The organism is Rhodoferax sediminis (assembly GCF_006970865.1).
GTDB classification, from domain to species: domain Bacteria; phylum Pseudomonadota; class Gammaproteobacteria; order Burkholderiales; family Burkholderiaceae_C; genus Rhodoferax_A; species Rhodoferax_A sediminis.
This window is the reverse complement of the sequence record NZ_CP035503.1, coordinates 2419970-2644493: the sequence shown is the minus strand read 5'-3', so window position 1 is coordinate 2644493 and position 224524 is coordinate 2419970. Positions and strand designations below refer to the sequence as shown.

Genomic DNA, 224524 nt, shown 5'->3' with positions numbered 1-224524 from the left:
GTTGTTCAGCAGCAGGGTTTCGGCGTCGGGGGTCTGCTCGTAAACGGCCACGCCCATGTCGTTGAGCATGGAAATCACGACTTCCAGCGTTTCGGCATCGACCAGCTTGTCGGGCAGGTGATCGGAAATCTCGCCGTGCGTGAGGTAGCCGCGTGTCTTGCCGAGCTTGATCAGGGCCTTGAGGCGCGAGCGGCGCTTGGCCATGTCTTCCTCGGACAGGACGGTTTCGTCCAGCCCGAATTCCTTCATCAGCGCGCGTTCCTTCGCCTTGCTGATCTTCATGCGCAGCGGCTTGACCTTTTCGGTGGTCGCCACGGGCTCCTCGGCAAATTCGGCTTCCACGTCGCTCAGGTCGGTGTCGTCGCCGGCCGCCTTGACGCCGGCCTTGGGCTTGCGCCCGCGCTTGGCATCTGCTGGAGGCGATGCGTCGGCTGCGGCAGGGGCGGCCTTGGGCGGGCGCCCGGGCTTTTTCTTCGGCGCTTCTGCGGCCACGACGGCAGCCTTGGCGGGTTTTTTCAGTTCTTCTTTGGCGGGCGACTTCGATGCGGGCACGGGATGGGCTTTCGTTGTGGGCTTGGCAGCCGGTTTTGCAGCAGGGGAGACGGGCTTCGCGGACTTTTGAGCAGGCATGAATAAACCTCAGGGCTTCAAGGCAGGACAAACAAAAAAGCGGGCGCCGCAAACTCCCGGCGCGGGCAACGTGGCGAAGGGGCAAACCCCCGGACGTTTTCTATCTGCAAGATGTGTGGGCGAACATTTGGAATGCAGTCCTTGCGGTTGGTTGGCCCGTTGTGAAGTTGCTTCATCGGTCGGCCCGGCCCGGAGGTATTGCTGTCGCTCTTGCAGTCTGGTCAAGCCTTACATTATACCTTTATGGCCGATTTTCAAGTGCCGGCGCTGCTACTTTTCGCTTTGCCGAGCGCGAGGCGCTGATGGTGCAGTTGACCATAGCGCTCGAGGTCGTTCCTGGCCAGCGCCTCGTTTTCCATCCGCTTGAGACGGTCGTCCTGCATCAAATCGAGCAGGCCCCGCAGTTCGCTGGCCGTGTCGTCGGGGGCCGGCTCCTCAGCCATCGGGACCTCGAAGCTGGCGGTGGTCCTCAAAGCCAGGGCCTCGCTTTCGTGATCCCGCAGGCCCTCGCGCAAGGCCGCCCAGGGTTGCGCGCCGTGCTCGTGCAACTGGCTCTCGAGCCAGACAAACAGCGGGCCATGCGGCTGGGGTAGCTCGCACAGCATGCTGCGGTCTTCGTTGGACAGGCTGTCCCAGGCCGCCATGTTGGTGAGCAGGATGCGCGCCGCGTGGTCGGCGCGGCTGGCCGGCGCGGTGCGCCCGCCCGGGCGCGCACGGGGGGCAAAGTTTGATGGCTTTTTTGGACTGTAGCCCTCGTCCTGTATGCGCTGATAGCTATCGTTGTTGTAGCGTTTTCCGCCGTGAGCGCCGTCGGTCTTGCCCGCTTTCGCGGGGCCGTTCCAGACCTCGCTCAGTTCCCGGCTGTTCAGCTGCACCAGCTCGGCAATCTCGCCCAGCAGCTGGCGCTTGAGCGCGCCCTCGGGCAGCTGGCTCCACAGCGGCCTGGCGTTGCTGGCCAGGTGGGCGCGGCCCTCGGCGGTGTTCAGGTCGCAGCCGTCGCGCGCCGCCTCGATCATGAAGCGCGACAGCGGCGTGGCCTCGGACACGTAGCGCGCAAACGCGTCCTTGCCGAAGGCGCGGATGTAGCTGTCCGGGTCGTGCTCGGGCGGCAGGAACAGGAATTTCACGCTGCGCACATCGCTGGCGTAGGGCAGGGCGCCGTCCAGCGCCTTGCGCGCGGCGCGCCGCCCGGCGGCGTCTCCGTCGAAGCTGAACACCACCGAATCGGTGAAGCGGAACAGCTTTTGCACGTGATCGGGCGTGCAGGCCGTGCCCAGCGTGGCCACGGCGTTGGGAAAGCCCAGTTGCGCCAGCGCCACCACATCCATGTAGCCCTCGGTCACCAGCACGTAGCCGTGCTCGCGCAGGGCGTGGCGCGCCTCGAACAGGCCGTACAGCTCGCGGCCCTTGTGGAACACCGGGGTTTCGGGCGAGTTGAGGTATTTCGGCGTGCCTTCACCGAGCACGCGCCCGCCAAAGCCGATGCATTCGCCCTTCACGTTGCGGATCGGGAACATCACGCGGTCGCGGAAGCGGTCGTAGCGTTTTTCCTCGCCGCTGCCTTCATCTACGCTCGCGATGACCAGGCCGCTTTCCGCCAGCAGCGGGTCGTCGTAGTTGGGAAACACGCTGGCCAGGCTGCGCCAGCCCTCGGGCGCGTAGCCCAGGCCGAACTGCTTGGCAATATCGCCCGACAGGCCGCGGCCCTTGAGGTAGTCCACGGCCTTGTGCGAGCTCTTCAGGTGTTTTTTGTACGCGTCGCAGGCCTTCTCCAGCACGTCGGACAGCGTGACCTGCTTTTGCCGCTGCTCGCTGGCGCGCGCGCGCTCGGACGGCGAGGCATCGTCTTCGGGCACCTGCATGCCGTACTGCTGCGCCAGGTCTTTCACCGCTTCGACGAAGGTCATGCCCGCATGCTCCATCAGAAAGCTGATGGCGTTGCCGTTCTTGCCGCAGCCGAAGCAGTGGTAGAACTGCTTGGACGGGCTCACGCTGAAGGAGGGCGACTTCTCGCCATGGAACGGGCACAGCCCCATGAAATTGGCGCCGCCCTTCTTGAGCTGCACGTAGCGGCCGACGATTTCGACCACGTCGACGCGCGCCAAAAGCTCCTGAATGAAAGACTGGGGAATGCTCACGGTGCTATTGTGTCCGGATTAAGCCCGATCCCCAGATAACCACCGGAGACCCAAGCCATGACCTCCATTTTCGACCAGAACCTGCCGCGCAACGAGGCCAACCACGCACCGCTGTCGCCCCTGTCCTTCATCGAACGCACGGCCGAGGTCTACCCGGACCGGCTGGCCGTGGTGCACGGCGAGCTGCGCCGCAACTGGGGCGAGTTGTACGAACGCTGCCGCCGGCTCGCCAATGCGCTGAGCCGCCACGGCATCCAAAGGGGCGACACTGTGGCCGTGATGCTGCCCAACACGCCGCCCATGGTCGAGGCCCATTTCGGCATCCCGATGGCCGGCGCCGTGCTGAATGCGCTGAACACCCGGCTCGATGCTGAAACCCTCGCCTTCATGCTGGACCATGGCGAGGCCAAGGTGGTGATCGTGGACCCGGAATTTGCCGGCGTGATGCAAAAAGCCATCGCCTTGCGCAAGGCAACAACACCGCTACTGGTGATCGATGTGGCGGATCCGGTCTATACCGGCGCCGTGCAAAAAATCGGCAGCCTCGACTACGATGATTTCATGGCCGGTGGCGACCCGCAATTCGCCTGGCCGCTGCCTGGCGACGAGTGGGACGCGATTGCCCTCAACTACACCAGCGGCACCACCGGCAACCCCAAGGGCGTGGTCTACCACCACCGCGGCGCGGCCATCAACGCCATCTCCAACATCCTCGAGTGGGACATGCCCAAGCACGCGACCTATCTGTGGACCCTGCCGATGTTTCATTGCAATGGCTGGTGTTTCCCGTGGACGGTGGCGGCGCGCGCGGGCGTCAACGTGTGTTTGCGCCGGGTCGAGGCGCAGGCGATTTTCGATGCCATCCGTGACCATGGCGTGACGCACTACTGCGGCGCGCCCATCGTGCATGGATTGCTGGTGAATGCGCCGGCCGCGATGAAGGCTGGCGTGCCGGCGGGCGTCAAGGCCATGGTGGCCGGCGCCGCGCCGCCGGCGTCCATGATCGAAGGCATGGAGCAGATGGGCTTCGATCTGACCCACGTCTACGGCCTGACGGAGGTCTACGGCCCGGCCACGGTGTGCGCCAAGCACGACGCCTGGAACGAACTCGACATCGGCGAGCGCGCGCGCCTGAACGCGCGCCAGGGCGTGCGCTACCACCTGCAGCGCGATGCGCGCGTGCTCGACACCACGACCCTGCAGCCCGTGCCGTGGGATGGCGAGACCATGGGCGAGATCATGTTCCGCGGCAATATCGCAATGAAGGGCTACCTGAAGAACCCCAAGGCCACCGAAGAAGCCTTCGCGGGCGGCTGGTTCCACAGCGGCGACCTGGCCGTGCAGTACCCCGACGGCTACATCAAGATCAAGGACCGCAGCAAGGACATCATCATCTCGGGCGGCGAGAACATCTCGTCCATCGAGGTCGAAGACGTGCTGTACCGCCACCCCGCCGTGCTGGCCGCCGCCGTGGTGGCCAAGCTTGACGCGCGCTGGGGCGAGACGCCTTGCGCGTTTGTTGAGCTCAAGGCCGGCGCGGTGGTCACGGCCGAAGAGATCGTGGCCCACTGCAAGCAGCACCTGGCCGGCTTCAAGGTGCCGCGCGCCGTGGTGTTTGGCGAGATCCCCAAGACTGCCACCGGCAAGATCCAGAAGTTCGAGCTGCGACGGCAGGCGGGCTCGGCCGCGGCGATCGATGTTTGAGGGCGGCCTCAGTCGCTGTTCAGCTTGACCCGGCAGGCTTCCACGACAGGGCCATCAGAGACAGAACGCAAAAGAGCGCTCCGGCATAAAACGTCGATGGCGCCCCCCAAACCTGCCAGAGCACGCCCGCCAGTGTGCTGGCAATGAGCATGGCCAGGCCGCTGGCAAGATTGAAGACACCGTACGCGGTACCCCGCAAGTCTTGCGGGGCGGTGTCTGCCACCATGGCCGCCAGCAGCCCCTGTGTCATTCCCATGTGCACCCCCCAAAGGGCCACACCCACAAAAAGTGCCATCCAGCCAGTGCTGCTGGCCAGAACCAGATCCGCCGCCAGGAGGACCACAATGCCGGCACCCAGCAGTGTTCTGCGGCTCATGCCGTCCGACAGTTTGCCGAAGGGGTAGGCGGAGCCCGCGTAGATGATGTTCATGGCTACCATCACCAGTGGCACCAGTGCAGTGGGAATCCCGTCCTGCTGGGCGCGCAGGACCAGAAACGCTTCGCTGAATCTGGCCAGGGTGAAAACGGCGCCAAGACCCACCACCCACCAATAGGCGAGCGGCAGACGTCGAATATTGCCCCGACTGATGGGGTTGCTTCGCGGCTCCCGGTGCTGACGTCGCGGCTCATGCAGTCCAAAAAACAGCAGGGCGACGGCGAGCCAACCCGGGAGGGTCGCAACCCAGAAGACGGCGCGAAAGTCGTTCGCCCAAAGCAGCATCAAACCGACGCCCGCCAGAGGGCCGACGAAGGCGCCGACGGTATCGAGCGCTTGGCGCAGGCCGAAGGCAGCGCCACGAAGGTGGTTGGGTGTGATGTCGGCGACCAGCGCGTCCCGAGGCGCGCCGCGGATGCCTTTGCCAAAGCGGTCCAGCAGGCGGGCGGTCGCAACGACGCCGAAGCTGCTGCTCAGCGCGAAAAGCGGTTTGCTGAGCGCCCCCAGGGCGTAGCCCAGAACGGCCAGTCCCTTGCGCTTGCCCAGATAGTCGCTCAGTACGCCAGAGAAGACCTTGACAATGAGGGCGGTGGATTCTGCCAGCCCTTCAAGAAGCCCGACCGCGGCGACGCTGATGCCCAGGGTCGTGACCATGAACATCGGCAGCAGGCTGTGAATCATCTCGGACGAGACATCCATCAGCAGGCTCACAAAGCCGAGTGTCCAAACCCCCGTAGGAATTTGCCCGAGGGCGGTGTTGGATATTCTGGCCATGCCGGATTGTCAGCGATGCGAGGCGCGCTCAGCCTGCATGGGCATCGGGGCACTGGTGAATTTCGATGGTTGCATGCACGATTTCTTCATGCCGGGACAGCCAGCCGCGCACCGTGCCGGGTGTCAGTGCCCTGTCGTGCGTCACGAGACTGATGGCACACGAGTAGCTTGCCTTGCCAACACGCCAGACGTGCAGGTCGGCGATGCGTGTTTCGCCCACGTGTCCATCTTCTGCGATGGCCTGCCGGATCTCATCGACGACAGGGTGGTCCATTTCACGGTCGAGCAAGACCTTGCCGGTATCCGCCATCAGGCGCCTGGCCCACAAGGCCACCACGACCGCGCCTGCGATGCCGGTCACAGGGTCCAGCCAGGCCCAGCCATAGAGCCAGCCGCCCAGCAGTGCCAGGATGGCGAGCACCGAGGTTGCGGCGTCGGCCATCACATGGACATACGCGGACCTGAGGTTCAGGTCGTGGTGGTGCGCGTGGCCGTGATGCGCCTCATGAGCGTGGCCGCCCTGGTCGTGGTGATGCGCGGCGCCGAGAATGAAGGCAGAGACGATGTTCACCACCAGTCCGAGCGCCGCGATGATAATGGCTTCCTGGTAGTGAATCGGCGCGGGCGACAGCAGCCGCTCGATGGAGCCCGCCACCATGAGCGCCACGACCACCAGCAGGAAGATGGCGCTGGCAAAACCCGCCAGCACTTCAATCTTCCAGGTGCCGAACGCAAAGCGGCGGTCAGCGGCGTAGCGCCGGGCCGCCGCGTAGGCGAAGGCGCTCAGGCCGATGGCCACGGCGTGCGAGCTCATGTGAAAGCCGTCCGCCAGCAGGGCCATCGAGTTGTAGCCCCAGCCAGCGGCAATCTCGAGCACCATCATGGCGGCCGTGATCCACATCACGGCGCGCGTACCGCGCTCGCCCGCGACGTTGCCCGGGTCGAACTGGTGTGCGTGGCTCCAGGCGCTCAGGTCGTCGGTATGCATGGTTTGCTCCTTTTTTCGTTTGCCATTCGAGGTTCTTCCCTATGTTCCCGGTTCGGATTGGGCCACGATTCACCGCGGCCGTCCGTATCGCAGGCGACTAACGGTGCCCAGCAGCCAATCTTCGAGGCGTTTGATGTCGCCCACCAGGATGTAAACAAGAAAATACAGCATGCCCAACGCAAGGGTACACACCAGCCAGGGCGGGGGGCGGTCGTTGTCGGGCAGGAGGTAATCCGTCATGAAGCCCCAATGGCTGCTGGCCAGAACGACAAAGGCTGCCAAACACGCCATCGGCAGGCCACTGTGGATCCACGGGTTTTCTTCCCGCAGAAGAAAGTAGGCCCCCAGTGACAAGGGCAGGAACCAGTAGTGGGTAGAGCGCGGCACGTTGGGGGTGGGGATGTCAAGGACGGCCGAATTCACCAGGAAGATCAGCATCAGGCCAACGACCAATCCAATGGTGGCTGCGCTTTGGTGTTTGTCGGCTCTCAGCAGCGCCAGAGCCACCCCGAGGGCCATCACGGCGCAGTTGAGCAGCGCCAGTGGCATCAAGCCCCGCAGGCTGAAATAGACGACGAACAGGGCACCCAGGACGATCGTCACGCTGCTGCACGCGAGGATGGTGAGCCGGACCCGGGTGACTCGTGCCCGTTGCCAGCCCTGCGTTCCCGTCATGGAAATTTGAACGGCATTTTGGGGAATCGTCGAGGCAATGGATTCGTCAAGACGTGTCAGAGAGTCCTCGAACTGACTGGGCGTGGCAAGGTGCGCCAACTCGCGCAAGCGCATGCGAGCGCGGTGCAAACCGGCTTCCAGCGGATCAATGTCTGCGACAAAAATATGCAACAGCAAAAACAGCAGCAACATGGCGCACACATTGGTGATCCAGGCGCCCGGGCCACGCACGCTGTCCGGCGTGGCCAGCCGCGTGACGATTGCGAAGTGCGAGCTGGCAAAAAAAACCACGCCGGCGAGGCAGCCCCAGGCCAGGCCGTGGCGCAGCCAGGCGTTTTCGTGTTTGAGCATCAAATAGGCCGCGACGGCCAGCGGTATCAAAAAATGATGTATCGAGCGCGGAAACTGGGCGCTTGGAATGTCCAAAAAGAGGGCCATCCAGGAAAGCCGGCCGAACAGACTGGCCACCAGCAAAATGGCGGCGCCGCGCAGCCGATGACGCCGCGCCATTCGAATGGCAATCACGCCGGCCAGAATCACCGCACAGTCTGCAATCACCACCAGCCAGTCACCGCGAAGGGCAAAAAAAACGGCCCAGGGGATGCCAAACACGATCGAGGCCAGGCTGCCAAGAATCACCACGACGCGCACGCGCCGGCTATGCGAGTCGCCCGCATTTCGGATGCCGATCACGATCGGTGGGGTGGCGCCCAGCGTGTTCACCGATCCATTGTGGCGCGAACCTGCCCATCGGGCGCGGTTTATGTTTCGCGGGATGAATGGCCGCCGGTCACTCCCCCAGCACCACACCCTCGCGGCGCGGATCGGCGCCGCCCAGCAGTTGGGGCTTGCCACCCACCTTACCGCTTTGAATAGCCTGCAGGCCGCTGGTCAGTGCATGTTCCTGTACCTCGTGGCCGCGCGCGCGCAGCGCGCTGACGGTGGCGGCGGGGAAGCGGTTTTGCTCCAGCAGCAGCGGGCCGCCGAGCGAGGCGAAGTTGGGCAGGGCGATGGCCTGCTGCGGGCTCAAACCCCAGTCGAGCACGCCATACAGCGTCTTGGCGACGTCGTGAATGATCAGCGCACCGCCGGAGCTGCCGGTGCTCATCACGAGCTGCCCGTCGGCCTTGTCGAACACCAGGGTGGGCGCCATCGACGAGCGTGGGCGCTTGCCTGGCTGCACGCGGTTCGCGACCGGCCGGCCCTGCGCGTCGGTCGGTGCGAAGCTGAAGTCGGTGAGCTCGTTGTTGAGCAGGAAACCGCCGCTGAGCGCGGCGTTCGGGCTCACCATCTGGCGCGCGCCGAACGCATCCTCGATCGTCGTCGTCATGGCCAGCGCGTTGCCATACGCATCGACGATGCTGATGTGCGAGGTGCCGTGCTCGGGCTGCGCTGGCATGGGCGCGTAGCTTGTCTGCACGGCGCCGGGTACGCCGGCGCTGACGGCTTTCATCGCCGGCGCATCGGGGCGCTGGTCGATCAGGCGGGCGCGCCGGGCCAGATAGCCGGGCGCCAGCAGGCTCGTCCAGCTGCCCGCCGGCGGCGGCACGAAATCGGGGTCGGCCACGTACTGCGCGCGGTCGGCAAAGGCCAGGCGCGAGGCCTCGGTGTACAGGTGCAGCCATTGCGCCGACGGCAGGCCGTGCTGCAGCGCCAGCGTGGCGGCGTTGGTGCGGTTCAGGATGCCCAGGATCTGCGCCACCGCGATGGCACCCGAACTCGGCGGCGGAAAGCCGCAAATGCGGTAATCCCGGGTGCGGACTGTGTAATCGCTGCAAAGGGGCTCGCGTTTTTTGGCCCGGTAGCCGGCCAGATCCGCCAGCGTGAGTTGGCCAGGGTTGGCCGGATGCTGGCGCACCTTGTCGACGATGGCCTGGGCCACATCGCCCTCCATCAGGCCTTTGGAGCCGCTGGCCGCAATTTTCTTCAGCACCTGCGCCAGCGCGGGGTTGCGCAGCGTGTAGCCCACGGCGCGCGGGCTGCCGTCGGCGTTGTAGAAGTAGGCGGCGGCGACCGGGTCGTTTTTCAGGTACTTGTCGTTTTCAAGCAGGCTGTGCAGCCGAGCGCTGACCGCAAAGCCGTCCTCGGCCAGCCGGATGGCGGGTTGGAATAGTGTGGCCCACGGCAGACGGCCGTGCTGCCGATGTGCCATCTCCAGCATGCGCACGGCACCTGGCACGCCGACCGCGCGGCCACCGACGACGGCGTCGTAAAAGGGCAGCGGCTTGCCGTTGGCGCCGAGAAACAACTTTTCGCTGGCCGCCGCCGGGGCGGTTTCGCGTCCGTCGAAGGCTTCGACTTGCCGGCCATCGAAGTACAGTAAAAACGCACCGCCGCCCAGGCCGCTGGACTGCGGCTCGACCAGCGCCAGCACCATCTGCACGGCCACGGCCGCGTCGATGGCGGAGCCGCCGGCCTTGAGGATCTGGTAGCCGGCCTGGGCGGCCAGCGGGTTGGCCGCGGCGACCGCGAAGCGGCTGCCGGTCCAGCCAGGCTTGTCAACGTAACCCGATGCGGCTTCGGGCTGCGCCGGTGCGGTGTCGCCCGGTGGCAGTGCGCCCGCGCAGCCCGCGAGATACGCGCTGGCCGCCAGTGCGGCAGCAGCCAGAGCGCTCCATCGAAGGGCGCCGCGGCGCATCATGATTGCAAACAATAAAGGCTCCAGGCCCTTGATGGGTGGGTGCTGTCAGCTATTAAAAATAGAGCATTCCGCGGACTAACGGGCCTTAGCGTGGAGCCAGGCGAACCGCGCCGTCGAGCCGGATCACCTCGCCGTTGAGCATGTCGTTCTCGAAGATGTGGCGCGCCAGCTTGGCATAGTCCGCGGGCGTGCCCAGGCGGCTCGGAAAGGGCACGCTGGCAGCCAGCGAGTCCTGCACTTCCTGGGGCATGCCGAACAGCATGGGCGTGCCGAACAGGCCGGGCGCGATCGTCATGTTGCGGATGCCGTTTCGTGACAGGTCGCGCGCGATCGGCAGCGTCATGCCGACGATGCCGCCCTTGGAGGCGCTGTACGCGGCCTGGCCGATCTGCCCGTCGTAGGCGGCGACCGAGGCGGTCGAGATCAGCACGCCGCGCTCGCCGGTGGCTTCGGGTTCGTTCTTGCACATGGCCTCGGCCGCCAGGCGGATCATGTTGAAGCTGCCGACCAGGTTCACCATGACGGTCTTGCTGAACACGCTCAGGGCATGCGCGCCGTTCTTGCCCACGGTTTTCTCGGCCGGCGCGATGCCCGCGCAGTTGACCAGGCCCATCAGCTTGCCCATGGAGGTGGCCCTGGCCACCGCGGCCTGGCCATCGGCCTCGCTGCTGACGTCGCATCTGACGAAGGCGCCGCCGATCTCCCTGGCAACGGCCTCGCCTTTTTCGGCCTGCATGTCGGCAATCACGACCGTGCCGCCCTGGGCGGCGAGCATGCGCGCCGTGCCTTCACCCAGGCCCGATGCGCCGCCGGTGACGATGAATACCTTGCCTTTGATTTCCATGCTGAACTCCTGAAAAAAGGGTGGTTGACGTTGACGTAAACGTCAATTATGACGGGGCGCCGCGGGTGGCCCTAAGATGGACGCCCCCATGCAGCTTAATACACCTCCTCATCCCGAAAAGGCCGCCCGCTCGTGGTCGTGGCCGCTGCTCGCCGCGGCAGGCCTGGCCGCCAGCGTCTTCCTCGCTGGTTGCGCCACGCGGCCTGCGCCCGTGCCCGCGCCGCCGCTGGAGCCGCCCATCGCGGTGCAGCCCGCGCCGAAACGCCCGCCGCGCATCGCTCTGGTGCTGGGCGGCGGCGCCGCGCGCGGCTTTGCCCATGTGGGCGTGATCCAGGTGCTGGAGCAGGCCGGCATCAAGCCGGATCTGGTGGTGGGTACCTCGGCCGGAAGCCTGGTGGCGGCGCTGTACGCCAGCGGCAAGACCGGCGCGCAGCTGCAGCAGGCCGCGCTCTCGATGGAGGAGGCCGCCTTCACCGACTGGACGCTGCCCCTGTTCGGCCGCGGCATGATGCGTGGCGACGGTCTGGCGCGCTACGTCAATCAACAGGTGGCGGGGCGGACGATCGAAGCCATGCCGCTGCGACTGGGCGTCGTCGCGACCGACCTGAACAGCGGGCAGGGTGTTTTGTTCCAGCGTGGCGACACCGGCACCGCGGTGCGCGCTTCGAGCGCGGTGCCCGCGATCTTCGAGCCCGTGCGCATTGCGGGCCATGATTACGTGGATGGCGGCCTGGTGGCGCCCGTGCCGGTGGACTACGCGCGCCAGATGGGCGCCGAGCTGGTGATTGCGGTTGATATTTCCAGCTCGCCCGAAGGCAATGCCACGGACGGCACGCTGCAGATCCTGTTGCAGACCTTTGCCATCATGAGCAAGAGCATCAACCGCTATGAGCTGCGCGACGCCGACCTGGTGGTGCGCCCGCCCCTGAACGGCGTGAAAAGCTCGGACTTTGCGGCGCGGCGCCACGCCATCGAAGCGGGCCGGCTCGCCATGCGGCAATTGCTGCCGAAGCTGAAGCAGCTGATCGAGGCCGGGGCAAGATAGGCGGGCCCGAACGCCGCGAAGGGCCGCCCCGAGCAAGTTCAGCCCCCTCGGGGGCAGCGCATGACACGAAGTGAAAAGCGTGGGGGCTCACGAAAAAAAGGCCCCGTCTTGCGACGGAGCCTTAACGGATCCCTGAGCCCGAAGGCTTCGAAAAGACCCGAGGAGACAATCGGTACGAATTAACGCTTGCGGGCGCCGGCAGCAACGCTGGCGGTGGCCGACTTCGTGGCGCTGGCGGCAGTGGCGGCAACGCTATTGAGGTTGGCTTCGGCCATGTCGGTGGCTTGCTTGACGGCCTTTTGCACGGACTCGTAAGCGTTGGTGGCGGCAGCCACGGCGCTCTTCATCACGGCCACGGCGGTTTCGGAGCCGGCAGGTGCGTTCTTGGCAGCGCTGTCCACCAAGCCGGCGAATTTCTTCTGCGTCTCGGCGGATTGGGCTTCGAAAGCCTTGGTGAATTCGGCGCTGGTGCCTTGAGCGATGTCATACAGGTGACGGCTGTAGGCGGCGGTCTTCTCGGCCAGCGGCTGCAGCAGGCCGGCTTGCAGGGCCAGCAGCTCTTGCGCGTCCTTGACGTTCAGGGCGGCTTGCGTGGTGTCAGCGGCTTCGGCCAGAGCAGCCTTGGAAGCGGTCACGTTCAGCTCGACCAGTTTCTCAACGCCTTCGAAGGCTTTGGCGGTCAGACCAAACAGGGTTTCAACGTTGGCTTTATGGGCGGCAAGGACTTGTTCAGCGGTCAACATGAGGAGATCTCCGGTAGGTAAAGAGTGACGGGACAGTATCTGCTCTGAACCCGGCTCTAATCCGGTTTTATGTTGCAGCGCAGCATAGATTGAATTATAGGGTTATCCCGAGCTATTACAAGTAATTTGTGTTGCAGCGCAGCATATTAGGGGCGACTTTCTAGAAACCGGCGGCTCCCCGCCGTTTCATCGGCCCGACACAATCGGTGCCCGCTGGCAACGCTGGCAAAATAACCGGCCATGAACCTCGACCGAGAGACCGACCCCGAACCGCGCGATGCCTACGAGGTGTTTCGCACCCTCGGCACGCGCTGGATGGACAACGATGCATATGGGCATGTCAACAACGTCGTGTACTACAGCTGGTTCGACACGGTGGTGAACCACTACCTGATCGAGCAGGGCGTGCTCGACATCCAGCATGGCGACACCATCGGACTGGTGGTGCAAACCCACTGCAACTACTTCTCGCCGATCGCCTTTCCGCAAACGGTGCGCGCCGGCCTGCGGGTGGCGCACCTGGGCCGGTCCAGCGTGCGCTACGAGATCGGCCTGTTTGCGGACGATGAGGCGACAACCGCGGCCAAGGGGCACTTCATCCACGTGTACGTGGATCGGCACACGCGCCGGCCGGTGCCGCTGCCCGGTCCATTGAAAGCCGTTCTGGAGAAACTCATTTGAGCGTCATGAATGAATTGGGCCGCACGGCCACGCCGGCGGCGTTTGTGGAGGCGGCCATCGACAGCCGCATGTCGATACGCGCCTTCACGCAACAAGCCGTGCCACGCGAGACCATCGCGCACCTGCTGCAGGTGGCGGCGCGCGCGCCCTCGGGCACCAACACCCAGCCCTGGCGCGTGTACGTGCTGCAGGGCGCGAGCCGCGACGCGCTGGCCGACAAGGTCTGCGCTGCGCACGACGCCATCCGCGCGAATCCCGCGCTGGGCGCCGAGTACCGCGAGGAGTACGACTACTACCCCGAGAAATGGGTCAGCCCCTATATCGACCGGCGCCGCGAGAACGGCTGGGGCCTGTACGGCCTGCTGGGCATTGCCAGGGGCGAAAAGGACAAGATGCATGCGCAGCACCAGCGCAACTTCCGCTTCTTCGATGCGCCCGTGGGCCTGATGTTCACGCTCGATCGCGTGATGGGCCGCGGCAGCCTGCTGGACTACGGCGCCTTCCTGCAGAACATCATGGTCGCCGCGCGCGGCCACGGCCTGCACACCTGCCCGCAGGCGGCCTGGAACGGCTTTGCCAAGATCATCCTGCCGCACATTGGCGCGGGCGAGGGCGAGATGCTGGTGTGCGGCATGTCGCTCGGCTACGCCGACGAGACGGCGCCGGTGAACAGCTACCGCACGCCGCGCGTGGCGGCCGCCGAATTCACGACCTGGATGGATTAATTGCGGATGCACCACGCCCCGTGATTTTTGTCGCCATCCAGTTTCTCAATGGCCTGAGCTACGCCACCACGCTGTTCCTGATGGCCGCCGGGCTGACGCTGATCTTCGGCGTCACGCGCATCATCAACTTCGCCCACGGCAGCTTCTTCATGCTGGGCGCGCTGCTGGCGGCGCACTGGGTCACCGAATGGTACCCGGCCTGGGGCGAGAGCGCCGCGCTGTATGCACTAGCTATGCTTTTGGGAGCGTTGTGCGCGGGATTGGCCGGGGCTGTGGCCGAATTCTTTGTGTTGCGGCGCATGTACGGCGTGCCCGAGCTGTACCAGCTGGTGACCACCTTCGGCCTGGCGCTGGCGATGCACGACGCGATGCGCTGGGGCTTCGGGCCGGACGAGGTGTTCGCGCCGCGCTTCCCGGGCCTCAAGGGCTCGGTCGAACTGCTCGGCCAGTTCTTCCCGGTGTACCAGCTCGTCACCATCGCGCTCGGTCCGCTGGTCTGGCTCGGGCTGCACGCGCTCTTGCGCTGGAGCCTTTTTGGCCAGCGCCTGCGCGCCGCCACGCAGGACCGCGGCATGCTGGCGGCACTCGGCGTGAATCCCAAGCCGCTGATGCTGGGGGCTGTCGTGCTCGGCTGCGCGCTGGCCGGGCTCGGCGGCGCGCTGGCGCTGCCGCGCGAGCCGGCGAATTTGCAGATGGACATGAACGTGATCGTCGAGACCTTTGTCGTTGTCGTCACGGGCGGCCTGGGCAGCATCAGCGGCGCGTTTTTTGCGGCGCTGCTGATCGGGCTGATTCACGCCTTTGGCCTGAGCCTGTTTCCGCAGGCCACGCTGGTGCTGGTGTTCCTCACCATGGCCGTGGTGCTGGCGCTGCGCCCGCTCGGTTTGAGGGGGCAGCCGCTCGATGCGGGCCCCAAGGAAATGGCACAAAAACTCGTTCTGACCCCCACTAGTCCTTGGGGTGCAGCTCTCGTTTTCGTAGCAGTCGCGGTGTTTTGCGCCATCGCGTGGCAGGCGGGCGACTACTGGCGCTCGCTCGCCGCGGACGGCTTGATCCTGCTGGTTTTTGGCGTCAGCCTGCAGGCCATGATGGCGCTGGGCGGGCTCGTGAGTTTTGGCCATGCCGCATTTTTTGCGCTGGGCGCCTATGGTGCTGCCCTGGCGTACACGACGTGGGGCGCGACGCTGCCGCTGGCGCTGGCCACGGGCTGCGCCGCGGCCCTTGTCGTGGCCGTCGTGTTCGGCGCCGCCGTGGTGCGCAGCGCCGGCGTGTACCTGGCCATGCTGTCGCTGTCGCTGGCGCAGGTGGTGTGGGCCACGGCCACGCAATGGGTGGGTTTGACCGGCGGCGACAACGGCGTCATCGGGCTGAACCTGGTCACGCACGACACGCGCGGGCTGTTTTACGCGCTGCTGGTGCTGCTCGCGCTGCTCAGCGTGGGAGCCCTGCGGCGCCTGGGCCGCTCGACCTTTGGCGCGGCGCTGCAGGCCGTGCGCGATGCACCGCAGCGCGCCGCGGCCTCGGGCTTGAGAGTGGCGTGGATCAAGTACCGCATCTTTGTCGAGAGCGCGGTGCTGGCCGGCCTGGCGGGCGGCCTGTTTGCGGCGCACAAGGGCGCCGTGTTTCCGTCCAGCGCCGGCGTCTCGACCTCGCTCGATGCGTTGCTGGTCGTGCTGCTGGGCGGTGTGCACCAGCTCTGGGGCGCGGGCGTGGGCAGCCTGCTGCTGACCTGGGCCAGCGCCGAACTGGGCCAGGGGTTTGACTACTGGCGCGGGGCGCTCGGCGTGTTTGTGATGCTGATCATGGTCTTGTCCCCGTCGGGCCTGCTCGGGCTGCTCTCAAAATTGAAGGGCCCTGCGCGTGCCCCGGCACCGGGCCGGAGGGACTGATGCTGCAGGTGCGCCATCTCGTCAAGTACTTCAGCGGCGTCAAGGCGGTCGATGGCGTCAGCTTCGAGGTGCGCGCCGGCGAGTGCGTGGCGCTGATCGGCCCCAACGGCGCCGGCAAATCGACCTGCTTTGCCTGTATCGCCGGGCAGCAACGCCCCAGCGGCGGCGAGATCCTGTGGGCCGGCCAGCGCATTGACGCGCTGGCGCCCGCGCGTCGGCTGGCGCGCGGCGTGGCGCGCACGTTCCAGGTGGCGCAGACCTTCGACGCGCTCACGGTGCTACAAAATCTGCAGCTGCTCATGACCGCCAGGCACGGGCTGCCGGCCTGGAATGTGCTGGACCGGGTGTCGGTGGCCGCCGCCACGCAGTTACTGGCGCGGGTCGGCCTGCAGCATCTGGCGCACGCCGATGCGCTGGGCCTGCCGTATGGCGCCAAGAAGCGGCTGGAGCTGGCCATGGCGCTAGTGGGGCTGGGCGAAGGCGAGGGCGCATTGGCCGACCCGCAGGGGCGCTTGCCATCGCCCGTGCGGCCGCGACTGCTGCTGCTCGACGAACCGGGCGCGGGCCTGGCCGAGACCGAGCGGCTGGAGCTGATGCAACTGGTCAAATCACTCGCGCGCGACGGCGTGGCCGTGCTCTACACCGAACACAACATGGACGCGGTGTTCGGCGTGGCCGATCGCGTGCTGGTGCTGATCGAGGGCCGGCTGGCGGCGCAGGGCACGCCCGATGAGATTGCGCGCCACCCCGAGGTGCGCAGCCGCTATCTGGGCCATTCCTTTGACGCGACCCGGCGGGCGCCCAGCCATGCTTGAGGTGCGCCATCTCAACGTCTGGTACGGCGCGGCGCAGGCGCTGTTCGACGTGTCCCTGCAGGTGGCGGCGGGCGAGCTGGTGGTGCTGGAGGGCCTCAACGGCGCCGGCAAATCCACCTTGTTGCAAGCCATTATGGGCCTGAGCCCTCGCGCCACCGGCGCCATCAGCTATCAAAAAAAGAGCATCGAACGCTGGGAGCCGCACCGGCGCGCGCTGATCGGGCTGGGCTATGTGGCCGAAGACCGGCGCCTGTTCACGGGACTCACGGTGCGCGAAAACCTGCGACTGGCGGCGCGCGGCGATGTGCCGGCGCGCGAGGCGCAGGCGCTGCAATTGTTCCCGGCGCTGGCCACGATGCTGGACCGTCCAAGTAGCCAGATGAGCGGCGGTGAGCAGCAGATGCTGGCGATCGCCCGCACCCTGATGACCGGCCCGACGCTGCTGCTGCTCGACGAGCCCTGCGAAGGGATTGCCCCGTTGCTCGTCGAGGCCGTCCGCGAGGCGCTACTGCTGCTCAAGCGCCAGGGCGTCACCCTGCTGGTGGCCGAGCAGAACCAGATCCTGGCCGCGCATGCCGACCGCACGCTGACGCTGGCGGCAGGGCGGCTGCAGCAATGCTAGCCACCCTGCCGCCAGCATTAGCGGCCCGACCTACTCGGATTTTTCAAACGTGTAGGTGGGGTTGCGCTTTTCCCAGTCCTTGATCTGCTGCTCGGCGATGTCCTTGGTGACGCCCATGCGCTCCTGAATGCGCCCCAGCAACTGGTCGCGTTTTCCCGCGATGATGTCGAGGTCGCTGTCGGTGAGCTTGCCCCACTGCTCCTTCACCTTGCCCTTGAGTTGTTTCCAGTTACCTTCAATGCGATCGTTGTTCATGCTGTTCTCCTGTAGAGGTTGATTGAGCGGAGGGTGTACGCGCCACGGTGGCTGCGCTCTGGGCCGCAGTACGCTGGCGTTTTTCAACTGTAGGCGGCATGCTGCGCTGCAGCAGTAGGAGGGGCCGGCCAATCGCCGTAGGCGAGGGCCTACGGCCGACGAACGTGAATCCCCTACACTGTGAAACATCGCCCGTAGATGGGCGCGCCGCACAGCCCCTCATGATCATCACCAGCCTTCTCGACACCGACCTGTACAAGTTCACCATGATGCAGGTGGTGCTGCACCAGTTTCCGGGTGCGCAGGTGGAGTACCGGTTCAAATGCCGCAACGCCGGCATGAACCTGGCGCCCTACGTGGGCGAGATCCGCGAGGAGATTCGCGCACTGTGCAGTCTGCACTTCCAGGATGCCGAGCTGGACTATCTGCGCGCCATGCGCTTCATCAAGAGCGACTTCGTGGATTTCCTCGGGCTGTTCCACCTCAACGAGAAATACATCACCGTCACCGCGCTGGCATCCGGCGAGATCGACATCACCATCCTGGGACCGTGGCTGCACACCATCCTGTTCGAGATTCCGGTGCTGGCCATCGTCAACGAGGTGTATTTCCGCAATACGCAAAAAGCGCCGGACTTTGCGGAAGGGCGCCGGCGGCTCGAGGCCAAGATCGAACTGCTGCAAGGGCCGGGCCTGAGCGAGCTCAAGATTGCCGACTACGGCACGCGCCGGCGCTTTTGCAACACCTGGCACGAAGAGGTGCTGCGCACCTTGAAGAGCCGGCTGGGCACCGGCAGCGCGGGCCAGCTCGCAGGCACCAGCAACGTGCTGTATGCGATGAAGCTGGGCATGACGCCGCTGGGCACGGTGGCGCACGAGTACCTGCAGGCCTGCCAGGCGCTGGGCCCGCGCCTGCGCGACAGCCAGGTGTTCGGCCTGGAGCGCTGGGCCATGGAATACCGCGGCGACCTGGGCATTGCGCTGTCCGACGTGTATGGCTTCGACGCCTTCCTGCGCGACTTCGATATGTATTTCTGCAAGCTGTTCGACGGCGCGCGCCATGACAGCGGCGACCCGTTCGCCTGGGGCGAGCGGCTGATCGAGCACTACAAAAAGAACCGCGTCGATCCGCGCACCAAGACGCTGATCTTCAGCGACAGCCTGACCGTGCCGCGCACCATCGAGCTGTACCAGCAGTTCCGCGGGCGCTGCATGCTCGCCTTCGGCATCGGCACCAACCTGACCAACGACCTGGGCTACGAGCCGCTGCAGATCGTGATCAAGATGGTGCGCTGCAACGGCCAGCCTGTGGCCAAGCTGTCGGACACACCGTCCAAGAACATGTGCGACGACGTGAAGTACCTGGCCTACCTGCGCCAGGTGTTCGAGATCGCGGCGGACGACTGATTCGTGATGTCCGCGCTCTGGGGCATCCCGTTTGCGGGCATCCTGCTGTCGATTGCGCTGTGCCCGCTGCTCGCGCCGGTGTTCTGGCACCACCACTTCGGCAAGGTCGCCGCCGCCTGGTCGCTTGCGTTTTTGCTGCCGTTCGCGGCACTGTACGGTACCGATAGGGCCAGTGCCAGCCTGGTTCATGCGCTGGTGGCCGAATACATTCCGTTCATCATTTTGCTCACCGCCCTGTTCACGGTGGCGGGTGGCATCTTCGTTCGCGGCAACCTGCATGGCAGCCCGGGGCTGAACACGGCGCTGCTGGCGATCGGCGCGGTGCTGGCCAGCTTCATGGGCACCACCGGCGCCTCCATGCTGATGATCCGCCCGCTGATCCGCGCCAATGACAACCGTGCCCGCAGCGCGCATATCGTGGTGTTCTTCATCTTCATCGTGTCCAACGCGGGCGGCTCGCTCACGCCGCTGGGCGATCCGCCCCTGTTTCTCGGGTTTTTGAAGGGCGTGGATTTCTTCTGGACGGTGCGCCACCTCTTTGCGCAAACGCTGTTCCTGGTGGGCGCTCTGCTGGTGATTTTTTTCGTGCTGGACCGCTGGCACTACCAGCGCGAAGGTGTGCTGCCGGTCGACCCCACGCCCGACACCCGCCGGCTCGGTTTCGACGGCGCCATCAATTTCTGGTTGCTCGGTGTGGTGGTCGCCCTGGTGCTGATGAGCGGCTTGTGGAAGCCGGGCATCGTGTTCGAGATCGGCGGCACACCGCTCACACTGCCCGGACTGTTGCGCGACGCGGGCCTGATCGTGGTGACCCTCGTCTCCCTGAGAGCCACGCCTGCCAGCGTGCACGCCGACAACCAGTTCTCGTGGGGCCCGATGGCCGAGGTCGCCAAGCTGTTCGCGGGCATCTTCCTGACCATCATTCCCGTGATCGCGATGCTGCGCGCCGGCACCGGTGGCGCGTTCGGTGCCGTCGTCTCCGCGGTCACGCGGCCCGACGGCCAGCCCGACCCCGCCATGTATTTCTGGGCCTCGGGCGTACTCAGCTCGTTTCTGGACAATGCGCCCACCTACCTGGTGTTCTTCAACACGGCCGGCGGCGACGCGCATCTGTTGATGACCGACATGGCGGCCACGCTCGCCGCCATCTCCGCCGGCTCGGTCTTTATGGGGGCCAACAGCTACATTGGCAACGCGCCGAATATGATGGTGAAGGCGATCGCCGAGCAGCGCGGCGTGCGCATGCCCAGCTTCTTCGGCTACATGGCATGGGCGGGCGCGGTGCTGATTCCCCTGTTCATCGTCATGACTTTTATCTGGTTCCGTTAACTATTCAACTTTATGAGCAAGCCCAAGATCCTCGTTGCCCACGCCATCTTTCCCGAAACCATCGCGCGCCTGCAGCAGCACTTTGAAGTCGAGACCAACCAGGCCGACGAAGCCTGGCCCAAAGCACAATTGATCGGCAAGCTGCAGGGCAAGGCCGGCGCCCTGACCACCGGCGCCGACCGCATCGACGCCGGGGTGCTGGCCGGCTGTCCCGACTTGAAAATCTGCGCCAACATGGCGGTGGGCTACAACAATTTCGACGTCGATGCGATGACCGCGCGCGGCGTGCTGGCCACCAACGCGCCTGACGTGCTGACAGAGACCACGGCCGACTTCGGCTTTGCCCTGTTGATGGCCACCGCGCGGCGCATCACCGAGAGCGAGCATTTCCTGCGCGCCGGCCAATGGAACACCTGGCGCTACGACATGTTTGCGGGTGCCGAGGTGCATGGCACCACGCTGGGCATTCTGGGCATGGGCCGCATCGGGCAGGGCATCGCCAAACGCGGCGCGCACGGCTTTGGCATGAAGGTGATCTACCACAACCGCTCCCGGCTCGACGCGGCAACGGAGCTCGAATGCAAGGCGCGTTTTGTGTCCAGGGAAGAACTGCTGCGCAGCGCCGACCACCTGGTGCTGGTGCTGCCGTACTCGCCCGCGTCCCATCACGCCATCGGGGCGGCCGAGCTGGCCCTGATGAAGCCCACGGCCACGCTGATCAATATTGCGCGCGGTGGCATCGTGGACGACGCGGCGCTGGCGCTGGCCCTGCGCGAGAAGCGCATTGCCGCGGCCGGGCTCGACGTGTTCGAGGGCGAGCCGCGCGTGCACTCCGATTTGCTGAGCGTACCCAACGTGGTGCTGACGCCGCATATCGCCAGTGCCACCGTGCCCACGCGCCTGGCCATGGCGACCCTGGCGGCCGACAACCTGATCGGCTACCTGACACAAAACAAGCCGCTCACCCCGTTGAATCCTGCGGTGTTGGCTATCAAATAAATAGCATTCATGACGCATCCGGAATTTTGGCTGCCCGCACTGCTGGCGCTCGTCAACCTGTTGTTGCTGGTCTGGCTGCTGGTGAGAAAGCCGCCCGATTCGGGCCGCGCCGAGCTGCTCACCACGCTGGGTGCCGCGAACGAGCGGCTCGAACGTGAGCTGCGCCGCGAGATCAGCGAGTCCTCGCGCGGAGGCCGCCAGGAGTTGACGCAAACCTTCGGCACCTTCCAGCAGACGCTGGTGCAGCAAAGCGCCGAGGCCGTGCGCACACAGAACACGCAGATCGACGCCTTCGGGCAGCAGCTCGCCCTGTTGCAAAAGACGCTGTCCGACACGCTGAGCACCCAGCTTTCGGGCTTGAGTGAATCCAACGCGCGCCGCCTGGGCGAGGTGCGCGCTACCCTGGAGGCGCAACTGGCCCAGCTGCAGCAGTCGAACGCCGCCAAGCTCGACGAGATGCGCCAGACGGTGGACGAAAAATTGCAAACGACGCTGGAGGCGCGTCTCGGGCATAGCTTCAAGCAGGTGGCCGACCGGCTGGAGCAGGTGCACAAGGGACTGGGCGAGATGCAGACGCTGGCGCAGGGCGTGGGCGACCTCAAGCATCTGCTGACCAACGTGAAGACGCGCGGCATCTTTGGCGAGGCGCAACTGGCCTCGCTGCTGGAGCAGGTGTTCGTGCCCGACCAGTATGCGGCGCAGGTGGCGACACGCCCGGGCAGCAAGAACGTGGCGGACTTTGCCATCAAGCTGCCGGGCCGCTCCGACGATGGCGCGCCGCTGTGGCTGCCGATCGATGCCAAGTTTCCGAACGAAGATTACGAGCGGCTGCTCGACGCGCAGCAGCGCGCCGACGTTCAGGGCGCCGAGGCCGCGGGCAAGGCGCTGGAGCTGCGCATCCGGCTCGAGGCCAAGTCCATCGCCGAGAAATACGTCGAACCACCGTACACCACAGATTTCGCGATTTTGTTTTTGCCTTCCGAGGGCCTGTACGCGGAGGTGCTGCGGCGTCCCGGGCTGATGGACGTGCTGCAGCGCGAACACCGCGTGACGCTGGCCGGTCCGACCACCTTGCTGGCGATGCTGAGCTCTCTGCAAATGGGTTTTCGCACGCTGGCGCTGGAGAAGCGCTCCAGCGAGGTATGGCAGGTGCTGGGCGCGGTCAAGACCGAGTTCGGCAAGTTCGGCGACGTGCTGGCCAAGGTGAAGTCGCAGACCGAGACTGTGCTCAACACCCTGAGCAGCGCCGAGCAGCGCAGCCGCGTCATGGGCAAGGCCCTGCGCAATGTGGAGGCGCTGCCCGAGCTGGAATCCGCCCGGCTCATCCCGCTGGACAAGGACCCGGACGATCATTGATCCGACCGTCCTGCGTGGCCGGCGCGCCGGCCACGGGGACGCCAGCTGTCGCCAACGCTACAGTTCGTAAAACGTCTTGATGGCGTCCCAGGCGTCCTGTGGCTCGTTCACATACGTAAAGAGTTTCAGGTCTTCCGGCGCAATGACGCCCTCTTCAATCAGCAGGTCAAAATCAATCAGCCGCTTCCAGTAGTCGGAGCCAAACAGAAGGATGGGCACCGGCCTGGCCTTGCGTGTCTGCACCAGCGCCAGGGCTTCAAACAGCTCGTCGAGCGTGCCGAAGCCGCCGGGAAAAGCCACCAGCGCCTTGGCACGCATCATGAAATGCATTTTGCGCATTGCAAAATAGTGAAACTTGAAGCTCAGTGAAGGCGAGACGTAGGGATTTGAAGACTGCTCATGAGGCAGTGCAATGTTCAGGCCCACGTTGGGCATGCCGATTTCGTGGGCGCCGCGGTTGGCCGCTTCCATGATGCCGGGTCCGCCGCCAGTGCAGATAAAGAGCTGCTCCCTGAGCGGGCGCGATTTGCTGTAAGCCGCCACCAGGCGCGCAAACCGCCGGGCCTGGTCGTAATAGCGCGAATTGCGCAGATGCTGCTCGGCCAGCGCCAGCGCAGCCGCGTCACCGGTCTTTCGTGCCAGTGCCAGGCTCTCTTGCGCCGTCTCGGGGGCTGGAAAGCGTGCGCTGCCAAACACCACGACGGTGTTTTCAATGCCCTGCGCGTGCTGCTCTATTTCGGGCTTGAGCATCTCGAGCTGGATGCGCAGGCCGCGCGTTTCGCGCCGCAACAAGAATTCGGGGTCGGCAAAGGCCACGCGGTAAGCGTCGGCCTGCAGCGGGTTGCCCTGCTCGGAATACGCCTGCAATTCGGCCCAGGCGTCGGCGAGGGTGCGTTCGTTGAGTTTGTGAGGGGTGTTCATGCGGGGACTGTCAATGGGTTATGCCGGATAATGCGGCGGCGATAAGCGGTGCCACGCTGACCGCATTGCTTGAATGGCTGATGCAATCGGTGCTCCATACCTCGCCCACGCCGGCGTCAAGAATGACCTGCAAGGCGTCGCCCGCAAACAGGGCGTGCGTCACGGCCACATCAACCGAAGCCGCGCGGGCCGCCAGCAGCAGGCGCGCGGCGCCTGCAAGGGTCTGGCCGGTGCTTGCGACATCATCGAGCAAGACCACGGCACGGCCGGCGACGTTCACGGGTGGCAGCTCCATCTCGACGGTGCGGTCGCCGTGGCGGACCTTGCAGCACACCGCATATTCAAAACCGTGTCGCGCGGCGGCCTGGGCGACCCACTGCGCCGACTCGGCGTCCGGTCCTACCAGCAGCGGCCGCTGCCGGCGCCCGGCGATCAGATCGGCCAGCAGGGCTGCGCCGGTCAATGCAATCGCGTGGGGCACCGGTATCGCCTCCCGCAGCGTAGCGACGCGATGCAGGTGCGGGTCCACGGTGATCACGGCGTCGAACAGGTCCGCGAGAAAGCGCCCGACGATGCGCTGGCTGACCGCTTCACCAGGGAGAAATGCCACATCCTGGCGCATATAGGCCAGGTAGGGCGCCACCAGCGTCAGGTGCCGTGCTCCCAGCTCACGCGCGGTGCGGGCGGCCAGCAGCAGCTCCAGCAGTTTTTCATTGGGATGGTCAAGCGTGCGCAGCAGCACCACGCTCTCGGGCAGCGATGCCGGAAGGCGCAGCTTGAACTCGCCGTCAGGAAAGCGGTGGCGCCCGAGAGGGGCCGACGCCAGGGCGGCTGCGCCGGCAAGCCGCAGCGCGCTTTCGTGCTCGTCTTCAAAGTACAACAGCAAGGCAGCCGCCGTCATCAGAACTCCACAAACACGTGCGGCACCTCGTCAGCGCGACCAATCGTGTAGCCCGTGGACTGGCTGCAGGCGCGGCGCGCAAACTCCAGGTCCGCGGGGAATCCGGCATGCACGCGGTACAGCAAGGTGCCAGTCTCCACCGCATCCCCCAGCTTGCACAGCAGATCCACACCCGCATTCTTGACCTTGGGAGCGCCGGCGAAGCGGGCAATCCGCGCCAGTTGCAGATTGTCGAACCCGGCCACCACGCCGGCCTCGGGTGACCGCACTTCAAAGGTCAGCGCACCGAGTTCGGGGTTGTTGTGGTCGAAGGATTTGCTGCCCTGGGCCTGGATAAGGTCATTCATCTTGGCCAATGCGCGGCCCGAGTCAAGAATGTCGCGTGCAATGGCAAAACCGTCGCCGCCACGCACGTCCGGATCGCATTCAATGAGACGGCCGGCCAGCCGCAGGCCCTTTTGTCGCAGGTCCACGGGCGCGCGCGGGTCGTTTTCCAGTACGCGCATCACGTCCCGGGCTTCGAGCACGGGGCCGATGCCGAAACCGATGGGCTGGCGGCCGTCGGTGATCACCACGTCAAGCGACAGGCTCATGCGTTTGGCGACGTATTCAAACAGGCGGCGCAGGCGCTGGGCATCCGCCATGGAGCGCACCTTGGCGGTCGGCCCGATCGGGATGTCGAGCACCAGATAGTTGGAGCCGGCGGCGATCTTTTTTGACAGGATGGAGGCCACCATCTGTCCGGGGGCATCAAGCGCCAGGGGCCGCTCCACGGAGATCAGCACTTCATCGGCCGGCGAGAGGTTGGCTGTGCCGCCCCAGGCGATGCATCCGCGGTGATTGCGCACGATCTCCTGGAGTTGTTCCACAGGCAACGCCACATTGGCCAGCACCTCCATGGTGTCGGCGGTGCCCGCTGGCGAAGTGATGGCGCGCGAGGAAGTCTTGGGACACAGCATGCCATGTGCTGCGACGATGGGCACGATCAGCATGGAGGTGCGGTTGCCGGGGATGCCGCCGATGCAGTGCTTGTCCACCACCAGCGCCTCGTGCCAGTCCAGCCGGCGTCCGGCCTCGATCATGGCCTCTGTCAGAAAGTGCACCTCCTCGCGGTCCAGGTCATCGCGGTGGGTCGCCACCACGAAGGCTGTCAACTCGATTTTGGAGTAGTGGTGCTCCGCGACGTCGCGCATGATGCCGCGTAAATCTTCCAGCCCAAGGCGTTCCCCGCCGAGTTTGCGGTGCAGTGCGCCGATCGACTCGGGCGGCTCCGCCTGCGATACCGTGACGCTCTGGCTGCCCGTCACTTCCATCTGGGCATAAGCGGCCATGGAAAGGCCGAGTTCGCCGCACGACACGATGTTCTCGTCATCCACCACGTTCAGGGTGGCCAGAATGCGGTGTCCGTTGGCCCGGACTTCCACCTTCGAGAGCGCCTGGAAGCCTTCGGCTCGATAAATCTCGCAGTCGCGGTGCAGGTAGGCCACATTTTCGGGGTAGGTGTCGATCAGCACCCGGCGCAGCGAAAGTCGGGCCGGGCCGACGGGACTGCTGTCTGGCACCGGGCAGGCAGCGGACGGTTCGGCAGTCACTTTGTTCATCAGGATAGCCTACACTGAATTTGCGCTGCGGTTAGCGTGGCCGGCGGCGACAAATTCAGCGTTCAATCAAAAAAGGCTTGCATCGCGGCAAGCCTTTTGCGTGCAGCGGGGACTGCAATGCCTCAGACGCGCTTGCGGTACTCGCCGGTGCGCGTATCGATTTCGACCCGGTCGCCCTGGGCCACGAAAATCGGCACGCCGATCTCGAAGCCGGTGGCGATCTTGGCGGGCTTGAGCACCTTGCCGGACGTGTCGCCCTTGACGGCGGGCTCAGTCCAGGTGATCTCGCGCTCGACGCTGGTCGGCAGCTCCACCGAGATGGCCTTGCCGTCGTAGAACACCACTTCCAGCGGCATGCCGTCTTCCAGGTAGTTCAGGGTGTCGCCCATATTCTCGGCTTCGACTTCGTACTGGTTGAATTCTTCATCCATGCAGACGTACATCGGTTCGGCAAAGTACGAGTAGGTGCAATCCTTCTTGTCGAGGATGACCTGATCGATCTTGTCGTCGGCCTTGAACACGACTTCGGTGTTGAAGTTGGCGATCAGGCTCTTGAGCTTCATGCGTACGGTGGCCGAGTTGCGGCCGCCGCGGCTGTATTCGGTCTTGAGCACAACCATCGGGTCTTTGCCGTGCATGATGACGTTGCCGGCGCGGATTTCTTGAGCGATTTTCATAGGGTCTTGAGAGGAGGTCTTGAGAAACGTGTCAGGAGGTGGGGCCGCCCTGGTGGCAGGAAGCGTTTCCTGCCCAACCGGCATGTCGATTCCACTGAGCTTTCAATTTTAACGGTTTTTCAGGACGAACTGCTGCAACTGGTGGGTCAGGTCGTCCTGCGCCAGCAGCCGCTCACGTGCCGCCACTGCCATCGGGCCCCAGGCGGCGCCGTCGATGGGTGGCAGGCCGGCGGCGCTGGCGCCGTTCCAGACCTGGTGGAATTGCCGCAGCGACGCGGGTGCCTGCAGCCAATCCAGAAATGCCTCCAGCTTGCCGTGGTGGACCGCGTCGTCCTGCGGGTAGATCTGCCAGATGAAGGGCTTGCCGGCCCACAGGGCGCGTACCAGCGAATCCTCGCCGCGCACAAAGTTGAGGTCGCAGGCCCACAGCAGGTGGTCGAAGTCAACCTGACTGAGGGCCGGTAAATACGAAATTGATAGCTGCTTGCGCTTGTTCCATAAGGGCTGAAGCCTGTTTTTATGCTCAATCGCGGCCCTCGTTGCCGCTGCCGCGCGTCCCGGCGTGACCAGCAGCCGGGTGGGCTGCGCGCCGTCTGCCAGTTGATCGAGCAGGCCCTCCAGGGCCGGGGGTTCGTAACAAAACAGTGACACCAGCCGCTCGCCTTGAGGGTCGACGCCCAGTCGCGCCAGCCATGTGGCGCGGTTGAATTCAAGCTGGCGGTGGGCCAGGCCAGGTTCGCGCAGCAGCCCGCCGGTGTGCGCCGTGAAGCCGGGGTAGAAAAAATACTTGGTCAGGCCCGCGCCCGGACCGCTCATAACCGGCGAGGGCAGGCCGTGGGCGCGCTCGACGAAGCTCTCCGCGGACAGGTATTCGAGGTTGATCCATACGGGTTTTCGGCCTGTAGCCCTTACCCCATCTACGCATGCAGCTATGAACTCAGGAGCGATCTCGCAGCCGAAGGCCTCCACCAGCACGTCGGCCGGTGGCCGCCCGGTGGGCTGAAGCGACTGCGCCCAGGGCAGCACCGTGACGCCCGGGCAGCCGCCCGGTGCCATCCAGCGCAGGGCCGAGGCGTCATCCACCCACAGCCGCACCTGTTCGCCGCGTGCGGCCAGGTCGGCGCTGAGCCGCCAGCACGCGCCGATGTCGCCAAAGTTGTCGATGACCTTGCAGAAGATGTCCCACAGCATGGGGGCGATTGTGACCCGGCCTATTCCAGCCCCGGCGCTGTGTCAGCCTGGCTGCAGGAACGACAATACGGTGGTATGTCAGACACGCATTCCGAACAACTGCTGAGCGAGGTCGCGGCGCTGCCGGCGCTGCCCGGCGTGTACCGTTACTTCGACGCCGACGGCCAACTGCTGTATGTCGGCAAGGCGATCAACCTGAAAAAACGGGTTTCGAGCTATTTCCACAAAGACCATGGCGGCACGCGCATCGGCCACATGGTGAGCAAGATCGTGCGCATGGAGACCACGGTGGTGCGCTCCGAGGCCGAGGCGCTGCTGCTGGAAAACAACCTGATCAAGGTCTTGAACCCGAAGTACAACATCCTGTTCCGGGACGACAAGAGCTACCCCTATCTGAAGATCACCGGCCCGCGCGACAAGGCCGGGGCGGGGGCGCCGTCAGCGGCCAGTTTCCCGCGCGTCGCCTATTACCGCGGTGCGGTCGACAAGAAGAACCGCTACTTCGGCCCGTTCCCCAACGGCTGGGCCGTGAAGGAGTCGATCCTGCTGCTGCAAAAGGTGTTCCGCCTGCGCACCTGCGAGGACACGGTGTTCAACAACCGCACGCGGCCCTGCCTGCTGTACCAGATCAAGCGCTGTTCGGCGCCCTGCGTCAATTACATCTCGCCCGAGGCGTATGCGCAGGATGTGCAGGATGCCGAAAAATTCCTGCAGGGCGAGACCCAGCAGGTACTCGATGCGCTGCAGGCCCGCATGATGGCGCATGCCGAGCGGCTGGAGTTCGAGCAGGCGGCCGAGCTGCGCAACCAGATGTCGGCGCTGTCGACCGTGTTGCTGCAGCAGGCCGTGTACAACGTGTCGGACAAGGACGTGGATATCCTCGCGGTGCAGGTGCACGGGGGCCGGGCCTGCGTCAACCTGGCCATGGTGCGCGGCGGCCGGCATCTGGGCGACCGGCCCTACTTTCCGGCGCAGGTGGAAGATGCCACGGGCGTGTACCAGGCGGACGTGGACGATGAGTTGCCGCCGGTCAATCTGTCGGTCGAGGTGCAGGTGCTCGAAGCCTTTATCGCGCAGCACTATATCGACGTGCCGGTGCCGCCCACGCTGATCACCAGCGAGCCGGTGAGCAACGCCCTGATCGAGGCGCTGTCGCTGCAGACCGGCGTGCGGATCAGCGCCGTGCACCAGCCGCGCGAGCAGCGCCGCATCTGGCTCGAGATGGCGCAGAAAGACGCCGGCATCGCGCTGGCCCGTTTGCTGGCCGAGGAGGGCTCGCAGCAGGCCCGCACGCGCGCGCTGGTCGATGCGCTGGGGCTGGTGCCGGACCAGCTCGATGCCTTTCGCATCGAATGCTTCGACATTTCCCACACCGCGGGGGAGGCCACGCAGGCCTCGTGCGTGGTGTTTCAGGGCCACAAGATGCAAAGCGCCGAGTACCGCCGCTACTCGATCGACAACATCACGCCGGGCGACGACTACGCCGCCATGCGCCAGGTGCTGACGCGGCGCTACAGCAAAATGGTGGAGGTTATCCGGCAAGCCGAAAACGCGGGCCCGGGCCCTTTGGGCGCAGCCGCTGAGGGATCCGGCGATGACGCCGCCGCGGCGCCGCCCGTCAGCACCGTGCGCTTGCCCGACCTGGTGCTGGTGGACGGTGGCAAGGGCCAGGTCAGCATGGCGCGCGAGGTGTTCGCCGAACTGGGCATTGACCTCGGCCTGATCGTGGGTGTAGAAAAGGGCGAGGGCCGCAAGGTGGGTCTGGAAGAGCTGGTGTTCGCCGATGGCCGCCCCAAGGTGTACCTGGGCAAGGATTCCGCCGCCCTGATGCTGGTGGCGCAGATCCGCGACGAGGCGCACCGCTTTGCCATCACCGGCATGCGCGCCCAGCGGGCCCGGGTGCGCGTGGGTGGCAGCAAGCTGGAGGAAATCCCGGGCATCGGTCCGAAACGGCGCGCCCGGCTGCTGCAGCGCTTTGGCGGGATTCGGGGTGTGGCCGGTGCCAGCGCGGAGGAAATTGCCACGGTAGAGGGCATCTCGAAGGAGCTGGCCGCGGAAATCTACCGGGCGCTGCGATGAGGCTCGCGGGCCGGCCCGTCGGCGATCGCCGGCCATGACACAATCGCACCCATGTTTCTGACCATCCCGACCATCATGACCTGGACGCGCATCGTCGCGATCCCGTTAATTGTCGGCGTGTTCTACCTGCCCATCAGCGAGCCCAGCCGCAACCTGGTGGCCACGGTGATGTTCATGCTGTTCGCCGCCACCGACTGGCTCGACGGCTACCTGGCGCGCAAGCTGAACCAGGCCTCTTCGTTCGGCGCCTTCCTCGACCCGGTGGCCGACAAGTTCCTGGTCTGCGCCTGCGTGCTGGTGCTGGTGTATTTGCAGCGGGTCGACGTGTTCGTGGCGCTCATCATCATCGGCCGCGAGATTGCGATCTCGGCGCTGCGCGAATGGATGGCCCAGATCGGCGCGTCCAAGAGCGTGGCAGTGCACATGATCGGCAAGCTCAAGACGGTGGCGCAGATGGTGGCCATTCCGTTCCTGCTGTTCGACGGCCGCCTGTTCGGGCGCATCGACACGCACCTGTGGGGCACCTGGCTGATCTGGATTGCGGCCATCCTCACGGTCTGGTCCATGGTGTATTACCTGCAAAAAGCGCTGCCCGAAATCCGGGCGCGCGTGAAGTGACGTTGCAGCCATGACGTCGGCGGCCCGCGACGACGCCTTCACGCGGGCCATGCCTGCGGTGTTTGTCGTGATCTGGAGCACCGGCTTCATCGTGGCGCGCTACGGCATGCCATATGCCCCGCCGATGAAGTTTCTGGCGCTGCGCTATGCGCTGTCCATTCTGTGTTTTCTGCCCTGGATCGTGCTGGCGCGCGTGGCCTGGCCGAAAACGCGCGCGCAGTGGCTGCACCTGGCCGTCACCGGCGTGTTGATGAACGGCGGGTATCTGGGCGGTGTCTGGGCCGCCGTCAAGGCCGGCATGGGCTCGGGCCTGTCGTCATTGATCGTGGGCCTGCAGCCGGTGCTGACCGCCGTCTGGCTCTCGGGCACGGGCGGGCACGTGACGCGTCGCCAGTGGGCCGGCTTGACGCTGGGCTTTGCCGGGCTGGCGCTGGTGGTGTCGCGCAGGCTGGGGCAGGGCGGCGAGGCCGACTGGTTCAACCTCTCTCTGGCTACCATGGCGCTGTTCAGCATCACGGCCGGCACGCTGTACCAGAAGCGGTTTGTGGCGCCCTGCGACGTGCGCTCGGCCAATGCCGTGCTGCTGGGCGCGGCCTTGCTGGTCACGCTGCCATTTGCGCTGCTGGAGCAGGAGGTCATGCAATGGAACGCCGAGTTGGCCGGGGCCATGGCCTGGTCGGTACTGGCGTTGACGCTGGGCGGCAGTTCGCTGTTGTACCTGCTGATCCAGCGCGGCGCGGTGGCGTCGGTCACCAGCCTGATGTACCTCGTGCCGCCCGCTACGGCACTGATGGCCTGGCTGCTGTTTTCCGAGCCGATCACGCTGGTGACCGTGATCGGCACGGCGCTGACGGCGATCGGTGTCAGCCTGGTAGTGCGAACGAGGCGCTGAGCCGGGCCAATTTGTGGCGACAGTCAAGGAGCATGGAACATGAGCAGGAAGCGAATCGCGGTCATCGCCGGCGACGGTATCGGCAAGGAAGTGATGCCCGAGGGTATCCGGGTGATGGACGCCGCCGCGCGCAAGTTCGGCATCGATCTGCAGTTCGATCACTTCGATTTTTCGAGCTGGGACTACTTTGAGCGCCACGGCAAGATGCTTCCCGACGATTGGAAGGCGCAGATCGGCGGCCACGACGCGATCTACTTCGGGGCCGTCGGCTGGCCCGAGAAAATCGCCGACCACGTGTCGCTGTGGGGCTCGCTGCTGCTGTTTCGCCGCGAGTTCGACCAGTACGTCAACCTGCGGCCCGCGCGCCTGATGCCCGGCATCATCGCGCCCGTGGTGCGGCGCGACGGCAGCCCGCGTGCGCCCGGCGAGATCGACATGGTCATCGTGCGCGAGAACACCGAAGGCGAGTACTCCAGCATTGGCGGGCGCATGTACGCCGGCACCGAGCGCGAGATCGTGATGCAGGAGACGGTGATGTCGCGCATTGGCGTCGACCGCGTGCTGAAATTCGCCTTCGAGCTGGCGCAATCGCGCCCCAAGAAGCACTTGACCAGCGCGACCAAGTCGAACGGCATCGCGATCACCATGCCGTACTGGGACGAGCGCGTGGCCGAGATGGCGAGAGCCTATCCGGCAGTCAGCGTCGACAAGTTCCACATCGATATCCTGACCGCGCACTTCGTGCAGCGCCCCGATTTCTTCGACGTCGTTGTGGCCAGCAATCTGTTCGGCGACATCCTGAGCGACCTGGGCCCGGCCTGCACCGGCACCATCGGCATCGCACCGAGCGCCAACCTCAATCCCGACAAAAAATTTCCGTCGCTGTTCGAACCCGTGCATGGCTCGGCCCCCGACATTGCGGGCAAAAATCTGGCGAACCCGATTGGCCAGATCTGGTGCGGCGCCCTGATGCTGGACTTCCTGGGGTACCGGCAGGCCCACGATGCCGTGCTGGCCGCCATCGAGAAAGTACTGGACCCCCAAAGCGGTGCGCCGCGCACGCCGGATATCGGCGGCAACGCGGGCACGGCCGATCTCGGCCAGGCCATCGCGGGCGTTTTGTAGCAGTGTTCGAGACTTGTCAATCCGCAAGATTTGCAAGCGACTGTGGCGAATCGGCACGCCAGGCGTCAAGGCGCGGCGTAAATCTGTCTAAAATCGCCGCTTGCGCCGTTGTAATGCTGCGAGCTGTATTGACACCATGGCAGTCCATGGCTCTAATCTGACGCAGCAGCGGGCGCTGCCACCAAAAACTCCCTGAAGGTTTGAGAGAATCAACAGATCGAAGTCTCAAGCCTCGGGAGATTTTTTTGAAACACATCCAGATCAACTTTTTTCAAACGAGGGGCCCCTTGTGAATAAGACAGAACTCATTGAGCACATTGCAAAGCATGCAGACATCTCCAAGGCCGCGGCCACACGCGCACTGGAGTCCACCATTGGCGCTGTCAAGACGACCTTGAAAAAAGGCGGCTCGGTGTCGCTGGTGGGTTTTGGCACTTTTGCGGTGGGTAAACGCGCGGCGCGCAGTGGGCGCAACCCGCGGACCGGCGCTGCGATTAAAATCAAGGCAGCCAAGGTGCCAAAGTTCCGTCCAGGCAAGGCATTGAAGGATGCGTTGAACTGAGAACCCGTTAAGGTGGGGTGCTTAGCTCAGCTGGTAGAGCGGCGCCCTTACAAGGCGTAGGTCGGCGGTTCGAGCCCGTCAGCACCCACCACCGATGCAAAGGCGAACGGCTTGTTCGCCTTTTCTTTTTTTGTCTTTGAAAGATTGAGCATGTTTGAAGCTATCCGCAAGCACTCCAAAATCGTCCTGGGTTTGTTGTTCTTGTTGATCATTCCGTCCTTTGTGCTGTTCGGCATCGAGCGCAACCGCAACAACGAGAGTGCTCAAGTCGTGGCGACGGTGGACGGCCAGGACATCACGCAAAACGAGTGGGACAACGCGCACAAGAACGAAGTCGATCGCCTGCGCGCCTCCACGCCGACGCTGGACGCCAAACTGCTCGATTCGCCGCAGGCGCGTTATGCGTCGCTGGAGAGGGTCGTGCGCGACCACGTGCTGGCCGCGGCGGCCAGCAAATCCAGGCTCGTCACGAGCGACCAGCGGCTCGCACAGTCACTACAGGAAAACCCGACCATTGCCTCGCTGCGCAAGCCCGATGGTTCGCTGGATATGGACCGCTACCGGCAACTGGTTGGCGCCCAGGGGATGACGCCCGAGATGTTCGAGGCCGGCGTGCGCCGCGACCTGTCCGCGCGCCAGGTCATGGTGGGCCTGGCCGGAACCAGCTTTGCCACGTCTGCGCAGGCCGATGTGGCGCTGAATGCCTTTCTCGAGAAGCGCGAGGTTCAGGTCGCACGTTTCAACACCGCCGATTTCGCGAGCAAGGTGACGCTGACCGATGCCGACCTGGAGGCCTTCTACAAGAGCAACCAGGCCCTGTTCCAGGCGCCCGAGCAGGCCAGCATCGAATATGTGGTGCTCGATCTGGACACTGTCAAGAATTCAATCACGCTGAATCCGCAGGATGTCAAAACCTATTACGACCAAAATGCCGCGCGCCTGAGCGGCCAGGAGGAGCGGCGCGCCAGCCACATCCTGATTGCCGTGCCCAAGGGGGCATCGGCGGCAGAGCGCGAGAAGGCCAAGGCTCACGCGCAAGAGCTGCTGGCAATGGTCAAAAAAGCGCCCGACAGTTTTGCCGAGGTGGCCCGAAAAGATTCCCAGGATCCCGGCTCGGCGGCCAAAGGGGGCGACCTCGACTTCTTCACCCGCGACGCGATGGTGAAGCCTTTTGCCGATGCGGTTTTTGCGATGAAGAAGGGCGATATCAGCGACGTGGTGGAAACCGAATACGGCTACCACATCATCAAGCTGACCGACATCAAGGTACCGAAGCAGCGCAGTTTTGAGGAAATGAAGCCCGAGATCGAGGCCGATCTTAAAAATCAGCAGGCCCAGCGCAAATTCGCCGAAACGGCAGATGCCTTCACAAATGGCGTGTACGAGCAGGCGGACAGTCTCAAGCCTGTGGCCGACAAACTCAAGCTGCAAATCCAGACGGCGGCCAATGTGACGCGCAAACCGGCGCCCGGTGTGACCGGCGTGCTGGCCAATGCCAAATTTCTGGAGGCGCTGTTTGCCCCCGACTCGATCGACAAGAAACGCAACACCGAGGCGGTGGAAACGGCCCCCAACCAGCTGGTCTCCGGACGTGTGACCCGCTACACGCCGAGCCGCATCCTGCCGTTTGCAGAGGTCAAGGACAACGTGCGCCAGCGCCTGCTGGCCGTGCGAGGCGCAGCGCTGGCCAGGACCGAAGGCATGGCCAGACTGGCGGCGTGGAAAGCGAACCCGGCTGCGGCCGTGTTGCCGCCAGCCGTGGTGGTTTCGCGGGACCAGGCGCAAAACCAGCCCGGACCCGTCGTCGAGGCCATTTTGCGGGCCGACAGCACCCACCTGCCGTCGTTTATCGGCGTGGACCTGGGCGCGCAGGGCTATGCCGTCGCCAAAATCAACAAGATCATTCCACGTGAGCCGTCCACGGACGCCGCTGCCGCGCAGGAGCGCGCCCAATTCACGCAATGGGTCGCGTCGGCCGAGGCCCTGGCCTACTACGACCTCCTGAAAGAGCGCTTCAAGGCGACCATCAAGGTTCCCAAGCCCGTGGCGAAGACCGCAGAAGAGTTGTCGCAGGCGGCAACGCAGTAGCCGGCCCCGCTATAATCATGCTCAAACGGTGGCTGTAGCTCAGTTGGTAGAGTCCAGGATTGTGATTCCTGTTGTCGTGGGTTCGAGCCCCATCAGCCACCCCAGTATTCAAACCCCAGTATCCATGCGGCTTTCCAGTCGGTGGGAGTGCATGAAAAGGTCCTTTCGAGGGCTTTTTTTTCGCCTCCGCACCGGGGCGGTCTGACCAAGGTTTGTTATGGACTACCGCGACGCAGACGATCAGATTTTCGCCATTGTTGAAAAACACGGCCCAGAGGTTTTCCGTGACGGGTTGCAGACCGCGTACCCACAGACGCTCCGGGCTATGGCAATGTTCTGTGCAAAGGGGAACTCGCTCAAAACCGGGATGTTTGACACGGTGGACAGCAACAATCCCTATGCCTTCCGGGTGTTGTACCGCTCATTCTGCGAGCACTATCTGCGCTTCACGTACCTCTGGGCGCGGATGACAAAAGACAAAACTGATGAGGCGGGCACTGAGTACTACAGCTATTGCGGCGCAGTTGAGGCAATGGAGTACCTTGGTGCTTTGAAACTCGCAGATGCTTTGGTGGGAAATGATGGCGTCATGAACTATGCGGATGCGGTAGAGAAGCTCTATCCCGAGGCCGCGCACTTGAGCAAAAAGCAACTCAAGGATTTTTCCGGGAAGTTCAAGTACCGAGACATTCTTCGCTATCTGGCGGGAGAGGGCCTCCGTTTTGTATCTGGGAAAACGCCTTTCTTGTCGGCAATCGTGCCCGCCTACGCGCTCTATTCCTCTTTCGTTCATGGCGGTCCATACACGGACTTGGAGATGTTCGAGTACTCGCAGCCGGAAGCCTTGAAGGCTTGCGAAGAAGACCTTGAGGTCATCGTGATGATGAATGCAACGATCTTCATGATGACCACGATGGCGGTCACTTTCGCTAAAGGTGAGAAAGTGGACCACGTTGGAGGTAAAGTCAACGAAGTTCTCCGGCGATTTACGGTGGGCAAGGAGTAGGGGATTCCGGGCGAACCTCGGCGAGCCTGTGCAAATGCACCCCTAAGGATTGGATGGCGGGGCCTTCAGGAATCCTCATGGGCCTCTCTGTACTCCTCCACGTAGCCCTCTCCCAGAGCCTCGGCAAGTTGCGGACTGAACCGCTCAAGGGCCTGCCTGAAAATGTCCGGCTGGCGGTCTGCCATGTCTCCAAGGGCCTTCCGAAGGGCGGCGGTCATCTTTTCTATACGCTTTTCCTCCTCCTCTGGGGTCCAGTCTGCGTCGTCTTCAGCGGCTTGCCGTCGGGCGTCGTTCCACGTCATTTCCCAATCAGACTTCCAGATTGTCGATGAGTCGCGTTGCGCCCAACTTCGCGGCCCCCAGAACCACTACGGCATCGCCGGCCTGTGGTGGCTGCAGATCCGAGCGGCGGCGCACCGTCAGGTAGTCGGGCGTCCAGCCGCGCCGCGCAAGGGTCGCTGTGGCGCGCGCCTCGATCTCGGGTAGCCGCGCAGCGAGTTCAATGCCCGCTTCCTGCGCGTCGCGCGCCAGCTGCTGCAGCGCCAGAGGCAGCTGCACCGCCTCGGCGCGCTCGGTCCCGCTGAGATAGCCATTGCGCGAACTTAATGCCAGGCCATCGGGCGCGCGCTGGGTTTCGCTGGCGATGATCTCGATCGGCAACGCAAACTGCCGAACCATGTGGCGGATGACCATGAGCTGCTGGTAGTCCTTCTTGCCGAACACGGCCACGCGCCGGCCTTGGGCCTCGGAGAACACGCAGGCAAACAGTTTCATCACCACCGTGCTTACGCCCACGAAGAAGCCGGGGCGGAAATGACCCTCCAGGATGTCGGCCAGTTCGGCGGGCGGGTGCACCTTGTAGAGCTGCGGCTCGGGGTAGAGCTCTTTCTCGTTGGGCGCGAACAGGACGTCGCAACCGGCGTCAGCCAGTTTGGCGCAGTCCGATTCCCAGGTGCGCGGATAGGTGTCGAAGTCTTCGTGCGGCAGGAACTGCAGGCGGTTCACGAAGATGCTCGCGACCGTCGCATCGCCCAGCGCGCCGGCCTGCCGGACCAGTGCCATGTGGCCGTCGTGCAGGTTGCCCATGGTGGGCACGAAGGCTGGATGCTGGCTGTGCCGCAGAAGGTGCCGCAGCTCGGCAATGGTGTGGGCGATTTGCATGGTGCTGAATCGGTGTGAGTTCAGTAGGTATGAAGCGCGGGGTCGGGAAAGCTCTGGTCCTTGACGGCGGCGACATAACCGCGCACCGCGTCCTCGACGCTAGCGCTGCCGGCCATGAAGTTGCGCACAAAGCGCGGCAGCCTGGCCGCCGTGAGATTCAGCATGTCGTGCAGCACCAGCACCTGGCCGCTGCAATCCACGCCGGCGCCGATGCCGATCACGGGAATCGGCAGTGCGGCCGTCACGTCCCGGGCCAGCGTCGAAGGAATCAGCTCCAGCACCAGCATGGCTGCGCCGGCCTCGGCCAGTTCACGGGCCTGCTGCAGCAGCTGCGCGGCGCCCTCCATGTTGCGGCCCTGGACGCGGTAGCCGCCCAGTGCGTGCACCGATTGCGGCGTGAGCCCCAAGTGGGCGCAGACCGGAATGCCGCGCTCCACGAGGAAGCGCACAGTCTCCGTGGTCCAGCCTCCGCCCTCGAGCTTGACCATCTGCGCGCCAGCCTGCATCAATGTGACGGCGCTATGCAGGGCTTGGTCTTTCGATGCCTGGTAGCTGCCAAACGGCAGGTCGCCGATCACCCAGGCTGTCTGGTTGCCGCGTGCCACGCAGCGCGTGTGATAAGCCAGCTCGTCCAGTGTCACCGGCACCGTGCTGGCGTGGCCCTGCAGCACCATGCCCAGCGAATCGCCCACCAGCAGACAGTCCACGCCAGCGGTGTCGAGCAGTGTCGCGAATGTCGCGTCGTAGCAGGTCAGCATGGCGATCTTGTCGCCGGCCGCGTGCATCTCGCGCAGGCGGTGCAGGGTCAGCGGTTTGCGCAGGGCGGTGGCTTCGTTCATGCGAGGGCTTACTGGCTCAGGGGAACGGGCTGGCCCTGCTTCAAGCCCAGGCGTTGCAGCAGATCCAGGTCGGCCTGGGTGTCGGGGTTGCCGGTGGTCAGCAGCTTGTCGCCGTAGAAGATGGAATTGGCGCCGGCCAGGAAGCACAGGGCCTGGATGGCGTCGCCCATCTGCTGGCGCCCGGCGGACAGGCGCACGCGCGCCAGCGGCATGGTGATGCGCGCCACCGCAATCGTGCGCACGAACTCGAACGGATCCAGCGGCGCCTGCTCGGCCAGCGGCGTGCCCTGCACGCGCACCAGGTGGTTGATGGGCACCGACTCGGGGTAGGGCGCGAGGTTGGCCAGCTGTGCGATCAGGCCGGCGCGCTGGGTGTGCGATTCGCCCATGCCCACGATGCCCCCGCAGCAGACCTTCACGCCCGCGCCGCGCACGCGGCCCAGGGTGTCGAGCCGGTCCTGGTAGTCACGCGTGCTGATGATGTCGCCGTAGAAGTCGGGCGCACTGTCGAGGTTGTGGTTGTAGTAGTCCAGTCCCGCATCGCGCAGCGTCTCGGCGTGGCCGTCTTCGAGCATGCCCAGCGTGGCGCAGGTCTCCAGGCCCAGCGCCTTCACGGTGGCCACCAGTTCGGCCACTTTCTCGATATCGCGATCCTTCGGCGCGCGCCAGGCCGCGCCCATGCAAAAGCGCGTGGCGCCGGCGTCCTTGGCGCGCTGCGCGGCGACAAGCACCTCGGCCGGCTCCATCAGCTTGGAGGCTTGCACCCCGGTGTCGTAACGGGCCGCCTGCGGGCAGTAGCCGCAGTCCTCGGGGCAGCCGCCGGTCTTGACCGACAACAGCGTCGCGAACTCGACGAGCGTCGGGTCGAAGTTCGCACGGTGAATCGTCTGCGCGCGGTGCAGCAACTCCGGGAACGGCAGCTCGAACAGCGCCTGCACGTCCTCCACGCGCCAGCGTGGAGTAGCCGGTGCGACGGGATCAACCGGGGGGCGCGGCGGGCGGTGCAGGGTCACGGGGTGTTCAAGGGTGGCGGGCATTGTGGTCTCCAGTTAAGTGGGATTATTCTCAGGCAAGGGTGGGTTCGAGCGCTGCGGACGGGCGCTCAAGCTGCGATTTCGGCGCCAGCCCGGCGAGTCCCTGGATCAGGCGGTCCACGTCGTCCTCGCTGTGGGCGGCCGACAGGGCAATGCGCAGCCGGGCCGTGCCCTCGGGCACGGTGGGCGGGCGGATCGCCGGCACCCACAGGCCGCGCTCGCGCAGGCCTTCCATTACGGCCAGGGCCTCATCGTTGGGGCCGATCACCAGCGCCTGGATGGCGGTGACGGAATCGCCGAGCCGCCAGGGCGTGCCGCGCAGGATCGGCTGCAGGCCGTCGCGCAGCCGTGCGATCAGCCGGCTCAGGTGGTCGCGGCGCCACTGTTCGGTTTCGATCAGGCGCAGGCTTGCGCGCAGGGCGCTGGCCAGCAGCGCCGGCGCGGCCGTGGCAAAGATGTAGCTGCGGGTTTTTTGCAGCAGCCATTCGACCAGCGCATCGTCACCGGCCACAAAGGCGCCCGCCACACCGGCGGCCTTGCCCAGCGTGGCCATGTAGAGCACGCGGCGCGAGGCCCGGGCCCCGGTCAGGCCAAACTTCGCGAGGCTGCCGCGGCCTTCGGGACCCAGCACGCCGAAACCGTGCGCATCGTCGAGCAGCAGCAGCGCGTCGTGCCGCTCGCACAGCGCCAGCAGCGCGGGAATGTCGGCGATGTCGCCGTCCATGCTGAACACGGCGTCGCTGATCACGAGCTTGCGCCGCGCCGGACTTTGGCTGAGTGCCGCGTCCAGCGCGCCCAGGTCGGCATGCGCATAGCGGTGGATGTGCGCGCGCGACAAGCGGGCGCCGTCGATCAGGCAGGCGTGATTCAGCGCGTCGGAGAACAGCGCGTCGCCTTCGGCGACCAGCGCAGGCACGATGCCGATGTTGGTGGCGTAGCCGGCGTAAAAATACAGGGCACGCGGCAGTTCGGCAAAGCGGGCCAGCGCCTGCTCGAGCGCCTCGTTGGCCGCGCTGTGGCCGCTGACCAGCGGCGAGGCGCCGGCGCCCACGCCGAACTCGTGGGCGCCGGCACAGGCGGCCTGCACCAGCGCGGGATGGCTGGCCAGGCCCAGGTAATCGTTGCTGCAAAACGCGAGCATGGACTGGCCATCGACCTGCAGGCGGGCCCCGCTTTCGGGCACGACCACGCGGCGGCGGCGGCGCAGGTGGGCGCGGTCCAGCTCGGCGATGCGCGCCGGGAATTCGTCGATCCAGGAAGGGTGGGTGTTCAGGGTCATGGCAGGTGGAGGGCGATGGCCCGCGGGTCAGGGGCGTCCTGATAGGCGATGTCGGCCAGCAGCGGCGCGGCGAGTTGGCGCTGCAGCCAGGCGATATTCTCTTCTTGCGCCTGCATTGCAGGGTCGATGCGGTTGGCCACCCAGCCGGCGAGCAGGAGGCCGCGCGCGCGGATGGCTTCGGCAGTCAGCAGGGCGTGATTCAGGCAACCCAGGCGCAGGCCCACCACCAGCACCACGGGCAGGGCCAGCGCCTGCGCAAGATCGGCGCCGGTGCTGCTGTCCGACAGCGGCACGTGGAAACCGCCCGCGCCTTCCACCACCACGGCATCGGCGCGGCGTGCGAGCTCGCGGTAGCAGGACACCAGATGCTCGATGTCGATGCGCACACCGGCGCGTTCGGCCGCGATGTGCGGCGACAGCGGGTCGGGCAGCAGGACGGGGTTGTCCAGTTCGGGCGGTACTTCGACAGTGGAGGCTGCGCGCAGCGCCAGCGCGTCTTCGCTGGCCCAGCCATCGCCATGGCGCACCCTGCCGGCGGCCACGGGCTTCATGCCGACCACGCGCGGGTGGCGCCTGGCCAGCGTGTGCAGCAGCGCGGCCGACACCAGGGTCTTGCCGACGCCGGTGTCGGTGCCGGTAATGAAGTAGGAATTCATGATGCGGGCGTCTCTTCAGCCAGGGTAGCTTCAAGCGCGGCCAGCGCGCCTTGCGCGAGGCATTGCACGGCCTCGGCATCCAGCACATAGGGCGGCATGGCGTAGATCGTGCGGCCGATCGGGCGCAGCAGCAGGCCGTGCGCCAGCGCGTGCCGGTGGTATCGGCTCGCGAAATCGGGCAGGGCGGTTTCTACATCCCAGGCCCAGATCATGCCGAGGTGGCGCGCATGGCGCACGCGAGGATGACTCGTCAGCGGTGCGAACGCTTCATCGAGCGCACGCGCCAGCACCGCGTTGCGCGCCAGCACGTCTTGCTGTTCAAAGATCTCGAGCGTGGCCAGCGCAGCGCGGCAAGCTAGCGGGTTGCCGGTGTACGAGTGCGAATGCAGGAAGCCGCGCGCCAGCTGGTCGTCGTAAAAGGCCTCGTAGACCGCGTCGGTGGTCAGCACGGCCGACAGCGGCAAAGTGCCGCCGGTCAGTCCCTTGGACAGGCAGATGAGGTCGGGCCGGATGCCGGCCTGCTGGTGCGCGAACATCGTGCCGGTGCGCCCGAAGCCGGTGGCGATTTCGTCCACCACCAGATGCACCTCGTAGCGGTCGCACAGCGCGCGCGCCAGGCGCAGGTACTCAGGGTCATGCATGGCCATGCCGGCCGCGCACTGCACCAGGGGCTCGACGATCAGCGCCGCGGTCTCTTCGTGGTGCTCGGCCAGCCAGGCCTGCAGCGCCGCGGCGCTGCGCCGGGCCACCTCAAACGCGCTCTCGCCGAGACGCGCGCCGCGCGCGTCGGGGCTGGGCACGGTAGCGGCCAGGCGCACCAGCGGCGCATAGGCTTCGCGAAAGATCGCGATGTCGGTCACGGCCAGCGCACCCACGGTTTCACCGTGGTAGCCACCGGCCAACCCAATGAAGCGGTTCTTGGCCGGCCGGCCGCTGTTGCGCCAGAAATGCGCGCTCATCTTGAGTGCGATCTCGGTGGCCGAGGCGCCGTCGCTGCCATAAAACGCGTGGCCCAGGCCGGTCAGCGCGGCCAGGCGCTCGGACAGTTCCACCACCGGTGCATGGGTGAAGCCGGCGAGCATCACATGGTCGAGCCGCTCCAACTGGTCGGCCAGTGCGGCCTGGATGTGCGGATGGCTATGGCCGAACAGGTTGACCCACCAGGAACTGATGCCGTCAAGGTAGCGCCGGCCGTCCACGTCGTGCAGCCAGGGTCCCGAGGCGTGCGCGATCGCGATCGGCGGCTGCGCCTCGTGCAGCTTCATCTGCGTGCAGGGGTGCCACACGCTGCGCAGACTGCGCGCGGCCAGGGAAGCATTCATCTCAAAGCTGCTGCGTTGGAACGTGTTGGCGCGCGCCGATCTGGCGGTTGGCCTCGTCCACAAACACCAGTTGCGGCTTGTGCGTGGCCATCTGGTCTTCGTGCACCTGGGCGAACGAGGCGATGATGATCAAGTCGCCCATGGCGGCGCGGCGCGCCGCCGAGCCGTTGACCGAGATCATGCCGGTGCCGCGCTGGCCCTTGATGGCGTAGGTGACGAAACGCTCGCCGTTGTTGATGTTCCAGATATGGATTTGTTCGTTCTCGGCGATGTTGGCCGCCTCGAGCAGGTTCTCATCGATGGCGCACGAGCCTTCGTAATGCAATTCGCAATGGGTCACGGCGACCCGGTGGATCTTGGATTTCAGCAGGGTACGGAACACGGGGTTTCCTCTGGCCGGTTATGTTGCGGCGCAGCATACTACGAATCGTGTCACATTGGGGACATTTAGAGAGTCTATTTGGTTGCAATTGCTGCCCGCCTTGTGGCGGGCAATCCCCGGCTCCGGGCCGCGCCAGCGCCTTCATATGCGGCACGAACGTCTCCATCACCCGCAGCAAGGCGCCCTGGCGACTGAATATCGAATTGCGCGACCAGAGCATCTGCGCCGAGGGATCCGACCCGGTGGCCTGGCGCCACTGGCGCTGCAGGTGCCGTCGGGTATGACCATGGCGGGACAGGCGACGCGGCTGCAGGGTGCTACGCCGGATGCGGGGGTCGTCATAGAGCAAATGCGCCAGCGGGCGGCTGCCCAGACCCTTCAAGGCTTTCCAGGGACCGGCCAGGGCCGACTGGTGCAGGGCCGAGCGGGCCCATACCAACGGTTCGCCATCGACCCGCAACAGGACCTCGCGCACCACCGTCAGTCCGCTCCGCGGCAGGCCCAGCGCCTGTTGTTCATGCCGGCGCAGGGGCGCAACACGCTGACTCAGCACCTGCACCTCGAAGCGCTGGCCGAGCCGGGCCAGGTGCTGGCTCAGACTGCCGGGCACCTTCAGCCAACGGCGCAGGCCGCTTCGATAAGCCAGTCCCATGGATTCAATCAGCCTGTTCAGGCTCTCCGACCGGACGGTGGGTGTTCATCGAGTACGGCATCCACCCATCCGCGCAGGCTGTTCACGAAGGCCAGCGCCTGCACGCGCTGCAGCTCGTCTACCCGCACCACGGCTTCGGCCAACCGCCCTTCGCGCAGCCAGCGGGCCCGCCCGATCCCGCCCAGCAGGCCGCAGTGCAGCGCCGGTGTGACCCAGCGTCCATCCAGCAGCAGGGCCACGTTGCCGCGGGTGCACTCGGTGATCTCTCCACGCCGGTTCCACAGCAGGGTGTCGAAGACGTCAGGCTCGCTGGGGGCAAACGCGTCGTAATGCGCACGCCGCGTGGTCTTGAAGCGCACGAACTCACTGTCCGCCTCTTCGAGCGCGCTCGTGGCCAGTCTTAAGCGAACTGGGGTCGGCGTCAGGTCCAGCGCGTAGGCCTCGGCCTGGACCTGTCCGCCGGCATCGAGCCGCAGGCGCACCCGCCAGCGCCCTTGGAGGTGCGCATCGACCAGTTGCCGCAAGCGGCCCGCGACATGCGCTGCGTCCCATGGGTAGGCAAAATGCGCGGCCGCATCCGCCATGCGCGCCAGATGGGCCGGCGCGTCGCGCAGGGCACCGCCCTCCAGTGCCAGGGTTTCGAGCAATTCGAACGGCTGGCTTGCGCGTTCGAGAAAGGCACGCTTGTGGCGCCACTCCTGCCATTCGCCCTCGGCCTGCGCATCGGCCGTGATACCGCTGCCGATACCGCAGCTCGCCGCCGTGCCGCGCAGGGTCACGGTGCGGATCGCCACGTTGAACGTCGCATGCCCGCCCGGGCGGACAACGCCCACCGCGCCGCAATACACGCCGCGCGGTTGCGGCTCCAGATCGCAGATCATGCGCATGGCCTGCACCTTGGGTGCACCGGTGATCGAGCCGCAAGGAAATAAGGCCGTGAACACGTTGGCCAGTGTGGTCCCGTCCCGGGTGAGCGCCTCGACATCGGAAGTCATCTGCCACACCGTGGGCAGCGCCTCAAGGTGGAACAGCCGGGGCACGCGAACGGAAAAAGGCTTGGCAATGCGCGACAGGTCGTTGCGGATCAGGTCGACAATCATGACGTTCTCGGCGCGCTCCTTCGGCGACGCGGCAAGTCGAGCCGCCAGCGCTTCGTCATCTGCCGCGGTGGCGCCGCGCGGTGCCGTGCCCTTCATGGGTCGCGCCAGGATGCGGCCATCGCGCCAGTCAAAGAACAGTTCCGGCGACACGGACAACACCTGCTCTGTTCCGCTGTCGATGAACGCGGCATACCCATGGGGCTGCGCTTGGCGCAGCCTCATGAACCAGGCCCGCGCATCGCCCCGAAACTCGGCCTGCAGCGGCGCGGTGTAGTTGACCTGGTACAGCTGGCCTGCAGCGATGGCCTGGTGAATCTCCGCCATGCGCTGCTCGAACGTGGTGCGCGGCAAGTCGCTCTGCCACTCGGCGCCGGGCGCGCCGGCGCCGATGTCCATGGGCGGCCACGGCTGAGCGGCATCGTGTACCCCGAACCACGCCAGCGGGCCATCGCTGCCGCCATGCACCGCAAGCGCGGTGTCGAAGGCGGGGGCGGCCTCGTAGCGCAGGTACCCGACGCACCAGCGGCCCTGCCGGGCCATGGCGTCCACGGCCTGCAGCACCGGCACCACCTGGGCCACGGTGTGTGCGGCCAGCACCTCGCGTGGCGCGCCGAATGCCGCGCGCAGCGCCGAGCCCCGATCGCCTCGGGTGGCGACAAAATCGATCAGCGTTTGCACGGTGCGCCTGCATCCTTCACGGGTCACAACACGTCAATTCAGGCGCGCCGATGTCAATGACAAGGGGCATTTTTGCTCGACGCTCTCGCGTCAGAGCCTGGCCACAGCACCGTCGGTAAAGCCAGCGCCTCCGTGTGCGGGTAATCCCGACTGAAATGCAGGCCGCGGCTTTCATGGCGACTTTGTGCGCTGCGAACGATCAGGTCCGCCACCTGTACCAGATTGCGCAGTTCCAGCAAATCGCGGGTAACCGCAAAATGAGAGTAAAACTCTTCAATCTCCGCCTGCAACAGTGCGATGCGATTGGCAGCCCGCTCCAGGCGTTTGTTGGTGCGCACAATGCCGACGTAGTCCCACATGAAGCGACGCAACTCCTCCCAGTTGTGGGAAATGACCACGCATTCGTCTGGATCCGAGACCAGACTATCGTCCCAGATGGGCAGTGCCGTAACGGATGGCGCAGCTTCGCCGCCCATGGTCTGCACCGCTGCACGTGCAAAAACCATGCATTCAAGCAGAGAGTTGCTTGCCAGCCGGTTGGCGCCGTGCAGTCCTGTACAAGCCGCCTCTCCGATCGCATAGAGCCCGGCAAGGTCGGTGCGCCCGTGCAGGTCGGTTTGCACACCGCCGCAGGTGTAGTGGGCGGCGGGCACCACGGGAATGGGTTGACGCCTGATGTCAATTCCGAATTCCAGGCAACGTGCCAAGATGGTGGGGAAGTGCGTTTGCAAGAATTCCGGGCTTTGGTGAGCGATGTCCAAATAGACGCAATCCAGCCCATGCTTTTTCATCTCAAAATCAATGGCGCGCGCCACCACATCACGCGGAGCCAGCTCCAGACGTTCGTCATGCGCCGCCATGAAGCGTGTGCCATCAGGCAGGACCAGCCGCCCGCCTTCTCCGCGCACCGCTTCAGAGATTAGAAACGACCTGGCGTCCGGGTGATAAAGGCAGGTGGGATGAAACTGGATGAACTCAAGATTACTCACCGCGCAGCCAGCGCGCCAGGCTGCCGCAATGCCGTCGCCAGTAGCGGTATCCGGGTTGGTGGTGTACAGGTATACCTTGCCTGCACCGCCAGTCGCCAGCACCGTGTGCGTTGCCCCCAACGTGACAACTTCTCCACGACCTTCGTCAAAGACGTACAAGCCCAGGCAGCGGTTCGTTTCCGTGGAAGACGGGTTCAGTTTATGGCTGGTGATCACGTCCACCAAGGTGTGGTGCTCAAACAGGCTGATATTGGTTCGCCCACGCACTTGCTCCATCAAGGTGCGCTGTACGGCTGCGCCGGTGGCGTCAGTCATATGCACGATGCGGCGCTGGCTGTGTCCGCCTTCGCGCGTCAGGTGAAGCTGATCCGTGGTGCCTTCTTCCAGTGTGAACGCGACACCCAACTGACGCAGCCAGGCGATGGCTGCGGGAGCATTTTCTACTACAAAACGGGTTGCGTCCGGGTCGCACAGCCCGGTGCCCGCAGTGAGGGTGTCTTGCACATGCTCATCGAAGGAATCTCCCTCTGCCAGTACGGCCGCAATTCCCCCTTGTGCCCAAGCACTGGCACCGTCGCTTAATTGTTGCTTGGTGACAATGGCGACCTGCTTGTCCGGTGAGGCCAACAAGGCGGTGGCGAGGCCCGCCAAGCCGCTCCCCACGATGACCAAATCGAATGACCGCACGGGTCTTCTTTGCAATAAATTCATGTGCCGCCAATGTGACAAAATGCCGGCAGTTTACCTATTTCCTGACTTCATTCTTACAACATGACCCCATTATTTGACTTCTCGGCTGATGCAATCCGGGCATTGGCCCGAGATGACGTGGCCCGTGCTTTGGCAGAAGACATCGGCTCTGGTGACCTTACAGCTGGCTTGATTCAAACTGACCGCCGCGCCCGCGCTCGTGTGTTGGTCCGTGAGCCGGCAGTGCTGTGCGGTGCCCCGTGGGTAGAAGCCGCCGTGCGGGCGCTGGATCCACAAGCCCGCTTAACCTGGCACGTGCAAGAGGGAGAGTCCTGTGTGGCAAACCAGGTCGTGCTTGATATTGAGGGTCAGGCTCAGGCGCTCCTGAGCGTCGAGCGTACCGCATTGAATTTTTTACAGATGCTGAGCGCCGTCGCCAGCAAGACGGCTTTGTACGTAGCGATGGTTCGGGGTACTGGAGCCCGCATCGTAGACACCCGCAAAACGCTACCGGGCCTGAGACTGGCGCAAAAGTACGCGGTCCGAACGGGTGGCGGTCTTAACCACCGGATAGGCCTGTTCGACGCCGTGCTGATCAAGGAGAACCACATTGCTGCCGCTGGCGGCATCGCTCCTGTGCTGGCACGCGCCGCAACGGTCGCGGCACAGGCGAGCTTTATTGAAATCGAAGTGGAAACATTGGAGCAGTTGAAGGAGGCCTTGAACGCCGGTGCCGCGATGGTGCTGCTTGACAACATGGATGCACTAATGGTTCAAGAAGCTGTGCGCCTTAACGAAGCCATGAGTGCGGCCAAAGGAGTCGGGCGTGCCGTTCTTGAAATCTCGGGCGGCGTGATGCTGGAGAGCGTACGCGCGCTGGCGCAGACCGGGGTTGACCGTATCTCAGTTGGGGCTTTGACAAAAGACGTCAAAGCCATTGACTTTTCTGTACGATTTGAGAGTCCGTTATGCCTGAAGCCCTGACTTCGCTGGTAGACGTCGAGTACGAGCAACCTGCCTGTGACACGCGGCGCGCGTGGGCCCGAATTCCAGTGGAGCCTTCGCAATCCGAGCGGACTGCGCTTAAACACAAAATCCGCCATTTGCTCAAAGTGCGCAACGCCGTGATGGTGTCGCACTTCTACGTTCATCCTGATTTGCAAGACCTGGCCGAGGAGACTGGTGGATTGGTCAGCGACTCCCTGGAAATGGCTCGCTTTGGCCGCAATCATGCGGCACAAACGCTGGTGGTCTCCGGTGTCCGCTTTATGGGTGAGACCGCCAAGATTCTCTCGCCCGAGAAGCGGGTGCTGATGCCAGATCTGGACGCGACCTGTTCGCTGGATCTGGGCTGTCCGGTGAATGAGTTCAGTGCTTTCTGTGATTCACATCCTGAGCGCACCGTCGTTGTTTATGCCAACACCAGCGCAGCCGTGAAGGCTCGGGCGGATTGGGTAGTGACGTCGAGTTGCGCCGTGGATGTCGTACAGGCCCTCAAGGAGCAAGGGCGCAAGATTTTGTGGGCGCCCGACAAGCACCTGGGTGATTACGTACAACGTCAGACGGGGGCTGACATGTTGTTTTGGCAAGGCAGTTGTATAGTGCATGACGAGTTCAAAGCTTTTGAGCTGCAAGCGCTGAAGGCGGATCACCCCAATGCAAAGGTACTGGTCCACCCCGAGTCCCCTCCCGACGTGGTCGCCCTTGCTGATTCAGTGGGCTCTACGTCTGCGCTATTGAAAGCCGCGCACGAAATGTCTGCCGTCACCTTCATCGTTGCCACTGACAACGGCATGATGCACAGGCTGCGCTCGCTCAATCCCGGGAAGATATTCATCGAAGCGCCCACTTCGGGTCAAAGTGCTACCTGCAAGAGTTGTGCGCAGTGTCCCTGGATGGCCATGAACAGCCTTGCGGGTCTGGCTCACGTGTTGGAAACTACCAGCAACGAGGTACACGTGGATTTGGAATTGAGCCGTCGTGCCCAAGTGCCGATTGACCGTATGTTGGCATTCACAGCGAAGAATAAGCCCGGGTTCCCTGCAGGCGCCATGATTCCCGACCTCGGGGCGGTGTAGGTCTATCAGTATTGATTTTCACTGAATCTTGGCCCCGGTTTTTCATCTAATTTTGCCCCACCCTTGGTGAAGTAGCCGGGCTGCTCGGATGTGGATAAGTCTAACGTCGAAGGTATCGTTTCTCCTTCCATGCGCCTGGGCACGATCCCAAGACGGGTATCGTCATCAAGTGCAATCGCAAGACAGTCACCGTGATCACGGATGACAAGCATCAATGGAATGTGGCGCCCGTGTTCCTCAGTAGGGTGATCGTCGCTGAGTCCGACCCCCACCCGGGTCAATCCCAAGTCATTCAGTTGCCCGGCAAACGGTAGGCAGATGCACGGCCCGCGACAGTTCGGGCCCAGACAGCCTCTATTCAAGATGGGATAGCCAGCCGGCTACCGCTGTACAGCTTGGGTGGATCGCCCTGGCTGCGCGTTCTGGGCTGGCTGTGGATGTGCGCTGCGATCTCCAGCAACTTGTCCAAGCGCTCGGTCCGCGTGTCCTCGCTTTGCATCTTGCGCTCAATGTCCCGAATGACGCGGCCAAGGTAGAAGACACGTTTTCCGGAGACGACGGCATGCCGTTCTTCGGCTGTGAGCGATGTGACGCGGTGCATGCCGCTACCGTATTGCTGGCCATGGCGCTTTGCCTAAGTGCCGGGCTGACGGTCGCCGCAACCATTGAGGGGCGGGTCTCGTTGGAGTGACCGATGGCGGCACCGTGACCGTGCTGGATGCAGGCAAGGTGCAGCACAAAATCCGCCTGACGGGCATTGACGCCCCCGAGAAGGCGGAACCGTTCGGCCAGCGCGCCAAGCAGAATTTGTCGATATGGGTATTTGGTAAGAAGGTGCTGGTCGAAACGGACAAGCTGGACCGCTATGGGCGTACGCTCGGCAAGGTGATGGTCAATGGGTTTGACGCCAATCTTGAGCAGGTCAAGGCAGGCTTTGCGTGGCACTTCAAAGCCTACGAACGAGAGCAGCCTGCCGAGGACAGACAGGTTTATCCCCGGGTTGAAGCGGTCGCGCGCTGCTCGGGCGCGTGTATGGCGCGATGCGGTTCGGATACCACCCTGGCACTGGCTCAGCCGCAGGCGCAAGCAGCCGGGGGACTGAAGCCATGGATTGCGGAGCATTTCGCCGCTAGAAACAACCTCTTGAAGCCCGCATGGATACTGGGTTTGCGTTATGGGCGGTGGCTCCCTATCAGCCGCCCCAGGTAAATAAAGAAAAGCCCGCTATCGAAAAGATAGCGGACTTTCTTTCGTGTGGCCAACACCGTTTTTGGCGCGCAGGTCAGTTCACCATCACCAGCTTGCCCTTCACGCCGCGCGAGCCCATGTGCGCGTAAGCGGCCTTGAGCTCGGTCATGGGCATGGTGCGGTCGATCACGGGCTTGATCTTGCCCTGGGCATACCACTGGGCCAACTCGGCCATGGCGGCCGCGCTGGCCTTGGGTTCCTGCTGGGCGAAGCCGCCCCAGAACACGCCGACGATGGAGGCGCCCTTGAGCAGGGGCAGGTTCAGCGGCAGCGAAGGAATCGGCCCTGACGCAAAACCCACCACCAGGTAGCGGCCGCGCCAGGCGATGGAGCGGAACGCGGGCTCGGCGAAGTCGCCGCCGACCGGGTCGTAAATCACGTCCGGGCCTTTGCCGCCGGTCAGTGTCTTGATGGCCTCGCGCAGATTCTCGGTGGTGTAGTTGATGGTGGCGTCGGCGCCAATGGATTTGCACAGTGCGCATTTTTCGTCGGTGGACGCGGCGGCGATCACCTTGGCGCCCATCACCTTGGCAATCTGGATGGCCGAGGTGCCGACGCCACCGGCTGCGCCCAGCACCAGCACGGTTTCGCCGGCCTTGAGTTGGGCCCGGTCCACCAGCGCGTGGTGCGAGGTGGCGTAAATCATGATGAAGGCGGCCGCATCCACATGCGGAAAACCCTCCGGCAGCGGCATGCACTGCGCGGCGGTTGCAATGGTGTGGGTGCCGAAGCCGCCGGTGCCCGACAGGCAGGCCACGCTCTGGCCCACCTTGAAATGCGTGACGCCATCGCCGACGGCCTGCACCACGCCGGCGTATTCGGAGCCGGGCACGAAGGGCAGGGGTGGCTTGATCTGGTACTTGTTCTGCACGATCAGCAGGTCCGGGAAATTCAGGCTGGCGGCCTTGATTTCAATCAGCACCTCGCCCGCTTTCGGGGTCGGGGTGGGCAGTTCTTTCCAGGTCAGCGCATCGACGCCGACGGGGTTTTCGCAAAGCCATGCATGCATGAAAAATTCTCCAATGAAACTGCCCGGATGATAGAGCCTGGCCCGGGGCCCGAATGTCCCACGAGCGACCAACGCAGCGGCCCGCCTGGAGGCGGCGTGCCACCTACAATCGGTTGCACTCCAAATCGACTATGAAAATCCTGATCTCCAATGACGACGGCTACCAGGCGTCCGGCATCGTGACGCTGTACGAGGCCCTCAAAGACGTGGCCGACGTCGAGGTGGTGGCGCCCGAGCAGAATAACAGTGCCAAATCCAACGCGCTCACGCTGCACTCTCCGCTGTACGTGAGCCAGGCGGCGAACGGTTTTCGCTACGTCAACGGCACTCCCGCCGACTGCGTGCACATCGCGCTGACCGGCCTGCTCGGCTATCGGCCGGATCTGGTGATCTCTGGCATCAACAACGGCGCGAACATGGGGGACGACACGATTTACTCAGGCACCGTGGGCGCGGCAATGGAAGGCTACCTGTTCGGCATTCCGGCGATTGCCATTTCGCAAGTCGAAAAGGGCTGGCGCGAGCTGGACGCCGCAACGCAAAAAGCGCGCGAACTGGTGCTGCAAATGATTCGCGGCAGCCTGCTGGGCCTGGCGCCAAATGCCGAGCCCTGGCTGCTCAATATCAATATTCCCAACCTGCCGCTGGACCAGCTCAAACCATTGAAGATATGCCGCCTGGGGCGTCGGCATTCCGCCGAGCGGGTGATCATGCAGGACAGCCCGCGTGGTGAGACCATGTACTGGATTGGCGGTGCCGGGCCGGCCAAGGACGATGCCGAGGGCACGGACTTTCACGCGGCGCTGCAGGGGCACGTCACGGTGACGCCGCTGAAGGTGGACCTGACCGATCATGATAACTTGCGCTACTGGGCGCAAACGGCCGCCCGGCTGTCCGACCGCCGCGACGGGGCCTCCTGATGGCGCAGCGTCCGAGCTTTCCGGCCCGCATGGATTTGTCGTCCCGCGCTGCAGTTGCTCCCAAAAATATAGCCAATAGTGCAGTCCATACAAGGGCTAGAGGCCAGAATGATGCCAAATCCGGATTGACACCGGCGGCGCAGGGTCATGGTCTGGATTCGCAGATGGTGCGCGAGCGGATGGTGAAAAAACTGGCGCATCAGGGCATCACTCATCCTGATCTGCTGGCGGCGATGGGCGCCATCGAGCGCCACCGGTTCGTCGATAGCGCGCTGGTGAACCAGGCCTATGAGGACACCAGCCTGCCGATTGGTCTGGGCCAGACGATTTCCAAGCCCAATGTGGTCGCGCGCATGATCGAGCTGCTGCTGCAGGGCGAGGGGGCCATCAAAATGGGCCGCGTGCTGGAGGTGGGCACCGGCTGCGGCTACCAGGCGGCCGTGCTGGGCCGGCTCGCCCGCGAGGTCTACAGCATCGAGCGGCTGCGCGGCCTGCACGACAAGGCGCGCGGGAACCTGCGGCCCTTTCGGCTGGCCAACGTGCATCTGCTGTTTGGCGATGGCATGCAGGGATACGCCAAAGGGGCGCCGTATGCCGGCATCATTGCCGCGGCGGGCGGCAGTGCGATCCCGCAGGCCTGGATCGACCAGCTTGCGGTCGGCGGGCGTATCGTGGCGCCCATGGAGACGGCCGCGGGGCAGCAGGCGCTGGTCGTCGTGGACAAGCTCGAACGCGGTTTGAAGCACAGTGTTCTTGAGGCGGTCCATTTTGTCCCCTTAAAATCGGGTATCGCTTGAAGGGATTGCATATGTTGGGGATTCGACGACAGGGGTGGATGTTTGCTGTGGTGCTGGCGATCGGGCTGAGCCTGGTCGGATGCGCCTCGAAAAGTCCCAATTGGGCGCCTGTTTCGGATCGCAGCGCCGGCACCGTCGGGGCCTCCGCCGCGGACGCCAGCAGTGCCGTCAAACCGCTACCGGGCAGTGAAAATGCCGGCAAACCCGGCTACTACACGGTGCGCCCCGGCGACACCATCATGCGCATCGGCCTGGACACCGGGCAGGCCTGGCGTGATCTGGCGCGCTGGAACAATCTGGACAATCCCAACGTGATCGAAGTCGGGCAGGTGCTGCGCGTCGTGCCGCCCGTGGGTGAGTCGGTTGCCGTGGCCAAGCCCGTGCCCTCGTCTTCCGTGACGCCGGTCACGGCCGCGTCAGCCGCAGCGGCGGCCAGCGCGGCCAAATCGCCACCGCCGGTCGTTGCTTCCATCGCGCCGACCCCCGTTCCCCCGCCTGCGCCGACTCCCGCGCCTGCGCCGGGCAGCGATGACGATATCGCCTGGATCTGGCCGACCCACGGCGGGCCCTTGCTGGCAGGTTTTGACGATGCCAAAAACAAGGGCGTGGATATTGGCGGCAAGGCCGGAGAGCCGGTATTGGCCGCCGCCGACGGGCGTGTGGTGTACGCGGGTGCGGGATTGCGCGGCTACGGCAATCTGGTTATCCTCAAGCACAACAACACGTATCTGACCGCGTACGCGCACAACCAGACACTGCTGGTCAAGGAAGACCAGACCGTGCGCAAGGGCCAGAAAATTGCCGAGATGGGGAGCAGTGATGCAGACCGCGTGAAGCTGCATTTCGAAATCAGACGCCAGGGCAAGCCAGTCGATCCGACCAAGTATCTTCCACCAAGGTAGCTTCCATGAAAAAGCGCAGCGGACTCATCAACACCGATGGCCCGAATGCGCTTGACGGCGGCACGCTCGCGAGCAAAATGCCGCCAGCCCATGACGAACGGGCAAGCTCTGCTATTGATTCAGGAGCAAACGAGCTGGCCCGGGATGTCCCTGCCGAATTTCCCGGCGAGTCCAGCGACGCGCTCACCCTGTACCTGCGCGACGTGCGGCGCACCGAGCTGTTCAGCCCCGAAGAAGAGTTTGCCATCGCGACGCGCGCGCGCGCGGGCGACTTCGTGGCGCGCCAGTCGATGATCGAGCACAACCTGCGCCTCGTGGTGAGCATCGCCAAGCGCTATCTGGGGCGCGGTGTGCCGCTGTCGGACCTGATCGAGGAAGGCAACCTGGGCCTGATGCACGCCATCGACAAGTTCGAGCCCGATCGGGGCTTCCGTTTTTCCACCTACGCGACCTGGTGGATTCGTCAGTCGGTCGAGCGCGCCGTGATGAACCAGGGGCGGGTTATCCGGCTGCCGGTGCATGTGATTCGCGAACTGCAGCAGGTGCTGCGCGCGCGCCGCACGCTTGAAAACGACGAGATTTTTGTCGCCACGCGGCCCGACGGCGTGCGCGTGGAGGACGTCGCCGCCTTGCTGGGGCGCGACGTGCGCGAGGTGGCTGATTTGCTGTCGCTGGCGGAATCGCCGCGCTCGCTGGACGCCGCCATGGACAAATCCGAAGACGACCACTCGCTGGGCGACACCATGCCCGACGATCTTGCCGTGGACCCGACCGATACGGCCCAGACGCATCAGGTGGAACGTTTGGTGGGCGGCTGGATCGATGCGCTGACGCACCGCGAGAAAGAAGTGCTGGAAGGTCGCTTTGGCCTGCATGACCGCGAACCCGAAACCCTCGAAGTGCTGAGCGACCGCCTGGGCCTGACGCGCGAGCGCGTGCGCCAGATCCAGAACGAAGCCCTGCTCAAGCTCAAGCGGCAGTTGAACCGCAGCGGAATCGGCAAAGAGGCGTTTCTGTAGCGTGTACTGAATTTGGCTGCGCGGGCCTGAGACAATCAGGCATGACCGATTTCACCGACAAAAAATCAAACCATCCCGCCGACTGGCTGCTGGTCGAATCGCTCGACATGGAGGCCCAAGGCGTGGCCCACAAGCCCGACGGCAAGGTCGTGTTCATCGAAGGGGCGCTGCCGTTCGAACTGGTGACAGCCAACGTCAACCGCAAGAAGAGCAGCTTCGAGCAGGCCACGGTCGCGGCCACTCACCGCGAATCATCGCAGCGCGTCAAGCCTGTCTGCCCTCATTTTGGCTTGCATGAAGGCGCCTGCGGCGGCTGCAAGATGCAGCATCTGCATATCGGTGCGCAGGTGGCCGTCAAGCAGCGCGTGCTGGAAGACAACCTGTGGCACCTTGGCAAGGTCAAGCCCGACAACATCCTGCGCCCGATCGAGGGGCCGGCCTGGGGCTATCGCTACCGGGCGCGGCTCTCGGTGCGCCATGTTCGCAAGAAAGACGCCGTGCTGGTGGGGTTTCATGAGCGCAAGAGCCGCTACGTGGCCGACATGCTGGAGTGCCACGTCCTGCCGCCAAAGGTCAGCGCGCTGCTGCTGCCGCTGCGCGGGCTGATTGGCGCGATGCAGGCGCGCGAGGCCTGCCCGCAAATTGAACTGGCGATGGGCGATAGGGGCGGCGACGATGACGACGTGATTGCGCTGGTGCTGCGGCACCTGGAGCCGCTGGGCACCGCGGATATCGACCTGCTGCAAGCCTTTGCGAGCGCCCATCGGGGCGTGCAGTGGTGGCTGCAGCCCGGCGGCCCGCAAACGGCACATTTGCTGCAGGAGGGGGGCGCCCAACTGGCCTACACGTTGCCCGAGTTCGGCATCACCATGCCGTTCAAGCCGACCGACTTCACGCAGGTCAATCCGGCCATCAACCGCGTGCTGGTGAGCCGTGCGCTGCGACTGCTGGATGCGCAAAGGCACGAGCGCGTGATCGACTGGTTTTGCGGGCTGGGCAATTTCTCGCTGCCGCTGGCGACCCAGGCCGGCGCGGTATTGGGCGTCGAGGGCAGCGAAACCCTGGTGGCGCGCGCCTGTCAAAATTTTGAGCTAAATCGGGCTGCGGCCCTTGAAGGCTCTTCGCTATCAGCTACTGAATTTGTAGCGCGCAACCTGTTCGGGATGACGCCGGCGCTGCTCATGGCGGATGGCGCGGCCGACAAGTGGCTGGTGGACCCCCCGCGTGAAGGCGCGTTTGCACTGTTCAAGGCGCTGGCCGATTTGCAGCAGCAGCCCGAACTGCGCGGCAGATGGACGCCGCCTACGCGCATTGTCTATGTCAGCTGCAACCCGGCCACGCTGGCGCGCGACGCCAACGTGCTGGTGCACCTGGCCGGGTATCGCTGTGCGGCGGCGGGGGTGGTGAACATGTTCCCGCATACGGCGCATGTGGAGAGCATGGCGGTGTTCGAACTGGCATAAAAAAAGGGCTGCGCAAGCAGCCCCATTTTGAAGTGGCAGGAGGAGCGTTTCAGTCGCGCTGGCCGCCAAAGATGCCCAACAGCGCCAGCAGGCTCTGGAACACGTTGAACAGGTCCAGGTACAACGCCAGCGTGGCGCTGATGTAGTTGGTCTCGCCACCATCGAGGATGCGCTTGAGGTCGTACAGCATGAAGGCGCTGAAGATCCCGATGGCGGCCACCGAGACGGCCATCATGCCGGCCGTGGAGCCGACAAAGATGTTGATGACAGCGCCGATCATCAGCACCACGGCACCGACGAACAGCCATTTGCCCAGTCCGGACAGGTCGCGCTTGATGACGCTGGCCAGGCTGGCCATCACGAAAAACACGCCGGCCGTGCCGCCAAAGGCTGTCATGATCAGCTCGGGGCCGTTCTTGAAACCCAGAATGGCCGCAATCATGCGCGACAGCATCAGGCCCATGAAGAAGGTAAAACCCAGCAAAATCGGCACGCCGGCCGCCGAGTTTTTGGTCTTCTCGACGGCGAACATCAGGCCGAAGGCGCCGACCATGAACACCATCAGGCCCATGCCGCCGGTCAGCGAGCGGGTGATGCCGGTGGCGACACCGAGCCAGGCGCCCAGCACGGTCGGGACCAGACTCAATGCCAGCAGCCAGTAGGTGTTGCGCATCACCTTGTTGCGCTGTTCCTGCGAGAGGGCATAGCCATAGCCCGCGCCCTGTCCAATGGGTTGCACTTGATCAATCATGGTTTCGACTCCTTCAACACTGTACATACAGCTAGGGGCATTCTAGGGCGATTCAAGGGCTCGCCGGGAATGCCGCGCGCAACGCTTCCTATTTTTTGTAAGGTTACCTTGTGCCGCGCTGGTATGCCAAACCAGAGCGCAGCCGTTATGCTTGGAAGTCTAGTCACTGTTACCTGTGTAATCATGAAAAACAAACCTGTTCTGGAACTCGCCGACATCAAGAAAATCGCCGCCGCCGCGGAAGCCGAAGCGCTGCGAAACAACTGGGCCGTGAGCATTGCGATCGTGGATGACGGTGGCCACTTGCTGTGGCTGCAGCGGCTGGATGGCGCGGCGCCCATTTCCGCTCATATTGCGCCGGCCAAGGCGCATACCGCGGCGCTGGGGCGCCGTGACAGCAAGGTCTACGAAGACATGATCAATGGCGGACGTGCATCGTTCCTGAGCGTGCCCGGGCTGCAGGGCCTGCTCGAAGGCGGCGTGCCGGCCATGAAAGATGGACAGTGCATGGGCGCTGTCGGGGTCAGTGGCGTCAAGTCCAGTGAGGATGTGCAGGTTGCGCGGGCCGGTCTCGCGGCCATCGGCCTGTAAATCTGTCTGGCCGGAGACGGTTGCGGAGTTTGCCTGCTGCGGCGGCCGGCAAAGCCCCTGATCCACTCGCTGACAATGTCGCTCGGCTTGTTGGCGAGCATTAAGATGCATAAAATATGAATCTACAAAATGCCCATCATTCGCGCAGGGTGGGGCTCGGGGTACTGTAATACTGGGTTGCCGGAGTTTTAGCCGCAATGTGTATGGTTTGGAGGTAATGAATGGCTCTCGCTGAACAAGCCGCACCCCTGGTGCAGGCGCTGGATGGCCAATATCGACATGGGTTTATTACCGATGTCGAATCCGACTCGTTGCCTCCAGGGCTGGACGAGGACATCGTGCGGGCCATTTCCCTGCGCAAGCGCGAACCCGAGTTTTTGCTGAAGCGGCGCCTGGAGGCCTTTGCGCACTGGCGCACCATGCCGTTGCCCGAGTGGGGCAAGCTGCGTGTCGAGCCGATCGATTTCCAGGCCTTGTGCTACTACTCGGCACCGAAGTCGCTGAAGGACGGCCCCAAGAGCCTGGCTGACGTCGACCCCAAGCTGCTGGAGACCTACGAAAAACTCAACGTTCCGCTGCACGAGCGCGCCCGCCTGGCCGGCGTGGCGGTGGATGCGGTATTTGATTCCGTGTCGGTGGGTACCACGTTCCGGGAGCAACTGGCCGAGGTCGGCGTGATCTTCTGCTCGTTCTCGCACGCGGTGGAGCATCACCCCGAGCTGATCGAGCGGTACCTGGGATCGGTGGTGCCGCTGGGTGACAACTTCTACGCCGCGCTGAACTCCGCCGTGTTCTCCGATGGCTCGTTTGTGTATATCCCCAAGGGCGTGCGCTGCCCAATGGAGCTGTCGTCGTACTTCCGCATCAATGCGCCCAACACGGGGCAGTTCGAGCGCACCCTGATCATTGCCGAAGCCGGCAGCCACGTCAGCTATCTGGAAGGCTGCACGGCGCCCCAGCGCGATGAAAACCAGCTGCACGCCGCGGTGGTGGAACTGGTGGCCCACGACGATGCCCACATCAAATATTCAACCGTACAGAACTGGTATCCCGGTGACGAAAACGGGCGCGGCGGCATCTACAACTTCGTGACCAAGCGCGGCCTGTGCGCCGGCAAACGCTCGCATATCGCGTGGACGCAGATCGAAACCGGCTCGGCCATCACCTGGAAGTACCCCAGCGTGGTGCTGCGCGGCGATGATTCCAGCGGCGAGTTCTATTCCATCGCGGTGTCCAATCACTACCAGCAGGCCGACACCGGCACCAAAATGATCCACATGGGACGCAACACGCGCAGCCGCATTGTGTCCAAAGGTATCAGCGCCGGCCATGCGCACAACAGCTACCGCGGGCTGGTGCGCGTCGCGCCGACCGCTGCCGGCGCGCGCAATCACACCCAGTGCGATTCGCTCCTGATCGGCCCGCACTGCGGCGCGCATACCTTCCCCTACGTCGAGGCGGCCCGGGACGACGCGGTGGTCGAACACGAGGCCACCACCACGCGCATCTCCGAGGAGCGCCTGTTTTATTGCCAGCAGCGCGGCATCGATCCGCAGGAGGCAACCTCGCTAATTGTGGGTGGCTTTTGCCAGGCAGTGCTCGAAGAGCTGCCGATGGAATTTGCACTCGAGGCCAAGGCCTTGCTGGCCGTGTCGCTCGAAGGTGCCGTCGGATGATGAATGAACCAAGGAAAACCATGAAGAAACCATCGGAACCACTGCTGGAGGTGCGTGATCTGCGCGTCGATGTGGGCGAGCAAAACGTCCTCAAGTCGGTGTCGTTGGCCGTGCCGGCTGGCGCGCTGGCGGTGCTGATGGGCGCCAACGGCAGCGGCAAGAGCACGCTCGGCCTGACACTGGCGGGCCATCCGCGCTACAAGGTGATGTCGGGCGAGGCGCGCTTTGGCGGGCAGGATCTGCTGCCGCTAAGCCCAGAGGCGCGCGCGCGTGCCGGCCTGTTTGTGTCGTTTCAGGCGCCGCCCGATATTCCGGGCGTGAAGAACGGGCTGTTCATCCGCAGCGCGCTCAACGCTGTGCGCGAATCACGCAGCGAGTCGCCGCTCGATGCGTTCGACTTTCTGGCGAGCGCCCGCACCGCGGCTGCGGAGCTTGGCCTGCCCGATGCCATGCTGAACCGGCCCGTCAACGATGGCTTCTCGGGCGGCGAGCGCAAGCGCAATGAACTACTGCAGTTGGCGCTGCTCAAGCCCCGGCTGGCGCTGCTCGACGAGATCGATTCGGGCATGGACGTCGACGGCGTGCGTGCCGTGGTCAAGCTGGTGCAGTCGCTGCGCGCGCAGGGCACCGCCTTTGTCGTGGTCTCGCACTATCTGCAGTTGATCGAGTCGCTGGAGCCCGATTCGGTGCATCGGCTCGATCAGGGTGCCATCGTCGAGGACGGTGGACTGGCGCTGGCGCGCGACATCGCGCGTACCGGCTTTGTACGGGCGCCGGCGTTGGCGGAGGCATGAACGCATGAATCAAGCGCGCGCTGAAGGTTTGACCGCCAGGGAGCGACTGGCTTCGATCGGCTGGATTCCGGGCCGGTCCGAATATTTTCGCCATTTGCCGCCGCCCGGCATGGAGGTGTGGCTGGGCGACGGCAACGAGATGCCCGCAGCTGAACCCGTGGTGCACGAATCTTCTGCCGGCGCCGGCTGGGCGCTGGAGTTGCTCGGTACCGCACGTCAGGGCCTTGTCGAGGCCCAATGGCTCGATGCGGCGGATGCCACGCAGCGCAGCCGGCTGTTTGCGGGGATTGCCGCGCCGGGCGACAGCGACGCCGATCGCTTCGCATGGGCGCATCAGGCCATGTGCCGCCGCGGGCTGCGCCTGCGCATTGGCGGCGGTGCAAAGGCGAGTGCGGGAGGTGAACCAGGCGAGACCGTCTCGTTGGTGCTGCGACGCCAGGCGCAAGCAGCGCTCGAAGCACCCACGCTGGTGATCGACGTGCTGCCTGGCATGCACTGCGTGCTGCTCGAGACGCATGAACGTGGGGCGTCCATGGAGGCCGTCGTGCAGAACCTTGATGTTCACATCACGCTGGGCGCGGGTGCCAGCTTGCAGCATCTGCGCGTGGCCACGCCGGGGCGGGATGACCGTATCGCGCATCGCGTGCATGCCCGCCTGGGCCGCGGCGCCCGCTACGATCAGGCGCTCATCGCCTGCGGCAGCAACTACCACCTGCAGCGCACCGAACTCGATCTGCATGCCGCGCAGGGCTCGGCGCGCACTGGTGCCGCGCTCTTCGCGGCGGGCACGGCGCTGGAACAGCAGGTCGAGGTGCTGCATCGCGGCGCGGACACGACCAGCGACGTCGAGGCCCTTGTGCTGGCCAGCGGCAAGGCACGCGGCGTCGTGAACGCCTACAGCCGCATTGCGGCCGGCGCGGACGAGGCGTCCATACGGCAGCGGCTCAGCGGAATCCCCACGGACGGCCAGCCCCGGCTGGTGCTGCGTCCGCATCTCGAAATCAACCACGACAAGGTGCAGGCGGTGCATGGCGCGACCTGGGGTGCGCTGCCCGAGGATGCGCTGTTCTACGCCCGCCAGCGCGGCCTGAATGAGAGCAGTGCGCGCGCCTTGATCATTGAAGGGTTGCTGACGGCGCTGCTCGAACGCAGCCTGAGCGATCCCGCTGTGCTGGAGACACTGGGCGTGCATGCGCTGCTGGGCAACGCGGTGGCCCGCTATCTGGCCGCAGGCAAGGGGTTGTCGCATGAGTGAGTCATCCATCCTGCAGGAGGGCGAACTGGAGCGCCTGCGTGCACAATTCCCCGTGCTGGCGCAGCGTATTCATGATGCGCCGCTGGCCTATCTCGACAATGCGGCGACGACTCAGGTGCCGCAATCAGTGCTCGCTGCAATGAACGGTTTTGAGCAGCATGACCGGGCCAACATCCATCGCGGTGTCCACACGCTCAGCCAGCGCGCGACCGATGCATACGAGCGCGCCCGGGCCGGCGTCAAGCGCTTCGTCGGTGCGGATGCTTCGCACGAATTGGTCTTTACGTCCGGCACCACCGAGGCGCTGAATATGGTGGCGCAGGGGCTGTCGGTGAGCGGCGAAGCGCCGGCGGTGATACGCCCCGGCGACGAGATCATTGTGAGCGGCCTCGAGCACCACGCCAACCTCGTGCCGTGGCAGCAGGCGGCACGCCGCAGCGGCGCTACCTTGCGCATCGTGATGCCCGATGTCCAGGGGAGCGTTCATATCGATGATTTGAAACGCCTGCTGTCGCCGCGCACCCGCGTGTTCGCGCTCACCGCGTGCTCCAACGCCACGGGCTACCGCCCGCCCTATGAAGACTTGCTGGCGCTGGCCGCCGACGCCGGTGCGTTGACCGTGCTCGACGCGGCGCAAGCCGTGGGCCACAGCGCGCTCCAGTTGGGCACGCTGGCATGCGACTTCATGGCGTTTTCGGCGCACAAAATGTACGGCCCCATGGGCATGGGCGCGCTGGTCGGGCGCCGCGCCACGCTGGAGCGGCTGGTGCCGCTGCGCTTTGGCGGCGACATGGTGGACTGGGTCACGTTGGAGGGCGCCGGGTTTACCGGCTTGCCCGCGAGGCTCGAAGGCGGCACGCCGCACGTTGCCGGCACCGTCGGCATGGCCGCGGCAGCGACGTTCATCACGGCCGTCGGGCACGACCGGTTGGAGCAGCACCTGGGCGCATTGCGCGAACATGCTGCAAAAGGCCTGCAGCGCATAGACGGTATCCGGGTGCTCTCACCCGATGCCGAGTCATCGGCCATTGTTTCGTTCGTGGCCAGTGATGTGCATCCGCACGACATCGGCACCTTGCTCGATGAAGACGGCATTGCGGTGCGCACCGGCCACCACTGCGCCCAGCCATTGCTCGACCACCTGGGGGTCGGGCCGACCACGCGGGCCTCGTTTGCTGTGTACAACACCCACGACGAGGTGGAGCGTTTGCTGGCCGGCGTCTCGCGCGCACTGAAGGTGTTTCGATGAGCGCCGACACCGATCTGTACCAGGAGGTCGTGGTCGAGCACAAACGCTCGCCGCGCAACTTCGGCCTGCTTGCCACGTGGACGCATCAGGCCCGCGGCAGGAACCCGCAGTGCGGCGATGACCTCAGCGTCCAGTTGCAGGTCGAGCAGGACCAGATTCGCGACATCCGATTCCATGGACAGGGCTGTGCCATTTGTATTGCATCTGCGTCGATGATGACCGAGGCGGTGCGGGGCGGCAGCGTGGATGCCGCGCAGCAGCTGCAGCAGCGGTTCCGCGCCGTGATGACAGGGCAGCAGGAGCCCGATGACGCCTACCTTGGCAAACTGATCAGCCTGGCCGCGGTGCGGCGCTATCCGAGCCGCATCAAGTGCGCACTGCTCGGCTGGCACGCGCTAGCGCACGCGCTGGGCGATACCTCCCAAAGCGGCGACGAGCCCGAGCAGCCCGAGTTGGACAGTGCGCCGCAAACAAAGGTGCCGCAATGAGGCGTAACCGCGAAACCGTGCTGATCCGGCGCCCGGTCTGGGTCGAGCTGATTCCCGATGGCACCCGGTTCGAGCTGATGCCAGATACCATGGCCGAGATCACGCAGGCGCTCGGCTCCTCGATCACGCTGTATGTCGAAGGACGTCTGGTGCGGCTGCAAGGAGACGATGCCGATGCCATTGGCAAGACACCGCCGGTGGCCCCGTCGCTCGCGGCCGACGCCAGCACCGACGACGTGCGCGCACTGGTCTGGGAAACCCTCAAGACCTGCTATGACCCCGAGATTCCGGTCGACATCGTCGAGTTGGGGCTGGTCTACGTCTGCGACGTGCTGCCGCTGCATGACGACCAGCTACGGGTCTCGATCAAGATGACGTTGACGGCACCCGGCTGCGGCATGGGCGAGAGCATCGCCCAGGAAGTACGCCAGAAGCTGCTGCGGCTGCCGCGCGTGGAGGAGGTCGATGTCGAGGTTGTCTTCGATCCGCCGTGGTCGCGTTCGATGATGTCCGAGGCCGCGGAATTGAGTCTCGGGCTGTAGCAAAACCGGATCGAAGAACCTATTTGGTCAGGATCAGCTTGCCCAGCCGGGTGGCCTGCAGCCGATAGATCACGCCGTTGTGGCTGATCTCCACGGTTTTTTCACCCTTGAACAGGTCGGCGCTCTCCATGGCATGTGGCGCTCGCCTGCGGGCGGCTCCTTCGGCCTCTTGCGCAGGCGCGCCAGCATGTAAACGGAGCGCCTGGCCGGAGTCGGGTTCGTCGATGGGCGCGTGGGGCATGGCGGATAAGCTCACGGCTGCTTGGGCGGCTCGGTAATGAACCCGATCTTCTTGATGCCTGCCTGTTGGGCCGCTGCCATCGCCTGTGCCACGCGCTCGTAGCGCACGGCCTTGTCACCGCTGATATGCAACTCCGGCTGCGGCGTCTTGAGAGCCGCCGTCCTGAGCAGCACGGCCAGGTTCTTGTCGTCCGTGGGGCTGTTGTTCCAGAAGTAGTCACCTTGCGCATCCACGCTCAGGCGCACGGTCTCGGGCTTGGGGTCCAGCCGCTGGCTGCTGGCGCGCGGCAAGTCAATATTGACCGAGTTCTTCATTACCGGCACGGTGATGATGAAGATGATCAGCAGCACCAGCATCACATCGACCATCGGTGTCACATTGATCTCGTTCATCACCTCGTCGGTGTCATCCTGGGTTCCGAAGGCCATGGGTCAATTCCTTGTGAATGCGCAAAACGTGCAGGCAGCCCTCAGGCTTTTTTCATCACAACGATGTTGCTGTCGCTGCTGCTGGAAACCCGCGCGCCCGTCACAAAGTAGGCGTGCAGGTCGTGCGTGAAGCTGCTGAGCTTGATCAGGATGAATTTGTTGCCGCGCACCAGGGCGTTGTAGCCCAGCACCGCCGGAATCGCGACGGCCAGTCCGAGCGCCGTCATGATCAGCGACTCGCCCACCGGGCCCGCGACCTGGTCAATACTGGCCTGGCCGGCCGAACCGATGCTGAGCAGGGCGTGGTAGATGCCCCAGACCGTGCCAAACAGGCCCACAAACGGGGCGGTGGAGCCGACTGACGCCAGAACGGCCAGTCCCGATTGCAGCTTGGCGGAGAATTCATCGATCGTGTTGCGCAGGCAGCGCGATACCCAGTCGCTCACATCCAGCGTGTCATGCAGATGGGCCTTGGTGTTGCGGTGGTGCGCAGTGGCCTCGCGGCCTTCCAGGGCGAGTTGGCGGAAAGGGTTGTCGGCATCGGCGCCCAGTTTGGTCAAACCCGCCGCAAAGTCTTCGCTGTGCCAGAAATCGGCCGCCTTGATGGCGAGTTTCTTGTACTTGATGACGTCCAGCGCCTTGATGATGATGACGATCCAGGACGCCAGCGACATGACCAGCAGCAACACGGCGGTGGCCTTGATGACGAGGTCGCCCTGGGTCCAGATGTGGGCAAGGCCGAATTGCGATTCCATAACAACTCCAGAAATTTATTCGAGAACAAAATTGATCGGCACGTTGAACCACATGGCTTCGGCGACGCCACCGCGTTTGCCGGGGACATAGCGCCACTTCAGCACCGTGTCCAGTGCCACGCGATCGAGCCGGTCGAAGCCGCTGGACTGTTTCAGTTCGGCTTTTTGCGCCAGCCCGTCCACGCCGATCAGCACCCGCACGATGACCTTGCCCTGTTCGCCCAGGCGTTTGCTGATGGGCGGGTAGGGTGGTTTGGGGTTTTGCAGGTAGTCGGCGTTGCTGGATGGGAGTTCGACCTTGGCCGGTGCCGGCGGCGCGACGGGCGCGGCAGGGGCTTCCATGACCGGCGCTGGCGGTGCCGGCGGCTGGGGGGTGGTCACCCCGATGGGCGCCGCTGGCGCCGGTGTGGAGTCGGCGATGGCGACGGGTTGTGGCGCCGGGCGTGGCCGCACCCGCACCACGGGTTTGGCAACCGGCTGCTTTACGGGGGGCGGGGCAGGCAGTACGACCGGTTTGGGAGGATCAACTTTTGGCGCGGGAGGTTCGATCAGCTGGGACAGCATTTCAACCGGCACCACGATCTCTGCAGCCCGGTGCAACAGGCCGGCTTGCAGCGCCCACAGCGCCGCAAGGTGGAACAGCACCACGCTGGCGACAATGATGGTGTTACGACTCAGACCGGCAGCAAAAGGGCGTGTGACAGACAGGGCCATGGTGGACGGGTTGGACGGGTTCCCGGCTGCAAAGTTTCGCCGGGCCGGGCGTTGTCGCTACTTGCGCAAAACCCACCAGACCGAGCCGACAACCAGAATCAGGCTGGCGCCGAGCGTTGCGAGGAATTCCATGCGCTGCCTCAAAGGCTTGCGGGGGCTCGCGTGCCGGCTGGCGCGCCGCAGTCGTCGCGGCTCAATGCTGCAACGGGGTGCGAGGCGTTGCACTGCGCCACCACGTCGCGGGCGCAACCTTCGCACTGGCCGCACTGGGTGGCCACACCGAGTTCGAGTTGAATCTCGTCAAAACCCATTCCGGCCCGCGCGTAGCGGGCGATTTCGCGGTCCGAGATCCGGTGGCATACACAAACAATCATGGCGACAGGCGGTCAGTGGCTGACGGTTGAAGATGAGTGATTATAAATACGAATCTGTCTCATTTGCAACGACGAAAATGTAAAGGCGTATTGCAAACTCTGGAAACGGGGCCCTCGTCATCCGTGCGGGTGATGTCACCGGTGCTTGATGAACCTGATTCTGACTGGTTTTGTTGTGGCGGCGGTCGGCGCTGCCCCGCTACTGCAGCCGCTGCAACCGGAGCCGCAGCCGCCTTTTTGCTGCGCCCAGCCCTGCAGCCGGCGCGACGAACGCAAGTGGGGCGACATGGCCATCAAGGCGGTGGCGAAACGCCGCTTCAAGCTGGCGGGCGCCAAGGTCCATGCGGCGTAAACGGTGCAACACGCCACCACGGCATAGACCAGCAGCGACTGCAAAACGGTGCCCATCATGAGGTCAGCGCCAGCGCGACGCGGTAGGTGATAAACGAGGCCGCATAAGCCAGCGCAAACAGATACCCGGCCATCAAGAGCGGGTAGCGCCATGAGTTGGTTTCACGCTTGACCACGGCCAGTGTCGAAATGCACTGCGGCGCAAACACGTACCAGGCCAGCAGCGAGTACGCCGTGGCCAGCGACCAGCTCTGCACGATCAGCGGCACCAGCGCCTTGGCCGTCTCTTCGCCGGTGGCGGACAGCGCGTACACCGTGCCGAGCGCGCCCACCGCCACTTCGCGCGCCGCCATGCCCGGCACCAGCGCGATGGAAATCTGCCAGTTGAAACCGATCGGCGCAAACACCACCTCCAGCGCCCGGCCAATCATGCCGGCAAAGCTGTACTGGATGGCCGGGCCCGTCACGCCCGCGGGCGGGCTGGGGAAGGTCGACAGAAACCACAGCACCACCATCAGCGAGAAAATGATGGTCCCGACACGCTGCAGGAAGATTTGCGCGCGCTGCCACAGGCCCAGCACCAGATTGCGCAGGTTGGGCAAGCGGTACGGCGGCAACTCGAGCATTAGCGGCTGGTAGTTGCTCTTGAGCCAGATGCGCTTGAAGACCCAGGCGACGCCCATGGCCGACACGATGCCGGCGGCATAGAGCACGAACAGGGTGATGCCCTGCAGGTTGAACCCGCCGACCTCGCGTTTTGGCACAAAGGCGCTGATCAAGAGCGCGTACAGCGGCAGGCGCGCCGAGCAGGTCATCAAGGGCGCAATCATGATGGTGGACAGCCGGTCGCGCCAGTTGGGGATGGTGCGCGTGGCCATGATGCCCGGAATGGCGCAGGCGAAGCTCGACAGAAGGGGGATGAAGGCGCGGCCCGACAGGCCGACCTTGCCCATCAGGTTGTCCAGCAGGAAGGCCGCGCGCGGCAGGTAGCCCGAGTCTTCGAGCAGCAGGATGAAGAAGAACAGAATCAGGATCTGCGGCAAAAATACCAGCACGCTGCCCACGCCCGCCACCACACCGTCCACCAGCAGGCTCTGCAGCATGCCGGGCGGCATGTGCCGCTGGATCAGGGTGCCCACGCCGGTGACCCCGCTCTGGATCAGCTCCATCGGCATATTGGCCCAGGAAAACACCGCCTGGAAGATCAGGAACAGCACCACGCCCAGCAGGAGCAGGCCCAGCACCGGGTGCATCACGACCGAATCAATGCCGTGGTTGAAGCGCTTGATCTGGCCGGCATTGGGCACCGCAGCCGCCAGAATCGACCTGACCTGGGCTTGCAGCGCCGCCGGTGTCAAAGGCGGGTGTGCTGCATTTTTAATAGCTACTTGCGCAGGCTGGGCATGGGCTTGAGGCCTTAAACTATCGTGAACGTCGGTCAGGAATGCGGCCTGCGCCGCTTGCAGCAGGGCTTCGCGGCCATTGTCACGGGAGCGGCCCAGCCAGTTGCTGATCCAGTTGGCCTTGACCGCCACCGTCTCCACCACGGGCATGCCCAGTTCGCTTGATAGCCGGGCGACGTCGATCTGCAGGCCCTGCGCGCGTGCCACGTCGATCATGTTCAGCGCCAGCACCATGGGGCGGCCCAGCGCGCGCAACTGCAGCACCAGGCGCAGGTTCATGCGCAGATTGGTGGCGTCCACCACGGCGATGATGCCATCGGGCCGGGTCTCTCCGGCGCGCCGGCCCATCACCACGTCGTGCGTCACGGCCTCGTCGGTGCTGGCCGGGTTCAGGCTGTAGGCGCCGGGCAGATCCAGGATGGAGACTTCGCGGCCGTCGGGCAGACGCGTAAACCCCTCTTTGCGCTCGATCGTCACACCCGCGTAGTTGGCGACTTTCTGGCGCGCGCCGGTCAGCAGATTGAACAGCGCTGTCTTGCCGCAGTTCGGATTGCCGACCAGGGCGATACGCAGGGCGATGCCTGGTGACACATGAGCGGCGGTGTTCATGCAGACGGCCTGACCCTGATGCAACTGGCCTCGAAGCGGCGCAGCGCAAACACCGTGTCACCCACCTGGACGGCGATCGGTTCGCGTCCACCGGGCCCGCGATGCAGCACGCGGACGGTCTCGCCCACGATAAAACCCAGCTCCGCCAGCCGCGCCGCGACGCCGGTGGACTTGCCCCGGCCATCGGGCTCTGCCAGCCCCGTGATGGTGGCGACGAGATGAGCCGCCAGGTCGGCAACCGACAGGGTGTCCAAGCCCGCCGCAAGCTGGGGTACAAGCGGGGACGCGACGCAAGGAGCGGCTAAATCTGAAACTGCTGCGCGATACATGAGGTGGCTTCTACCCGCCGCGGACAGGTTGTTGAGTATGAGAATCGTTATTATTCAGTTTTATTGTAGCTCAGTCAACGTCGCCCGGGCGAGGCGCCGCCTTGTTGCCGCCCAACATCGCGCGCACCAGGTTTTCACGCTGGCGCCGGCTGGTGAAGACGACGCCGGCCAGATGCGTCGCGGCCAGCCCCAGCAGCAGCCACGCCAGCGCCGCGTGCAGCCGGTCGAGCCAGGCCATGCCCCAGAACGCGTCGGTGGTGTAGAGCCAGCCGGTGATGCCCAGAGCGGCCACGCAGCCCAGCAGCGCCAGCGCCATCCAGCCGCCCAGCGGGTTGTGACCGAGGTAGCGCGACTCGCGTCCCGCCCAAAGGCTGCGCATGTACTCAAGCGTGGCACCGGGTCCGCGCACGAATTGGGAAAAGCGTGCGTAGCGCCCGCCCGTAAAGCCCCACGCCAGCCGCGCCGCCACGGCGCCCAGGGCCACGTAGCCGGCCGGCTCGTGAGCGCGGAACCAGCCCAGCGTGCTGAGCCAGGCAACGGCAACGGCCACCGCCAGCACCCAGTGCAGCAGTCGCACCGGCAGGTCCCAGACCAACAGCAGCGATACGGGGCCACGCTTCACGGGCAGCGCCGACCGGTTACGACGGCTTCTTGACTTCGCCGACCTTCTCGAAGGTCTTGGGGTTGAAGAAGACCTCGACGCGCTTGCCCTGTTCATTGAAGCCGTAGGCCTCGTAGCAGCCGTTCTCAATCTTGATCTGGCGAACCTTCTTCCAGCCGTCGGCCAGGAGCTGGCGCTGCAACTCCATTTGCGGCTTCCATTCGGCTTTGGGTGCGTCGCACTTGAAGCCGCCATGGGCCAAGGCGGTGCCGGCCATTGTGAGAGTCAGCACAGCGGCGCACAGGAGGGATGTCTGTTTCATGGGATGCCTTTCGTTGATGGTTGATGCAATGGCCTGCTGCGGAGGTTGCGACGTCAAACGTCGAGCCACAGGCACAGCAGGTTGTGGCAGGTCGAAGTCAGGCCGATGCTGGCCGGCCAGGGAACGGGGCTCTTTGCCGTAGTGACGCGGGGAATTGAAAAGCGGTTTTTTTGCCAAGATGGCCTCCAGAAAAGTGACCCACCGCAAGGGAGGGCCGGGTTTCAAGCAAGAGGCTGGCTATGCACAGAAGTGTGCGAAAGATGGCTGGCCGGTAAATTCCGGTAAAACTATATCATAAATGCGAATCAATCTCATTGTTTTTCAGTGAGTTTGCTTCGGATACCGGCAGACCCGCAGGATGGCGGGGTCAGGAAAGAGCCCGGTTGTGAGGTGGCGGCGCACAGACTTGGAGCGGCGCGCGATGTCGCCGGGGATTCAGGCCGGGAGCACCCCGCTGCTCGTGGGGCGGTCAAGCGCTTCGACAGGCGGGGCGCCTCAGCCGGGCTCGCCCATCTGCGATTGCAGGTAGTTTTGCAGCCCGACCTTGCCGAGCAGTTCAATCTGGGTTTCCAAGTAATCGATGTGCTCCTCGGTATCGTCCAGAATGTCCTGCAGCAGGTCGCGCGAGACATAGTCCCGCACGCTTTCGCAATGCGCCATGCCGGCCTTGACGGTGGCTTGCGCGCCCTGTTCGGATTGCAGGTCGCAGGCCAGGATTTCGGGCACGTCCTCGCCCACCAGCAGCTTGGCCAGGTCCTGCAGATTCGGCAGGCCGTCGAGCACGAAGATGCGGTCCATCAACCGGTCGGCGTGCTTCATCTCACCCATCGATTCCTCGTATTCCTTCTTCGCCAGCTTGTCCAGCCCCCAGTGCTTGAGCATGCGGTAGTGCAGGAAGTACTGGTTGATGGCCGTGAGTTCGTTTTTCAGCTGCGCTTGCAGATATTCGATGACTTTGGCGTCGCCCTTCATGGCGTTCTCCTCTAAGGGTTGAGAAATGGGTATGGGTCGGATTGTGCTGTGCCGACCGCACTTGCACAACCCATGTGCCACGTGCAGCACGCTGATCAGCGTGTGTGTCGCCCGAACAGCACATGCACCAGCAGGGCCAGCGGCACGGCGCAACCCAGGCCCCAGTGCAGCCACGCCGAGCCCTGCCGGAAAGCGCCTTCGCTGGCGTACCACAGCGCGTAGCCGGTGATCACCAGCAGCGCCAGCGTGACCAGGTTGAGCACGCCGCTCACCCGGTTGCGGCGCGCGCGCCAGGCCGCGCGCATGTGCAGCGGCAGCAGGCTGCCCAGCGCCAGCAAGGCCAGCAGGGCCGCCGCCGCGTGCACGCGGATGCACCAGAGCTGGCCGCTGGTGCCGCTGGGCAGTTCGTCGGCGCCGGGCGAGCCGGCCCAGTGCAGGCCGAGCCAGGCCATCCCGCTGAGCGTCAGCAGCCCCATCGAGCCCCAGACCAGCCAGCGCTGCCAGCGTGGCAGCAGGATGGGTCCGTGTGACCGGTGACGGTGGGGGTGGCGCATGGAAGAAGGGGGCGGACGATCAGGTGTTGGTGGGCTCAGGCTGCCTCGAGCGGCGGGCTGTCATGGTAGACCCACGCGCAGGCGCCGTGCCGCGTCAGCACCGGGTGTCGTGCGTCGCCGCTCGCTGCCACGAGTTTGGTGAGGGCGTCGGCTGCTATGCATTCAGGAGCGGTGACGGTCCAGCTGGTATGGGCATCCACCGTTTTCTTTGTAATGCCATGGCGCAGCGCCGGGGCCTCCAGCAGGTACGAGGCCGAGGTCGCGGCGGCCTGGTTGCGAAGAATGGTGCAGGGCAGGGTCTGCGAAAGATTCCACGGCGCGCGCACCCGCAGCGGTAGGGCCAGCGCGCCGAACACGCGCACGTCGCCGCCGGCATTCACCCAACCGCGGTCGGCCCCGGCGGCGCGCAGGGCGGCCACGGCCAGGTCCACCGCATGGCCCTTGGCGATGCCGCCCAGGTCGGCCTGCGCCGGCGCGTGCTTGCGCACGCGCCGGTTCGCCGCGTCCAGTTCCAGCTCGCGCCAGCTGCCCTGCGCGCTGCTCGCGCAGACGTCGAACACGCCACCGGTCTGGCGGCTCAGCGCCAGGGCGAGGGCCAGCACGGCGACGGTTTCTGTGTCAATGGTCAGCCAGGCACCGGGCGCGGCCGCGTTCAATCGGCCCAGATCGCTGCCGGCCTCGTGCCGGCTCATGCACCGGTGCACCTGCGCGACGGCCGCAAAGGCGGCCTGGCTGGCCTGCAGGGCCGTGGCCTCATCCGCGGCCTCGCAGGCCACCTCGACCAGAGTGCCCAGCAGGGGTTTGGCGCGGCGCAGCATGGGATAAGGAGCCCTTGATTCAGGCGGGCAGTAAGCCGCCCTCGCGCAACACCGACAGCACGGCCACGATGCGCCGCACGCCGTCGGTCACATGGGTGCACGACAGCGTGGCGCCGCTGATCAGCGCGATGTCGTCGCCGATCTCGATCGGCTGGGCCACGGTCTTGCCGGCGAACTGGCGACGCCAGGCCGGCAGCCGGATTTCCGAGCCGTGGCTCTCGCGGTAGCTCAGCACCTCCACCCCGGCGATCGCGCCGGCGGCGTCCACCCCGACGGCGTAGCTGATGAGCTCGAACTTGCCCACTACGTGGTCGACCACCATGCTGCCCAGGTATTTGTGCTGGGCATCGAAGGCATGAACCAGATGCCAGCCGGCCGAGCGCGCCGCCACGTGGCCGGCGCGGGCCACGGCCTGCAACTGCTCGGCGCTGAGCGCGTAGTCCTTGTCCTGCCACTGCGTGGCAGCCGGGAACAGGAGCTGACGGGCCTGCGCCGCCGTCAGGTAGTCGACCGCGAAGGCGGACCCGGAGGCGCCCAGACCAACTATCAAAAGCGTAGCTGTCAGTGCATGCGGGGCAAGGGCTAAGACGTTCTTTTGCATCAGAACGACCAGCCCAGGCCGAGATTGAAGCGGTTGTTCAGGCTGTTCACCGCAAAGCGCTGGTAGTCGGCCTTGATGACCACCGAGGGCGACAGGTAGAAGCTGGCGCCGAGCGTGGCGACCCGCTCGTAGGGGTCGGCCGGGCGCTCCAGCCCGAGCGGGAAGGCAGCAAAGGCCTTGGCAGTGTTGAAGCGCTCGTAGCGCGCAAACGGCTTGAGCTGGTAGTCGCCGCTGCTCCACAGCGTGTAGGCGGCCTGCACGTACATGCCGTCGAACTTCGAGGGAATCGGGGTCGGGTCGGTCGCCGCAAAGGCCGCGTTGAGCGGTCCGGCGCCGCTGATCGAGCCGCTGGCGTAGACCGCGGCCAGGTCCCACTTGCCCGGCGTCCAGCGCGTGTGCAGGTCCCACACGGTAACGGTCGGATTGTTGGCGGCCAGGCCCTGGCCGGCCTTGCCGCTAAACAGTCCGCCGCCGACCAGCAGGCCGGGCACGCCGCGCCAGTCGAGTGCGCCGAACAGGCTCAGGTTGCGCGCCTTCGCCAGTTGCAGTTCCTGGTGCACGCTGCCCAGGGGCGACGCCTTGCCGTCGGGTGAGGTGGCGTCCCATTTGTTCAGGTCGAAGCCGGTGGACACGCCGGCCTTCCAGGTCAGGCCCTGCTCGGTGGTGCCGATCAGCATGGCGCCGCCTTCGCGCCAGGTGCTGGGAATGATGGCGGTTTCGACGAAATTGCGCTCCACGCCGTAGTAGGCGGTGGGCTCGTGGTTTTCGTTGAGCAGACCCAGTGGCACCAGGAACAGCCCGCCGCGCACCGCCAGCGTGGGGTGCAGCTGGTGTTCGATGTAGGCCTGCTCCACTTCGGTCTCGCCACGGTCGCTGGCCGAGGTCACGGCATGCTCCCACTCGAACTCGCCGACGAACTTGGTCTTGTCGTCAAAGCGGTGCTGGATGCCGATGACGGCACGGCGCAGGTCGGCCTGGGTGGCCGACGCGTTTTTCGTCGGGTGGTTGTAGTTGATCTCGCCGTAGCCGGTGAGGACCGTGGCGGGCTCGCCCGGCGCTCTCAGGCCAGTGCCGGCCACGCTGGCCGCCGCGCTCTGGGCTTCGGTCTGCGCCTGTGCGGCGGTCTGGCTGGCCCGCTGGGCCGTGGCGTCGGTTTGGTTCTGCGCCGACTTGAGCTGCGTCACCTCGGCCTTGAGCTTGTCGATCTCGGCGCTCATTTGTTCCAGTTTTTGCATCAGCGCTTGCTGGGTGCTGGTCTGGGCCGAAGCCGCGCCGTGCAGGCCCAGGAGCGTTAGTGCCGCGCACAGCGGGATCAGTTTGAATTTTTTTTGCATGAAAAGAAAGGCGTGTTTTTGCTATTGAACTGATGGCTGGAAGCGCTCGTCGTGCGAGCACTTTGGCTGGAAAGAATCGGAATCCGGCGGCCTTGGGCGACTTCTGGTCGCGGCGGGCGCTTTTAATTGCGCCCGCAAATGATAACGAGTTGTATTTGCGTTAGCAAGTGTTGAACTTTAATTCGTCTCAGGCCAGCGTGCGTGACGGCCGCCGGACGAGGCCAGGTTCAATACGTCAGCCGCTCCGGCTGGAGTTCCTGCAGGATGGTCGTGGCGATTTCTTCGATCGACTTGGTGGTGGTGGACAGCCAGCGGATGCCGGCGCGCCGCATCATGGCTTCGGCTTCGCTGACCTCCATGCGGCAGTTCTCGATCGAGGCGTAGCGCGAATTAGGGCGGCGTTCGTTGCGGATCTCGCTCAGTCGTTCGGGCTGGATGCTCAGGCCGAAAATCTTCTTGCGGTGCGGCATCAGCGCAGGCGGCAGCTGGCGGCGCTCGAAGTCCTCCGGGATCAGCGGGTAGTTGGACGCCTTGAGTCCGTATTGCATGGACAGGTACAGCGAGGTTGGCGTCTTGCCGCTGCGGCTCACGCCGACCAGGATCACATCGGACTGTTCCAGGTCGCGGTTCGACTGCCCGTCGTCGTGCGCCAGGCTGAAGTTGATGGCTTCAATGCGGTCGTGATAGGCCTTGCTCTGGCTAACGTCGCTGAAGCGGCCAATGCGGTGGTTGGATTTGAGGCCCAGTTCGACCTCCAGCGGGCGCACAAAAGTGCCAAACATGTCCAGCAGCATGCCCTGGCAACCCTGCTGGATCACACTGAGCACTTCCATGCTCACCAGCGTCGTGAACACAATGGGCTTTTGGCCCTCGACTTCCGTCGTGTGGTTGATCTGGCGCACCGCCTGGTGCGCCTTGTCCACCGTGTCGGTGAAGGGCAGGCGCACATGCCGCGGTTTCATCTCGAACTGCGCCAGGATGGCGTTGCCGAAGGTCTCCGCCGTGATGCCCGTGCCATCGGAGATAAAAAAAACAGTGCGGGTGGGCATGGTCGACACGGATTTTGGGCTTTCAGCGGTTGGCGATGGGGGGCGCCTGATGGGGCAGGCCGGCGCCTACAATGGCGCCAATTATTTGAATTCTCCCATGCACCGCGCCGACCCACTACAAGAAAAGCAAAGTCGCGCTGTTCGCATGAGCGTCGCGGGGGCGCTTGTGCGCGCAACGCGTCACGCAGACCCGGTTTTAACTTCTGGAGCTTTCCCATGTCTGCGCTTTTCGATAAGACCGCCCTGGTCGTACCGTTTGAAAACTTGAGAATGACCGACGTCGAGGCGGTTGGCGGCAAAAACGCCAGCCTCGGCGAAATGATCTCGCAACTGCCCAGCGGCGTGCGCGTCCCCACCGGGTTTGCCACCACCGCGCATGCGTTTCGCGAGTTTCTGCAATTTGACGGACTGGCCGAACGCATCAGCGCGCAACTGGCCACGCTGGACACGGAAGACGTTCGCGCGCTGGCCGCCGCCGGCGCCGGGATTCGCGCCATGATCGAGGCCCAGCCGTTCCCGGCCGACCTGGAAAAAGCCATCCGCGATGCGTTCGCAGCCTTGAGCGCCGGCAACCCGGCCGCTTCGTTTGCGGTGCGCTCGTCGGCCACCGCCGAAGACCTGCCTGACGCATCCTTTGCCGGACAGCAGGAGACCTTCCTCAACGTGGTGGGCATCGACGACGTGCTGCACAGGATGCGCGAGGTGTTCGCCTCGCTCTACAACGATCGCGCCATCAGCTATCGCGTGCACAAGGGATTTGCCCACGCCGACGTGGCGCTTTCCGCCGGCGTGCAGCGCATGGTGCGCTCCGATCTGGGCGCGGCCGGTGTGATGTTCACCCTCGATACCGAATCCGGTTTCGAGGACGTGGTGTTCATCACTTCCAGTTATGGCCTGGGTGAGACCGTGGTGCAGGGCGCCGTGAACCCGGACGAGTTCTATGTGCACAAACCCATGCTGCGGACCGGCAAGCAAGCCGTGATCCGCCGCGCCTTGGGCTCCAAGTTGATCCAGATGGTGTTTGCCACGCCCGAGGAAAAGGCGGCTACGGGCAAGCTCATCAAGACGGTTGACGTGCCCGCCGAGCAGCGCAACCGCTATTCTTTGAGCGATGCCGACGTGCAGCAGCTGGCGCATTACGCGCTGGTGATCGAGCAGCACTACGGCCGGCCCATGGATATCGAGTGGGGCAAGGACGGAACCGACGGCCAGCTCTACATCCTGCAGGCGCGGCCCGAGACCGTGAAAAGCCAGCAGGGCGACAAGGCCGAGTTGCGCTACAAGCTCAAGGGTCAGCAGGGGCAAGGCCGCACCGTTCTGGCCGAGGGGCGCGCCATCGGCCAGAAAATCGGTACGGGCCGGGTCCGGCTGGTGCATGGCATCAGCGAGATGGACCAGGTGCAGGCCGGCGACATCCTCGTCACCGATATGACTGACCCGAATTGGGAGCCCGTGATGAAGCGCGCCAGCGCCATCGTGACGAATCGCGGCGGGCGCACCTGCCACGCGGCCATCATTGCGCGCGAACTGGGCATTCCGGCCGTGGTCGGCTGTGGCGACGCCACGGATTTGCTCAAGGGCGGCACGCTGGTGACCGTGAGCTGCGCCGAGGGCGATACCGGTTTTATTTACGACGGCCTGCTGGAGACCGAGGTGACCGAGGTGCAGCGCGGCACCATGCCCGAGATCAAGACCAAGATCATGATGAACGTCGGCAACCCGCAGCTGGCGTTCGATTTCTGCCAGTTGCCGAATCATGGCGTGGGGCTGGCGCGGCTCGAATTCATCATCAACAACAACATTGGCGTGCACCCCAAAGCGATTCTGGACTACCCGAACGTCGACGCCGACCTGAAGAAGGCCGTGGAATCGGTGGCGCGCGGCCACGCCTCACCGCGGGCCTTCTACGTGGACAAGGTGACCGAAGGCGTGGCCACCATCGCGGCGGCGTTCTGGCCCAAACCGGTGATCGTGCGCCTGTCGGACTTCAAGAGCAACGAGTACCGCAAGCTGATCGGCGGCTCACGCTACGAGCCCGAAGAGGAAAACCCCATGCTCGGTTTTCGCGGCGCGGCGCGTTACATCAGTGATGATTTTCGCGAGGCGTTTGCCATGGAGTGCGAGGCCTTGCAGCGCGTACGCAACGACATGGGCCTGACCAATGTGCAGGTCATGGTGCCGTTTGTACGCACGCTGGGCCAGGCCGAGAAGGTGACCACACTGTTGGCCCAGCACGGACTCAAGCGGGGTGAATCGGGGGAGGCAGCGCTCAAGGTCATCATGATGTGCGAGGTGCCCAGCAACGCCATCCTGGCCGACGAATTTTTGCAGTATTTCGATGGTTTCTCGATTGGCTCGAACGACCTGACCCAGCTCACGCTGGGGCTGGACCGTGACTCGGGCCTGGAGTTGCTGGCGGCCGATTTCGACGAACGCGACCCCGCCGTCAAGGCGCTGCTCGTTCGTGCGATTGCGGCCTGCAAGGCGCAAGGCAAGTACATCGGGATTTGTGGCCAGGGGCCCAGTGACCATCCTGACCTGGCCAGATGGCTGGCCGATCAAGGCATCGCGTCCATCTCGCTCAATCCGGACAGCGTGATCGCCACCTGGAAGCAGCTGGCCGGGTTGTAGCAAATACCCTGAGTGTCCCGGCCGGCCCCGATGGCATGATCAAGGCGCATGCCAAACCAGACTCCGCCAAGCCCCGCAGGACCCGTCACGGCGGGCTTTGGCAGGCTGCGCACCGCCTTGTTGCTGGTCTGGGGCGTGGCGTCGTTCGGGATTGTCTTTTTTGCGCGCGACCTGCAGGCCGTTGTAGCCGGCTGGCCGTTCAACTTCTGGTTCTCCGCCCAAGGCGCCATACTGGTTTTTATTGCGATCCTGGCCTGCTACGCCTGGGTACGCAACCGGCAGGGCGGCGATCCCGCCAGTGTCATGACCGACGGCGCTGCCTACAGGGACTACAAGCGCCGGCTGCACCGGATTCTGGCCACGTATGTGGCGTGTTTTCTCGCGTTTTTGCTGGTGATGGCACTGGCCGAAAAGGCCGGCCTGTCAAAGGCGTGGATTGGCGCCATTTTTCTGCTGGCCACGGTCCTGTTTTATGCGGCCATTGGCATCTACTGCCGCACCGCCGACGCGGACGAATATTACGTGGCCGGCCGGCATGTCCCTGCCATGTACAACGGCATGGCCACGGCCGCCGACTGGATGAGCGCGGCTTCATTCATCAGTCTCGCGGGCGGTCTCTACCTGCAAGGGTTCTCGGGCACCGAAACCCAGCCCGGAGGCCTGGCCTACATCCTGGGGTGGACCGGCGGGTTCTGCCTGGTCGGCCTGCTGATCGCGCCGCATTTGCGCAAGCTGGAACTCTATACCGTCCCGGACTATTTTCGCGTGCGCTTTGGCGGCCGCTGGCCGCGCCTGATCGCGGCCTTTGCCGCCGTCCTTTGTTCGTTTACGTACGTGGTGGCGCAGATTTACGGTGTCGGGCTGATCACGTCGCGCCTGACCGGGGTGCAGTTCGAGATCGGGATCCTGCTGGGACTGGGCGGCGTGCTGGTGTGCTCGTTCCTGGGCGGCATGCGCGCGGTGACCTGGACACAGGTGTCGCAATACGTGATTTTGATGCTGGCTTTTTTGATCCCGGTGTCCTGGCTGGCCTACAAACAGCTGGGTAATCCGCTGGCGCCGCTGGTCTACGGTCAGCAGCTTGAAAAAATCACGGCGCTGGAGCACCAGCTTGCCAGGTCTCCCGCCGAGATGGCCGTGATGGCCGAATACGCGCGCCGCGCCCGGGTGTATGAACTCAAATTGCAGGATGTGCAAGCGACCCTGACGCGCGAGCGCGAAGCATTGCACGCCAGGCTGCAGTTGCTGCACGATCAGAAAACCGACGCCTCGCTGATTTTTACCGCCAGTCGCGAGCTTTCGGCCTTGCCGAGGGATGCCGCGGCAGCGCGGGAGCTGTGGACCCGGGCCATGCAGGAGAATCTGGCGCGTGCCCAACCGCTGGGCGGCCTGCCACCGCATGCCCAGGCTTTTGCCGGGGATCCAGACGGCACGCCAGCGCAGAAACATGCCTTCCAGGTCTCACGCCTGAATTTTCTGGCGTTGATGTTCTGCCTGATGGTCGGCACGGCCGGCTTGCCGCACCTGCTGACCCGCTATTACACGACGCCCTCGGTGGCCGAGACGCGGACCTCGGTGGCATGGTCGCTGCTGTTTATTGCCCTGGTGTATGTGGCCATGCCAGCGCTGGCCGTGTTGGTCAAGTTCGAGGTGTTGAGCAACCTGGTGGGGCACCCCTTCGATACCCTGCCCACCTGGATGGCGCAATGGACCCGGGTGGACCCGGCCCTGCTGTCGGTCAGCGATGTCAACGGCGACCACATCCTTCAGTTTGGCGAGCTCAAGCTGGGTGCCGACATGGTGATGCTGGCCATGCCCGAGCTCGGAGGTTTGCCGTATGTCATTTCAGGCCTGGTCGCTGCCGGCGGGCTGGCGGCGGCGCTGTCGACTGCGGACGGTTTGCTGCTGACCATTGGCAACGCCCTGGCGCACGACACCTATGTGGGCCGTGTGAAGGACCACAGGGGCGCCATGCAGCGTGTCATGCTGTCCAAATTTGCGTTGCTGCTGGTGGCGCTGGCGGCCGCCTATGCGGCAGCGCAGAAACCGGCCGATATCCTGTATCTGGTGTCGGCGTCGTTCTCGCTGGCTGCGGCCGCCTTTGTTCCGGCGATGGTCCTCGGGATTTTCTGGCGCCGCACAACCCGCCAGGGTGCCGTTGCCGGCATGCTGTCGGGCCTCGGCCTGACGATGTACTACATGGCCATTAACCTGCCGGCCGCCAGAGCGGCACTCGGACTGCAGGGTGACGGCCTGTGGTTCAGCATCCAGCCCATTTCGGCCGGCGTATTTGGCGTGCCGGTGGGGGCCGCCGTGACTTGGGCGGTCAGCCTGCTTGCCAGGCCCGCGCAGCGCCCAAGTCCGGCAGCCCCTGATCGTTTATAATGTTAGGCTTTGCCTTGCCACACCGCTACCGACGCAGTGGGTGGCTTATCCCTTAAGGAGAATTTATGCGTCATTATGAAATCATCTTGATGATCCATCCGGATCAAAGTGAGCAGGTTCCGGCCATGCTGGAGCGTTACAAGGGCATGATCACCGCCGGTGGCGGCAAAGTGCATCGTGTTGAAGACTGGGGTCGCCGTCAGCTGACCTACATGATCAACAAGCTCGCCAAGGCCCACTACCTGTGTGTCAACATCGAAGCCGACCAGCCCGTGATGGCTGAGCTGGAACACGCGTTCAAGTTCAACGATGCCGTGTTGCGCCACCTGACGGTGCAGATGGACAAGGCGGAAACCGGCCCGTCCTCGATGATGAAAACCGTCGAGCGCGAAGAAGCCCGCAAAACCCAACAGGCGGAGTACGCGGCGCACGCAGCGCATTAAGCGCGTTTGCTGCTAGCGAGGAGTGAACCACGTTGTTTTGACGGCCTGTATCGCAGAGGTGAATGCCCTGCGCCACACGCCCGCCGGATTGCCCGCCCTGGACATGAGACTCGAACACGAGTCCAGCATCGAAGAGGCCGGTCAAATGAGGCAAGTCAAGATGGCAATCAAGGCGGTGGCCTTTGGTGCGATGGCCGAGAGAATCGGTCAACAAATCATCGGCAGTGCCTGGAAGTTCACCGGCTTCTTGGCCAACGCGCGGGGCGGCAAACACATCGTGCTTCACGTGCTGGATTTTCAGCAAGATTAACGAATTCATAACCTTTTCCAAGGAGTCCATCATGCCCGGACCAAAACGTTTCAACAAAGACAAGCGCCCCAAGCGCAATACCCAGTCCCTGCTGTTCAAGCGCAAGCGCTTTTGCCGCTTCACCGTGACCGGTGTCAAGCAGATCGACTACAAAGACATCGACACGCTGCGTGACTTCATCGCCGAAAACGGCAAGATCATTCCGGCCCGCCTGACCGGCACGCGCGCAATTTTCCAGCGTCAGCTCAACACGGCCATCAAGCGCGCGCGCTTCCTTGCCATGCTGCCGTACAGCGACCAGCACCGCATCTAAGGGAGCCACGACCATGCAAATCATTCTGCTCGACAAAGTGGTGAACCTCGGCAACCTGGGCGAAATCGTCAAGGTCAAGGACGGCTACGCCCGCAACTTCCTGATCCCGAGCGGCCGCGCCCGGCGCGCCACGGAAGCCGCCAAGAAAGAGTTCGAAATCAAGCGCGCCGAGCTCGAAAAAGCCGCCGCCGCCAAGCTGGCCGAATCGCAGGCGCAAGGCGAAAAGCTGGGCGGCACGGCGGTCAAGCTAACGCAAAAGGCCGGCGTGGACGGCCGCCTGTTTGGCTCGGTGACGAACTTCGATATCGCCGAAGAATTGAACAAGCAAGGCTACAAGGTCGTCAAGTCCCAGGTGCGCATGCCGGGCGGCCCCATCAAGGTGGTGGGCGACAGCACGGTCAGCGTGGCTCTGCACACCGACGTGGTGGTGGACATCACGGTCACGGTGTACGGCGAATCGGCTTGACCGTCTGCCTATCCGAAGGAAGGCCGCCTTCGGGTGGCTTTTCTTTTTTTGCCTGTTGTTTTACAGGGATAGTCACCGTTTATTCACCGACCCCCCACAGCTTTGTACACGGCCCGTTTTGACGTCCGTCATGGGCGGACGTAACATGCCGTTTTCTAGGAACCCCCCACCTGATGTCTGCAGTTTTCAGCGCCGTTGACGATGAGTATCCTGTCGATCGCCAGGTCGCCCAGCTGCGCATCCCGCCGCACTCCATCGAGGCGGAATCGAGCGTGCTGGGTGGCCTGCTGCTGGACAACAGCGCCTGGGACCGTGTTGGCGACCTGCTGACCGATGGCGACTTCTACCGCTACGAACACCGGCTGATCTACGCGGCCGTCGGCGGCCTGATCAACGCGACCCGGCCAGCCGACGTGATCACGGTCTACGAGCAGCTGCAGAACCTGGGCAAGGCCGAGGAAATCGGCGGCCTGGGTTACCTCAACTCGTTGGCCCAGTACGTGCCGAGCGCCAGCAACATCCGTCGCTACGCCGAGATCGTGCGCGAGCGCTCCATCCTGCGCAAGCTGGTGCGCGCGAGCGACGAAATTGCCACCAACGCGTTCAACACCCAGGGCAAGGCCGTCGACAAGATCCTGGACGAGGCCGAGCAGAAAATCTTCAACATCGGGGAAGAAGGCTCGCGCATGAAGCAGGGCTTTCAGGGCATGGACTCCCTGGTGGTTCAGCTGCTGGACCGCGTGCAGGAGATGGCCGACAACCCGAACGACATCACCGGGGTGCCGACCGGCTTTTATGACCTCGACCGCATGACCTCGGGCTTCCAGGCCGGTGACATGATCGTGCTGGCGGCGCGCCCGTCCATGGGCAAGACCGCGCTGGCCATCAACATCGCCGAGCACGTGGCGCTGCACGAGGAACTGCCGGTGGCGGTGTTCTCGATGGAAATGGGCGCCAGCCAGCTGGCGGTGCGTATCGTCGGCTCGATCGGGCGCATCGACCAGATGCACCTGCGCACCGGCAAGCTGACCGACGCCGAGTGGCCGCGCCTGACCGAGGCGATCGAGAAGCTGCGCAATATTTCGCTGCATATCGACGAGACGCCGGGCCTGACCGTCAGCGAGCTGCGCGCCAACGCCCGGCGCTTGGCCCGACAGTGCGGCGGCAAGCTCGGCATGATCGTGGTGGACTATCTGCAGCTGATGAGCGTGTCGAGCAGCATGAGCGACGAGAACCGCGCGACCGCGGTGGGCGAAATCTCGCGCGGCCTGAAGATGCTCGCGAAGGAGCTCGGCTGTCCGGTGATGGCGTTGTCGCAGCTCTCGCGCGGCGTGGAATCGCGCACCGACAAGCGTCCCATGATGAGCGACCTGCGCGAGTCCGGCGCCATCGAGCAGGACGCGGACGTGATCATGTTCATCTACCGCGACGACTACTACAACAAGGAGTCGAAGGAGCCGGGCGTTGCCGAGATCATCATCAGCAAGCAGCGCAACGGGCCCACCGGGACCGTCAAGCTGGCCTTCCTGAAAGAGCTCACCCGGTTCGAGAGCCTGGCTTCAGGTAGCAGCGATTTTTAAGAGAAAAGTGCCTGTAGCCGGCGCCCGTTCTTCGCAACAAGCTACTGTTCCTATAGCACTTCGCTGGCAAAGTCGGCCAGCCGCGAGCGCTCGCCGCGCGCCAGCGTGATGTGCCCGCCGTGCGGCCAGCCCTTGAACTTGTCGACGGCAAACGTCAGCCCCGAGGAGCCCTCGGTCAGGTACGGTGTGTCGATCTGCGCCAGGTTGCCCATGCAGATGATCTTGGTGCCGGGGCCGGCGCGGGTGATCAGCGTCTTCATCTGTTTGGGCGTCAGGTTCTGCGCCTCGTCGATGATGACGTACTTGTTCAAGAAGGTGCGCCCGCGCATGAAGTTCATGCTCTTGATCTTGATGCGCGAGCGGATCAGCTCGTTGGTGGCGGCGCGGCCCCATTCGCCCGAGGTGGTCTCGGTCTTGGCCAGCACTTCCAGGTTGTCGTCCAGCGCGCCCATCCACGGGCCCATCTTTTCCTCTTCGGTGCCCGGCAGGAAGCCAATGTCCTCGCCCACGCTCACGGTCGCGCGGGTCATGATGATCTCCGTATAGCGGCGGTCGTCCAGCACCTGGGTCAGGCCCGAGGCCAGTGCCATCAGCGTCTTGCCGGTGCCGGCGTTCCCCGTGAGCGTCACAAAGTCCACTTCCGGGTCCATCAGCACGTTCATCGCGAAGTTCTGCTCGCGGTTGCGTGTGGTCACGCCCCAGACCGCATTTTTCAGGTGGTTGTAATCCTTCAGCGTCTTGAGCACCGCCGTCTTGGCGCGGATCTCGGTGACACGGGCGTACAGGCTGGGCTCGCCCGGCGCCTCGAAGTAGACGAACTGGTTGATCAGCAGGTTCGGCACGATCGGTCCGCTGATGCGGTAGAACGTATAGCTGCCGCTTTGCCAGCTCTCCATGGTCTTGCCATGCTTGGCCCAGAAATCCAGCGGCAGCGCCAGTGAGCCGGAGTACAGCAGGTCGCTGTCATCCAGTGTCTTGTCGTTCTGGTAGTCGTCGGTCGGCAGGCCCAGCGCGCGCGCCTTGACCCGCATGTTGATGTCCTTGGAGACCAGCACGACCTCGCGCGGCGCATACTGCTTTCGCAAGGCCTCCACCACCCCCAGGATCTGGTTGTCGGCCTTGCCTTGGGGCAGGCTGATGGGCAGGGTGTAGTCCAGCGTCTGGGTCTGGAAGAACAGCTTGCCGCCGGCTTCGCGGTGGCCCGTGGCGTCGAGCTTCAGGCCGTTGCCGAAATCGGCTCCCTGCGTGCCGGCCAGCGCGTCGAGCGAGCGGCTGGTCTGGCGCGCGTTGCGCGCCACCTCGGTCATGCCCTTCTTGTGGCCGTCGAGTTCCTCCAGCACGATCATCGGCAGGAAGAGGTCGTGCTCTTCGAAACGGAACAGGCACATCGGGTCGTGCAGCAGCACGTTGGTGTCCAGCACAAACAGCTTGCTTGGCCCGGTAGCCTTTGTCTTTCTCGGCTTGACGTCCGCTTGAGGCACTGCGGCGCTACTTTTTTTGTAGCTGGGTGCGCTTGGCTGTTCAGGGCGTCTGGCCGTTTCAGTGCGAAACTTCGGCTGGAAGGCGGCCGGATGCTCCGCCGCTGTGCCGCTGCCGGGCATGCGCTCGGCCGTTGCCAGTATCTGCGCGTTGCCGTCCCCCCGCGCGCCCTCGTCGTCGGCCTGTGGTTTCCGCGATGCGCGGGCGGAAGTTCTGGCCGGCGCGTCGTACGCTTCGGGCGCCAGCAGGGCGGCGCGCTTGGTGGGGGCGGGTGGCAATGGCATAAGGGGCAGTGTGCTCGCAGAAGGTGGGGAGTGGGAAACGGGGTGTATAAGGGGTGTTCAAAAAGCGAAAAAGCCGCCTGGAGGCCAAGGCGGCTTTGGTAGGGGAGCGGTTGCAAGTTCCAACGGCATGGACTCATTATGCATGAGCGCCGTGGCTTGCAATCCTCCTGTTGCTTTGAGACGTCAAGCGGCCTTTTTCAAGGCCTTGACGGCCTTCAGGACTTCGTCCACATGGCCCGGAACCTTCAGGCCGCGCCATTCATTTTTCAGCAGACCATCGGCACCAATCAGGAAGGTGCTGCGCTCGATGCCCTTGACTTTTTTGCCGTACATGATCTTGTTCTTGACGACGCCGAACATGTGACACATTTTTTCTTCGGTGTCGGCGATCAGCTCGAAGGGCAGCTCCAGCTTGGCCTTGAACTCGTCGTGCGACTTCATGTTGTCGCGCGACACGCCGAACACGGTGGCGCCGGCCTTCACGAAGTCCTTGAACTTGTCGCGGAACTGCATGGCTTCGGTGGTGCAGCCCGGGGTGTTGTCCTTCGGGTAGAAGTACAGCACGAGGACGTGCCCTAGATGTGATGTATTGGATACTTTGATGCCGCCGGTGGCATTCGATTCAAATTCCGGAAGGGGTTTGTTAACAACGATCGCCATAAAACTTCAATCTCGTGTGACAGGATGTGGTCGTTGATGGGATGCGCGGGAGCTGCTCCACGACAGCGCCCACCACTGAACCATTCAATTTTACCCTAAAGGCACACGCCTAGCTGCCCGGCACCTCCAGCAGCAGGGCCGCTACCACGTGCCGGCCTTCGCCCGCGAGAATGTTGTAGGTGCGGCAGGCGGCCTGCGTGTCCATGGTCTCCACGCCAATGCGTTTGGCCATCAGGGGCCTGAGCCACACCGGCTGCGGAAAGCGGATGCGCTCGCCGCTGCCGAAGATGACGAGCTCGGCATCGAGCGTGGCAATCTGCTCGAAATGCGCCGGCGTCAGGTCGGAAAAACTGCGGCAGGGCCAGTCCAGGCGCTGGCCCTGCGAGCTGATGATGAGGCTGGAGGTGATTTTTTCACTGTCCAGCGCGACCCAGCCGGGGCCGTAAGCGCTGATGGATTGAACGTCGAACTTGTCGGGTTGCAGCTTCATGGTGTTTTGGTAACTGTGGTCAAATTATAGGTTTTCATCCTTTAGACGCCCTCCGGAGGGACATTGAAAACGATTCAAAAATCGGCCAAGCTGGCCAACGTCTGCTACGACATCCGCGGCCCCATCATGGACCGCGCGCGGCAGATGGAGGAAGAGGGCCAAAAGCTCATCAAGCTCAACATCGGCAACCTGGCCCTGTTCGGCTTCGATTCGCCCGAAGAGATCCAGCAGGACATGATTCGCAACCTGCCGGCCTCGGCCGGCTACTCCGACAGCAAGGGCATCTTCGCGGCGCGCAAGGCGGTGATGCACGAGACCCAGAAGCAGGGTGTCAAGGGCGTCACGCTGGACGACATCTACCTGGGCAATGGCGCCAGCGAACTGATCGTGATGGCGACCAATGCGCTGCTCAATGATGGCGACGAGTTGCTGCTTCCCGCGCCCGACTACCCGCTGTGGACGGCCGCGGCCAGCCTGTCGGGCGGAACACCGGTGCACTACCTGTGCGACGAGGCCAACGGCTGGATGCCGGACTTGGGCGACATCCGCGCCAGGATCACGCCGCGTACCAAGGGCATCGTGATCATCAACCCGAACAACCCGACCGGCGCGCTGTATTCGGACGAGCTGCTGCGCGGCATCGTGGACATCGCGCGCACGCATGGCCTGGTCATCTTTGCCGATGAGGTGTACGACAAGGTGCTGTACGACGGCGTGCGCCATACGGCCATCGCCAGCCTGAGCGACGACGTGCTCACCCTGACCTTCAACTCGTTGTCCAAAAGCTACCGCTCCTGCGGCTACCGCGCGGGCTGGCTCGTGGTGTCGGGCGACAAGCGCTCGGCCGGCGACTACATCGAGGGCCTGAACATGCTCTCCAACATGCGTCTGTGCTCGAACGTGCCGGGCCAGTGGGCGATCCAGACCGCGCTCGGCGGTTACCAGAGCATCAACGACCTGGTGGGCGAGGGTGGGCGCCTGCGCCGCCAACGCGACCTGGCGTACGAGCTGATCACGGCCATTCCGGGCGTGAGCTGCGTCAAGCCGAGTGCGGCGCTGTACATGTTTCCCCGGCTCGATCCGAAGGTCTACCCGATTGCGGACGACCGGCAGTTCTTTCTGGAACTGCTGCAGGAAACCCGCGTCATGCTGGTGCAGGGCACGGGCTTCAACTGGGCCACGCCGGACCATTTCCGCATCGTCTTCCTGCCGCACGAAGACGATTTGCGCGAGGCCGTCGGCCGCATCGCCAAATTCCTGGAAAGCTATCGAAAGCGTAGCGCCAAGCCAATACTCAGCGTGGCCTGAGAGCACTTTTTACCCATAACCAATGATGAAACCCATTCAAGTAGGCCTGCTGGGCGTCGGCACCGTGGGCAGCGGTACGTTCAAGGTGCTGGCACGCAACCAGAACGAGATCAAGAGCCGCGCCGGCCGCGGCATCGCGATCACCATGGTGGCCGATCTGGACGTGGCGCGTGCGCAGGCGGTCGTCGGCGCGGGCGTGACGGTGGTGGCCGACGCGCGCGCCGTGATCGCCAACCCCGAGATCGACATCGTGGTCGAACTCATTGGCGGCTACGGCATCGCCCGGCAACTGGTGCTTGAAGCGATCGCGGCGGGCAAGCACGTGGTCACCGCCAACAAGGCGCTGCTGGCGGTGCATGGCACCGAGATTTTCGCGGCCGCGCACGCTAGAGGCGTGATGGTGGCCTTCGAGGCGGCGGTGGCGGGCGGCATTCCGATCATCAAGGCGCTGCGCGAGGGCCTGGCGGCCAACAGCATCCAGTGGATTGCCGGCATCATCAACGGCACCACCAACTTCATCCTCTCCGAGATGCGCGACAAGGGCCTGGACTTTGGTGTGGCCTTGAAGGACGCGCAGCGCCTGGGCTATGCCGAGGCCGACCCCACGTTCGACATCGAAGGCGTGGACGCGGCGCACAAGGCGACGCTCATGTCGGCCATCGCGTTCGGCATCCCGGTGCAGTTCGACAAGGCCCATGTGGAGGGCATCACCCAACTGGCCGCGACCGATATCAAATACGCCGAGCAACTCGGCTACCGCATCAAGCTGCTGGGCATCACCAAGCGCACGCCGCAGGGCATCGAGCTGCGCGTGCACCCCAGCCTGGTACCGGCCAAGCGCCTGATCGCCAACGTCGAAGGCGCCATGAACGCGGTGATGGTCAACGGCGACGCCGTGGGCACCACGCTGTACTACGGCAAGGGCGCGGGCGCCGAGCCGACCGCCAGCGCCGTGATTGCCGACCTGGTCGACATCACGCGGCTGCACACGGCCGATGCCGCGCAGCGCGTGCCGCACCTCGCGTTCCACCCCGATGCCATGAGCGACCTGCGCGTGCTGCCCATGAGCGAGGTGGTGACCAGCTACTACCTGCGCCTGCGCGTGGCCGACGAGGCGGGCGTGCTGGCCCAGGTGACCGGCATCGTGGCCGACGCCGGCATCAGCATCGACGCGGTGCTGCAGCGCGAGGCCGACGAAGTGGGTGGCGAAGGTGGTGCAACGGAGGGCACACAAGGCGTGCCGCAAACCGACCTGATCATCCTCACGCACGACACCCGCGAAGGCACCATGAACGCGGCCATCGCGCGCATGCAGGCGCTGCCCAGCGTGCTGGCACCGATCACGCGCATCCGCAAGGAAGAGCTGGCCTGAACATGAAGAGCCCCCACGTTCACTTCGTTCTCTGCCCCCCGCGGGGGCGTTCATTGCCCTTCGGGCGGCCGGGCGGGCAATGATGCATTACCTTTCGACCCGCGGCGATGCCACGCCGCGCAAGTTCTGTGAAATTCTGCTCGAAGGCCTGGCGCCCGATGGCGGGCTGTACCTGCCCGAGCACTACCCGCAGGTGGACGCCCCCACGCTGGCAAAGTGGCGCCCGCTGCCCTATGCCGATCTGGCGTTCGAGGTGCTGTCGCTGTACATCGACGACATTCCCGCCGACGACCTGCGCGCGATCTGCCGCAAGACCTATTCGCAGGAGGTGTTTGGCACGCGCGAGATCGTGCCTTTGAGGAAGCTCGAGGACAGCCCGGTTGCCGGTGCGCGCGCGCCACTTTATCTGGAGGCGCTGTCCAACGGGCCGACGCTGGCCTTCAAGGACATGGCGATGCAGCTGCTCGGCAACCTGTTCGAGTACGAGCTGGCGCGCCGCGGTGAGCAGCTCAACATCCTGGGCGCGACCAGCGGCGACACCGGCAGCGCAGCCGAATACGCGATGCGCGGCAAGGCCGGCGTGCGCGTCTTCATGCTCAGCCCGAACGGGCGCATGAGCCCGTTCCAGCAGGCACAGATGTTCAGCCTGCAGGACGACAACATCCACAACATTGCCGTCGAGGGCGTGTTCGACGACTGCCAGGACATCGTCAAGGCGGTCTCGGGCGACCTGGCGTTCAAGCGCCGCTACAAGATCGGCACCGTCAATTCCATCAACTGGGCGCGCCTGATGGCGCAGGTGGTGTATTACTTTGCGGGCTACTTCCAGGCAACTGTACAGGCACCCGCGCCCGGCGCTGCCCCCGAAAAGGTCAGTTTCACAGTGCCCAGCGGCAACTTCGGCAACGTCTGCGCCGGCCACGTGGCGCACATGATGGGCCTGCCGATCGACCAGCTCGTGGTGGCGACCAACGAGAACGACGTGCTCGACGAGTTCTTCCGCACCGGCGTGTACCGCGTGCGCGCCAGCGCCGACACGCACGAGACCTCCAGCCCGTCGATGGACATTTCCAAGGCCAGCAACTTCGAGCGCTTCGTGTTCGACCTGCTGGGCCGCGACGGCGCCCGCGTCAAGGCGCTGTTTGGCGACGCCCTGGCCAAAGACGGACGCTTTGACCTGAGCGCCGAGCCGGCCTTCGTTCAGGCGGCGCAGCGCTACGGTTTTGTCAGCGGCAAGAGCACCCATGCCGACCGGCTGGCGACCATCCGGGACAGCTTCGAGCGCCTGGGCGTGATGGTCGATCCGCACACCGCCGACGCCGTGAAGGTTGCGCGCGAGCACCTCGTGGCGGGTGTGCCGATGATCGTGCTGGAGACCGCGCTGCCCATCAAGTTTGCGCAGACCATCGTCGAGGCGCTGGGCCGGGAACCCGATCGGCCGGCCCGGTTCGACGGCATCGAGCAATTGCCCCGGCGCGTGACCCTGATGATTGCGGATGCCACCGCGGTGCAGGCCTACGTCGCCCAGCATTGCAAATAAAAAGTGGCTGTCGCCCTTATAGGGTGTTCACAGTTAGCTATGAAAAGTAGAGCAACTTGGGGGAAATTCAATGAAAGTTGTTGGCTTCGCGGGCTATTCGGGCTCGGGCAAAACCACCCTGATTGAAGGCCTGATCCCGGTGTTCAAACAGCGTGGCCAGCGCGTCTCGGTGGTCAAGCATGCGCACCACCGCTTTGACATTGACCACGTGGGCAAAGACACGTACCGGCACCGCCAGGCCGGCGCGTTCGAGGTGGTCGTCGCCTCCGACCGGCGGCTGGCCCTGATGCGGGAATTCGAGCGCCCCACCGAGCTGTCGGTGCACGAGCTGATTGCCGAGCTCGATGACGCGGTGGACTGGGTGCTGGTGGAGGGCTTCAAGCGCAGCGACCTGCCCAAGGTCGAGGTCTGGCGCGCCGCGGCGGGCAAGCCGGCGTGCTATACCAAGGATGATTTCATCGTCGCCATTGCCACTGATTCCCCGCGGCAGCTGCCGCAAACCACCATCCGCCCGGTGCTGGATTTGAATGCGCCGCACGCGGTGGCGGCGTGGTTGGCCGACAATCAGGACCAGTTCGTTTACCGTTCGGAGCTGCATGCATGAATGACCCGCGTCCGCCCCTCAGGTCCCTCGACGACGCCCTGGCAGAGTTGCTGGACCGTGCCGTGCCAGTACTCGAGTCCGAGCGGGTTTCCACCTTCGATGCCGATGGCCGCGTGCTGGCGCAGGACGTGGTGTCAAGCCTGCAGGTGCCGCCGCAGGACAACAGCGCGATGGACGGTTATGCACTGCGCTGCGCGGATGTGACGGCCACGGGCGCGTTAATGCCCGTCTCGCAGCGCATCCCCGCCGGCAGCGCGGGCGCCGCGTTGCAGGCCGGCACGGCGGCGCGCATCTTCACGGGCGCGCCGATTCCGCCCGGCGCCGACGCCGTGGTCATGCAGGAAGACTGCGAAGTGGTGGCTGGTGCGCCGGCGGCCATTCGCGTGATGCGGGTGCCGAAGCCCGGCCAGTGGATCCGGCGCGGCGGCGAAGACGTCATGCGCGGCGCCGTGGTGCTCTCAAAAGGAGAGCTGCTGACGCCCGCCGGTATTGGTCTGGCGGCCGGTATTGGCATGGATACGCTGCTGGTGGCGCGCCGTCCGCGGGTGGCGCTGTTTTCCACCGGGGACGAGCTGGTGATGCCCGGCGACGTCGCGCCCGAGCAGATGAGGCCTGGCGCCATCTACAACTCCAACCGCTTTTTTCTGCGCGCCTTGCTCAAACGGCTGGGCTGCGAGGTGACCGATCTGGGCATCGTGCCGGACCGACGCGACGCCACCATCGATGCCCTGCGCGCTGCCAGCGCGCAGCACGACCTGATCCTGACCAGTGGCGGGGTCTCGGTCGGCGAGGAAGACCACATCAAGCCGGCCGTGCAGGCGCTCGGCGAGTTGAACCTGTGGCAGATCGGGATCAAGCCCGGCAAGCCGTTCGCCTATGGGCGCATAGCGCAGGCGCACTTCGCCGGACTGCCGGGCAACCCGGTGTCGAGCTTCATCACCTTCTTGCTGCTGGTGCGCCCGTTCCTGCGCAAACTGCAGGGCGCGACGGAGCTCGCTCCCAAACCGATAGCGCTCCCCGCCCATTTCATATGGGCCCGAGGCGATAAACGCCGTGAATTTTTGCGCGTGCGGCGCAACGCGGCGGGCGGGCTCGATCTGTTTCCGAACCAGAGCTCCGGCGTGCTGACCTCGACCGTCTGGGGCGACGGCGTGGTCGACAACCCGCCCGGGCAGACCATCAGCCACGGCGCCATGGTGCAGTTCATTTCGTTTGCGGAGTTGCTGTCGTGAAAAATTACCCCCACGCTCCACCGCTGCGCGGGTCGCTGGACATGCTGCCGCGAGACGCGGCTGCTCTTCGATCCGTCCAAACCTGCGCAAGCAGGCTTGGAGCCGCGGGCCTCAGCCCCGAGAGTGCCGCTTTTCATCTTGGGGCGGCCCGGCGATGAAAAAGATCACGGTGCGTTATTTCGCCTCCATCCGAGAGGCCATCGGGCAGGGTAGCGAGCGGGTGGACACGTCGGCCGCCAGCCTGCTGGCGCTGCGTGACGAGCTGATCGCGCGCGGCGGCGCGTACACCGAGAGTCTGGCGCGCGGCCGCGCCGTGCGCGTGGCGCTCAACCAGGTCATGAGCGACGAGGCGGCGGCGCTGGCGGACGGCGCCGAAGTGGCTTTTTTCCCGCCGGTGACAGGGGGCTGACAGCATGACCTCTAAGGTCTCGATCCAGACGGGTGATTTCAACCTTGCAACTGAAATCGACGCGCTGCGTGCAGGCGACAAGCGGGTGGGCGCCGTCTGCAGCTTCATCGGCACGGTGCGCGACCGCAATGATGGCAACGCGATCAGCGCGATGGAGCTGGAGCACTACCCCGGCATGACCGAAAAGGCCATCGAGGCCATGATCGACGAGGCGCACCGGCGCTTCGACATCTATGCCGCGCGGGTGATCCATCGCGTCGGTCTGCTGCTGCCGCTCGACCAGATCGTGATGGTGGCCGTGACGTCTTCGCACCGCGGCCAGAGTTTCCAGGCCTGCGAGTTCCTGATGGATTATCTGAAAACCCAGGCGCCGTTCTGGAAGAAAGAGCAGACGCCCGAGGGTGCGCGCTGGGTCGATGCGCGGGTCAGCGATGACGCGGCGCTGGCCAAATGGGGTATCAGGGCGAGCAACGCCTGAGCGGCGGTTGTGCCGGGCTAGGTTTGATCTGGTGGCACAAAGACCGCCCGTGCATCGTCTTCCAGCCCTTCGGTGAGCTGCTGCAGCAATTCCACCAGCAAGGCTTGTTGTTCGGCACTCAAGGGTGCCATCAGGCGGCGGTAGGCCCTCTCGGCCGGCGTTTGCGCCCGCTTCAGCAGGGCGGCGCCAGTATCCGACAACGAAATCGACAGGTTGCGCCGATTCTGTGGAACCGCTGATCGGGCGACCAGTCCGCGGGCCTCCAGTCCGCGCAGCACACGCAGCACCGTCACCTTGTCGAACCCGAGTGCACGCGCCAGACTCGACTGGTCCAGCCCCGGCGTGGCGCGCAGCACGGTCAGCACCCCGAACTGTGCAGGTGTCAGGCCGACGCTGCGGCATTCTTCCTCGAACACGGCCGCCGATATCTGGTGCGCGCGGCGCAACAGGAAGCCGGGACGGCTGTACAGGCGTGTGAGGGAGCGGGCAGGGGGCACGGGCAGGCTTGCAGGCTTAGGGAATTCATGGATTGTGCCTCGTTGGTTCTTGGTGAAAATAGTTAGCATGCAAACAAAATGGAGTCATCCATGGTTTCCGTCTTCAAACACCTGGCACTGCGCGTCGCCGGCACGTTGGTATTGGCGCTCGTCGGTGTCGGCGCGCTGGCGCAGACCGCGCTGCCCGATGCGCCGATCCGCCTGATCGTGCCGTTCTCGCCCGGCACGGGCATTGATCTGATTGCGCGCACGGTGGGGCCCAGGCTCGCCGAGCGGCTGGGCCGCCCGGTGGTGGTGGAAAACCGGGTTGGCGCCTCGGGCAACATCGGCACCGAGGCGGTGGTGCGCGCGGCCCCGAACGGCTCGACCCTGCTGGTATCGGTCAACACCCTGGTCATGAATCGCAGCCTTTATCCCAATCTGAGCTTCGATCCGGTGCACGATCTGACGCCGGTGGCGCTGACCAGTTGGGGCCAACTGATTCTGGTGACGAACCCTAAAACCGGCTACAAAACCGTGACCGATTTGATCGCGGCGGCGCGCCGCAAGCCGGGCCAGATCAACTACGGCTCGCCCGGCGTCGGCACGCCGCATCACCTGTCCATGGAGTTGTTCAAGGCCATGACCGGTGTGTTCCTGACGCATATTCCCTATCGTGGGACAGGGCCGGCGTTGACCGACTTGCTCAGTGGGCAGATTGACGCGATGTTTCTGCCGATTCACGTCGCGTTGCCATTTGTGAAGGCCGGCAAGCTGGTGGCCCTGGGCATTGGCAGCGACAAACGCCACCCCTTGCTGCCTGATGTGCCGACGCTGGCCGAGGCCCATGCCGGCAATGTGAACGTGGCCATGTGGTACGGCATCTTTGCGCCGCGCGGCATGGCGCCGGACCTGGTGGCGCGCCTGAACCACGAGATAGGGGATATCGTGGCAACCCCGCAGGTGCGCAGCGCTTTCGAGGTGCAGGGCATGGACCCGGCCAGCGGCACGCCGCAAGAGTTTCAGCGACTGGTCGAGAAGGATTCTGTCCGGTGGGCGCAACTCATCAAGTCGCAGCACATCACGGCCGAGTGACATGAACCACGCAGACCGCGGGAGCGATAGATGAAGATTGCAGTGGTGGGGGGAGGCATTGCCGGCCTCAGTTTTGCTTTGGCACTCCAGCAGCGCGGCCTGTCGTGTGAAGTGTTTGAAACCGTGCCGCAGGTCCGCGAGCTGGGCGTAGGCATCACGCTGCTGCCGCACGCCATGCGTGAACTGGCGGCGCTGGGCCTGCAGGACCGGCTCGAAGCCATCGGTATCGAGAACCTGGAGAGCGTGTTCTTCAACCGCTTTGGCCAGTTTATCTACAAGGAGCCGCGCGGGCGCCATGCCGGTTACGCCACCCCCGAGATCGGCCTGCATCGCGGCAAATTGCATCGGCTGCTGTACGAGGTCGCGCTGGAGCGGTTGGGGGCGCCAGCCATTCACACCGACCACCGCTGCATGCGCGTCGACCAGGACGGCGCGGGCGCGACCCTGCACTTTGTAAAAAGCTCCACGGGCGCCCAGCTGGCGCCGGTGCGCGCCGACGTGGTGATTGCCTGCGACGGCGTGAACTCCTCGGTGCGCCGCCAGTTCTACCCGGCCGAGAAAGTCGCTTTTGCCGGCATCAACACCTGGCGCGGCGTGACCCGGCACAAACCCATTCTGACCGGCAAGAGCTACCTGCGAATCGGCTCGATCGAGACCGGCAAGATGGTGATCTACCCGATCGTCGACAGCGTGGACGAAGAGGCCACCCAGTTGATCAACTGGGTGGCCGAAATCCGGCGCGACGACGCGAGCATGAATGACTGGAACCACCAAGGCAATCTCGGTGACTTTTTGCCCATCTTCAAGGACTGGCGCTTCCCGTGGCTCGACGTGCCCGCGCTGATCTCCGGCGCCGAGCAGATTCTCGAGTACCCGATGGTCGACAGGGACCCCGTGCCGCAATGGACGTTTGGCCGTGTCACCCTGATGGGAGACGCCGCCCATCCGATGTATCCGCGTGGCTCCAACGGGTCGGCGCAAGCCATTATTGACGGACGAACACTGGCCGAACTGCTGGTCCAAAACAGCGATCCGCTGGCGGCGTTGCAAGCCTATGAAGCGTTGCGGCTGGAGCCCACCGCCCGCATTGTGCTCACGAACCGCTCGGTGCCGCCTGATTTCATCATCATGAAGGCCGACGAACTCAGCGGCGGCAAGCCGTTTGACAACATTGACGATCTGATCAGCCAGGACGAGTTGCGTCGGATCTCCGAGAACTACAAAAAGATTGCCGGGTTTTCGCTCGACGCACCGAAGAGAGTTTGAGCCAGATCAATCGGTTGCATGGCATGGCCCCTTGAAAATGCAGGGACAAGCACTAGCTCATAGCCATCAGGAGTTCAATTCCCATGCGACAAGACAAACTCACGACCAAATTTCAGGAAGCTTTGGGCGAAGCCCAGACGCTGGCGCTCGGCAAGGACCATGCCTACATTGAACCGGTTCACGTGCTGGTGGCCATGCTGCGCCAGGACGATGGCCCGCGCGCGCTGTTGCAGCGCACCGGCGCCAACGTACCGGGCCTGCTCGCGGGCGCTGAGAGCGCCATGAACCGTCTGCCGACGGTGCAGGGGCAGGAGATGGTGCAGGTCGGCCCCGAGCTGGCCAAGCTGCTGCAGGCGACCGAGAAAGAAGCCCTCAAGCGCGGCGACGAATTCATCGCCGGTGAGTTGTTCCTGCTCGCGCTGACTGACAGCAAGGCTGAACTCGGCAAGGTGGCCCGGGAGAACGGCCTCACGCGCAAATCGCTCGAGGCCGCGATCGATGCCGTGCGCGGCGGCCAGAGTGTGAACAGCGCCGATGCGGAAGACCAGCGCGAATCGCTCAAGAAATACTGCCTGGACCTCACGGAGCGCGCGCGCATGGGCAAGCTCGATCCGGTGATCGGCCGCGACGACGAAATCCGCCGCGCCATCCAGGTGCTGCAGCGCCGCACCAAGAACAACCCCGTTTTGATTGGCGAGCCCGGTGTCGGCAAGACCGCGATCGTGGAGGGCCTGGCCCAGCGCATCGTGGCCGGCGAGGTGCCCGATTCCCTCAAGGGCAAGCGCGTGCTCGCGCTGGACATGGCGGCGCTGCTGGCGGGCGCCAAGTTCCGAGGTGAGTTCGAGGAGCGCCTGAAGAACGTACTCAAGGACCTGGCCAAGGACGAGGGCCAGACCATCGTCTTCATTGACGAGCTGCACACCATGGTCGGTGCCGGCAAGGCCGAGGGCGCAATGGACGCCGGCAACATGCTCAAACCCGCGCTGGCCAGGGGCGAGCTGCACTGCGTGGGTGCGACCACGCTGGACGAATACCGCAAGTACATCGAGAAAGATGCCGCGCTCGAGCGCCGGTTCCAGAAGATCCTGGTGGACGAGCCGAGCGTGGAGGCGACCATCGCGATCCTGCGCGGGCTGAAGGAAAAATACGAGTCCCACCATGGCGTGCAGATCACCGACCCGGCCATCGTCGCCGCCGCCGAACTCAGCCACCGCTACATCACGGACCGGTTTTTGCCGGACAAGGCGATTGACCTGATTGACGAGGCGGCGAGCAAGATCAGCATCGAGCGGGATTCGAAGCCCGAGGTGATGGACAAGCTGGACCGCCGCCTGATCCAGTTGCAAATCGAGCGCGAAGCCGTGCGCCGCGAAAAAGACGAAGCCTCGCAAAAGCGCTTTGGCCTGATTGCCGACGAGATCGCCAAGTTGCAAAAGGAAATCTCCGACCTCGACGAAATCTGGCAAGCCGAAAAGGCGCAGGCGCTCGGCTCCAAAGACGTGATGGAAGAGATCGACCGGATTCGTTTCCAGATCGAAGAGTTCACGCGCAAGGGGGATTTCAACAAGGTGGCCGAGCTGCAATACGGCAAGCTGCCCGAGCTGGAAAAGCGCCTGAAAACGGCGCAGGCGGATGAGTCCAAAAAAGGCGCGAACAACGCGCCCAAGTTGCTGCGTACCCAGGTCGGCGCGGAAGAAATCGCTGAGGTTGTGGCGCGCGCCACCGGGATTCCGGTGAGCAAGCTGATGCAGGGCGAGCGCGACAAGCTGTTGCTCATGGAAGGCAAGCTGCACGAGCGCGTGGTGGGCCAGGACGAGGCGATCTCGGCCGTGGCGAATGCCATCCGGCGCTCGCGCTCGGGCCTGAGCGATCCGAACCGGCCGACCGGCTCATTCCTGTTCCTCGGCCCCACGGGCGTGGGCAAGACCGAGTTGTGCAAGGCACTGGCCGGTTTTTTGTTCGACAGCGAAGACCACCTGATCCGTGTCGACATGAGCGAGTTCATGGAGAAGCATTCGGTGGCCCGCCTGATCGGCGCGCCGCCCGGCTACGTGGGCTACGAGGAGGGCGGCTATCTGACCGAGGCCGTGCGCCGCAAGCCGTATGCCGTGCTGCTGCTCGACGAGGTTGAGAAGGCGCATCCCGACGTGTTCAACGTGCTGTTGCAGGTGCTCGACGATGGCCGCCTGACCGACGGCCAGGGCCGCACGGTGGACTTCAAGAACACGGTGATTGTCATGACCAGCAACATCGGCTCGCCGATCATCCAGTCCATGGTGGGCAAGCCCGCTGAGGAGATCAAGGATGCGGTGCTGGATGAGTTGAAGAACTACTTCCGCCCCGAGTTCCTGAACCGGATTGACGAGACCGTGGTGTTCCACGCGCTGGACGCGAAAAACATCGAGGCGATTGCCGCGATCCAGATCAAGGTGCTGCAGGCGCGGCTGGCCCGGATGGACCTGACGCTGGAAGTGTCGCCGGGCGCGCTGGCCGAGCTGGCCAAGGTCGGGTTCGATCCGGTGTTTGGTGCCCGGCCGCTCAAGCGCGCGATCCAGCAGCGCATCGAGAATCCGCTGTCCAAGCTGCTGCTGGAGGGCAAGTTTGCGCCCAAGTCGGTGATCCCGGTCAATGTGGACCCGATTCGGGCACCGGGGCAGTTCAGTTTCGAGCGGGCGGTGCACTGACGGTATCGGGAGGTTAGGATGCCATGCATCCCAACCTCCTGTTTCCCGTCGTGATCTCTACCCCAAACCCTGCAGACATTCCCGAAGGCTTTCACCCCGTCAGCATTGGCGGCCCTTTCATGGCCCACAACGGGCCGCTGTTCGCCAAATGGAGCGGAGATCGTGTGCTGCTCGGCTTTCGGGTCGCGCCGCAGCACACCAACCCCCTGAACATCTGCCACGGCGGCATGCTGGCCTCGTTTGCCGACATGCTGATGCCCTGCGCCGCGATCTACCAGATGCAGGGCGAGCGCCGCTTTTTGCCCACCATCAGTCTCAATATCGACTACCTGGGCGCGTCGCCCCTGGGTGCCTGGGTGCAGGGCCAGGCCGATGTGCTGCGCACCACGCGCAACATGCTGTTCGCACAGGGCCTGGTGACGGCCGACGGCGCGCCCGTGCTGCGCGTCAGCGGCATTTTCAAGATGGGCCCGCTGCTCGGCGATGGCGCTGACCGCGACCCGTTCAAGCTGCGCCCGCAGCCCTGAGCCGTGCGCGCAGCGCCTCGAGTTCGTCCAGCAATTGCAGCGCCAGGGCGGCGCCGGCGACGTTCACGCCCAAGTCGCGCTGCAGGTGCACGGCCACGCTGGCGTGGCGCACCTGAACGCCCGTGAAGCGCCACTGATCGGGGGCCTGGCCCGCCGGCGTGAGCACGCCTTCCTCGACCAGCTCGGCGATGAAGCCGGTTTGCGCCATGCAGGCCCGGCAGAGCTCGGCCAGCGTCAACCCGGTCTGCTCTTCCAGAATGAATACGGTGGCTTGCGACTGTGTGGTGTTGGGGCTCATGCTCAGACTCCCAGTTTGGTGCGGGGATTGAACGATTTGAACTGCGCGGCCATGCCTTGGTACAGCGACTTTGCCGCTTCATTGTCGGCGGGGGGCAGGGCGATTTGCAGCACAAAATAAAAATCACCGGGCGTGCTGGCAGAGGTCGCCCCCGGAATGCCGCGGCCCTTGAGCCGCAGCTTGCGCCCGGCCGCGGAGCCGGCGGGTATTTTCAGCTCGACCTCGCCGGTGGGCGTGGGGACCTTCACTTCGGCCCCCAGTGCCGCCTCCCAGGGCGTGACCGGCAGATCGAGGTAGACGTCGTGCCGGTCGACCCGGTAGTGCGCGTGTGTGCGAAATTCGACTTCCAGGTACAGATCCCCGGCGCCGCCCTGTCCGATGCCGGGCGAGCCCTGACCCGCCAGCCGGATGTGCTGGCCGGCCCGCACGCCGCGCGGAATGGTGAATTCAATCTGGTGCTCGCGCGTCGACACATGCCCCTGGGCATCCACCTGCGGCACTTGCAGCGTGATGATGCGCGTGGCGCCGTTGTAGGCGTCCTCCAGGTCGATCTGGATTTTGGCGTGGCGGTCCTCGCCCTGTGCGTGGAACGAGGCCTGCGCACCGCGCCCACTGCGTGCGCCGCCAAAGCTGCGCCCGAACAGCGACTCGAAGAAATCGCTGAAATCTTCCGCACCGGCACCGCCGGCGCCAGTACCGGCGGATTCGAAGCCCGCGTTCCAGTCGGGGGGCGGGCGGAAATCCTGTCCGGCCTGGTAGTTGGGTCCGAGCCGGTCGTAGGCCGCGCGCTTTTCGGGATCGCGCAGCACCTCATAGGCCTCGCCGACCTCCTTGAATTGCTTTTCGGCATTGGGCTCCTTGCTGACGTCCGGGTGGTATTTGCGCGCCAGCCGCCGGTGCGCGCGCTTGATGTCATCCTGCGTCGCGTCGCGCGCCAGCCCCATGACCTTGTAGTAGTCCTTGAATTCCATTCAGACCTCCGTGGAGATGTACATCATAGGTTGCGCGCCCGGCCCGCTATGTTCAAATTCGGGCAAAGGAATTCAATTTTGTCCGATCTGATCGCCGTTGTTGTCCGTTTCGTGCTGCGCATTTTCTTGCTGCTGATGGCGCTGGTTTTCATTGCCAGCCTGCTGCTGGCGGGCGCATTGCTGCTGGTGCTGTGGGGTGTGCGCCGGCTCTGGGCGCGACTCACGGGCCGGCCCGTCAGCCCCTGGGTTTTTCACGTCGATCCGCGCGCGCAATGGAGCCGGTTCTACCACGCGGCCGATCAGTGGCCGGCTCGCTCGTCCGGATCGCGGCGGGCCGATGAATCCCCCCGCAGGCCGCAGGATATACAGGACGTGGAAGTCAAGCAGCCCAAGCCTCCTGCCGATCGCTAACGGCCTGCGACGCAACTGTGCAAAGCAATGTAAAGACGGAATGCGCCTACAGCGGTGCGCGCCCTGCCGCGCCAGAATAATTATCTCGCCGCACTTAGGAGAATCCGAGATGAAGAGTAGAGCTGCAATCTTTGCCCTGGCGGCAATGTCAATGGCTTTTGCGGGTATTGCACTGGCGCAAGGTGGTGACAACCAGCCACCACAGCGTGGCGACTACCGGCATGCCGGCCCGCAACATCAGAACCAGAACCGTGCGAATGACTGGCGGGACGGTCCGCAACATCAGAACCAGAACCGTGCGAATGACCGGCGGGACGGTCCGCAAATGCGTCGTGGCGACGCCGTCAACCTGACCAGCGGTGCGAACGCTGATACCGGTGCCGGGCCGGACCATAATTTCCGCCGGGGTGGTCGTCTGCCCAACGAATATCGCAACCATCAGTATGTCGTGGACGATTGGCGGGAGCACCACCTGAGTGCTCCGCCGCGCGGTTACCAATGGGTGCAAACCGGGGGCGACTATGTGCTGGTTGCGATTGCAACGGGCATCATCGCGCAGGTACTTTTGGGTCAGTGACAGGGCGCGCCGTTGCTGGTGGGACTCACTGCCCCCGCACCGACGCCGCAAAGCGGCTCGGTGAGTGCCCCATGGCGGCCTTGAACATGGCCGAGAACGCGCTGTCGCTGGCGTAGCCGCTGGCGGCTGCCACCTCGCTCACGGGCGTGCCGCGCGCCAGCAGCGGCAGCGCATGGGCCAATACCGCCTGCTGGCGCCACCGCTGGTAGCTGGTGCCCAGCTCGTCGCGGAACAGGCGCGCCATGGTGCGCTCGCTGGCACCGATGTCGGCCGCCCAGCCGGCCAGTGTGGCGCGCTCGGCGGGCGCGCGCAGCACGGCCTCGCACAGCGCGCGCAGTCGCTTGTCGCCGGTCTGCAGGTGCGGCAGCGGCACGCCCAGCGACTGCGTATCAGCGTGAGTGATCTCGTCCTGCACCAGCGCGGCCAGCAGGGCCTCGCGCGGCGCCGTCATGGGCGCATCGAGCGCATGAATGAGCTCGCGCAGCAGTGGCGAGACCACGATCACGCGGCAGCCTTGCCAGCCCTGCGGCGTTGTACTCGCATCGAGGTACAGCGTGCGCAGTTCGGCGGCTTCGCGCACGTTGACGGCGTGCAGGGCTCCCGGCGCAATCCAGACCGCGCGCGACGGCGGCACGATGTAGGTCACCTCCTCGGCCTTGGCGTCGTTCGGGCTTGCCGTCACCTGCACGATGCCGGTGGCGCAATAGGCCAGTTGGGCCCAGGGGTGACGGTGTGGCTCGAAGTGTGTGTCCACCGGCAAGGTGCGGGCGCGCACACGCACCGGGCGCTGGACACTGGGCGTATAGAGGTCGGTGTTGCCAACGGGCGTGAAGGTAATGGAGGCGTTGCGCGGCATCGTGTTTTGGCCGGAAATCGGTGAAAGCTGTCGTTTTGCCGCATTTCCGCATTCAAGCGCGATATTACGATGGCGCCATGAATACTTCAACCACCCTGAGTCCGCGCCCGCCGCCGGACTCTGCACGGCTGCGCCAGGACGCGGGCTTGATTGGTCTGGTCGGATTGGGCCACATGATCAGCCATTACAGCCAGTTGCTGCTGGCGCCACTGTTCCCGTGGCTGAAGGACGCGCTGCACGCCAGTTATGCCGAGCTCGGGTTCCTGATGACCGTCTTCTTTGCGGTCTCGTGCGTGGTGCAGTTCGTCTCGGGTTTCATGGTCGACCGGTTCGGGCCGCGCCCGATCCTGTTCGGCGGCCTGGCCCTGCTCGGGCTGGCGGCGTTCGGCTTCTCCGTCAGCACCGGGTACTGGATGACAGCCGGCTTTTCCGTGCTCGCGGGTCTTGGCAACGGCGTCTTTCATCCGGTGGACTACACGCTGTTGAACCGCAAGGTCAGCGCCTCGCGGCTGGGTCATGCCTACAGCGTGCATGGCATCACCGGCAGTTTGGGCTGGGCGCTGGCGCCGGCCATGCTGGTGCCGCTGACCCTGGCTTTTTCGTGGCGTGTGGCGCTGGCCTGCGCAGGGGTGCTGATTTTCACCGTGCTGGCGGTGCTGCTGTTCCATCGCGACAGGCTGGCGCTGAAAGTGGCGCCGCCAGCGCATGGTGGCGCCCAAGTGGAGGGCGGCACCATGGGTTTTCTGCGCGTGCCGGCGATCTGGATGTGCTTTGCCTTCTTTTTCTTCTACGCCATGGCGCTCAGCGTGGTGCAGGCGTTTGCCCCCGAGGCCGCACGGCACCTGCACGCGGTGCCGGTGCCGCTGGTGGCTGTGTGCCTCACGGTGTACATGGTGGCCAGCGCCGGCGGCATGGTGGCGGGCGGCTTCATGGTGTCCGATCCGAACCGCTGCGAGCGCATTGTGGGTATCGGTTTTGGCCTGGCCGCCGTGATCGCGCTGGCGCTTGGCTATGGTGGTTTTGCCGATGCGGCCGAGGTGGCCGTGCCCGCGTTGTTTGGCGCCATGGGGTTTGCCACCGGCATCGCCGGCCCGTCGCGTGACCTGCTGGTGAAACGCTCGACGCCGGAAAACTCCACCGGCCGGGTCTACGGCGTGGTGTATTCGGGGCTGGATATCGGCCAGGCCATTTCGCCGTTGATTTTCGGCGCCCTGATGGACCAGCACCAGTACCGCGGCGTGTTCCTCGGGCTGGCCGTGGTGCAGGGCGTGTTGATTGTGAGCGCCTTCAATGTGCGGCGCGCGCGGCGCACCACACTGGCTGCCGCCTGATGATCGGCCCGCGCGCTGCTTGACCGGCGCAGCGGGCAGATGGGTATGGATAATCAAAGCCGATCTTTTTTATCCATCCCATCCATGAGGCAACCATGACCCAACAACTGGCGGGGCATCTGCTGGTCGAGTGCCTGATCGAGCAAGGCGCCGAATTCGCCTTTGGCGTGCCGGGCGAGAGCTACCTGGCCGTGCTGGACGGTTTTCACGCGCACCAGGACAAAATCAAATTCGTCATCTGCCGCCAGGAGGGCGGGGCCGCCTTCATGGCCGAAGCGCACGGCAAGCTGACCGGCCGGCCGGGCATCTGTTGTGTGACACGCGGCCCGGGCGCCACCAATGCCTCGATCGGCGTGCACGCCGCGTTCCAGGACTCCACACCGATGGTGCTGCTGGTCGGCGATGTGGCCAGCGATGCGCGCGACCGCGAGGCGTTCCAGGAGGTGGACTACTTCAGCTTCTTCGGCCCGCTGGCGAAGCGGGTGGAACGCATCGACGACGCGCGGCGCATTCCCGAATACGTGGCGCGCGCCTTTGCCACTGCCATGAACGGCCGCCCCGGCCCCGTGGTGCTGGTGCTGCCCGAAGACATGCTGACCCAGACCGTGGATGCCGCGCCGCTCCCGCGTGTCGAACCGGTTCAGACCTTTATCGGCCCCGAGCCCTTGCAGCGACTGCGCGAGCTGCTATTGAAAGCAGAGCGGCCGCTGATCATTGCGGGTGGCAGCGGCTGGACACCGCCGTCGGCGCAGGCGCTGCAGCGCTTTGCCGAGCGCTGGCAGCTGCCGGTGACCAACGCCTTTCGTTTTCAGGACACCTTCGACAACCACCACGCGCTGTACGCCGGTGATGTGGGCATTGGCATCAACCCCCAGCTCGCGGCGCGCGTGAAGGGCAGTGACTTGATCATCGCGATCGGGCCGCGCCTGGGCGAGGCCACCACCGCCGGCTACACGCTGATCGAAGCGCCCCGGCCAAAGCAAAAGCTGGTGCACATCCATGCCAGTGCCGAAGAGCTGGGCCGCGTGTACCAGGCCGACCTGGCGATCAACGCCACCATGAACGCGGCCGCACTCAGCCTGGACGGCCTGGCCGCGCCCACCGCAACGCCGTGGCAAGTCTGGACGCAGGCCTGCCACGCCGACTACGTGGCCAACCTGGAGCCGCAGCCGCTGCCCGGCGACATTGACATGCCCGCCATCGTCGCCCTGCTGCAGCAGCATTTGCCGCCGGATGCGGTACTGACCAACGGAGCCGGCAACTTTGCCAGCTGGGTGCACCGCTTCTTCAGGCACCACGGGCTGGCCCGGGGCCTCAAGACGCAGCTGGCGCCCACGCTGGGCGCCATGGGCTACGGCGTGCCGGCAGGCATTGCCGCGGCCATCACCACCGGGCGGGTGGTGTTCACCATGGCGGGCGACGGCGACTTCCTGATGAACGGCCAGGAGCTCGCCACGGCCGTACTGCACGGCGCCAAAACCATCATCGTGCTGCTCAACAACGGCATGTACGGAACCATCCGCATGCACCAGGAAAAAGAATACCCGCGGCATGTGAGCGGCTCGCAGCTGCACAACCCCGACTTCGCCGCGTTGGCGCGGGCCTATGGCTACTTTGGTGCGCGCATCACGCACACGGCGCAGTTCGAGGCCGAGCTGCTGGCCGCGCTGGCGCGCCAGGAGGGCACGCTGATCGAGGTCATGCTGGACCCGGAAGTGATCACCACGCGCGCTACCCTGAGCAGCATCACCAACGCATCGCTACAAAAAAAATAGCGACATACTCATATTCCATGAAGGCCACAGGTCTAATTTGATTATTAAAATCGGGGCGGCCATAAAAAAAGCCGGCTTGCACCGGCTTGTTCGTCAGCAGTGATGGGCTGCTGGACGTAGGCGCCTACTTGAGGTGCTTGCCGATCAGGCCGGCCATCTCGAACATCGACACCTGCGCCTTGCCGAAGATTTCCTTCAGCTTCGCGTCGGCGTTGATCATGCGCTTGTTGACCGCATCCTGCAGCTTGTTCTTCTTGATGTAGACCCACAGCTTGCTCACCACCTCGGTGCGGGGCAGGGGCAGTGCACCGACCACGGCGGCCAGCGCGGCGCTGGGGGTCAGGGCCTTCATGAACGCAGGGTTCGGCGTGCGCTTTTTGGCGGGCGCTTTTTTCGCTGCAACCTTCTTGGCCGGGGCTGCCTTCTTGGCGGGCGCCTTGGCGGCTACTTTCTTCGCAGGCGCTGCTTTTTTCGCAGGCGCCGCTTTCTTGGCCGGAGCGGCCTTTTTTGCCGGCGCTTTTTTAGCCGGCGCTTTTTTCGCAGTTGCCATGATTGATTGTCCTTCTTGAAGTTGATTAATCACCAGCGAAAAACTGCTTCTCCACTGGCAAATCGGATGCTACTGGAGAAAAAGCCAGTTTCATAGGGAAAAAGCTGTTTTTCCCCTAGGGCGTGTTGTTTTTTCATTGCAGGTTTTCAGGCGGTTTCTCCTCTGTAGCGCGCGAAATTTCGTATCCTTGCCAAAGTGGACTGCTCCAGCGCGCTGGATGCACCGTCAAAATTTGCTCCATTCAACGCTCAAAAAGGCCCGTCAAAATGACCTCTTCCCTCGTCACCTGCGATCTGTGCGATGCCCACAAGGGCGATGTGTCAGGCCAGTTCCGGGTACTGCTGCCCGTGTTTCGCGACTTCGGCGCAGTGCGCAGGTTCAGCGGCCCGGTGGTCACCATCAAGTGCTTCGAAGACAACTCGCTGGTGAAGGCAGCGGTCGATTCCGCGGGTGACGGACGGGTGCTGGTGGTCGACGGCGGGGGCTCGCTGCGCCGTGCGCTGCTGGGCGGCAACCTGGGCGCCGCCGCGGCCAAAAACGGCTGGGCCGGCGTGGTGATTGACGGCTGCGTGCGCGATGTGACGGAGCTGGCGGCGCATCGGATCGGCATCCGGGCGCTCGCCGCCATTCCGCTGCCTACCGAGAAGCGCGGCGAGGGCCAGCGCGATGCGGCGGTGCAGCTCCAGGGTGTCTGGGTGCGGCCCGGCGACTGGCTCTACGCCGACGAAGACGGCATCGTGGTCAGCGCCGCCCCTCTGATCTAGGCTGACCCCCACGCTTGTCGCTGCGCGTACTACGCTTCCCCCCGAGGGGGCTGAACTTGCTCGAGGCGGCCCTTCGCTGTGTTCGCCGCCTTGATCTGCTGCCGCGTGGGCAAGGTCGCCAGCATTACGCCGACCAGTGCAATTGCGAAGGCCAGCAGTTGCACGCGGCTCAGGCTCTCGCCCAGCACCAGCACGCCGACCAGCGCGGCCGAGATTGGCAGCATCACGGTGAAAACGCCGCCCAGCGCGGCGGGCACTCCTTTAAGGCCCGTCATCCACAGCCAGACGGTGCACACGCTGGCCGCCAGCGCGTAGAACACCAGCAGCAGCCAGATACCCGCGTGGACCGCGCCGAAGTCGAAGTGCAGGGCCTGGTACAGGCCTATCGGCGTCATCAGCGCAAAGCCCCACAGGTTGATGAGCGAGGTGATGCGCTTGGGGCCCAGCGCGCCGGTGAGCTTCTTGCCGATCACCGCGTAGGACGCTTCGCACAGCACGGCGCCGACGATCAGCAGGTTGCCGAGCCACGCCTTGCTATCATTCAAATGGGCCTGCAGCCCTTGTGTGGCGGGCGCAAGATGCTCCTGTTTCGATAGTGCAAGCAAACCGATGCCGAGCGCGGCGCAGGCCACGGCCGCCCAGATGCGCGCTCCGATGTGCTCGCGCAGGAAGGCCCAGCTCATGAGCGCGACGGCCGCCGGAATCGACGCCATGATGACGCCGGCCGACACGGCGCTGGTCATGCTCACGCCGTACAGCATGCAGATGGTGAACATGAAGTTGCCCAGGAACGATTCCAGGAAAACCAGCCCGCGGGTCTGCGCCGTGAAGGGCGGCTCCTCCGGTGGTTTCCTGAGCCAATGCGGCATGGCCAGGGCGCCGATGCCAAAGCGCAGCCAGCCCAGCAGGAACACCGGCAGGGCGGCGACAAGCGGCTTGGACAGGGCCACATAGCTGCCCACCAGCGACATGCTCAGTGCAAGGCAGCCGTAGGCGAGGACACGGTGAGGCGGACGATGGGCAGGGCGCAAGGGCTTGGAACTTCAAGTAACGCAGACGCTTGCCATCATGCCCGAGTGCGCGCTGTCCGCGCCGTGGCCGGTGTGCATCGGCGGCGGGCGACTGGTCCGGATCGAACAGTGTCAGGAGGAGGGTTTCAGCCGCGGGTCGTTTTCATATATCGCAAATGTCATTTCACAATGCAAATTATGAAATTGCTGCGTCGCAAAATAATTTCTCAATATGAGAGTTTGATTTTTGTATTGTGGATTCTTGGTTGCAAGTTATTGATTTTATTGGAAATAATTTTGCGTCTTCTATAAGACATAAGAGTGAATTTAGTCTTGTACAAGACTTAGAATCAGTGCACCGACATCGCCCATACCCCGGCACCGATGACGCTACTTTTTCAATCAACCAACGGAGAGATCCATGCCGCAATCCCTGACCGAACAACTGAGCCGCGAACAACAAGCTGCTGCCCTGGAAAAAGACTGGGCCACCAATCCGCGCTGGAAGGGCATCAAGCGCGGCTACAGCGCCACCGAGGTGGTGCGCCTGCGCGGCTCGTTCCCGATCGAGCACACGCTGGCGCGTCGCGGTGCCGAAAAGCTGTGGGACCTGGTCAACACCGAGGCCTACGTCAACTGCCTGGGCGCGCTCACCGGCGGCCAGGCAATGCAGCAGGTCAAGGCCGGCATCAAGGCCATCTACCTGTCGGGCTGGCAAGTCGCCGCCGACAACAACTCCTACGCCGCCATGTACCCAGACCAGTCGCTGTACCCGGTCGATTCGGTGCCGACCGTGGTCGAGCGCATCAACAACACCTTCCGCCGCGCCGACGAGATCCAGCACGCCAAGGGTATCGATGCGGGCGACAAGGGCTATATCGACAACTTCGCGCCCATCGTGGCCGATGCCGAAGCCGGTTTCGGCGGCGTACTGAACGCCTTTGAGCTGATGAAGGCGATGATCAAGGCAGGTGCGGCCGGCGTGCACTTCGAAGACCAGCTCGCGTCGGTCAAGAAATGCGGCCACATGGGCGGCAAGGTGCTGGTGCCCACCAACGAAGCGGTGCAAAAACTCATCGCCGCGCGCATGGCGGCCGACGTGAGCGGCGTGCCGACCCTGGTGATCGCCCGCACCGACGCCGAAGCGGCCGACCTGCTGACCAGCGACTACGACGAGAACGACAAGCCGTTTCTCACCGGCGAACGTACCGCCGAAGGTTTTTACAAGACCAGGAAGGGCATCGACCAGGCCATCTCGCGCGCCGTGGCCTATGCTCACTACGCCGACCTGGTGTGGTGCGAAACCGGCACGCCCGACCTGGCTTTTGCGAAGAAGTTTGCCGACGCCGTGCACAAGGTGCACCCCGGCAAGATGCTGGCCTACAACTGCTCGCCGTCGTTCAACTGGAAGAAAAACCTGGACGATGCGACCATCGCCAAGTTCCAGAAAGAGCTCGGCGCGATGGGCTACAAATACCAGTTCATCACGCTCGCGGGCATTCACAACATGTGGTACAACATGTTCGATCTGGCCCAGGACTACGTGGCGCGCGGCATGACGGCCTATATCGAGAAAGTGCAGGAGCCCGAATTCGCAGCGCGCGAACGCGGCTACACCTTCGTGTCACACCAGCAGGAAGTCGGCACCGGTTATTTCGACGACGTGACCACCACCATCCAGGGCGGCAAGTCCAACGTGACGGCACTGACCGGCTCCACCGAGGAAGAGCAGTTCCACTGAGCGTCTTTGGCGCATCGCCCGCCGGTTTGTCGGCGGGCCCATCAAGCCCGGTGTCGCAAGGTGCCGGGCTTTTTTGCGCTCCCGCTTACTCGGCCGAATTGGCTTGGCCGGCCAGGGCGACCTGATCGGGCGGGGCGACCTGTTGCACCGCGACCTCGCCCACGCCGCGCTTGAGCAGGCCGAGCTGAACGGCGGCAGCCCGGCTCAGGTCGATGACGCGGTGCGCCGCGTGCGGGCCCCGGTCGGTGATGCGCACCACCACACTCTTGCCACTGCTCAGCAGCGTCACACGGGCGTAGCTGCCCAGCGGGAGTTTGAGGTGGGCCGCGGTCAGCGCATGCATGTCAAAGCGTTCGCCCGAAGCGGTGCGCCGGCCATGGAAGCGGGGACCATACCAGCTCGCAAGGCCACGCTGCGCCGTCGGGACCACGGCTGCCGCTGGTGCGTCGGCCGCCGTGGCGGCATCAGACCTGTCGTCGCCTGCGGTCGGTGGAGTTGCGGCCAGTGCCTGCGCCGGCTGAGTCGTTGAGGGCGAGAGCGCTGCCACGTCGGGCCTCGGCGGTGCGCTGCTGCAGCCGGCCAGGACCAGCGTCAGCACCGCAAGAACGGGGATGGCGGATTTACGCATAGCGGGCGATACTAACAGCCGTCCGCAGCCCCCTGCCTGACAACAGGTTAAAATTGCAACCGAATAAGCAGGCGAACTGCCAACCCCACAAGAGCGAGAAAGGCACCCGGTTATGACACCGCGAACTACACCGACGAGGTTTACAGGCCAAAAAGGTCGCTAGTCCGCGCGCCTTGGGCGCATTCAGCTATAAAATTCGTAGTAAAGCGCGGCATGGACCGCGCTTTATTTTTTTACAAGTTCAAACATCATGATTCAGATCACGCTCCCCGACGGCTCCCAACGCGACTTTTCCGGCCCGGTGACGGTGGCCGACGTGGCGGCATCGATCGGCGCCGGGCTGGCCAAGGCCGCGCTGGCCGGCAAGGTCGATGGCAAGGTGGTGGATACCAGCTACCGCCTGGACAAGGACTCTGCGCTGTCCATCATCACGGCCAAGGATGCCGACGGCCTGGAGGTGATCCGCCACTCGACCGCCCACTTGCTGGCCTATGCGGTCAAAGAGCTGTTTCCCGAGGCGCAGGTCACCATCGGCCCGGTGATCGAGAACGGCTTTTTCTACGACTTCTCGTACAAGCGCCCGTTCACGCTCGACGATCTGGCAGCGATCGAAAAGCGCATGGCGCAGCTCGCCGCCAGGGACGAGCCCGTGACGCGCCGCGTGCTGCCGCGCGACGAGGCGGTCGCGTACTTCAAGGGCATTGGCGAGCACTACAAGGCCGAGATCATCGCCAGCATTCCGGCCGGCGAGGACGTCTCGCTGTACCGAGAAGGCAGCTTCGAGGATCTGTGCCGCGGCCCGCACGTGCCGAGCACCGGCAAGCTCAAGTTTTTCAAGCTCATGAAGGTGGCCGGCGCCTACTGGCGCGGGGATCACCGCAACGAGATGCTGCAGCGCATCTACGGCACGGCCTGGGCCACCAAGGACGAACTGCAGCAGTACCTCACGATGCTGGAGGAGGCCGAAAAGCGCGACCATCGCAAGCTGGGCCGCGAACTCGACCTGTTCCATGTGGACGACCATGCGCCGGGCCTGGTGTTCTGGCACCCCAAGGGCTGGACGATATGGCAGGGGGTCGAGCAGTACATGCGCCGCGTCTACCAGGACAACGGCTACCAGGAAGTCAAGGGCCCGCAGCTGCTCGACAAGAGCCTGTGGGAAAAAACCGGGCACTGGGACAAGTACCGCGAGAACATGTTCACGACCGAGTCGGAAAAGCGCGAATATGCGCTCAAGCCGATGAACTGCCCGGGCCATATCCTGATCTTCAAGCAGGGCATCAAGAGCTACCGGGACCTGCCGCTGCGCTATGGCGAATTCGGCCAGTGCCACCGCAACGAGCCCTCGGGCGGCCTGCACGGCATCATGCGCGTGCGCGGTTTCACGCAGGACGACGGCCACATCTTCTGCACCGAAGACCAGATCCTGTCCGAGTGCGTCGCCTACACCACGCTCTTGCAGAAGGTCTACGCGGACTTCGGCTTCAAGAACATCATCTACAAGGTGGCAACGCGACCCGAACAGCGCATCGGCTCCGACGAAGTGTGGGACAAGGCCGAGCACGCGCTGATCGAGTGCCTGCGTGCCTCGGGCTGCGACTTCGAGATTTCTCCGGGCGAGGGCGCCTTCTACGGCCCGAAGATCGAATACACGCTGAAAGACGCGATTGGCCGCCAGTGGCAGTGCGGCACCATGCAGGTCGATTTCTCGATGCCCGAGCGGCTGGACGCCGAGTACGTGGGCGAGGACGGCGCGCGGCACCGGCCCGTCATGCTGCACCGGGCCATCGTCGGCAGTCTGGAGCGCTTCATCGGTATCCTGATCGAAGAACACGCCGGCGCGCTGCCCACCTGGCTCGCGCCGGTGCAGGTTTCTGTGCTCAATATCACCGATGCGCAGGCCGAATATGCCCGGGACGTGGTCAAAGCGCTGAAAAATCAAGGGCTTAGGGTCGAGCTGGATCTGCGCAACGAGAAAATTGCGTATAAAATACGGGAGCATTCGATGCAAAAGCTGCCCTACATCCTGGTCGTGGGTGACAAGGAGAAGGCAGCAGGTGCCGTCGCAGTGCGCGCCCGGGGCAATGCTGACCTCGGCGTGATGTCCCTCGATGCGTTCGCGCAACTCATCGCCGGTGACATTGCCAACAAGCGTTGATTTGCAGGTATGCAAAGGCTGATTTGAATAAAAACAGCCGCTTGTCCGCGTGGACTGTACGGTGTTAGCTACATTTTTTGTAGTAAATGATGTGAAGGATTTGAACTATCGCTACCGAATTTCGTGATCGTCGCCACCGCGAAGAGCGCAAACACCGCCTGAACCGTGAAATCATGGCCCCGGAAGTCCGTCTGTCCGGGCCCGAGAACGAGCCGTTGGGCATCGTCAGCCTGATGGAAGCGCTGCGCATGGCGGGCGAGCTGGACGTGGATCTGGTTGAAATTGTGGCCACAGCGAACCCGCCAGTCTGTCGTTTGATGGACTACGGCAAGTTCAAGTACCAGGAACAAAAAAAGGCGGCGGACGCGAAGGCCAAGCAGACGGTCATCGAGATCAAGGAAATCAAGTTCCGCCCCGGCACCGACGATGGCGACTACAACATCAAGATGCGCAACATTCGGCGCTTCCTGGCGGAAGGCGATAAATGCAAGATCACGCTGCGCTTTCGCGGCCGCGAGATCACGCACCAGGATATCGGCATGGCGCTGCTGCAGCGCATTCGCAACGAGTTGGTGGATCTGATCGTGGTCGAGCAGTTTCCCAAGCTCGAGGGGCGCCAGATGATCATGATGATCGCGCCGGCCAAGAAGAAGGTAGTGGCAAAGCCGGCGTCAGAGGCGCCAGCGCAACCCGCTGCCACGCAGCAGCAGCCGGCAGCGGCGCCGCAGACGGCGTCGACGTAAGGAATTTGCGGCTTGCCGGTCTGGTCACCGGTGAGTTGCCAAAAAGTGGTGGGCTAACGCTCGCCGCAAAAAGTGGCTCGGGGCCAACAAGTCTGCGATCGGTTTGCAGACGCCTCACGAGCACAACGAAGAAGGAGCATTCACATGCCCAAAATGAAGACCAAGAGCGGCGCGAAAAAGCGTTTCCGCGTTCGTCCCGGTGGCACCGTCAAGCGCGGTCAAGCCTTCAAGCGTCACATCCTGACCAAGAAGACCACCAAGAACAAACGCCATCTGCGTGGTTCCATCGCGGTGCATGAGACCAATATGGGTCACATGGCACAGATGCTGCCAGGCACTGGCATTTAACCAACGACGAACAAGGAGTACTCACATGCCTCGCGTCAAACGTGGTGTAACGGCTCGCGCCCGCCACAAAAAAGTTCTGACCCTTGCCAAGGGTTTCCGCGGCCGCCGCGGCAATGTCTTCCGCATCGCCAAAGAAGCGGTGATGAAGGCCGGGCAATATGCCTACCGTGACCGTCGTACCCGCAAGCGGGTGTTCCGTCAGCTCTGGATCGCCCGTATCAACGCCGCTGCGCGTGAATGCGGCCTGACCTACAGCCAGTTCGCCAACGGCCTGAAGAAGGCCGCGATCGAGGTCGACCGCAAAATGCTGGCCGACATCGCGGTGCACGACAAGGCCGCTTTTGCCAACATCGTGGAGCAGGTCAAGGCCAAGCTGGCTGCTTGAGTTCACGCGGGGTTGCTATCGGTTTGATAGCTTCCAGGGCAACGGAAACAAGGGCTGGAGCTTGAAAAGGCACTGGCCCTTTTTCATTGACAAGAGAATTTATGAACGAGTTGGATGCATTAGTCGAGAGCGCCAGGGCCGGCTTCGCGCAGGCGGCCACCCCGGCCGACCTGGAAAACGCCAAGGCCCGGTTTCTGGGCAAATCCGGGCGCATCACCGAGTTGATGAAGGGCATGGCGGCGCTGGGCGTGGACGAGAAAAAGTCGCGCGGCGCGGCCATCAACCTGGCCAAGCAGGCGATCGAGGCGGCCTTGAGCGAGCGGCGCCAGGCACTGCTTGATGCAGAGCTGCAGGCGCAGCTCAAGGCCGAGGCGCTGGACGTGACCCTGCCGGGCCGCCAGCGCGGGCAGGGCGGTCTGCATCCGGTGTCGCTGACGCTGGAGCGCATCGAGGCGATCTTCGGCTCCATGGGCTTCGACGTGGCGCAAGGCCCCGAAATCGAATCCGACTGGTTCAACTTCACCGCGCTGAACACGCCCGAGGACCATCCGGCGCGCTCCATGCACGACACCTTTTATGTCGAAGGCGGCACCGAGGCGGCGCCGAATCTGCTGCGCACGCACACCAGCCCGATGCAGATCCGCTATGCGGTGCAGCATGTCAAAAAGCACCGCGCGCGCATCGACGCGGCAAAAGCAAAAGGCGACACGGGTGTCGCGGGCATGCCGGAGATCCGCGTGATCGCGCCGGGGCGCACCTACCGCGTGGACAGCGATGCCACGCATTCGCCGATGTTCCACCAGTGCGAAGGCCTGTGGATTGGCGAGAACGTGAGCTTCAAGGACCTCAAGGTCGTGTTCACGGACTTTTGCCGCACATTCTTCGAGAGTGAGGATCTGGTGCTGCGTTTCCGCCCCAGCTTTTTTCCGTTCACCGAACCCAGCGCCGAGATCGACATCCAGTTCCAGCAGGGTCCGCTGGCCGGGCGCTGGCTCGAAGTCGCGGGTTCCGGCCAGGTGCACCCGAACGTGGTGCGCAACATGGGGCTGGATCCCGAGCACTACATCGGCTTTGCCTTCGGCATGGGGCCGGACCGCCTGACCATGCTGCGCTATGGCGTAAACGACCTGCGCCTGTTCTTTGACGGCGACATTCGTTTCCTGTCGCAATTTCAATAACAACAAGGGAACCCCAAGATGCAATTCCCGGAATCCTGGCTGCGCGAGTTCTGCAACCCGCCGCTCACCACGCAGCAACTGGCCGAGACCCTGACCATGGCCGGGCTCGAGGTCGAAGAGCTGAGGCCCGTGGCGCCGCCGTTCACCAAAATCGTGGTGGGCGAGATCAGGGAAGCGGTGCAGCACCCCGATGCCGATCGCCTGCGCGTGTGCCAGGTCGATGTCGGGCAGGGCGCGCTGCTGAACATCGTTTGCGGTGCGCCCAATGCGCGTGCCGGCATCAAGGTGCCGTGCGCGCTGGTGGGGGCAGAGCTGCCGCCCGGCGAAGATGGCAAACCCTTTGTGATCCGGGCAAGCAAGCTGCGCGGCGTGGAAAGCCAGGGCATGCTGTGCTCGGCCCGCGAACTCAAGCTGTCGGAGGACCATGGCGGCCTGCTGGAACTGGCCGCGAGCGCGACCGTGGGCCAGGACATCCGCCAGCACCTGGACCTCGACGACACGCTGTTCACGCTCAAGCTCACGCCCAATCTGGCGCATTGCCTGAGCATTTACGGCGTGGCGCGTGAAGTGTCGGCGCTGACCGGCGCGCCGCTCAAGACCCCGACCTTCCCGCCCGTGCCGGTGCGTCATCAGGGCAAGCTGCCCGTCAAGATCAGCGCGCCCGATTTGTGCGGCCGCTTCTCGGGCCGCATCGTGCGCAATGTCAATACCCAAGCCGCCACGCCATCCTGGATGGTGGACCGTCTGGCGCGCTGCGGCCAGCGCAGCGTGACGGCGCTGGTCGATATTTCCAATTACGTGCTGTTCGAGTTCAGCCGTCCGACCCACATCTTCGATCTGGACAAAATCCATGGCGGGCTCGATGTGCGCTGGGGCCGGCCCGGCGAGCAGCTCAAGCTGCTCAACGGCAGCACCGTGACCGTGGACGACAAGGTCGGCGTGATCGCCGATGACCTGCAGCCCGAGTCGCTCGCCGGCATCATGGGCGGCGACGCCACGGCGGTGTCCGACGACACCCGCAATGTGTATGTGGAGGCCGCCTTCTGGTGGCCCAAGGCGGTTGCCGGGCGCTCGCGCCGCTACAACTTCTCGACCGAGGCGGGGCATCGCTTCGAGCGCGGTGTGGACCCGGGCCTGACGGTGGAGCACCTCGAGCGCATCACGCAGCTGATCATCGACATCTGCGGCGGCGAGGCCGGCCCTATTGATGATGCGCAGGTCAATCTGCCCCCATCGTCGCCCGTGACGCTGCGCGTGGCGCGCGCCGCCAAGATCCTGGGCATGCCGCTGACGCAGGCGCAGTGTGCCGACGCATTGAAACGCCTGGGGCTGCCGGTCGTGGCAGGCGAGGGCACGCTCACCGTGACGCCGCCCTCGTACCGGTTCGATCTGCAGATCGAGGAAGACCTGATCGAAGAAGTCGCGCGCATGGTCGGCTACAACAACCTGCCCACCACGCCGCCGCTGGCGCCGATCACCGCCCGCGTTCGCCTTGAGGCCCAGCGCGGCCCTTTCGCGGTGCACCGCGCCTTGGCGGGGCTGGGTTATCAGGAAACCATCAACTTCAGCTTCGTCGAAGAACGCTGGGAGCATGAACTGGCCGGCAACCCGAATCCGATCAAGCTGCAGAATCCGATTGCGAGCCAGATGAGCGTCATGCGCTCGTCCTTGCTGGGCTCCTTGCTACAAGTTTTGAAGTTCAACCTGGACCGCAAGGCGGAGCGGGTGCGCGTGTTTGAAGTGGGCCGCGTGTTTTTGCGCGACGCATCGGTCAAGAGCACGGACACCACTGTCGAAGGTTTCGACCAGCCCATGCGCGTGGCGGCCCTGGCCTACGGCGGCACCGACGCGCTGCAATGGGGCCGTAAAGAACAAGGCGTCGATTTTTTCGACGTCAAAGGCGATATCGAGGCGCTGCTGGCGCCACGGCGCGCGACCTTCGAGCCCGCAGAGCATCCGGCCCTGCATCCGGGACGCTGCGCCCGGGTGCTGGTGAATGGCGAGACCATCGGTTTTGTCGGCGAACTGCATCCCAAATGGCGCCAGGGCTACAACCTGGCGCAGGCGCCCGTCCTGTTCGAGTTGGCGCTCGATGCCGTGCTGGCGCGTGACGTGCCCGTGTTCAAGCCGGTGGCCAAATACCAGGCCGTGGTGCGCGACATTGCCGTGATCGTGCCGGAGAAGGTGACGCACACCGCGCTCATCGAGGCCATCTACGCCGCCGCAACGGGTGGCTTGCTGCGCGGTGCCACCCTGTTCGACGTATACCGCCCCAAACAGTCCGGCGGCGGCATGAACGAGGGCGAGAAAAGCCTGGCGGTGCGCTTGACCCTCAACAGCGACGAGGCCACACTCGCCGACGAGCAGATCGAGGCGCAGGTGCAGGCCATCATTGCGCGGCTGATCAGCCAGTTTGGTGCCCGCCTGCGGGCCTGACCCGCATTTGAAAGTCACAACAAAAAATCCCTAAAGGAGGACACCATGGAATTTGAGGTCGATAGTCTCGAAACCCCGGCCTTGACGAAAGCGCAGCTTGCGGAGTTGCTGTTCGAGCAGATCGGGCTGAACAAGCGCGAATCCAAGGACATGATCGACGCGTTCTTCACCTTGATGGCCGACAGCCTGGTCGAGGGCACGGACGTCAAGATCTCCGGTTTTGGGAATTTTCAGATTCGCACCAAGGCTCCGCGTCCCGGGCGCAATCCGCGCACCGGCGAGGCGATCCCGATCCAGGCGCGGCGCGTGGTGACCTTTCACGCCAGCCACAAGCTCAAGGAACAGATCCAGGGTGACCTGCCGGCGCCGGTGTGAACTAAAGCAACACTTGCGTCAATTCCGCGGAACGGGGTAGATGAGTCTTTGCACCGCGAGCTGACTTAGAGTAACCTTGCAGGTTTCTCGCGTACCATATTGATTTCAATGGAGAAATCCCTCCCTTCCATCCCCGCCAAACGCTACTTCACTATCGGTGAGGTCGGCGACCTGTGTGGCGTCAAGCCGCATGTGCTACGTTATTGGGAGCAGGAGTTCACACAGTTGCGGCCCATGAAGCGGCGCGGCAACCGCCGTTACTACCAGCACCATGAGGTGCTGATGATCCGCCGCATCCGCGATCTGCTGTACGACCAGGGCTTCACCATCAGCGGCGCGCGCAACAAGCTGCAGGAACTGGTCCAGGTCGAGCGCGACAAACGCCGCAACGGCGAGGTCATGCTCGACGGCGTCGAGGTGCTGGAGGTCGAGGACCCGGACTTTGTCGACTTCGAAGACAGCACCCCCGCCGAAGAGGACGCGCTGGTCTCGCAAAAACTGCAACTGGTGCGCCGCGAACTGTTCGAAATCCGCGATCTTCTGTCCGTTGCGTACTGAGGGGCCGGTTATAATTTAAGGCTTGTCGGTGTGTGGCGCAGCCTGGTAGCGCACTTGCATGGGGTGCAAGGGGTCGAAGGTTCGAATCCTTTCACACCGACCATTATTGACGGGGGTTAGCCGGTAGGTACCTGCTAACCCCTTTGTCTTTTCTGGTGGCCTTGATTCAGATTGCCCCCACTGAGGAAGATGCTGGTAATCAGGCAAAGGACTTTAGTCGCCTGCGAGCAGCCACCTCATCCCGCTACTGGGTCAGCTTGAAGTGACAACGTGGCTGTTGCGCGACACCATGAGCCGAGAAGTGACCGTAGTGGCTCGGTAACGGCAGCTGTGAAAAAATATTTTTCGACACGCTAATGTGTCCAACAGCTTGCCGCCCTTGATCTTTGCCAGCAGCGCTTGTGCGCCCGTTGATTCAGGAATCACCGCCACCGCGTATAGCCGGTTGGCATGGGTGCGCAGGTACTCGCCCCAGGCCAGCGCCCGGATCAGTTCGCGCTCGCCAATCACGCCGCCCGTGTCCGATGTGTCAATCAAGGCGAACACCAGCGCCAGCGCCGGGATCAGCTTTCGGTATTTGGCCAGGTGCGACACCATCGCCGGGTGCAGCGCATCGCCGCGTAGCTCTGTTTCAAAGGGAACAATCCACTCCGCAAACAAGGCTTGAGCCTCCGGGGTAAAGCGCCAGATATGGGGCTCTATGTCGCTGGCCGGCTCCAACTGTGCCAGTCGCTCGAACACCGCCCAGGCGGTTTGCTTGGCTGGTGTGTCGGGCCATTGGTCGACGTGGATAGCCTTTGCCATGTTTCATGCCGAGCAGGCGCGGGCCGCACTTACAGCGGCGCAGCAGCGGGCCGTCGATAGGCTGGTGGCAAAGAAGCTGGCGGGGTAGGGGGCTGGCGTGGCAATCAAGCGACAGCTTGATCTATCTTTGATGGGTTGGTGGCCAGTGGCTGGGCTAGATCTTCAGAGCCCCACAACAAGCGAATCAAAGGCGAAGCGAGCTTACAAATTGATTACCCAAATGCCAAGAGCGCTAAACAGGGATGAGGATATGACGAACTTGAATCGATTTTGGAAGATATCCGTCGTTGTGGTGGCTTTCACCGCACTCGGTGCAGTTCTTGCCTACACCGCTCTCCTTTCCTATAAATCCACGGCCTCCATCGCTTTTCCTCTTACGCTTCAAGAGTCCAAAGTGATGTCCGAGGTCATCGGGAGCCCCCAAAATTTTGATCGATATGCTTTGAGCGTCGAACACGATCGAAAGGACGGGGGGACTTCTGATGCCCTGGTTGTGCGTATGGATGCTTTGCGTGGAACTGTAGTCGCTGGGCCGTCCAACTGGTTTGAGCCTGTTTTACGGTTTTCAAAGGCGGACTTGAAAGAATTTGCGGGTGACGCCTTGAAGCTGGGCGAGGGCTCTGCCTTGATCGGTTACCGCATCACCACCAAGGCGAGCACCCCAGACGAAGCCCAAAAGAAAACCGCGCTGTTGGCAGCCTACGTCATTGATGCAAACTTGCGTGAATTGCTGATTGCGAAAATTAAAAAGACTATGGCTGACCGTGAGGCGTTCATCGACTCGACGGCGGCCGAACAGGGTGCGCAGAAATATAACGTCTCGATGCTGGAAGAGCGCCTTGGGCAGCTGAAGCGGATTTCTGTGAAATATCCCAGTGTCAATAAGCTGGAGGCGCGCCAGGTAATCAGTCTTGGGGACGGTGGAGAGCGCTATATGCCTCTGCCCTCTCAGATGGCGGCTGTTGAAACCAAGGTTTTGGATATCAAGGAGAAAATCGCACGCAGCACACGCGGATTGATGCAGTCTCGTGCCGAAGGTGAAATGTTGGAGGCGCAACGAAAAATGACTCAAGCCTCGCTTTCCGGGCGGGATTTGATGGTGGCACTGCTTGCCGATGTGCAAACAAGATTGTCGAAGTCCGTGGAAGGGTATGACAAGCAGCTTTTTCTTGACTATCTGAGCCAATACACAAGCATAAAAGTCAAGTATCTGGAGACGCCACGTTTTGTGGTGGCTCCTGAAATTCCGGTGAAGCCATTCATTTCGCCTCTGAAAATTATTTTTTCATTCGCCGTGCTAGGGCTGCTCGTTTCATTGATCTACCAATTTCGCGCGCAGTTGTGGTTACTGGTGTGGTCGACTTGGGACGAAGAAGAATTACATAGCCGCGGCTTATCTTCTGCCAACCGCACGTCGAGCTTAGGCGCAGCCGAATCCATCAAACAAGAAAATGGCGGACGTGGAGAAAAGTACGCCACATAGGCGATGTCATCGCTGTGCACGGTGAATTGCCCTGGCCTGCGATCGTTTCGTGGCACGGCTTGAACAAGGTCACTGACAGCCGGGCGCGGTAAGACAGGTGCACATGGCCGGCGAGCGCGGCAATCGAGCGACAGCCTGATCTATTTTTTGATGTGTTGGTGGCCAGAGGTCGGGTTGAGCTTGCGGAGCCCCGAAACGGGGTATCAAAGGCAAAGCGGGGGAACAAATGGGGGAACAAGATCAATATCTGAGAGTTGAAATCTAGCATTCATGCGGATTACAGGCTATCTTTCAAGCGGTTTCACAACTAGGTAAGACAGAGGCCTCCAAGGAGCGATTCTTGGAGGCCTTTTTCATTGGTAAATCAGTCACTTACGCTGCAAGAGTGTACAAAGCGCGATATTGACTGCGAGCGCAAACGTGGGGTACAAATGCGGTGCAGGTGGGTCGTTTTTGGGTTTGTCTGATTTTATAACCCCCGTTCTCCAATGAGAACGCCCACTGTCATACCCCGAGGAGTAGTACGCGCCCCCACATTGCGTCACGAGAGCCATCGCAGTCGGCGCTCGGTTCGAACTCTGCGCCAGTCAACTTTAGCGAAGCCGTAGACGATCACGAGCAGCGCAAGCTGCGTCGCCACGAAATACAGCAGTGAATCGGAGAAGCTCAACTCCAACTCAAAATGCTGCGACAGCGCGGATGCGCCGACGAATGCAATCGCGTAGCTGACGAGCCGTCCCACGAAGAAGGGGCCAACCAGGAGCCACAACGGCGCCCGCGTCAGCCCATAGGCCAGGAAGAGCACGTTGGACGGCAAGGGGCTGAAAGCGAAGAGCAAAAAACCGAGGGCGCTGGCTGTACGCCGGCGCGCGATCTCCTGGGCGACCTCGGACAGGCTGGCCCGCATTTGGGGCGAGACAAATCGACTACACACGACGCGCTGTGCGAATTGCGCGAGGACCGCACGGCCGCCACTGGCGGCGACCGCCGCGACACCCGCTGCCACCCATGGGCTGGCGTCCGGGTAGTGCAGGCCGAAATAGGACATGATCATCCACGTCGGCGGCGCGAAGGCCGGCATGACGTTCACGGCAAAGATGGCAAGGAAGAGAAGCGATGCGGAGGCCATGTGCACATTCTCCGCCCGCAGGTCAGGTGGCCCAGTCGACGTAGAACGCCTGTGCCGACGGCGAAGCGTTGTTCATTGCGTGGGCGACGAGCCCGTCGCTGCGTGGTCCAGCTCCGGCCGGCGCCACGGGTCCACGTGCGTCATCAGGTTGAGCACGCGGTGCCGCGGCAGGACGCGCTGGCGTGCGATCACCGCGATGTCGTGACCCTCTTCAACGCTGATCGTGGCGTCCACCTCGAGATGCGCATCGACCACGATCATGTCGCCCATCTTGCACGCGCGAATGTCGTGGACGCTGCGCACTCCCCGGGTTTCGATCAGCGTCCGCCTGATGGCCGCGATCCCTTGATCGTTGGCCTTTTCGCCGACCGTGCATGTGCGTTCATGGGCCCTTTCGGGCAAGGGAAGGCGCTCACGACTTGTGCGGGACGAAAGCTCCTGCGGGAGTCTGGTAAAAGTCGAAGCCCTGCACTGGAGAAGTGGTCTGGCCCGCACGCTTCACATAGTCCACATGGATGACGCTGATCTGGGCGAACGCAGGCTTCTTCTCAATCCGGGCTTCGATTGCGGCGACCATCTTGGAAGCCTGGGCTTCGCGCTCGGCAGGGCTCGCCTGCGGGCTGTCCGTCACAGTGATCGTAAGCTGGTGGGCGGCGGAGTGGACAGTCACCGACTTCCATCCCGCGGCCTGTGCAGCGGCCCTTTCCAATGCGGGCATCTCGCTGGCCTGTTGCGTGACCTGTGCCGCGTCGGTGGCAGCATCGGCGCACCATGCCGGCATGATGAAAGACATTGCCAGAAGCGCGGCGAGGACAGTAGGGGTGATCGGGTTCTTCATAGACGCTTTCGTTTGATTTTGGCAATCCGAACGCCGGCCCCGCGCGAAGCCATCGTCGTTTTTGTCAGTGTCGCGTTACCCGATTTCCGCACCTTGATGTAGGTCAATTCATCTAAGGAATTCGGACTGAATATCCATGCCAACCGGCGCAATCTTTGCCTGCCTCGTCTGTGGTCAGACGGGCGTCAACGACTCTCAGAACAATCGCTACCTGGGCACGACCTCAAGGCACGGCAATCTTGCGGCCTACGGCTTCGGGGTCGGTCTTGCTGCGGCGCAGACAGACGATCATCCCCTCGCGCACAAACTGGAGGTCCTCGACATTCAGGGCCACCAGCTCAGACCGGCGCAGGGCTGCCGCGAACCCGAGGAGCAGCAGTGCACGATCCCTGATGCCTTTGGTGCAGTGCATGAGCGGCAGGATTCCCAGCAGGTCTTGTTTAAGTAGCGGGGCGGCCTGCCGCTGGGGCCGACCGTGACTGCGATGGTGAACTGCCTTTCATACAGCGTCTTGCTGCATTGTGGAAGAGTCGAACCGCCCAAGACCCATCTCCACGAGCCCTTCGGGGCGACGCAGCAGAAACAGCGCTTCCAGCCCCATGCGCTGCGCCATCGCCAGACCTTCGCCAGGGCCGGCGACCAGCAGGGCAGTCGCCCAGGCATCCGCGTGCATGGCGGTGCGCGCCAGCACGGTGACCGAGGCGACAGCATTGTTCACCGGCGCGGCGCGGCGCGCGTCCATGGTGTGCGCCAGGCGCGCACCGCCCACGTCCAGGTAGTGCCGGTAGTCGCCCGAGGTGGCCACGGACAGGTCATCCAATTCGAGCACCCCCCGCACCGCGCGACGCCCCGGCTCGGGGCATTCGAGCGCCACGGCCCAGGGCGCACCGCCGGCCTGGCTGCCCACGGCGCGGAGCTCCCCATCGAGCGCCGCGAGCGCGTGCCGCACCCCGTGCTGGTGCAGCACGGCGGCCATGCGGTCCACCGCATAACCCTTGGCAATGCCGCACAGGTCAACCTGCAAGGGGGCACGTTTGCGGGCGCGGCCTGCGGGGTGGTCGAGCTCCAGGCACCCATGCGTAGTTCGCGCCGCAGCCTGGCGCGCTTCGCGGATCGCCTCGGTGTCAGGTGCATCGCGCACTGCGCCAAAACCCCAGGCATCGACCAGCGCCCCGACGCACGGATCAAACGCGCCAGCGCTCAAGCGCTGGACATCCATGGCACAGCTCAGCACCTCGAGCATCTCAAAGGGCAGGTCCACCCAGGTATCCACGCTCGCGCGGTTCAGGCGCACCAGGTCGCTGTCGGGCTTCCAGGGGGACATCTGTGTGTCCACCTGCTGCACCGCAAAGGCAAGGTCCTGGCGCAGGGCCTTCAGATCCACGATGGTCTCGGCGTCCATGCTGGCGGACCAGCGCGTGCCCATGGTCGGGCCGTGCAGGGTGGTGCGTTTGCAGGGCGCAGCAGGTTCAGAAGACATCTTCGGCATAGCGTTCCTTTGCTTTGAGCTTCGACACGCTCAGTTGTAGCGGCGCGAGCACTGCGTCCAGCGCCTCGGCCACGCCTTTCGCCATGGCACGGCTGCCGCAGACACGCACGAGGGCGCCCTGGGCCACCAGGCCGCGCAGGCGCTCGGCGTCACGGCGCAGGGCATCCTGCACATAACCACCACCTTCGGGGACTCGCGAGAACACCGCCTGCACACTTGCCAGGCGCCCTTCGCCCAGCCAGCGCTGGATCTCGGGGCCAAAGTAGAAATCCTGCGCCGGGTCGCGGCCACCAAAATACAGGTGCATGGGGGTGTGCCTGTCGTTGCGGCGGATGAAACCAGCCAGTGGCGCCACACCCGTGCCCGCCCCGATCAGCAGCACGGGCCGGCGCGTGCGCGGCAACGCAAAGCCTGGGTTGGAGCGGATGAAGGCTGCGATGCTGTCCCCTACCTGCAGGCCCAGCAAGTGCGTAGAGCACAGGCCGCCGGGCATCTGGCGTGCGCAGATTTCCAGAAACCCGTCCGCCCAGCCCGACGCCAGCGAGTAGAAGCGCGGCACGGCCGAGCCCGGCGGCACGATGCCCACCAGGTCGCCCGCCGCAAAACGTGCCAGGCCCTTCCCGCGCAGGCGCTCCATCGCACTCTGCGCGGGCCACGCGAAGCGCAGGATCGCCGTGGGCTCGCCGCTGTGCTTGCGGTAGGCCTGGCGCGCCACGAGCGTGAGTGGGGTGGTGGGCGGCACGCGCGGCACATAGTCCAGCACCAGGGGCTCGCCCAGTGCCTGTGCCAAGGCTTCACCCCAGCGCGCGAACTGCTGGGCCGATTGCTGGTGGATGCGCTCGAGCGGCAGCAGTTCAGTCCAGCCCTGTGCGCGCAGGGTCTGCTCCAGCGCCTCGGCAAAGCCACAGAAAGCAGGATACTGACGGTCACCAAAGCCCAGCACCGTCACCGGCACGGAGTTGGCGCCAAGTTTTTCGATGCGCTCCAAGGCTTGGCTGGCGTGCGCCGGGGCCTGGCCCTCGCCATACGTTGCCGCCAGTATGAACACCTGCCGCGTGGCGGCCGTGGTCTGGAAATGCTCCAGCGCGCCGGTGTGCACGCGGTGCCCGCTGTAGGCCAGCGCGTCCTGCAGCGCCTGTGCAAAACCCCAGGTGCTTCCACCTTCGCTGGCGACGAAGATGAGCATGTCGGCCTGTGTCAACGGGCTGTTGCCGGTGATGTGGGGCGCCTGGCGGCGTGCCTGCCACCACATGACAACGCCCGACCACCAGAACAGCAGCACGCTGGCGCCCACAAAGGCGAGCACCACCGCCCAAGGCCAGGCCCCTTCGCCGGTGTGCAGCACCAGCGCCCAGTCGTAAAGGCGCTGTGCAAAAGTTGTGTCTTGCGAAGCCAGTGTCTGCCCCGAGTAACGATCAATCCAGACTTCGCCCTGGCCGGTGAGGACCTTCCAGGTGTCTACAGGGTCAGCAGAGTCCGGAAAATTGAGCTTGCGCAAGTCCTGTATGGAGAGGCCTTGCAGCATGGGAAGTTGCGCGCCGGGCAGTGACTGTGGGGCGGTCTGGCCCGTGTCCCCAGGCACCACGGAGGCCACATCAGGATCGGCCCCCGCGTCCAGCGCGACCAGCCCCAGGGTCGAGGCGCTCATGGTCAGCGCCGTGAGCGACGTCAGGAGCAGCAGCGCCAGCACCGCCCGGCCCACAACCACGTGGATGCGCTGGGCCAGCGAGCCACGCACCCGCGCGACCAGACGCCGCCAGCCGCCCATGCGGCGCAGCAGCAGCACCAAGCCGGACAGGCACATCAAGCCTATAGCCAGCGCAATACCCGCCGCACCCCAGCGCCCGGCGTCGCCCAGGAGCAGCGAGCGGTGCAGGCTTTTCACCCATCGCGGCGGCGCCGAAGGCTGCCAGGCGCCCAGCACCTGACCATTGGCCGGATTCACATAAGACGCCTGCGCCTGGTCACCGTTAAAGCTGAACACCACGATGGCCCCCGAGGGCAGGTGGCGGATTTCCTCGGCGCCTGGAACCGTGCGTGTCACGCGCTCCACCAGCGTGGCCACTGACAGGTCGCGTGGTGCGGCGGGTGCTTGCCACGCCTGCTGCACCGGGTCGAACGCCAGCATGGAGCCGGTAAGGCCCAGCACGAAAGCCAAGGTGCCAGCCGTCAGGCCCAGCCAGCGGTGGATGGCCTTCCAGTCCATGCGCTGGTCCTTTACTGTAGTTGGAAGGTCAGCGACTGTATGTACTGCTTGCCGGCCTGCGGTTTGCCGGCGTTGCCGGTGGACAGCGGAACGCGGATTTCCGACGGGCTGTCGCGCATGTCTTCCGCGGCAGCGTCGATGTGGATTTCATAGCCCGCGTCAATCAGGGCATCGGCCAAGTTGGCCGTGACCTTGAGCGTGCGCCCTGCGCCTACGCTGGCGCCAGTGACGCCGTTCAGGCGCTTGGCGTCACCGCTGGAGAGTCGATTCCAGTCGGACAGGTGCTTGTAGTACTTGGCCTTGCCGCCAGCCACCCACAGCGTGCCGGCATAGGCGCCCTTGGCATCGGTCAGGTAAGCGGCCAGGTAGGCACCGTTGCCGCCATAGTTCTTGAGCTGGGCGCTCAGCGTGACCTGGCGGCTGTGCGCCAGGGCGGGCAAGGCCAGCGCGCAGGCGGCGGCCAAAGTGGTCAAAAGAGGTTTGGACATGGTGATACTCCGATAAGAAACGGTTAGTCAATCTGGCCGCGCGGCGCGGTGCCAGGGGTAATCAGGGGCGATGGCGCGGCGTGCTCACGATCACGGTCACGTTCCCGATCACGCTCGCGGTCCCCTTGCTTCATCTTCAATACCTTCAGGGTTTCCGGGTCGATCTTGGCCTTAAAGCTGCGGCCCTGGCTGTCCGTCCCGCGAATTTCATAGCAACCGTCGTCAATCTTCAGCCGCTGGATCTGCCAGCCTTGCCGGGTTGCCATCTGGCGTACAGCCTCGCGCGATTGCCAGCGCCCAACTGGCGCATCACAATCGTCGTCGGCCCAAATTGGCGGGGCAGCCAAGCCCAGTGAAAGGGCCAGCAAACCAACGCGCAGGCGGAGAGAGTGTTTCATGGGGAGCTCCTGCTTTTGGATGGTCAGGTTTTATGGGATAGGGTCAAGCGGTGTGGCATTTGCCGACCTTGAGGCGGACCATCGTGACCAACAACTGCTCATGGTTCAGGGCAGCCCTACCTACATCCTCAACAATGGACGCCAGAAGCTGTACGGCAATGTTGGCTATGGAGTCATCGAAGCCAACATCAAGGAGCTGATTCGATCGCCCGCGGCCGGTGCCGCGAGTTGGTGTTAGATTGGATTCTCCGGTTTTTGTAAAAAGCAGGAATGGACCACGCAATTCCGCAGCGTGTTGAATCCAGGCGTCTTTCAGGCAATCCACTTAAATAGTAGCTTCCACTCAGTCCTGGGTTCCGGTTACTCGGATTGAGCAACCAGCCTGCCCAGCGCCTCCATGCCAATGGGCGGACGCGTCAGCCATGGCAGCACGTAGGTTTTCTTGGCCAGGCCATGTTCAACCTTCTCCATCTGCTGGACTTCACCTGTCAAACGCGCTTGTAATAATGGGTCGTGGGTGTCGGCCGCCAAAATGCTTTTGTTGATGACCCAGGCAAAAGGTTCAATGTTGGCACGGCGCAGATCGTCCTGCAGCACTTTCGCTTGTAACACTGGCGTCGTTTCCGGCAGCGTGACCAGAATAATCTTGGTGTACTCGGGGTCTTGCAAGCGCATCAACGGTGTGACCAAGTGAGCTGAGCCGTGGCTTTCGAGCTCACGCATCATCTGGCGGTGATAGGCACCAGTGGCATCCATCAGCAGCATCGAGTGACCTGTAGGTGCGGTGTCCAACACCACATAAGCACTGCGCGCCTCACTCACCATACGTGAAAACGCATGGAAAACGGCGACTTCTTCGGTGCAGGGTGACTTGAGGTCTTCCAGCATCAAGTCACGCTCCTGCTCGTTCAGCCTGGCACCTTTGGTCGCCATGATTTTGTCGACATAGCGCTGGGTCTCAACAATGGGGTCAATCCGGTCGACCCGCAGGCCGTCCACCACGCCCTCTAGCGTACCGGCGAGATGCGCCGCCGGGTCAGTGGTGCTCAGATGCACGGTTTTTCCACGTTGAACCAGCCCCAGCGCGAGGGCTGCGGCAACCGTGGTCTTGCCCACGCCGCCCTTGCCCATGACCATGATGAGACCACGCCCGGCCCGTGCCAGTTCATCAGCCAGGGCGCCCAAGCCAATCCCGTGCTTCATGGTGGGGGCTGTAAATGCCGTGTCGCTTGTGGCTGTATGGGTGTTGGTATTGAGCAATGCACGCAGGGCAGGGAGCCCGACGGTATCGAAGGCGCGCAGCGGAACCTGGTCTTGTGGGAGAGCGCGCAGGTTGTCCGGCATCTCATCTAACGCTTGTGTACCCAGCGCTTCAAAGGCATTTGCGACCTCATCTGTTTTATTGCTCGCATGGAACACGCCGTTGACCACCAGGCGCTGGTTATTCAGACCCAGCTCCTTCAATTCATCGGAGGTCCGGGAAGCTTCTGCGATCGCGCCTTTGTCGGGGCGCGTCGCCAAGACGACGGAGGTCAGAGCAGGATTGGACAGCGCGTCGAGTGCAGCCTTGAAGCGAATTTCTTGCATCTTCAGACCAGAGTGCGGTCCGAGACAGGATGCACCCTGGTCATTGTTGGCCAGAAAACCACTCCAGGCCTTGGGCAAGCTCAGCAGCCGCAGCGTGTGGCCGGTCGGAGCGGTGTCAAAAACAATGTGGTCGTACTCCTGGTCTCTATCGGCAAGCAGTGATGAGAACTCGTCGAACGATGCAATCTCGGTCGTGCAGGCACCGGACAGCTGCTCACGCACGGTCGAGATTTCTGCGGTGGTGGCGTCTCGCGCCATTTGGTCGACGACGCGTTGTCGATAGGCCTCAGCCGCAGCGTCCGGGTCAATGTTCAAGACAGACAAGCCGGGTGCTCCCGGGACGGGGGTGGGGTGATTGCTTAGCGTGACGCCCAGCATTTCGTCCAGATTGGAGGCCGAGTCCGTGCTGACCAGAAGCACCTTCTTGCCGCAATCTGCCAAATGAAGTGCAACCGCAGTGGACAGGGATGTCTTACCCACACCACCTTTGCCCGTGAAGAATAAGTGCCTTGTCGGCTGATTCAGTAAATCCAATGGTTTGGGCTTTAACCAGACTTCGACTTTTTCGTGGGAGGGGATGCCGCCACTATGGACGAGATTGCCGTTGACCGTCACGGCGGGGGTGGCATGAATTCGGAGCCGTTCGCGTTCTTCCTTACTTTCATTCATGGTGAGATGGACTGGGATACTCAGGTTTTTGGCGACTCGCTCAACCAAGCCAGCTGTGCGGTGACATTTACTGCAACCTGACCCTAAGACGACGACTTCCATGACAAATCATTCCTTAATAGAAACGCCAGCTTCAATGGGCAGGTCAGCCGTGCCCGAAGCGGCTCACTACGCAGTGAGTCCGTTGAGGGCGCCGCGATGCCACAAAGACTCCAATACAGCAATCGAACCACTCGACGGTGCCTCACTTGGGGGGGTGTAAGGCAAAACCATTGCTTCAACGATTCTGAACTTTGAAGTCACTTGCCAAAAGTTTGAGGCATTTTGTCGGCAATGCTCTGCTCAGTTACCGGTCGCACGGCGCCAGATGGCGCATCTCATTCAGCTGAGATCCTGCTTGCGCGCATCGAACTCCGCTTTGTCGATCTCGCCGCGCGCATAGCGTTCGCGCAGGATAGCCAGCGCGCGGTCTTCATCGCGCCGACCCGATGACCGGCCTCCGCCGCTCAACCATCTGACCAGCAACACGATGCCGACGATGACCACAACCCATGCAAAAAGTCCGAAGCCGAACATGTGACCTCCACCCCAGCCACCACCCCAATTCATCATATTGCCGTAGCCCATTGTTGACCACGCTCTGTATCAGCGGCTGCGCCAGTAGCGGCCCAGCTTCTCGCGCTGGTCCTTGGTTAGAACGGCGTCAATTTTCTTGCGCGCGTCGAGTTGCAACTCGAACATGGCCTTTTGCGTCTCGGCCATGGCCTGGAACGCCTTGCGCGCGGCTGCTTCGTCGAGTGGACCTGGACCGAACATGCCCTGCATGTGGTAGCCCTGTCCATGCATCGTGCCCATGAACTGCCACATCGCCCTGGAGGTCTGCTCCTGGATGCCCGCAATGGCCTTCTGCTGCTCCGGAGTGAGATCCAGACCCGCGTATGCATCGTTCGAGCACCCGAACATCATTCCAGGACCCATTCCGTACCCGCCATCGCTGCCACCCATCATCCCCGGCCCCATGCCGCCGTAGCCACCCCCGTAGCCACCCATCATCCCCGGCCCCATGCCGCCGTAGCCACCCCCGTAGCCGCCCATCATCCCGGGCCCCATGCCGTAGGGCTGTGCTACCGCCGCACCGGTCAAGGCCACAGTAGCCGCAAAGGCTGCGAGAACATTCTTCAGTTTCATTTTTCACTCCTTGGCTCGATTTCAAAACTTGACCCGCGCCCGCGCACCGATTGCGCCGGCACCAGCGTCATGCAATTCAATGCAAAACTCCCGAAATGGTTAAAAAACTATAGGCACAATCAAGAAATCGAGCCTTGACACAGGTCACTACCAGGTCATGTAATCGGCAATGCGCGCGCGGCGCTGATGCTGTCGTTTGCCGATATGCCGCTATGCGGTTGCCGGGCGGTAAACGATAGTCAGGCCGCGCAAGGCAGCGGACAGCTTTACAGCGGGAGCAGTCGGTCACCCGGAAATCATGAGCACCCGGTTCGGGCCATCAGCTGACTGTCGCGAGGGAAGCTTTGAACAGGTTCACCGACCCCCTGCTTGCCCAGCGCCAAGCCGCGCAACCCTGCTCAGGAAGAGGGCGGCGACCTGCCGAACGCGTCGGCGGCCCAGTCTATGAACGCCCGCAGCCGCCGCGACGGCTGCCGGGTGCGCGGATGCCAACCAGCTGCTGGTGGTCACCAAGCGCCACCCGCTCCACACTTTGATAAGCTGGCGGCTCGTAACCAGGCTCAGTTTTCTGAACCCCAAAGCAGGGGGTATCAAAGTCAAAACGGGGGTACAGACGGGGGTACAAAATGAATATCTCAAAAGTGGAACATAGCATTCATGAGCTCTACAGGCTATCTTTCAAGCGGTTTCACAGCGTGGGAACCCTATGGAAACGCTTCGCGGTCTGGGTCTGATGCAGCTCCGCTGCCCCGGCAACAGTCTCTTGAGCGGCAGACTCTTTTTGGCGTGGCCATGGGTCGTTCGGGCCTTGCTGGCGGCGCTCCTGGTTTCCCTGGCCGCGTGCGGCAGCCTGCCCGAGCGGCCCGCGGTGCGCGAGTCCTCCACGGCCATCCCGGCGTCCAGCGCCACCGCCCTGGGGCGGATCGCCGCCCAATACCCTGCGGAGCAAGAGCAGTCGGGGCTGCGCCCGCTGCCGCAGTCCGTGTTTGCCCTGGACACCCGGCTGGAGCTGATCCGGCGGGCTCAAGCGTCGCTCGATCTGCAGTACTACCTGCTCGGCAACGACAAAACCGGGCGCCTCATCCTGCGCAGCCTGCGCAACGCGGCGCAGCGCGGCGTGCGCGTGCGCCTGCTGCTTGATGATCTCTATACCGCTCCTCTGGACCCGCTGCTGCTCGGGCTGGCGAGCTACCCCAACGTCGAGATCCGGCTGTTCAACCCGTTCACCTTCGCCCACAGCAACCCGCTGTTGCGCAACCTGAATTTCCTCTCGGACTTAAAGCGGTTGAACCACCGCATGCACAACAAGCTGTTCCTGGCCGATGGTGCCATGGCCCTGGTGGGCGGACGCAACCTCGCCGACGAGTACTTTCTGCGAAGCTCGCAAGCGAACTTCGTGGACTTCGACCTGCTGGCCACCGGCCCGCTGGTGCACGAGCTGTCGCAGATTTTCGACACCTATTGGAACAGCGACGAGGTCTACCCGCTGCGCGCCATCGTGGCGAGCCCCGACAGTGCGCAAGACCTGCGGCAAAGGTTCGACGCCGCCGTGCGGCCGGAACTGGCACCGCTGCCTGGCGACGTGCCCGCGGTCGACATTTATGGCGAGCCGCCGCTGGGCGTGGAAATCGACCGCGGGCAGCTTCATTTCATCAAGGCCTGGGCCGGCGCCTATGCAGATCCGCCGTCCAAGGCCGATCCCGGGCGGGCGGCGGCCAACGCTCCCGCGCTGCTGATCCGCAAGTACATCGAGCAGGTGCAGGCGGCGCGCTCCGAGATCCTGATCTCCTCACCCTACTTCATTCCCGGGCCACTCGGCATGGCGCATCTGCGTGAAGCGCGCAAGCACAACGTGGCGATCCGGGTCGTGACCAACTCCCTGGACGCCAGCGACGAGCCGGTGGTCGATTCGAGCTACCGAAACTACCGCGTCGGCATGTTGCGCATGGGGGTCGAATTGTATGAGCTCAGCCCGCACGAAATCAAGCGCAGCAAACTATTTCGGGTACCGTTCAGCTCCTCGCGCGGCGCGCTGCATGCCAAGCTGACGCTGATCGATGAGAAGACGGTTTTGGTGGGCTCGATGAATCTGGATCCACGTTCGGCCTACCTCAACACCGAACTGGGCGTCATGGTCCGCAGCCCCGAGCTGGCACGGCGGATCCGGAGCGCGTTCGACTTCCACGACCTGGGAGGGGTCTACCGCGTCGAGCTCAAACCCGACGGCGCCGGCCTGCAATGGGTGGGTACGGGCGAGGATGCGGGCCAGGTGCTGGACAGCGAGCCGGGCGGCAGCCCCTTCATGAGCCTGCGCCTGTGGCTCGATCAGCACCTGGTTTCCGAAGGCATGCTCTGAACCCGCCCATTGCTGGCGCAATGAGGCGCGGCGCGTGCCGCCAGACAAACCCGCGGCCCGTGCTCTTTCAGGCGATGCCGAAGATCTTCACCACCAGCGGTGTGTCAACACCGAATTCGCAAATTCACGAGCATGACCATCCACACCAAAATCATCATTGACCTGCTGCTTGTCGTTGCAGCATTGCTGGTCGGCATCGTCGCGGCGAACTGGGCGCCAGAGCGGCCGCTCGCCACGCTCACCGCGCGCTGGGCGCCGCCGCCATCCCGGTTCATCCCGCTGCTGGGCATGCAGGTCCATGTGCGTGACCAGGGCCCGCGCGACGACCCGGTCCCGATGGTCCTGATTCACGGGACTTCGGCCAGCCTGCACACCTGGGTGGGATGGGTTCATGCCCTCGGGGACAAGCGCCGCGTCATCACGTTCGACCTGCCTGCATTCGGCCTCACGGGCCCCTCGCCCGACGGGGACTATACGATCGCGACCTATGTCCGTTTCGTCGGCGCCCTGCTCGACACGCTGGCCATCCGGCACTGCATGCTCGGCGGCAACTCGCTTGGCGGCAATGTGGCGTGGGAGGCGGCCCTGGCCATGCCCGAGCGCATCGACAGGCTGATCTTGGTGGATGCCGGCGGCTTCCCGTTCATCTCCACCTCGGTGCCGATCGGGTTCCGGATCGCCCGGCTGCCCGGGCTCAATCGGTTGATGGAATTTGTCACGCCGCGAAGCCTGGTCAGGGCCAGCCTGCGCAATGTCTATGGTGATCCTTCCAGGGTAACGCCCGAGCTGGTCGACCGCTACTTCGACATGACCGTGCGGGCGGGGAACCGCCGTGCGCTGGCCCGGCGATTTTCCCAGATGGACTTTAGCGCCGACGCCAGCCGGGTTGCGCAGCTCAAATTGCCGACGCTGATTCTGTGGGGCGGCCGGGACCGGTTGATTCCGCCCGGCGATGCCGAACGCTTTCACCACGACATCGCGGGCAGCCGGCTCGTGATTTTTCCCGACCTCGGTCATATGCCGCACGAAGAGGATCCCGCGCGCACGGCCGCCGCCGTGATCGATTTCTTGCAGACGCGGTGAATGTGGCTTTTGTAGCGTAGTCGAGGCAGGGACGTTGCAAATAGCGGTTGCCGAAAAGCGTGATGGCCGTCGCTGGCGATCAGTTCCTGTTTTCCCTGTCCCGTTCCTGCGGCCCGGGCCTGTTCCTTTCCTGACCCTGGCCCTGGCCCTGGTTCTGCGGCTCGGGGCGAGCCCGCTGGGGCTCGGCGGCCGGTCGCGCGGCCTGCGGCTGATGTTGCTGTTCCGGCTGCATGCGTGGCGCTTGAGGCGGAGACTGCATGGGCTGCTGCCCGGGGGCCTGCCTCTGGGGCTCGGCTTGGGGACGCTGCGCTTGCCGTGGCTGCTGCGGCTGCGCCATGCGCGTCTGTGGACGTTGCTGCTGTTGCTGTTGCTGCTGCTGTTGCTGCGTCCGCGACGTTGGGGTCGGCGCTGGCGCCTGCTGCTGGAATTGCTGCCGGCTTACAGCCTCACGGGGTTGGTAGCGATAGTCGCTGGAGCGAATAGACCGCTGCTGCTCGACGTCCCGGGGATAGCGCGCACCTGAATACTGGCGCTGGTAGCTCGGCAGCGGCGCCGCTGCGGGGACGGCCCTTCGGTTCCATTGATCCCATCCCGCCCGTCGCCGTTGCCAGCCGCCGCCCCAGCGCTCGCCCCAGCGGGGCGGCGCATCGGCCGCCCAGCCGCGGAAGTAGGACGGAGGATTGCGGTAGTAGCGCACGGGAATGCGCAGCACAAACAGCGGCACGTACTCGGGATGTATGGCCTGCCACGGCCCGTTGTACCAGCCGCTCGAATACCAGTTGTCATCCCGGAACACCCAGTACAGGCCGTCATAGAAGAAGTAGTTCGTACTCGCGCGCGGATCGTAATAAACGGGATAGCCCGGCATACGGACCAGCTGCGGATACACCGGCACGTTGATGCCGATGCTGACTCCGACGCTGACCTGGGCCTCGACGGGGATGACCGCGCCGAGCAGCAGCGGCAATGCAAGAAGCAGATAGCGCATTTTCGTTTTCTCCTGTGTTCAAAAAAAGCGATGACCACAGGCTCAGCTTGCGTGTGGGCGCCGCGTCTGTCAGTTCGCTGCCGCACATAGTCGTTGTCTTGCGGCGAGTTCCGGCAACGCCAAGGCTGGCTTGCGCCGCCGCGCGTCAGCGCACCAGCATGGAGGCGATCCCGGTGGCGCAGGCGATCAGGGTGACGACGGCCGCCGCGGAGATCGCGATCGCGGGCGGCCCAACCACGCCCTGGCGATTCAACAAGTGCCGGCGCCGCCACGCGCCATAAAGCACGGCGGCGCCCGCCGCGACCAGCAGCACGAAGGCGAGGATGGTGATCGGGGCGTCCCGGCTCGCCCAGCCCGAGCGCAGCGCCAGCAGGGCGTTGGCCAGCACCGCCAGGCCGGTGCGGTTCCACGCCAGCGCCGTGCGCTCGGCCTGCAGTCCGGGGTCCCGCGGCCGCAGCGCCTGGGCGTGCGGGGGGGTCACGCCTGCAGTACCAGCAACAGCGCAATCACCGTGGCGATGCCGAGCAGGGCGACGGAAATCAGCGGGATGGCCATGGTGCCCGGCAGCCTGCGTGCGTGGCGCATTGCGATTTCGTTGGCGCGCCAGCGCACGTAAGCCATCGCGCAAAGAATGGCGGCGAGTACGCCCAGAATGACGGCCAGGATCACGACCACGATGTGCGGGCCCAGCTTGGTGGAGAACTGGTCGAGCAGGACACCGCCGGCCAACAGCGCCAGGGCGGTACGGATCCAGGCCAGGAAGGTGCGCTCGTTGGCCAGTGAAAACCGGTAATCCGGTTCCTCGCCCTCTTGACGCCATTGGGGTTCGCGCATTCAGTGTTCCTTCCTTTGGGGGGCATTTTACCCAGCGCATAAGGGGCGTTTGGCTTTTGCCTTAAAGTGAAGCCACTCGTCGCAACCGCCGCCGCCATGAACGCACCTTCGTCCCCCGAATCAGCGCTGCTACAAAAAGCAGAGCTGCAAGCCAAGCTCATACAAGGGCTACAGGCCGTTTTGCCTGCGCATGCGCTGCTCTGGCAGACGGAAGACACCACGCCCTACGAGTGCGACGGCCTGACCGCTTACCGTCAGCGCCCGCTGGCCGTGGCCCTGCCCGAAACCTACGAGCAGGTGCAGGCCGTGCTGCAGACCTGCCACGCGCTGGAGGTGCCGGTGGTGGCGCGCGGCGCCGGCACCGGCCTGTCGGGCGGCGCCATGCCGCACGCGCTGGGCGTGACGCTGAGCCTGGCCAAGTTCAACAAGATATTGAGGATCGACCCGGCCAGCCGTACCGCGCTGGTGCAGTGCGGCGTGCGCAACCTGGCCATCTCGGAGGCGGCGGCCCCTTACGGCCTGTACTACGCACCTGACCCGTCGAGCCAGATTGCCTGCACCATCGGCGGCAACGTGGCCGAGAACTCGGGCGGCGTGCACTGCCTCAAGTACGGCCTCACCGTGCACAACGTGCTCCAGGTCCGGGGCTTCACCATCGAGGGCGAGGCCATCGAGTTCGGCAGCGAGGCGCTGGATGCCGCCGGGCTCGACCTGCTCGCGCTGGTGATCGGCTCGGAGGGCATGCTGGCCGTGACGACCGAGGTCACGGTCAAACTGATCCCCAAGCCGCTGCTGGCGCGCTGCATCATGGCCAGCTTCGACGATGTGCGCAAGGCCGGCGATGCGGTCGCCATGGTGATTGCGGCGGGCATTATCCCGGCCGGCCTGGAGATGATGGACAAGCCCATGACGGCGGCGGTGGAAGACTTCGTGCACGCCGGCTACGACCTGAACGCGGAGGCGATTTTGCTGTGCGAGAGCGACGGCACGCCCGAGGAAGTGGCCGAGGAGATCGCCCGCATGAGCGAGGTGCTGGAGCGCTGCGGCGCCACCGCCATCCAGGTCAGCCGGGACGAGGCCGAGCGCCTGAAGTTCTGGAGCGGGCGCAAGAACGCCTTCCCCGCTTCGGGGCGCATCAGCCCGGACTACATGTGCCTGGACTCCACCATCCCGCGCAAGCGCCTGGCCGACATCCTGCTCGCGATCCAGCAGATGGAGAAGAAGTACCGCCTGCGCTGCTGCAATGTGTTCCATGCGGGCGACGGCAACCTGCACCCGCTGGTGCTGTTCGACGCCAACGATCCGGACGAGCTGCACCGCTGCGAGTTGTTCGGCGCCGACATCCTGGAGACCAGCGTGGCCATGGGCGGCACCGTGACGGGCGAGCATGGCGTGGGCGTGGAAAAACTCAACAGCATGTGCGTGCAGTTCACGGCCGCTGAGAACGAGCAGATGTTCGGCGTGAAACGCGCCTTCGATGCCAAGGGGCTGCTCAATCCGGGCAAGGTCATTCCGACCCTGCAGCGCTGTGCCGAGTACGGCAAGATGGTGGTGCGCGGCGGGCAGATCGCGCATCCCGAGCTGCCTCGCTTCTGAAGGGCTGTACGCATGGAACCCGCCCTGCAACACATCGTCGAGCGCGTGCGCGCCGCCGCTGCCAGCGCCACGCCGCTGCGCATCCGCGGCAGCGGCAGCAAGGATTTTTACGGCCAGACATTGATCGGCGAGCTGCTCGACATGACACCGCTCGCGGGCGTCACCAGCTACGAGCCGAGCGAACTGGTGGTGACCGCGCGCGCCGGCACACCGCTGGCTGCGCTGGAGGCGGAACTGGCCGACCAGGGGCAGTGCCTGCCCTTCGAGCCGCCGTACTTTGGGGCCGGGGCGACCGTCGGCGGCATGGTGGCGGCCGGTCTCAATGGCCCGGCGCGCGCCGCCGTGGGCGCGCTGCGCGACTACGTGCTGGGCGCCACCGTGCTCAACGGGCGCGGCGAGGTCCTCACCTTTGGCGGCCAGGTCATGAAAAACGTGGCGGGCTACGACGTCAGCCGCCTGATGGCGGGCTCGCTCGGTACGTTGGGCGTCATCATTGAGGTGTCGCTCAAGGTCTTGCCGCTGGCGCCCAGGGAGGCAACGTTGCGTTTCCAGCTGGACGAAGCCGCGGCGCTCCAGCAGCTCAACCGCTGGGGTGCCCAGCCGCTGCCGGTCAACGCCAGTTGCTGGGTCGTTGACGCCGGCCAGCCGTGCCTGTGGGTGCGCCTGCGCGGGGCCGTGGCGGCGGTCGAGGCGGCTTGCTCAGCCATGGGCGGCGAGCGCCTGGACCCTGCCACGGCGGCCGCGGGCTGGGCCGCGCTGCGCGAACAGGCGCTGCCGTTTTTTGCGCGGCAGGGCGACGAATGCCTGTGGCGCCTGAGCGTGCCCGGCAGCGCCCCGCCGCTAGACGTTGGCGAGTGCCTGATCGAATGGGGCGGCGCCCAGCGCTGGCTCAAGGCCCCGGCCGCGCAGGCCTCGCGCCTGCGCGCGGCGGCGGCCGCCGTGGGTGGTCACGCTACGCTTTTTATAGCTGACCGCGAACAACCCGCGGGGGCTGTGGCCGTTTTTTCTCCCTTGAAGCCGCCATTGGACCGGATCCACCGCGCCTTGAAGCAGCAATTCGATCCCGCCGGGATCTTCAACCGTGGGCGAATGTACGCCGAGTTCTGAGTATGCAGACCAATCTCGCTCCCGAATACAGAAACACGCCCGACGGCCTGGAGGCCGAGGCCATCCTGCGCAAGTGCGTGCACTGCGGCTTTTGCACCGCCACCTGTCCGACCTACCAATTGCTGGGCGACGAGCTCGACGGCCCGCGCGGGCGCATCTACCTGATGAAGCAGGTGCTCGAGGGCGCCACCCCGACGCGCAAGACGCAGCTGCACCTGGACCGCTGCCTGACCTGCCGCAACTGCGAAACCACCTGCCCCTCGGGCGTGGAATACGGCCATCTGGTGGACATCGGCCGCAACATCGTCGAAGCGCGCGTCGAACGGCCCGCAGCCGAGAAGGCCGTGCGCTGGCTGCTCAAGGAAGGCCTGACCTCGCCGCTGTTCGGTCCGGCGATGAAGCTCGGCCAGCTGGTGCGCCCGCTGCTGCCTGCCGCATTGAAGAACAAGGTGCCCGCGCCGGCCGGCGCCCGCGCCCGGGAGTGGCCTGTGCGCGAGCATGCGCGCAAGGTGCTGCTGCTGGCCGGTTGCGTGCAGCCGGCCATGATGCCCAACATCAACAGCGCCACCGCGCGCGTGCTCGATGCCGCCGGCATCCAGACCGTGGTGGCGCCCGGCGCCGGCTGCTGCGGCGCGCTGCGCACGCACCTGAACGACCGCGAGGGCGGGCTGACCGACATGCGCCGCAACATCGACGCCTGGTGGCCCATGGTGCAGGCCGGCCAGGTCGAGGCCATCGTGATGAACGCTTCCGGCTGCGGCGTGACGGTGAAGGAATACGGCCACGCACTGGCGCACGATCCGGCCTATGCGGACAAGGCCGCGCGCATCAGCGCGCTCACGCGCGACCTGAGCGAGCTGCTGCCCGAGCTGGTGGCGCAGCTGCAGGGCAGGGTGCGCGTGAGCGACGAAGCGCGCCAGCTTGCGTTCCATCCACCGTGCACGCTGCAGCACGGCCAGCAGCTGCGCGGCGGGGTCGAGACGCACCTGAAGGCGCTGGGCTTCGAGGTCGGGGTCGCCGCCGAGAGCCACCTGTGCTGCGGCTCCGCCGGCACCTACTCGGTGCTGCAGCCCGAACTCGCGTACCAGCTGCGCGACCGCAAGCTGGGGCACCTGGCCGCGCTGGCGCCGCAATGCATCGTCTCGGCCAACATCGGCTGCATCCAGCACCTGCAGACGGGCACTGCCACGCCCGTCAGGCATTGGGTCGAGGTGCTCGATGAGGCGCTGGCCGCGCATGAGGCGGCCGGCGCCTGAATCGAGCGGGGGCGGCTGCCGTTCGTCGTCGATAATGGCCCACTGAACTCTCAAGGTAGGCGGCTTGGCCCGCCTGCACAGCGATCCCAGGGAGCAGATTGGACAAGAAGAAGTTTTCAGAAACCGACATTTGCGACAAGTTGATCACGCCTGCGCTCACGCAGGCCGGATGGGACAACATCGAGCAGATCTACCGCGAATACACGCTGCGCCCCGGCCGCGTGGTGGTGCGCGGGCACAGCGCGAGCCGCGACAAGAGGTCGGTGCTGCGCGCCGACTACGTCCTCTTCTACAAAGCCAACATCCCGCTGGTCGTCATCGAAGCCAAAGATAACAACCACGCCATGGGCGCCGGCATGGCCCAGGCCATCAATTACGCCGACCTCTTGAACGTGCCGTTTTCGTTCTCCAGCAATGGCGACGGTTTTGTGTTTCGTGACGCCACCCTGGCCAGCGGTGTGCTGGAAACCAATCTCGCGCTCGAGCAGTTCCCGTCGCCTTCTGAATTGTGGGAGCGGCTGTGCGCCTGGAAGGGCTGGTCGCCTGAGGTACGCCACGTCGCCGAATATCCGTACTCCCCCAGCAAGACTCCGCGCTATTACCAGCTCAACGCCATCAACCTCACGGTCGAGGCCATTGCGCGCCGGCAGCAGCGCATCTTGCTGGTCATGGCCACCGGCACCGGCAAGACCTACACCGCGTTCCAGATCATCTGGCGGCTGTGGAAGAGCGGCGCCAAGAAGCGCATCCTGTTCCTGGCCGACCGCAACATCCTGATCGACCAGACCATGGTCAACGACTTCCGCCCGTTCAAGGGCGCCATGGCCAAGCTCAGCCCGAATGCCAAGGGCATCGAGCGCGTCGATGCTGGCACTGGCAATCACTTCATCGAAGACCTCGACCTGGCCGTCAACAAGAGCACCAAGCTGGTGGACAAGTCGTACGAAATCTACCTGTCGCTGTATCAGGCCGTCTCGGGCACCGAGGAGGAGCAGAACATCTACAAGCAGTTCTCGCCCGACTTCTTCGACCTGATCGTGGTGGACGAATGCCACCGGGGCAGCGCCGATGAAGATTCGGCCTGGCGCGCCATCCTGACCTATTTCGGCAGCGCCACGCAAATCGGCCTGACCGCCACACCCAAGGAAACGAAAGAGATCTCGAACACCGATTACTTCGGCGAGCCGGTCTACACCTACTCCCTGCGCCAGGGCATCGAAGACGGCTACCTCGCGCCCTACAAGGTGATTCGGGTGGACCTGGACAAGGACACCTTCGGCTGGCGCCCGCCGGAGGGCATGACCGACAAGCTGGGTCATGTCATCGAGGACCGCATCTACAACGCCATCGACATGAACCGCAAGCTGGTGCTGGAGGCGCGCGACGAAGTGGTGGCCGCCAAGATCACCGAATACCTCAAGGCCACCGACCGCTTCGCCAAGACCATCGTGTTTTGCGAAGACATCGACCACGCCAGCCGCATGCGCCAGGCGCTGTCCAATGCGAATGCCGACATCAGCCGGGATCATCCGAAATACGTGGTGCAGATCACGGGTGATAACCCCGAGGGGAAGCTGGAGCTGGACAACTTCATCGACCCCGAGAAAACCTACCCGGTGATTGCCACCACCTCCAAGCTCATGAGCACGGGAGTGGACGCGCAAACCTGCAAACTCATTGTGCTGGACCAGAACATCAAGTCGATGACCCTGTTCAAGCAGATCATCGGGCGCGGCACCCGGCTGCGCGAGGACCTGGGCAAGACCTGGTTCACCATCCTGGACTTCAAGCGCGCCACCGACATCTTTGCCGACAAGAACTTCGATGGCGACCCGGTGCAGATTTATGAACCTCGGGGCGACGATCCGGTCGATCCGCCCGAGCCTCCCGCAGACCCGCCACCAGACACGGGCGGGGCCGCCCCTGGCGAGTGGCCCGCCGGCCCGATTACGACCGGTCCCGGCGAAGGCGGGGGAGGGCCTGAAGTCAAACGCTACATCGTGGGCGGCATGGTCACCGTGGCCGTGGCGCGCGAGCGCGTGCAGTACCTCAACGCCCACGGCAAGCTCATCACCGAGAGCCTGCGCGACTACACCCGCATCAACCTGACCCGGCGCTACGACTCGCTCGACAAGTTCCTGCAAGCCTGGAGCGACGCCGACCGCAAGGCCGCGCTGCTGCAGGAGCTCGAAAACCAGGGCGTGCTGCTCGATGCGCTGGCCGACGAAGTGGGCAAGGACCTGGACGCGTTCGACCTGTTGCTGTATGTGGCCTGGAACATGCCGCCGCTGACGCGCCGCGAACGCGCCAACCGCGTGAAGAAGCGCAATGTCTTCACCCAGTACGGCCCGGTCGCGCGCCAGGTGATCGAGGCGCTGATCGACAAATATGCGGACGAAGGCGTGCAAACGATTGAAAGCATGGACGTGCTCAACGTCCCGCCCCTAACCGACCTGGGCAGCCCGGTGGAGCTGGTGCGCAGCTTTGGCGGGCGTGACCACTACCTGCAGGCGCTACAACTTCTAGAGCGAGAACTGTACGCCCCACAAGGGCTACAGCACTAAAAACCTTAAGAATCAAGAATGTCGAATATTTCAACGGTCATCAAGTCCATCCAGGACGTGATGCGCCAGGACAGCGGCGTCGATGGCGACGCGCAACGCATCTCGCAGCTCACCTGGCTGCTGTTCCTCAAGGTCTTTGACGCCCAGGAAGAAGAACTCGAAATCACCCGCGATCGCTACAAAAGCCCGATCCCGGAGCATCTGCGCTGGCGAAATTGGGCGCTCGATGCCGAGGGCTTGACGGGCGACGGCTTGCTGGATTTCGTCAACAGCCAGCTCTTCCCCCGGCTCAAGACCCTGCCGGGCGACGCCGAGCGCAACCCGCGCGGCTTTGTGGTGCGCAGCGTGTTCGAAGACGCCTACAACTACATGAAAAGCGGCCAGCTGCTGCGCCAGGTCATCAACAAGCTCAACGCGATCGACTTCAACCGCCAGGCCGAACGGCACCAGTTCAACGACCTGTACGAAAAGATCCTCAAGGACCTGCAGTCCGCCGGCAACGCGGGCGAGTTCTACACCCCGCGCGCCGTCACCCAGTTCATGGTCGATCAGGTGAACCCGCGCCTGGGCGAGGTCGTGCTCGATCCGGCCTGCGGCACCGGCGGCTTCCTCGTCTGCACGCTGGAGCACCTGCGCCAGCAGGTGAAGAACGAGCAGGACCAGGCCACGCTGCAGCGCAGCGTACGCGGCGTCGAGAAGAAGCAGCTGCCCCACATGCTGTGCACCACCAACATGATGCTGCACGGCGTGGAGGTGCCCAGCCAGATTGCGCACGACAACACGCTCACGCGCCCGCTGCGCAACTACGGTGCGGCGGATCGGGTGAATGTCATCATCACGAATCCGCCGTTTGGCGGCGTGGAAGAGCCGGGTACCGAAAACAACTTTCCGGCCGACGTGCGCACCAAGGAAACGGCCGACCTGTTCCTGGTGCTCATCAAGCATCTGCTCAAGAACCACGGCCGCGGCGCGCTGGTGCTGCCCGACGGCACGCTGTTTGGCGAAGGCGTCAAGTCGCGCATCAAGGAGCAGTTGCTGGCGGAATGCAACCTGCACACCATCGTGCGCCTGCCCAATGGCGTGTTCAGCCCCTACACCGGCATCAAGACGAACCTGCTGTTCTTCACCAAGGGCCAGCCGACCAAAGAAGTCTGGTACTACGAGCACCCGTATCCGCCGGGCGTGAAGAACTACAACAAGACCAAGCCCATCCGTATCGACGAGTTCGACGCGGAGAAAGCCTGGTGGGGAACTGAGCAGGACGGCTTTGCCACACGCGTGGAAAACGAACGCGCCTGGAAGGTCGGCATTGAGCAGATCAAGGCGGCCGGCTACAACCTGGACCAGAAAAATCCGCACGCCGCGGACACTGTGAGCCACGACCCGGAGCAACTGCTGGCCGACTATGCGCGCCTGCAGCGTGAAGCACAGGCGCTGCGTGACCAGCTCAAGGAAATATTGACCAAATCGCTCTCCAGCCCATGATGGACGGGCACATGCTGCTATCAAACTTGAATTTACTGGCGACCGCCCCGGGCGGCGTGGCGAGATTGCGCGAACTGATCCTGACGCTGGCCGTGCAGGGCAAGCTGATGCCGCAGGACCCGGGGGATGAGCCGGCCAGCGTGCTGCTGCGGAAGATTCGGGCGAAGAAAGACCGGATGATCGCCGCGGGCCAGATCAAGCGGGACAAGCCGTCGGCGGAGATTGCGGAGCACGAGAAGCCGTTTGAACTTCCGTCTGGATGGTGCTGGACACGGGTAGCAGATATTTGCACTTTGGTGACCGACGGTGAACATTCCACTCCTCAGCGATGCGATGACCCCAGCGCTGTTCCCTTGGTTACGGCCAAGAATGTTCGCCACGAGGTCATGAACTACACCGTTACCGATTTTGTGCCACAGGAAATTGCTCAGAAATGCTGGCAAAGATGCAAGCCAGCTGTGGGAGACATCTTGATGGTGTCTGTTGGCGCCACGACGGGCCGCCTATGCGTTCTGCGCGATGCGGTTGAGATGGTTCTCGTGCGAAGTGTGACGGTGCTTCGTCCCGCTCAATCGGGCGTAATACCGGACTTCCTTGCGCGCCATCTGATGTCACCAAGTACACAGCGTGAAATTTGGAGCGAGGTTAAACAAAGTGCCCAGCCATGCCTTTATCTTGCCAAGTCAGCCGCGTTGAAAATAGCGCTGCCACCCCTCGCCGAACAATCCCGCATCGTCACCCGCGTCGAAGAACTGATGCGGCTGTGCGATGCCCTCGAAGCCAAAGGCCAACTCGAAACCGCACAGCACACCCAACTCATCAGCACGCTGCTGGCTACGCTGGCGGACAGCCCCAGCCCCGAAGCCCTGGCCGGGAACTGGCAGCGTGTCGCCAGCCACTTCGATCTGTTGTTGGATCGCCCCGAGGCCGTGGACGCGCTGGAGCAAACCATCCTGCAACTGGCCGTGCGCGGCCTGCTCGTGCCGCAGGACCCCGCCGACGAGCCCGCGAGCGCGCTGTTGCAAAAAATCCGCGCCGAGAAAGACCGGCTGATCGCCGCGGGCAAGATCAAGCGCGACAAGCCGCTGGCGCCGATTGCGGAGGAGGAAAAGCCGTTTGGGTTGCCGCGGGGGTGGGAGTGGGTGCGGTTGGGCCAAATTGCCGACAACCGATTAGGCAAGATGCTTGATAAGGCAAAGAATACCGGGAAGCGTTATCCATACCTTCGCAATACCAATGTTCAATGGCGACACATTGATCTCGATGACATCAAAGAAATAAATCTCGAAGCAAGCGAGTTGGAAGAGTTCCGATTGTTCCCAGGCGATCTATTGATTTGCGAAGGCGGATATCCGGGTCGCTGTGCAATCTGGAACGAGCCAGACAGAGAAATGTATTTTCAAAAGGCGCTGCATCGAGTACGGCCGAGAGTCGGCATAGCAGTGCAGTTAATCGCACTTTCGTTGGAGTCCGACTCGAAGTTGGGAAATTTGGATCAACACTTCACGGGTGCCACGATCAAGCATTTTGTCGGTCAGGCGCTTGATCGCTACTTGATTCCGCTCCCGCCCCTCGCCGAACAATCCCGCATCGTCGCCCGCGTCGAATCCCTGCGTCGCCTGTGCGCCGACCTGCGCCAGCGCCTGTCGGCCAGTCAGACCACGCAAGCGCAACTGGCGGCGGCCCTGGTCGAGACGGCCAGCGCCTGATCGCGCCAGCGCCTGCCGCCCGATCAGGCTTTCGGCGTGGTTCCGTGGAGACGGCGTGGCTTGGTTTTACGACGCCGTGCCGCCGTGCCCGCGAACGGCGTCGGCAATCTGCTGGCGCCGGTATTCGCCCTGGCGCTCGAACATCCAGCCCGGGTATTCGCTCGGCAGGCGGCTGACCTTGTCGATTTGATCGAGCTCGCCCGCGCTCAAGGTCACTTGCGTGGCGGCGATGTTGTCGGCGAGTTGCTCGGGCCGCTTGGCGCCGACGATGATGCTCGTCACCTGCGGCTGGTGCAGCAGCCAGGCCAGCGCCACCTGGGCGACCGACACGCCGTGCGACTGTGCGATCGGGCGCATCACGTCGATGCAGTCCCAGGCGCGGTCCTTGTCCACCGGCGGAAAGTCGAAGGCAATGCGCCGGCTGCCGTCCGCGGGGTTTCGCTCCTGCCCGCGTCCGTACTTGCCGCTCAAAAAGCCGCCCGCCAGCGGGCTCCACACCATCAGGCCGAGCCCTTCGCTGCGCAGCATGGGAATGAGCTCGCGTTCCAGATCGCGGCTCGCCACGGTGTAGTACGCCTGCAGCGATGCAAAGCGCGCCAGGCCCAGGCGTTCGGCGATGCCCAGAGCCTTGGCGATCTGCCAGGCGGCCCAGTTGGAAACGCCGACATAGCGCACCTGGCCATGCCGCACGAGCTGGTCCAGCGCGCGCAGGGTCTCTTCGATGGGGGTGGCGGGATCGAAGCCGTGCAGCTGGTACAGGTCGATGTGATCCAGCTGGAGCCGGCGCAGGCTGGCCTTGACGCCGTCCAGGATGTGGCTGCGCGAGGCGCCGCGTGCATTCGGGCCGTCGCCGGTCTGGCCGAACACCTTGGTGGCGACGATCACGTTCTCGCGCGGCACCTTGAGGTTCCTCAAAGCCTGGCCGGTCATCTGTTCCGACACGCCGCCCGCGTACACGTCCGCGGTGTCGATGAAGTTGATGCCGGCGTCCAGCGCCTGGCCCACCAGCCGCTCGGCATCGGGTTGCTGCAGGGCGCCGATCTTGCTCCAGATGCCTTCGCTGCCGCCGAAGGTCATGGTGCCGAGGCAAAGCTCTGAGACGAAAAGGCCGGTGTGGCCGAGGGGGCGATGACGCATGGGAATGAGCTCCTGCAAAGAGCATCAGCATACGCGCCGATGGCCGCCGCTGCAGGGCGGCGGATGGGCCGGCGCGCGCGGGCTTAGATCGGCCTCAGCGATTCAGCGTGAACAATATCCGCGGTATGCACCGTGAAATGCCCCAGGCGGCGATCGTCAAAGTAGAACTTCAACGTTTCCTTGACCGTTCGGAAGGCGATGTCGTCCCAGGGGATTTCCGCTTCGGTGAACAACCTGGCCTCGATCGTTTCGTGGCCCGGCTTGAACTGGTCGCTGAGCAGGCGGGCGCGGTAGAACAGGTGCACCTGGCCGACGCGAACCACGTTCATGACGCTGAACAGTTCCTGCATCTCGAATTGCGCGCCGGCTTCCTCGTCGGTCTCCCGCGCCGCGCCCTGCGCCGTGGTCTCGTCCATTTCCATGAAGCCCGCGGGCAGGGTCCACTTGCCCCAGCGCGGCTCGATGTTGCGCTTGCACAGCAGGACCTGGTCGCCCCAATGGGGCACGGTGCCGACGACGTTGAGCGGGTTTTCGTAGTGGACGGTTCCGCACGCCGGGCAGACCGCGCGCTCGTGCGTGTCGCCGTCGTCGGGGAGCCGGTACACCACGGCCGCGCCACAGTTTTTGCAGTGTTTGATAGGGCCGCGAAAGATCATTCGCGAAGTGTACGGGGAAAAGAAAAAGGCTCCCTGCGGAGCCTTCGTGACGGCGTGCGGTCGATCAGGCGATCTTGATCGTCAGCTTGCCCAGGCCCGCCACCTCGCCCACCAGGGTGTCGCCCGACACCACGGCGGCGACACCTTCCGGCGTGCCGGTGTAAATCAGGTCGCCGGGCTGAAGCTCCCATGCGTTAGAGAGATGCTCGATGGTCTCGCCAATGTTCCAGATCAGCTTGGACACGTTGCTGTGCTGGCGGTCTGCGCCGTTGACCTGGACGTAGATTTCGGCGTGGGTCACATCGCCGGCTTGGGCGGCCGGGGTGATGGGGCCGATGGGCGCGGAGTGGTCGAAGGCCTTGCCGATGTCCCAGGGGCGGCCCTGCTTTTTCATGTCGTTTTGCAGATCGCGGCGCGTCATGTCCAGGCCCACGGCGTAGCCGTAAATGTGCTTGTGCGCATCGGCGGCCAGGATGCCCTTGCCGCCCGTGCCGATGGCCACCACCAGCTCGATCTCGTGGTGCAGGTTTTTGGTCAGGCTGGGGTAAGGCATGGTGCCGGTTTCGCCGGCGTTGACCACGACCACGGCATCCGCGGGCTTGAGAAAGAAGAAGGGCGGCTCGCGCCCCGTGAAACCCATTTCCTTGGCGTGCTCTTCGTAGTTGCGGCCGACGCAGTAAATGCGGTGCACGGGAAAGCGCTCGGTCTTGCCATTGATGGGCAGCGAAACGGTGGGGGCAGGGTTGAAAACGTAACTCATGAAAGCCTCTCTTCGTGATGGATGCCCAGTGCCTGATGCACCGGGCGGTCGGAAAAACTGAACAGCACACAGCCGGCTGCCGATTTGAAGCGCGCAGTGTGCCACGATGGAATGACGAAGTGATCTCGCGGGCCGAATTCGAAGCGCTGGCTTTGCGCGCCGTGCTCGATCAGCACTTCACCCTGGCCTTCCACCACACTGAACACGGCGCCGTCGGTCTGCCGCCAGGGCTTGCCGTCGAAGCCGGCCGGCAGCCGCTGCATGAAGGTTGCCATGGTCGGCATGGGCGAGCCGCCGGTGAGCGGGTTGATGTAGCGCAGCTTGACGCCATCCCAGGCATCCACGGGCGCATCGCGCTCCAGTTTTTGCAGCGCGTCGCGGCTGCGCTCGTAGGGGTAGCTGAAAATCGGCGAGGTCGCGCCAAAGGGGGCTTCGTGGCGCACCGGCGCCATGTTGGAGCCAAAGCGCGCCAGGCTGGTGCCTTCGGCACGTGCCACGGTCTGCGACTTGCGCGTGTCGTTCTCGGCAAAGCCGGCATCGAGGAAGCGCACGATCGGGATGTCGAGCCCGTCGAGCCAGACCACCGGCCCGCCGGCCTCGCTGCCATGGTCGTGAAAGGTCCAGCTCGGCGTGATGATGAAGTCGCCCGGCTGCATGGTGGTGCGCTCGCCGTCCACCGCGGTGTAGGCGCCCGAGCCTTCGACGATGAAGCGCAGCGCGCTTTGAACATGGCGGTGGCTCGGCGCCACCTCGCCGGGCAGGATCAGCTGCAGGCCGGCATACAGCGACTGCGTGATGCTGGACTGCCCGCGCAGCGCGGGATTCTCCAGCACCAGCACGCGGCGCACCGCTTCCTCGGCGGTGATGGCGTCGCCCGCGCGCATCAGGAAGGGCCGCACTTGCTCATATTTCCATAGCGCAGGAACGCATGGGGATGAGGGCTGGGGCGGAACCAGGGCATGAAGAACCTCCCACAGCGGGGTCAGGTTGAAGGGCGACATGTCGCTGTACAGCTGCTGGCGCAGCGCGGCGGCGGGGTGAGGGGCATTCATGATGTCTCCTGAAGGATCAAACGGTGTGGGTGCCGAGCCAGGCACCCTCGGACTCTAGACGGGCCTGCAAGGCTTTGGCGTCCACCGCGGCGGCCGCGCAGTCGGCTGTCAAGGCCAGATCCGCCGCGCTGCCTGCCGCCTGGCCCATCACAAAACAGGCGCCGGTGACGCGCGCGGCCGACTGGGCTTCGTGGGTCATCGACGCGCAGCGCCCCGCGACCCACAGGTTATCCAGGCCCAGCGGCACGGTCATGCGGTAGGGCAGGTGGTTGAAGCCGCGGCTTTCGGGAATCAAAGGCCAGCGAAATTCCACATCGCCTTTCGTGTGCAGCTCCAGCGGCCAGCCGTTGACGCCGATGCTGTCGTCAAAACTGGCGCAGCCCAGCACGTCGGATTCGGTGAGCTGGTACTCGCCGCGCACACGCCGGGTTTCGCGAATGCCGACCTGCGGTGCGATATCCACGATGTACGACGCCTCGAACCCGGAGACTTCCTTGAGGAAGCCGGCCACGCTGGCAATCTGCTGGCGGCCCAGGATCTCGGCGTCGCTGAGTTCCTGCGCGTTGGTGCCGTCCATGGCGTTGCCCTGCGCATTGGCCAGCTGGGTCAGGTTCACGCGCCACTCAATCGGGTTTTTCTGCGGCCGCACGATCGGCGTTTTGCGCGGAAAGGTGTAGCGCCCGGCGGCTTCCGCCTGCAGCATCAGGCGTGGGATCACGCTCCAGTCCGAGCCCGCGCGCTGCGGGTCGATGCCGTTCAGACGGAACATGGCGGACGGGTACAGCAGATTGCCCTGGCCGTCGCCTTTCTCGAAAGGCGCGCCGGCCCAGGCGGCCAGATCGCCGTCGCCCGAGGCGTCGATGAAGCAGCGGCCGATTACTGCGCGCCGGCCGGACTTGGTCTCGATCAGCAGCGCGTGCACGCGCGCCGGGGAGGCCATCACCACACCCACCGCGAGCGCATGGAACAGCAATTGCACGCCCGCGGACAGCAGCAGATCGTCCGCCGCGATCTTGTAGGCCGCGGTGTCGTAGGCCTGTGCCCAGGTTTTGCCGAACACCGTGTGCGGCGCGTTGAGCCCGCCGAGTCGGTCGATGCGCGCCAGCAGGTCGTCGGCCACGCCGTGCACCACCTGGCGGATGTCACCATGCACATTGGCATGAAGGCCGCAGAAGTTGGTGACGCCTGCCGCCGTGCCCATGCCACCGAGAAAGCCGTAGCGTTCAATCAAAAGTGTGGAGCGGCCCGCGCGCGCGGCCGCCACGGCCGCCGCGATGCCAGCCGGGCCGCCGCCCAGCACCACGACGTCGTAGTCACCCAGCACGGGCGTCTGGCGGCTGGGTTCGCCCAGGCTGGCGGGATGGGATTGGGTATCGCTCATGCGCATCAGTGGAACAGGTTTTGGGGGTCGATGCCGTCGTACATCCATTTCAGTCCGGCAAAACCGGCCGACTCCGTGCCACTCTGGAACATCTGGTTGCGCAGCTCGCGCTGCACGCCCGCGGCGTGGTAAATGTCGCCGTAGAAGCGGGCCGTGAGCTGCACGCGGCCCGTACGCAGGTAGCGCGCCTGCTGGTATTTTTGAAAGGCCGGCGCCACATCGCCCCGGGTGAAGCGCAGTGCCTCGCGCAGCACGACGGCGTCCTCGATGGCCTGACCGGCGCCCTGCGCCAGATATTGCAGCATCGGGTGCGCCGCGTCCCCCAGCAGGGTGACGCGGCCGTCGCTCCAGTTCTTCACCGGCTCGCGGTCGCACAGTACCCACATCTTCCAGGTCTCGATCCTGGACAGCAACTCCTTGACCTGCGGGCAGGCGTCGGCAAAGCGCTGGTTGAGTTCGGCGACGTCGCCAAAGGTGTTCCAGCCTTCGTCGTACTTGTTGCTGTGGAACACGGCGACCAGGTTGAACAGTTCGCCGCGGCGCAGCGGGTAGGTCACCAGATGGGTTTTTTCGCCGCCCCACAGCAGCACGTCGTCGCTCCACAAATGCGCGGGCACATCCTCGCGCTTGAGTACGGCGCGGTAGGCGATGTGGCCCGACACGCGCGGCTTGCCGTCGCCCACGACGGCTTCGCGGACCCGGCTCCACAGGCCGTCGGCGCCGATCAGCGCGGTGCCTTCCACAGTTTCCCCTCCCGCCAGATGCACGCGAACATGGCCGGCCGCCTGGTCAAACGATTCCACCTTGGCATGGGTGCGCAGCGTGACGTTGTCAGCGAGCGCCTTGCAGGCATCGAGAAACACCTGGTGCAAATCGGCCCGGTAGATCACGCCGTAAGGAAAGCCGTAGGCGGCGCGCGCCGCGTCGCCCAGCGGCACGCGTACCACCTCCTCGCCGGTGCGCACGTCGTTCATGCCCATGCCGGGCGGAAAGTAGGCAACCCGGTTGATCGCGTCGGTCAGGCCCAGGTAGTTGAACATCTTGAAGATATTCGGACCGAGCTGGATGCCAGCTCCGATTTCACCGAACGCGCCGGACTGCTCCAGTACCGTTACCGGATGGCCGTCCTGCGCCAGCGCATAGGCCGCAGCCAGGCCGCCGATGCCGCCACCGGCGACCAGAATGGGGAGAATTTGCGTCATGGGATGTGTCTCCAAGGAATTTCGCGCGAGGCATCAACATGATAAGTATACATATTGATTGCGAGGCGGAATCTCTTTTTTTATGCATCAATCTGGGTACACTTGAAACATGGCAAAAAGCTTCGATTTCGAGCACGCCCCGGGCCATCTGATCCGGCGGGCGCACCAGCGCTCGGTGGCCATCTTCATGGAAGAAACGTCCGATTTCGATATTACGCCGGTCCAGTTTGCCATCCTGAATGCGCTGATCGACCAGCCCGGCGAAGACCAGATCACGCTGGCGGGACGGGTGGCGTTCGATGCGGCCACCTCCGGCTCGGTGATCGGCCGGCTCGAGGCCAAGGGCTGGATCCGGCGCGAGCCCGATGCCGGCGACAAGCGCCGCAAGCTGTTGTGGGTCACACCGGAAGGCGAGCGGGCGGTGCAGCAAATGAAGCGCGCAGTGCGCAAGGTGCAGGCGCGCATCGTCGAGCGCCTGGATGCACAGGAGCACCAGCAACTGATCGCGCTGCTGCGCAAGCTGGTGGCCAATTCCGACGCTTCGCCGTAGCCCTGGCGCGCGCCCTGCGCAAGCCTGCGGACGCGGCGGGCCAGACGGACCAGCCTCGCTGGCGCGTTCAGTTGGATTTGGCCAGCAGCTCGAAATGCTCGACCACGGGCGGCGCAGCAAAGAACGGCCCGACGATCGCACGCCACTCGGCAAACAGCGGTGACTGGCGAAACGCCACGGTATGGTCTTCCAGCGTGTCCCAGAAAATCTGCAGGATGTAGCGCTCGGGGGACTCGACGCCCTTGTTGACCTTGAAACCCTGAAAGCCCCTGGCGCGTGCGATCACGGTGGACAGGCCGCGCTGGATGGCTTCGTCAAAGGCGGCCTGCTGGCCGGGCTGGATGCGGATGTCGGCGAGTTCAAGAATCATGGGAGTCTCCTGGGATTGGGGTGACTACTTTCGCACGAAACGCACGATCATCTCGACGATGCTATCGCGCCGCGCCCGCAGCGCCGCGGGCGCCTCGAGGTCGCGCTTGAAGATCAGCGAAAACGTGTGCCGGTTTGCCACGTTGAAGAAGCACAGCGCCGAGATCGACATGTGCAGGTCGGTGGGGTCGAGCCCCTGGCGAAACACGCCCGCCTGCACGCCGCGCTCGTAGACCCGCTGCACCGCGTTGATGGCCGGCACGTTCAGCTGCTGGATCGTCTTGCTCTGCGCCAGGTACTCACCCCGGTGCATGTTCTCGTTCATCACCAGGCGGATGAAGTCCTCGTTGTCATGCTGGTAGTCGAAGGTGAACGCCACCAGTTTGCGCAGCGCATCCTCGGGCGCGAGGTCTTCGAGGTGCAGGCCGGTCTCGATGTCGCGGATGCGCTGGTACGAGGCTTCGAGCACAGCCAGGTACAGGCCCTCCTTGCTGCCGAAGTGGTAATAAATCATGCGCTTGCTGGTGCGCGTGGCGGCCGCGATCTCATCGATGCGCGCGCCGCTCAGGCCCTTGTCGGCGAACTCCGCGGTCGCGACTTTGAGGATGTCCGCCATGGAGCGTGCGGCGTCGTAGGCGCGGGCCGGAGTCGTGCGCGTCGTTCCCATGGAAACGCCATTTGGTTGTACCAGTTCGTTCATTTTTGTAGCCTATCACGAAACTTCCGGAGGAGGATTTACAAAACCATAGGGTTTTCACTAATGAATAAAAGCGAACTAGTTAGTACATTCTCGTCAGCCGGCTACTTCGAGGCCGCACCATGGAGACATCAATGAACCCAGGATCCCAAGCCACTGCCGCCCAGCCGAAAGCCGTGCACGCCCCCAAAAAAGCCGCGCTTGCGAGCTGGATTGGCAGTGCGGTCGAGTACTACGACTTTTTCATCTACGGAACGGCCGCGGCGCTGGTTTTCGGCAAGGTATTCTTTCCGTCGATCGACCCCAAGCTCGCCAGCATTGCGGCGTTTGCGACCTTCGGCGTGGCCTACATCGCGCGCCCGTTCGGCGCCTTCATCCTGGGCCACGTTGGCGACAAGTTCGGGCGCAAGAAAGTGCTCACGTTCACGCTGCTGCTGATGGGCATATCGACCTTCCTGGTCGGTGCGCTGCCCACCTACGATCAGATCGGCATTGCCTCGCCGATCATGCTGGTCGTGCTGCGCCTGCTGCAAGGCATCTCGGCCTCAGGCGAGCAGGCCGGCGCGAACTCGATGACGCTGGAGCATGCACCGGCGCACCGGCGCGCCTTTTTCACCAGCTTCACGCTGTCGGGCACGCAGGCCGGGCTGATCCTGGCCACGCTGGTCTATATCCCGGTCTCGGCACTGCCCGAAGACCAGCTGCTGGCTTGGGGCTGGCGCATCCCGTTCTTCCTCAGTGCCGTGGTCGTCGCAGTCGGCGTGTGGGTGCGGCGCTCGCTACCTGAAACGCCGGTGTTCGAGCACGAGGAGAAGCAACACGTCACGCCCAGGCTGCCGGTGGTGGAGCTGTTCAGCAATCACGCCGCCGACGTGCTGCGCGTGATCTTTGCCGCACTGGTCTCGGTGGTCAGCACCATCTTCGCCGTGTTTACGCTGTCGTACGCGGTGAACACCATGCATCTGCCGCGCGCCACCATGCTCACCATGCTGGTGCTGGCCAACGTGGTGGCGCTGGGGGCGATCCCGCTGTGGGCGATGCTGTCGGACCGCATCGGCCGCCGTCCGGTGTTCATCATCGGTGCGCTCGGCTCGGCCGCGCTGATCTGGCCCTACATGTGGGCCATCGCCAGTGCCGACATGACGCTCATCTTCACCTTCGGCCTGTTGCTGTCGGGAGTCGTCTATAGCGCGGCCAACGGCGTCTGGCCGGCGCTGTACGGCGAGATGTTCGACACCCGCGTGCGCCTGTCGGGCATGGCCATCGGCACGCAGATCGGCTTTGCGCTGGGCGGTTTCGCGCCCGCCATCAGCGCGGCCCTGCTCGGCGACGGCCCAACCGGCTGGATGCCCGTGGCGCTGTTCACCACGGCCACCAGCGTGGTCGCCGCGGTGTCGGCCTGGTCGGCGCGCGAGACCTACAACGTGCCGATGGAGCAGCTCGGCAAGAAGCTGCGCGCCGTCGCCGCCTGAGCCCCCAACGCAAGGAAAGACTGCCATGATCAGCGGCAAGACCACGCTCATCGCCCACCTGGGTTATCCGACCGAGGCGTTCAAGGCGCCAATGATTTACAACCCCTGGTTCGACAAGCAGGGCATCGATGCGGTCGTGGTCCCGATGGGCGTCAAGCCCGAGGACTACCCGGCGGCGCTGGCCGCGCTGGCGCGGCTGACCAACCTGCGCGGCGCGCTCGTGACCATGCCGCACAAGATCACGACGCTGTCACTGGCCGACGAGGTCACGCCCACCGCACGCATCGCGGGCGCCTGCAACGCATTGCTCAAACGCCCCGACGGCATGCTGCTGGGCGACCAGTTCGACGGCGTGGGCTTCGTGCGCGGCGCCGAGCGCAAGGGGCGGCAGATCCGTGGCACGCGCGTGCTGGTGGCCGGCTGCGGTGGTGTCGGCTCGGCGATCGCGGCGTCACTGGCGGCGGCCGGTGCTGCCGCTATCAGCCTGTTCGACGCGCACGCCGCCTCGGCCGACGCGCTGCGCGAGCGGCTGCTGCAGCACTACCCGGAGCTGGTCGTGCAGACCGGTTCGAATGATCCCGCCGGCCACGACATCGTGGTCAATGCCACGCCGCTGGGGATGAAGGACGGTGATGCGCTGCCCTTCGACATCGACCGCATCGACCCCCAAACCTTCGTCGGCGAGGTGGTCATGAAGGCCGAGTACACGCCGCTGCTGCGCGCCGCCAGAGCCAAGGGTTGCGCGGTGCAGGTCGGCACCGATATGCTGTTCGAAATGATCCCCGCCTACCTTGAGTTCTTCGGCTTCGGCACGGCGACCTCGGACGAGTTGCGCGCGGTGTCGCAGATCGAATACTGAGGCCAGCGACCATGCGCCGATCCATCGCCACCGTCTCCATGAGCGGCACCTTGCGCCAGAAGCTCGAGGCGATCGCCGCCGCGCGTTTCGACGCGATCGAACTGTTCGAGAACGACTTCATCAACTTCAACGGCAGCGCCACAGAACTGCGCGCCATGGCCGCCGACCTGGGCCTGGGCATCGACTTGTACCAGCCGCTGCGCGACTTCGAGGGCATGCCGGACGAGCTGTTCCGGCGCAATCTCGAGCGCGCCGAGCGCAAGTTCGATGTGATGCAGGCGCTCGGCGCGCCGCTGATGCTGGTGTGCTCCAACACCTCGCCGCAGTCGCAGGGTGACGCCGAGCGTTCGGCCGCGCAGCTGCACGAACTGGCCGAGCGCGCCGCACGGCGCAACCTGCGCATCGGATTCGAGGCGTTGGCCTGGGGCCGCTGGGTCAAGCTGTATGCGCAGGCCTGGCGCCTCGTGGAGCGCGCCAACCACCCGCACCTCGGCTTGATCCTGGACAGCTTTCACACGCTGTCGCTGGGCGACGATCCGGCCGGCATCAAGGACATTCCCGGCGAGCGGATTTTCTTCGTGCAGATGGCCGACGCGCCGCTGCTCGCGATGGATGTGCTGCAGTGGGCCCGCCACCACCGCAACTTCCCCGGCCAGGGCCAGTTCGACCTCGAGAATTTTTTTGAGAAGACGCTCTTGTCGGGCTACGACGGCAATCTGTCGCTGGAGATATTCAACGACGTGTTCCGCGAGACGCCCAACCGGCGCACCGCGGTCGACGCCATGCGCTCGCTCCTGTACCTGGAGAGCCAGGTGCGGCGCCGCCTCGAGCGCTTGCGCGACGGGACGGATCAGGACGCGCCCTCCGATGCCCTGCGCGAGATGGCCGACAGCACGCTGCGTCGCATCGAGCTGTTCGATCCGCCCGACGCGCTGCCGCTGGGGGGCATCGCGTTCCTGGAGTTCGGCGTCGATGACGAGGCTGCCGTCGCGCTGGGCGCGCTGTTCGAACAGCTTGGCTTCGCGCGCGCCGGCCGGCACCGCTCCAAGGCCGTGACGCTGTACCGGCAGGGCGGCATCAAACTGATCGTCAACGCCCAGCCGGGCTCGGATGCCCGCGCCCGCTTCGACCAGCAAGGGCCCTCGGTGTGTGCGCTGGGGCTGGTCACGAGTGATCCGGCGCGCGCCGCGAACCGGGCCAGCGCGCTGCTGTCGGCGCGCTACGACAGTCCGCGCGGGCCGAACGAGCTGCGGCTGCCCGCGATCGTGGCGCCCGGCGGCACCGTGGTGCATTTCGTGCCCGGTGCAGCGGGTGATGTGGGCGGGCTGGCGGCTGACTTCGTGCCCGAAGCGTCCGAAGCATCGCGCACCGATGCCCCCGCGGCTTGCGGGCTGCAGGCCATCGACCATATCGCCATGGGTCTGGCCAACGACCAGTTCGACACCTGGATGCTGTTTTGCCGCGCTGTGCTCGGCCTGCAGCCGGGCGAGAGCCTGGAGCTGGCCGACCCGTTCGGCCTGATCCGCAGTTGCGGCCTGGCCAATGCCGGGCGCAGCGTGCGCATGGTGCTCAACGTGTCGCTGAGCCAGCGCACGCGCACCGCGCGCCAGGTCAGTGCCACCGGCCGCTCGGGCGCCAGCGTGCACCATATCGCGCTGCGCTGCGACGACATCTTCGCCGCGATGACCCGGCTGCGCGCCAATGACGTGCGCTTCGTGCCGATCTCCGGCAACTATTACGACGACTTGCTGGCGCGCCTGGATCTGGACGAGCCTCTGGTGCGGCGCATGCAGGCACTGGACATCCTGTACGACCGCTCGACAACTGGCGAGTACTTCCACGCCTACACCGAAGCGTTTGCCGACCGTTTCTTCTTCGAGATCGTGCAGCGCAACGACTATGACGGCTACGGCGCCGTCAATGCGCCGGCGCGCATGGCGTCGCAGGAGCAGGGCGGGCAGCGCTGACGCCTCGCGCCGCCCGAGGTGGTAGGGGACCCGGCGTTCAGCGCGGCCGCGCTGCGGCCGGCTTGTTCGTCGCGGCCATGACCACCGCATAGCGGCTTGGCGCCAGGCGGGCCGTGAGTCCGAAGACCAGCGTTACAAAGGCAAGATGCATGGTCCAGCCCGCGCCGAAGCTGCCTGTCGCGTCGTACAGCACGGCGACCAGCCAAGGCGACAATGCGGCAAGCAGAAAACCGCCGCCCTGCATCAACGCACTCAGCGCGCCGGCGCGCTCGTGGTCTGGCAGGTGATCGAGCGCGACGACCAGCGTCATCGCGAACCAGCCGCCGTTGACGAGGCCAAAGCAGATCATCAGCAGCCAGGTGCGCGGGCGCCGCAGCAGCGCCGCCGAAGGCGCTGCGCCGGTGACCGGCGCTTCGTGGCGCGGCAGTACACGCCATGCCAGCACGAGCGCCAGCGCGACCGGCACCGACCACCAGGCCAGCGCCTGGCGCCAGCTGCCGGACCAGTCACTGACGAGGGGCGTGAGCTGCGCGCCGAGGGCGCCGCCACCCATCAGGGTCGCCGAGTACAGCCCGGTGACCGGTGCCACATGGTCACGAAACTCGCGCTTGATGAGCCCCGGGAACGCGGACTGGATGAGCGCGACGCCGAGGCCGCACAGCGCGGCCGTCGCGATCAGGGTGCCACCGCCCGGCGCGACGCCGCGCAGCGCTGAGCCCAGGCCCAGCAGCACGAGTGTGCCCAGTATGGTGACGCGTGCTCCCAGTACTCGCAGCAGGGACGGCGCGAAGAACGCGGCAACGCCCATCAGCAGCATGGGCAACAGGGTCAGCCAGGCAATGCCGCGGTAGTCCAGACCGGTGCTGCTGCGAATGCTGGCCACCAGCGGACCGATGCCGGTCAGGAAGGGGCGCAGGTTCAGGCCGATCAGCACCACCACTGCCAGCCACGCGCCCTGGCTGGCGCCGTGCAATGCCCGCATGCCTGAGTCTGACTCGCGGTTCGGCATATTGGGTGTTTCTCGTTGCGGTTGCGGGACTCCGATTATTTGCCGAAATCGCGGCCGTCCCCGCGCATCCGGTTTATCCTTGCATCCCATGAAGCTCTACAACTACTTTCGTTCCTCCGCCTCATTTCGCGTGCGCATTGCGCTGCAGCTCAAGGGGCTGGCGTACGAGTACATTCCCGTGCACATTGCCAAGGGCGAGCACAGGCAGCCCGGCTATGCCGCGATATCGCCCGAGCTGCTGGTGCCCACGCTGGAGATTGACGGCCAGCGCCTGGGCCAGTCGATGGCGATCATCGAGTACCTGGACGAAACCCACCCCGAGCCGGCCCTGCTGCCCAAGGACGCGCTGGGCCGGGCCCGCGTGCGCGCGCTGGCGCAGACCGTAGCCTGCGAGATCCATCCGCTGAACAACCTGCGTGTGCTCAAGTACCTGGTCCGGGACATGGGCGTGAGCGACGACGCGAAAAACAAGTGGTACCAGCACTGGGTGCGCACCGGGCTGGAGGCGTTCGAGCGCGAACTGGCCCTGCTGCCCGCGTCCACCTACTGCTATGGCCAGACGCCCACGCTGGCCGACTGCTGCCTGGTGCCGCAGATCTTCAATGGCCAGCGCTTCAAGGTAAGCTTTGACGGCCTGCCGCGCACCATGGCCGCGTTCGACGCCTGCATGGCGCTCGATGCCTTCCAGAAGGCGCAGCCGTCCGCCTGCCCCGACAACGAGCCCTGAGCGGTTCGCGCATGCAGCACGACTGGCTGATGCCCGACTGGCCCGCGCCGGCCACGGTGCGCGCGCTGTGCACCACGCGCAGCGGCGGCGTCAGCACGGGTCCCTATGAGAGCCTGAACCTGGGCGATCACGTGGGCGATGCACCGGCGGCCGTGCAGGCCAATCGCCGGCTGCTGCAACAGGCTCTTGGTGTGCGACCGGTGTTCCTGCAGCAAATCCACGGCCGGCAGGTGGCAACGCTTGACGCGCAAACGCCCGATGGCACGCCGGCCGATGGCTGCATGACCCACAGTCCCGGCGTGGCCTGCACCATCATGGTCGCGGACTGCCTGCCCGTCTTGTTCACCAATCGGAAGGGCAGTGCGGTGGCCGCCGCGCACGCGGGCTGGCGCGGGCTGGCGGGCGAGGGCGGGCGCGGCGTGCTGGAATCGACTATTGAATCTTTTCGGGCTCTAGCCCATACCGATACTGGGGATGGCGCTGCGGAAATCATAGCGTGGCTGGGTCCATGCATCGGCCCCGAGCAGTTCGAGGTGGGGCCGGAGGTCAAGGCCGCTTTCGAGGTGCACGACCCGCCAGCGGCCGCTTGCTTCAGGCCGCGCGCCGGCGGCAAATGGCTGGCCGATCTCGCGGGGCTGGCACGCCGGCGTTTGCAGGCGCTGGGCATTACCAGCATCCACGGCAATGACGGCAGTGCGCCGTGGTGCACCGTGAGCGATCCTTCAAGGTTTTTTTCGCACCGGCGCGATGCCGTCGCCCTCGGCGGCAGCGGGCGCCTGGCTGCCTGCATCTGGCTCGTCTGACGCGGCTTCGGCCTGCCCGGCCGCTGCCTCGCGGGCCTTGATGGCGCGGCGCCGCGCGGGCGAGCCCATCAGGTACACCAGCAAGGCCATCGGTGCCAATCCATAGAAGACAAAGGTGGCGATGCCACCCAGAATGGTGCCGGTGCTGCTGGCGGCTTCGACCACCGCCATCATCAGGGTCACGTATATCCAGCCAATGACAATGAGATACATCTAAAAGCGCGCGTAGAGTGTTAAATTAAAGCTTATAAATAACAGTATCACGAGGAGACGGCATGAATCAGGAATCTCCGGAGTTCTGGGCCCAGGCGGCCCAACAATTTCAGCAAGCCTTCAGCGATAACTGGAACAAGACGATGCAGTCTTATCAAGGGGTGGACCTGGGCGGCGCCGGCGCATTGGCCTCCGTGACTCCTGTGACCTTGCCGCCCGCACGGCTGCAGGAGCTGCAGCAGCAGTATGTGAGCGAGGCGATGCAGCTGTGGAACGAGAGTGTGCAGGCCGTCCCGACGAGCAACGACAAGCGCTTCAAGGCGGACGCCTGGAGCCACAACCTCGTCTCGGCCTTCTCCGCCTCGACCTACCTGCTGAACGCCCGCACGCTGATGGCCATGGCGGAGTCCGTCGAGGGCGACGAAAAGGCCAAGGCGCGCATCCGCTTTGCGGTCGAGCAATGGATGGCCGCCTCGGCCCCGAGCAACTTTCTGGCGTTCAATGCCGACGCGCAGCAAAAGGCCATCGAGACCCAGGGCGAGAGCATCGCCGCGGGGCTCGCCAACCTGCTGCGGGACATGCGTCGGGGCCATGTGTCCATGACGGACGAGAGCGTTTTCGAGGTGGGCAAGAACGTCGCCACCACCGAAGGCGCCGTGGTGTTCGAGAACGAGCTGTTCCAGCTGATCGAGTACAAGCCGCTCACGGCCAAGGTGTACGAGCGCCCATTCCTGCTGGTGCCGCCGTGCATCAACAAGTTCTACATTCTTGACCTGCAGCCTGACAACTCGCTGATCCGCTACGCGGTGGCGCAGGGCCATCGCACGTTCGTGGTGAGCTGGCGCAACCCGGACGCCTCGCTCGGGAACAAGACCTGGGATGATTACATCGAAGACGCTGCTATCAAGGCGATAGCAGTCACGCAAGAGATCACGGGGGCCAAGAGAATTAATGCCCTGGGTTTTTGCGTCGGCGGCACCATTCTGTCCACCGCGCTGGCGGTGCTGGCGGCACGCGGCGAGAAGCCGGTGGCCAGCCTTACCCTGCTCACCACCTTGCTGGATTTCAGCGATACCGGCATCCTCGACATCTTCATCGACGAAGGCATGGTCAAGTACCGCGAAATGGAGATGGGCAAGGGCGGCCTGCTCAAGGGCCAGGACCTGGCCTCGACCTTCAGCGCGCTGCGCCCGAACGAGCTGGTGTGGAACTATGTGGTGGGCAACTACCTCAAGGGCGAGACCCCGCCGGCGTTCGACCTGCTCTACTGGAACGGCGACTCCACCAACCTGCCGGGCCCGTTTTACGCCTGGTACCTGCGCAACACCTACCTGGAAAACAACCTGATCAAGCCGGGCAAGGCCATCGTGTGCGGCGAGGCCGTGGACCTGCGCAAACTGGACCTGCCGGTGTATATCTACGGCTCGCGCGAAGATCACATCGTGCCAATTGGCGGTGCGTATGCCTCCACGCAGTGGCTGCCGGGCAAGAAGCGTTTCGTGATGGGGGCATCGGGCCATATTGCGGGGGTCATCAACCCGCCCGCCAAGAACAAGCGCAGCCACTGGATTGCCAATCACGACAAATTCCCGCCCACGGCGCAGGCGTGGATTGCCAGCGCCAAGGAGTATCCGGGCAGCTGGTGGGCCGACTGGTCCGACTGGCTCGCGGGTCACGCGGGCAAACAGATTACCGCCCCCAAGGCCTATGGCAAGGGCAAATACAAAGTCATCGAAGCGGCTCCGGGCCGCTACGTCAAGGCAAAAGCTTAATCACTGGAGGTCAAAATGGAAGACATCGTTATCGTCGCCGCCACACGCACTGCCGTTGGCAAGTTTGGTGGCACTCTCGCCAAAACCCCCGCCACCGAACTCGGTGCGGTCGTCATCAAGGACATCCTCAAGCGCAGTGGCCTGGCTGCCGACCAGATTGGCGAAGTCATCATGGGCCAGGTGCTGGCGGCGGGAGCGGGCCAGAATCCGGCGCGCCAGGCGCTCATCAAAAGCGGACTGAACCAGGGCACGCCCGGCCTGACCATCAACGCGGTGTGCGGCTCCGGTCTGAAGGCCGTGATGCTGGCGGCGCAGGCGGTGGCCTGGGGCGACAGCGAGATCGTGATTGCCGGCGGCCAGGAGAACATGAGTGCTGCACCGCACGTGCTGATGGGCTCGCGCGAAGGCCAGCGCATGGGCGACTGGAAGTTGACCGATTCCATGATCGTTGACGGCCTGTGGGACGTGTACAACCAGTACCACATGGGCATCACGGCCGAGAACGTGGCCAAGAAATACGGCATCAGCCGCGAGGCGCAGGATGCGCTGGCGCTGGCCAGCCAGCAAAAGGCGGCGGCCGCGCAGGATGCCGGCAAGTTCAAGGATGAAATCGTACCGCTCAGCATCGCGCAAAGAAAGGGCGACCCCCTCGTTTTTGCGGCCGACGAATTCATCAACCGCAAATCGACTGCCGAGGGCCTGGCGGCCCTGCGCCCCGCGTTCGACAAGGCCGGTGGCGTCACTGCGGGTAATGCCTCGGGCATCAATGACGGTGCCGCCGCCGTGATGGTCATGACGGCCAAAAAGGCGGCCGCGCTGGGGCTCAAGCCCCTGGGCCGCATTGCCAGCTTCGGCACCAGCGGGCTCGATCCGGCTTACATGGGCATGGGCCCGGTACCTGCGTCCACCAAGGCCCTGCAGCGCGCCGGCTGGAAGGCGGCCGACCTCGATTTGCTGGAAATCAACGAAGCCTTCGCCGCGCAGGCTTGCGCCGTGAACAAGGAAATGGGCTGGGACACCTCCAAGGTCAACGTCAATGGCGGCGCGATTGCCATTGGCCACCCGATTGGCGCCTCCGGCTGCCGTATTCTGGTGACGCTGCTGTACGAAATGCAAAAGCGCGACGCCAAAAAAGGCATCGCATCGCTGTGCATCGGTGGCGGCATGGGAGTTGCCCTAACTATCGAGCGCTGATTTTGTAGCCCACAATGGCCATGGGTTGGAGTAGTCAACACTTTCAGCCCATAGTCCCCGTGCAATGGTCGTAACATGCTATTAAATTTATAGCGAACAGGGTGAAAAAGGAGCAAATCATGAGCAAGAAAGTAGCATATGTCACCGGTGGTATGGGCGGCATCGGAACCGCCATTTGCCAGCGTTTGCACAAGGAAGGCTTCGCGGTCATCGCGGGCTGCGGCCCGACCCGTGATCACGCCAAGTGGCTGGATGAGCAAAAGGCACTGGGCTTTACGTTCCATGCCTCGGTTGGCAATGTGGGGGATTGGGATTCCACGGTGGCCGCGTTTGAAAAGGTCAAGGCGGAGCATGGCCCGGTGGCGGTGCTGGTGAACAACGCCGGTATCACGCGCGACGGGCAATTCCGCAAGATGAGCAAGGCCGACTGGGATGCCGTGATCTCGACCAACCTGAACAGCATGTTCAACGTGACCAAGCAGGTCATTGACGGCATGATCGAAGCCAACTGGGGGCGTGTCATCAACATCAGTTCGGTCAACGGCCAGAAAGGCCAGTTTGGCCAGGTCAACTACTCCACGGCCAAGGCGGGCCTGCACGGCTTCACCATGGCGCTGGCGCAGGAAGTGGCGGCCAAGGGGGTGACGGTCAACACCGTGAGCCCGGGCTACATCGGCACCGACATGGTCAAGGCCATCCGCCAGGACGTGCTCGACAAGATTGTCGCGACCGTGCCTGTCAAGCGTCTGGGTAGCCCGGAAGAAATTGCCTCCATCATCGCGTGGATCGCGTCAGATGATGGCGGCTATGCCACCGGGGCCGATTTCTCGGTCAACGGTGGCTTGCACATGGGGTGAGCCTTACTGCATATTTCCCATTTTTTGAAAACCCGCTTCGGCGGGTTTTTTTGTCATCACGGAATCGTTCAAACCAAAAGAGGTCTGCCAAATGAGTGAAACACTGGTGGCGGCAAAACGTCCGCTTTATAAATCCCTTTACGTGCAGGTGCTGGTGGCCGTGGTCATCGGTGTCGTCCTGGGCCACTTCTACCCGCAGTTCGCGGCGCAGATGAAGCCACTCGGAGATGGTTTCATCAAGCTGATCAAAATGATCATCGCCCCGATTATTTTCTGCACCGTGGTGGTGGGGATTGCGGGCATGGAGGACATGAAGAAAGTGGGCAAGACCGGCGGCCTGGCCTTGCTCTACTTCGAGGTCATGAGCACTGTCGCGCTGATCGTGGGACTGGTCATCGTTAATCTGTTGCGGCCGGGCTCGGGCATGAATGTGGACGCCTCCACGCTCGACACGAAAAGCATCGCCGCGTACACCGAGCCCGGCAAGATGCAGGGCACGGTCGATTTTCTGCTCAACGTGATCCCGAACACCGTGGTCGACGCATTTGCCAAGGGTGAAATTCTGCAGGTGCTGCTGTTTGCGATCATGTTCGGCTTTGCGCTGCACAAGTTTGGCGGGCGTGGCACGCTGGTGTTCGATGTCATCGAAAAAACCTCGCACGTGTTGTTCTCCGTCGTCGGCATCATCATGAAGGTGGCCCCCATCGGCGCCTTTGGCGCGATGGCTTTCACGATCGGCAAATACGGCATCGGCTCGCTGTTTTCGCTGGGCAAACTGATGGGCACGTTCTACCTGACCTGTCTGATTTTCGTCTTTGTGGTGCTCGGTATCGTTGCGCGCCTGAACGGCTTCAGCATCTGGAAGTTCGTCAAGTACATCAAGGAAGAACTGCTGATCGTGCTGGGCACTTCATCGTCCGAGTCGGTGCTGCCGCGCATGATGGAAAAAATGGAGAACCTCGGTGCCAACAAGACAACGGTCGGCCTGGTGATTCCGACCGGTTATTCGTTCAATCTGGACGGCACATCGATCTACCTGACCATGGCCGCCGTCTTCATTGCGCAGGCCACCAACACCCCCATGACATTGATGCAGGAGATTACCCTGCTGATGGTGCTGCTGCTCACCTCCAAGGGCGCGGCCGGCGTCACCGGCAGCGGCTTCATCGTGCTGGCGGCCACGCTGTCGGCCGTGGGTCACGTGCCGGTGGCCGGCCTGGCGCTGATTCTGGGCATCGACCGCTTCATGTCAGAGGCACGCGCGTTGACGAATCTGGTGGGCAATGGTGTGGCTACCATCGTGGTGGCCCGGTGGACGGGCGAACTCGATACCGAGCGGCTGCACGCGGGGCTGAATAACGAAACCTGGGTCGAAGCCGAGATGCCCGAAGTCTTGCTCGACCGCAAAGTCGAGCACATGGGGGTGACGAGCCGGTAGCCGGGCGCCGGCGCGAGTCAGGCTGCGTGCTACTTCTTTGCCCGCAGCACGGCGGCGCGCAGCAGCACCAGCCGGTCGTTGCCAAAGTACATGTCGTCGCCGACAAAAATAGTGGGCGAGCCGAAGCCGCCGCGCCGGATCAACTCCCCGGTATTGGCCTTGAGCTGTTCCTTTATTGCGGGCTGCGCAATACCGGCAAAAAAATCGTCGGGCGCGACCCCTGCCTGCTGGCAGGCCCGTGCCAGCACAGCGTCCTGCGAGATGTCTTCGTCGCGCTGCCAGTAGGCTTCAAACACGGCCGTGGCAAACGGGACCAGCTTGTCTTGCGGTGCCAGCCACAGGCAGCCACGCATGGCCTTGACGCTGTTGACCGGAAAGACGGTGGGCGGCATCATGATCTTCAAGCCTGCCGCGCGCGCCCAGTCCTGCAGGTCCTTGAGCATGTAGTCGCGCTTGGGCGGCACCGGGTTGTCGCGCTGCGCGTACACGCTCTGGTTGACACTGTTGAACACGCCGCCCACGAGGATCGGCCGCCAGCGGATGGGCACGTCCAGCTCGCGGGCGAGCGGCTGGATGTTGTGGAAAGCAAGGTAGGTCCAGGGGCTGGAACAGTCGAAGAAAAATTCAATCATGAACGGGCTCCGCGATGCGGTCGAACGAGGTTCAGATGAGCTTGTGCGCACCGCCGCGCACGCTTTGCGCGGTCTGCCCGAAAAGCGCCTTGCGCGCTTCCTCGGTCAGGCCCGGCGCGCGCAAGTCCTTGCCCAGATCGAGACCGCGCTTGACGGCCGGGCGCCGGAACAGCGTGTCGTACCAGCGCCGGATATTCGGGAAATCTTCCAGCGCGACTTGCTGTGCCTTGTACGTGCGCACCCATGGAAAGATGGCCATGTCGGCGATCGAGTAGGCCGCACCCGCCACAAAGGCACCGGTGCGCGCGAGTTGCGCGTCGAGCACACCGTACAGGCGATCCACCTCGTTGCCGTAGCGCTCGATCGCGTAGGGGATTTTCTTGGGCGCGTACAGCAGGAAGTGACCGTTTTGCCCGGCCATCGGGCCCAGGCCCCCCATTTGCCACATGAGCCACTGCAGAACCTGGTAGCGATCACGTAGATCAGCGGGCAGGTAGCGGCCCGTCTTTTCAGCCAGATAAATCAGGATGGCGCCGCTCTCGAACACCGACACCGGCGCGCCGCCGCCCGCAGGCGCATGGTCCACGATGGCGGGCATGCGGTTGTTCGGGCTGAGGGCCAGAAATTCCGGCGTGAACTGCTCGCCCTTGCCGATGTTGACCGGGACCAGCCGGTAGGGCAGTGCGCATTCCTCCAGCATGATGGAAATTTTCCAGCCATTCGGGGTGGGCCAATAGTGCAGGTCGATCATCCAGGTTCCTCAAGGTGCATCTTGCAGCGTGAGTGACGGTGCCGTCATCACGCGCACGGTGCTTTGCAGGCCGTTCAGAAGGTGGTTGGCGAAGTAGCTGCTTTGGGTGTCGGGCTCCAGTGCTGCCAGCACCAGGCTGCCCAGCGGCTGGTTCACCGGAACGTAGTAGCTGCCGCGTGGTGCGTCGACCACCCCGCGCACCAGATCGACGGCGACTCGGGTGGCCGGTTGACTGCCGGCAATGGCGCCGCGCGCGTCCTGCCGCGCGACCGCGGATCGCGCCGTTTCCCGATAGCTCTCGCCCAGGACGGTGCCGGGCTCGGCGACCTGCATGACCGGGATGCCCAGCAGACGCAGGCGGTCCACCGCCACGGTGGAGGCGGCCGACAGCAGGTAGCCGCAGGGGCGCATGCGGCTTTTCAGGGGGCGCAGCTGCAAGGCGGAGGTCCAGTCGACGGTAATCGTGCGGTCCAGCCCGGTTTGGGGGTCGAGCATGATCAGGTCGCGCCGGGTAGGGGTGGGTGCCACCTCGATCACCGCCTCTTCATTGCACGCCTTGGCGCTGACCTCGCGTTCCACATACGAGCGCAATTGCACCAGATCGTTGGCACGACGCGCCGTGCTGCCCAGCACGGATGTAATGGCGGTCACGTCGGTGTGGACCCGGCGCTGGATGTGCAGCCGGCCAATGCCGACGCCGCGGGTTTCGATCAGCAGGCTGACCGCGTTTTCCAGCCCCCCGACGTTGAGCTCCGTATCCGGCTGGGTGCCGCCCATGAAGACGCGCTTGTCGTCCGGGTCCGCGGAGGTGGTGTAGTACCACTCGCTGCTCAAGGACTGCTCCTTGAGCGCCGCCACGACGGGCTGGCGGAACCATTCCTCGGACGCCTTGGTCACGAACTCGGGCAGATCGGCGGTGGTGGCGTACTGCAGCAGGGCGTCGAAGCGCTGAATGGCGCCAAACTTTTGCAGATAGCGGCCGGCCACGGTGTATTCGTGTGCATCGATGATCACCATCGGGCGGTAGTCGCGCGCGAGTTTGGCCAGTGCACGTGCCTCCGGCGTCTTCAGCAGCAGGTGGTCGCGGTTCATGTCAATCCCGTTCGCCGTCGCGCGCTGGCCCGCGGCGGCACCGTCGGGGTTGGCACGCGGCACGATGATCACGTTGATGTGATCCAGCAGCGGCTGTAGCGGGCCCTGCACCAGTTCACGTGCAATGACGAGCAACGCCTCACTGCCGGCGGGCTCGTTGCCATGCTGCTGGCCGATGAGCAGCACGGTGGGGCGTGCGGCTGCCAGCACCGTCGCGGCATCCGTGCTCGAAGCCCGGGTCACGATCAGCGCCTCGAGCGGCTCGCCGCGCTGCGACGGGCCCAGCGACAACACGGCCGCCTTCGGGCCGGCAGTCTGGGCCGACTGCCGCGAGAGGTCGCGCAACCATGTCTGGACTTCCGCGTTCGAGGTGAAGCTGGTGCGTCCGGGCGCCAGCCCCGGCGTACTGTAAACAACGGCGGGGTCGGGAAAGCGCGCCGCCACGGCGGCGCCATAGGGCGCCGCGGCTGGCCCGTTCGGTGCTGCCCCGATAGGCGTGACCTGCACCGGCACTGGCGTGGCCGGGGAGGGGGCCCGTGGCGCCGTGGCGGGCACCGTGGGGGCGGCCGTCGCGGGCTGGGTCGTGTCAGGCCATTGCGGCAAGGGAACGGAGGTGCAAGCCGCCAGCAGCAGCGCTGCTGCCGCCATCCACCACGAGCGCCGCCGGAGCGCGCACAGGCCTTCAGCAGGGCCAGCGGGGCGCGTGTTTGGTGCTGTCTGTCGTGTCATCGTCCAGGTCTCTTTGGCCATCACTTTGCGTTTCTCGATTACCGGGCCGTGCACCGGGTGAGCGCGCAGCCGCGTCGCAGGATATTACCCGCCCCGGCGCTGGCACCCGACCGCTGGGATAATTGAGGCCATGCCGACTTTGCCGATGCCTGTTGCCTTGCCACCTTCAACGCTGTCCGTGGCCCCCATGATGGCGTGGACGGACAGGCATTGCCGCTATTTCCACCGCCTTCTCTCCAGCCAGGCCCTGTTGTACACCGAGATGGTCACCACCGGGGCACTCGTGCATGGCGACGTTGCGCGGCACCTGCAGCACGACGCGGACGAGCATCCCGTGGCGCTGCAACTGGGCGGCAGTGAACCTGCGGATCTGGCGCACAGCGCCCGGCTCGGTGAGCAATGGGGCTACGACGAAATCAATCTCAATTGCGGCTGCCCGTCGGAGCGGGTGCAGCGTGGCGCTTTCGGCGCCTGCCTCATGGCCGAGCCGCAACTGGTGGCAGATTGTGTCCGGGCGATGGTGGACGTGGTGTCCGTGCCTGTCACGGTGAAACACCGCATTGGCGTCGACCGGACCGAGAGCTACGACTTTGTCCGCGACTTTGTGGGGACGGTCAGCGAGGCCGGTTGCCTCACCTTCATCGTCCACGCCCGCAACGCCTGGCTGAAAGGCCTGTCCCCCAAGGAGAACCGTGAATTGCCGCCGCTGCGCTACGAGCTGGTGCATCGCCTCAAGCGCGAGTTTCCGGCACTGACGATCTGCATCAATGGCGGCATCACCGGCAGCGAGCAGGTGGCGCAGCAACTGCAGACTCTCGATGGCGTGATGATTGGGCGCGAGGCCTATCACAACCCCTGGTGGCTGGCGCAATGGGACGAGCAGTTTTTCCATCGCTCGGCGCGCGCAGCGCTCACGCGCGAGGCGGTTGAGGAGCAGATGACCGACTACATGGCGCGCGAGGCGAAGTTGCATGGCACGCCATGGAGCGCCATCGCACGCCATATGTTGGGCCTGCGTCACGGCCTGCCAGGGTCGAGGCACTGGCGGCAAGTGTGGAGCGATCATCGGCTCAAGGCGTTGCCTGCGCGCGACGTGATGGCGTTGGCGCATGAGATGGTGCAAAACAGCCCGCCCGAGTGCGCCACAGCTTGATCTCCAGCCCGTCGCCCCAAGACAATGCTAGAAAGAGTGTGTTTTTTAGAACTTTTTTCACGTTTGATGGTCTATTCATCAGTCCCATGGGGGTATACATTGAGGGCTGTGCGGTAAGGCAGAGTGGGCCGTCACCACTGCAGTGATGGTGCCATTCGACCGCCGCTTGTGAAGGAGGTCTTATGGATGTCGTCCGCAACTTTCTGGCACGTTACGAGCAGTCTCGGGAGGAGGAGCTGTCGCTCGAAGATTATTTGGAGCTGTGCAAGAAAGATCCCCTTGTCTACGCCACCTCGGCCGAGCGCATCCTGGCGGCCATCGGCGAGCCCGAGATGTTCGATACGCGCCATGACCAGCGGATGTCGCGCATCTTTGGCAACAAGGTTGTCAAGATTTACCCGGCCTTTCGGGACTTCTACGGGCTGGAAGACCCGATCGAGCAGGTCGTGTCGTACTTCCGCCATGGCGCCCAGGGGCTGGAAGAGAAGAAGCAGATCCTGTATCTGCTGGGACCGGTCGGCGGCGGCAAGTCGTCGATCGCCGAGCGGCTCAAGCAACTGATGGAGCAGGTGCCGTTCTACGCCCTCAAGGGCTCCCCCGTGAACGAATCTCCGCTGGGCCTGTTCAGCAATACCGAAGACGCGCCGGTGCTGGAGTCCCAGTACGGCATCGCGCCGCGCTACCTGCAGCGCGTCATGTCGCCCTGGGCCGTCAAGCGCCTGGAGGAATACGGCGGTGACATTCGCAAGTTCCGCGTGGTCAAGCGTTTCCCGTCGATTCTCAAGCAGTGCGCCATCGCCAAGACCGAACCGGGCGATGAAAACAACCAGGATATCTCGTCGCTGGTCGGCAAGATCGACATCCGCAAGCTGGAAACCTTTGCACAGGACGACCCGGACGCCTACAGCTATTCCGGCGGCCTGTGCCTGGCGAACCAGGGCCTGCTGGAGTTCGTCGAAATGTTCAAGGCGCCGATCAAGGTGCTGCATCCTCTGCTCACCGCGACGCAGGAGGGGAACTTCAAGGGCACGGAGGGCTTCGGCGCGATTCCGTTCGACGGCATCGTGATGGCGCACTCCAACGAGAGCGAGTGGAAGGCCTTCAAGAACAACAAGAACAACGAAGCCTTTCTGGACCGGATCTACATCGTCAAGGTGCCGTACTGCCTGCGGGTCTCCGATGAGGTCAAGATCTACGAAAAGCTGATCCGCAACTCATCGCTGTCGCACGCGGTCTGCGCGCCCGGCACCTTGAAGATGATGGCGCAGTTCGCCGTGCTGACCCGACTGAAAGAGCCCGAAAATTCGAGCATCTTCAGCAAACTGATGGTCTACGACGGCGAGAACCTGAAGGACACCGACCCGAAAGCCAAGAGCTACCAGGAATACCGCGACTACGCCGGCGTGGACGAAGGCATGAGCGGCGTCTCGACCCGCTTTGCGTTCAAGATCGTGTCCAAGGTGTTCAATTTCGATTCCACCGAAATCGCGGCCAACCCCGTGCACCTGATGTATGTGCTGGAGCAGCAGATCGAGCGCGAGCAGTTTCCGCCGGAAACCGAGCAGAAATACCTGGGCTTCATCAAGGAGCAGCTCGCGGTGCGCTATGCCGAATTCATCGGCAAGGAAATACAAACGGCGTACCTGGAGTCCTATTCCGAATACGGCCAGAACATCTTCGACCGCTATGTGACGTATGCGGACTTCTGGATCCAGGATCAGGAGTTCCGCGATACCGACACTGGTGAGCTGTTCGACCGGGCGGCGCTCAACGCCGAGCTCGAGAAGATCGAAAAGCCGGCCGGCATCAGCAACCCGAAGGACTTCCGCAACGAGATCGTCAATTTCGTGCTGCGCGCGCGCGCCAGCAACGCCGGCAAGAATCCGGTCTGGACCAGTTACGAGAAGCTGCGCAGTGTGATCGAGAAGAAGATGTTCTCGAACACCGAGGATCTGTTGCCGGTGATTTCGTTCAACGCCAAGGCGAGCGCCGACGAGCAGCAAAAGCACGAGGACTTCGTCAACCGCATGGTGGCCAAGGGCTATACCCCGCGGCAGGTGCGCCTGCTGTGCGACTGGTACCTGCGGGTGCGCAAGAGCTCTTGATGCCGACCTGAGGCCACCATGCTCCACCAAATCATCGATCGGCGCCTGTCGGGTAAGAACAAGTCGATCGGCAATCGCGAGCGCTTTCTGCACCGCTACCGCGGGCAGATCCGCGAGGCTGTGCGCCGCGCCGTGAGCGGGCGCAGCATCCGGGACATGGAGCAGGGCGAAGACATCACGCTGCCAAGGCATGACGTGTCCGAGCCGGTGTTCGGGCATGGCCCGGGCGGCACGCGCGAGAGCGTGCACCCCGGTAACCAGGAATATGTGCGCGGCGACCGCATCGAGCGGCCGGCCGGCGGTGGCGCGGGTGGGGCCGGCAGCGGGGCGAGTCCGGACGGCATGGGCGAGGACGATTTCGTGTTCCGCATCACGCGCGAAGAGTTCATGCAGTACTTTTTCGACGACCTCGCGCTGCCGCATCTGGTGCGCACGCAGTTGCTGCCCGATGCGCCGGAGTGGCAGTCGCGGCGCGCCGGTTTCATCTCGGAGGGAACGCCGACCAATCTGCATGTGGTGCGCTCGATGCGCATGGCGCTGGGCCGCCGGATTGCCATGGGGGGCGATGTGCGCCGGCGCCTGCGTGAGCTGGAGGCACGGCTGGCGACGGCCTTGCGCCACGCCCAAACGCCGCATACCGAAATCCTTGCCCTGAAAGCACAAATCGAAGCGCTGCGGCGCCGGCTCGGCCAGATTCCGTTTCTCGACCCGTTCGACCTGCGCTACCGCAACCGGGTCCGGGTGCCACTGCCCACGGCCAAGGCGGCGATGTTCTGCCTGATGGACGTGTCCGGTTCGATGGACGAGGCGCGCAAGGACATTGCCAAGCGCTTCTTCATCCTGCTGTACCTGTTTTTGACGCGGCATTACGAGCGCACCGATGTGATTTTCATCCGCCATCACACGCAGGCCTCGGAAGTCTCCGAGGAGGAGTTCTTCCAGTCTACCGAGAGCGGGGGCACGGTGGTGTCCAGCGCCCTGACGCTGATGCACGAGATCATCCAGGCGCGCTACCCGTCGAACCAGTGGAATATCTACGGCGCGCAGGCCTCGGACGGCGACAACTGGCACCAGGACTCGGCCAAATGCCGGGAACTGCTGTCCGACAGGCTGCTGCCGCTGACCCGCTATTTCGCCTATGTCCAGGTGGCCGATGAGGACCAGAACCTGTGGCAGGAATACAGCCTGGTGCAGGCGGCGCACCCCAACTTCGCCATGCAGAAAATCTCCGGGCCGTCCGAGATCTACCCGGTGTTCCGCGAGCTGTTCAAGAAAACGACCACGCCATGACCGTGCCCACCTTCCAGGTACCCTCAGACGAGCCGGCCGGGCCGCCCACAGGGCCGCGAACCGTTGGTCGCCGCACGCCGCTGCCGTGCCCGTCCGACTGGTCGTTCGAGCTGATCGAGACGTACCACGCCGAGATTGCGCGCATGGCCCAGCGCTTCGGGCTGGACACCTACCCGTTGCAGCTGGAGGTCATCAGCGCCGAGCAGATGATCGACGCCTACGCTTCGGTCGGCATGCCGGTGAACTATCGGCACTGGTCGTATGGCAAGCAGTTCATCGCGACGGAAAAAAGCTATCGCCGCGGACAGATGGGGCTGGCCTATGAGATTGTCATCAACTCCAACCCCTGCATTGCCTACCTGATGGAGGAAAACACGATGCCGATGCAGGCGCTGGTGATGGCGCATGCCTGCTATGGCCACAACTCCTTTTTCAAGGGCAACGACCTGTTTCGCATGTGGACCGACGCCACCTCGATCATCGACTACCTGGTGTACGGGCGGGCCTACATCGCCGAGTGCGAGGAGCGCTACGGGCTGGACGCGGTGGAGGAACTGCTGGATTCCTGCCACGCCCTGATGAGCCACGGGGTGGACCGCTACCGGCGCTCGCAAAAGCGCTCGCTGGCCGAAGAGGAAGCACTGCGCAAGGACCGCGAAGCCTACCTGCAGCAGCAGGTGAACGACCTGTGGCGCACCCTGCCGAAGGCAGCCGAAAAGCAGGTCGAGAAAAAGAGCCGGCGCTTTCCGGCCGAGCCGCAGGAAAATATCCTGTACTTCATCGAGAAAAACGCCCCGTTGCTTGAGCCCTGGCAGCGCGAGGTGATTCGCATCGTGCGCAAGATTGCGCAGTATTTCTACCCGCAGCGCCAGACCCAGATCATGAACGAAGGCTGGGCCACGTTCTGGCACTACACGCTGCTCAATGCCATGTACGATGAGGGCCAGTTGACCGACGGCTTCATGATCGAGGTGCTGCGTTCCCACACCAATGTGATCTACCAGCCTCCGGTCACACACCCGGGCTACAGCGGCATCAATCCCTATGCGCTGGGTTTTGCGATGTTCAGCGACCTGCGCCGCATCTGCGAGAACCCGACCGAGGAGGACCGGACCTGGTTTCCCGACATCGCGGGGTCGCCCTGGCTGCAGACGCTCGACTACGCGATGCGTCATTTCAGGGACGAGAGCTTCATCGGCCAGTACCTGTCGCCCCATCTGATGCGCGAGATGCGGCTGTTCTCCATCGTCGATGACGCATCGCAAAACGAGCTCGAAGTCGCCGCCATCCACGACGAGCGCGGCTACCGTCATGTGCGCGAAGCGCTGGCGCGTCAGAACGACCTGAGCTACCGCGAGCCCAACATCCAGGTCTGGAACGTCGATTTGCGCGGTGACCGCTCCCTGACCCTGCGCCACACGCGCCACAATGACCGCCCGCTCAACGAGGAGGCGCAGGAAGTCCTCAAGCACGTGGGTCGGCTGTGGGGGTTTCGCGTGCGGCTGGAGAGCGTGGACAAGCACGGCAAGGTGATGCAGCAGTGGGAGGTCACGCCAACCCTGCCGCCCGTGTCCTGACGGCTGTGCGGTGCCCGCTGCGGCACCTTTCCGGCGCCCGTGCCGGCTCAGGCCATGTCTTCGATGATCAGCGGGCGGTATTTCTGCGCATAGGAAAACGGCACGCTGCGCACCGTTTCCATGATCCGCGGGGTGTCCTTTTCGGACGGCACATGGATCATCACCGCGCAGTGCCCCTGCCGCGCGAATTTTTCGTATTCGCGCACCGTGTCGCTCTCGGACCCTACCGAAGGCAGCGGGTTGGTGTCGTCGCGTACGGTCTTGCGGATCTGCCCGAGGATGACCTCGGGCGTGAGCAGCATGAGTTCGCGGTCGCTGTAGCCGCTCGCACGCAGATTGCGGTCGAGCGTTTCAGCATCCTCGAGTTTGGGCAGCATCACGAACAGATAGCCGGTGGGGTAAAACACCCCGCGCATCGTCAGCATGCTCGATTCCATTGAAAACGGCTTCATGGCATTCCTTTCGGCCGCATTGCGCGCCATCAGACACTACTCGTTCAATTTAGTTGCTGGGCCGATGGAATTCAAACTTCCCGCTCTTTTCGGCAAGGGCAATGGCGGCCCACGCCTAAGCATCGGCTTCTTCGGCCAGCCAGAAAAATTCAACTTGACAGTTCTGTTTTTTGCCGCGACATTTCAGCCATCAAAAATGCACCTTTACGAAGGAACTGCCATGGTCATACAGGACGAAGTCTGGTTGTTGACGTTGACGGGGATCTCAGTGGTCGCGCTGGCGTTCATTTACGTGATCGCCCAGGCGGGCAAGTCGGCCGATTCGGCTCAGGTGCAAAAGAGGGCCCATGCGATCCGACGATGGTGGCTCCTCGCGTTGGTTCTGCTCGGTGTCGGCGTGGCGTATGCGACCCTGAGCCCCTTTCCGATCGCCAACCAGCGCGTGCAGGCGCCAGCCGCACAGATCGTCAACGTGATCGGGCGCCAGTGGAACTGGGAATTGAGCCAGAGCCAGGTGCGGGCGGGCACGCCGGTGGAATTCAACGTCACCAGCGCCGATGTCAACCATGGCTTCGCGATCTACGGCCCGGGCGACCGGATCGTCACGCAGACCCAGGCGATGCCCGGCTTCAGCAATCGGCTGCTCCATACCTTCACCGAGCCCGGCAAGTACCGGGTCATGTGTCTGGAATATTGCGGTTTGGCGCACCACGGAATGGTCACCGAGTTCGAAGTCGTAGCGGCCGATAAAGGAGCGCAACCATGAGCACAATGCAGCTGTACCCGGCCGACGAGGCCCTGACGCGCAACGAGCGCATCGTCTTCAATTTGTATGTGGCTTCGGTGCTGCTCGTCTTTGTGCTGATGATGCTGCTGGGCTTGACGATGCGCCTGGCCCAGAGCACCTGGCTCGGCGTTCCGCTCGACGTTTTCTATCGGGTAATGACGGCGCACGGTGCCGGCATGGTGGGCACGATCGGGTTGGCGTCCAGCGTGGTGATGTGGTTTTTTCTGCGCAAGTATGTCAAGTTGACACTCGCGATCTTCGCTGCCAACTACGTGCTCTTCATACTCGGCGCGGTCGCTCTCCTGGCGGCGGTATTCATTGGTGGCTACGCCGGAGCGTGGACCTTTCTTTATCCGCTGCCGGTGCATTCAATGAATGTGTGGAGTCCGCATGCTGCCGCGCTGTTCATGCTCGGCTACCTGCTCATCGGCGTCGGCTTTCTGTTGTTCTACCTGGATGCGATGTGGGCCATCATCCGGGTTTACGGCAACCTCGGCCGCGCGCTGGGACTGCAGTGGCTGTTTGGCGGCGAGATCGACAAGTCGCATCCGAAGGCCGTGGTTGCGAGCACCATGGTGGCCATCACCAATTCGATCGGTGTGCTGGCTGGCGCGGTCGTGCTGGTGATGTGCCTGATCAACATCTATTTTCCGTCGGTCGGACTCAACGCACTGCTGGTGAAGAACCTGACCTATCTGTTCGGTCACATGTTCATCAACGCCAGCATCTATATGGGCGTGATCGCCGTCTATGAGATGTTGCCGCGCTACAGCGGCAGGCCGTACCCGATCTCGCGACCGTTCCTGTGGTCATGGGCGTCGAGCCTGGTGATGGTGCTGATCGTCTATCCACACCACCTGATGATGGATTACGCCATGCCATTCTGGATGCTGGTGATGGGCCAGATCATTTCCTACTGCGCCGGCCTGCCGGTGTTTACCGTGACGGTCTATGGTGCGTTGACCAATGTTTACCGTTCCGGCATGCGCTGGCGCATGCCGTCCAGTCTGCTGATGTTGTCCATGTTCGGGTGGGCGGCGGGCATCATCCCTGCCATCATCGATGGCACCATTTCCGTCAACAGGGTGATGCACAACACCCAGTGGGTGCCGGGTCACTTTCATTTCTATCTGCTGCTCGGTGTGCTGCCGATGGTGCTTGCGTTGATGTTTCACGTGATTGGCCAGCGTACGCCCGCTCGCGCAAGCGACAAGCTTGGCTTTCCACTCTATGTTTTTGGGGGCCTGGTGTTTGTCTTCGCATTCCTCGCGGCCGGCCATGAAAGTACGCCGCGGCGTTTCGCGGTCCATCTGCCGCAGTGGCTGCCGTACGACCAGGCCGGGGCCATCGGTGCAGCCTTGCTGATTACAGCGATGCTGGTGTTCGCTGTTCAAATCCTTGTCGGGCTGCTCAGGTCGCCTGGCCATGCCGACCCTGCGCGCGTTACTGGCTAGCCTGGCGTTCCTGCTGGCCGGTGGTGCCGTGTTCAGTGCAGCCACCGACCAGTTCCAGGCCTTTACCACCGAAGCCGCGCGGCGGCTTGCGGTGCAGCGGCATCCGGTCGAGATTCCTGCGGCGGGCCTGCAAACCCAGTCGGGCGCGCACATCCAGTTGAGCGATTTTCGCGGCAAGTGGCTTGTGATCGATTTCATCTACACGCGCTGCCCGAGCTATTGCATCGCGCTCGGCGGCGAATTCGCGCAATTGCAGGATCGTCTTGCCGGGCCAATCGCTCAGGGCAAGGTGCAGTTGCTGAGCATCAGTTTTGACCCGGATCACGATATCCCCTCGCAACTTGCGGCCTACCTGGCGCACTCACGCGACCGCGACCGCGGCCGTGGCTGGCTCGCCGCCAGGCCGATCGACCCTGACGGCCTGGCGCAGATCAAGCGTGCGTTCGGCGTCACCGTCATCGCCGACGGCCTCGGCGGCTACACCCACAACGCGGCAATCCATCTCGTCGACCCGCGTGGCCGGCTGGTCGGGATCTTCGATCTCGGTGACCCGGGGCCCGTCGCACAGGTCGTGTTGCAGCGCCTCGGCCGATGAACATGCACCTGCGTCACCCCGGCCGCTTCGCCGCGCTGGCGTTGCTGGTGCTGCTGGCGCCGCCGCTCAGGCACGCGCTCGAGTCGAGCATGACTGCACAGATGCTGCTGCAACTGCCATTGTTGATCGGCGTCGGTAGTCTGTTGGCGCAGGCGCTGCCGGCGCCGGGGCTGGCGCGAATCGCGCGCTGGAATCACCTCGGCATCAGCGGGCTGGTGCTCGCCAGCGTCGCCAGCGCATTCTGGATGCTGCCGCGTACGCTCGACGCCTCGGTGATCGAGCCACTGGTCGCCGCGGCCAAATATCTCTCGCTGCCGTTGCTCGTCGGGCTTCCGTTCGCGCTCAGCTGGCCGCGCATGAGTTTCATCGTGCGCGGTGTTTTTTTGCTTGAATTCATCGCCACGTTCTTCCGCCTGGGCTGGCTTTACCTGATCTCGCCCGAGCGCCTGTGCAACCTCTATCTGCTGGGCGATCAGCAGCGGCTCGGCAGGTACATGCTGGTGATTGGCTCGGTGCTGTTTCTCGGTGTCGCCGGCAAGCTCGTCTGGGGACGCTTTGAGCTGCCCGCGCGGCCGACTTTCCCGCCGTCCGAGGGCTGAAGCGCATCGGGCGCAGGGGCGCGAGTCCGATCAAGCCGCCGCTTCCAGCCCGTTCTTGAAGTGCTCGTGCATGCGCTGCACGGCCGCCGTGCTGTCGCGTGCGGCCAGCGCGGCCATGATGGCGCGGTGCTCGCGCAGGGACTCCTCGATCCGGCCCGACTTCAGCAGCGAGTTGTGGCGGTTCAGCTTCATGACCTTGCGCAGGTCGGCCACCATCTGGTCGCGCCAGCGGTTGTTGGCCACGGCCAGCAGTTGCATGTGAAAGCGCTCGTTCACGGCAAAGAACTGCTGGCGGTCCTCGTTGCCGGGCACGGCGGCAGCCTCCAGCTCCTGGTGCAGGGCCTGCAGTTCGCGCAGCTGCGCGTCGGTGGCCTGTGCCGCCACCACGCCGGCCGCGTCGGCTTCCAGCAGGCCGAGCAGGTGGTACACATCGGCCAGGTCGCGCTCGGACACTTCAGTCACGTAGGCGCCGCGGCGCACCTTCATGGTCACCAGGCCTTCGGCGGCGAGCACCTTGAGCGCCTCGCGCAGGGGCGTGCGGCTGATGCCGTATTGCTCGGCCAGCTTGAGCTCGTCAATCCAGCTGCCGGGCTCCAGCTCGCGGCTGAAAATGCGCTGGCGCAGCAGTTCGGCCACTTCTTCATAGAGTGCGCGGGGGGACAGGGAGGCAGCGACCATACGGTGAATTGTAGGCTCAAATGGGTATTCTGAATGAATAATTATAAATGATGTAAACTTGGCGCGATACAGAACCGACAATAGAACGACCACCGAGCGAGCCGTGCCATGAGCCCAAAGTCCCCTGAATTCAAATCCGCCAATCTCGATGATTGGGCCAAGGCCGCCGCCAGGTCCGCCCCCGGCGGCGATGTGAGCGCCCTGAGCTGGCACACGCCGGACGGCATCAGCGTCAAGCCGCTGTACACCGCGCAAGACATCAAGGATTTGCCGTACACCGACACGCTGCCCGGCTTCGAGCCCTATATCCGCGGCCCGCAGGCCACCATGTACGCGGTGCGGCCCTGGACCATCCGCCAGTACGCAGGCTTCTCCACGGCCGAAGAATCGAATGCGTTCTACCGCAAGGCGCTGGCCGCCGGCGGGCAGGGCGTGTCGGTCGCATTCGACCTGGCGACGCACCGCGGCTACGACAGCGACCATCCGCGCGTGACCGGCGACGTCGGCAAGGCCGGCGTGGCGATCGACAGCGTGGAGGACATGAAGATCCTGTTCGACCAGATCCCGCTGGACAAGGTGTCGGTCTCCATGACCATGAACGGCGCCGTACTGCCGGTGCTGGCCGGCTATGTGGTGGCGGCGGAAGAGCAGGGCGTGAGCCAGGACCAATTAAGCGGCACCATCCAGAACGACATCCTCAAGGAGTTCATGGTCCGCAACACCTACATCTACCCGCCCGAGCCGTCGATGCGCATCATCGGCGACATCATCGAGTACACGGCGCAGCACATGCCGAAGTTCAACTCGATCTCGATTTCGGGTTATCACATGCAGGAGGCCGGCGCGAACCAGGCGCTGGAGCTGGCCTTCACGCTGGCCGACGGCAAGGAGTATGTGAAGACCGCCATCGCCAAGGGCATGGACGTCGACGGCTTCGCCGGGCGCCTGTCCTTCTTCTGGGCCATCGGCATGAACTTCTACCTGGAAGTGGCCAAGATGCGCGCGGCGCGCCTGCTGTGGTGCCGCATCATGAAGGAGTTCAACGCGAAGAGCCCCAAGAGCCTGATGCTGCGCACGCACTGCCAGACCAGCGGCTGGTCCCTCACCGAGCAGGATCCGTACAACAATGTGGTGCGCACCACCATCGAGGCGATGGCGGCCGTGTTCGGCGGCACGCAAAGCCTGCACACCAACAGCTTCGACGAAGCCATCGCGCTGCCGACCGAGTTCTCGTCGCGCATCGCGCGCAACACCCAGCTCATCATCCAGGAGGAGACGCACATCACCAGCGTGGTGGACCCGTGGGCGGGCAGCTACATGATGGAAAAGCTCACGCAGGACATGGCCGATGCGGCCTGGGCCATTATTGAAGAGGTCGATGCCATGGGCGGCATGACCAAGGCCGTGGACAGCGGCTGGGCCAAGCTCAAGATCGAGGCCGCGGCGGCCGAGAAGCAGGCCCGCATCGATTCGGGCAAGGACGTGATTGTCGGCGTCAACAAATACAAGCTCAAGACGGAAGACGCGATTGAAACCCGCGACATCGATAACGTGGCGGTGCGTGACGGGCAGATCACGCGATTAAAAAATATCAAGCAAAATCGCGATGCAGCCCTTGTGCAGTCAGCACTGTCTGCTATCACTTCTGCAGCAGAGTCGGGCGCCGGCAATTTGCTGGACCTGACGATCCGCGCGATGCGCCTGCGCGCCACGGTGGGCGAGGTCAGCGATGCGATGGAGAAGGTTTACGGGCGCCACCGCGCCGATACGCAAAAGGTGACCGGTGTGTATGCAGCCGCTTATGACTCGGCCGAAGGCTGGGACAAACTCAAGGCCGAAATTGATCAATTCGCCCAGGATCAGGGCCGGCGCCCGCGCGTGATGATCTCCAAATTGGGCCAGGACGGCCATGACCGTGGCGCCAAGGTCGTCGCCACGGCCTTTGCCGACCTCGGCTTCGACATCGACATCGGCCCGCTGTTCCAGACGCCGGAAGAATGCGCGCGCCAGGCGATCGAGAACGACGTGCATGCCGTGGGCGTCTCCACGCTGGCGGCTGGCCACAAGACGCTGGTGCCGGCCATTCTGGCCGAGCTCAAAAAGCAGGGCGCCGATGACATCATCGTGTTCGTCGGCGGCGTGATTCCGCGCCAGGACTACGAGATGCTGTACGAGGCGGGCGTCAAGGGCATCTATGGCCCGGGCACGCCGATTCCGGCCAGCGCCAAGGATGTGCTGGAGCAGATCAAGGCTGCATTGAAGTGAGCCAGAGCGCACTGGTGGACGCAGTGCTGCACGGCGGGGCCAGCGTACAGCGCCGCGCCATCGCCAAGGCCATCACGCTGCTGGAATCCACCCGCGCCGACCACCGCGCGCAGGCCGACGAACTGCTCACGGCGCTGCTGCCGCACACCGGCAAGGCGTTTCGGCTGGGCATCAGCGGCGTGCCGGGCGTGGGCAAATCCACCTTTATCGAAGTGCTCGGCCTGTACCTGATCGAACAAGGCCACCGTGTTGCCGTGCTCACCATCGACCCGTCGTCCACGGTGTCGGGCGGCTCCATCCTGGGCGACAAGACGCGCATGGAAAAGCTCTCGGTGCACGAACGCGCGTATATCCGTCCAAGTCCGTCCAGCGGCACGCTGGGCGGTGTGGCCGAGAAAACGCGCGAGGCCATGCTGGTGTGCGAGGCCGCGGGCTACGACGTGGTCATCGTCGAGACCGTCGGTGTGGGGCAATCCGAGACGGCGGTGGCCGGCATGACCGACATGTTCGTGCTGATGCAGCTGCCCAACGCGGGCGACGATTTGCAGGCCATCAAGAAGGGCGTGATGGAATTGGCCGACCTGGTGGTCATCAACAAGGCCGACCTCGATGCCGATGCCGCGCGCCGCGCCCAGGCGCAAATCATGTCGGCGATGCGGCTGTTTGGCCTGGTGAACCATGCGATGGGACACGCCCAGGCGCAGGGCCCCGACAAGCAGTGGCATCCCCAGGTGATCCAGCTCAGCGCGCTGCACGGCAAGGGTGTGGCCGAATTCTGGGCGGCGGTCACGCAGTACCAGGCGCTGCAGGGCGCCAACGGACGGCTGGCGGCGCGCCGGCAACATCAGGCGCTGGCGTGGATGTGGGAGCGCATCGATGCGGGCCTGAAGCAGGCGTTCCGCCAGCATCCGCAGGTGCGCGAGCTGCTGCCGCAGCTGACCCGCGAAGTCGCCGAAGGCCGGCTGGCGGCCTCCACTGCAGCACGAAATCTGCTCGCAGCCCAGGACAGACGGGCATGATCCACTATCAATATTGAAGCAACGACGAAAACTGACCATGCAAAACATCCTCGAACAACTCGAAGCCAAGCGCGAACTCGCGCGCCTGGGCGGTGGACAAAAGCGCATTGATTCCCAGCACAAGAAGGGCAAGCTCACGGCCCGCGAGCGGCTGGAACTGCTGCTCGATGAGGGCACGTTCGAGGAATGGGACATGTTCGTGGAGCACCGCTGCAGCGACTTCGGCATGGCCGACAACAAGATTCCGGGGGACGGCGTGGTCACCGGCTACGGCATGATCAACGGCCGCCTGGTGTTCGTGTTCAGCCAGGACTTCACCGTGTTCGGCGGTGCGCTGTCCGAGGCGCATGCCGAGAAGATCTGCAAGGTGATGGACCAGGCCATGAAGGTCGGCGCGCCGGTGATCGGCCTGAACGATTCGGGCGGTGCGCGCATCCAGGAAGGCGTGGCCTCGCTGGGCGGCTACGCCGACGTGTTCCAGCGCAACGTGATGGCCAGTGGCGTGGTGCCGCAAATCAGCATGATCATGGGGCCGTGCGCGGGCGGCGCCGTGTATTCGCCGGCCATGACCGATTTCATCTTCATGGTCAAGGACAGCTCGTACATGTTCGTCACGGGCCCCGAGGTGGTCAAGACCGTGACGCACGAGGAGGTCACCGCCGAAGAGCTGGGCGGTGCGATCTCGCACACCACCAAGAGCGGCGTGGCCGACCTGGCGTTCGAGAACGACGTGGAGGCGCTGCTGATGTTGCGGCGCCTGTACAACTACCTGCCACTCAGCAACCGCGAAAAAGCCCCGGTGCGCCTGAGCGGTGATCCGGCGGATCGCATGGAGGCTTCGCTCGACACGCTGGTGCCCGACAACCCCAACCAGCCCTACGACATGAAGGAGCTGATCACCAAGACCGTGGACGATGGCGACTTTTTCGAGCTGCAGCCCGAGTATGCGAAGAACATCCTCATCGGCTTCGGCCGCATGGAAGGGCAGACCATCGGCATCGTGGCGAATCAGCCGCTGGTGCTGGCGGGCTGCCTGGACATCAAGAGCTCGATCAAGGCCGCGCGCTTCGTGCGCTTTTGTGACGCCTTCAATATCCCCGTGGTCACGTTTGTCGATGTGCCGGGCTTCATGCCGGGCACCGCGCAGGAGTATGGCGGCATCATCAAACATGGCGCCAAGCTGCTATTCGCCTACGCCGAATGCACGGTCCCGAAGATCACGGTGATCACGCGCAAGGCCTACGGCGGCGCCTACGATGTGATGAGCTCCAAGCACCTGCGCGGCGATGTCAACTTCGCCTGGCCGAACGCCGAAATCGCGGTGATGGGCGCCAAGGGCGCGGTGGAAATCATCTTCCGCGAGGACAAGAACGATCCTGTAAAACTCGCTGCACGCGAGGCGGAATACAAGGAGCGTTTCGCCAACCCGTTCGTGGCCGGTGCGCGCGGTTTCATCGACGATGTGATCCTGCCGCACGAGACGCGCAAGCGCATCTGCCGCAGCCTGGTGATGCTGCGCGAGAAGAAGATCGAGAACCCGTGGCGCAAGCACGGGAACATTCCGTTGTGACCATGGACATGAAGAGCTTTGCACTGAACCGCGTGGGTGAGAGCGGGCTGCCCGGGCACTTTGCTTCGTGTCCCCCGGCCTTTGGCCTCCTCCTTTACCTGCGCAAAGCACCCGGGCAGCCCGCTCTTGAAGTGGCGGGGTCGGCCGGCCTGCGCAAAACCCCCTTCGCAGCAACGGGCGCGGTGTGTCTGCCGCAGCGAAGTAAAGGAGGAGCCCGCAGGGCGGGGGACATGAGCGAAGGCGGATACACCGTGCCCGTTGCGGGCTCAGACACAGCCCTGATGACGCTTCAAGCCACTGCGCAAAGCACAAAACCTGATTCCCGAATAGGAGACTGCGAATGTTTACCAAAATCCTGATTGCCAACCGCGGTGAAATCGCCTGCCGCGTGATCAAGACGGCCCGCAAGATGGGCATCAAAACGGTGGCGGTGTATTCCGACGCCGATGCAGGCGCGCGCCACGTGGCGTTGGCAGACGAGGCCGTCAACATCGGCCCGGCACCCAGCCGCGAGAGTTACCTGGTGGCGGACAGGATCATTGCCGCTTGCAAGCAGACCGGCGCGCAGGCGGTGCACCCGGGCTACGGTTTCCTGAGCGAGAACGCGGACTTTGCCAGGCGGGTGGAGGAAGAAGGCATTGTCTTCATCGGCCCCAAGCACCATTCCATCGCGGCGATGGGCGACAAGATTGCGTCCAAGAAGCTGGCCAAGGAAGCCGGCGTGAACTGCATCCCCGGCGTCAACGAAGCGATTGAGACGGCCGAGCAGGCGGTCGAGATCGCCAAAGGCATTGGCTACCCCGTCATGATCAAGGCCAGCGCCGGCGGCGGTGGCAAGGGGCTGCGCGTGGCGTTCAACGACAAGGAAGCGTTCGAAGGCTTTACCAGCTGCCGCAACGAGGCGCTGAGCAGCTTTGGCGACGACCGCGTGTTCATCGAGAAGTTTGTCGAGGAGCCGCGCCACATCGAAATCCAGCTCATGGGCGACAGCCATGGCAACTGTGTTTACCTGAACGAGCGCGAATGCTCGATCCAGCGCCGGCATCAGAAGGTGATCGAGGAGGCACCGTCACCCTTCATCTCCGAGGCCACGCGCAAGGCCATGGGCGAGCAGGCGGTGGCATTGGCCCGCGCGGTCAAGTACCAGAGCGCCGGCACGGTGGAGTTCGTCGTTGGCCGGGACCAGAGCTTTTATTTCCTGGAGATGAATACGCGGCTGCAGGTCGAACATCCGGTGACCGAGTGCATCACCGGGCTGGACCTGGTGGAGCTGATGATCCGCGTGGCGGCCGGCGAGACGCTGCCGCTGGAACAAAAAGACGTGCAGCGCAGCGGCTGGGCCATCGAGTGCCGCATCAACGCCGAAGACCCGTTCCGCGGCTTTCTGCCGAGCACCGGCCGGCTCGTGCGTTTCCAGCCGCCGAAGGAGACGATGTTTGCGGCCGATCCTTCGCACCTGTATGGCGTACGCGTCGACACTGGGGTGCGGGACGGCGGCGAGATCCCGATGTTCTACGACTCGATGATCGCCAAGCTCATCGTGCACGGCAAGGACCGCCTCGACGCCATTGCGAAGATGCGCGAGGCGCTCAACGGCTTTGTGATTCGCGGCGTCGGCAGCAACATCCCGTTTCAGGCAGCGCTGCTGGCGCATCCCAAGTTTGTCGCCGGCGATTTCAACACCGGCTTCATCGCCGAGCACTATGCCAGCGGCTTCAAGGCGGAAGAGGTGCCACGCGACGACCCGAACTTCCTGGTGGCGCTGGCGGCGTTTGTGAACCGCCGCTATCGAGACCGCGCGACCGGCATCAGCGGCCAGATGCAGGGCCATGAAGTGGCAGTGGGTGAGGAGTTTGTGGTGGTCACGCTGGGCCAGCAGGGGCACCACCTCACCAGTCCGGTGCAGGTCACGGACTTTGAAGGAAAAACAGGCTCCAGCCATGTCCAGGTGGGCGCAAGCAGCTATAAGTTTTGTAGCAACTTCAGGCTCGGTTCGGTCCGCATTCGCGGCACCTGCAACGACCGGCCGTTCACGGCGCAGGTCGAGCGCGGCACGGGCAAGAACCCCCTGTCCATTCGCGTGGCGCACAGCGGCAGCCGCATCGACGCGCTGGTGCTGTCGCCGCGCGCGGCCGCGTTGTATGCGCTGATGCCCTACAAGGCGCCGCCCGACATGAGCCGCTACGTGCTCTCGCCCATGCCGGGCCTGCTGGTGGATGTGGCGGTGCAGCCGGGGCAGAAGGTGCAGGCGGGCGAGCGCGTGGCCGTGATCGAGGCCATGAAGATGGAAAACGTGCTGTTTGCGGTGGCCGACGGCGTGGTGGGCAAGGTGCTGGCGGCCAAGGGCGAAAGCCTGGCGGTGGACCAGCCGATCATCGAGTTTGCATGAACGCATGCATGAACGAAAATTGGGAGTTCACATGAGTCAGCGTCCTTTCAAAGTTCTCGGCATCCAGCAAATCGCCATCGGCGGCCCCAGCAAGGAGCGCCTGCGCACGCTGTGGGTGGACATGTTCGGCCTGGAAATCACGGGCAACTTTGTCTCGGAGCGCGAGAACGTGGATGAAGACATCTGCGCCATGGGTACGGGCCCGTTCAAGGTCGAAGTGGATCTGATGCAGCCACTTGACCCCGACAGGAAGCCGGCCGTCCACAGCACACCGCTCAACCATGTCGGGCTCTGGATCGACGACCTGCCCGGCGCGGTGCAGTGGCTCTCAAGCAGGGGCGTGCGCTTCGCGCCCGGCGGCATCCGCAAGGGCGCGGCGGGGTTCGACATCTGCTTCGTCCACCCCAAGGGCAACGACGAATTGCCGATTGGCGGTGAGGGGGTTCTGATCGAGTTGGTGCAGGCGCCGCCCGAGGTGGTCAGCGCTTTTTCCCGGCTGGCGCAGGCGGTATCCTGAGCGTTTGACGTGTAAAGACCACGCTGCGGGATTCACCCGAGAACACTTTCAGGGCTGCGAGGCTTAGACTGTTATTACTAGTCACCGTTTGTGCAAAGCACACCAGGGCAAGGAGACAGTTTTGCAGCCTACCGATATCGCGAATCCGTCCTATTTCCACAAGGTCGTCGATTGCCAGTGGGCCTGTCCGGCCCACACGCCCGTCCCCGAATACATCCGGCTGATCGGCCAGGGTCGCTACAGCGACGCCTACATGGTCAACTGGGTCTCCAACGTGTTTCCCGGCATCCTGGGGCGAACGTGCGACCGGCCCTGCGAGCCGGCCTGCCGGCGCGGCCGGGTCGAGGAAAGCAATGGCGAGCATCCCGAGCCGGTGGCGATCTGCCGGCTCAAGCGCGTGGCCGCCGACAACAAGGACGACGTGCGCGACCGCATGCCGATCCCGGTGGCGCCCGAGCTGCGCCGCAAGGGCAAGCGCATCGCCTGCATCGGCGCCGGACCGGCCTCGCTCACCGTGGCGCGCGACCTCGCGCCGCAGGGGTATCAGGTGACGGTGTTCGATGCCGAAGCCAAGGCCGGCGGCTTCATGCGCACGCAGATTCCGCACTTTCGCCTGCCCGAGGCGGTGATCGACGAGGAAACCGGTTATGTGCTGAATCTGGGCGTGGAATTTCGCAGCAGCCAGCACATCGCCTCCATGCGCGAGCTGTTGGCGCAGGGCTTCGATGCGGTTTTTGTTGGTTGCGGCGCGCCGCGCGGGCGCGACCTGGATATCCCGGGGCGTCGGGAGGCCACCGCGCACATCCATATCGGCATCGACTGGCTGGCCTCGGTCTCGTTCGGTCACGTCACCAGCATCGGCAGGCGTGTCATCGTGCTGGGCGGCGGCAACACCGCGATGGACTGCTGCCGTTCGGCGCGCCGCCTCGGCGGCGAAGACGTGAAGGTGATCGTGCGCAGCGGCTTCGAGGAGATGAAGGCCTCGCCCTGGGAGAAGGAAGATGCGATGCACGAGGGCATTCCGATCATCAACTTCCACGTGCCCAAAGCCTTCGTGCACGAAGGCGGCAAGCTCACGGGCATGACATTCGAAATGGTCAAGGCGGTGCGCGACGACAAGGGCCGGCGCGAGCTGGTGCCCACCGGCGAGCCCGACGTCTTCGTCGCCTGCGACGAGGTGCTGATCGCCGTGGGGCAGGAAAATTCGTTTCCGTGGATCGAGCGCGACTGCGGCATCGCCTTCGACGAGTGGGGCCTGCCGGTGCTCGACAAAAAGACCTTCCAGTCCAGCCTTGCGCACGTGTTCTTCGGTGGCGATGCGGCGTTTGGCCCCAAGAACATCATCACCGCGGTGGCCCACGGGCACGAGGCGGCGGTGTCCATCGACCGGTTGCTGCACGGCGAGGACATCCGCCAGCGGCCCGCGCCGCACGTGAATCTGCTGTCACAGAAAATGGGCATCCACGAATGGAGCTACGACAACGCGATCTCGGGCGATGCGCGCTTCAAGGTGCCCTGGGCCAAGGCCGAGAAGGCGCTGGCCAACATCCGTGTGGAGGTGGAACTGGGCTTTGACGCCGCCACCGCCTTCAAGGAGGCCGAGCGCTGTCTGAACTGCGATGTGCAGACCGTGTTCACCGACGGCAGCTGCATCGAGTGCGATGCCTGCGTGGACATCTGCCCCATGGACTGCATCACCTTCACCGACAACGGCGAGGAGGACGATCTGCGCACGCGGCTCAAGGCGCCTGCCGTAAATACCACGCAGGACCTGTATGTGTCGGGGCTGCTGAAAACCGGCCGGGTCATGGTCAAGGACGAGGACGTCTGCCTGCACTGCGGCCTGTGCGCCGAGCGCTGTCCCACGGGCGCCTGGGACATGCAGAAGTACCTGCTCATGGAAACTTACGCGGGCGAACGAGCGCGTGACCGCAAGAGCACCAGAGTCGGGGCACAGCGCATGGAGGCCAGGGCATGAAGCGCATCGAATCGGTGAACGACTTTGTCGTCAAGTTCGCCAACGTCAACGGCTCGGGCTCGGCCTCGGCCAACGAGCTGTTCGCCAAGGCCATTTTGCGCATGGGCGTGCCGGTCAGCCCGCGCAACATCTTTCCGAGCAACATCCAGGGCCTGCCCACCTGGTACGAGGCGCGCGTGTGCGAAAAAGGTTACCTCGGCCGGCGCGGCGGCGTGGACATGATGGTGGCGATGAACCCGCAAACCTGGGATGCCGATGTGGCCGAGGTCGACCCCGGCGGCTACCTGTTCTACGACAGCACGCGGCAATTGCCGCCCTCGAGCTTTCGCGAAGACCTGCACGTGATCGGCATGCCGCTCACCGCCATCTGCAACGCCACCTACGAGGACGCGCGCCAGCGCCAGCTGTTCAAGAACATCCTGTACGTGGGCGCGCTGTCGATGTTGCTGGGGATGGACGCGCAGGTCATCGAGACTCTGTTTTCCGAGCAGTACCGCGGCAAGGAGCGGCTGCTCGAGTCCAACGTGCGCGCACTGAATGCGGGCCGCGAGTTTGCGCGCGATCACCTGGACCCGATCGGCCTGCAGGTGCGCGCTTCCAAGAAAGTCGGCGAGCGCATCTTCGTGGACGGCAACAGCGCCGCGGCGCTGGGCTGCGTGTACGGCGGCGCCACGGTGGCGGCCTGGTACCCGATCACGCCGTCGTCCTCCGTGGCCGAGGCGTTCCAGAAGTATTGCAGCAAGCTGCGCGTGGAGCCGTCCACGGGCATGAACAAGTTCGCCATCGTGCAGGCCGAGGACGAGATCGCCTCCATCGGCATGGTGGTGGGGGCCGGGTGGAACGGTGCGCGTGCCTTCACCGCGACCTCGGGGCCGGGCGTGTCGCTGATGACCGAGTTCATCGGCCTGGCGTATTTCGCCGAGATCCCGGTCACCATCATCAACGTGCAGCGCGGCGGGCCGTCCACCGGCATGCCCACGCGCACGCAGCAGGCCGACCTGCTGTCGTGCGCCTACGCCTCGCATGGCGACACCAAGCACGTACTGCTGTTTCCCGAAGACCCGCACGAATGCTTCGAGCACGCGGCCGCCGCGCTGGACCTCGCCGACCGGCTGCAGACGCCGGTGTTCCTGATGACCGACCTGGACATCGGCATGAACCAGCGCCTGTGCGAGCCGTTTGTGTGGGACGATGCACGCCAGTACGACCGCGGCAAGGTCATGACGGCCGAAGAACTGGAGGCCGGCAAGGATTTCGGCCGCTATAAGGACGTGGACGGCGACGGCATCCCCTGGCGCACGCTGCCCGGCACGCACCCGAGCCGGGGCAGCTACTTCACGCGCGGCACCACACGCGACCCGTACGCCCGCTACTCCGAGCGCGGGCCGGACTATGTGTACAACGTGCAGCGGCTGCTGAAGAAGTTCGAGACCGCTGCCACGCTGGTGCCGCAACCCGTGCTGCGCAAGGCGGCGCGCAAGACGCGGCTCGGCGTCATCTACTTCGGTTCCACCTCGCCCGCGATGAACGAGGCGCTGGATTCATTGACGGAGGTGGGCATCCACCTGGACGCGCTGCGCCTGCGCGCCTTCCCGTTCCCCGAGAGTGTGGCGCAGTTCCTGGCCGAACACGAGTCCGTGTTCGTGGTCGAGCAGAACCGCGACGCGCAGATGCGCAGCCTGCTGGTGAATGAGCTGGAGGTGGATCCATCGCGCCTGGTGCGCGTGCTGCACTACGACGGCACGCCGATCACGGCGCGCTTCATCACCGAAGCCATCACCGACCACGTGCACGCCGAGGCGAGCACGCCCAAGCGCAAGGCGCGAAGCACCGTCCAGGAGCAAGCCGTATGACCTACCTCGCCAAACCCCGCCTGCACCATCCCGCGTTGCAGACCAACAAGGTCGGCTACACCCGGCGCGACTACGAAGGCAAGGTTTCCACGCTGTGCGCGGGCTGCGGCCACGACTCGATCTCGGCGGCCATCATCCAGGCCTGCTGGGAGCTCGACATCGAGCCGCACCGCGTGGCCAAGCTCTCGGGCATCGGCTGCAGCTCCAAGACGCCGGATTATTTTCTGGGCGCCTCGCACGGCTTCAACACCGTGCACGGGCGCATGCCCTCGGTGCTGACCGGCGCCAACCTGGCCAACCGCGACCTGCTGTACCTGGGCGTCTCGGGGGACGGCGACTCGGCCTCGATCGGCCTGGGCCAGTTTGCCCATGCGATGCGGCGTGGCGTGAACATGGTCTACATCGTCGAAAACAACGGCGTGTACGGGCTGACCAAGGGGCAATTCTCCGCCACCGCCGATCGCGGCTCCAAAAGCAAGAAGGGCGCGATCAACCGCGACAGCCCCGTCGACTTGATCGGCATGGCGCTGCAGCTCGGCGCCACCTACGTGGCGCGCAGCTTCTCGGGCGACAAGGCGCAACTGGTGCCACTGATCAAGGGCGCCATCGGCCACGGCGGCGCGGCCTTCATCGACGTCATCAGCCCCTGCGTCGCCTTCAACAACCACGCGGGCAGCACCAAGAGCTACGACTATGTGCGCGAGCACAACGAGGCCGTGAACCGCATCGACTTCATCACGCCGCGCAGCGAAATCACCACCGACTACGCGCCGGGCGAGGTGGTGGAGGTGCTGCAGCACGACGGATTGATGCTGCGCCTGCGCAAGCTGCACGAAGGCTACGACCCGACCGACCGGCTGGCTGCGATGAACCATGTGCAGATGCACCAGGCGCGCGGCGAGGTGGTCACCGGCCTGCTCTACGTCGACCCGGATGCCAGCGACCTGCACGCGGCGCTCAACACCAGTGCCACGCCACTCAACACGCTGGGGCGCGGGGATCTTTGCCCGGGCGCCCAGGCGTTGGCAGGCCTGAACGCGGCGCTGCGTTAATTTCCGCCGGATGCGTTGCCGCGGCGCGCGCGTGCGCGAGCCAGCGCCGCTTCAATCACAGCGCGCTTTTGGGCGAGTGCATCCGGGTCGGTGATCTGCGAGTGGGCTGGCAGGTCGGCCAGTTTGGCCTGGGCTTTTTCTTCGAGCCTTTTATCGTTCTCGCCCTGGTCTCGTATACGCCTGAAGCTATGAAATTCATAGCGTTCGCGGGCTTCGTCGGCCTGGGCTTGTGACCACGCCGCCCAGCCGGTGCGCTCTTGCGTGGCGTTCTCCATGCTGATGCAGTCCACCGGGCAGACCGGAACGCACAGCTCGCAGCCGGTGCAGTAGGGCTCGATCACGGTATGCATCAGCTTGTTGCTGCCGATGATGGCGTCGGTCGGGCAGGCGGCGATGCACAGGGTGCAGCCGATGCACCAGGCCTCGTCGATGACGGCCACCGTGCGCGGGGCCTCGAGCCCATTCGCGGGATTCAGGGGCTGCACGGGCCGCCCGGTCAGGCGGGCGAGCCGGCCAATGCCCTCAGCGCCACCGGGTGGGCACTGGTTGATGTCTGCTTCGCCGCTGGCAAGGGCTTGGGCATAGCCTGCGCAATCCGGGTAACCGCAGCGCGTGCACTGGGTTTGGGGCAGGGCGGCATTGATGCGGGCGGCCAGCGCATCCACAAACGAACCTACTTCTTGCGCGCGACTTTTGTGGTCGTTGCTTTGGCGACCGGTTTGCTGACCACTTTGACGGTCTTGCTGGCACTCGTTTTGACTTGGGCCGCCGCTTGCGTTGCAGCGTGTGCTACTGGTTTTGTAGCAGCTTCTTCAGCCTTGATAACGGCTTTGGCGGCATGGTGCTCAAGAATAAAGCGCTTGACCTCGGGGTAGACCACCTCACGCCAGCGCCGGCCACTGAAGATGCCGTAGTGGCCGGCACCCTTGGCCTCCAGATGGCGTTGCTGCGATGCAGGCACGCCAGTGCACAGCTCATGCACGGCCCGGGTTTGACCCAAACCGGAAATATCGTCGAGCTCGCCCTCGACGGAAAGCAGGGCGGTGGTCTTGATGTCCTGGGGCCGAACACGCTCGGTCTTGCCATCCACGCCCTTCACGTCCCAGGTTCCGTTGACGAGGCAGAAATCCTGAAACACCACCCTAATGGTCTCCAGGTAGTAGTCGGCGTCCATGTCGAGCACGGCGTTGTATTCGTCGTAGAACTTGCGGTGCGCTTCCGTGCTGACGTCATCGCCCTTGAGCAGGTCGTTGAAATAGTCGTAGTGGCTGCGGGCGTGGTTGCTCGGGTTCATGGCAACAAAGCCGGTGTGCTGCAAAAAGCCCGGGTAAACGCGCCGCCCGGCGCCGGGGTAGTTGCTGGGCACGCGGTAAATCACGTTGTTCTTGAACCAGTCGTGGCTCTTGTTGGTCGCCAGGTTGTTGACCGAGGTGGGCATCTTGCGCGCGTCGATCGGCCCGCCCATCATGGTCATGGTCAGGGGCGTGGCTTCGCCGCGGCTGGCCATCAGCGAAACGGCTGCCAGCACCGGCACGGTGGGCTGGCACACGCTCACCACGTGGCAGTTGCCGTAGCGCGCCTGCAGATGACGGATGAATTCCTGCGCATAGTTGACATAGTCGTCCAGGTGGAATTCACCCTCGGACAGGGGCACCAGCCGGGCATTTTTCCAGTCGGTGATGTAGACCTTGTGGTTCTTGAGCATGGTCTTGACGGTGTCACGCAAGAGCGTGGCGTGGTGACCCGACAGCGGGGCCACGATCAGCACCGCAGGCTGGCCCTTGAGCTTGGTCAGTGTCTCCGGGTCGTCGGTGAAGCGCTTGAAGCGGCGCAGCTCGCAAAACGGCTTGTCGATTTCGACCCGCTCGTGGATGGCCACATCAATGCCGTCCACCGGGACGGTTTGCAGGCCAAACACCGGCTTTTCGTAATCCTTGCCCAGGCGGTAAAGCAGGCCGAATCCGGCCGAGACGCGTTGTGCGAAGGGGTTGTGGCCCAGCGGCGACAGCGGATTGCCATACATCTTGGCGGCAGCCTGCGCAAAGTCGGCGAAAGGCTCCATCAGGGAGCGCTGGGTTTCGTAGATTTGGTACATCATGCTGAACATCTACTTTCGTTATATGTTGCAACGCAATATACCAGTTGTCCGACAAGCTGTCGTGGAGAGCAACCCCCAATTTCCACCCGACGTTGCCGATTTTGTGGAGAATCGGCAGGGAAAATGGCATGAACGCAACGGTGCGGCCCGGCAGGCCGCGCAGGGCCAAAGGCTGGCGACGACTTTGGCGTTTCGGCCTCTGCGGGGGCCTCAGGTTTCGGCAGGTGCTTCGATGAGAAGGGCGCGAAAGTCGTTCACGTTGGTCAGCGTCGGCCCGGTGATCACCGAATCCCCCAGCGCCTCGAAAAAGCCATGACCGTCATTGTTCGCCAAGGCGTCTCTGGGCCTGATGCCCCGTGCCCAGGCACGCGCCAGAGAGTCGGGCGCGAGGCAGGCGCCGGCAATCTCCTCCTGGCCATCCACGCCATCGGTATCGCCCGCCAGCCCATGGATGCGCGGGTGGCCGTTGAGGGCGATGCCTATGGAGAGCAGGCATTCCACGTTGCGCCCGCCGCGCCCGCTGCCGCGCACGGTGACGGTGGTCTCGCCGCCCGAAAGCAGCACGCAGGGCGGCTGCACCGGCTGGCCGCGCCCGGCCACTTGCAGCGCGATGCCCGCCAGCACCTTGCCGACGTCACGCGCCTCGCCTTCCAGCGCGTCACCGAGGATGTAGGGGGTGTAACCGGCTTGCCGCGCCACGTTGGCCGCGGCCTCCAGCGCCATTTGGGGGGTGGCGATCATGCGGACGCTGGCGCGCGCCAGCCGCGGGTCGCCGGGTTTGACGGACTCGCTGCGGCCGCTTTCGAGCACGCCCTGCACCGCCGCCGGCACCTCGATGCCGTAGCGCTGGATGATGGCGAGTGCGTCTTCGCAGGTCGTGGGGTCGGCGACCGTGGGGCCGGAGGCGATGTCGATCGGATCATCGCCTGGCACATCGGAGATCAACAGGGTGAGCACCCGGGCCGGATGGCAGGCTGCGGCAAGGCGGCCGCCCTTGATGCCCGAGAGGTGGCGCCGCACGCAGTTCATCTCGCTGATGGTGGCGCCCGACTTCAGCAGGGCGCGGTTCACGTTCTGCTTGTGGTCCAAGGTCAAGCCTGACGCGGGGAGCGGCAGCAGCGACGAGCCGCCGCCCGAGATCAGGCACAGCACGAGGTCATCCGGGCGCAAGCCCTTAACCAGCTCGAGCAGGCGTTCTGCGGCGGCCAGGCCGGCGGCGTCGGGGACCGGATGCGCCGCTTCGACGATCTCGATGCGCTCGCAGGGCACCGCGTAGCCGTAGCGGGTGACCACCAGACCCGACAGGGGCCCCGGCCAATGATCTTCAACGGCCCGCGCCATCGCGGCCGAGGCCTTGCCCGCACCAATCACGATCAGACGGCCCGTTCCAAGCTCCTTCGGCGATGGCATGTACGGCGGGATGCACAGCGCCGGCTGGGCGCTGGCGGTGGCGGCGTCGAACAGGCGCCGCAGCAAGGCCTGCGGAGTTTCTTGGGGCATGGTCGGGTGTCTCGGGGAGAGTCTCGCTTGTACGCTTCAGCTGGCCTTCTGGCCGATTTCGAAGTTCGATAACTTTTCCAGTGCGCGCACCATCCCCGAGTGATCCCAGGCGGCACCGCCGTGCGAGACGCAGGCGCTGAACAGTTGCTGGGCATTCGAGGTGGCGGGCAGCGCCAGGCCCAGCGATTTGGCCGCGCCCAGCGCCAGGTTCAGGTCCTTCTGGTGCAGCGCGATGCGAAACCCCGGATCGACGCTGCGCTTGATCATGCGATCGCCCAGGATGTCCAGGATGCGCGAGGTGGCCAAGCCGCCCATCAGCGCCTGGCGTACCTTGCCGGCATCGGCGCCAGCGCGCGCCGCGAACAGCAGCCCCTCGGCGACGGCGTTGATGGTCAGGGCCACGACGATCTGGTTCGCGACCTTGCAGGTCTGGCCGTCGCCTATGCCGCCGACCAGCGTGATGTTCTTGCCCATGAGTTCGAACACGGGCCGCACGCGATCGAACACGGCCTGTTCGCCGCCGACCATGATCGACAGGGTCGCATTCTTCGCGCCGACATCACCGCCGCTGACCGGCGCGTCGAGGTAGTCGCAGCCCAGGGCCTGGATCTTTTTCGCGAATTCCTTGGTCTCGACGGGTGAGATCGAGCTCATGTCCACCACCACCTTGCCCTTGCCCAGTCCCGCGGCAACGCCGTTCTCGCCGAATAAGACGGCTTCGACATCGGGTGTGTCGGGCACCATCGTGATGATGATGTCGGCGCGCTCGGCCACGCCGCGGGCGCTGATGCACTGCGTCGCGCTGCTGGTGGCGATCGGCTCGGGCGTCTTGCCGCGTGTGTAGACGAACAGTTGGTGGCCGGCCTTGAGCAGGTGGCCGGCCATCGGGGTGCCCATGATGCCCAGGCCGATGAAGCCGATCTTGAGAGGTTGTGAAGTCATGATGTGGGTCGTTGTTGGGGAGTTTATTTCAGAAGTTGCTGGCGCCAGCCCAGGCCGGCCTCGGTGGTGGTGGCGGGCTTGTATTCACAGCCGATCCAGCCGGTATAGCCGATGCGATCGAGGTGAGCGAACAGGAACGCGTAGTTGATTTCGCCGCTGCCCGGTTCGTTGCGGCCCGGGTTGTCGGCCAGCTGGATGTGGCCGATGCGCGGCAGGTACTTCTGCATCGTCGAAGCCAGCTCGCCTTCCATGCGCTGGGCGTGGTAGATGTCGTACTGGACGAACGCGTTGTCGGCACCAACCTCGACCAGGATGGAGACGGCCTGCGTCGTTCGGTTGAGGTAGAAGCCCGGGATGTCGAAGGTATTGATCGGCTCGATCAGCAGCCTGAGTCCGGCCTTCTTCAATTGCGCGGCGGCATAGCGCAGGTTCTCAATCAAGGTCTCGCGCAGCACGTTGTCGGCGATGCCCTCGGGCGCCTGGCCCGCCAGGCAGTTGAGCTGACCCACGCCCAGCGCCTTGGCGTAGGTGATGGCCGTTGCCACGCCATCGCGGAACTCGGCCACACGGTCCGGGTGACAGGCAATGCCGCGCTCGCCCGCGTCCCAATTGCCGGCGGGCAGGTTGTGCAGCACCAGCGTCAAGCCCTGGGCGTCAAGCCGTTGTTTGATGTCGTCCGCGCTGTAGGCATACGGGAACAGGAACTCCACGGCCGTGAAGCCGGCCTTGGCGGCGCGCTCGAAACGGTCGAGGAAGGGGTGCTCGGTGAAGAGCATCGTGAGGTTGGCGGCAAAGTTTGGCATTTCGGTCCCCTTAGTCGAGCATGGATACGGCGGTGGCAGTGGGCACGTCGGCCTTGCCCGTGGCCAGTTCCTCGAATTCCACCACGTTATCGATCTCGGTGCCCATGGCGATGTTGGTGACGCGCTCCAGAATGATCTCGATCACCACCGGGACCTGATACTGCGCCATCCACGCTTCCGCCTGCTGGATGGCGGGCGCGATCTCTTCCTGCCGGTGCACGCGGATCGCCTTGCAGCCCAGGCCTTCGACCACCTTGACATGATCGACGCCATAGCCCTGCACCGCAACCTCGTCGCGGCCGGCATTGATATTCTCAAAGCCCAATTGCACGCAGTAGTCCATGTTGAAGCCGCGCTGACTCTGACGGATCAGGCCGAGGTAGCTGTTGTTGACGACGACGTGGATGTACGGCAGCTTGAACTGCGCGCCCGCGGCCAGTTCCTCGATCATGAACTGGAAGTCGTAGTCGCCCGAGAGTGCCACGATCTTGCGCATGGGGTCCGCCGCACGCACGCCGAGCGCGGCGGGAATCGTCCAACCCAGCGGCCCCGCCTGGCCACAGTTGATCCAGTGGCGCGGCTTGTAGACGTGCAAAAACTGCGCACCCGCGATCTGCGACAGGCCGATGGTCGAGACGTAGCACACGTCTTTGCCGAAGGCATTGTTCATGCACTGGTAGACGCGCTGCGGCTTCATCGGCACGGTGTCGAAGTTGGTCTTGCGCAGATACTGGAGGGACGACTTGCGGGCCTGGCATTCGCCCGCCCAGCCAGACCAGTTGCGCAGCTTGCCGGCGGCTTTCCACTCCTTGGCAACCTCGACGAACAGCGCCAGCGCCGCTTTCGCGTCCGACACGATGCCGTAGTCGGGCGCGAACACGCGCCCGATCTGCGTCGGTTCGATGTCCACGTGGACGAACTTGCGGCCCTTGCAATACACCTCGGGCGAGCCCGTGTGGCGATTGGCCCAGCGGTTGCCGATGCCCAGCACGAAGTCACTCGCCAGCATGTTGGCATTGCCATAGCGCTGCGAGGTCTGCAGCCCGCACATGCCGGCCATCAAGGGGTGGTCGTCGGGGATCGTGCCCCAGCCCATCAGCGTCGGGATGACCGGAATGCCAACCAGTTCGGCGAATTGGGTGAGCAAATCGGAGGCGTCCGCATTGATGATGCCGCCGCCGGCGACGATCAGGGGCTTGTCGGCCTGGTTCAGCATTTCGAGCGCCTTTTCGATCTGCTTGCGGCTCGCGGCGGGCTTGTACACCGGCAGCGGCTCGTAGGTCTCGATGTCGAACTCGATCTCGGCCATTTGCACGTCGAACGGCAGGTCAATCAGCACCGGGCCCGGACGGCCCGAGCGCATCAGGTGAAAGGCTTGCTGGAAGGCGCGCGGAACTTGCGCCGGCTCCATCACGGTGGTGGCCCACTTGGTGACGGGCTTGGCGATGCTGGCGATGTCCACTGCCTGGAAATCCTCCTTGTGCATCCGCGCGCGCGGCGCCTGGCCGGTAACGCACAGGATGGGGATCGAATCGGCTTGGGCGGAGTACAGGCCCGTGATCATGTCCGTCCCGGCAGGCCCTGAAGTGCCCAGGCACACGCCGATGTTGCCGGCCCTGGCGCGGGTGTAGCCCTCGGCCATGTGCGAGGCGCCCTCGACGTGGCGGGCGAGCACGTGGCCAATGGTCTGGCGCTCGGCCAGTTGGGCATACAGCGGGTTGATCGCTGCGCCGGGCACGCCAAAAGCCTGCGTGACGCCTTCCTTTTCCATCACCAGCACCGCGGCCATGGCGGCCTTCATCTTTGCCATCGAAGTCTCCTTGAGAATGTGTAAACGTTGACAGGCAGTGTTGCGGCATCGGCTCCTGCCGGCAAGACGCCCCCGCGCATTACGGTTATTCAAGATTGGAATGACAGGCGCCGATGGCTGTGGTCCACTTGCAAGCCATGGACCGCATCCAGGCCGTTCGGCTCTTTATTCGCGTGGTGGACCTCGGCTCGTTCAGCAAGGCCGCGGCCGATATGGGCATGGGCCAGCCGTCCGCCACCAAACTCGTGGCGCAGCTGGAACAACAGCTCGGCTCGCGCTTGCTGCACCGCTCGACGCATGGCGTGACGCCAACCGAGATCGGCGCGCTGTATTACGAAAAGTGCAAGCTGATTGCGCATCACGTGGAGGAGGCCGAGACCGTCGCCAGCCTGCTGCAGTCGCAGGTGCAGGGTGGCCTGCGCATCTCGACCTCGGTGGCCTTCGGCCGGCGCGTGCTGGTGCCGCTGGTGATGCGCTTCATGCAGCTCAACCCCAAGCTGCAGATCGAGTTGAATTTCGAGGACCGCTACGTGAACCTCGTCGAGCAGGGCATCGACGTGGCCGTCCGCATGGGCCGGCTGGCAGATTCCACGCTGGGCGCCCGCTACCTGGGCGTCAACCCCTGGGTGCTGGTGGCCGCGCCGGCTTACCTGGAGCGGCGCGGCATGCCGCTGAGTCCGGCCGATCTGGCGGCGCACGATGCGCTCATCTACAGCACGGTGCAAGGCGATGCGCGCTGGCACTTCATCGGTGCCGACGGCCAGGCGCTGCCTGTGCCGGTCAAGGGGCCGCTGCGTTCGAACAACCTGTCGGCACTGCTCGCGGCGGCGCGCGGCGGCATGGGGGTGGCGGCCCTGCCCTGGTATGTGGCGTACGAGTCGGTCAACAGCGGTGTCGTGCGGCCATTGCTCGGCGACTGGGCGTTGCCGTCCCAGGAGATCCATGCCGTCTATCCTTCACCGCGGCTGGTTCCTGCCAAGGTCAGCGGCTTCGTGGCCTGGTTGCAGGGACAATTCGGGGAAGCCTGGTGGACCGACCAGAAGTAACGATGTTGACAGGAACACACATGACCAATATTGCCGAAGCGATCCCACTCGACCAGATCCGGTCGCTCAAAAAATCAGAGCGGATGCCGGTTCTTTTGGTCGGCCACGGCAGCCCGATGAATGCCATCGAAGACAACGAGTACCGCCGCAGCTGGCAGACACTGGGCGCCGAGTTCGGTTCGAAAATGCCGCGGCCGCAACTGGTTTTGTGCATTTCCGCGCACTGGCTCACCGACGGCTGGTGGCTGACCGGCATGGCGCAGCCCAAAACCATTCACGACTTTGGCGGCTTTCCGCAGGAACTCTTCGAGCAGCAATACCCCGCGCCCGGCGACCCGGCGGCGGCGCAGGCGATCAGCCTGATGGTCCGGCAGCGGCACTCGGCACCCATTGGGTTGGACACGGGCAAGTGGGGGCTGGACCATGGGACCTGGTCGGTGCTCAAACCCATGTTTCCCGATGCAGACATTCCGGTCATCCAGCTCAGCATGGACTACGGGCGTGCGCCCGAAGAGCACTATGCGCTCGCGCAACAGCTCAAGGCCTTGCGCGAGCGCGGCGTGCTGATCGTGGGCAGCGGCAACATCGTGCACAACCTGCGCAGCGCGCGCTGGTCGGGCGACGGCAGCCAGGCGTATGACTGGGCGCTCGAGTTCGATGCCGTGACCGCCGAGCACATCACGCAAGGCCGCCTGGGCGCGTTGCAGGATTTCCAGAAACTGGGAGCGCTGGCGCAGCAGGCTCACCCGACCTATGAGCACTACCTGCCGCTGCTGTATGCCGCCGGTGCGGTGGACTCCAATGAGCCGCCGCGCTTTTTCAACACCAGCTTCCAGCTGGCCTCGATCTCGATGCGCTCGGTGATCTGGGGCTGACTGGCCCCCACGCTTGCCACTTCGTGTGCTGCGCTGCCCCCGAGGGGGCTGTTTCGCCTTGGGGGCGGCCCGGCGGCGAAACGCCAATTTCGATTTGCTATCTAAAGAATAGCTGGGTGCGCATGGCCCGTATGGGCTACAGCCTTAAATGACCTTGGCAATCGAGGCGCAGACGTAGTCGATGTTCTTGCTGTTGAGCGCGGCCACGCACATGCGCCCGGTGTCGGTGCCGTACACACCGAACTCGTTGCGCAGGCGCACCATCTGGTCCTTGGAGAGGCCCGAGTAGCTGAACATGCCGATCTGGCTGGTGATGAAGCTCATGTCCTGCTTGACGCCCGCGGCCTTGAGTTTTTCCACCAGCAGGTTGCGCATCTGCTTGATGCGCACGCGCATCTCGCCCAGCTCCTTCTCCCACAGGGCGCGCAGCTCGGGGTTGCCCAGCACGGCAGCCACTACCGCGCCACCGTGGATCGGCGGGTTGCTGTAGTTGGTGCGGATCACGATCTTGAGCTGGGACAGCACGCGGTCGGCTTCTTCCTTGTTCTCGCACAGGACGGACAGCGCGCCGACGCGCTCGCCATACAGGCTGAAACTCTTGCTGAAGCTGGTGGAGACAAAGAACGACAGGCCGGCCGCGACGAACTTGCCGATCGCCGCGCCGTCCTCGCGGATGCCGTGCCCAAAGCCCTGGTACGCCATGTCGAGGAACGCGGTCAGCCCCCTGGCCTTGACGGCAGCCACCACCTGGTCCCATTGCGCGGCGGTGATGTCGTAACCAGTGGGGTTATGGCAGCAGGCGTGCAGCACGACGATGGTGCCGGCCGCGGCGGCGTTCAGGGCGGCCAGCATGCCTTCAAAGTTCACACCGCGTTTGGCGGCGTCGTAGTAGGGATAGGTCTCGACCAGGAAGCCGGCGTTGGTGAACAGCGCGCGGTGGTTTTCCCAGCTCGGGTCGCTGATCAGGACCTTGGCGTTGGGGTTGAGGTGCTTGAGAAAGTCGGCGCCCACCTTGAGGCCGCCGGTGCCGCCAATGGCCTGAACGGTGGCCACACGGCCTGACTTGACGGGTTCGGAGTCGGCCCCGAACACCAGGCCCTTGACGGCGGCGTCGTAGGCGGCGATGCCGTCGATCGGCAGGTAGCCACGCGCGGTGGGCGCTTCCATCATTGCATGCTCGGCGGCCCGCACGCAGGCCAGCAGGGGCAGCTTGCCGTTGTCGTCGAAGTACACGCCGACGCCGAGGTTGACTTTGGCCGGGTTGGGGTCGGCGTTGAACTGTTCGTTGAGGCCCAGAATCGGGTCGCGGGGGCCATTTCGACGGCGGTAAACAATGACATGGAAGGGTCCTGTACGGGAGTTGGAATTGATGTGCGCCGGCGCGCCGGCTGGCGGGCGCTCAGTCTGAATTTTAACCGTGTGCCCGCGCGGCAAAGCTAGGTGGCGATCTCGACTTCACCCTCGATCTCCACCGGCAGATCGAACGGAAGCTCTGCCAGCCCCACGGCGCTTCGGCTGTGGGCGCCGATGTCGGGGCCATACAACTCGAGGATGAGATCGGAGAAGCCGTTGATCACGCCGGGTTGCCGGTTGAAGCCGGACGCCGAATTGACCATGCCAAAGACGCGGCCCCAGGCGCGCACGCGATCCAGGTCGTCGAGTGCGCGCTGCAGGCTGCCCAGGATGGACAGCGCGGTCAGCCGCGCGGCGGCATATCCCTGCTCCAGCGAAACCTCGCGCCCGAGCTTGCCGAAAGGCGCGGCGAGGGAGCCGTCCGGATTTTGCGGCCCATGGCCGGAGATCAGCGCCCGGTTGCCCACGAGCCTGACGAACTGGAACGGCAGAACGACGCCGGCGGGCGGCTTGACTTGGGGTGGCAGCACCAGCCCGAGGGCCGACAGTCGTTCTTCGATTTTCGCCATGCGTCACCTCTTGCTGTGGTGGTGAAAGCGCCGCGTATGACTCGTGATTCATGCGTCCCCGCGACGCGGCACGTGGCGGCCTGTCAAAGTATAAAACCGGGGTGCAGATGGTGCCGGTGTGGCGATTGCCAGGCGGTAGCCCGGCTGTTTCGCGCTGTAACTACCCCGGCGCGATGCCCGATCTGAATTGTTGACGAAATCTGACTCAATCCCTTGTTAGATATGCACGGTTTGCTATTAAAAACGAAGTATTCGATGGGTGCCAATGCCCGAGCCCGCGCCGCTTGGGGATTGCAAATCCGCCATCCAGCCCGACCTGACGTTCTATAAACTGTCACTATCTTCGCCACTGCAGGTGGCGGCGCAGCACCCGTTCATTTTGACCCGCACATCCATGTCCGAATCCCTGTCCATCCTTCAAGGCAAATCCGGCCGCCGGGCTGCGGCTGGCGCCGACGGCGAGGGCACCGGCATACGCGCAACGCCGGCCCAGCCAGACGGTGCTGCTGCAGACGTCGGTGAGTTCATCCAGTTCCCCGGCTCGCCGTTCGAGCTGTTTTTGCCCTATCCGCCCGCCGGCGACCAGCCGGTTGCGATCGACAAGCTGGTCGAGGGCGTGAACGACGGCGAAGTGTTCCAGACGCTGCTCGGCGTGACCGGCTCGGGCAAGACCTTCACCATGGCCAACGTGATCGCGCGGCTGGGTCGCCCGGCCATCGTGTTCGCGCCCAACAAGACGCTGGCGGCGCAGCTGTACAGCGAGTTCCGCGAGTTTTTCCCGAGGAACGCGGTCGAGTACTTCGTCAGCTATTACGACTACTACCAGCCCGAGGCCTACGTGCCGCAGCGCGACCTGTTCATCGAGAAGGACTCGGCCATCAACGAGCACATCGAGCAGATGCGCCTGAGTTGCACCAAGAGCATCCTGGAGCGGCGCGACGTGGTGATCGTGGCGACCGTCTCGGCGATCTACGGCATTGGCCAGCCCGAGGCGTACCACAAGATGGTGATGACCCTGCGCGCCGGCGACAAGATGGGCCAGCGCGACGTGATCGCGCAGCTGATCCGCATGCAGTACCAGCGCAACGATATGGATTTTTCACGCGGCAAGTTCCGCGTGCGCGGCGACACGATCGACGTGTTTCCGGCCGAGCATTCCGAGCTGGCGATCCGCATCGAGCTGTTTGACGACGAGATCGAGAGCCTGCAGCTGTTCGACCCGCTCACGGGCCGCATCCGCCAGAAGATCCCGCGCTTCACGGTGTACCCGTCCAGCCACTACGTCACACCGCGCGACCAGGTGGTGCGGGCGGTGGAAACCATCAAGACCGAGCTGGCTGCTCGCCTGAAGGAGCTGGTCGGCATGGGCAAACTGGTCGAGGCGCAGCGGCTGGAGCAGCGCACCCGGTTCGACCTGGAAATGCTCAGCGAGGTCGGGCACTGCAAGGGCATCGAGAATTACACGCGGCACCTGTCGGGCGCGGCGCCGGGCGATCCGCCGTCGACCCTGACCGACTACCTGCCCAAGGATTCGGTCATGTTTCTGGACGAGTCGCACGTGCTGATCGGCCAGTTCGGCGCCATGTACAACGGCGACCGCTCGCGCAAGACCACGCTGGTGGAATATGGCTTCCGGCTGCCCAGCGCGCTCGACAACCGGCCGTTGAAGTTCGAAGAATTCGAGAAACGGATGCGCCAGGCCATCTTCGTCTCGGCCACGCCGGCAGCCTACGAGCAGCAGCATGCGGGCCAGGTGGTGGAGCAGCTGGTGCGGCCCACCGGTCTGGTGGACCCCGAGGTGGAGGTGCGACCGGCCATGCATCAGGTGGACGATGTGCTGCAGGAAATCCGCATCCGCGCCGATAAAAACGAGCGTGTGCTGATCACCACGCTGACCAAGCGCATGGCCGAGCAGTTGACCGACTACCTCAGCGACAACGGCGTGAAAGTGCGCTACCTGCACAGCGACATCGACACCGTGGAGCGCGTGGAAATCCTGCGCGATTTGCGGCTCGGGACGTTCGACGTGCTGGTCGGCATCAACCTGCTGCGCGAGGGGCTGGATATTCCGGAGGTCAGCCTGGTGGCGATTCTGGACGCGGACAAGGAAGGCTTTCTGCGCTCCGAGCGCTCGCTGATCCAGACCATCGGCCGCGCCGCGCGCAATCTCAACGGTCGCGCGATTTTGTATGCCGACAACATCACCGAGTCAATGCGCAAGGCCATGGGCGAGACCGAGCGCCGGCGTGCCCGCCAGGTCGCGCACAACCTGGCGCAGGGCATCACGCCGCGCAGCATCGTCAAACAGGTGCGGGACCTGATCGATGGCGTCTACAGCGAAAAAGCGGGCCGGGAGGCCGAGCGGCTGGAGCAGGACGCGATGCAAAGGGCGCGCTTCGAAGACATGAGCGAGAAGGACATCGCGCGCGAGATCAAGCGGCTGGAAAAGCTGATGCTGGAACACGCCCGCAACCTCGAGTTCGAAAAGGCGGCGCGCGTTCGCGATCAACTCGGATTGCTCAAGCAGCAGGTATTCGGGGCGCCGGGCACGGACAACGTGGCGTCCATCGCTGCGGGGGGCAGTCGCGCAGGATAAAACGTATTAGGTCAAGTTGTGACCGCCAAGTTATATTACTTGAGTATTTTGATCGGACTTTGTGATATACTTAATCACAATAGTCAACAACCCGGTAGGCAAGGCCCGGCCGCGCGAGAAGTGCGGCGCTGGTAGGGGTGGGGACGGGGCCCCGCGGTCCACAAGGCGGCGGTGGTGATTTTACAGCGATCAACCCTAAAGAAGGAGCTTGCGATGCGTCTCACAACCAAAGGCCGTTTTGCGGTCACAGCCATGATCGATCTGGCCCTGCGCCAGAACAATGGCCCCGTCACTTTGGCCGCCATCAGCCAGCGCCAGCAGATCTCCTTGTCCTATCTCGAGCAGCTGTTCGGCAAACTGCGCCGCCACGAGCTGGTGGAATCCACCCGTGGCCCCGGCGGCGGCTACACGCTGGGCCGCAAGGCCGGGGACATCACGGTGGCGGACATCATTGTGTCGGTGGATGAGCCCATTGACGCGACGCAGTGCGGCGGCAAGGAAAATTGCCTGGGCGAAGCCGGCCGCTGCATGACGCACGAACTGTGGGCTTCCCTGAATGCCCGCATGGTGGAGTTTCTGGATTCCGTCACGCTGCAAAAACTGGTGGACGACCAGCTCGCCAAAGGCGTCCAGATCGAGGACAAGCCAGCCGTCAAGCGCGCGATCTCCAGCATGCCGGTGGTCAAGCCGATTCGCGTGAATGCGCCCAATTCGGTGTTCGCCCTTGGCAACGTGTTTGCCAAGTCGTAGGTCGAACGCCGCCTTTTGTATCTATCCGCCAGCACTATTGAGCCAGCCATGGACATGACCCCGCACTTTCCGATTTACATGGACTACAGCGCCACCAGCCCGTGCGACGAGCGCGTGGTGGACGCCATGGTCCCGTGGTTGCGCGAGCACTTCGGCAATCCGGCCTCGCGCAGTCACGCCTGGGGCTGGGAGGCGGAAGCGGCCGTTGAAAAGGCGCGCGAGCAGGTCGCTGCGCTGATTGGTGCGGATCCGCGCGAGATCGTCTGGACTTCGGGCGCGACCGAGTCGAACAACCTGGCCCTCAAAGGCGCCGCCGGCTTCTACAAGACCCGGGGCAAACACATCATCACGGTCAAGACCGAGCACAAAGCCGTGCTCGACACCTGCCGGGAGCTCGAGCGTCAGGGCTTCGACGTGACGTATCTGGACGTCCAGTCCGACGGCCTGCTGGACCTGGAAGTTTTCAAGGCGGCCATCCGGCCCGACACGATCCTGGCCAGCGTCATGTTCGTCAACAACGAAATCGGCGTGATTCAGGACATTGCAGCCATCGGTGCGATTTGCCGCGAAAAGGGCGTGATCTTTCACGTCGATGCGGCACAGGCCACGGGCCGGGTCGATATCGACCTGAGCCAGCTGCCCGTCGATCTGATGAGCCTGACCTCCCACAAGGTCTATGGCCCCAAGGGCATCGGCGCCCTGTTTGTGCGCCGCAAGCCGCGGGTGCGCATCGAGGCGCAAATGCATGGCGGCGGTCATGAGCGCGGCATGCGCTCGGGCACCTTGCCCACGCACCAGATTGTCGGCATGGGCGAGGCCTACCGCATTGCCAAAGCTGAAATGGCGGCCGAGAACGTGCGCATCCGTGCCCTGCACGATCGCATGCTGGCGGGCCTGAAGGATGTGGAGCAGGTGTTCATCAACGGCCACCTTGAAAAACGCGTGCCGCACAACCTCAACATGAGCTTCAACTATGTCGAAGGCGAGTCGTTGATCATGGGCATCAAGGGGCTGGCGGTGTCGTCCGGCTCGGCCTGCACCTCGGCCAGCCTGGAGCCCAGCTACGTGCTGCGCGCGCTGGGCCGCAGCGACGAGCTGGCCCACAGCAGTCTGCGCATGACGATTGGCCGCTGGACCACCGAGGCCGAGATTGATTACGCCGTGCAGACCATCAAGCAGAATGTCGCCAAACTGCGCGACTTGAGCCCGCTGTGGGAGATGTACCAGGACGGCGTTGACATCAGCACGATCCAGTGGTCCGCCCATTAATTTATTTAAAATATTCAGGAGGTCAATGCCATGGCTTACTCAGAAAAAGTGGTTGAACACTACGAAAACCCGCGCAACGTCGGCTCCTTTGACAAGGGCGATGAATCCGTTGGCACCGGCATGGTGGGCGCACCGGCCTGTGGCGACGTGATGAAGCTGCAGATCAAGGTGAATCCGCAAACCGGCGTGATCGAAGACGCGCGCTTCAAGACCTATGGCTGCGGATCGGCCATCGCATCGAGCTCGCTCGTGACCGAATGGGTCAAGGGCAAGACGCTGGACCAGGCGGCCGCGCTCAAGAACAGCCAGATTGCGGAAGAACTGGCGCTGCCGCCCGTGAAGATTCACTGCTCGATCCTGGCCGAAGACGCGATCAAGGCCGCGGTGAACGATTACAGGCAAAAACACACCGCCCTGCAAACCCACTGACATTGAGAAGGTGCACTGAAATGGCTGTTACCTTGACTGAAGCTGCGGCGCAGCACGTCTCCCGCTACATGGAAAAGCGCGGCAAGGGCGTGGGCGTGCGCCTGGGCGTTAAAACCACGGGCTGCTCGGGCCTGGCCTACAAGCTCGAATATGTCGATGATGTCGCGCCCGAAGACATCGTCTTCGAAGGGCATGGCGTGAAGGTTCTGATCGACCCCAAGAGCCTGGCCTACATCGATGGGACCGAACTCGATTTTGTGCGCGAAGGACTGAACGAAGGCTTCAAGTTCAACAACCCGAAAGAGCGCGATCGCTGCGGCTGTGGAGAGAGCTTTCGCGTCTGAATCCGTGCGTTCCCACCAGACCGCCTTCACGCTCCGTGATGGCGGTTTTTTATTGACATGAACCTCCAATCCAGCGACTTCGAGCTATTTGACATTCCGGCGCGGTTTGCGCAGGAGCGCGCGACCCTGGATGCGCGCTGGAAGGCGCTGCAGCGCGAAGCCCATCCCGACAAGTTCTCCGGGCACGGCGCGGCCGCCCAGCGCGTGGCGATGCAGTGGTCGGTGCGCATCAACGAGGCCTACCAGCGCCTGAAGGATCCGCTCAGGCGCGCGGCCTACCTGTGCGAGCTGAACGGCGCGCCCGTCAATGCCGAAAACAACACGGCCATGCCGGCGGATTTCCTGATGCAGCAAATGGCATGGCGCGAGTCGCTCGATGATGCCGTCAGCCCCGCTGAACTCGATCAAATCAGCTTTGAGGTCGCCAGTGCATGGCGCCAGGCGCTACAAAAATGTGAGCAGCTGCTGGATGTGGAGCACCACTACGCGCAGGCCGTGCAGCAGGTCAGGGCCCTGATGTTCATCGAGCGTTTTGCCCGCGATATCGAAGACCGTCTGGAAGCCGGCGATCAATCCAATAGCCAGGCCGGCAGCGCCCCACCGGGCACTGCCGGCAGGGGACAATAGAGCCCGTCAACCCGAACAAATTACATGGCGCTTCTTCAGATTTCAGAGCCCGGCCAGTCGCCCGATCCGCACCAGCGGCGCATCGCGGTGGGCATTGACCTGGGCACCACCCATTCGCTGGTCGCTGCGGTGCGCAGCGGCGTGGCCGAGTGCCTGCCCGATGCGCAGGGCAGGGTGATACTTCCCTCCGTGGTGCGTTATTTGGCCGATGGCGGGCGAAAAATTGGTTTTGATGCGCTGGCGGCGCAGGCCGAGGATCCGGAGAACACCATTGCGTCGGTCAAGCGCTTCATGGGGCGTGGCCTCAAGGACATCGCCGATCACGACAAGTTGCCGTACCGGTTCGTTGATGCCGCCGCCGCATCGGAGCCGTCCGGCATGCTGTGGATCAGCACCGTCGCGGGCGACAAATCGCCGGTCGAGCTGAGCGCCGAGATCCTGGCCACGCTGCGCCACCGGGCCGAGGACACATTCGCCGACAATCTCTACGGCGCCGTGATCACCGTGCCGGCGTATTTTGACGAGGCGCAGCGCCAGGCCACCAAGGACGCGGCCCAACTGGCGGGCATCAATGTGCTGCGCTTGATCAGTGAACCTACGGCCGCCGCTCTGGCGTACGGGTTGGACAATGCCAGCGAAGGCATTTATGCAGTCTACGACCTGGGCGGCGGCACCTTCGACATTTCCATCCTGCGCCTGACGCAAGGCGTGTTCGAGGTCATCGCGACCGGCGGCGACTCGGCGCTGGGCGGCGACGACTATGACCGCGCGCTGGCCGACTGGGTGCTGGCGCAAGCCGGCGTGCAGGCCATCACCGCATCGGACAAATCGGCGCTGAAGGTGGCTGCGCGGGCCTGCAAGGAGGCACTCTCTTCGGTTGCGTCTGCTACGGATTCGGTAGCGTTCCGTGTTGAACTGGCGGGAGCCACGATCAGTTTTCATGTAACCACCGCACAATTCGAGGCCGCCACGGCCGGCCTGACGGATCGCACCCTGGCTGCTGCGCGCAAGGCCCTGCGCGATGCCAAACTCGGCCGGGATGACGTCAAGGGCGTGGTGATGGTGGGCGGCTCGACGCGCATGCCGCAAATCCAGCGCGCCGTCGGCAATTTTTTTGGTCATGCGCCGTTGAACAACCTCAATCCGGACGAAGTGGTGGCGTTGGGCGCGGCCATCCAGGCCAACCAGTTGGCAGGCCACAACATGGCGGGCGATCTGCTGCTGCTGGACGTGATTCCGCTGTCGCTCGGGATTGAAACCATGGGCGGCCTGGTCGAGCGCATCGTGCCGCGCAACCAGACCATCCCGACCGCGATGGCGCAGGACTTCACCACCTTCCAGGATGGCCAGACCGCGCTGGCGCTGCACGTGGTGCAGGGCGAGCGCGATCTGGTGGCCGACTGCCGCAGCCTGGCGCGCTTCGAACTGCGCGGCATTCCGCCCATGGTGGCGGGCGCCGCGCGTATTCGCGTCATGTTCACGGTCGACGCGGATGGCCTGCTGACCGTGCAGGCCAGGGAGCAGACCAGCGGTGTCGAAGCCAGCATTGACGTAAAGCCTTCCTACGGCCTGAGCGACGAGCAGATCGCCAGGATGCTGCAAGACAGTTTCTCGACCGCGGGGCAGGACGTGCAGGCGCGCGTACTGGTGCAGGCGCGCGTCGATGCCGAGCGCATGATGGCGGCCACCCGCAGTGCGCTGGCGGCCGATGGCGATCTTCTGTCCGCCGGCGAGCGCGCCGGCATAGATGCGCTGCTGGACGCCAGCGTGCAGGCCCTGTTGCTGGAAGACCCCAAGGCGGTCGAGGCGGCGACGCAGCGCCTGGCCAAGGAGACGGAAGCGTTCGCGGCCCTGCGCATGAACCGCGGCATCCGGCAAGCCCTGGCCGGCAAAAACGTGGAAACCTTATAAGAGACAACATCGCATGCCCGTCATCAAAATACTGCCGCACCCCGAATACTGTCCGCAGGGGGCAGAAGTCAGCGCACCGGCGGGCACCTCGATCTGCGAGGCGCTGCTCGACAATCACATCAACATCGAGCACGCCTGCGACCTGAGCTGCGCCTGCACCACCTGCCATGTGGTGGTGCGTGAGGGCTTCCAGTCGCTCAACGAAATGGACGAAAACGAAGAGGACCTGCTGGACCGCGCCTGGGGGCTGGAGTCGAACTCGCGCCTGAGCTGCCAGGCGATCCTGGCGCAGTCGAATGTCACGGTGGAAATTCCCAAGTATTCGATCAACCACGCCAAGGAGAATCACTGATGACGCGCCAGATTGTTCTCGATACCGAAACCACGGGCCTGTCGGCCGAAGGCGGCGACCGCATCATTGAAATTGGCTGTGTAGAGCTGCTGGCGCGCAAACTCACCGGCAACAACAAACATTTCTATCTGAACCCGGGGCGTGACAGCCACGAGGACGCGCTCAAGGTGCATGGCATCAGCAGCGAGTTTTTGCGCGACAAGCCCAGGTTCGAAGCCGTGGCGGACGAGTTGCTCGAATACCTGCAGGATGCCGAAATCATCATCCACAACGCCCAGTTCGATGTCAGCTTCCTGAACAAGGAGCTGGAGCTGATCGGCCGGCCGGCCCTCGGACAGTTCGTGGGCAGCGTGACCGATACGCTGGCCATGGCGAAGGAAATGTTTCCGGGCAAGCGAAATTCGCTCAACGCCCTGTGCGACCGGCTGGGCGTCGACAACTCGACCCGCACGCTGCATGGCGCATTGCTCGATGCCGAGCTGCTGGCCGATGTGTACATCAATCTCACGCGCGGCCAGGACGCGCTGTTGATGGATCTGGAGCCCGGTGACAACCCGGGGACCGTCACCACGCGCATGGATCTGCGCGGCTTTGATTTGCCCGTGCTGCCGGCCAATGAGCAGGAAGCGGCGGCGCATGAAGACGTCCTCAAGCAACTCGACAAGTCCAGCGACGGCAAGACCGTGTGGCGGACCCTGGCGCCAGCGGCGGCACCATTTATGGCATAATTTGAGGCTATTCTGAATAACAGATTTGGGCGGTTAGCTCAGGGGTAGAGCACTGCATTCACACTGCAGGGGTCGCAAGTTCGAAACTTGCACTGCCCACCAATACCATTGGTGATGAAAATCAAGGACCAGGCAGAAATGCCGGGTCCTTTTTTCTTGCCTGTTCCTCAACCCGCCACTCACGAACCCCGCAGCGGTCCCGCCGACGCATTACGTGTCTTTACGATATATTCACTTTGTGGACATTTAGAGGCATCGCCCCTGCTTGACAGTTGCACCATGCAATACAAAGGGCAGGCCTGCAACAGGCCACTTCCGGCCGTCGGGATCAAGGTGGGCAAAAAATGGCGTTGATCCAACACTGCCGCATCGATGGCGGAAATTTTGGCGACGACATCAATTTACAGCTATGGTCGCGACTGTTTCCCGATCTGTCGAAATTGACGGGGCAGATTCTCTTCTATGGCGTCGGAACGCTGCTGGACGGCCGGCACGATGCGGCGGCCCGAAAAGTGGTGCTGGGGACCGGACTCGGCGGAAATCTTGCCGGCCCGCCCGATGCCAACTGGGATTTTCGTTGGGTGCGAGGCCCGGGCACGGCGAGAGAATTCGGGATCCCAGGCGAGCTGGCGCTGGGCGATTCGGCCATCCTGTGGCCCGAACTCCTGCCCGGGCATGATCGTACGGGCCCTGTCGGGCTGATTCCGCACCATGCGACCTGGGACGGTTTTGACTGGGCCAGCGTCGCCAGCAAGGCAGGGATGTTGGCCATCAGCCCCAGGCAGACGCCCGGTGCGGTCATTGCGCAGATGCGCACCTGCTCGCGCATTCTGGCCGAGTCCCTGCATGGGGCCATTTGCGCCGACGCGATGGGCATTCCATGGGCGGCGTGTATTCTGGCGCATCGCTTCAATGAGTTCAAATGGAGGGACTGGCTCGCCACGGTGAATCGACCCTATGCGCCCCTGGCGATGAATGTGCCCCTGGTCAGGTCGATCACGCGTACCAAGTCGATGGCGAACAGGCTGGCCCGGTTGATCAGGTATCAACGCAGCACGAGGCGGCCGGCACTGCGGCCCGTTGCCGCTGCTACGGCGCAGGATGTCGCGCGGGTCGCTGCTGCGCTTGACGCCTATGGAAGATGTACACGCAACTTCTTCTGCAGCGATTCATCGGACGTGGCGCGCCAAAAGCAGCGGATGCTGTTGCGATGCGAGGAATTTGCCAGGGACTACAAGCTGCAGTTCACGCCCTGATGACAGGCGCGGCCTTGACCTTGATCAGGCTCTTGGTAGTATTTAGTGGGTAGTATTGAAATTGTTTCAACCAACGAAAGCCTGCCATGTCCGAATTCACCAGTGCCAACAAAGATAAATTGATCAGCGACGTGCGTGTCGTCATCTCTGATGCGGAAGAGTTGCTGCGCCTGACCGCCAGCCAGGCGGGTGAGGGCGCGGCTGCGCTGCGGGGACGCATCGAGTCCGGACTCAAGAAGGCGCGCATCGACCTCGCGCACTTGCAGGATGCTGCCGTGGTGAAGGCCAAGGCCGCCGGGCGGGCCACCGATGACTTTGTCAACGAGCACCCCTGGAAGGCGGTTGGCATGGCGGCCGGTATCGGCGTGGTGGTAGGGCTGCTGATCGGTCGTCGCTGATGCGGCGCATCCTGACACGGCGCCCCCATGAGTGAACCGCTCAAGCCCGGGCAGGGCGGCGGCCTGTTCGCGTCCTTGCGCCAGCTGCTGGCGACCGCCCTGGAGATGGCGCAGGTTCGCCTTGACTTGTTTCTGACCGAGATCGAGCAGGAGAAACTCCGCGTTTTCGATGGCCTGCTGTGGGCCGGGCTGGCGCTGATGCTGCTGGGGGTCGGCGTGATCCTCCTGTGCGGCTTTATCGTGGTGCTGTTGTGGGAGGGCTATCGCCTTGCCACGCTGGGCATTTTGACCCTGCTGTTTCTGGGCACCGGCGCACTGCTGATGCATGCCGCGCGCAACCGGCTGCGCAACCCCTCGGGCGCGCTCGGCGCCACGGTCCAAGAGCTCCGGCAGGACCTGGCCGAACTCAAGCCGCACAACACCGGTGAGTGAAGGTATGAGTAGCGATCGCGATGTCCAGCTCGCACTGCGGCGCCAGCGCCTGGTGATGCGCAGTGCGCAATTGCGCCTGACGCTGGCCGGTCAGGCCGAGGTGCTGCGTGCGCCGCTGGCCTTGGCCGATACGGCCCGGGCCGGGGTGCAATGGTTGCGCCAGCACCCGTATGCGTTGATCGGCCCGGTGATGTTGCTGGCGGCCCTGCGCCCCGCACGTGCCCTGCGCTGGGCCGGGCGCCTGTGGTGGGGCTGGCGCACTTTCAGGCAAACCGGGCGCTGGCTGGCGGCACTACAGACACAACGCCGCTGAACGAGAGCGTCCCTGCGTGCTTGTGCCCGATGCCCGCACGCCCCTGGCCAGAGCGCCCAAATTTTGGTTACTACTCTTGCACATGAAGTGCATCTTTCACGCAGTGCAACCGCTACCATGGACTCTTCATTTTTTGGAGGAAGTTACGTGGCTCTACAGTCTCCCTTTTTCGGCAACAAGCGTGAATCCGACGGATTCAGTCCACGTCCCACCCCAACCAGTGGCGGCACCACAGGGTTGAGTGGTTTGAATACTTTGCAGACAGCCACGCCCGTAGCAAACCCGGTTGCAAACAGCAACGCCGCAACTGCCGCAACGGCAAGCGTGCAGGAAGGCGGCAGCAAGCTCACGGTGGGGCCGAACATCAAACTCAAGGGTGTTGAGATCACCGATTGCGACACGCTCGTGGTCGAGGGCCTGGTGGAGGCCACGATGGACTCGCGCGTGATGCAGATCTCGCAGCAGGGCGCATTCAAGGGCTCGGCCGAAATTGACATCGCGGAGATTCGCGGCCAGTTCGATGGCAGCCTGACGGTGCGCGACAAGCTGGTGATCTACGCCACGGGCAAAGTCACCGGCAAGATCCGCTACGGCAAGCTCGTGGTCGAAGAGGGCGCCCAGTTATCGGGCGAGATCGAGTTCGGTGCCGGCAGCGGCACAAAATCCGCAGCGGCCAAATCGGCGGCGCTGCACGTCGCTGCCGCCGCCTGATACGTCAGGCCACCCGCCGCACGATGGGGTTGCCAGGCCCGGTCGTGCGGTTTTTCGCGTAGGCGCAGCGCCTGCCCTTGCGGCAAAATGGTCTGATGCACTACGTTACCTACCGCCCCGGCACCACGCCGCTGGTGCTCGACTCGCCCCATAGCGGCACTCATTACCCCGACGATTTTGCCTATGCCTGTGCGCTGGAGACGCTGCGTACGGCCGAGGACACGCACGTCGAAAAGTTGTACGACTTTGCGCCCGCGCTCGGTGTCGCCTGGATCGAGGCGCACTTCCCGCGCAGCTATCTGGATGCCAACCGCAATACCAGCGAGGTGGATGTGACGCTGTTCGATGAGCCCTGGCCCGAGCCGGTGGCCGGCGATCCGGCCACGCTGTCAAAGGTGCGTCTGGGCAAGGGCCTGATCTGGCGCGCCACCGACGACGGCGTGCCCATCTACAACCGCAAGCTCGGTGTGGCGGAGGTGCGCGCGCGCATTGCCAACTGCTGGCAGCCGTATCACTTTGCGGTGGCGCAGGCGATCGACGCGGCGCATGAGCGGCACGGCTACAGCATCCATATCAACTGCCACTCCATGCCGGCGGTCGGCGCCAGCCAGGCAACCGACTTCCCGGGGCTGGTCCATGCGGACTTCGTGATCGGGGACCGCGACCAGTCCAGCGCCAGTGCGCCTTTGGTGCGATTGGTTTGTGAGCATCTCAAGGGCTTGGGCTACAGCGTGGCCTACAACCATCCGTACAAGGGCGTGGAACTGGTGCGCCGCTACGGCGACCCGGCGCGCCAGCGCCACAGCATCCAGGTCGAGGTCAACCGCAAGCTGTACATGAACGAGCAGACGCTGCAGATGACCGATGGGTTTGCATCGCTGCAGGAGAGCCTGCGTTCGTTGGTGCAGCGACTGCTGCAGACCGATCCGCGGACTCTCTGACCGCTCAGGCGCGCTGGACTGCCGGGTGGACAAGGTCGATTGCGTGGTGATTGGCGCGGGGGTGGTCGGGCTGGCCGTCGCGCGGGCGCTGGCCTTGCAGGGGCGCGAGGTGATGGTGCTGGAGGCGTTGGACGCGATCGGCACCGGCACCAGCTCGCGCAACAGCGAAGTCATTCATGCGGGAATTTACTACGCCACCGGCTCGCTCAAGGCGCGGCTGTGCGTGCAGGGCAAGCAGCTGTTGTACGCCTACTGCGCCGAGCGCGGCATTGCGCACCGGCGCTGCGGCAAGCTGATTGTGGCCACGTCAAAGGCACAGGTGGCGCAGCTCTCCGCCATCATCGACCAGGCGCGCGCCAACGGCGTGCATGACCTGCAGCGGCTCACGCGCGGGCAGGCCAGGGCGCTGGAGCCGCAGCTCGAATGCATGGCGGCGCTGCACTCGCCCGGCACCGGCATCGTGGACAGCCATGCGCTGATGCTGGCCTTGCAGGGCGATCTCGAGCACGCAGGCGGGATGGTCGCACTGAATTCGCCGCTGGCCAGCGCCAAATATACGCAAGATGCTATTACTTTGATAGCCTGCGACGACACGGAATTGCGGGCGACGACGGTGGTGAACGCGGCCGGACTGCGTGCGCCGGCGCTGGCGTCAAAGTTTGCCGGCCTCGATGCGCGCCATGTGCCGCCGAGCTACTACGCCAAGGGCAGCTACTTCACGCTCTCGGGCCGCTCGCCGTTTGGCCGCCTGATCTACCCCGTGCCCGAAACCGCCGGCCTGGGCGTACACCTGACCATCGATCTCGGCGGCCAGGCCAAATTCGGCCCCGACGTGCAGTGGGTGGATTCGCCCGACGATCTGGTGGTGGACCCCGCACGCGGCGATGCGTTCTATGCCGAGGTGCGCAAGTACTGGCCGGGCCTGCCGGACGGCGCCTTGATCCCCGGCTATGCGGGCATTCGCCCCAAGATCGCGCCGGCACACGCGGCGGCCCGGGACTTCCTGATTCAAGGGCCGGCCGAGCACGGCGTGCCGGGACTGGTCAACCTGTTCGGCATCGAGTCGCCGGGGCTCACCAGCGCGCTGGCGATCGGTGAGTATGTGGTCCGCTTGCTATCGAAATAGCAGCTGTCAGTGCCCGACCCGTATGGGCTACAGGCTCTTTTTAATCGAAAGTGCGGCCTGCCGTACCAGTTCCGGCCCCTTGTAGATCAGGCCGGTGTAGATCTGCACCACGTCGGCGCCCGCGCGGATCTTTCCCAGCGCGTCCTGCGCGCTCAGGATACCGCCGACTCCGATGATGGGGAATTTTTTTCCCAGGGCCGCGCGCAGCTGGCCAATGACGCGGTTGCTGGCTTCGAACACCGGCGCACCGGACAGGCCACCGGCCTCCTCGGCATGCGGCAGGCCCTGGACGGCGCCGCGTTCGAGCGTGGTGTTGGTGGCCACCACGCCGTCCATGCCGTGGCGCTGCAGCGCGGCGGCGATCACCGCCACCTGTGCCTCGTCCAGGTCGGGCGCGATTTTCACGAACAGGGGCACGCGCTTCTGGTACTGCTGTGCCAGTGCCTCGCTGCGCGCGGCGAGGGCGCCCAGCAGGCCATCGAGCGCCTCGTCGCCTTGCAGCGTGCGCAGGTTCTTCGTGTTGGGGCTGGAGATGTTGACCGTGACGTAGTCGGCATGCGGGTACACGCCGTCCAGGCAGGTCACATAGTCGTCGGTCGCGCGCTCGATCGGCGTGGAGGCGTTCTTGCCGATGTTCAGGCCCAGCAGCATCGAATTCTTTCGCCCGCTGGCGCGCAGCGACGAGCGCTGCACATTGGCAATGAAGGCGTCCAGTCCGTCGTTGTTGAAGCCCAGCCGGTTGATCAGGGCGTTGGCCTGCGGCAGGCGGAACATGCGCGGCTTGGGGTTGCCGGGCTGGGCCTTCGGCGTGACGGTGCCGACCTCCACAAAGCCAAAGCCCATGGCACCCAGGCCGTCGATGCAGCGCGCGTTCTTGTCCAGCCCTGCTGCCAGCCCGACGCGGTTCGGGAAGGTCAAACCTGCCAGTTCAATGGGGTCGTCCACCCGGCCATTGCAATACGCCCACTCGAGCGGTGTGCCCTGCGCGCGCGCCAGGGTGTGCAGGGTCAGTTCGTGGGCGGTTTCGGCGTCGAGGCCAAACAAAAAGGGGCGGGCGAGCGCGTAGGGGAGTAAGGACATTGGATAATTCGTGGCAACTGTCTGCAATTGTCTCAAAAGCGAACCATGACCCAAGATGAACTCAAAACGCTGGTCGGCCAGGCCGCCCTGCAGTATGTGGTGCCGGGTGAAATCGTCGGCGTGGGAACGGGCTCGACCGTGAACAAATTCATCGACGCGCTGGCCACGATGAAAGACCGGATCAAGGGCGCGGTCTCGAGTTCCGAGGCGTCCACAAAGCGGCTCACGGCCCTGGGCATCACAGTGTTTGACAGCAACGAGGTGGCCGAGCTGTCGGTCTATATCGACGGTGCGGACGAGATCGACGCCCGCGGCTACATGATCAAGGGCGGCGGCGCGGCGCTGACGCGCGAGAAAATCGTGGCTGCCCAGTCGCGCCAGTTCGTCTGCATTGCCGATGAATCGAAACTGGTGCCCACGCTGGGCAAATTCCCGCTGCCGGTGGAGGTGATCCCGATGGCGACGCAGCGCCTCATCCGACAATTCGCAACGCTGGGCGGCCGCGCCACCGTGCGCCTGGCGGACGGGCAGCCGCTCGTGACCGACAACGGCCAGCACCTCCTCGATGTCACCGGCTTGCAGATCAGCGATCCGCTGGCGTTTGAATCGCAGGTCAACCAGTGGCCGGGCGTGGTGACGGTGGGTGTGTTCGCGCACCAGAAGGCGCATGTGTGCCTGCTGGGCACGGCCGGCGGTGTGAAAACCCTGAAGTTCTGAGAGAAATCAGGCGCCAGCCCTTGAGGACAGGGCGCAGTCAGCTATAAAAAATATAGCGATCCAGTTCTAGAAGCGGATACCCGCCGGGTTGTCCACCCCGCTGCGATCCGGCGCCGGGCGCGGTGCCGGCGCAGCCAATGGCTCCTGCGCCGTGTTGCCGGTCGCGGACGTTGCGGGCGCCTGTTTTTGCACGGCCACCAGCGGCGCGGCCGGCGGATTGCGGTAGCTGGCGGGCAATTGCGAGGTCTTGGGATAGCCGGCGGCATCGAGGAACTGGTTCCACTCGGTGTCCGAGTAACCCTTGAGCTGCTGGCTGCCAATGGTCAGGAGCGGCAGGGTGTTGTCACCGCTGAGGCGTTGCAGCGCATCGGCATCTTGCGCCGTGTTGACCGTGCGCTCGGTGAACGGCACGCCGCGGCTGCTCAGCATGGCCCGGCCCGATCCACACGGGCCGCAATTGCTGCCCGTGTAGAGCGTGACCGGATATTTGCCGGCGACCTGTTTGAGCTCGAACGGGAGAGCCGAACCACTGGCAGCCGGGCCCGAGGCGCCGGCATCGATGGTCGTGGCCTTGCCCGCGGTGGCGGGCGGCGGCTTGTCCGAGAAAGTGACCCGGCCGTCCGGCCCCACGATGCGGTACACCGCTTGCGCGTGCACATGCATGCTGCCGAAGGCGAGCAGGGTGGCCAGCAGGGTGAGCGCCGCCAGACGCGTGGTGATGTTTCGTGTCATTGCAATCTCCCGGCTGTCATTATCGTCAAGCCATGCCCTGATGCCGCATCAGCGCATCCAGGTTGGGCTCGCGACCCCGGAAGGCCTTGAAGGATTCCATCGCGGGGCGGCTGCCACCCACTTCCAGAATGGTCTCGCGGTATTTTCTGCCGGTTTGCGGATTCGCCACGCCGTCCTTGCCGGCCGTCTCTTCAAAGGCCGCGTAGGCATCGGCGCTCAGCACCTCGGCCCATTTGTAGCTGTAATAGCCGGCCGCATAACCGCCCGCAAAGATATGGCTGAAGGTGTGCATCGTGCGGCTCCAGGCCGGCGGCTGCAGTACCGCTACTTCCTCGCGCACCCGTTGCAGCAGCGGCATGAAGTCCTGCTCCGGGTCGTGCTCGGTATGCAGCAGCATGTCGAACAGGGAGTACTCGATCTGGCGCAGCGTCTGCAGGCCGCTCTGGAAATTCTTGGCGGTCAGCATCTTGTCGAACAGCGCGCGCGGCAGGGGTTCTCCGCTGTCCACATGCGCCGTCATGTGCCGGAGGACGTCCCACTCCCAGCAGAAGTTTTCCATGAACTGGCTGGGCAGCTCGACCGCGTCCCATTCGACGCCGCTGATGCCCGACACGTCGTGTTCGTTGACCTGCGTGAGCATGTGGTGCAGGCCGTGGCCGAACTCGTGGAACAGCGTGGTCACCTCGTCGTGTGTGAGCAGCGGCGGCTTGCCATCGACGCCTTGGGAAAAATTGCACACCAGCTGCGCCACCGGGGTCTGCAGCGCGCCGGTGTCGGGCCGCAGCCAGCGTGCGCGCACGTCGTCCATCCAGGCGCCGCCGCGTTTGCCGGTGCGGGCCGCGGCATCGAGGTAGAACTGGCCGACCAATATTCCGTCGCGCTCGATGCGGTAGAACTCGACCTCGGGATCCCACACCGGAGCGCTGTCCTTGCGGATCGCCACTTCGAACAGCGTCTCGACGATTTTGAACAGGCCGGCCAGCACCTTGGGTGCCGGGAAATACTGTTTCACCTCCTGCTCGCTGAAGGCGTAGCGCGCCTCCTTGAGTTTTTCGCCGATGTAGGGCCAGTCCCAGGGCTGCGGGTCATCGAGGCCGAGCTGCTCGTGCGCGAACGCGCGCATGTCGGCCACGTCTTTTTCGGCATAGGGCCGGGCGCGGTGGGCCAGGTCGCGCAGGAACGCGATGACCTGCGCGGGCGACTCGGCCATTTTGGGCACCAGCGAGACTTCGCCGAAATTCGCGTAGCCCAGCAACTGCGCCTCTTCGCGCCGCAGCGCCAGCGTCTCAACGATCAGCGCGGAGTTGTCGAAGGGGCGTGCGTCCTCGGGCGCCTGGTCGGACGCGCGGGTCACGTAGGCCCGGTACAGCGTCTCGCGCAGCGCGCTGCTGCGCGCAAACTGCATGACCGGCAGGTAGCAGGGCATCTTGAGCGTGAGCTTGTAGCCCGCCTGGTCCTCGGCCTGGGCCGCGGCCCGCGCCGTCTGCTTGACGTCATCGGGCACGCCATCGAGTTCATCCTCGCGCGCATAGTACGCAAAGGCGTCGGTCGCGTCGAGCGCGTTCTCGCTGAATTTCTGGCTGATCTCGGCTTGCCGTTCCTGGAGCCTGGCAAAGCGCTCCTTGGCGGCGCCTGTGAGTTCGGCGCCCGAGAGCACGAAGTTGCGCATCGCATTCTTGTGCGCCTGGCGCTGCTCGGCGTTTAGCGTGGCGACATCGATGGATTTGTACTTCGCATACAGGCGCTCATCGGCGCCGAGCCGGGTCGAGAATTCGGTCACCTGGGGCAGCGCTGCGTTGTAGGCCGCGCGCAGCTCGGGCGTGTCGGCCACGGCATTGAGGTGGCTGACCGCGCCCCAGGCGCGGCCCAGCTTTTCGGTCGCGACATCCAGAATCAGCGACATGGTGATCCAGGTTGCCGGAAAATCCGGGTGCGTGACGGTCTCCAGCGCCCGGTTGGCTTGCTCCAGCAAACTGTCGACGGCCGGGGCAACGTGCTCCGGCCGGATCTGGTCAAACAGCGGGAGGTCGGTGAAGTCGAGCAGGGGATTGGTCATACAGCTTAGTTGGTGGCCGGGGGCCGCAAGTTCAAGGGCGGGGGGCGGTGGTCGCAGCGAGGCCGGCGCCGGGCCGCCCCAAGGCGACCTGCGGCCCCCTCGGGGGGCAGCGTAGTACGCGAAGCGACAAGCGTGGGGGCAACATCAGCTGCGCTCGGCGGCCTCCAGCGTGTTGACCAGCAGCATGGTCACGGTCATCGGGCCCACGCCGCCGGGCACCGGGGTGATCCAGCCGGCGACTTCGCGCACGCCCGCGAAATCCACGTCGCCGCACAGCTTGCCCTGCGCGTTGCGGTTCATGCCCACGTCGATCACCACGGCGCCGGGCTTGACCATGTCGGCGGTCAGCGTGTTGGGTTTGCCGACGGCGGCGACGATCACGTCGGCCTGCAGCGTGTGCGCCTTGAGGTCGCGCGTGGCGCTGTGGCAGATGGTGACGGTGGCGTTCTTTTGCAGCAGCATCAGGGCCATCGGCTTGCCCACGTTGTTGCTGCGGCCGATGACGACGGCATGCTTGCCGCGCAGATCGATGCCGGTGCTCTCGATCAGCTTGATGCAGCCATACGGCGTGCAGGACCAGAAGCCCGGCATGCCGGTCATCAGCGCGCCGGCGCTGGCGATGTGAAAGCCGTCCACATCCTTGGCCGGGGCGATGGTCTCGATCACCTTGTGTGCGTCGATGTGGGCCGGCAAGGGCAGCTGCACCAGGATGCCGTGGATGGACGGGTCGACGTTGAGTGCCTGTACGCGCGCGAGCAGCTCGGCTTCGCTCAGGGTTGCGTCGTATTTCTCCAGCACCGAGTGCAATCCTGCTTCCGCGCAGGCCTGGACTTTCTTGCCGACGTAGACCTGGCTGGCCGGATCCTCGCCTACGAGGATGACGGCCAGGCCGGGCGTGATGCCACGGGCTTTGAGCGCGGCGGTGCGCCGGGCCACGTCGGTGCGCAGTTGTCTGGCAATCGCGTTGCCGTCGATGAGTTGAGCGGTCATGTATCAGTTCTCAAGTAAAAACGCCCGCTGGTCCTTATCGGGCGGGCGCTGATAGCTATAAATACCGTAGCGTCAGATTTTCACTGCAGTTTGTCCCAAGGCAATCTTCAGCAGGTCGGCCACGGTGTTGGCGCCCAGCTTTTCCATGATGTTGGCACGGTGCGCCTCCACGGTCTTGATGCTGATGCCCAGGTCGTCGGCAATCTGCTTGTTCAGGCGCCCCGCCACGATGCGCTCGAGCACCTGGGCTTCGCGCGAGGTCAGCTTGGACAGCAGCGCGTCGCGGCTGGCCGCCTGCTGGTGATCGGTGAAGGCGCTGCGCGCGGATTCCAGCATGCGCTCGACCAGACCCAGCAGTTCGTCTTCCTTGAACGGCTTCTGGATGAAATCCATTGCGCCTTTCTTCATGGTGTTCACGGCCATCGGCACGTCGCCATGGCCGGTGATGAAGACCACGGGCAGCGGCGACTGGCGCTCCACCAGCCGGTCCTGCAGCTCCAGTCCGGTCATGCCGCCCATGCGGATGTCGACGATCAGGCAGGCCACTTCGCGCGCGTCGTAGCGGCTCAAAAACGATTCGGCCGACTCGAAACAGCGCACCCGGTAATCCTTGCCTTCGAGCAGCCATTGCAGCGAATCGCGCACGGCCTCATCGTCGTCCACCACGTAGACAGTTCCTTTTTTAGGAATCAAACTCATGCGGTTACCCCAGCGTTTTTTGTCGTTGCTACTGAATTCGTAGTGTCGTTGACAGGGCTGGCGAGCGGTAGCCAGAAGGAGAAACGGCAGCCTGTCACTTCGCCGCCATTGTAGAGGTTCTCGGCATGCATCCGGCCCTGGTGCGACTCTACGATGCTGCGGCACAAATTCAGCCCGATGCCCATGCCTTCCGCCTTGGTGGAAAAGAACGCTTCGTAGAGCCGCTCCATGGCTTCGGGCGCCAGCCCCTTGCCGGAATCGAGCACGGAAAACTCCACCACCGGCTGCTCGTCGAGCTGGCGCGGCACCACCTGCAACTCCACCGTGCGCTGCGTCGGTGGGCGCTCCGAGGCCTCGATGGATTCGGCCGCGTTCTTGAGCAGGTTCACCAGTACCTGCTCGATCAGGATCGGGTCCACCATGACTTGGGGCAGGCGCGCGGCCACGTAGGGGTTCAGGCGCACGTTGCGCCGGCGCAGCTCGATGCCGGCCAGCTCGACCGCTTCGTTGACCATGGCCGGGATGTCCGACAGCGTACGGTTCGGTTCGCTGCGCTTCACGAACGAGCGGATGCGCTGGATGATGTGGCCGGCGCGCTGCGCCTGCCGCGCGGTTTTGTCGAGCGCCGCGAGCAGGTCTTCCTCGCTGATCTGTTTGCCCTT

The 224524-nt window shown here is 64.3% G+C and carries 216 protein-coding genes, 4 tRNA genes and 3 pseudogenes (2 of these 223 cut by a window edge); 125 read left to right on the top strand and 98 right to left on the bottom strand.

What is annotated here, in order from left to right; all coding sequences use genetic code 11:
* On the bottom strand, positions 1-630 hold the 5' portion of the coding sequence (gene rpoD, locus EUB48_RS12775) for an RNA polymerase sigma factor RpoD (RefSeq protein WP_142819477.1). 1656 nt of this gene lie to the left of the window's left edge; the window shows 630 of its 2286 coding nt (coding positions 1-630); its start codon is at positions 628-630; its stop codon lies beyond the left edge, outside the window.
* 254 nt (positions 631-884) lie between these two features.
* Complete coding sequence (dnaG, locus tag EUB48_RS12770) at positions 885-2768, bottom strand: DNA primase (RefSeq protein WP_142819476.1); 1884 nt, start codon at positions 2766-2768, stop codon at positions 885-887.
* A gap of 57 nt (positions 2769-2825) precedes the next feature.
* Between dnaG and EUB48_RS12765 the strand changes: the two genes are divergently transcribed.
* Entirely contained in the window at positions 2826-4472 is a 1647-nt protein-coding gene (locus EUB48_RS12765; RefSeq protein ID WP_142819475.1) for an acyl-CoA synthetase, read from the top strand.
* A 19-nt stretch (positions 4473-4491) separates the two neighbouring features.
* Here EUB48_RS12765 and EUB48_RS12760 read toward each other — a convergent pair whose 3' ends face one another.
* The 5 genes from EUB48_RS12760 to EUB48_RS12740 form a co-directional block, all read right to left on the bottom strand.
* Positions 4492-5682 carry an MFS transporter gene (locus EUB48_RS12760; RefSeq protein WP_142819474.1) on the bottom strand — a complete coding sequence of 397 codons (1191 nt, stop codon included), beginning with the start codon at positions 5680-5682 and terminating at the stop codon, positions 4492-4494.
* Between the two features lie 28 nt (positions 5683-5710).
* A complete protein-coding gene (gene dmeF, locus EUB48_RS12755; protein ID WP_142819473.1) occupies positions 5711-6670 on the bottom strand; it encodes a CDF family Co(II)/Ni(II) efflux transporter DmeF in 960 nt (319 codons plus the stop codon).
* A gap of 69 nt (positions 6671-6739) precedes the next feature.
* Positions 6740-8068 (bottom strand): hypothetical protein, encoded by a 1329-nt coding sequence (locus EUB48_RS12750; RefSeq protein ID WP_142819472.1) that lies wholly within the window; start codon positions 8066-8068, stop codon positions 6740-6742.
* Between the two features lie 67 nt (positions 8069-8135).
* Positions 8136-9986 carry a gamma-glutamyltransferase gene (ggt, locus tag EUB48_RS12745; RefSeq protein WP_142821246.1) on the bottom strand — a complete coding sequence of 617 codons (1851 nt, stop codon included), beginning with the start codon at positions 9984-9986 and terminating at the stop codon, positions 8136-8138.
* Positions 9987-10071: 85 nt separating this feature from the next.
* Complete coding sequence (locus EUB48_RS12740; protein WP_142819471.1) at positions 10072-10830, bottom strand: 3-hydroxyacyl-CoA dehydrogenase; 759 nt, start codon at positions 10828-10830, stop codon at positions 10072-10074.
* Between the two features lie 88 nt (positions 10831-10918).
* Between EUB48_RS12740 and EUB48_RS12735 the strand changes: the two genes are divergently transcribed.
* Positions 10919-11875, top strand: a complete 957-nt coding sequence (locus EUB48_RS12735; protein ID WP_142819470.1) for a patatin-like phospholipase family protein — start codon at positions 10919-10921, stop codon at positions 11873-11875.
* 179 nt (positions 11876-12054) lie between these two features.
* Here the strand turns inward: EUB48_RS12735 and EUB48_RS12730 are convergent, their stop codons facing one another.
* The gene (locus EUB48_RS12730) at positions 12055-12618 is read right to left on the bottom strand and encodes a phasin family protein (protein ID WP_142819469.1); all 564 of its coding nucleotides are present in this window, start codon (positions 12616-12618) and stop codon (positions 12055-12057) included.
* Between the two features lie 240 nt (positions 12619-12858).
* Here EUB48_RS12730 and EUB48_RS12725 point away from each other — a divergent pair, with 240 nt between their 5' ends.
* From EUB48_RS12725 to EUB48_RS12705, 5 genes are all read left to right on the top strand, one after another.
* A complete protein-coding gene (locus tag EUB48_RS12725; RefSeq protein ID WP_142819468.1) occupies positions 12859-13299 on the top strand; it encodes an acyl-CoA thioesterase in 441 nt (146 codons plus the stop codon).
* A 5-nt stretch (positions 13300-13304) separates the two neighbouring features.
* Positions 13305-14024: a nitroreductase gene (locus tag EUB48_RS12720; protein ID WP_142819467.1), complete on the top strand. Its 720-nt coding sequence runs from the start codon at positions 13305-13307 to the stop codon at positions 14022-14024.
* Positions 14025-14104: 80 nt separating this feature from the next.
* On the top strand, positions 14105-15913 hold the full coding sequence (locus EUB48_RS12715) for an ABC transporter permease (RefSeq protein ID WP_420821454.1): 1809 nt from the start codon (positions 14105-14107) through the stop codon (positions 15911-15913).
* Positions 15913-16728 (top strand): ABC transporter ATP-binding protein, encoded by an 816-nt coding sequence (locus EUB48_RS12710; RefSeq protein ID WP_142819465.1) that lies wholly within the window; start codon positions 15913-15915, stop codon positions 16726-16728. The genes EUB48_RS12715 and EUB48_RS12710 overlap by 1 nt, the downstream gene beginning before the upstream one ends.
* The gene (locus EUB48_RS12705) at positions 16721-17350 is read left to right on the top strand and encodes an ABC transporter ATP-binding protein (protein WP_142819464.1); all 630 of its coding nucleotides are present in this window, start codon (positions 16721-16723) and stop codon (positions 17348-17350) included. The genes EUB48_RS12710 and EUB48_RS12705 overlap by 8 nt, the downstream gene beginning before the upstream one ends.
* Positions 17351-17380: 30 nt before the next feature.
* On the opposite strand, the gene EUB48_RS12700 is transcribed toward EUB48_RS12705, so the two are convergent.
* Complete coding sequence (locus EUB48_RS12700; protein WP_142819463.1) at positions 17381-17605, bottom strand: CsbD family protein; 225 nt, start codon at positions 17603-17605, stop codon at positions 17381-17383.
* Between the two features lie 221 nt (positions 17606-17826).
* Here EUB48_RS12700 and pncB point away from each other — a divergent pair, with 221 nt between their 5' ends.
* Genes pncB through rmuC form a run of 4 tightly spaced genes read left to right on the top strand, consistent with a single transcriptional unit; the run spans position 17827 to position 22695 of the window.
* Positions 17827-19011 carry a nicotinate phosphoribosyltransferase gene (gene pncB / locus EUB48_RS12695; protein ID WP_142819462.1) on the top strand — a complete coding sequence of 395 codons (1185 nt, stop codon included), beginning with the start codon at positions 17827-17829 and terminating at the stop codon, positions 19009-19011.
* A gap of 6 nt (positions 19012-19017) precedes the next feature.
* The gene (locus EUB48_RS12690) at positions 19018-20340 is read left to right on the top strand and encodes a sodium:proton antiporter (RefSeq protein ID WP_142819461.1); all 1323 of its coding nucleotides are present in this window, start codon (positions 19018-19020) and stop codon (positions 20338-20340) included.
* A 12-nt stretch (positions 20341-20352) separates the two neighbouring features.
* On the top strand, positions 20353-21339 hold the full coding sequence (locus tag EUB48_RS12685) for a 2-hydroxyacid dehydrogenase (RefSeq protein ID WP_142819460.1): 987 nt from the start codon (positions 20353-20355) through the stop codon (positions 21337-21339).
* Between the two features lie 9 nt (positions 21340-21348).
* Positions 21349-22695 carry a DNA recombination protein RmuC gene (gene rmuC / locus EUB48_RS12680; RefSeq protein ID WP_142819459.1) on the top strand — a complete coding sequence of 449 codons (1347 nt, stop codon included), beginning with the start codon at positions 21349-21351 and terminating at the stop codon, positions 22693-22695.
* Between the two features lie 57 nt (positions 22696-22752).
* On the opposite strand, the gene EUB48_RS12675 is transcribed toward rmuC, so the two are convergent.
* The 5 genes from EUB48_RS12675 to earP form a co-directional block, all read right to left on the bottom strand.
* The gene (locus tag EUB48_RS12675) at positions 22753-23616 is read right to left on the bottom strand and encodes an LOG family protein (protein ID WP_142819458.1); all 864 of its coding nucleotides are present in this window, start codon (positions 23614-23616) and stop codon (positions 22753-22755) included.
* Positions 23617-23626: 10 nt separating this feature from the next.
* Positions 23627-24517, bottom strand: a complete 891-nt coding sequence (locus EUB48_RS12670) for a ribose-phosphate diphosphokinase (RefSeq protein ID WP_142819457.1) — start codon at positions 24515-24517, stop codon at positions 23627-23629.
* Positions 24517-26118 carry a thymidine phosphorylase family protein gene (locus EUB48_RS12665; RefSeq protein WP_142819456.1) on the bottom strand — a complete coding sequence of 534 codons (1602 nt, stop codon included), beginning with the start codon at positions 26116-26118 and terminating at the stop codon, positions 24517-24519. The genes EUB48_RS12670 and EUB48_RS12665 overlap by 1 nt, the downstream gene beginning before the upstream one ends.
* Before the next feature lie 122 nt (positions 26119-26240).
* Positions 26241-26795 carry an elongation factor P gene (gene efp, locus EUB48_RS12660; protein WP_142819455.1) on the bottom strand — a complete coding sequence of 185 codons (555 nt, stop codon included), beginning with the start codon at positions 26793-26795 and terminating at the stop codon, positions 26241-26243.
* A gap of 108 nt (positions 26796-26903) precedes the next feature.
* The gene (gene earP / locus EUB48_RS12655) at positions 26904-27986 is read right to left on the bottom strand and encodes an elongation factor P maturation arginine rhamnosyltransferase EarP (protein ID WP_142819454.1); all 1083 of its coding nucleotides are present in this window, start codon (positions 27984-27986) and stop codon (positions 26904-26906) included.
* A gap of 75 nt (positions 27987-28061) precedes the next feature.
* Here earP and uvrC point away from each other — a divergent pair, with 75 nt between their 5' ends.
* From uvrC to EUB48_RS12610, 9 genes are all read left to right on the top strand, one after another.
* Positions 28062-30065 (top strand): excinuclease ABC subunit UvrC, encoded by a 2004-nt coding sequence (gene uvrC / locus EUB48_RS12650; RefSeq protein ID WP_142819453.1) that lies wholly within the window; start codon positions 28062-28064, stop codon positions 30063-30065.
* A gap of 51 nt (positions 30066-30116) precedes the next feature.
* Positions 30117-30683 (top strand): CDP-diacylglycerol--glycerol-3-phosphate 3-phosphatidyltransferase, encoded by a 567-nt coding sequence (pgsA, locus tag EUB48_RS12645; RefSeq protein ID WP_142819452.1) that lies wholly within the window; start codon positions 30117-30119, stop codon positions 30681-30683.
* Positions 30684-30693: 10 nt separating this feature from the next.
* Positions 30694-31575: a DMT family transporter gene (locus EUB48_RS12640; protein ID WP_142819451.1), complete on the top strand. Its 882-nt coding sequence runs from the start codon at positions 30694-30696 to the stop codon at positions 31573-31575.
* Positions 31576-31614: 39 nt separating this feature from the next.
* A complete protein-coding gene (locus EUB48_RS12635) occupies positions 31615-32700 on the top strand; it encodes a tartrate dehydrogenase (RefSeq protein WP_142819450.1) in 1086 nt (361 codons plus the stop codon).
* Positions 32701-32989: 289 nt separating this feature from the next.
* Positions 32990-33262, top strand: a complete 273-nt coding sequence (locus EUB48_RS12630) for an HU family DNA-binding protein (RefSeq protein WP_077560765.1) — start codon at positions 32990-32992, stop codon at positions 33260-33262.
* A gap of 15 nt (positions 33263-33277) precedes the next feature.
* Positions 33278-33353 (top strand) — tRNA-Val (locus EUB48_RS12625).
* Between the two features lie 59 nt (positions 33354-33412).
* Positions 33413-35350 carry a SurA N-terminal domain-containing protein gene (locus EUB48_RS12620; RefSeq protein WP_142819449.1) on the top strand — a complete coding sequence of 646 codons (1938 nt, stop codon included), beginning with the start codon at positions 33413-33415 and terminating at the stop codon, positions 35348-35350.
* A gap of 28 nt (positions 35351-35378) precedes the next feature.
* Positions 35379-35454, top strand: a tRNA-His gene (locus EUB48_RS12615).
* Between the two features lie 113 nt (positions 35455-35567).
* A complete protein-coding gene (locus EUB48_RS12610) occupies positions 35568-36356 on the top strand; it encodes a DUF5677 domain-containing protein (protein WP_142819448.1) in 789 nt (262 codons plus the stop codon).
* Positions 36357-36421: 65 nt separating this feature from the next.
* On the opposite strand, the gene EUB48_RS12605 is transcribed toward EUB48_RS12610, so the two are convergent.
* The 11 genes from EUB48_RS12605 to nadB are packed head-to-tail and all read right to left on the bottom strand — an operon-like array spanning position 36422 to position 47159.
* On the bottom strand, positions 36422-36658 hold the full coding sequence (locus EUB48_RS12605) for a hypothetical protein (RefSeq protein WP_142819447.1): 237 nt from the start codon (positions 36656-36658) through the stop codon (positions 36422-36424).
* Between the two features lie 7 nt (positions 36659-36665).
* The gene (gene panC, locus EUB48_RS12600; RefSeq protein WP_142819446.1) at positions 36666-37517 is read right to left on the bottom strand and encodes a pantoate--beta-alanine ligase; all 852 of its coding nucleotides are present in this window, start codon (positions 37515-37517) and stop codon (positions 36666-36668) included.
* Between the two features lie 20 nt (positions 37518-37537).
* The gene (gene panB / locus EUB48_RS12595; RefSeq protein WP_142819445.1) at positions 37538-38356 is read right to left on the bottom strand and encodes a 3-methyl-2-oxobutanoate hydroxymethyltransferase; all 819 of its coding nucleotides are present in this window, start codon (positions 38354-38356) and stop codon (positions 37538-37540) included.
* A gap of 8 nt (positions 38357-38364) precedes the next feature.
* Positions 38365-39393, bottom strand: a complete 1029-nt coding sequence (gene bioB / locus EUB48_RS12590; RefSeq protein WP_142819444.1) for a biotin synthase BioB — start codon at positions 39391-39393, stop codon at positions 38365-38367.
* Between the two features lie 28 nt (positions 39394-39421).
* On the bottom strand, positions 39422-40669 hold the full coding sequence (bioF, locus tag EUB48_RS12585; RefSeq protein ID WP_142819443.1) for an 8-amino-7-oxononanoate synthase: 1248 nt from the start codon (positions 40667-40669) through the stop codon (positions 39422-39424).
* Positions 40666-41325 (bottom strand): dethiobiotin synthase, encoded by a 660-nt coding sequence (gene bioD, locus EUB48_RS12580; protein WP_142819442.1) that lies wholly within the window; start codon positions 41323-41325, stop codon positions 40666-40668. The genes bioF and bioD overlap by 4 nt, the downstream gene beginning before the upstream one ends.
* Positions 41322-42647, bottom strand: coding sequence for an adenosylmethionine--8-amino-7-oxononanoate transaminase (locus tag EUB48_RS12575; RefSeq protein ID WP_142819441.1), 1326 nt, complete (start codon positions 42645-42647; stop codon positions 41322-41324). The genes bioD and EUB48_RS12575 overlap by 4 nt, the downstream gene beginning before the upstream one ends.
* A 1-nt stretch (position 42648) precedes the next feature.
* Positions 42649-43029 carry an aspartate 1-decarboxylase gene (panD, locus tag EUB48_RS12570; RefSeq protein ID WP_142819440.1) on the bottom strand — a complete coding sequence of 127 codons (381 nt, stop codon included), beginning with the start codon at positions 43027-43029 and terminating at the stop codon, positions 42649-42651.
* Complete coding sequence (locus EUB48_RS12565) at positions 42941-43681, bottom strand: chorismate--pyruvate lyase family protein (protein ID WP_142819439.1); 741 nt, start codon at positions 43679-43681, stop codon at positions 42941-42943. The genes panD and EUB48_RS12565 overlap by 89 nt, the downstream gene beginning before the upstream one ends.
* 17 nt (positions 43682-43698) lie before the next feature.
* Positions 43699-45459: an aminodeoxychorismate synthase component I gene (gene pabB / locus EUB48_RS12560; RefSeq protein ID WP_244618192.1), complete on the bottom strand. Its 1761-nt coding sequence runs from the start codon at positions 45457-45459 to the stop codon at positions 43699-43701.
* 53 nt (positions 45460-45512) lie between these two features.
* Positions 45513-47159 (bottom strand): L-aspartate oxidase, encoded by a 1647-nt coding sequence (gene nadB, locus EUB48_RS12555; RefSeq protein WP_142819438.1) that lies wholly within the window; start codon positions 47157-47159, stop codon positions 45513-45515.
* A 60-nt stretch (positions 47160-47219) separates the two neighbouring features.
* Between nadB and nadC the strand changes: the two genes are divergently transcribed.
* Positions 47220-48122, top strand: a complete 903-nt coding sequence (gene nadC, locus EUB48_RS12550) for a carboxylating nicotinate-nucleotide diphosphorylase (protein ID WP_142819437.1) — start codon at positions 47220-47222, stop codon at positions 48120-48122.
* Positions 48107-49216 (top strand): quinolinate synthase NadA, encoded by a 1110-nt coding sequence (nadA, locus tag EUB48_RS12545; RefSeq protein ID WP_142819436.1) that lies wholly within the window; start codon positions 48107-48109, stop codon positions 49214-49216. Before nadC ends, nadA begins: the two co-directional genes overlap by 16 nt.
* A gap of 5 nt (positions 49217-49221) precedes the next feature.
* Here nadA and EUB48_RS12540 read toward each other — a convergent pair whose 3' ends face one another.
* On the bottom strand, positions 49222-49428 hold the full coding sequence (locus EUB48_RS12540) for a hypothetical protein (protein ID WP_142819435.1): 207 nt from the start codon (positions 49426-49428) through the stop codon (positions 49222-49224).
* Positions 49429-49574: 146 nt separating this feature from the next.
* Positions 49575-49817, bottom strand: a complete 243-nt coding sequence (locus tag EUB48_RS21390) for a hypothetical protein (RefSeq protein WP_168226672.1) — start codon at positions 49815-49817, stop codon at positions 49575-49577.
* A gap of 104 nt (positions 49818-49921) precedes the next feature.
* Here EUB48_RS21390 and EUB48_RS12535 point away from each other — a divergent pair, with 104 nt between their 5' ends.
* Complete coding sequence (locus tag EUB48_RS12535; protein ID WP_244618191.1) at positions 49922-50425, top strand: thermonuclease family protein; 504 nt, start codon at positions 49922-49924, stop codon at positions 50423-50425.
* Positions 50426-50498: 73 nt separating this feature from the next.
* Here the strand turns inward: EUB48_RS12535 and EUB48_RS12530 are convergent, their stop codons facing one another.
* A complete protein-coding gene (locus EUB48_RS12530; RefSeq protein ID WP_142819434.1) occupies positions 50499-51473 on the bottom strand; it encodes an NADPH:quinone oxidoreductase family protein in 975 nt (324 codons plus the stop codon).
* A gap of 131 nt (positions 51474-51604) precedes the next feature.
* On the opposite strand from EUB48_RS12530, the gene surE reads away from it, so the two are divergent.
* The 5 genes from surE to rlmD are packed head-to-tail and all read left to right on the top strand — an operon-like array spanning position 51605 to position 56574.
* Positions 51605-52393: a 5'/3'-nucleotidase SurE gene (gene surE / locus EUB48_RS12525; protein ID WP_142819433.1), complete on the top strand. Its 789-nt coding sequence runs from the start codon at positions 51605-51607 to the stop codon at positions 52391-52393.
* Positions 52394-52428: 35 nt separating this feature from the next.
* Positions 52429-53190: a protein-L-isoaspartate(D-aspartate) O-methyltransferase gene (locus EUB48_RS12520; protein WP_420821453.1), complete on the top strand. Its 762-nt coding sequence runs from the start codon at positions 52429-52431 to the stop codon at positions 53188-53190.
* A gap of 11 nt (positions 53191-53201) precedes the next feature.
* Positions 53202-54092 carry a peptidoglycan DD-metalloendopeptidase family protein gene (locus tag EUB48_RS12515; RefSeq protein WP_142819431.1) on the top strand — a complete coding sequence of 297 codons (891 nt, stop codon included), beginning with the start codon at positions 53202-53204 and terminating at the stop codon, positions 54090-54092.
* Between the two features lie 5 nt (positions 54093-54097).
* Positions 54098-55111: an RNA polymerase sigma factor RpoS gene (gene rpoS, locus EUB48_RS12510; RefSeq protein ID WP_142819430.1), complete on the top strand. Its 1014-nt coding sequence runs from the start codon at positions 54098-54100 to the stop codon at positions 55109-55111.
* Between the two features lie 41 nt (positions 55112-55152).
* On the top strand, positions 55153-56574 hold the full coding sequence (gene rlmD / locus EUB48_RS12505) for a 23S rRNA (uracil(1939)-C(5))-methyltransferase RlmD (protein WP_142819429.1): 1422 nt from the start codon (positions 55153-55155) through the stop codon (positions 56572-56574).
* Positions 56575-56623: 49 nt separating this feature from the next.
* Here rlmD and EUB48_RS12500 read toward each other — a convergent pair whose 3' ends face one another.
* Positions 56624-57325 carry a Bax inhibitor-1/YccA family protein gene (locus EUB48_RS12500; RefSeq protein ID WP_142819428.1) on the bottom strand — a complete coding sequence of 234 codons (702 nt, stop codon included), beginning with the start codon at positions 57323-57325 and terminating at the stop codon, positions 56624-56626.
* A gap of 183 nt (positions 57326-57508) precedes the next feature.
* Between EUB48_RS12500 and EUB48_RS12495 the strand changes: the two genes are divergently transcribed.
* From EUB48_RS12495 to sufT, 7 genes are all read left to right on the top strand, one after another.
* Complete coding sequence (locus EUB48_RS12495) at positions 57509-57916, top strand: GlcG/HbpS family heme-binding protein (protein ID WP_142819427.1); 408 nt, start codon at positions 57509-57511, stop codon at positions 57914-57916.
* 221 nt (positions 57917-58137) lie between these two features.
* Positions 58138-59592: a Fe-S cluster assembly protein SufB gene (gene sufB, locus EUB48_RS12490; RefSeq protein WP_142819426.1), complete on the top strand. Its 1455-nt coding sequence runs from the start codon at positions 58138-58140 to the stop codon at positions 59590-59592.
* Between the two features lie 20 nt (positions 59593-59612).
* Positions 59613-60386: a Fe-S cluster assembly ATPase SufC gene (sufC, locus tag EUB48_RS12485; RefSeq protein ID WP_142819425.1), complete on the top strand. Its 774-nt coding sequence runs from the start codon at positions 59613-59615 to the stop codon at positions 60384-60386.
* 4 nt (positions 60387-60390) lie between these two features.
* Positions 60391-61641 carry a SufD family Fe-S cluster assembly protein gene (locus EUB48_RS12480; RefSeq protein ID WP_142819424.1) on the top strand — a complete coding sequence of 417 codons (1251 nt, stop codon included), beginning with the start codon at positions 60391-60393 and terminating at the stop codon, positions 61639-61641.
* Entirely contained in the window at positions 61634-62890 is a 1257-nt protein-coding gene (locus EUB48_RS12475) for an aminotransferase class V-fold PLP-dependent enzyme (protein ID WP_142819423.1), read from the top strand. Before EUB48_RS12480 ends, EUB48_RS12475 begins: the two co-directional genes overlap by 8 nt.
* The gene (sufU, locus tag EUB48_RS12470) at positions 62887-63378 is read left to right on the top strand and encodes a Fe-S cluster assembly sulfur transfer protein SufU (protein ID WP_142819422.1); all 492 of its coding nucleotides are present in this window, start codon (positions 62887-62889) and stop codon (positions 63376-63378) included. Before EUB48_RS12475 ends, sufU begins: the two co-directional genes overlap by 4 nt.
* Complete coding sequence (gene sufT / locus EUB48_RS12465) at positions 63375-63920, top strand: putative Fe-S cluster assembly protein SufT (protein WP_142819421.1); 546 nt, start codon at positions 63375-63377, stop codon at positions 63918-63920. Before sufU ends, sufT begins: the two co-directional genes overlap by 4 nt.
* Before the next feature lie 19 nt (positions 63921-63939).
* Here the strand turns inward: sufT and hemP are convergent, their stop codons facing one another.
* From hemP to ppsR, 16 genes are all read right to left on the bottom strand, one after another.
* A complete protein-coding gene (hemP, locus tag EUB48_RS22040) occupies positions 63940-64161 on the bottom strand; it encodes a hemin uptake protein HemP (protein ID WP_142819420.1) in 222 nt (73 codons plus the stop codon).
* 11 nt (positions 64162-64172) lie between these two features.
* The gene (locus EUB48_RS12455) at positions 64173-64589 is read right to left on the bottom strand and encodes an ExbD/TolR family protein (RefSeq protein WP_142819419.1); all 417 of its coding nucleotides are present in this window, start codon (positions 64587-64589) and stop codon (positions 64173-64175) included.
* Positions 64590-64630: 41 nt separating this feature from the next.
* The gene (locus EUB48_RS12450) at positions 64631-65344 is read right to left on the bottom strand and encodes a MotA/TolQ/ExbB proton channel family protein (protein WP_142819418.1); all 714 of its coding nucleotides are present in this window, start codon (positions 65342-65344) and stop codon (positions 64631-64633) included.
* Between the two features lie 15 nt (positions 65345-65359).
* Entirely contained in the window at positions 65360-66058 is a 699-nt protein-coding gene (locus EUB48_RS12445) for an energy transducer TonB (RefSeq protein ID WP_142819417.1), read from the bottom strand.
* Between the two features lie 140 nt (positions 66059-66198).
* The gene (locus tag EUB48_RS12440) at positions 66199-66432 is read right to left on the bottom strand and encodes a (2Fe-2S)-binding protein (RefSeq protein ID WP_142819416.1); all 234 of its coding nucleotides are present in this window, start codon (positions 66430-66432) and stop codon (positions 66199-66201) included.
* 135 nt (positions 66433-66567) lie between these two features.
* The gene (locus EUB48_RS22035) at positions 66568-66840 is read right to left on the bottom strand and encodes a DUF6587 family protein (protein ID WP_420821452.1); all 273 of its coding nucleotides are present in this window, start codon (positions 66838-66840) and stop codon (positions 66568-66570) included.
* On the bottom strand, positions 66840-68795 hold the full coding sequence (gene feoB, locus EUB48_RS12430; RefSeq protein WP_142819414.1) for a ferrous iron transport protein B: 1956 nt from the start codon (positions 68793-68795) through the stop codon (positions 66840-66842). Before feoB ends, EUB48_RS22035 begins: the two co-directional genes overlap by 1 nt.
* Positions 68792-69049, bottom strand: a complete 258-nt coding sequence (locus tag EUB48_RS12425) for a FeoA family protein (protein WP_244618189.1) — start codon at positions 69047-69049, stop codon at positions 68792-68794. Before EUB48_RS12425 ends, feoB begins: the two co-directional genes overlap by 4 nt.
* Positions 69050-69194: 145 nt before the next feature.
* Complete coding sequence (locus tag EUB48_RS12420; RefSeq protein WP_244618188.1) at positions 69195-69746, bottom strand: cytochrome b/b6 domain-containing protein; 552 nt, start codon at positions 69744-69746, stop codon at positions 69195-69197.
* A 16-nt stretch (positions 69747-69762) separates the two neighbouring features.
* Positions 69763-70047, bottom strand: a complete 285-nt coding sequence (locus EUB48_RS12415; RefSeq protein WP_142819411.1) for a PepSY domain-containing protein — start codon at positions 70045-70047, stop codon at positions 69763-69765.
* Positions 70048-70542: 495 nt separating this feature from the next.
* Complete coding sequence (gene bfr / locus EUB48_RS12410; RefSeq protein ID WP_142819410.1) at positions 70543-71019, bottom strand: bacterioferritin; 477 nt, start codon at positions 71017-71019, stop codon at positions 70543-70545.
* A 95-nt stretch (positions 71020-71114) separates the two neighbouring features.
* Entirely contained in the window at positions 71115-71573 is a 459-nt protein-coding gene (locus EUB48_RS12405) for a hypothetical protein (RefSeq protein ID WP_142819409.1), read from the bottom strand.
* Positions 71574-71608: 35 nt separating this feature from the next.
* The gene (locus EUB48_RS12400) at positions 71609-72391 is read right to left on the bottom strand and encodes an FAD:protein FMN transferase (protein WP_142819408.1); all 783 of its coding nucleotides are present in this window, start codon (positions 72389-72391) and stop codon (positions 71609-71611) included.
* 19 nt (positions 72392-72410) lie between these two features.
* Positions 72411-72992: an FMN-binding protein gene (locus EUB48_RS12395; protein WP_142819407.1), complete on the bottom strand. Its 582-nt coding sequence runs from the start codon at positions 72990-72992 to the stop codon at positions 72411-72413.
* Positions 72992-74326 (bottom strand): hypothetical protein, encoded by a 1335-nt coding sequence (locus EUB48_RS12390; RefSeq protein ID WP_142819406.1) that lies wholly within the window; start codon positions 74324-74326, stop codon positions 72992-72994. Before EUB48_RS12390 ends, EUB48_RS12395 begins: the two co-directional genes overlap by 1 nt.
* Positions 74327-74553: 227 nt before the next feature.
* Positions 74554-75375 (bottom strand): posphoenolpyruvate synthetase regulatory kinase/phosphorylase PpsR, encoded by an 822-nt coding sequence (gene ppsR, locus EUB48_RS12385; protein ID WP_142819405.1) that lies wholly within the window; start codon positions 75373-75375, stop codon positions 74554-74556.
* 216 nt (positions 75376-75591) lie between these two features.
* Here ppsR and ppsA point away from each other — a divergent pair, with 216 nt between their 5' ends.
* From ppsA to dnaB, 7 genes are all read left to right on the top strand, one after another.
* Positions 75592-78006, top strand: coding sequence for a phosphoenolpyruvate synthase (gene ppsA / locus EUB48_RS12380; protein ID WP_142819404.1), 2415 nt, complete (start codon positions 75592-75594; stop codon positions 78004-78006).
* A 48-nt stretch (positions 78007-78054) separates the two neighbouring features.
* A complete protein-coding gene (locus EUB48_RS12375) occupies positions 78055-80391 on the top strand; it encodes a VC_2705 family sodium/solute symporter (protein WP_142819403.1) in 2337 nt (778 codons plus the stop codon).
* Between the two features lie 65 nt (positions 80392-80456).
* Positions 80457-80834 carry a 30S ribosomal protein S6 gene (gene rpsF, locus EUB48_RS12370; protein WP_142819402.1) on the top strand — a complete coding sequence of 126 codons (378 nt, stop codon included), beginning with the start codon at positions 80457-80459 and terminating at the stop codon, positions 80832-80834.
* 22 nt (positions 80835-80856) lie between these two features.
* Positions 80857-81144 (top strand): primosomal replication protein N, encoded by a 288-nt coding sequence (priB, locus tag EUB48_RS12365; RefSeq protein ID WP_142819401.1) that lies wholly within the window; start codon positions 80857-80859, stop codon positions 81142-81144.
* Positions 81145-81175: 31 nt separating this feature from the next.
* Positions 81176-81457, top strand: coding sequence for a 30S ribosomal protein S18 (rpsR, locus tag EUB48_RS12360; protein ID WP_077562290.1), 282 nt, complete (start codon positions 81176-81178; stop codon positions 81455-81457).
* A gap of 13 nt (positions 81458-81470) precedes the next feature.
* Positions 81471-81923: a 50S ribosomal protein L9 gene (gene rplI, locus EUB48_RS12355; RefSeq protein WP_142819400.1), complete on the top strand. Its 453-nt coding sequence runs from the start codon at positions 81471-81473 to the stop codon at positions 81921-81923.
* Positions 81924-82096: 173 nt separating this feature from the next.
* Complete coding sequence (dnaB, locus tag EUB48_RS12350; protein WP_142819399.1) at positions 82097-83503, top strand: replicative DNA helicase; 1407 nt, start codon at positions 82097-82099, stop codon at positions 83501-83503.
* A 50-nt stretch (positions 83504-83553) separates the two neighbouring features.
* Here dnaB and EUB48_RS12345 read toward each other — a convergent pair whose 3' ends face one another.
* The 3 genes from EUB48_RS12345 to EUB48_RS12335 all read right to left on the bottom strand — a co-directional run bounded on the left by EUB48_RS12345 (position 83554) and on the right by EUB48_RS12335 (position 86416).
* Positions 83554-85266 carry a PhoH family protein gene (locus tag EUB48_RS12345; RefSeq protein ID WP_142819398.1) on the bottom strand — a complete coding sequence of 571 codons (1713 nt, stop codon included), beginning with the start codon at positions 85264-85266 and terminating at the stop codon, positions 83554-83556.
* Between the two features lie 183 nt (positions 85267-85449).
* Positions 85450-85926, bottom strand: a complete 477-nt coding sequence (locus EUB48_RS12340) for a peroxiredoxin (RefSeq protein WP_142819397.1) — start codon at positions 85924-85926, stop codon at positions 85450-85452.
* A gap of 109 nt (positions 85927-86035) precedes the next feature.
* The gene (locus EUB48_RS12335) at positions 86036-86416 is read right to left on the bottom strand and encodes an Mth938-like domain-containing protein (RefSeq protein ID WP_142819396.1); all 381 of its coding nucleotides are present in this window, start codon (positions 86414-86416) and stop codon (positions 86036-86038) included.
* Positions 86417-86479: 63 nt separating this feature from the next.
* On the opposite strand from EUB48_RS12335, the gene EUB48_RS12330 reads away from it, so the two are divergent.
* From EUB48_RS12330 to EUB48_RS12300, 7 genes are all read left to right on the top strand, one after another.
* Positions 86480-87724: a pyridoxal phosphate-dependent aminotransferase gene (locus EUB48_RS12330; protein ID WP_142819395.1), complete on the top strand. Its 1245-nt coding sequence runs from the start codon at positions 86480-86482 to the stop codon at positions 87722-87724.
* A 25-nt stretch (positions 87725-87749) separates the two neighbouring features.
* A complete protein-coding gene (locus tag EUB48_RS12325; protein WP_142821242.1) occupies positions 87750-89096 on the top strand; it encodes a homoserine dehydrogenase in 1347 nt (448 codons plus the stop codon).
* An 82-nt stretch (positions 89097-89178) separates the two neighbouring features.
* Entirely contained in the window at positions 89179-90636 is a 1458-nt protein-coding gene (gene thrC / locus EUB48_RS12320) for a threonine synthase (protein ID WP_142819394.1), read from the top strand.
* A 70-nt stretch (positions 90637-90706) separates the two neighbouring features.
* A complete protein-coding gene (gene mobB, locus EUB48_RS12315; RefSeq protein ID WP_142819393.1) occupies positions 90707-91240 on the top strand; it encodes a molybdopterin-guanine dinucleotide biosynthesis protein B in 534 nt (177 codons plus the stop codon).
* Positions 91237-92472 (top strand): molybdopterin molybdotransferase MoeA, encoded by a 1236-nt coding sequence (locus EUB48_RS12310; RefSeq protein WP_142819392.1) that lies wholly within the window; start codon positions 91237-91239, stop codon positions 92470-92472. Before mobB ends, EUB48_RS12310 begins: the two co-directional genes overlap by 4 nt.
* A 154-nt stretch (positions 92473-92626) precedes the next feature.
* Entirely contained in the window at positions 92627-92881 is a 255-nt protein-coding gene (locus tag EUB48_RS12305; protein WP_142819391.1) for a MoaD/ThiS family protein, read from the top strand.
* A gap of 4 nt (positions 92882-92885) precedes the next feature.
* On the top strand, positions 92886-93359 hold the full coding sequence (locus EUB48_RS12300) for a molybdenum cofactor biosynthesis protein MoaE (protein ID WP_142819390.1): 474 nt from the start codon (positions 92886-92888) through the stop codon (positions 93357-93359).
* Between the two features lie 17 nt (positions 93360-93376).
* Here EUB48_RS12300 and EUB48_RS12295 read toward each other — a convergent pair whose 3' ends face one another.
* The gene (locus EUB48_RS12295) at positions 93377-93856 is read right to left on the bottom strand and encodes a MarR family winged helix-turn-helix transcriptional regulator (protein WP_244618187.1); all 480 of its coding nucleotides are present in this window, start codon (positions 93854-93856) and stop codon (positions 93377-93379) included.
* Positions 93857-93946: 90 nt separating this feature from the next.
* On the opposite strand from EUB48_RS12295, the gene EUB48_RS12290 reads away from it, so the two are divergent.
* The 4 genes from EUB48_RS12290 (at position 93947) to EUB48_RS12275 (ending at position 99407) form a co-directional block, all read left to right on the top strand.
* Complete coding sequence (locus tag EUB48_RS12290; protein WP_142819388.1) at positions 93947-94930, top strand: tripartite tricarboxylate transporter substrate binding protein; 984 nt, start codon at positions 93947-93949, stop codon at positions 94928-94930.
* Positions 94931-94960: 30 nt separating this feature from the next.
* On the top strand, positions 94961-96196 hold the full coding sequence (locus EUB48_RS12285; protein ID WP_142819387.1) for a flavin-dependent oxidoreductase: 1236 nt from the start codon (positions 94961-94963) through the stop codon (positions 96194-96196).
* Between the two features lie 83 nt (positions 96197-96279).
* Positions 96280-98880, top strand: a complete 2601-nt coding sequence (gene clpB / locus EUB48_RS12280) for an ATP-dependent chaperone ClpB (RefSeq protein WP_142819386.1) — start codon at positions 96280-96282, stop codon at positions 98878-98880.
* A gap of 23 nt (positions 98881-98903) precedes the next feature.
* Complete coding sequence (locus EUB48_RS12275; protein WP_142819385.1) at positions 98904-99407, top strand: PaaI family thioesterase; 504 nt, start codon at positions 98904-98906, stop codon at positions 99405-99407.
* On the opposite strand, the gene EUB48_RS12270 is transcribed toward EUB48_RS12275, so the two are convergent.
* Together EUB48_RS12270 and EUB48_RS12265 are read right to left on the bottom strand one after the other, a co-directional pair.
* Positions 99385-99705, bottom strand: coding sequence for a chaperone modulator CbpM (locus EUB48_RS12270; RefSeq protein ID WP_142819384.1), 321 nt, complete (start codon positions 99703-99705; stop codon positions 99385-99387). The genes EUB48_RS12275 and EUB48_RS12270 overlap by 23 nt on opposite strands.
* A gap of 2 nt (positions 99706-99707) precedes the next feature.
* On the bottom strand, positions 99708-100676 hold the full coding sequence (locus EUB48_RS12265) for a DnaJ C-terminal domain-containing protein (protein WP_142819383.1): 969 nt from the start codon (positions 100674-100676) through the stop codon (positions 99708-99710).
* A gap of 78 nt (positions 100677-100754) precedes the next feature.
* Between EUB48_RS12265 and EUB48_RS12260 the strand changes: the two genes are divergently transcribed.
* Together EUB48_RS12260 and EUB48_RS12255 are read left to right on the top strand one after the other, a co-directional pair.
* A complete protein-coding gene (locus tag EUB48_RS12260) occupies positions 100755-101087 on the top strand; it encodes a hypothetical protein (protein ID WP_142819382.1) in 333 nt (110 codons plus the stop codon).
* Between the two features lie 109 nt (positions 101088-101196).
* On the top strand, positions 101197-101664 hold the full coding sequence (locus tag EUB48_RS12255) for an RcnB family protein (protein ID WP_142819381.1): 468 nt from the start codon (positions 101197-101199) through the stop codon (positions 101662-101664).
* 25 nt (positions 101665-101689) lie between these two features.
* On the opposite strand, the gene EUB48_RS12250 is transcribed toward EUB48_RS12255, so the two are convergent.
* Positions 101690-102520: an AraC family transcriptional regulator gene (locus tag EUB48_RS12250; RefSeq protein WP_142819380.1), complete on the bottom strand. Its 831-nt coding sequence runs from the start codon at positions 102518-102520 to the stop codon at positions 101690-101692.
* A gap of 77 nt (positions 102521-102597) precedes the next feature.
* Here EUB48_RS12250 and EUB48_RS12245 point away from each other — a divergent pair, with 77 nt between their 5' ends.
* The gene (locus EUB48_RS12245) at positions 102598-103851 is read left to right on the top strand and encodes an MFS transporter (RefSeq protein ID WP_142819379.1); all 1254 of its coding nucleotides are present in this window, start codon (positions 102598-102600) and stop codon (positions 103849-103851) included.
* 95 nt (positions 103852-103946) lie between these two features.
* Positions 103947-105626 carry a thiamine pyrophosphate-binding protein gene (locus tag EUB48_RS12240; protein ID WP_142819378.1) on the top strand — a complete coding sequence of 560 codons (1680 nt, stop codon included), beginning with the start codon at positions 103947-103949 and terminating at the stop codon, positions 105624-105626.
* A gap of 124 nt (positions 105627-105750) precedes the next feature.
* Here EUB48_RS12240 and EUB48_RS12235 read toward each other — a convergent pair whose 3' ends face one another.
* Complete coding sequence (locus EUB48_RS12235; protein ID WP_077562254.1) at positions 105751-106176, bottom strand: SWIB/MDM2 domain-containing protein; 426 nt, start codon at positions 106174-106176, stop codon at positions 105751-105753.
* 266 nt (positions 106177-106442) lie between these two features.
* Between EUB48_RS12235 and rraA the strand changes: the two genes are divergently transcribed.
* Complete coding sequence (gene rraA / locus EUB48_RS12230; RefSeq protein ID WP_142819377.1) at positions 106443-106940, top strand: ribonuclease E activity regulator RraA; 498 nt, start codon at positions 106443-106445, stop codon at positions 106938-106940.
* 29 nt (positions 106941-106969) lie between these two features.
* On the opposite strand, the gene EUB48_RS12220 is transcribed toward rraA, so the two are convergent.
* Positions 106970-107971, bottom strand: a complete 1002-nt coding sequence (locus tag EUB48_RS12220; protein WP_476705526.1) for a DMT family transporter — start codon at positions 107969-107971, stop codon at positions 106970-106972.
* Positions 107972-108371: 400 nt separating this feature from the next.
* Between EUB48_RS12220 and aceA the strand changes: the two genes are divergently transcribed.
* Positions 108372-109691: an isocitrate lyase gene (gene aceA, locus EUB48_RS12215; RefSeq protein WP_142819375.1), complete on the top strand. Its 1320-nt coding sequence runs from the start codon at positions 108372-108374 to the stop codon at positions 109689-109691.
* Positions 109692-109776: 85 nt separating this feature from the next.
* Here aceA and EUB48_RS21860 read toward each other — a convergent pair whose 3' ends face one another.
* Positions 109777-110319 carry a septal ring lytic transglycosylase RlpA family protein gene (locus EUB48_RS21860; protein ID WP_142819374.1) on the bottom strand — a complete coding sequence of 181 codons (543 nt, stop codon included), beginning with the start codon at positions 110317-110319 and terminating at the stop codon, positions 109777-109779.
* Between the two features lie 250 nt (positions 110320-110569).
* Here EUB48_RS21860 and thrS point away from each other — a divergent pair, with 250 nt between their 5' ends.
* From thrS to EUB48_RS12165, 9 genes and pseudogenes are all read left to right on the top strand, one after another.
* The gene (gene thrS / locus EUB48_RS12205; protein ID WP_142819373.1) at positions 110570-112477 is read left to right on the top strand and encodes a threonine--tRNA ligase; all 1908 of its coding nucleotides are present in this window, start codon (positions 110570-110572) and stop codon (positions 112475-112477) included.
* Between the two features lie 107 nt (positions 112478-112584).
* Complete coding sequence (gene infC, locus EUB48_RS12200; RefSeq protein ID WP_142819372.1) at positions 112585-113220, top strand: translation initiation factor IF-3; 636 nt, start codon at positions 112585-112587, stop codon at positions 113218-113220.
* A gap of 144 nt (positions 113221-113364) precedes the next feature.
* The gene (gene rpmI / locus EUB48_RS12195; RefSeq protein WP_077562247.1) at positions 113365-113568 is read left to right on the top strand and encodes a 50S ribosomal protein L35; all 204 of its coding nucleotides are present in this window, start codon (positions 113365-113367) and stop codon (positions 113566-113568) included.
* Between the two features lie 25 nt (positions 113569-113593).
* Positions 113594-113953, top strand: a complete 360-nt coding sequence (gene rplT, locus EUB48_RS12190; protein WP_077562246.1) for a 50S ribosomal protein L20 — start codon at positions 113594-113596, stop codon at positions 113951-113953.
* 101 nt (positions 113954-114054) lie between these two features.
* A complete protein-coding gene (pheS, locus tag EUB48_RS12185) occupies positions 114055-115131 on the top strand; it encodes a phenylalanine--tRNA ligase subunit alpha (protein ID WP_142819371.1) in 1077 nt (358 codons plus the stop codon).
* A gap of 18 nt (positions 115132-115149) precedes the next feature.
* Positions 115150-117567, top strand: coding sequence for a phenylalanine--tRNA ligase subunit beta (gene pheT / locus EUB48_RS12180; protein WP_142819370.1), 2418 nt, complete (start codon positions 115150-115152; stop codon positions 117565-117567).
* A gap of 30 nt (positions 117568-117597) precedes the next feature.
* A pseudogene (locus tag EUB48_RS12175) lies at positions 117598-117942 on the top strand (integration host factor subunit alpha); the annotation flags it as partial.
* Between the two features lie 108 nt (positions 117943-118050).
* Positions 118051-118500 carry a MerR family transcriptional regulator gene (locus EUB48_RS12170; RefSeq protein ID WP_142819368.1) on the top strand — a complete coding sequence of 150 codons (450 nt, stop codon included), beginning with the start codon at positions 118051-118053 and terminating at the stop codon, positions 118498-118500.
* 26 nt (positions 118501-118526) lie between these two features.
* Positions 118527-118603: transfer RNA gene (locus EUB48_RS12165), tRNA-Pro, on the top strand.
* A gap of 149 nt (positions 118604-118752) precedes the next feature.
* On the opposite strand, the gene EUB48_RS12160 is transcribed toward EUB48_RS12165, so the two are convergent.
* The gene (locus tag EUB48_RS12160) at positions 118753-119304 is read right to left on the bottom strand and encodes a DUF3987 domain-containing protein (RefSeq protein WP_142819367.1); all 552 of its coding nucleotides are present in this window, start codon (positions 119302-119304) and stop codon (positions 118753-118755) included.
* A 250-nt stretch (positions 119305-119554) separates the two neighbouring features.
* Between EUB48_RS12160 and EUB48_RS12155 the strand changes: the two genes are divergently transcribed.
* The gene (locus EUB48_RS12155; protein WP_142819366.1) at positions 119555-120787 is read left to right on the top strand and encodes a hypothetical protein; all 1233 of its coding nucleotides are present in this window, start codon (positions 119555-119557) and stop codon (positions 120785-120787) included.
* Positions 120788-121328: 541 nt separating this feature from the next.
* Here the strand turns inward: EUB48_RS12155 and EUB48_RS12150 are convergent.
* The 3 genes and pseudogenes from EUB48_RS12150 to EUB48_RS12140 all read right to left on the bottom strand — a co-directional run bounded on the left by EUB48_RS12150 (position 121329) and on the right by EUB48_RS12140 (position 122754).
* The gene (locus EUB48_RS12150) at positions 121329-121916 is read right to left on the bottom strand and encodes a hypothetical protein (protein ID WP_142819365.1); all 588 of its coding nucleotides are present in this window, start codon (positions 121914-121916) and stop codon (positions 121329-121331) included.
* A gap of 72 nt (positions 121917-121988) precedes the next feature.
* A pseudogene (locus tag EUB48_RS12145) lies at positions 121989-122258 on the bottom strand (cation transporter dimerization domain-containing protein); the annotation flags it as partial.
* 70 nt (positions 122259-122328) lie between these two features.
* A complete protein-coding gene (locus EUB48_RS12140; RefSeq protein ID WP_142819363.1) occupies positions 122329-122754 on the bottom strand; it encodes a hypothetical protein in 426 nt (141 codons plus the stop codon).
* Between the two features lie 136 nt (positions 122755-122890).
* Here EUB48_RS12140 and EUB48_RS21710 point away from each other — a divergent pair, with 136 nt between their 5' ends.
* Complete coding sequence (locus tag EUB48_RS21710; RefSeq protein WP_244618184.1) at positions 122891-123202, top strand: hypothetical protein; 312 nt, start codon at positions 122891-122893, stop codon at positions 123200-123202.
* Between the two features lie 51 nt (positions 123203-123253).
* Here EUB48_RS21710 and EUB48_RS12130 read toward each other — a convergent pair whose 3' ends face one another.
* The 4 genes from EUB48_RS12130 to EUB48_RS12115 are packed head-to-tail and all read right to left on the bottom strand — an operon-like array spanning position 123254 to position 127335.
* Positions 123254-124243, bottom strand: a complete 990-nt coding sequence (locus EUB48_RS12130) for an FAD:protein FMN transferase (RefSeq protein WP_142819361.1) — start codon at positions 124241-124243, stop codon at positions 123254-123256.
* Positions 124224-126449, bottom strand: a complete 2226-nt coding sequence (locus EUB48_RS12125; RefSeq protein WP_142819360.1) for a PepSY domain-containing protein — start codon at positions 126447-126449, stop codon at positions 124224-124226. The genes EUB48_RS12130 and EUB48_RS12125 overlap by 20 nt, the downstream gene beginning before the upstream one ends.
* Positions 126450-126460: 11 nt before the next feature.
* Positions 126461-126937: a DUF2271 domain-containing protein gene (locus tag EUB48_RS12120; RefSeq protein ID WP_142819359.1), complete on the bottom strand. Its 477-nt coding sequence runs from the start codon at positions 126935-126937 to the stop codon at positions 126461-126463.
* 23 nt (positions 126938-126960) lie between these two features.
* Complete coding sequence (locus EUB48_RS12115) at positions 126961-127335, bottom strand: PepSY domain-containing protein (RefSeq protein ID WP_142819358.1); 375 nt, start codon at positions 127333-127335, stop codon at positions 126961-126963.
* Positions 127336-127387: 52 nt separating this feature from the next.
* Here EUB48_RS12115 and EUB48_RS12110 point away from each other — a divergent pair, with 52 nt between their 5' ends.
* Positions 127388-127573 (top strand): hypothetical protein, encoded by a 186-nt coding sequence (locus tag EUB48_RS12110; RefSeq protein WP_210411626.1) that lies wholly within the window; start codon positions 127388-127390, stop codon positions 127571-127573.
* Between the two features lie 122 nt (positions 127574-127695).
* On the opposite strand, the gene arsA is transcribed toward EUB48_RS12110, so the two are convergent.
* The 3 genes from arsA to EUB48_RS21385 all read right to left on the bottom strand — a co-directional run bounded on the left by arsA (position 127696) and on the right by EUB48_RS21385 (position 130779).
* The gene (arsA, locus tag EUB48_RS12105; RefSeq protein ID WP_142819357.1) at positions 127696-129693 is read right to left on the bottom strand and encodes an arsenical pump-driving ATPase; all 1998 of its coding nucleotides are present in this window, start codon (positions 129691-129693) and stop codon (positions 127696-127698) included.
* A 279-nt stretch (positions 129694-129972) separates the two neighbouring features.
* A complete protein-coding gene (locus EUB48_RS12100) occupies positions 129973-130167 on the bottom strand; it encodes an SHOCT domain-containing protein (RefSeq protein ID WP_244618183.1) in 195 nt (64 codons plus the stop codon).
* Positions 130168-130236: 69 nt separating this feature from the next.
* Complete coding sequence (locus tag EUB48_RS21385; RefSeq protein WP_168226745.1) at positions 130237-130779, bottom strand: Spy/CpxP family protein refolding chaperone; 543 nt, start codon at positions 130777-130779, stop codon at positions 130237-130239.
* Positions 130780-131485: 706 nt separating this feature from the next.
* Here EUB48_RS21385 and EUB48_RS12090 point away from each other — a divergent pair.
* Positions 131486-133135, top strand: coding sequence for a phospholipase D family protein (locus EUB48_RS12090; protein ID WP_142819356.1), 1650 nt, complete (start codon positions 131486-131488; stop codon positions 133133-133135).
* A 132-nt stretch (positions 133136-133267) separates the two neighbouring features.
* Positions 133268-134218, top strand: coding sequence for an alpha/beta fold hydrolase (locus EUB48_RS12085; RefSeq protein WP_142819355.1), 951 nt, complete (start codon positions 133268-133270; stop codon positions 134216-134218).
* 79 nt (positions 134219-134297) lie between these two features.
* Here the strand turns inward: EUB48_RS12085 and EUB48_RS12080 are convergent, their stop codons facing one another.
* From EUB48_RS12080 to EUB48_RS21375, 3 genes are all read right to left on the bottom strand, one after another.
* Positions 134298-135206: a hypothetical protein gene (locus EUB48_RS12080; protein ID WP_142819354.1), complete on the bottom strand. Its 909-nt coding sequence runs from the start codon at positions 135204-135206 to the stop codon at positions 134298-134300.
* A gap of 145 nt (positions 135207-135351) precedes the next feature.
* Positions 135352-135687, bottom strand: coding sequence for a DUF202 domain-containing protein (locus EUB48_RS21380; protein WP_168226744.1), 336 nt, complete (start codon positions 135685-135687; stop codon positions 135352-135354).
* Entirely contained in the window at positions 135684-136040 is a 357-nt protein-coding gene (locus EUB48_RS21375; protein ID WP_168226743.1) for a YidH family protein, read from the bottom strand. Before EUB48_RS21375 ends, EUB48_RS21380 begins: the two co-directional genes overlap by 4 nt.
* A gap of 96 nt (positions 136041-136136) precedes the next feature.
* Between EUB48_RS21375 and EUB48_RS12070 the strand changes: the two genes are divergently transcribed.
* The 6 genes from EUB48_RS12070 (at position 136137) to EUB48_RS12045 (ending at position 145757) form a co-directional block, all read left to right on the top strand.
* Complete coding sequence (locus EUB48_RS12070; protein WP_142819352.1) at positions 136137-137636, top strand: FAD-linked oxidase C-terminal domain-containing protein; 1500 nt, start codon at positions 136137-136139, stop codon at positions 137634-137636.
* 12 nt (positions 137637-137648) lie between these two features.
* Entirely contained in the window at positions 137649-138743 is a 1095-nt protein-coding gene (gene glcE, locus EUB48_RS12065) for a glycolate oxidase subunit GlcE (RefSeq protein WP_142819351.1), read from the top strand.
* Positions 138744-138745: 2 nt separating this feature from the next.
* Entirely contained in the window at positions 138746-139999 is a 1254-nt protein-coding gene (gene glcF / locus EUB48_RS12060) for a glycolate oxidase subunit GlcF (protein ID WP_142819350.1), read from the top strand.
* Between the two features lie 98 nt (positions 140000-140097).
* Positions 140098-142563: an EcoAI/FtnUII family type I restriction enzme subunit R gene (gene hsdR / locus EUB48_RS12055; protein ID WP_142819349.1), complete on the top strand. Its 2466-nt coding sequence runs from the start codon at positions 140098-140100 to the stop codon at positions 142561-142563.
* An 18-nt stretch (positions 142564-142581) separates the two neighbouring features.
* Positions 142582-144048 (top strand): type I restriction-modification system subunit M, encoded by a 1467-nt coding sequence (locus EUB48_RS12050; RefSeq protein ID WP_142819348.1) that lies wholly within the window; start codon positions 142582-142584, stop codon positions 144046-144048.
* Positions 144045-145757 carry a restriction endonuclease subunit S gene (locus tag EUB48_RS12045; RefSeq protein WP_142819347.1) on the top strand — a complete coding sequence of 571 codons (1713 nt, stop codon included), beginning with the start codon at positions 144045-144047 and terminating at the stop codon, positions 145755-145757. Before EUB48_RS12050 ends, EUB48_RS12045 begins: the two co-directional genes overlap by 4 nt.
* 66 nt (positions 145758-145823) lie before the next feature.
* On the opposite strand, the gene EUB48_RS12040 is transcribed toward EUB48_RS12045, so the two are convergent.
* The 6 genes from EUB48_RS12040 to EUB48_RS12015 form a co-directional block, all read right to left on the bottom strand.
* Positions 145824-146894: an aldo/keto reductase gene (locus EUB48_RS12040; protein WP_142819346.1), complete on the bottom strand. Its 1071-nt coding sequence runs from the start codon at positions 146892-146894 to the stop codon at positions 145824-145826.
* 83 nt (positions 146895-146977) lie between these two features.
* Positions 146978-147550, bottom strand: coding sequence for an NUDIX hydrolase (locus EUB48_RS12035; protein ID WP_142819345.1), 573 nt, complete (start codon positions 147548-147550; stop codon positions 146978-146980).
* A 64-nt stretch (positions 147551-147614) separates the two neighbouring features.
* Positions 147615-148310: a fumarylacetoacetate hydrolase family protein gene (locus EUB48_RS12030; protein ID WP_142819344.1), complete on the bottom strand. Its 696-nt coding sequence runs from the start codon at positions 148308-148310 to the stop codon at positions 147615-147617.
* The gene (gene gtdA / locus EUB48_RS12025) at positions 148307-149362 is read right to left on the bottom strand and encodes a gentisate 1,2-dioxygenase (RefSeq protein ID WP_142819343.1); all 1056 of its coding nucleotides are present in this window, start codon (positions 149360-149362) and stop codon (positions 148307-148309) included. The genes EUB48_RS12030 and gtdA overlap by 4 nt, the downstream gene beginning before the upstream one ends.
* Positions 149363-149378: 16 nt before the next feature.
* On the bottom strand, positions 149379-150743 hold the full coding sequence (locus EUB48_RS12020) for an FAD-dependent oxidoreductase (protein WP_142819342.1): 1365 nt from the start codon (positions 150741-150743) through the stop codon (positions 149379-149381).
* A 5-nt stretch (positions 150744-150748) separates the two neighbouring features.
* Entirely contained in the window at positions 150749-151945 is a 1197-nt protein-coding gene (locus EUB48_RS12015) for a 3-hydroxybenzoate 6-monooxygenase (protein WP_142819341.1), read from the bottom strand.
* A 109-nt stretch (positions 151946-152054) separates the two neighbouring features.
* Here EUB48_RS12015 and EUB48_RS12010 point away from each other — a divergent pair, with 109 nt between their 5' ends.
* A complete protein-coding gene (locus tag EUB48_RS12010) occupies positions 152055-152495 on the top strand; it encodes a MarR family winged helix-turn-helix transcriptional regulator (protein WP_142819340.1) in 441 nt (146 codons plus the stop codon).
* Positions 152496-152562: 67 nt separating this feature from the next.
* Here the strand turns inward: EUB48_RS12010 and EUB48_RS12005 are convergent, their stop codons facing one another.
* Positions 152563-152865 (bottom strand): antibiotic biosynthesis monooxygenase family protein, encoded by a 303-nt coding sequence (locus EUB48_RS12005; RefSeq protein WP_142819339.1) that lies wholly within the window; start codon positions 152863-152865, stop codon positions 152563-152565.
* A 24-nt stretch (positions 152866-152889) separates the two neighbouring features.
* Entirely contained in the window at positions 152890-153564 is a 675-nt protein-coding gene (locus EUB48_RS12000) for a TetR/AcrR family transcriptional regulator (RefSeq protein ID WP_210411624.1), read from the bottom strand.
* A 131-nt stretch (positions 153565-153695) separates the two neighbouring features.
* On the opposite strand from EUB48_RS12000, the gene EUB48_RS11995 reads away from it, so the two are divergent.
* Genes EUB48_RS11995 through EUB48_RS11985 form a run of 3 tightly spaced genes read left to right on the top strand, consistent with a single transcriptional unit; the run spans position 153696 to position 157859 of the window.
* Positions 153696-155033 carry an MFS transporter gene (locus EUB48_RS11995; RefSeq protein ID WP_244618182.1) on the top strand — a complete coding sequence of 446 codons (1338 nt, stop codon included), beginning with the start codon at positions 153696-153698 and terminating at the stop codon, positions 155031-155033.
* Between the two features lie 25 nt (positions 155034-155058).
* On the top strand, positions 155059-155892 hold the full coding sequence (locus tag EUB48_RS11990) for a shikimate dehydrogenase family protein (protein WP_142819337.1): 834 nt from the start codon (positions 155059-155061) through the stop codon (positions 155890-155892).
* An 11-nt stretch (positions 155893-155903) separates the two neighbouring features.
* Positions 155904-157859: a bifunctional sugar phosphate isomerase/epimerase/4-hydroxyphenylpyruvate dioxygenase family protein gene (locus tag EUB48_RS11985; RefSeq protein WP_142819336.1), complete on the top strand. Its 1956-nt coding sequence runs from the start codon at positions 155904-155906 to the stop codon at positions 157857-157859.
* Positions 157860-157896: 37 nt separating this feature from the next.
* On the opposite strand, the gene EUB48_RS11980 is transcribed toward EUB48_RS11985, so the two are convergent.
* A complete protein-coding gene (locus EUB48_RS11980; protein ID WP_142819335.1) occupies positions 157897-158841 on the bottom strand; it encodes an MFS transporter in 945 nt (314 codons plus the stop codon).
* Between the two features lie 115 nt (positions 158842-158956).
* Between EUB48_RS11980 and maiA the strand changes: the two genes are divergently transcribed.
* Positions 158957-159595 (top strand): maleylacetoacetate isomerase, encoded by a 639-nt coding sequence (gene maiA / locus EUB48_RS11975; protein ID WP_142819334.1) that lies wholly within the window; start codon positions 158957-158959, stop codon positions 159593-159595.
* Between the two features lie 11 nt (positions 159596-159606).
* A complete protein-coding gene (pgeF, locus tag EUB48_RS11970; RefSeq protein WP_142819333.1) occupies positions 159607-160398 on the top strand; it encodes a peptidoglycan editing factor PgeF in 792 nt (263 codons plus the stop codon).
* Here pgeF and EUB48_RS11965 read toward each other — a convergent pair.
* Entirely contained in the window at positions 160318-160611 is a 294-nt protein-coding gene (locus EUB48_RS11965) for a hypothetical protein (RefSeq protein WP_142819332.1), read from the bottom strand. The genes pgeF and EUB48_RS11965 overlap by 81 nt on opposite strands.
* A 62-nt stretch (positions 160612-160673) precedes the next feature.
* Between EUB48_RS11965 and phaC the strand changes: the two genes are divergently transcribed.
* The 4 genes from phaC (at position 160674) to EUB48_RS11945 (ending at position 165872) form a co-directional block, all read left to right on the top strand.
* Positions 160674-162383: a class I poly(R)-hydroxyalkanoic acid synthase gene (gene phaC, locus EUB48_RS11960; RefSeq protein WP_142819331.1), complete on the top strand. Its 1710-nt coding sequence runs from the start codon at positions 160674-160676 to the stop codon at positions 162381-162383.
* Positions 162384-162398: 15 nt separating this feature from the next.
* Complete coding sequence (locus EUB48_RS11955; protein WP_142819330.1) at positions 162399-163577, top strand: acetyl-CoA C-acetyltransferase; 1179 nt, start codon at positions 162399-162401, stop codon at positions 163575-163577.
* A gap of 119 nt (positions 163578-163696) precedes the next feature.
* Positions 163697-164434, top strand: a complete 738-nt coding sequence (gene phbB, locus EUB48_RS11950; protein WP_142819329.1) for an acetoacetyl-CoA reductase — start codon at positions 163697-163699, stop codon at positions 164432-164434.
* 91 nt (positions 164435-164525) lie between these two features.
* The gene (locus EUB48_RS11945; protein WP_142819328.1) at positions 164526-165872 is read left to right on the top strand and encodes a dicarboxylate/amino acid:cation symporter; all 1347 of its coding nucleotides are present in this window, start codon (positions 164526-164528) and stop codon (positions 165870-165872) included.
* A gap of 29 nt (positions 165873-165901) precedes the next feature.
* Here the strand turns inward: EUB48_RS11945 and EUB48_RS11940 are convergent, their stop codons facing one another.
* Genes EUB48_RS11940 through EUB48_RS11930 form a run of 3 tightly spaced genes read right to left on the bottom strand, consistent with a single transcriptional unit; the run spans position 165902 to position 169076 of the window.
* On the bottom strand, positions 165902-166504 hold the full coding sequence (locus EUB48_RS11940; protein WP_142819327.1) for a 2-hydroxychromene-2-carboxylate isomerase: 603 nt from the start codon (positions 166502-166504) through the stop codon (positions 165902-165904).
* A 31-nt stretch (positions 166505-166535) separates the two neighbouring features.
* Positions 166536-167255 (bottom strand): glutathione binding-like protein, encoded by a 720-nt coding sequence (locus tag EUB48_RS11935; RefSeq protein WP_142819326.1) that lies wholly within the window; start codon positions 167253-167255, stop codon positions 166536-166538.
* Positions 167256-167264: 9 nt separating this feature from the next.
* Entirely contained in the window at positions 167265-169076 is a 1812-nt protein-coding gene (locus EUB48_RS11930) for a M14 family metallopeptidase (protein ID WP_142819325.1), read from the bottom strand.
* 130 nt (positions 169077-169206) lie between these two features.
* Here EUB48_RS11930 and dusA point away from each other — a divergent pair, with 130 nt between their 5' ends.
* From dusA to EUB48_RS11910, 4 genes are all read left to right on the top strand, one after another.
* Positions 169207-170229, top strand: coding sequence for a tRNA dihydrouridine(20/20a) synthase DusA (dusA, locus tag EUB48_RS11925; RefSeq protein WP_244618181.1), 1023 nt, complete (start codon positions 169207-169209; stop codon positions 170227-170229).
* Between the two features lie 182 nt (positions 170230-170411).
* On the top strand, positions 170412-172334 hold the full coding sequence (locus tag EUB48_RS11920) for a PrkA family serine protein kinase (protein WP_142819324.1): 1923 nt from the start codon (positions 170412-170414) through the stop codon (positions 172332-172334).
* A gap of 18 nt (positions 172335-172352) precedes the next feature.
* Positions 172353-173624, top strand: coding sequence for a YeaH/YhbH family protein (locus tag EUB48_RS11915; RefSeq protein WP_142819323.1), 1272 nt, complete (start codon positions 172353-172355; stop codon positions 173622-173624).
* Positions 173621-175201: a SpoVR family protein gene (locus EUB48_RS11910; protein WP_142819322.1), complete on the top strand. Its 1581-nt coding sequence runs from the start codon at positions 173621-173623 to the stop codon at positions 175199-175201. The genes EUB48_RS11915 and EUB48_RS11910 overlap by 4 nt, the downstream gene beginning before the upstream one ends.
* Before the next feature lie 47 nt (positions 175202-175248).
* Here the strand turns inward: EUB48_RS11910 and EUB48_RS11905 are convergent, their stop codons facing one another.
* A complete protein-coding gene (locus tag EUB48_RS11905; RefSeq protein WP_244618180.1) occupies positions 175249-175626 on the bottom strand; it encodes an RNA-binding protein in 378 nt (125 codons plus the stop codon).
* Between EUB48_RS11905 and EUB48_RS11900 the strand changes: the two genes are divergently transcribed.
* From EUB48_RS11900 to EUB48_RS11885, 4 genes are read left to right on the top strand one after another with little or no spacing between them, the layout of a single operon-like run.
* Positions 175625-176419, top strand: a complete 795-nt coding sequence (locus EUB48_RS11900) for a hypothetical protein (protein WP_210411623.1) — start codon at positions 175625-175627, stop codon at positions 176417-176419. The genes EUB48_RS11905 and EUB48_RS11900 overlap by 2 nt on opposite strands.
* Positions 176416-177894: a cbb3-type cytochrome c oxidase subunit I gene (locus EUB48_RS11895; protein ID WP_142819320.1), complete on the top strand. Its 1479-nt coding sequence runs from the start codon at positions 176416-176418 to the stop codon at positions 177892-177894. Before EUB48_RS11900 ends, EUB48_RS11895 begins: the two co-directional genes overlap by 4 nt.
* Positions 177866-178489, top strand: coding sequence for an SCO family protein (locus EUB48_RS11890; protein ID WP_142819319.1), 624 nt, complete (start codon positions 177866-177868; stop codon positions 178487-178489). The genes EUB48_RS11895 and EUB48_RS11890 overlap by 29 nt, the downstream gene beginning before the upstream one ends.
* A 2-nt stretch (positions 178490-178491) precedes the next feature.
* Positions 178492-179088, top strand: coding sequence for a hypothetical protein (locus EUB48_RS11885; RefSeq protein WP_210411622.1), 597 nt, complete (start codon positions 178492-178494; stop codon positions 179086-179088).
* A gap of 30 nt (positions 179089-179118) precedes the next feature.
* Here the strand turns inward: EUB48_RS11885 and EUB48_RS11880 are convergent, their stop codons facing one another.
* Positions 179119-179766 carry a GntR family transcriptional regulator gene (locus EUB48_RS11880; protein ID WP_142819317.1) on the bottom strand — a complete coding sequence of 216 codons (648 nt, stop codon included), beginning with the start codon at positions 179764-179766 and terminating at the stop codon, positions 179119-179121.
* A gap of 108 nt (positions 179767-179874) precedes the next feature.
* On the opposite strand from EUB48_RS11880, the gene scpA reads away from it, so the two are divergent.
* The 8 genes from scpA to EUB48_RS11840 all read left to right on the top strand — a co-directional run bounded on the left by scpA (position 179875) and on the right by EUB48_RS11840 (position 192409).
* Positions 179875-182031, top strand: a complete 2157-nt coding sequence (scpA, locus tag EUB48_RS11875) for a methylmalonyl-CoA mutase (RefSeq protein WP_142819316.1) — start codon at positions 179875-179877, stop codon at positions 182029-182031.
* Positions 182028-183050: a methylmalonyl Co-A mutase-associated GTPase MeaB gene (gene meaB / locus EUB48_RS11870; protein WP_142819315.1), complete on the top strand. Its 1023-nt coding sequence runs from the start codon at positions 182028-182030 to the stop codon at positions 183048-183050. Before scpA ends, meaB begins: the two co-directional genes overlap by 4 nt.
* Before the next feature lie 37 nt (positions 183051-183087).
* Positions 183088-184620: an acyl-CoA carboxylase subunit beta gene (locus EUB48_RS11865; RefSeq protein WP_142819314.1), complete on the top strand. Its 1533-nt coding sequence runs from the start codon at positions 183088-183090 to the stop codon at positions 184618-184620.
* Between the two features lie 340 nt (positions 184621-184960).
* On the top strand, positions 184961-187009 hold the full coding sequence (locus EUB48_RS11860; RefSeq protein ID WP_142819313.1) for an acetyl-CoA carboxylase biotin carboxylase subunit: 2049 nt from the start codon (positions 184961-184963) through the stop codon (positions 187007-187009).
* A 31-nt stretch (positions 187010-187040) separates the two neighbouring features.
* Complete coding sequence (locus EUB48_RS11855; RefSeq protein ID WP_142819312.1) at positions 187041-187526, top strand: VOC family protein; 486 nt, start codon at positions 187041-187043, stop codon at positions 187524-187526.
* A gap of 121 nt (positions 187527-187647) precedes the next feature.
* Positions 187648-189504, top strand: a complete 1857-nt coding sequence (locus EUB48_RS11850) for an FAD-dependent oxidoreductase (protein ID WP_142819311.1) — start codon at positions 187648-187650, stop codon at positions 189502-189504.
* Positions 189501-191357: a 2-oxoacid:acceptor oxidoreductase subunit alpha gene (locus EUB48_RS11845; RefSeq protein ID WP_142819310.1), complete on the top strand. Its 1857-nt coding sequence runs from the start codon at positions 189501-189503 to the stop codon at positions 191355-191357. Before EUB48_RS11850 ends, EUB48_RS11845 begins: the two co-directional genes overlap by 4 nt.
* Positions 191354-192409 (top strand): 2-oxoacid:ferredoxin oxidoreductase subunit beta, encoded by a 1056-nt coding sequence (locus tag EUB48_RS11840; RefSeq protein WP_142819309.1) that lies wholly within the window; start codon positions 191354-191356, stop codon positions 192407-192409. The genes EUB48_RS11845 and EUB48_RS11840 overlap by 4 nt, the downstream gene beginning before the upstream one ends.
* Here the strand turns inward: EUB48_RS11840 and rsxB are convergent.
* The 6 genes from rsxB to gcl all read right to left on the bottom strand — a co-directional run bounded on the left by rsxB (position 192406) and on the right by gcl (position 199562).
* Positions 192406-193074 carry an electron transport complex subunit RsxB gene (gene rsxB / locus EUB48_RS11835; RefSeq protein ID WP_142819308.1) on the bottom strand — a complete coding sequence of 223 codons (669 nt, stop codon included), beginning with the start codon at positions 193072-193074 and terminating at the stop codon, positions 192406-192408. The genes EUB48_RS11840 and rsxB overlap by 4 nt on opposite strands.
* An 8-nt stretch (positions 193075-193082) precedes the next feature.
* Positions 193083-194507, bottom strand: a complete 1425-nt coding sequence (locus EUB48_RS11830) for a polyhydroxyalkanoate depolymerase (protein ID WP_142819307.1) — start codon at positions 194505-194507, stop codon at positions 193083-193085.
* Between the two features lie 210 nt (positions 194508-194717).
* A complete protein-coding gene (locus EUB48_RS11825; RefSeq protein ID WP_142819306.1) occupies positions 194718-196007 on the bottom strand; it encodes a glycerate kinase type-2 family protein in 1290 nt (429 codons plus the stop codon).
* Positions 196008-196043: 36 nt separating this feature from the next.
* Positions 196044-196949, bottom strand: coding sequence for a 2-hydroxy-3-oxopropionate reductase (locus tag EUB48_RS11820; protein ID WP_142819305.1), 906 nt, complete (start codon positions 196947-196949; stop codon positions 196044-196046).
* 23 nt (positions 196950-196972) lie between these two features.
* A complete protein-coding gene (gene hyi / locus EUB48_RS11815; RefSeq protein WP_142819304.1) occupies positions 196973-197752 on the bottom strand; it encodes a hydroxypyruvate isomerase in 780 nt (259 codons plus the stop codon).
* Between the two features lie 10 nt (positions 197753-197762).
* Entirely contained in the window at positions 197763-199562 is a 1800-nt protein-coding gene (gcl, locus tag EUB48_RS11810) for a glyoxylate carboligase (protein WP_142819303.1), read from the bottom strand.
* Between the two features lie 137 nt (positions 199563-199699).
* Here gcl and EUB48_RS11805 point away from each other — a divergent pair, with 137 nt between their 5' ends.
* On the top strand, positions 199700-200608 hold the full coding sequence (locus EUB48_RS11805; protein WP_142821233.1) for a LysR family transcriptional regulator: 909 nt from the start codon (positions 199700-199702) through the stop codon (positions 200606-200608).
* 20 nt (positions 200609-200628) lie between these two features.
* Positions 200629-201483 carry a 4,5-DOPA-extradiol-dioxygenase gene (gene ygiD / locus EUB48_RS11800; RefSeq protein WP_142819302.1) on the top strand — a complete coding sequence of 285 codons (855 nt, stop codon included), beginning with the start codon at positions 200629-200631 and terminating at the stop codon, positions 201481-201483.
* Positions 201484-201627: 144 nt separating this feature from the next.
* On the opposite strand, the pseudogene EUB48_RS11795 reads toward ygiD, so the two are convergent.
* Positions 201628-202823, bottom strand: a pseudogene (locus tag EUB48_RS11795) (amino acid aminotransferase).
* Positions 202824-202919: 96 nt separating this feature from the next.
* Complete coding sequence (locus EUB48_RS11790) at positions 202920-203405, bottom strand: RidA family protein (RefSeq protein WP_142819301.1); 486 nt, start codon at positions 203403-203405, stop codon at positions 202920-202922.
* A 394-nt stretch (positions 203406-203799) separates the two neighbouring features.
* Between EUB48_RS11790 and uvrB the strand changes: the two genes are divergently transcribed.
* The 17 genes from uvrB to EUB48_RS11705 all read left to right on the top strand — a co-directional run bounded on the left by uvrB (position 203800) and on the right by EUB48_RS11705 (position 217588).
* Entirely contained in the window at positions 203800-206001 is a 2202-nt protein-coding gene (gene uvrB, locus EUB48_RS11785; RefSeq protein ID WP_142819300.1) for an excinuclease ABC subunit UvrB, read from the top strand.
* 213 nt (positions 206002-206214) lie between these two features.
* Entirely contained in the window at positions 206215-206751 is a 537-nt protein-coding gene (gene iscR, locus EUB48_RS11780) for a Fe-S cluster assembly transcriptional regulator IscR (protein ID WP_077562787.1), read from the top strand.
* Positions 206752-206799: 48 nt separating this feature from the next.
* Positions 206800-208020: an IscS subfamily cysteine desulfurase gene (locus EUB48_RS11775; protein WP_142819299.1), complete on the top strand. Its 1221-nt coding sequence runs from the start codon at positions 206800-206802 to the stop codon at positions 208018-208020.
* Positions 208021-208050: 30 nt separating this feature from the next.
* Positions 208051-208449, top strand: a complete 399-nt coding sequence (iscU, locus tag EUB48_RS11770) for a Fe-S cluster assembly scaffold IscU (RefSeq protein WP_142819298.1) — start codon at positions 208051-208053, stop codon at positions 208447-208449.
* Positions 208450-208469: 20 nt separating this feature from the next.
* On the top strand, positions 208470-208793 hold the full coding sequence (iscA, locus tag EUB48_RS11765) for an iron-sulfur cluster assembly protein IscA (protein WP_077562784.1): 324 nt from the start codon (positions 208470-208472) through the stop codon (positions 208791-208793).
* Between the two features lie 57 nt (positions 208794-208850).
* Positions 208851-209420 (top strand): Fe-S protein assembly co-chaperone HscB, encoded by a 570-nt coding sequence (hscB, locus tag EUB48_RS11760; protein WP_142819297.1) that lies wholly within the window; start codon positions 208851-208853, stop codon positions 209418-209420.
* Positions 209421-209444: 24 nt separating this feature from the next.
* Positions 209445-211331, top strand: coding sequence for a Fe-S protein assembly chaperone HscA (gene hscA, locus EUB48_RS11755; protein WP_142819296.1), 1887 nt, complete (start codon positions 209445-209447; stop codon positions 211329-211331).
* 13 nt (positions 211332-211344) lie between these two features.
* A complete protein-coding gene (gene fdx / locus EUB48_RS11750; RefSeq protein WP_142819295.1) occupies positions 211345-211683 on the top strand; it encodes an ISC system 2Fe-2S type ferredoxin in 339 nt (112 codons plus the stop codon).
* Positions 211683-212411, top strand: coding sequence for a DNA polymerase III subunit epsilon (gene dnaQ / locus EUB48_RS11745; protein WP_142819294.1), 729 nt, complete (start codon positions 211683-211685; stop codon positions 212409-212411). The genes fdx and dnaQ overlap by 1 nt, the downstream gene beginning before the upstream one ends.
* A 27-nt stretch (positions 212412-212438) precedes the next feature.
* Positions 212439-212513 (top strand) — tRNA-Val (locus EUB48_RS11740).
* A 242-nt stretch (positions 212514-212755) separates the two neighbouring features.
* The gene (locus EUB48_RS11735; protein WP_142819293.1) at positions 212756-213667 is read left to right on the top strand and encodes a glycosyltransferase family protein; all 912 of its coding nucleotides are present in this window, start codon (positions 212756-212758) and stop codon (positions 213665-213667) included.
* 86 nt (positions 213668-213753) lie between these two features.
* Complete coding sequence (locus EUB48_RS11730; protein ID WP_142819292.1) at positions 213754-214065, top strand: ElaB/YgaM/YqjD family protein; 312 nt, start codon at positions 213754-213756, stop codon at positions 214063-214065.
* Between the two features lie 27 nt (positions 214066-214092).
* Positions 214093-214497 carry a phage holin family protein gene (locus tag EUB48_RS11725; protein ID WP_142819291.1) on the top strand — a complete coding sequence of 135 codons (405 nt, stop codon included), beginning with the start codon at positions 214093-214095 and terminating at the stop codon, positions 214495-214497.
* 4 nt (positions 214498-214501) lie between these two features.
* Complete coding sequence (locus EUB48_RS11720; RefSeq protein WP_168226742.1) at positions 214502-214810, top strand: YqjK-like family protein; 309 nt, start codon at positions 214502-214504, stop codon at positions 214808-214810.
* A 147-nt stretch (positions 214811-214957) separates the two neighbouring features.
* Positions 214958-215521, top strand: a complete 564-nt coding sequence (locus tag EUB48_RS11715) for a bactofilin family protein (RefSeq protein ID WP_142819289.1) — start codon at positions 214958-214960, stop codon at positions 215519-215521.
* A gap of 95 nt (positions 215522-215616) precedes the next feature.
* On the top strand, positions 215617-216462 hold the full coding sequence (locus EUB48_RS11710) for an N-formylglutamate amidohydrolase (RefSeq protein WP_142819288.1): 846 nt from the start codon (positions 215617-215619) through the stop codon (positions 216460-216462).
* A gap of 25 nt (positions 216463-216487) precedes the next feature.
* On the top strand, positions 216488-217588 hold the full coding sequence (locus EUB48_RS11705; RefSeq protein WP_244618179.1) for an NAD(P)/FAD-dependent oxidoreductase: 1101 nt from the start codon (positions 216488-216490) through the stop codon (positions 217586-217588).
* A 27-nt stretch (positions 217589-217615) separates the two neighbouring features.
* Here the strand turns inward: EUB48_RS11705 and EUB48_RS11700 are convergent, their stop codons facing one another.
* Positions 217616-218668 (bottom strand): quinone-dependent dihydroorotate dehydrogenase, encoded by a 1053-nt coding sequence (locus EUB48_RS11700; protein WP_142819286.1) that lies wholly within the window; start codon positions 218666-218668, stop codon positions 217616-217618.
* A gap of 45 nt (positions 218669-218713) precedes the next feature.
* Here EUB48_RS11700 and rpiA point away from each other — a divergent pair, with 45 nt between their 5' ends.
* The gene (gene rpiA, locus EUB48_RS11695) at positions 218714-219385 is read left to right on the top strand and encodes a ribose-5-phosphate isomerase RpiA (protein WP_210411621.1); all 672 of its coding nucleotides are present in this window, start codon (positions 218714-218716) and stop codon (positions 219383-219385) included.
* 66 nt (positions 219386-219451) lie between these two features.
* On the opposite strand, the gene EUB48_RS11690 is transcribed toward rpiA, so the two are convergent.
* The 5 genes from EUB48_RS11690 to EUB48_RS11670 all read right to left on the bottom strand — a co-directional run.
* Positions 219452-220117: a glutaredoxin family protein gene (locus EUB48_RS11690; RefSeq protein ID WP_142819284.1), complete on the bottom strand. Its 666-nt coding sequence runs from the start codon at positions 220115-220117 to the stop codon at positions 219452-219454.
* A 25-nt stretch (positions 220118-220142) separates the two neighbouring features.
* On the bottom strand, positions 220143-222173 hold the full coding sequence (locus EUB48_RS11685; RefSeq protein WP_142819283.1) for a M3 family metallopeptidase: 2031 nt from the start codon (positions 222171-222173) through the stop codon (positions 220143-220145).
* A gap of 144 nt (positions 222174-222317) precedes the next feature.
* A complete protein-coding gene (gene folD / locus EUB48_RS11680) occupies positions 222318-223163 on the bottom strand; it encodes a bifunctional methylenetetrahydrofolate dehydrogenase/methenyltetrahydrofolate cyclohydrolase FolD (protein ID WP_142819282.1) in 846 nt (281 codons plus the stop codon).
* 72 nt (positions 223164-223235) lie between these two features.
* A complete protein-coding gene (locus EUB48_RS11675; RefSeq protein ID WP_142819281.1) occupies positions 223236-223862 on the bottom strand; it encodes a response regulator transcription factor in 627 nt (208 codons plus the stop codon).
* A protein-coding gene (locus tag EUB48_RS11670) for a PAS domain S-box protein (protein WP_142819280.1) crosses the window boundary here: on the bottom strand, positions 223859-224524 show its end. The gene runs 1902 nt beyond the window's last position; only the last 666 of its 2568 coding nucleotides appear in the window; its start codon lies beyond the right edge, outside the window — the gene reads right to left on this strand; its stop codon occupies positions 223859-223861. Before EUB48_RS11670 ends, EUB48_RS11675 begins: the two co-directional genes overlap by 4 nt.

Excerpts from the sequence above, each read along its gene's own strand:
- EUB48_RS21860 (WP_142819374.1), bottom strand. The coding sequence starts at position 110,319 with ATGCGTAAATCCGCCATCCCCGTTCTTGCGGTGCTGACGCTGGTCCTG.
- EUB48_RS12120 (WP_142819359.1), bottom strand. The coding sequence starts at position 126,937 with ATGTCCAAACCTCTTTTGACCACTTTGGCCGCCGCCTGCGCGCTGGCC.
- EUB48_RS12575 (WP_142819441.1), bottom strand. The coding sequence starts at position 42,647 with ATGAATGCTTCCCTGGCCGCGCGCAGTCTGCGCAGCGTGTGGCACCCC.
- EUB48_RS11830 (WP_142819307.1), bottom strand. The coding sequence starts at position 194,507 with ATGATGTACCAAATCTACGAAACCCAGCGCTCCCTGATGGAGCCTTTC.
- EUB48_RS11890 (WP_142819319.1), top strand. The coding sequence starts at position 177,866 with ATGCCGACCCTGCGCGCGTTACTGGCTAGCCTGGCGTTCCTGCTGGCC.
- EUB48_RS12675 (WP_142819458.1), bottom strand. The coding sequence starts at position 23,616 with ATGAACACCCCTCACAAACTCAACGAACGCACCCTCGCCGACGCCTGG.
- maiA (WP_142819334.1), top strand. The coding sequence starts at position 158,957 with ATGAAGCTCTACAACTACTTTCGTTCCTCCGCCTCATTTCGCGTGCGC.
- clpB (WP_142819386.1), top strand. The coding sequence starts at position 96,280 with ATGCGACAAGACAAACTCACGACCAAATTTCAGGAAGCTTTGGGCGAA.
- EUB48_RS12565 (WP_142819439.1), bottom strand. The coding sequence starts at position 43,681 with ATGGGACTGGCTTATCGAAGCGGCCTGCGCCGTTGGCTGAAGGTGCCC.
- EUB48_RS12030 (WP_142819344.1), bottom strand. The coding sequence starts at position 148,310 with ATGAGTTACGTTTTCAACCCTGCCCCCACCGTTTCGCTGCCCATCAAT.
- EUB48_RS11675 (WP_142819281.1), bottom strand. The coding sequence starts at position 223,862 with ATGAGTTTGATTCCTAAAAAAGGAACTGTCTACGTGGTGGACGACGAT.
- glcF (WP_142819350.1), top strand. The coding sequence starts at position 138,746 with ATGCAGACCAATCTCGCTCCCGAATACAGAAACACGCCCGACGGCCTG.
- EUB48_RS11995 (WP_244618182.1), top strand. The coding sequence starts at position 153,696 with ATGAACCCAGGATCCCAAGCCACTGCCGCCCAGCCGAAAGCCGTGCAC.
- EUB48_RS11885 (WP_210411622.1), top strand. The coding sequence starts at position 178,492 with ATGCACCTGCGTCACCCCGGCCGCTTCGCCGCGCTGGCGTTGCTGGTG.
- EUB48_RS12140 (WP_142819363.1), bottom strand. The coding sequence starts at position 122,754 with ATGAAGAACCCGATCACCCCTACTGTCCTCGCCGCGCTTCTGGCAATG.
- rpmI (WP_077562247.1), top strand. The coding sequence starts at position 113,365 with ATGCCCAAAATGAAGACCAAGAGCGGCGCGAAAAAGCGTTTCCGCGTT.
- dnaB (WP_142819399.1), top strand. The coding sequence starts at position 82,097 with ATGTCTGCAGTTTTCAGCGCCGTTGACGATGAGTATCCTGTCGATCGC.
- EUB48_RS12150 (WP_142819365.1), bottom strand. The coding sequence starts at position 121,916 with ATGGCCTCCGCATCGCTTCTCTTCCTTGCCATCTTTGCCGTGAACGTC.
- ppsA (WP_142819404.1), top strand. The coding sequence starts at position 75,592 with ATGTCTGCGCTTTTCGATAAGACCGCCCTGGTCGTACCGTTTGAAAAC.
- EUB48_RS21375 (WP_168226743.1), bottom strand. The coding sequence starts at position 136,040 with ATGCGCGAACCCCAATGGCGTCAAGAGGGCGAGGAACCGGATTACCGG.
- EUB48_RS12270 (WP_142819384.1), bottom strand. The coding sequence starts at position 99,705 with ATGAGCCCCAACACCACACAGTCGCAAGCCACCGTATTCATTCTGGAA.
- EUB48_RS11930 (WP_142819325.1), bottom strand. The coding sequence starts at position 169,076 with ATGACACGACAGACAGCACCAAACACGCGCCCCGCTGGCCCTGCTGAA.
- EUB48_RS12035 (WP_142819345.1), bottom strand. The coding sequence starts at position 147,550 with ATGATCTTTCGCGGCCCTATCAAACACTGCAAAAACTGTGGCGCGGCC.
- sufC (WP_142819425.1), top strand. The coding sequence starts at position 59,613 with ATGAAGAAACCATCGGAACCACTGCTGGAGGTGCGTGATCTGCGCGTC.
- EUB48_RS11685 (WP_142819283.1), bottom strand. The coding sequence starts at position 222,173 with ATGACCAATCCCCTGCTCGACTTCACCGACCTCCCGCTGTTTGACCAG.
- EUB48_RS12415 (WP_142819411.1), bottom strand. The coding sequence starts at position 70,047 with ATGAAACAGACATCCCTCCTGTGCGCCGCTGTGCTGACTCTCACAATG.
- ggt (WP_142821246.1), bottom strand. The coding sequence starts at position 9,986 with ATGATGCGCCGCGGCGCCCTTCGATGGAGCGCTCTGGCTGCTGCCGCA.
- EUB48_RS11710 (WP_142819288.1), top strand. The coding sequence starts at position 215,617 with ATGCACTACGTTACCTACCGCCCCGGCACCACGCCGCTGGTGCTCGAC.
- rpiA (WP_210411621.1), top strand. The coding sequence starts at position 218,714 with ATGACCCAAGATGAACTCAAAACGCTGGTCGGCCAGGCCGCCCTGCAG.
- thrS (WP_142819373.1), top strand. The coding sequence starts at position 110,570 with ATGATTCAGATCACGCTCCCCGACGGCTCCCAACGCGACTTTTCCGGC.
- aceA (WP_142819375.1), top strand. The coding sequence starts at position 108,372 with ATGCCGCAATCCCTGACCGAACAACTGAGCCGCGAACAACAAGCTGCT.
- earP (WP_142819454.1), bottom strand. The coding sequence starts at position 27,986 with ATGCTGTGGGACATCTTCTGCAAGGTCATCGACAACTTTGGCGACATC.
- EUB48_RS12705 (WP_142819464.1), top strand. The coding sequence starts at position 16,721 with ATGCTTGAGGTGCGCCATCTCAACGTCTGGTACGGCGCGGCGCAGGCG.
- sufT (WP_142819421.1), top strand. The coding sequence starts at position 63,375 with ATGAGGCGTAACCGCGAAACCGTGCTGATCCGGCGCCCGGTCTGGGTC.
- EUB48_RS11940 (WP_142819327.1), bottom strand. The coding sequence starts at position 166,504 with ATGATTGAATTTTTCTTCGACTGTTCCAGCCCCTGGACCTACCTTGCT.
- EUB48_RS12390 (WP_142819406.1), bottom strand. The coding sequence starts at position 74,326 with ATGCAAAAAAAATTCAAACTGATCCCGCTGTGCGCGGCACTAACGCTC.
- bfr (WP_142819410.1), bottom strand. The coding sequence starts at position 71,019 with ATGAAGGGCGACGCCAAAGTCATCGAATATCTGCAAGCGCAGCTGAAA.
- nadA (WP_142819436.1), top strand. The coding sequence starts at position 48,107 with ATGCCTGAAGCCCTGACTTCGCTGGTAGACGTCGAGTACGAGCAACCT.
- EUB48_RS12710 (WP_142819465.1), top strand. The coding sequence starts at position 15,913 with ATGCTGCAGGTGCGCCATCTCGTCAAGTACTTCAGCGGCGTCAAGGCG.
- iscR (WP_077562787.1), top strand. The coding sequence starts at position 206,215 with ATGCGTCTCACAACCAAAGGCCGTTTTGCGGTCACAGCCATGATCGAT.
- EUB48_RS12640 (WP_142819451.1), top strand. The coding sequence starts at position 30,694 with ATGACGTCGGCGGCCCGCGACGACGCCTTCACGCGGGCCATGCCTGCG.
- EUB48_RS11735 (WP_142819293.1), top strand. The coding sequence starts at position 212,756 with ATGGCGTTGATCCAACACTGCCGCATCGATGGCGGAAATTTTGGCGAC.
- EUB48_RS12290 (WP_142819388.1), top strand. The coding sequence starts at position 93,947 with ATGGTTTCCGTCTTCAAACACCTGGCACTGCGCGTCGCCGGCACGTTG.
- EUB48_RS12440 (WP_142819416.1), bottom strand. The coding sequence starts at position 66,432 with ATGATTGTTTGTGTATGCCACCGGATCTCGGACCGCGAAATCGCCCGC.
- EUB48_RS12100 (WP_244618183.1), bottom strand. The coding sequence starts at position 130,167 with ATGTTCGGCTTCGGACTTTTTGCATGGGTTGTGGTCATCGTCGGCATC.
- hscA (WP_142819296.1), top strand. The coding sequence starts at position 209,445 with ATGGCGCTTCTTCAGATTTCAGAGCCCGGCCAGTCGCCCGATCCGCAC.
- EUB48_RS12050 (WP_142819348.1), top strand. The coding sequence starts at position 142,582 with ATGTCGAATATTTCAACGGTCATCAAGTCCATCCAGGACGTGATGCGC.
- EUB48_RS12765 (WP_142819475.1), top strand. The coding sequence starts at position 2,826 with ATGACCTCCATTTTCGACCAGAACCTGCCGCGCAACGAGGCCAACCAC.
- EUB48_RS11965 (WP_142819332.1), bottom strand. The coding sequence starts at position 160,611 with ATGTATCTCATTGTCATTGGCTGGATATACGTGACCCTGATGATGGCG.
- EUB48_RS12130 (WP_142819361.1), bottom strand. The coding sequence starts at position 124,243 with ATGCCGAAGATGTCTTCTGAACCTGCTGCGCCCTGCAAACGCACCACC.
- EUB48_RS12475 (WP_142819423.1), top strand. The coding sequence starts at position 61,634 with ATGAGTGAGTCATCCATCCTGCAGGAGGGCGAACTGGAGCGCCTGCGT.
- EUB48_RS11820 (WP_142819305.1), bottom strand. The coding sequence starts at position 196,949 with ATGACTTCACAACCTCTCAAGATCGGCTTCATCGGCCTGGGCATCATG.
- EUB48_RS11700 (WP_142819286.1), bottom strand. The coding sequence starts at position 218,668 with ATGTCCTTACTCCCCTACGCGCTCGCCCGCCCCTTTTTGTTTGGCCTC.
- EUB48_RS12685 (WP_142819460.1), top strand. The coding sequence starts at position 20,353 with ATGAGCAAGCCCAAGATCCTCGTTGCCCACGCCATCTTTCCCGAAACC.
- EUB48_RS12255 (WP_142819381.1), top strand. The coding sequence starts at position 101,197 with ATGAAGAGTAGAGCTGCAATCTTTGCCCTGGCGGCAATGTCAATGGCT.
- hscB (WP_142819297.1), top strand. The coding sequence starts at position 208,851 with ATGAACCTCCAATCCAGCGACTTCGAGCTATTTGACATTCCGGCGCGG.
- pgsA (WP_142819452.1), top strand. The coding sequence starts at position 30,117 with ATGTTTCTGACCATCCCGACCATCATGACCTGGACGCGCATCGTCGCG.
- EUB48_RS11915 (WP_142819323.1), top strand. The coding sequence starts at position 172,353 with ATGCTCCACCAAATCATCGATCGGCGCCTGTCGGGTAAGAACAAGTCG.
- dusA (WP_244618181.1), top strand. The coding sequence starts at position 169,207 with ATGCCGACTTTGCCGATGCCTGTTGCCTTGCCACCTTCAACGCTGTCC.
- EUB48_RS12010 (WP_142819340.1), top strand. The coding sequence starts at position 152,055 with ATGGCAAAAAGCTTCGATTTCGAGCACGCCCCGGGCCATCTGATCCGG.
- EUB48_RS12730 (WP_142819469.1), bottom strand. The coding sequence starts at position 12,618 with ATGTTGACCGCTGAACAAGTCCTTGCCGCCCATAAAGCCAACGTTGAA.
- EUB48_RS12020 (WP_142819342.1), bottom strand. The coding sequence starts at position 150,743 with ATGAGCGATACCCAATCCCATCCCGCCAGCCTGGGCGAACCCAGCCGC.
- phbB (WP_142819329.1), top strand. The coding sequence starts at position 163,697 with ATGAGCAAGAAAGTAGCATATGTCACCGGTGGTATGGGCGGCATCGGA.
- EUB48_RS11900 (WP_210411623.1), top strand. The coding sequence starts at position 175,625 with ATGCTCGATTCCATTGAAAACGGCTTCATGGCATTCCTTTCGGCCGCA.
- EUB48_RS12285 (WP_142819387.1), top strand. The coding sequence starts at position 94,961 with ATGAAGATTGCAGTGGTGGGGGGAGGCATTGCCGGCCTCAGTTTTGCT.
- EUB48_RS12635 (WP_142819450.1), top strand. The coding sequence starts at position 31,615 with ATGAGCAGGAAGCGAATCGCGGTCATCGCCGGCGACGGTATCGGCAAG.
- EUB48_RS12500 (WP_142819428.1), bottom strand. The coding sequence starts at position 57,325 with ATGATTGATCAAGTGCAACCCATTGGACAGGGCGCGGGCTATGGCTAT.
- EUB48_RS12275 (WP_142819385.1), top strand. The coding sequence starts at position 98,904 with ATGCATCCCAACCTCCTGTTTCCCGTCGTGATCTCTACCCCAAACCCT.
- EUB48_RS11720 (WP_168226742.1), top strand. The coding sequence starts at position 214,502 with ATGAGTAGCGATCGCGATGTCCAGCTCGCACTGCGGCGCCAGCGCCTG.
- EUB48_RS12620 (WP_142819449.1), top strand. The coding sequence starts at position 33,413 with ATGTTTGAAGCTATCCGCAAGCACTCCAAAATCGTCCTGGGTTTGTTG.
- EUB48_RS11955 (WP_142819330.1), top strand. The coding sequence starts at position 162,399 with ATGGAAGACATCGTTATCGTCGCCGCCACACGCACTGCCGTTGGCAAG.
- ppsR (WP_142819405.1), bottom strand. The coding sequence starts at position 75,375 with ATGCCCACCCGCACTGTTTTTTTTATCTCCGATGGCACGGGCATCACG.
- folD (WP_142819282.1), bottom strand. The coding sequence starts at position 223,163 with ATGACCGCTCAACTCATCGACGGCAACGCGATTGCCAGACAACTGCGC.
- rplT (WP_077562246.1), top strand. The coding sequence starts at position 113,594 with ATGCCTCGCGTCAAACGTGGTGTAACGGCTCGCGCCCGCCACAAAAAA.
- EUB48_RS12235 (WP_077562254.1), bottom strand. The coding sequence starts at position 106,176 with ATGGCAACTGCGAAAAAAGCGCCGGCTAAAAAAGCGCCGGCAAAAAAG.
- EUB48_RS12265 (WP_142819383.1), bottom strand. The coding sequence starts at position 100,676 with ATGGAATTCAAGGACTACTACAAGGTCATGGGGCTGGCGCGCGACGCG.
- EUB48_RS12605 (WP_142819447.1), bottom strand. The coding sequence starts at position 36,658 with ATGACGTGGAACGACGCCCGACGGCAAGCCGCTGAAGACGACGCAGAC.
- gcl (WP_142819303.1), bottom strand. The coding sequence starts at position 199,562 with ATGGCAAAGATGAAGGCCGCCATGGCCGCGGTGCTGGTGATGGAAAAG.
- EUB48_RS12085 (WP_142819355.1), top strand. The coding sequence starts at position 133,268 with ATGACCATCCACACCAAAATCATCATTGACCTGCTGCTTGTCGTTGCA.
- EUB48_RS11825 (WP_142819306.1), bottom strand. The coding sequence starts at position 196,007 with ATGCCCCAAGAAACTCCGCAGGCCTTGCTGCGGCGCCTGTTCGACGCC.
- EUB48_RS12160 (WP_142819367.1), bottom strand. The coding sequence starts at position 119,304 with ATGGCAAAGGCTATCCACGTCGACCAATGGCCCGACACACCAGCCAAG.
- EUB48_RS11730 (WP_142819292.1), top strand. The coding sequence starts at position 213,754 with ATGTCCGAATTCACCAGTGCCAACAAAGATAAATTGATCAGCGACGTG.
- iscA (WP_077562784.1), top strand. The coding sequence starts at position 208,470 with ATGGCTGTTACCTTGACTGAAGCTGCGGCGCAGCACGTCTCCCGCTAC.
- EUB48_RS12760 (WP_142819474.1), bottom strand. The coding sequence starts at position 5,682 with ATGGCCAGAATATCCAACACCGCCCTCGGGCAAATTCCTACGGGGGTT.
- EUB48_RS11880 (WP_142819317.1), bottom strand. The coding sequence starts at position 179,766 with ATGGTCGCTGCCTCCCTGTCCCCCCGCGCACTCTATGAAGAAGTGGCC.
- mobB (WP_142819393.1), top strand. The coding sequence starts at position 90,707 with ATGAAAGTTGTTGGCTTCGCGGGCTATTCGGGCTCGGGCAAAACCACC.
- EUB48_RS11895 (WP_142819320.1), top strand. The coding sequence starts at position 176,416 with ATGAGCACAATGCAGCTGTACCCGGCCGACGAGGCCCTGACGCGCAAC.
- EUB48_RS22035 (WP_420821452.1), bottom strand. The coding sequence starts at position 66,840 with ATGGGCACCGTTTTGCAGTCGCTGCTGGTCTATGCCGTGGTGGCGTGT.
- bioF (WP_142819443.1), bottom strand. The coding sequence starts at position 40,669 with ATGACCCTGAACACCCACCCTTCCTGGATCGACGAATTCCCGGCGCGC.
- EUB48_RS11690 (WP_142819284.1), bottom strand. The coding sequence starts at position 220,117 with ATGACACGAAACATCACCACGCGTCTGGCGGCGCTCACCCTGCTGGCC.
- EUB48_RS12345 (WP_142819398.1), bottom strand. The coding sequence starts at position 85,266 with ATGCCATTGCCACCCGCCCCCACCAAGCGCGCCGCCCTGCTGGCGCCC.
- pheT (WP_142819370.1), top strand. The coding sequence starts at position 115,150 with ATGCAATTCCCGGAATCCTGGCTGCGCGAGTTCTGCAACCCGCCGCTC.
- EUB48_RS11905 (WP_244618180.1), bottom strand. The coding sequence starts at position 175,626 with ATGCTGACGATGCGCGGGGTGTTTTACCCCACCGGCTATCTGTTCGTG.
- EUB48_RS11840 (WP_142819309.1), top strand. The coding sequence starts at position 191,354 with ATGACCTACCTCGCCAAACCCCGCCTGCACCATCCCGCGTTGCAGACC.
- phaC (WP_142819331.1), top strand. The coding sequence starts at position 160,674 with ATGAATCAGGAATCTCCGGAGTTCTGGGCCCAGGCGGCCCAACAATTT.
- dmeF (WP_142819473.1), bottom strand. The coding sequence starts at position 6,670 with ATGCATACCGACGACCTGAGCGCCTGGAGCCACGCACACCAGTTCGAC.
- EUB48_RS12700 (WP_142819463.1), bottom strand. The coding sequence starts at position 17,605 with ATGAACAACGATCGCATTGAAGGTAACTGGAAACAACTCAAGGGCAAG.
- EUB48_RS12005 (WP_142819339.1), bottom strand. The coding sequence starts at position 152,865 with ATGATTCTTGAACTCGCCGACATCCGCATCCAGCCCGGCCAGCAGGCC.
- feoB (WP_142819414.1), bottom strand. The coding sequence starts at position 68,795 with ATGAACACCGCCGCTCATGTGTCACCAGGCATCGCCCTGCGTATCGCC.
- EUB48_RS12125 (WP_142819360.1), bottom strand. The coding sequence starts at position 126,449 with ATGGACTGGAAGGCCATCCACCGCTGGCTGGGCCTGACGGCTGGCACC.
- rmuC (WP_142819459.1), top strand. The coding sequence starts at position 21,349 with ATGACGCATCCGGAATTTTGGCTGCCCGCACTGCTGGCGCTCGTCAAC.
- pgeF (WP_142819333.1), top strand. The coding sequence starts at position 159,607 with ATGCAGCACGACTGGCTGATGCCCGACTGGCCCGCGCCGGCCACGGTG.
- pncB (WP_142819462.1), top strand. The coding sequence starts at position 17,827 with ATGATCATCACCAGCCTTCTCGACACCGACCTGTACAAGTTCACCATG.
- EUB48_RS12715 (WP_420821454.1), top strand. The coding sequence starts at position 14,105 with ATGGCCGCCGGGCTGACGCTGATCTTCGGCGTCACGCGCATCATCAAC.
- dnaQ (WP_142819294.1), top strand. The coding sequence starts at position 211,683 with ATGACGCGCCAGATTGTTCTCGATACCGAAACCACGGGCCTGTCGGCC.
- hemP (WP_142819420.1), bottom strand. The coding sequence starts at position 64,161 with ATGCCCCACGCGCCCATCGACGAACCCGACTCCGGCCAGGCGCTCCGT.
- EUB48_RS12665 (WP_142819456.1), bottom strand. The coding sequence starts at position 26,118 with ATGAACAAAGTGACTGCCGAACCGTCCGCTGCCTGCCCGGTGCCAGAC.
- EUB48_RS12690 (WP_142819461.1), top strand. The coding sequence starts at position 19,018 with ATGTCCGCGCTCTGGGGCATCCCGTTTGCGGGCATCCTGCTGTCGATT.
- EUB48_RS12335 (WP_142819396.1), bottom strand. The coding sequence starts at position 86,416 with ATGAAGCTGCAACCCGACAAGTTCGACGTTCAATCCATCAGCGCTTAC.
- EUB48_RS12325 (WP_142821242.1), top strand. The coding sequence starts at position 87,750 with ATGAAACCCATTCAAGTAGGCCTGCTGGGCGTCGGCACCGTGGGCAGC.
- EUB48_RS11920 (WP_142819324.1), top strand. The coding sequence starts at position 170,412 with ATGGATGTCGTCCGCAACTTTCTGGCACGTTACGAGCAGTCTCGGGAG.
- EUB48_RS12310 (WP_142819392.1), top strand. The coding sequence starts at position 91,237 with ATGAATGACCCGCGTCCGCCCCTCAGGTCCCTCGACGACGCCCTGGCA.
- EUB48_RS21710 (WP_244618184.1), top strand. The coding sequence starts at position 122,891 with ATGCCAACCGGCGCAATCTTTGCCTGCCTCGTCTGTGGTCAGACGGGC.
- EUB48_RS21385 (WP_168226745.1), bottom strand. The coding sequence starts at position 130,779 with ATGAAACTGAAGAATGTTCTCGCAGCCTTTGCGGCTACTGTGGCCTTG.
- EUB48_RS11935 (WP_142819326.1), bottom strand. The coding sequence starts at position 167,255 with ATGATCGACCTGCACTATTGGCCCACCCCGAATGGCTGGAAAATTTCC.
- EUB48_RS11910 (WP_142819322.1), top strand. The coding sequence starts at position 173,621 with ATGACCGTGCCCACCTTCCAGGTACCCTCAGACGAGCCGGCCGGGCCG.
- EUB48_RS12045 (WP_142819347.1), top strand. The coding sequence starts at position 144,045 with ATGATGGACGGGCACATGCTGCTATCAAACTTGAATTTACTGGCGACC.
- EUB48_RS12090 (WP_142819356.1), top strand. The coding sequence starts at position 131,486 with ATGGAAACGCTTCGCGGTCTGGGTCTGATGCAGCTCCGCTGCCCCGGC.
- EUB48_RS12250 (WP_142819380.1), bottom strand. The coding sequence starts at position 102,520 with ATGCCGCGCAACGCCTCCATTACCTTCACGCCCGTTGGCAACACCGAC.
- EUB48_RS12530 (WP_142819434.1), bottom strand. The coding sequence starts at position 51,473 with ATGCATGCATGGCTTTGCGAAAACCCCGTCGGCGTCGATGCGCTGACC.
- EUB48_RS11945 (WP_142819328.1), top strand. The coding sequence starts at position 164,526 with ATGAGTGAAACACTGGTGGCGGCAAAACGTCCGCTTTATAAATCCCTT.
- EUB48_RS12735 (WP_142819470.1), top strand. The coding sequence starts at position 10,919 with ATGCAGCTTAATACACCTCCTCATCCCGAAAAGGCCGCCCGCTCGTGG.
- iscU (WP_142819298.1), top strand. The coding sequence starts at position 208,051 with ATGGCTTACTCAGAAAAAGTGGTTGAACACTACGAAAACCCGCGCAAC.
- panB (WP_142819445.1), bottom strand. The coding sequence starts at position 38,356 with ATGAACGAAGCCACCGCCCTGCGCAAACCGCTGACCCTGCACCGCCTG.
- EUB48_RS12070 (WP_142819352.1), top strand. The coding sequence starts at position 136,137 with ATGAACGCACCTTCGTCCCCCGAATCAGCGCTGCTACAAAAAGCAGAG.
- EUB48_RS12395 (WP_142819407.1), bottom strand. The coding sequence starts at position 72,992 with ATGCAAAAGAACGTCTTAGCCCTTGCCCCGCATGCACTGACAGCTACG.
- EUB48_RS11775 (WP_142819299.1), top strand. The coding sequence starts at position 206,800 with ATGGACATGACCCCGCACTTTCCGATTTACATGGACTACAGCGCCACC.
- EUB48_RS12495 (WP_142819427.1), top strand. The coding sequence starts at position 57,509 with ATGAAAAACAAACCTGTTCTGGAACTCGCCGACATCAAGAAAATCGCC.
- nadC (WP_142819437.1), top strand. The coding sequence starts at position 47,220 with ATGACCCCATTATTTGACTTCTCGGCTGATGCAATCCGGGCATTGGCC.
- EUB48_RS12245 (WP_142819379.1), top strand. The coding sequence starts at position 102,598 with ATGAATACTTCAACCACCCTGAGTCCGCGCCCGCCGCCGGACTCTGCA.
- EUB48_RS11865 (WP_142819314.1), top strand. The coding sequence starts at position 183,088 with ATGCAAAACATCCTCGAACAACTCGAAGCCAAGCGCGAACTCGCGCGC.
- thrC (WP_142819394.1), top strand. The coding sequence starts at position 89,179 with ATGCATTACCTTTCGACCCGCGGCGATGCCACGCCGCGCAAGTTCTGT.
- EUB48_RS12445 (WP_142819417.1), bottom strand. The coding sequence starts at position 66,058 with ATGGCCCTGTCTGTCACACGCCCTTTTGCTGCCGGTCTGAGTCGTAAC.
- EUB48_RS12450 (WP_142819418.1), bottom strand. The coding sequence starts at position 65,344 with ATGGAATCGCAATTCGGCCTTGCCCACATCTGGACCCAGGGCGACCTC.
- EUB48_RS12305 (WP_142819391.1), top strand. The coding sequence starts at position 92,627 with ATGAAAAAGATCACGGTGCGTTATTTCGCCTCCATCCGAGAGGCCATC.
- rpsR (WP_077562290.1), top strand. The coding sequence starts at position 81,176 with ATGCCCGGACCAAAACGTTTCAACAAAGACAAGCGCCCCAAGCGCAAT.
- EUB48_RS11860 (WP_142819313.1), top strand. The coding sequence starts at position 184,961 with ATGTTTACCAAAATCCTGATTGCCAACCGCGGTGAAATCGCCTGCCGC.
- EUB48_RS11985 (WP_142819336.1), top strand. The coding sequence starts at position 155,904 with ATGCGCCGATCCATCGCCACCGTCTCCATGAGCGGCACCTTGCGCCAG.
- EUB48_RS12115 (WP_142819358.1), bottom strand. The coding sequence starts at position 127,335 with ATGAAACACTCTCTCCGCCTGCGCGTTGGTTTGCTGGCCCTTTCACTG.
- EUB48_RS11855 (WP_142819312.1), top strand. The coding sequence starts at position 187,041 with ATGAGTCAGCGTCCTTTCAAAGTTCTCGGCATCCAGCAAATCGCCATC.
- scpA (WP_142819316.1), top strand. The coding sequence starts at position 179,875 with ATGAGCCCAAAGTCCCCTGAATTCAAATCCGCCAATCTCGATGATTGG.
- pheS (WP_142819371.1), top strand. The coding sequence starts at position 114,055 with ATGAACGAGTTGGATGCATTAGTCGAGAGCGCCAGGGCCGGCTTCGCG.
- rlmD (WP_142819429.1), top strand. The coding sequence starts at position 55,153 with ATGACCGATTTCACCGACAAAAAATCAAACCATCCCGCCGACTGGCTG.
- EUB48_RS12340 (WP_142819397.1), bottom strand. The coding sequence starts at position 85,926 with ATGGCGATCGTTGTTAACAAACCCCTTCCGGAATTTGAATCGAATGCC.
- EUB48_RS12515 (WP_142819431.1), top strand. The coding sequence starts at position 53,202 with ATGTTGGGGATTCGACGACAGGGGTGGATGTTTGCTGTGGTGCTGGCG.
- EUB48_RS12080 (WP_142819354.1), bottom strand. The coding sequence starts at position 135,206 with ATGCGCTATCTGCTTCTTGCATTGCCGCTGCTGCTCGGCGCGGTCATC.
- bioD (WP_142819442.1), bottom strand. The coding sequence starts at position 41,325 with ATGAATTCCTACTTCATTACCGGCACCGACACCGGCGTCGGCAAGACC.
- EUB48_RS12040 (WP_142819346.1), bottom strand. The coding sequence starts at position 146,894 with ATGCGTCATCGCCCCCTCGGCCACACCGGCCTTTTCGTCTCAGAGCTT.
- EUB48_RS12670 (WP_142819457.1), bottom strand. The coding sequence starts at position 24,517 with ATGACGGCGGCTGCCTTGCTGTTGTACTTTGAAGACGAGCACGAAAGC.
- EUB48_RS11845 (WP_142819310.1), top strand. The coding sequence starts at position 189,501 with ATGAAGCGCATCGAATCGGTGAACGACTTTGTCGTCAAGTTCGCCAAC.
- bioB (WP_142819444.1), bottom strand. The coding sequence starts at position 39,393 with ATGCCCGCCACCCTTGAACACCCCGTGACCCTGCACCGCCCGCCGCGC.
- EUB48_RS12015 (WP_142819341.1), bottom strand. The coding sequence starts at position 151,945 with ATGACGCAAATTCTCCCCATTCTGGTCGCCGGTGGCGGCATCGGCGGC.
- EUB48_RS12170 (WP_142819368.1), top strand. The coding sequence starts at position 118,051 with ATGGAGAAATCCCTCCCTTCCATCCCCGCCAAACGCTACTTCACTATC.
- rplI (WP_142819400.1), top strand. The coding sequence starts at position 81,471 with ATGCAAATCATTCTGCTCGACAAAGTGGTGAACCTCGGCAACCTGGGC.
- EUB48_RS12000 (WP_210411624.1), bottom strand. The coding sequence starts at position 153,564 with ATGAACGAACTGGTACAACCAAATGGCGTTTCCATGGGAACGACGCGC.
- EUB48_RS21390 (WP_168226672.1), bottom strand. The coding sequence starts at position 49,817 with ATGCACCGCGTCACATCGCTCACAGCCGAAGAACGGCATGCCGTCGTC.
- EUB48_RS12480 (WP_142819424.1), top strand. The coding sequence starts at position 60,391 with ATGAATCAAGCGCGCGCTGAAGGTTTGACCGCCAGGGAGCGACTGGCT.
- EUB48_RS11990 (WP_142819337.1), top strand. The coding sequence starts at position 155,059 with ATGATCAGCGGCAAGACCACGCTCATCGCCCACCTGGGTTATCCGACC.
- glcE (WP_142819351.1), top strand. The coding sequence starts at position 137,649 with ATGGAACCCGCCCTGCAACACATCGTCGAGCGCGTGCGCGCCGCCGCT.
- EUB48_RS12610 (WP_142819448.1), top strand. The coding sequence starts at position 35,568 with ATGGACTACCGCGACGCAGACGATCAGATTTTCGCCATTGTTGAAAAA.
- sufU (WP_142819422.1), top strand. The coding sequence starts at position 62,887 with ATGAGCGCCGACACCGATCTGTACCAGGAGGTCGTGGTCGAGCACAAA.
- EUB48_RS12375 (WP_142819403.1), top strand. The coding sequence starts at position 78,055 with ATGCCAAACCAGACTCCGCCAAGCCCCGCAGGACCCGTCACGGCGGGC.
- ygiD (WP_142819302.1), top strand. The coding sequence starts at position 200,629 with ATGACCAATATTGCCGAAGCGATCCCACTCGACCAGATCCGGTCGCTC.
- EUB48_RS11980 (WP_142819335.1), bottom strand. The coding sequence starts at position 158,841 with ATGCGGGCATTGCACGGCGCCAGCCAGGGCGCGTGGCTGGCAGTGGTG.
- uvrB (WP_142819300.1), top strand. The coding sequence starts at position 203,800 with ATGTCCGAATCCCTGTCCATCCTTCAAGGCAAATCCGGCCGCCGGGCT.
- sufB (WP_142819426.1), top strand. The coding sequence starts at position 58,138 with ATGGCTCTCGCTGAACAAGCCGCACCCCTGGTGCAGGCGCTGGATGGC.
- rpoS (WP_142819430.1), top strand. The coding sequence starts at position 54,098 with ATGAAAAAGCGCAGCGGACTCATCAACACCGATGGCCCGAATGCGCTT.
- EUB48_RS12455 (WP_142819419.1), bottom strand. The coding sequence starts at position 64,589 with ATGGCCTTCGGAACCCAGGATGACACCGACGAGGTGATGAACGAGATC.
- panC (WP_142819446.1), bottom strand. The coding sequence starts at position 37,517 with ATGCAAATCGCCCACACCATTGCCGAGCTGCGGCACCTTCTGCGGCAC.
- EUB48_RS12740 (WP_142819471.1), bottom strand. The coding sequence starts at position 10,830 with ATGGAAATCAAAGGCAAGGTATTCATCGTCACCGGCGGCGCATCGGGC.
- hyi (WP_142819304.1), bottom strand. The coding sequence starts at position 197,752 with ATGCCAAACTTTGCCGCCAACCTCACGATGCTCTTCACCGAGCACCCC.
- fdx (WP_142819295.1), top strand. The coding sequence starts at position 211,345 with ATGCCCGTCATCAAAATACTGCCGCACCCCGAATACTGTCCGCAGGGG.
- gtdA (WP_142819343.1), bottom strand. The coding sequence starts at position 149,362 with ATGAATGCCCCTCACCCCGCCGCCGCGCTGCGCCAGCAGCTGTACAGC.
- uvrC (WP_142819453.1), top strand. The coding sequence starts at position 28,062 with ATGTCAGACACGCATTCCGAACAACTGCTGAGCGAGGTCGCGGCGCTG.
- arsA (WP_142819357.1), bottom strand. The coding sequence starts at position 129,693 with ATGGAAGTCGTCGTCTTAGGGTCAGGTTGCAGTAAATGTCACCGCACA.
- nadB (WP_142819438.1), bottom strand. The coding sequence starts at position 47,159 with ATGAATTTATTGCAAAGAAGACCCGTGCGGTCATTCGATTTGGTCATC.
- EUB48_RS12405 (WP_142819409.1), bottom strand. The coding sequence starts at position 71,573 with ATGCGCCACCCCCACCGTCACCGGTCACACGGACCCATCCTGCTGCCA.
- EUB48_RS11790 (WP_142819301.1), bottom strand. The coding sequence starts at position 203,405 with ATGGCGAAAATCGAAGAACGACTGTCGGCCCTCGGGCTGGTGCTGCCA.
- EUB48_RS12725 (WP_142819468.1), top strand. The coding sequence starts at position 12,859 with ATGAACCTCGACCGAGAGACCGACCCCGAACCGCGCGATGCCTACGAG.
- EUB48_RS12300 (WP_142819390.1), top strand. The coding sequence starts at position 92,886 with ATGACCTCTAAGGTCTCGATCCAGACGGGTGATTTCAACCTTGCAACT.
- rraA (WP_142819377.1), top strand. The coding sequence starts at position 106,443 with ATGACCTCTTCCCTCGTCACCTGCGATCTGTGCGATGCCCACAAGGGC.
- EUB48_RS12155 (WP_142819366.1), top strand. The coding sequence starts at position 119,555 with ATGACGAACTTGAATCGATTTTGGAAGATATCCGTCGTTGTGGTGGCT.
- rpsF (WP_142819402.1), top strand. The coding sequence starts at position 80,457 with ATGCGTCATTATGAAATCATCTTGATGATCCATCCGGATCAAAGTGAG.
- EUB48_RS12400 (WP_142819408.1), bottom strand. The coding sequence starts at position 72,391 with ATGCTGCGCCGCGCCAAACCCCTGCTGGGCACTCTGGTCGAGGTGGCC.
- EUB48_RS11725 (WP_142819291.1), top strand. The coding sequence starts at position 214,093 with ATGAGTGAACCGCTCAAGCCCGGGCAGGGCGGCGGCCTGTTCGCGTCC.
- efp (WP_142819455.1), bottom strand. The coding sequence starts at position 26,795 with ATGAAAATCGCTCAAGAAATCCGCGCCGGCAACGTCATCATGCACGGC.
- EUB48_RS12540 (WP_142819435.1), bottom strand. The coding sequence starts at position 49,428 with ATGCTTGTCATCCGTGATCACGGTGACTGTCTTGCGATTGCACTTGAT.
- surE (WP_142819433.1), top strand. The coding sequence starts at position 51,605 with ATGAAAATCCTGATCTCCAATGACGACGGCTACCAGGCGTCCGGCATC.
- EUB48_RS12240 (WP_142819378.1), top strand. The coding sequence starts at position 103,947 with ATGACCCAACAACTGGCGGGGCATCTGCTGGTCGAGTGCCTGATCGAG.
- EUB48_RS11805 (WP_142821233.1), top strand. The coding sequence starts at position 199,700 with ATGGACCGCATCCAGGCCGTTCGGCTCTTTATTCGCGTGGTGGACCTC.
- EUB48_RS12720 (WP_142819467.1), top strand. The coding sequence starts at position 13,305 with ATGAATGAATTGGGCCGCACGGCCACGCCGGCGGCGTTTGTGGAGGCG.